The 167,017-nt window shown below is 53.2% G+C and carries 147 protein-coding genes and 3 pseudogenes (1 of these 150 only partly in view); 63 read left to right on the top strand and 87 right to left on the bottom strand.

All coding sequences use genetic code 11. The annotated features are described in order from the left end of the window. Positions 1-277: 277 nt before the first annotated feature. Positions 278-841 carry a D-glycero-beta-D-manno-heptose 1,7-bisphosphate 7-phosphatase gene (gene gmhB / locus ACIPUG_RS08490; protein WP_039466043.1) on the bottom strand — a complete coding sequence of 188 codons (564 nt, stop codon included), beginning with the start codon at positions 839-841 and terminating at the stop codon, positions 278-280. Positions 842-1,021: 180 nt separating this feature from the next. On the opposite strand from gmhB, the gene metN reads away from it, so the two are divergent. From metN to proS, 6 genes are all read left to right on the top strand, one after another. Then, the gene (gene metN / locus ACIPUG_RS08485) at positions 1,022-2,053 is read left to right on the top strand and encodes a methionine ABC transporter ATP-binding protein MetN (protein WP_039466041.1); all 1,032 of its coding nucleotides are present in this window, start codon (positions 1,022-1,024) and stop codon (positions 2,051-2,053) included. After that, on the top strand, positions 2,046-2,699 hold the full coding sequence (locus tag ACIPUG_RS08480; RefSeq protein WP_010681577.1) for a methionine ABC transporter permease MetI: 654 nt from the start codon (positions 2,046-2,048) through the stop codon (positions 2,697-2,699). Before metN ends, ACIPUG_RS08480 begins: the two co-directional genes overlap by 8 nt. A 64-nt stretch (positions 2,700-2,763) precedes the next feature. Next, a complete protein-coding gene (locus tag ACIPUG_RS08475) occupies positions 2,764-3,579 on the top strand; it encodes a MetQ/NlpA family lipoprotein (RefSeq protein ID WP_010681578.1) in 816 nt (271 codons plus the stop codon). Positions 3,580-3,697: 118 nt separating this feature from the next. Continuing rightward, positions 3,698-4,108 (top strand): Rcs stress response system protein RcsF, encoded by a 411-nt coding sequence (gene rcsF / locus ACIPUG_RS08470; RefSeq protein WP_010681579.1) that lies wholly within the window; start codon positions 3,698-3,700, stop codon positions 4,106-4,108. After that, positions 4,105-4,821, top strand: coding sequence for a tRNA (N6-threonylcarbamoyladenosine(37)-N6)-methyltransferase TrmO (gene tsaA, locus ACIPUG_RS08465; protein ID WP_039552010.1), 717 nt, complete (start codon positions 4,105-4,107; stop codon positions 4,819-4,821). Before rcsF ends, tsaA begins: the two co-directional genes overlap by 4 nt. A 145-nt stretch (positions 4,822-4,966) precedes the next feature. Continuing rightward, positions 4,967-6,685 carry a proline--tRNA ligase gene (gene proS / locus ACIPUG_RS08460; RefSeq protein WP_119873704.1) on the top strand — a complete coding sequence of 573 codons (1,719 nt, stop codon included), beginning with the start codon at positions 4,967-4,969 and terminating at the stop codon, positions 6,683-6,685. A 105-nt stretch (positions 6,686-6,790) separates the two neighbouring features. Here proS and rpoS read toward each other — a convergent pair whose 3' ends face one another. The 7 genes from rpoS to ftsB form a co-directional block, all read right to left on the bottom strand. Next, positions 6,791-7,783, bottom strand: a complete 993-nt coding sequence (gene rpoS / locus ACIPUG_RS08455) for an RNA polymerase sigma factor RpoS (protein ID WP_010299820.1) — start codon at positions 7,781-7,783, stop codon at positions 6,791-6,793. A 53-nt stretch (positions 7,784-7,836) separates the two neighbouring features. Further along, the gene (nlpD, locus tag ACIPUG_RS08450; protein ID WP_039283027.1) at positions 7,837-8,859 is read right to left on the bottom strand and encodes a murein hydrolase activator NlpD; all 1,023 of its coding nucleotides are present in this window, start codon (positions 8,857-8,859) and stop codon (positions 7,837-7,839) included. A gap of 471 nt (positions 8,860-9,330) precedes the next feature. Next, positions 9,331-9,957 (bottom strand): protein-L-isoaspartate(D-aspartate) O-methyltransferase, encoded by a 627-nt coding sequence (locus ACIPUG_RS08445; RefSeq protein WP_010681583.1) that lies wholly within the window; start codon positions 9,955-9,957, stop codon positions 9,331-9,333. 139 nt (positions 9,958-10,096) lie between these two features. Further along, positions 10,097-11,143 (bottom strand): tRNA pseudouridine(13) synthase TruD, encoded by a 1,047-nt coding sequence (gene truD / locus ACIPUG_RS08440; RefSeq protein WP_400338120.1) that lies wholly within the window; start codon positions 11,141-11,143, stop codon positions 10,097-10,099. Between the two features lie 90 nt (positions 11,144-11,233). Next, entirely contained in the window at positions 11,234-11,731 is a 498-nt protein-coding gene (gene ispF / locus ACIPUG_RS08435; RefSeq protein ID WP_014916457.1) for a 2-C-methyl-D-erythritol 2,4-cyclodiphosphate synthase, read from the bottom strand. Between the two features lie 53 nt (positions 11,732-11,784). Next, the gene (ispD, locus tag ACIPUG_RS08430) at positions 11,785-12,498 is read right to left on the bottom strand and encodes a 2-C-methyl-D-erythritol 4-phosphate cytidylyltransferase (RefSeq protein WP_010681586.1); all 714 of its coding nucleotides are present in this window, start codon (positions 12,496-12,498) and stop codon (positions 11,785-11,787) included. Between the two features lie 3 nt (positions 12,499-12,501). Further along, a complete protein-coding gene (gene ftsB, locus ACIPUG_RS08425; protein ID WP_010681587.1) occupies positions 12,502-12,837 on the bottom strand; it encodes a cell division protein FtsB in 336 nt (111 codons plus the stop codon). A gap of 331 nt (positions 12,838-13,168) precedes the next feature. Here ftsB and ACIPUG_RS08420 point away from each other — a divergent pair, with 331 nt between their 5' ends. From ACIPUG_RS08420 to ACIPUG_RS08410, 3 genes are all read left to right on the top strand, one after another. Beyond that, positions 13,169-13,954: a basic amino acid ABC transporter substrate-binding protein gene (locus ACIPUG_RS08420; protein WP_039466034.1), complete on the top strand. Its 786-nt coding sequence runs from the start codon at positions 13,169-13,171 to the stop codon at positions 13,952-13,954. 133 nt (positions 13,955-14,087) lie between these two features. Then, positions 14,088-14,852: an amino acid ABC transporter permease gene (locus ACIPUG_RS08415; protein ID WP_010681589.1), complete on the top strand. Its 765-nt coding sequence runs from the start codon at positions 14,088-14,090 to the stop codon at positions 14,850-14,852. After that, a complete protein-coding gene (locus tag ACIPUG_RS08410) occupies positions 14,839-15,561 on the top strand; it encodes an amino acid ABC transporter ATP-binding protein (protein WP_010681590.1) in 723 nt (240 codons plus the stop codon). Before ACIPUG_RS08415 ends, ACIPUG_RS08410 begins: the two co-directional genes overlap by 14 nt. A gap of 53 nt (positions 15,562-15,614) precedes the next feature. Here the strand turns inward: ACIPUG_RS08410 and ACIPUG_RS08405 are convergent, their stop codons facing one another. The 15 genes from ACIPUG_RS08405 to ACIPUG_RS08335 all read right to left on the bottom strand — a co-directional run bounded on the left by ACIPUG_RS08405 (position 15,615) and on the right by ACIPUG_RS08335 (position 33,264). After that, a complete protein-coding gene (locus tag ACIPUG_RS08405) occupies positions 15,615-15,950 on the bottom strand; it encodes a DUF3561 family protein (protein ID WP_029368162.1) in 336 nt (111 codons plus the stop codon). A 55-nt stretch (positions 15,951-16,005) separates the two neighbouring features. Then, the gene (gene cysC / locus ACIPUG_RS08400; protein ID WP_400338119.1) at positions 16,006-16,686 is read right to left on the bottom strand and encodes an adenylyl-sulfate kinase; all 681 of its coding nucleotides are present in this window, start codon (positions 16,684-16,686) and stop codon (positions 16,006-16,008) included. Further along, the gene (cysN, locus tag ACIPUG_RS08395) at positions 16,625-18,052 is read right to left on the bottom strand and encodes a sulfate adenylyltransferase subunit CysN (RefSeq protein ID WP_039285240.1); all 1,428 of its coding nucleotides are present in this window, start codon (positions 18,050-18,052) and stop codon (positions 16,625-16,627) included. The genes cysC and cysN overlap by 62 nt, the downstream gene beginning before the upstream one ends. A gap of 74 nt (positions 18,053-18,126) precedes the next feature. Then, entirely contained in the window at positions 18,127-19,035 is a 909-nt protein-coding gene (gene cysD / locus ACIPUG_RS08390; RefSeq protein WP_010299862.1) for a sulfate adenylyltransferase subunit CysD, read from the bottom strand. Positions 19,036-19,044: 9 nt separating this feature from the next. Then, positions 19,045-20,487 carry a siroheme synthase CysG gene (cysG, locus tag ACIPUG_RS08385; protein WP_039283042.1) on the bottom strand — a complete coding sequence of 481 codons (1,443 nt, stop codon included), beginning with the start codon at positions 20,485-20,487 and terminating at the stop codon, positions 19,045-19,047. A gap of 171 nt (positions 20,488-20,658) precedes the next feature. After that, positions 20,659-21,459: a glycerophosphodiester phosphodiesterase family protein gene (locus ACIPUG_RS08380; RefSeq protein WP_039555140.1), complete on the bottom strand. Its 801-nt coding sequence runs from the start codon at positions 21,457-21,459 to the stop codon at positions 20,659-20,661. A 54-nt stretch (positions 21,460-21,513) separates the two neighbouring features. Beyond that, a complete protein-coding gene (locus ACIPUG_RS08375) occupies positions 21,514-22,389 on the bottom strand; it encodes an ABC transporter permease (RefSeq protein WP_400338117.1) in 876 nt (291 codons plus the stop codon). After that, positions 22,386-23,327: an ABC transporter permease gene (locus tag ACIPUG_RS08370; RefSeq protein ID WP_039466026.1), complete on the bottom strand. Its 942-nt coding sequence runs from the start codon at positions 23,325-23,327 to the stop codon at positions 22,386-22,388. Before ACIPUG_RS08370 ends, ACIPUG_RS08375 begins: the two co-directional genes overlap by 4 nt. Next, a complete protein-coding gene (locus ACIPUG_RS08365) occupies positions 23,321-24,193 on the bottom strand; it encodes an ABC transporter ATP-binding protein (RefSeq protein ID WP_094370037.1) in 873 nt (290 codons plus the stop codon). The genes ACIPUG_RS08370 and ACIPUG_RS08365 overlap by 7 nt, the downstream gene beginning before the upstream one ends. Then, positions 24,190-25,062 (bottom strand): ABC transporter ATP-binding protein, encoded by an 873-nt coding sequence (locus tag ACIPUG_RS08360; RefSeq protein ID WP_094370042.1) that lies wholly within the window; start codon positions 25,060-25,062, stop codon positions 24,190-24,192. The genes ACIPUG_RS08365 and ACIPUG_RS08360 overlap by 4 nt, the downstream gene beginning before the upstream one ends. Before the next feature lie 10 nt (positions 25,063-25,072). Then, positions 25,073-26,632, bottom strand: coding sequence for an ABC transporter substrate-binding protein (locus ACIPUG_RS08355; RefSeq protein ID WP_094370038.1), 1,560 nt, complete (start codon positions 26,630-26,632; stop codon positions 25,073-25,075). A gap of 308 nt (positions 26,633-26,940) precedes the next feature. Then, a complete protein-coding gene (locus ACIPUG_RS08350) occupies positions 26,941-27,675 on the bottom strand; it encodes a phosphoadenylyl-sulfate reductase (RefSeq protein ID WP_400338116.1) in 735 nt (244 codons plus the stop codon). 12 nt (positions 27,676-27,687) lie between these two features. Next, the gene (gene cysI, locus ACIPUG_RS08345) at positions 27,688-29,421 is read right to left on the bottom strand and encodes an assimilatory sulfite reductase (NADPH) hemoprotein subunit (RefSeq protein ID WP_039317003.1); all 1,734 of its coding nucleotides are present in this window, start codon (positions 29,419-29,421) and stop codon (positions 27,688-27,690) included. Continuing rightward, positions 29,421-31,250, bottom strand: a complete 1,830-nt coding sequence (gene cysJ / locus ACIPUG_RS08340; RefSeq protein ID WP_400338114.1) for an NADPH-dependent assimilatory sulfite reductase flavoprotein subunit — start codon at positions 31,248-31,250, stop codon at positions 29,421-29,423. Before cysJ ends, cysI begins: the two co-directional genes overlap by 1 nt. A gap of 289 nt (positions 31,251-31,539) precedes the next feature. After that, complete coding sequence (locus ACIPUG_RS08335; protein WP_400338112.1) at positions 31,540-33,264, bottom strand: PilZ domain-containing protein; 1,725 nt, start codon at positions 33,262-33,264, stop codon at positions 31,540-31,542. A 544-nt stretch (positions 33,265-33,808) separates the two neighbouring features. Between ACIPUG_RS08335 and ACIPUG_RS08330 the strand changes: the two genes are divergently transcribed. Both ACIPUG_RS08330 and ACIPUG_RS08325 read left to right on the top strand, forming a co-directional pair. Then, on the top strand, positions 33,809-34,549 hold the full coding sequence (locus tag ACIPUG_RS08330; protein WP_039466015.1) for an EAL domain-containing protein: 741 nt from the start codon (positions 33,809-33,811) through the stop codon (positions 34,547-34,549). A 214-nt stretch (positions 34,550-34,763) separates the two neighbouring features. Continuing rightward, the gene (locus ACIPUG_RS08325) at positions 34,764-36,443 is read left to right on the top strand and encodes a hypothetical protein (RefSeq protein ID WP_039509776.1); all 1,680 of its coding nucleotides are present in this window, start codon (positions 34,764-34,766) and stop codon (positions 36,441-36,443) included. A gap of 82 nt (positions 36,444-36,525) precedes the next feature. Here ACIPUG_RS08325 and ACIPUG_RS08320 read toward each other — a convergent pair whose 3' ends face one another. After that, positions 36,526-37,818 (bottom strand): ABC transporter substrate-binding protein, encoded by a 1,293-nt coding sequence (locus ACIPUG_RS08320; RefSeq protein ID WP_039526551.1) that lies wholly within the window; start codon positions 37,816-37,818, stop codon positions 36,526-36,528. Between the two features lie 575 nt (positions 37,819-38,393). On the opposite strand from ACIPUG_RS08320, the gene ACIPUG_RS08315 reads away from it, so the two are divergent. Together ACIPUG_RS08315 and queD are read left to right on the top strand one after the other, a co-directional pair. Beyond that, complete coding sequence (locus ACIPUG_RS08315; RefSeq protein WP_400338109.1) at positions 38,394-39,728, top strand: glycoside hydrolase family 28 protein; 1,335 nt, start codon at positions 38,394-38,396, stop codon at positions 39,726-39,728. Positions 39,729-39,822: 94 nt separating this feature from the next. Next, on the top strand, positions 39,823-40,185 hold the full coding sequence (gene queD, locus ACIPUG_RS08310; protein ID WP_010309068.1) for a 6-carboxytetrahydropterin synthase QueD: 363 nt from the start codon (positions 39,823-39,825) through the stop codon (positions 40,183-40,185). 84 nt (positions 40,186-40,269) lie between these two features. Here the strand turns inward: queD and queE are convergent, their stop codons facing one another. Continuing rightward, complete coding sequence (gene queE / locus ACIPUG_RS08305; protein ID WP_039285249.1) at positions 40,270-40,941, bottom strand: 7-carboxy-7-deazaguanine synthase QueE; 672 nt, start codon at positions 40,939-40,941, stop codon at positions 40,270-40,272. Between the two features lie 202 nt (positions 40,942-41,143). Between queE and ACIPUG_RS08300 the strand changes: the two genes are divergently transcribed. Together ACIPUG_RS08300 and ACIPUG_RS08295 are read left to right on the top strand one after the other, a co-directional pair. Further along, positions 41,144-42,127: an MBL fold metallo-hydrolase gene (locus ACIPUG_RS08300; protein WP_039283076.1), complete on the top strand. Its 984-nt coding sequence runs from the start codon at positions 41,144-41,146 to the stop codon at positions 42,125-42,127. Positions 42,128-42,135: 8 nt separating this feature from the next. After that, positions 42,136-42,882, top strand: a complete 747-nt coding sequence (locus tag ACIPUG_RS08295) for an SDR family oxidoreductase (protein ID WP_039552068.1) — start codon at positions 42,136-42,138, stop codon at positions 42,880-42,882. Between the two features lie 371 nt (positions 42,883-43,253). Here ACIPUG_RS08295 and ACIPUG_RS08290 read toward each other — a convergent pair whose 3' ends face one another. The 3 genes from ACIPUG_RS08290 to ACIPUG_RS08280 form a co-directional block, all read right to left on the bottom strand. Next, positions 43,254-44,393 (bottom strand): glycoside hydrolase family 105 protein, encoded by a 1,140-nt coding sequence (locus tag ACIPUG_RS08290; protein WP_010681611.1) that lies wholly within the window; start codon positions 44,391-44,393, stop codon positions 43,254-43,256. 43 nt (positions 44,394-44,436) lie between these two features. Further along, positions 44,437-45,996: an MFS transporter gene (locus ACIPUG_RS08285; protein ID WP_039316986.1), complete on the bottom strand. Its 1,560-nt coding sequence runs from the start codon at positions 45,994-45,996 to the stop codon at positions 44,437-44,439. Positions 45,997-46,297: 301 nt separating this feature from the next. After that, on the bottom strand, positions 46,298-47,188 hold the full coding sequence (locus ACIPUG_RS08280; protein WP_014916481.1) for a LysR family transcriptional regulator: 891 nt from the start codon (positions 47,186-47,188) through the stop codon (positions 46,298-46,300). A gap of 296 nt (positions 47,189-47,484) precedes the next feature. Here ACIPUG_RS08280 and ACIPUG_RS08275 point away from each other — a divergent pair, with 296 nt between their 5' ends. After that, positions 47,485-48,903 carry a coniferyl aldehyde dehydrogenase gene (locus ACIPUG_RS08275; protein WP_400338107.1) on the top strand — a complete coding sequence of 473 codons (1,419 nt, stop codon included), beginning with the start codon at positions 47,485-47,487 and terminating at the stop codon, positions 48,901-48,903. A 47-nt stretch (positions 48,904-48,950) separates the two neighbouring features. Continuing rightward, the gene (locus ACIPUG_RS08270) at positions 48,951-49,628 is read left to right on the top strand and encodes a type 1 glutamine amidotransferase domain-containing protein (RefSeq protein WP_400338132.1); all 678 of its coding nucleotides are present in this window, start codon (positions 48,951-48,953) and stop codon (positions 49,626-49,628) included. Here the strand turns inward: ACIPUG_RS08270 and ACIPUG_RS08265 are convergent. The 7 genes and pseudogenes from ACIPUG_RS08265 to rlmD form a co-directional block, all read right to left on the bottom strand. Next, a pseudogene (locus ACIPUG_RS08265) lies at positions 49,627-50,247 on the bottom strand (ABC transporter substrate-binding protein); the annotation flags it as partial. The gene ACIPUG_RS08270 and the pseudogene ACIPUG_RS08265 sit on opposite strands and share 2 nt — an antisense overlap. A gap of 5 nt (positions 50,248-50,252) precedes the next feature. Then, positions 50,253-52,448 (bottom strand): TonB-dependent siderophore receptor, encoded by a 2,196-nt coding sequence (locus ACIPUG_RS08260; protein WP_203449483.1) that lies wholly within the window; start codon positions 52,446-52,448, stop codon positions 50,253-50,255. A 455-nt stretch (positions 52,449-52,903) separates the two neighbouring features. Continuing rightward, positions 52,904-54,199 (bottom strand): phosphopyruvate hydratase, encoded by a 1,296-nt coding sequence (eno, locus tag ACIPUG_RS08255; protein ID WP_010305823.1) that lies wholly within the window; start codon positions 54,197-54,199, stop codon positions 52,904-52,906. A gap of 98 nt (positions 54,200-54,297) precedes the next feature. Next, positions 54,298-55,935 (bottom strand): glutamine hydrolyzing CTP synthase, encoded by a 1,638-nt coding sequence (gene pyrG, locus ACIPUG_RS08250; protein WP_014916487.1) that lies wholly within the window; start codon positions 55,933-55,935, stop codon positions 54,298-54,300. 226 nt (positions 55,936-56,161) lie between these two features. Continuing rightward, a complete protein-coding gene (mazG, locus tag ACIPUG_RS08245) occupies positions 56,162-56,974 on the bottom strand; it encodes a nucleoside triphosphate pyrophosphohydrolase (RefSeq protein WP_014916488.1) in 813 nt (270 codons plus the stop codon). 377 nt (positions 56,975-57,351) lie between these two features. After that, positions 57,352-59,586 (bottom strand): GTP diphosphokinase, encoded by a 2,235-nt coding sequence (relA, locus tag ACIPUG_RS08240; RefSeq protein WP_014916489.1) that lies wholly within the window; start codon positions 59,584-59,586, stop codon positions 57,352-57,354. Between the two features lie 53 nt (positions 59,587-59,639). After that, a complete protein-coding gene (rlmD, locus tag ACIPUG_RS08235) occupies positions 59,640-60,989 on the bottom strand; it encodes a 23S rRNA (uracil(1939)-C(5))-methyltransferase RlmD (RefSeq protein WP_400338106.1) in 1,350 nt (449 codons plus the stop codon). Positions 60,990-61,215: 226 nt separating this feature from the next. Between rlmD and barA the strand changes: the two genes are divergently transcribed. Then, entirely contained in the window at positions 61,216-64,011 is a 2,796-nt protein-coding gene (gene barA / locus ACIPUG_RS08230) for a two-component sensor histidine kinase BarA (RefSeq protein ID WP_400338104.1), read from the top strand. Positions 64,012-64,105: 94 nt separating this feature from the next. On the opposite strand, the gene ACIPUG_RS08225 is transcribed toward barA, so the two are convergent. The 6 genes from ACIPUG_RS08225 to ACIPUG_RS08200 all read right to left on the bottom strand — a co-directional run bounded on the left by ACIPUG_RS08225 (position 64,106) and on the right by ACIPUG_RS08200 (position 72,051). Continuing rightward, the gene (locus ACIPUG_RS08225) at positions 64,106-65,251 is read right to left on the bottom strand and encodes a glycerate kinase (RefSeq protein ID WP_104212848.1); all 1,146 of its coding nucleotides are present in this window, start codon (positions 65,249-65,251) and stop codon (positions 64,106-64,108) included. 177 nt (positions 65,252-65,428) lie between these two features. Beyond that, entirely contained in the window at positions 65,429-66,343 is a 915-nt protein-coding gene (garR, locus tag ACIPUG_RS08220) for a 2-hydroxy-3-oxopropionate reductase (protein ID WP_258070492.1), read from the bottom strand. A gap of 59 nt (positions 66,344-66,402) precedes the next feature. Beyond that, a complete protein-coding gene (garL, locus tag ACIPUG_RS08215) occupies positions 66,403-67,173 on the bottom strand; it encodes a 2-dehydro-3-deoxyglucarate aldolase (protein ID WP_010309153.1) in 771 nt (256 codons plus the stop codon). Between the two features lie 69 nt (positions 67,174-67,242). After that, a complete protein-coding gene (gudD, locus tag ACIPUG_RS08210) occupies positions 67,243-68,583 on the bottom strand; it encodes a glucarate dehydratase (RefSeq protein WP_039497744.1) in 1,341 nt (446 codons plus the stop codon). 36 nt (positions 68,584-68,619) lie between these two features. Continuing rightward, complete coding sequence (locus ACIPUG_RS08205) at positions 68,620-69,957, bottom strand: enolase C-terminal domain-like protein (RefSeq protein WP_205544878.1); 1,338 nt, start codon at positions 69,955-69,957, stop codon at positions 68,620-68,622. 741 nt (positions 69,958-70,698) lie between these two features. Beyond that, complete coding sequence (locus tag ACIPUG_RS08200) at positions 70,699-72,051, bottom strand: MFS transporter (protein WP_039283110.1); 1,353 nt, start codon at positions 72,049-72,051, stop codon at positions 70,699-70,701. A gap of 543 nt (positions 72,052-72,594) precedes the next feature. Between ACIPUG_RS08200 and garD the strand changes: the two genes are divergently transcribed. From garD to ACIPUG_RS08180, 4 genes are all read left to right on the top strand, one after another. Then, the gene (gene garD, locus ACIPUG_RS08195; RefSeq protein ID WP_014916496.1) at positions 72,595-74,169 is read left to right on the top strand and encodes a galactarate dehydratase; all 1,575 of its coding nucleotides are present in this window, start codon (positions 72,595-72,597) and stop codon (positions 74,167-74,169) included. A 790-nt stretch (positions 74,170-74,959) separates the two neighbouring features. Next, positions 74,960-76,495: a PAS domain-containing methyl-accepting chemotaxis protein gene (locus tag ACIPUG_RS08190; RefSeq protein WP_185893755.1), complete on the top strand. Its 1,536-nt coding sequence runs from the start codon at positions 74,960-74,962 to the stop codon at positions 76,493-76,495. Between the two features lie 168 nt (positions 76,496-76,663). Next, positions 76,664-77,089 (top strand): FlxA-like family protein, encoded by a 426-nt coding sequence (locus ACIPUG_RS08185; protein ID WP_039526589.1) that lies wholly within the window; start codon positions 76,664-76,666, stop codon positions 77,087-77,089. Positions 77,090-77,412: 323 nt separating this feature from the next. Beyond that, entirely contained in the window at positions 77,413-77,769 is a 357-nt protein-coding gene (locus ACIPUG_RS08180; protein WP_039526591.1) for a FlxA-like family protein, read from the top strand. 89 nt (positions 77,770-77,858) lie between these two features. Here the strand turns inward: ACIPUG_RS08180 and ACIPUG_RS08175 are convergent, their stop codons facing one another. From ACIPUG_RS08175 to ACIPUG_RS08155, 5 genes are all read right to left on the bottom strand, one after another. Further along, the gene (locus ACIPUG_RS08175) at positions 77,859-78,080 is read right to left on the bottom strand and encodes a DUF3820 family protein (RefSeq protein WP_039486232.1); all 222 of its coding nucleotides are present in this window, start codon (positions 78,078-78,080) and stop codon (positions 77,859-77,861) included. Positions 78,081-78,084: 4 nt separating this feature from the next. After that, positions 78,085-80,139 carry an NAD-dependent DNA ligase LigA gene (ligA, locus tag ACIPUG_RS08170; protein ID WP_400338103.1) on the bottom strand — a complete coding sequence of 685 codons (2,055 nt, stop codon included), beginning with the start codon at positions 80,137-80,139 and terminating at the stop codon, positions 78,085-78,087. A gap of 136 nt (positions 80,140-80,275) precedes the next feature. Then, entirely contained in the window at positions 80,276-81,712 is a 1,437-nt protein-coding gene (hldE, locus tag ACIPUG_RS08165) for a bifunctional D-glycero-beta-D-manno-heptose-7-phosphate kinase/D-glycero-beta-D-manno-heptose 1-phosphate adenylyltransferase HldE (RefSeq protein WP_039283120.1), read from the bottom strand. Between the two features lie 120 nt (positions 81,713-81,832). Next, positions 81,833-84,688 (bottom strand): bifunctional [glutamate--ammonia ligase]-adenylyl-L-tyrosine phosphorylase/[glutamate--ammonia-ligase] adenylyltransferase, encoded by a 2,856-nt coding sequence (glnE, locus tag ACIPUG_RS08160; protein ID WP_400338101.1) that lies wholly within the window; start codon positions 84,686-84,688, stop codon positions 81,833-81,835. 52 nt (positions 84,689-84,740) lie between these two features. Further along, positions 84,741-86,078 carry an inorganic triphosphatase gene (locus ACIPUG_RS08155; protein WP_039502006.1) on the bottom strand — a complete coding sequence of 446 codons (1,338 nt, stop codon included), beginning with the start codon at positions 86,076-86,078 and terminating at the stop codon, positions 84,741-84,743. Between the two features lie 321 nt (positions 86,079-86,399). Here ACIPUG_RS08155 and ACIPUG_RS08150 point away from each other — a divergent pair, with 321 nt between their 5' ends. Beyond that, on the top strand, positions 86,400-87,020 hold the full coding sequence (locus ACIPUG_RS08150; protein WP_039277862.1) for a TIGR04211 family SH3 domain-containing protein: 621 nt from the start codon (positions 86,400-86,402) through the stop codon (positions 87,018-87,020). 108 nt (positions 87,021-87,128) lie between these two features. Beyond that, positions 87,129-88,373: a multifunctional CCA addition/repair protein gene (locus tag ACIPUG_RS08145; RefSeq protein ID WP_400338099.1), complete on the top strand. Its 1,245-nt coding sequence runs from the start codon at positions 87,129-87,131 to the stop codon at positions 88,371-88,373. A gap of 68 nt (positions 88,374-88,441) precedes the next feature. Here the strand turns inward: ACIPUG_RS08145 and bacA are convergent, their stop codons facing one another. Together bacA and folB are read right to left on the bottom strand one after the other, a co-directional pair. After that, entirely contained in the window at positions 88,442-89,260 is an 819-nt protein-coding gene (gene bacA / locus ACIPUG_RS08140) for an undecaprenyl-diphosphate phosphatase (protein WP_039497762.1), read from the bottom strand. Positions 89,261-89,534: 274 nt separating this feature from the next. Next, entirely contained in the window at positions 89,535-89,888 is a 354-nt protein-coding gene (gene folB / locus ACIPUG_RS08135) for a bifunctional dihydroneopterin aldolase/7,8-dihydroneopterin epimerase (RefSeq protein WP_010287496.1), read from the bottom strand. A gap of 128 nt (positions 89,889-90,016) precedes the next feature. Between folB and plsY the strand changes: the two genes are divergently transcribed. Further along, positions 90,017-90,652 (top strand): glycerol-3-phosphate 1-O-acyltransferase PlsY, encoded by a 636-nt coding sequence (gene plsY / locus ACIPUG_RS08130; RefSeq protein ID WP_010287497.1) that lies wholly within the window; start codon positions 90,017-90,019, stop codon positions 90,650-90,652. Between the two features lie 54 nt (positions 90,653-90,706). On the opposite strand, the gene ACIPUG_RS08125 is transcribed toward plsY, so the two are convergent. After that, a complete protein-coding gene (locus tag ACIPUG_RS08125; RefSeq protein WP_039526606.1) occupies positions 90,707-92,293 on the bottom strand; it encodes a methyl-accepting chemotaxis protein in 1,587 nt (528 codons plus the stop codon). Positions 92,294-92,541: 248 nt separating this feature from the next. On the opposite strand from ACIPUG_RS08125, the gene ppa reads away from it, so the two are divergent. After that, positions 92,542-93,072, top strand: coding sequence for an inorganic diphosphatase (gene ppa / locus ACIPUG_RS08120; protein WP_010278977.1), 531 nt, complete (start codon positions 92,542-92,544; stop codon positions 93,070-93,072). A 115-nt stretch (positions 93,073-93,187) separates the two neighbouring features. On the opposite strand, the gene ACIPUG_RS08115 is transcribed toward ppa, so the two are convergent. The 3 genes from ACIPUG_RS08115 to ACIPUG_RS08105 are packed head-to-tail and all read right to left on the bottom strand — an operon-like array spanning position 93,188 to position 99,299. Then, positions 93,188-93,547 carry a gamma-glutamylcyclotransferase gene (locus tag ACIPUG_RS08115; protein ID WP_320698848.1) on the bottom strand — a complete coding sequence of 120 codons (360 nt, stop codon included), beginning with the start codon at positions 93,545-93,547 and terminating at the stop codon, positions 93,188-93,190. A 2-nt stretch (positions 93,548-93,549) separates the two neighbouring features. After that, positions 93,550-97,587 carry a translocation/assembly module TamB domain-containing protein gene (locus ACIPUG_RS08110; RefSeq protein ID WP_400338097.1) on the bottom strand — a complete coding sequence of 1,346 codons (4,038 nt, stop codon included), beginning with the start codon at positions 97,585-97,587 and terminating at the stop codon, positions 93,550-93,552. After that, the gene (locus tag ACIPUG_RS08105; RefSeq protein WP_039285256.1) at positions 97,584-99,299 is read right to left on the bottom strand and encodes an autotransporter assembly complex family protein; all 1,716 of its coding nucleotides are present in this window, start codon (positions 99,297-99,299) and stop codon (positions 97,584-97,586) included. Before ACIPUG_RS08105 ends, ACIPUG_RS08110 begins: the two co-directional genes overlap by 4 nt. A gap of 458 nt (positions 99,300-99,757) precedes the next feature. Between ACIPUG_RS08105 and msrA the strand changes: the two genes are divergently transcribed. Together msrA and ACIPUG_RS08095 are read left to right on the top strand one after the other, a co-directional pair. Then, positions 99,758-100,396: a peptide-methionine (S)-S-oxide reductase MsrA gene (msrA, locus tag ACIPUG_RS08100; RefSeq protein ID WP_039465966.1), complete on the top strand. Its 639-nt coding sequence runs from the start codon at positions 99,758-99,760 to the stop codon at positions 100,394-100,396. A gap of 151 nt (positions 100,397-100,547) precedes the next feature. Next, positions 100,548-101,873: a hemolysin family protein gene (locus ACIPUG_RS08095; RefSeq protein WP_039285266.1), complete on the top strand. Its 1,326-nt coding sequence runs from the start codon at positions 100,548-100,550 to the stop codon at positions 101,871-101,873. Positions 101,874-101,949: 76 nt separating this feature from the next. Here the strand turns inward: ACIPUG_RS08095 and ACIPUG_RS08090 are convergent, their stop codons facing one another. Beyond that, the gene (locus ACIPUG_RS08090) at positions 101,950-102,156 is read right to left on the bottom strand and encodes a DUF1107 domain-containing protein (protein WP_005974755.1); all 207 of its coding nucleotides are present in this window, start codon (positions 102,154-102,156) and stop codon (positions 101,950-101,952) included. Positions 102,157-102,503: 347 nt separating this feature from the next. Here ACIPUG_RS08090 and ACIPUG_RS08085 point away from each other — a divergent pair, with 347 nt between their 5' ends. Next, positions 102,504-103,073, top strand: coding sequence for a YtfJ family protein (locus ACIPUG_RS08085; protein ID WP_014916515.1), 570 nt, complete (start codon positions 102,504-102,506; stop codon positions 103,071-103,073). 19 nt (positions 103,074-103,092) lie between these two features. Here ACIPUG_RS08085 and cysQ read toward each other — a convergent pair whose 3' ends face one another. Further along, a complete protein-coding gene (gene cysQ, locus ACIPUG_RS08080; protein WP_104212836.1) occupies positions 103,093-103,833 on the bottom strand; it encodes a 3'(2'),5'-bisphosphate nucleotidase CysQ in 741 nt (246 codons plus the stop codon). A 204-nt stretch (positions 103,834-104,037) separates the two neighbouring features. Here cysQ and ACIPUG_RS08075 point away from each other — a divergent pair, with 204 nt between their 5' ends. Next, a complete protein-coding gene (locus tag ACIPUG_RS08075) occupies positions 104,038-105,990 on the top strand; it encodes a bifunctional 2',3'-cyclic-nucleotide 2'-phosphodiesterase/3'-nucleotidase (protein ID WP_400338096.1) in 1,953 nt (650 codons plus the stop codon). A gap of 58 nt (positions 105,991-106,048) precedes the next feature. Here ACIPUG_RS08075 and ACIPUG_RS08070 read toward each other — a convergent pair whose 3' ends face one another. Next, positions 106,049-106,432, bottom strand: coding sequence for a helix-turn-helix domain-containing protein (locus ACIPUG_RS08070; RefSeq protein ID WP_014916518.1), 384 nt, complete (start codon positions 106,430-106,432; stop codon positions 106,049-106,051). 190 nt (positions 106,433-106,622) lie between these two features. Between ACIPUG_RS08070 and ACIPUG_RS08065 the strand changes: the two genes are divergently transcribed. Then, a complete protein-coding gene (locus tag ACIPUG_RS08065; protein ID WP_039283165.1) occupies positions 106,623-107,177 on the top strand; it encodes a flavodoxin family protein in 555 nt (184 codons plus the stop codon). Positions 107,178-107,248: 71 nt separating this feature from the next. Here the strand turns inward: ACIPUG_RS08065 and ACIPUG_RS08060 are convergent, their stop codons facing one another. Continuing rightward, positions 107,249-107,671, bottom strand: a complete 423-nt coding sequence (locus ACIPUG_RS08060; RefSeq protein WP_039509812.1) for a DUF2502 domain-containing protein — start codon at positions 107,669-107,671, stop codon at positions 107,249-107,251. Positions 107,672-107,970: 299 nt separating this feature from the next. Between ACIPUG_RS08060 and ipdC the strand changes: the two genes are divergently transcribed. Both ipdC and ytfE read left to right on the top strand, forming a co-directional pair. Continuing rightward, entirely contained in the window at positions 107,971-109,638 is a 1,668-nt protein-coding gene (gene ipdC, locus ACIPUG_RS08055; protein ID WP_400338094.1) for an indolepyruvate decarboxylase, read from the top strand. Between the two features lie 102 nt (positions 109,639-109,740). Then, positions 109,741-110,406 carry an iron-sulfur cluster repair protein YtfE gene (gene ytfE / locus ACIPUG_RS08050; protein WP_010279034.1) on the top strand — a complete coding sequence of 222 codons (666 nt, stop codon included), beginning with the start codon at positions 109,741-109,743 and terminating at the stop codon, positions 110,404-110,406. A 91-nt stretch (positions 110,407-110,497) separates the two neighbouring features. On the opposite strand, the gene fklB is transcribed toward ytfE, so the two are convergent. Beyond that, on the bottom strand, positions 110,498-111,118 hold the full coding sequence (fklB, locus tag ACIPUG_RS08045) for an FKBP-type peptidyl-prolyl cis-trans isomerase (RefSeq protein ID WP_010279036.1): 621 nt from the start codon (positions 111,116-111,118) through the stop codon (positions 110,498-110,500). 356 nt (positions 111,119-111,474) lie between these two features. Between fklB and ACIPUG_RS08040 the strand changes: the two genes are divergently transcribed. After that, positions 111,475-112,188 (top strand): LysM-like peptidoglycan-binding domain-containing protein, encoded by a 714-nt coding sequence (locus ACIPUG_RS08040; protein WP_039502023.1) that lies wholly within the window; start codon positions 111,475-111,477, stop codon positions 112,186-112,188. Here ACIPUG_RS08040 and ACIPUG_RS08035 read toward each other — a convergent pair. The 6 genes from ACIPUG_RS08035 to yjfP all read right to left on the bottom strand — a co-directional run bounded on the left by ACIPUG_RS08035 (position 112,185) and on the right by yjfP (position 115,056). Beyond that, the gene (locus ACIPUG_RS08035; RefSeq protein WP_205530129.1) at positions 112,185-112,547 is read right to left on the bottom strand and encodes a DUF488 domain-containing protein; all 363 of its coding nucleotides are present in this window, start codon (positions 112,545-112,547) and stop codon (positions 112,185-112,187) included. The genes ACIPUG_RS08040 and ACIPUG_RS08035 overlap by 4 nt on opposite strands. A 129-nt stretch (positions 112,548-112,676) precedes the next feature. Further along, the gene (gene rplI / locus ACIPUG_RS08030; RefSeq protein WP_010279043.1) at positions 112,677-113,129 is read right to left on the bottom strand and encodes a 50S ribosomal protein L9; all 453 of its coding nucleotides are present in this window, start codon (positions 113,127-113,129) and stop codon (positions 112,677-112,679) included. Between the two features lie 41 nt (positions 113,130-113,170). Beyond that, complete coding sequence (gene rpsR, locus ACIPUG_RS08025; RefSeq protein ID WP_005974788.1) at positions 113,171-113,398, bottom strand: 30S ribosomal protein S18; 228 nt, start codon at positions 113,396-113,398, stop codon at positions 113,171-113,173. 4 nt (positions 113,399-113,402) lie between these two features. Then, positions 113,403-113,723, bottom strand: coding sequence for a primosomal replication protein N (gene priB / locus ACIPUG_RS08020; protein ID WP_015841576.1), 321 nt, complete (start codon positions 113,721-113,723; stop codon positions 113,403-113,405). A gap of 5 nt (positions 113,724-113,728) precedes the next feature. After that, complete coding sequence (rpsF, locus tag ACIPUG_RS08015) at positions 113,729-114,121, bottom strand: 30S ribosomal protein S6 (RefSeq protein WP_005974793.1); 393 nt, start codon at positions 114,119-114,121, stop codon at positions 113,729-113,731. Between the two features lie 182 nt (positions 114,122-114,303). Further along, entirely contained in the window at positions 114,304-115,056 is a 753-nt protein-coding gene (gene yjfP / locus ACIPUG_RS08010; RefSeq protein ID WP_400338092.1) for an esterase, read from the bottom strand. A gap of 294 nt (positions 115,057-115,350) precedes the next feature. Between yjfP and ACIPUG_RS08005 the strand changes: the two genes are divergently transcribed. The 3 genes from ACIPUG_RS08005 to prfH all read left to right on the top strand — a co-directional run bounded on the left by ACIPUG_RS08005 (position 115,351) and on the right by prfH (position 119,270). Further along, entirely contained in the window at positions 115,351-117,291 is a 1,941-nt protein-coding gene (locus ACIPUG_RS08005; protein ID WP_014916525.1) for a methyl-accepting chemotaxis protein, read from the top strand. A 237-nt stretch (positions 117,292-117,528) separates the two neighbouring features. Next, positions 117,529-118,650 (top strand): RNA ligase RtcB family protein, encoded by a 1,122-nt coding sequence (locus ACIPUG_RS08000; RefSeq protein WP_400338091.1) that lies wholly within the window; start codon positions 117,529-117,531, stop codon positions 118,648-118,650. Next, positions 118,647-119,270 carry a peptide chain release factor H gene (gene prfH, locus ACIPUG_RS07995; RefSeq protein WP_400338090.1) on the top strand — a complete coding sequence of 208 codons (624 nt, stop codon included), beginning with the start codon at positions 118,647-118,649 and terminating at the stop codon, positions 119,268-119,270. Before ACIPUG_RS08000 ends, prfH begins: the two co-directional genes overlap by 4 nt. A gap of 30 nt (positions 119,271-119,300) precedes the next feature. On the opposite strand, the gene ACIPUG_RS07990 is transcribed toward prfH, so the two are convergent. Then, positions 119,301-119,753, bottom strand: coding sequence for a hypothetical protein (locus ACIPUG_RS07990; RefSeq protein ID WP_052321855.1), 453 nt, complete (start codon positions 119,751-119,753; stop codon positions 119,301-119,303). Between the two features lie 106 nt (positions 119,754-119,859). Here ACIPUG_RS07990 and bsmA point away from each other — a divergent pair, with 106 nt between their 5' ends. Then, positions 119,860-120,168 carry a biofilm peroxide resistance protein BsmA gene (gene bsmA, locus ACIPUG_RS07985; protein WP_051902893.1) on the top strand — a complete coding sequence of 103 codons (309 nt, stop codon included), beginning with the start codon at positions 119,860-119,862 and terminating at the stop codon, positions 120,166-120,168. Positions 120,169-120,230: 62 nt separating this feature from the next. On the opposite strand, the gene ACIPUG_RS07980 is transcribed toward bsmA, so the two are convergent. Continuing rightward, a complete protein-coding gene (locus ACIPUG_RS07980; RefSeq protein WP_014916529.1) occupies positions 120,231-120,629 on the bottom strand; it encodes a DUF350 domain-containing protein in 399 nt (132 codons plus the stop codon). A 367-nt stretch (positions 120,630-120,996) separates the two neighbouring features. Between ACIPUG_RS07980 and ACIPUG_RS07975 the strand changes: the two genes are divergently transcribed. Then, entirely contained in the window at positions 120,997-122,532 is a 1,536-nt protein-coding gene (locus ACIPUG_RS07975; RefSeq protein WP_400338089.1) for a methyl-accepting chemotaxis protein, read from the top strand. Between the two features lie 55 nt (positions 122,533-122,587). On the opposite strand, the gene rlmB is transcribed toward ACIPUG_RS07975, so the two are convergent. The 3 genes from rlmB to nsrR form a co-directional block, all read right to left on the bottom strand. Continuing rightward, entirely contained in the window at positions 122,588-123,319 is a 732-nt protein-coding gene (gene rlmB, locus ACIPUG_RS07970) for a 23S rRNA (guanosine(2251)-2'-O)-methyltransferase RlmB (protein WP_010279080.1), read from the bottom strand. Between the two features lie 103 nt (positions 123,320-123,422). Continuing rightward, entirely contained in the window at positions 123,423-125,879 is a 2,457-nt protein-coding gene (gene rnr / locus ACIPUG_RS07965) for a ribonuclease R (protein ID WP_039465948.1), read from the bottom strand. Between the two features lie 41 nt (positions 125,880-125,920). Beyond that, complete coding sequence (nsrR, locus tag ACIPUG_RS07960; RefSeq protein WP_010279087.1) at positions 125,921-126,346, bottom strand: nitric oxide-sensing transcriptional repressor NsrR; 426 nt, start codon at positions 126,344-126,346, stop codon at positions 125,921-125,923. Between the two features lie 343 nt (positions 126,347-126,689). On the opposite strand from nsrR, the gene ACIPUG_RS07955 reads away from it, so the two are divergent. Both ACIPUG_RS07955 and ACIPUG_RS07950 read left to right on the top strand, forming a co-directional pair. Next, positions 126,690-128,261, top strand: coding sequence for a methyl-accepting chemotaxis protein (locus ACIPUG_RS07955; RefSeq protein ID WP_400338087.1), 1,572 nt, complete (start codon positions 126,690-126,692; stop codon positions 128,259-128,261). Positions 128,262-128,787: 526 nt separating this feature from the next. Next, positions 128,788-130,620, top strand: coding sequence for a diguanylate cyclase (locus ACIPUG_RS07950; RefSeq protein WP_400338084.1), 1,833 nt, complete (start codon positions 128,788-128,790; stop codon positions 130,618-130,620). On the opposite strand, the gene ACIPUG_RS07945 is transcribed toward ACIPUG_RS07950, so the two are convergent. Further along, positions 130,589-131,605, bottom strand: coding sequence for a type IV pilus twitching motility protein PilT (locus ACIPUG_RS07945; protein WP_075278317.1), 1,017 nt, complete (start codon positions 131,603-131,605; stop codon positions 130,589-130,591). The genes ACIPUG_RS07950 and ACIPUG_RS07945 overlap by 32 nt on opposite strands. 20 nt (positions 131,606-131,625) lie before the next feature. On the opposite strand from ACIPUG_RS07945, the gene ACIPUG_RS07940 reads away from it, so the two are divergent. The 8 genes from ACIPUG_RS07940 (at position 131,626) to ACIPUG_RS07905 (ending at position 136,669) form a co-directional block, all read left to right on the top strand. Continuing rightward, positions 131,626-132,339 carry a YggS family pyridoxal phosphate-dependent enzyme gene (locus ACIPUG_RS07940; protein ID WP_180788544.1) on the top strand — a complete coding sequence of 238 codons (714 nt, stop codon included), beginning with the start codon at positions 131,626-131,628 and terminating at the stop codon, positions 132,337-132,339. A 94-nt stretch (positions 132,340-132,433) separates the two neighbouring features. Further along, positions 132,434-133,255, top strand: coding sequence for a pyrroline-5-carboxylate reductase (proC, locus tag ACIPUG_RS07935; RefSeq protein ID WP_400338130.1), 822 nt, complete (start codon positions 132,434-132,436; stop codon positions 133,253-133,255). Between the two features lie 48 nt (positions 133,256-133,303). Continuing rightward, on the top strand, positions 133,304-133,858 hold the full coding sequence (locus ACIPUG_RS07930; RefSeq protein ID WP_010295003.1) for a YggT family protein: 555 nt from the start codon (positions 133,304-133,306) through the stop codon (positions 133,856-133,858). Further along, positions 133,855-134,145, top strand: a complete 291-nt coding sequence (yggU, locus tag ACIPUG_RS07925; protein WP_010279110.1) for a DUF167 family protein YggU — start codon at positions 133,855-133,857, stop codon at positions 134,143-134,145. The genes ACIPUG_RS07930 and yggU overlap by 4 nt, the downstream gene beginning before the upstream one ends. 17 nt (positions 134,146-134,162) lie before the next feature. Further along, positions 134,163-134,756 (top strand): XTP/dITP diphosphatase, encoded by a 594-nt coding sequence (locus tag ACIPUG_RS07920; protein ID WP_014916538.1) that lies wholly within the window; start codon positions 134,163-134,165, stop codon positions 134,754-134,756. Then, complete coding sequence (gene hemW, locus ACIPUG_RS07915; RefSeq protein WP_320696489.1) at positions 134,749-135,891, top strand: radical SAM family heme chaperone HemW; 1,143 nt, start codon at positions 134,749-134,751, stop codon at positions 135,889-135,891. The genes ACIPUG_RS07920 and hemW overlap by 8 nt, the downstream gene beginning before the upstream one ends. Before the next feature lie 228 nt (positions 135,892-136,119). Then, on the top strand, positions 136,120-136,380 hold the full coding sequence (locus ACIPUG_RS07910; protein ID WP_039558289.1) for a type II toxin-antitoxin system ParD family antitoxin: 261 nt from the start codon (positions 136,120-136,122) through the stop codon (positions 136,378-136,380). Further along, positions 136,331-136,669, top strand: a complete 339-nt coding sequence (locus tag ACIPUG_RS07905; protein ID WP_400338081.1) for a type II toxin-antitoxin system RelE/ParE family toxin — start codon at positions 136,331-136,333, stop codon at positions 136,667-136,669. Before ACIPUG_RS07910 ends, ACIPUG_RS07905 begins: the two co-directional genes overlap by 50 nt. Before the next feature lie 153 nt (positions 136,670-136,822). Here the strand turns inward: ACIPUG_RS07905 and ACIPUG_RS07900 are convergent, their stop codons facing one another. Beyond that, positions 136,823-137,635 carry an oxidoreductase gene (locus tag ACIPUG_RS07900; RefSeq protein WP_039502044.1) on the bottom strand — a complete coding sequence of 271 codons (813 nt, stop codon included), beginning with the start codon at positions 137,633-137,635 and terminating at the stop codon, positions 136,823-136,825. A gap of 95 nt (positions 137,636-137,730) precedes the next feature. On the opposite strand from ACIPUG_RS07900, the gene ACIPUG_RS07895 reads away from it, so the two are divergent. Further along, entirely contained in the window at positions 137,731-138,168 is a 438-nt protein-coding gene (locus ACIPUG_RS07895; RefSeq protein ID WP_400338079.1) for a winged helix-turn-helix transcriptional regulator, read from the top strand. A 263-nt stretch (positions 138,169-138,431) separates the two neighbouring features. Beyond that, positions 138,432-138,560, top strand: coding sequence for an entericidin A/B family lipoprotein (locus ACIPUG_RS07890; protein WP_010279129.1), 129 nt, complete (start codon positions 138,432-138,434; stop codon positions 138,558-138,560). A gap of 461 nt (positions 138,561-139,021) precedes the next feature. On the opposite strand, the gene ACIPUG_RS07885 is transcribed toward ACIPUG_RS07890, so the two are convergent. The 8 genes from ACIPUG_RS07885 to ACIPUG_RS07850 form a co-directional block, all read right to left on the bottom strand. Beyond that, positions 139,022-139,477, bottom strand: coding sequence for a GNAT family N-acetyltransferase (locus ACIPUG_RS07885; RefSeq protein WP_014916544.1), 456 nt, complete (start codon positions 139,475-139,477; stop codon positions 139,022-139,024). A 20-nt stretch (positions 139,478-139,497) separates the two neighbouring features. Next, positions 139,498-140,721 (bottom strand): lysophospholipid transporter LplT, encoded by a 1,224-nt coding sequence (gene lplT / locus ACIPUG_RS07880; RefSeq protein ID WP_014916545.1) that lies wholly within the window; start codon positions 140,719-140,721, stop codon positions 139,498-139,500. Further along, positions 140,718-142,889 (bottom strand): bifunctional acyl-ACP--phospholipid O-acyltransferase/long-chain-fatty-acid--ACP ligase, encoded by a 2,172-nt coding sequence (gene aas / locus ACIPUG_RS07875; RefSeq protein ID WP_039509836.1) that lies wholly within the window; start codon positions 142,887-142,889, stop codon positions 140,718-140,720. Before aas ends, lplT begins: the two co-directional genes overlap by 4 nt. Positions 142,890-143,295: 406 nt before the next feature. Then, entirely contained in the window at positions 143,296-143,769 is a 474-nt protein-coding gene (locus ACIPUG_RS07870) for a GNAT family N-acetyltransferase (RefSeq protein WP_039497801.1), read from the bottom strand. Positions 143,770-143,771: 2 nt separating this feature from the next. After that, entirely contained in the window at positions 143,772-144,539 is a 768-nt protein-coding gene (locus ACIPUG_RS07865) for an FCD domain-containing protein (RefSeq protein ID WP_203449509.1), read from the bottom strand. Positions 144,540-144,629: 90 nt separating this feature from the next. Then, positions 144,630-144,947 carry a PTS sugar transporter subunit IIB gene (locus ACIPUG_RS07860; protein WP_014916549.1) on the bottom strand — a complete coding sequence of 106 codons (318 nt, stop codon included), beginning with the start codon at positions 144,945-144,947 and terminating at the stop codon, positions 144,630-144,632. Between the two features lie 29 nt (positions 144,948-144,976). Beyond that, positions 144,977-146,413 (bottom strand): glycoside hydrolase family 1 protein, encoded by a 1,437-nt coding sequence (locus ACIPUG_RS07855; RefSeq protein WP_400338077.1) that lies wholly within the window; start codon positions 146,411-146,413, stop codon positions 144,977-144,979. A 24-nt stretch (positions 146,414-146,437) separates the two neighbouring features. Continuing rightward, the gene (locus tag ACIPUG_RS07850; protein ID WP_010279159.1) at positions 146,438-147,775 is read right to left on the bottom strand and encodes a PTS sugar transporter subunit IIC; all 1,338 of its coding nucleotides are present in this window, start codon (positions 147,773-147,775) and stop codon (positions 146,438-146,440) included. 286 nt (positions 147,776-148,061) lie between these two features. On the opposite strand from ACIPUG_RS07850, the gene ACIPUG_RS07845 reads away from it, so the two are divergent. Then, complete coding sequence (locus ACIPUG_RS07845; protein WP_010279161.1) at positions 148,062-148,406, top strand: PTS lactose/cellobiose transporter subunit IIA; 345 nt, start codon at positions 148,062-148,064, stop codon at positions 148,404-148,406. A gap of 133 nt (positions 148,407-148,539) precedes the next feature. Continuing rightward, positions 148,540-149,553, top strand: coding sequence for a LacI family DNA-binding transcriptional regulator (locus tag ACIPUG_RS07840; RefSeq protein WP_203449512.1), 1,014 nt, complete (start codon positions 148,540-148,542; stop codon positions 149,551-149,553). A 54-nt stretch (positions 149,554-149,607) separates the two neighbouring features. Here the strand turns inward: ACIPUG_RS07840 and ACIPUG_RS07835 are convergent, their stop codons facing one another. Continuing rightward, positions 149,608-150,201, bottom strand: coding sequence for a helix-turn-helix domain-containing protein (locus tag ACIPUG_RS07835; protein ID WP_052326045.1), 594 nt, complete (start codon positions 150,199-150,201; stop codon positions 149,608-149,610). A 123-nt stretch (positions 150,202-150,324) separates the two neighbouring features. Between ACIPUG_RS07835 and ACIPUG_RS07830 the strand changes: the two genes are divergently transcribed. Beyond that, entirely contained in the window at positions 150,325-151,281 is a 957-nt protein-coding gene (locus ACIPUG_RS07830) for a DMT family transporter (protein ID WP_400338075.1), read from the top strand. Here the strand turns inward: ACIPUG_RS07830 and lysA are convergent. Next, complete coding sequence (gene lysA / locus ACIPUG_RS07825) at positions 151,278-152,540, bottom strand: diaminopimelate decarboxylase (RefSeq protein WP_040038290.1); 1,263 nt, start codon at positions 152,538-152,540, stop codon at positions 151,278-151,280. The genes ACIPUG_RS07830 and lysA overlap by 4 nt on opposite strands. Before the next feature lie 150 nt (positions 152,541-152,690). On the opposite strand from lysA, the gene ACIPUG_RS07820 reads away from it, so the two are divergent. Next, positions 152,691-153,614, top strand: a complete 924-nt coding sequence (locus ACIPUG_RS07820; protein ID WP_119872017.1) for a LysR family transcriptional regulator — start codon at positions 152,691-152,693, stop codon at positions 153,612-153,614. Positions 153,615-153,642: 28 nt separating this feature from the next. On the opposite strand, the gene ACIPUG_RS07815 is transcribed toward ACIPUG_RS07820, so the two are convergent. Then, positions 153,643-154,563, bottom strand: coding sequence for a LysR family transcriptional regulator (locus ACIPUG_RS07815; protein ID WP_400338074.1), 921 nt, complete (start codon positions 154,561-154,563; stop codon positions 153,643-153,645). Positions 154,564-154,670: 107 nt separating this feature from the next. Here ACIPUG_RS07815 and ACIPUG_RS07810 point away from each other — a divergent pair, with 107 nt between their 5' ends. Both ACIPUG_RS07810 and ACIPUG_RS07805 read left to right on the top strand, forming a co-directional pair. After that, positions 154,671-155,552 (top strand): MBL fold metallo-hydrolase, encoded by an 882-nt coding sequence (locus tag ACIPUG_RS07810; RefSeq protein WP_400338072.1) that lies wholly within the window; start codon positions 154,671-154,673, stop codon positions 155,550-155,552. Further along, a complete protein-coding gene (locus tag ACIPUG_RS07805) occupies positions 155,540-156,196 on the top strand; it encodes a DsbA family protein (protein ID WP_400338071.1) in 657 nt (218 codons plus the stop codon). The genes ACIPUG_RS07810 and ACIPUG_RS07805 overlap by 13 nt, the downstream gene beginning before the upstream one ends. Before the next feature lie 55 nt (positions 156,197-156,251). Here the strand turns inward: ACIPUG_RS07805 and ACIPUG_RS07800 are convergent, their stop codons facing one another. Further along, positions 156,252-156,548 carry a hypothetical protein gene (locus tag ACIPUG_RS07800; protein ID WP_117588417.1) on the bottom strand — a complete coding sequence of 99 codons (297 nt, stop codon included), beginning with the start codon at positions 156,546-156,548 and terminating at the stop codon, positions 156,252-156,254. Between the two features lie 254 nt (positions 156,549-156,802). Here ACIPUG_RS07800 and ACIPUG_RS07795 point away from each other — a divergent pair. Continuing rightward, a pseudogene (locus ACIPUG_RS07795) lies at positions 156,803-157,901 on the top strand (IS3 family transposase). Positions 157,902-158,020: 119 nt separating this feature from the next. Here the strand turns inward: ACIPUG_RS07795 and ACIPUG_RS07790 are convergent. Both ACIPUG_RS07790 and ACIPUG_RS07785 read right to left on the bottom strand, forming a co-directional pair. After that, complete coding sequence (locus tag ACIPUG_RS07790) at positions 158,021-158,293, bottom strand: hypothetical protein (RefSeq protein ID WP_071822608.1); 273 nt, start codon at positions 158,291-158,293, stop codon at positions 158,021-158,023. Positions 158,294-158,327: 34 nt separating this feature from the next. After that, entirely contained in the window at positions 158,328-159,122 is a 795-nt protein-coding gene (locus ACIPUG_RS07785; protein ID WP_039502067.1) for a ubiquinol-cytochrome C chaperone family protein, read from the bottom strand. A gap of 493 nt (positions 159,123-159,615) precedes the next feature. Here ACIPUG_RS07785 and ACIPUG_RS07780 point away from each other — a divergent pair. The 3 genes and pseudogenes from ACIPUG_RS07780 to pspG all read left to right on the top strand — a co-directional run. Beyond that, positions 159,616-159,788 (top strand): annotated as a pseudogene (locus tag ACIPUG_RS07780) (IS30 family transposase); the annotation flags it as partial. Between the two features lie 128 nt (positions 159,789-159,916). After that, positions 159,917-160,939 carry a tRNA dihydrouridine(20/20a) synthase DusA gene (gene dusA / locus ACIPUG_RS07775; RefSeq protein ID WP_400338069.1) on the top strand — a complete coding sequence of 341 codons (1,023 nt, stop codon included), beginning with the start codon at positions 159,917-159,919 and terminating at the stop codon, positions 160,937-160,939. A gap of 165 nt (positions 160,940-161,104) precedes the next feature. After that, the gene (gene pspG, locus ACIPUG_RS07770) at positions 161,105-161,377 is read left to right on the top strand and encodes an envelope stress response protein PspG (protein WP_400338067.1); all 273 of its coding nucleotides are present in this window, start codon (positions 161,105-161,107) and stop codon (positions 161,375-161,377) included. 54 nt (positions 161,378-161,431) lie between these two features. Here the strand turns inward: pspG and ACIPUG_RS07765 are convergent, their stop codons facing one another. From ACIPUG_RS07765 to ACIPUG_RS07755, 3 genes are all read right to left on the bottom strand, one after another. Further along, positions 161,432-161,704 carry a hypothetical protein gene (locus tag ACIPUG_RS07765; RefSeq protein WP_400338066.1) on the bottom strand — a complete coding sequence of 91 codons (273 nt, stop codon included), beginning with the start codon at positions 161,702-161,704 and terminating at the stop codon, positions 161,432-161,434. A 161-nt stretch (positions 161,705-161,865) separates the two neighbouring features. Beyond that, positions 161,866-163,254, bottom strand: a complete 1,389-nt coding sequence (locus ACIPUG_RS07760) for a cytochrome P450 (RefSeq protein WP_400338064.1) — start codon at positions 163,252-163,254, stop codon at positions 161,866-161,868. 381 nt (positions 163,255-163,635) lie between these two features. Next, positions 163,636-164,622 (bottom strand): quinone oxidoreductase, encoded by a 987-nt coding sequence (locus ACIPUG_RS07755; RefSeq protein ID WP_100018210.1) that lies wholly within the window; start codon positions 164,620-164,622, stop codon positions 163,636-163,638. Between the two features lie 128 nt (positions 164,623-164,750). On the opposite strand from ACIPUG_RS07755, the gene dnaB reads away from it, so the two are divergent. Continuing rightward, positions 164,751-166,157: a replicative DNA helicase gene (gene dnaB, locus ACIPUG_RS07750; protein ID WP_010279223.1), complete on the top strand. Its 1,407-nt coding sequence runs from the start codon at positions 164,751-164,753 to the stop codon at positions 166,155-166,157. 41 nt (positions 166,158-166,198) lie between these two features. Further along, positions 166,199-167,017, top strand: the 5' portion of a protein-coding gene (alr, locus tag ACIPUG_RS07745; RefSeq protein WP_400338062.1) for an alanine racemase. It continues 264 nt past the right edge of the window; only the first 819 of its 1,083 coding nucleotides appear in the window; it begins with the start codon at positions 166,199-166,201; its stop codon lies beyond the right edge, outside the window.

Genomic DNA, 167,017 nt, shown 5'->3' with positions numbered 1-167,017 from the left:
GTTAAGATACGGTCTTGTGAGTGCCCACACAGATTGTCTGATTAAATTGTTAAAGAGCAGTGCGTTGTGGTCTTAACCACTTCGCGAGGTGGCGTATATTACGCTTTTCACCTTCAGAGTCAACGCTTATTTTAAAGTGTTTTCTCTTTCTTTACCGACCCGGTTGTGTGTTCACAGCGCCGTGTCGATGGAGGCGCATTATAGGGAGCCGATTCAGAAGCGCAAGCAAATCTCGTAAAGTTTTTTCTGTTTGCGCATCTTTCATTCGTTCCGCTTGTTAACTGCGCGTTTTTATCCATTTTGGCAGGTCTGCGAGGCTTTCCAGCACACCATCGGCCAGTGCCTCGCCTTGCTCAGTGACGGGTTTACCAGTACGAACCAGCAGTTTTTTTCCTATACCAGCGCCAATTGCAGCCTGAATATCCTCTAATTTGTCTCCCACCATATAAGAAGCCGCCATATCAATGTTCAGTTCACGCTGTGCGGAAAGCAGCATGCCCGGCTCAGGCTTACGGCAATCACAGCTCTGACGATACTCACCTTCCCCAGCGTCAGGGTGATGCGGACAAAAATAGATGCCATCCAGATCAACACCACGATCGGCCAGTGACCAGTCCATCCACTCCGTCAGTTGCATAAACTGATCTTCTGTAAACTTACCGCGGGCGATGCCGGACTGATTCGTCACCACAACCAGCGCAAACCCCATGCTTTTCAACTCACGCATGGCATCAATGACGCCGTCAATAAATTGAAAATGGTCAATGTCATGAACATAACCGTGATCGACATTGATCGTGCCGTCACGATCAAGAAAAACTGCTGGAACGCTTTGTGCCACTGACTTTGCTCCTGAATGCCTAAATTACGCAGTAGTATCGCATGTTTTCGCGCATAGGGAGAATGCGGAGCCATGACAATCCCGATTGACTTAGACGTCTAGACGCCCTAACATCCATTTCATATTCTGTTAATTCAGAAACTGATTTGTCCAGCCATAGGCACTCACGATAAAAAACATATGATTGAACTTTCTAATATTACTAAGGTTTTTCAGCAAAACGGGCGAACAATTACCGCGCTTGCTGATGTCAGCCTTCATGTTCCCACCGGGCAAATTTATGGGGTTATCGGCGCATCAGGCGCAGGTAAAAGTACACTAATCCGCTGCGTCAATTTATTGGAACGTCCGACAGAAGGGAAAGTGCTGGTCGATGGGCAAGAGTTGACTCAGCTGTCAGATAGCCAGTTGACACGTGCACGCCGTCAAATCGGCATGATTTTCCAACACTTCAACCTGCTCGCTTCGCGCACAGTTTTTGGCAACATCTCACTACCGCTGGAATTGGATAACACGCCGAAAGCCGACATAACCAAACGAGTCAATGAGTTGTTGGAGTTGGTTGGACTGGCAGATAAGCATGATGTCTACCCAGCCAATTTGTCCGGCGGACAAAAGCAGCGCGTCGCCATTGCCCGTGCACTGGCTAGCAATCCTAAAGTTCTGCTGTGTGACGAAGCGACCAGCGCGTTGGATCCTGCAACGACCCGTTCGATTCTTGAGTTACTGAAAGACATCAATCGCCGCCTCGGTCTAACCATCCTTCTTATTACCCATGAGATGGACGTGGTGAAACGCATTTGCGATCAGGTTGCGGTGATCAGCGACGGGCGACTCATTGAGCAGGACACCGTAAGCGAAGTCTTCTCACACCCGAAAACGCCGCTGGCGCAGAAATTCATTCAGTCAACGTTACACCTGGACATCCCAGACGATTACCTCACTCGTCTGTCTCCTGACTCTCGCCCGGATTCCACACCGCTATTACGAATGGAGTTTACGGGTAAATCGGTGGATGCTCCGCTGCTGTCCGAGGTTGCTCGACGCTTTAACGTCAACAACAACATTATCAGCGCCCAGATGGATTATGCCGGTGGCGTTAAGTTCGGCATCATGCTGGCAGAAATGCACGGCAACGATGCGGATATCAAAGCCGCAATCCAATTTCTGCAGGAAAGTCACGTTACAATTGAGGTTCTGGGTTATGTCTGAAGCAATGATGTGGTTAATGGCTAAGGGAGTATGGGAAACCGTCGCGATGACGTTCGTTTCTGGTTTCTTTGGCTTTGTGCTTGGCTTACCCGTAGGCGTTTTGTTGTATACCACACGTCCAGGGCAAATCATCGCCAACCCAAAACTCTACCGGACCGTTTCTGCACTGGTAAACATCTTCCGCTCGATTCCATTCATTATTTTGCTGGTGTGGATGATTCCTTTTACCCGCATCATTGTCGGAACCTCGATTGGTCTGCAAGCGGCTATCGTTCCTCTCACCGTAGGTGCAGCGCCGTTTATTGCCCGCATGGTGGAAAATGCGCTGCTTGAAATTCCTACCGGCCTGATCGAAGCCGCTCGTGCGATGGGTGCAACGCCAATGCAAATCATCAGAAAAATATTACTGCCAGAAGCATTACCGGGACTCATTAATGCCGCAACTATCACGCTAATCACACTCGTAGGCTATTCTGCTATGGGTGGAGCCGTGGGCGCAGGCGGCTTAGGTCAAATTGGTTATCAGTATGGTTATATTGGTTATAACGCGACGGTCATGAATACGGTATTAATATTACTGGTTGTTTTGGTTTACCTGATTCAATTCTGCGGCGACAGGGCAGTAAAAGCTGTCACACACAAGTAGTCATCACAATACGCATTTGCCATACAGGCATCTGCCAAGAGAATAATTAATTAGGGGTAAGGATATGGCGATTAAACTGAAATCTATTGCGACCATTGGCGCACTTATTGGTGCTCTGGCGCTAGCGGGATGTGGTCAGGAAGAAAAGAATCCTAATCATATTAAAGTCGGCGTTATTGTTGGTGCAGAGCAGCAAGTGGCGGAAGTCGCGCAGAAAGTGGCGAAAGACAAATACGGCCTGGACGTTGAATTGGTCACATTCAACGACTACGTTTTGCCAAATGAAGCTCTGAGCAAAGGCGACATCGACCTGAATGCCTTCCAGCACAAACCTTATCTGGATCAGCAGATCAAAGATCGTGGTTATAAACTGGTTTCTGTCGGCAACAGCTTTGTTTACCCAATCGCGGGTTACTCCAAAAAAATCAAATCGCTGAATGAGCTGCAAGATGGTGCTCAAGTTGCGCTGCCAAACGATCCAACCAACCTGGGCCGTTCTCTGCTGCTGCTGCAAAAAGTCGGCTTGATTAAACTGAAAGACAACGTTGGTCTGCTGCCAACCGTACTGGATGTGACTGAAAACCCGAAAAACATCAAACTGGTAGAGCTGGAAGCACCACAGCTGCCACGTTCTTTAGATGACGCACAAATCGCGCTGGCTGTAATCAACACCACTTACGCTAGCCAGATTAACCTGACGCCGACCAAAGATGGCCTGTTTGTTGAAGAGAAAGACTCTCCGTATGTAAACCTGTTGGTTTCACGCGAAGACAACAAAGACGCTGAAAACGTGAAGAAATTCGTTCAGGCTTATCAGTCTGATGAAGTGAATGACGCAGCAAATAAAATCTTTAATGGCGGCGCAGTGAAAGGTTGGTAATCCCATCCTAACGCGTTTAATTAAAAGATATCTGTAAGACGGGCTACGGCCCGTCTTGTTATTTGTGCAATTGCTTGCTTCAATACCCGCTCTTTGAGAAAAAGCAGAGGAATCCTTAATGCGTGCTGTTCCCTTTATATTGTTGGCCATGTCGCTGACAGGCTGTTCTTTATTTCAGAAGCCACCGGCACCGGCACCTCAACCCGCGATTGAAACCAAAACTGTAGAACCTGCGCCTAAACCGAAGCCTGTGGCTCGCCCGACGCCAGCGGTGTTATATAAAAGTGCAGAAGAATTAGTCGGTAAACCTTTCCGTGATATGGGCGAAGTTTCAGGCTCCTCATGTCAGGTCAGCGCTCAGGACTCTCCCCCTAACGCGGCAAATGCGCGTAAAAGAATGCAAAACCGCGCAACGGCAATGAAAGCTAATGCGGTTTTACTGCATGAATGCCAAACCGTCAGCGGCGTAGCGGGTTGCTACAGTCAGGTCGTTTGCCAAGGCACCGCGCTGAAAGTTTCTGCACAATGAGTCAATTTGTTTTCAATCAGATCGGGATTATCCGCTCACCGTATAAAGAAAAGTTTGCCATTCCGCGGCAGCCGGGTCTGATTGAAGACGGAGGCGGAGAGCTTCAGCTATTACCGCCGTACAATCAGGCAGACTGTGTGCGGGGGCTGGAAGATTTCAGCCATATTTGGATAGTGTTCATTTTTCATCAAACGATGGAAGGCGGCTGGCGTCCGACAGTTCGACCACCGCGTCTGGGAGGAAACACACGTACAGGCGTTTTCGCGACGCGTTCCACCTTCCGTCCTAATCCTGTTGGTATGTCGCTGGTTGAATTAAAAGGCATCCGAGCAAAAGGCGATGTCATTACGCTCGACTTAGGCAGTCTCGATCTGGTCGATGGCACACCGGTCGTCGATATCAAACCTTATCTACCCTTTGCAGAAAGCCATCCTCAGGCGCGAGCGGGATTTGCCCAAATGGCACCCGATGCCGCGATGCCCGTCGCTTTTTCCCCTCTTGCGGAAAGCCAGATCGCAGAACACCAAAAGAAATATCCCCAGTTAAAACGCTTTATCTCTCAGGTATTGGCACAGGATCCGCGCCCCGCCTACCGTAAAGGGGAAAGCACTACACGGGAATACGCCGTTTTACTATTGGAATTCAATGTGCGTTGGCGCGTCAGCGAAGAACAAACCGAAGTGTTAAGTCTCGACCCGTCACATACGTGTTAATACACGAACCGCAGCAATATATTCTAAAATTGTCCCTGCTCTCTTTTGACACGTCGTCCACGCTGGTAAACTAAGCCACTTTTTATGTGCCTTCGGCTGCGCGGCAGCCCTATGCTACTTGTCGTTCTAACGGAACTAAAACCCCATGCGTACTAGCCAATACATGCTCTCCACACTCAAGGAGACGCCAGCCGATGCAGAAGTCATCAGCCATCAGTTGATGCTCCGGGCAGGAATGATTCGTAAACTGGCCTCAGGTCTTTACACCTGGTTGCCGACCGGTTTACGTGTTTTGAGAAAAGTTGAAAATATCGTGCGCGAAGAGATGAACAACGCTGGCGCGATTGAAGTGTCCATGCCCGTTGTTCAGCCTGCCGATTTATGGGTGGAAAGTGGACGTTGGGATCAATATGGCCCAGAACTGCTGCGTTTTGTCGATCGTGGTGAGCGCCCATTTGTGCTCGGCCCAACGCACGAAGAAGTGATTACCGATCTGATTCGTAATGAAGTCAGCTCTTATAAGCAGCTGCCGCTGAATTTCTTCCAGATTCAAACCAAATTCCGCGATGAAGTGCGCCCACGTTTTGGCGTCATGCGCTCACGTGAATTCCTGATGAAAGACGCCTACTCTTTCCATACCTCGCAGGAATCATTGCAGGTCACTTACGACGCGATGTACGCCGCTTACAGCCAGATTTTCAGCCGCATGGATCTGGATTTCAGAGCCGTTCAGGCGGATACCGGTTCTATCGGTGGCAATGCCTCCCATGAGTTTCAGGTGCTAGCGACCAGCGGCGAAGACGATATCGTTTTCTCAACGGAATCCGACTACGCGGCAAACATTGAACTGGCAGAAGCTGTCGCGCCGAAGTTAGGCCGCGCTGAAGCGACGGAAGAGTTGCGTCTGGTTGATACGCCAAATGCCAAGACCATCGCCGAGCTGGTTGAGCAGTTTACGTTGCCAGTAGAAAAAACCGTGAAGACGCTGCTGGTTAAAGCAACGGAAGAGAGCGGCCATAAACTGGTTGCCCTGCTGGTTCGCGGCGATCACGAACTGAATGAAATCAAAGCGGAGAAAATTGCTCAGGTTGCCAGCCCGCTGACATTCGCAACGGAAGAAGAGATTCGTGCAACTATCGGTGCAGGTCCAGGTTCACTTGGCCCAGTCAAGTTGTCGATTCCTGTTGTTGTCGATCGTACCGTTGCGGCGATGAGCGATTTCAGCGCTGGCGCGAACATTGATGGCAAACACTATTTTGGTATCAACTGGGAACGTGACGTTACGCTACCGCAGGTTGCAGATATCCGTAACGTAGTTGAAGGCGACATCAGTCCAGACGGCAAAGGCACACTGCAAATTAAACGCGGTATCGAAGTGGGCCATATTTTCCAACTGGGCAGCAAGTATTCTGAAGCGCTGAAAGCGACAGTTCAAGGTGAAGACGGCCGTAACCAGACGCTGACGATGGGTTGCTACGGTATTGGTGTGACGCGCGTTGTCGCAGCGGCGATTGAGCAGAATCATGACGAACGCGGCATCATCTGGCCAGACGCGATTGCACCTTTCCACGTTGCTATTCTGCCAATGAACATGCACAAATCTTTCCGCGTGAAGGAAGTGGCTGAGGATATCTACCAGCAACTGCGCGCTAAGGGCATTGAAGTTCTGCTGGATGACCGCAAAGAGCGTCCAGGCGTGATGTTCGCCGATATGGAGTTGATTGGCGTGCCGCATACCATCGTCATTGGCGATCGCAATCTGGATAGCGAAGAGATTGAATATAAGAACCGTCGGGTCGGTGAAAAGCAAATGATTAAAACCAGCGAAATCATCGATTTCCTGCTGGCGAATATCGTACGCTAACTGCCGTCGGACCGCCCTTTCACGCGAAAGGGCGAATACAGACATAAAAAAATGGTGGGTTTCCCCACCATTTTTTATTTCAAGACATCAGTAACGCGTCACGAATTATTCACGAAACAGTTCTTCAATGCTCAACCCCTGAACCTGCAAAATTTCCCGCAGGCGGCGTAAGCCTTCAACCTGAATCTGGCGAACACGTTCACGCGTTAAGCCGATTTCACGACCCACATCTTCCAGCGTAGCCGCTTCGTACCCTAGCAGGCCGAAACGACGCGCCAACACCTCACGCTGTTTGGCATTAAGCTCAAACAACCATTTAACGATATTCTGCTTCATATCGTTATCCTGAGTGGTGTCTTCAGGTCCGTTATCTTTTTCGTCTGCCAGAATATCCAGCAGCGCTTTTTCCGAATCGCCACCCAGCGGAGTATCGACGGAAGTAATACGTTCATTCAGGCGCAGCATGCGGTTGACGTCATCAACAGGTTTATCAAGCTGTTCGGCGATTTCTTCCGCACTCGGCTCGTGATCCAGTTTATGAGACAGTTCGCGCGCGGTGCGCAGATAAACGTTGAGTTCTTTGACAATGTGAATCGGCAAACGGATGGTGCGGGTTTGATTCATGATCGCCCGTTCTATCGTCTGTCGAATCCACCAGGTTGCGTAGGTTGAAAAACGGAATCCTCTTTCTGGATCGAATTTTTCAACCGCACGGATCAGGCCGAGGTTCCCCTCTTCAATCAGGTCCAGCAGCGCCAGACCACGATTGTTGTATCGGCGGGCAATTTTCACCACCAGCCGCAGGTTACTCTCGATCATCCGGCGGCGCGATGGGACATCGCCACGCAACGCGCGTCGGGCAAAATAAACTTCTTCTTCTGCGGTTAAAAGCGGCGAATAGCCGATCTCTCCTAAATAGAGCTGCGTTGCGTCAAGGACACGCTGTGGGACCCCTTGCGATAACAGCTCGTCTTCCGCCGAGTCATTATCATTGGTATCTTCCTCTGCCAGCGCTTTATCGTCAAAAACGTCAAGTCCATTTTCTTCGAAATCGGTATCTTCATGTAACTCGTTAACTTTCAGCGTACTTTGGCTCATAAGTGGCTCCTACCCGTGATCCCTTGGCAGAATACCGAAATACTCTGCCCGATTTATCGCTGCGGCAGAAAACGCAGCGGGTTTACGGATTTCCCCTTGTAACGAATTTCAAAGTGCAAGCGAACTGAGCTGGTGCCCGTACTGCCCATCGTAGCGATTTTTTGTCCTGCCGTGACGTCTTGTTGCTCACGGACTAGCATCGTATCGTTATGGGCATAGGCACTGAGGTAGTCATCATTATGTTTGATGATTATCAGATTTCCGTAACCACGTAGCGCATTACCCGCGTACACCACACGCCCACTGGCGGTTGCGGTGATCGGTTGCCCACGTGAGCCGGCGATATCAATCCCTTTATTTCCCCCCTCAGAAGCGGAGAAACTATCTATGACTTTCCCATCGGTAGGCCAACGCCAACTGCCGACAGCAGCCGTATTGCTGCTGGCAACAGCCGCTGGTGCGGAAACAGGAGCGGTTGTTGGTGCCCCTGTCGTAGGTAACATCTTACCTACATTCTGTTTACCCTGATTACCAGAATACGCATTAGTTGACTGAGAATCAACCGATGTAGTTTGTATTTGCGCACTTGATGGCGGCGTAGGTATACCACCTCGGGTGGCATCGGTGGTTGCCAACATTCCACCACCGCTCGTCAGGCCACCGCCCGAAGCGTTGTTGCCAGATCCGCTGCCTAAATTCAGTGATTGCCCCACATTCAGGCTGTATGGCTCAGGAATATTGTTGCGTTGCGCCAGATCCCGGTAGTCATTACCGGTAATCCACGCGATATAAAACAGGGTATCGCCCCGTTTAACCGTGTAGGAATTGCCGCCGCTGTAGCTGCCTTTCGGAATATTACCGTAGCTGCGGTTGTAAACAATTCGTCCGTCGGACGTTGTTGCAACGCTTTCACCCGCCGTTGAAATGCGTGATGGTGGCGCAGATAACATTCCCCCTCGGTTGCCCGTATTTCCGTCAACGCTGCTGATCGGTGCGGATTTGGAATTATTGTTGGTACATCCCGCCAATCCTAAGACAATCACCGTACAAGCAGCAATGTGACGCAAATTCATCATTCGGCTTCCCATGCGCCTTACTCCCCTATAACTATAGCGTTCAAAAAAGTAACTATATCCGTCATATTTCAAGCTGCATGTGCGTTGGCTTCTCTTACTCGCCCCAGTCACTTACTGATGTAAGCTCCTGGGGATTCGTGCGATTGCCGCCTGCCTGCAACTCGAACTATTTAGGCTATATAACATTCAAAAAACAGTAATACTCAGAACTCAATTCGGACATGTTTGCCTCGCATCTGCTCTCGCTTAACGGGTGCCCGTTGCGTAAGTGATTGTAGCGTAACCGGTATCCGGTGATTTATTCGTTAGTTGGAACGAGAAAGATCGCTACTTCACCATCGCTGGCGCATAAGCAAAACGAGAAAGGCACCACGATGATTAGATGCTAACAATATCAACAAGTTCGCACTATAAAACAGTTGTGTTGAAATTTTAAAGACTTAACAACAAATGCATACCAACGCCACGGTATCAGGCTAATTCCCCTTTGACCAGCGGAACAAACCGAACAGCTTCAACCGTTTGAATAATAAATTCGCCAGCATGGCGTTGAACAATTTGTAAGTATTGTGACTGTTCACCAACAGGCAACACCATCACGCCGCCTTCATCAAGCTGTTCCATCAGCGCTCGGGGAATTTCCGGCGGTGCAGCAGTGACGATGATGGCATCAAACGGCCCGCGCGACGCCCAGCCCTGCCACCCATCGCCATGACGGGTAGAAACATTATGCAGATCAAGCTGCTTTAAGCGACGTTTAGCCTGCCATTGCAGCCCTTTGATGCGCTCAACCGAGCAAACGTGCCGCACCAAATGCGCCAGAATTGCCGTTTGATAACCCGACCCAGTGCCAATCTCCAGCACGCGGGATTCGGGCGTCAGGCTGAGCAGTTCCGTCATCTTCGCAACGATATAGGGCTGCGAAATCGTCTGGCCGGAACCAATAGGCAGAGCGGTATTTTCATACGCTTTATGCTCGAAAGCCTCATCAACAAAACGTTCTCTGGGTACGGCTTCTATCGCCTTCAGCAGACGTTCGTCCTGAATGCCCTGCTGGCGCAGCTGCGCCAACAACGTTTCTATACGCTTGTTTACCATTCCCCGCCGACCTCAGCTCTGGTTAACCTCGTCACCAATACAGCAATTTTCCCGCACAGGGGTAAGCTAACCGCCGCTATCGCACGGTTGCCAGCATTATTCTTTTCAACTATTTTCTGCAAAAACGTATCGCAGTACATCAGGCACCGAGATCGGTATCCTGCTGTGAATGCAGCAATTCACGCACCACGCTGGTCGCAAAACTGCCCGCAGGTAGCCAAAACTTCACGTCCACGGTCGCATCGTCCTGCCATTCCCAGTGCATCTGCTGCGGATACAGCAGCACCGCACGCCGGGCAGGTTCGACCCGTTCACGCTTAATCAAAGACCACAGCGTGTCTTGTCCGAGCAAAGCCTGTTCTTCAAATACCCGCGCGTCATCCTGCGTGCCCAGTTCACCATCACCAGGCAGCGGCGCGGTAATCTGGAGTTCGCCCGCATCAAGGCGCGTCTGTAAAACGTCTAATTCATCAGGCTTAGCAACAAACCAGCTACCGCGCCCTGTTAGCTGCAATGCATCACCACACAAGACCGTTTTCGCCTTCTGCTCCGCGAGTCGTGCACTGGCAACCTGATTAAACATCGCACTGCGGCTGGCGGAAAGATAAAAACTCCGCTTACTGCGTTCTTTTACCCGAATCTCGTTATTTGCCCAAAGACGAGCCTGCTCAAGATTATTTCCGTTGCGCCCGAAACGCTGGCTGCCGAAATAATTAGGTGCGCCGTTCGCGGCGATCAGCGCCAAACGCGCGTCGACCTCGTTTCGGTCGCTAACCTGACGCAGCACCAGCGTAAAATGGTTACCTCGCAGCGTACCGATCCGCAGCTTGCGGCGATGGCGAGTCACCTCAAGCACATCACAGCCTTCAAGCGCCAGCGAGGAGAAATCAGGCGTCTCTTTTCCCGGCATGTGCAGGCAGAACCACTGTTCGGTGACAGCATGACGATCTTTCAGGCCCGCATAGCTAACGGCACGTAGCGGTAGACGAACAAATTTCGCCAGCATCTCGGCCACAAATTGCGTATTGCAACCGCGTTTGCGCACGCGCACCAATACCTGCTCACCGTCACCATCTGGTTGAAACCCCAGATCTTCCACCACCAGAAAATCTTCAGCAGTGGATTTCAATGAGCCAGTAGCCTGTGGTTCACCATGCAACCAGACGAGTTGTTCGTTATTTTCCATCGTTATCCTACAAAGTGCATGGCCGGATGACGCACGGCCACGACATTGTTTTTTATACTGTTAACTTTCTATGACTGATAAGACTATCGCTTACCACGCAACAATTTCGCCCGTTCCTTTTTTCACCAGCAGCGCAACGGCTTCGCAGGCAATGCCTTCGCCGCGACCAGTAAAGCCCAACTGTTCTGTTGTGGTCGCTTTCACATTGACGTCGTCCATATGACACTGCAAATCTTCCGCCAGATTTACGCGCATTTGCGGGATATGTGGTGCCATTTTCGGCGCCTGCGCAATAATCGTGACGTCCAGATTGCCCAACTGGTAGCCTTTTTCATTGATACGACGCCAGGCTTCACGCAGCAGGCCACGGCTGTCCGCGCCTTTAAAGGCCGGATCGGTATCAGGAAACAGCTTGCCAATGTCACCCAGCGCGGCGGCCCCCAACAGGGCATCGGTCACGGCATGCAGCACCACATCCCCATCGGAATGCGCCAGCAGGCCTTGAGTATAAGGAATTCGCACGCCACCGATCACCAGCGGACCTTCTCCACCGAACTTATGGACATCAAAACCGTGACCGATACGCATCGCGCGTTCTCCTTATCTGTATTTAACGAATAAATTTAGCGAATAAAATGGGGTTACTGCAAACTGGTTAAATAGAATTCGGCTAATGCCAAATCCTCTGGACGAGTGACTTTGATATTATCCGAACGTCCGCTGATAATTTGCGGGCGATAGCCACAGTATTCCAACGCGGAGGCTTCATCTGTGACGGCAACGCCATCCTGAAGCGCCCGTTGCAGGCACTGTTTCAACAGCGCAGCAGGAAAAAGCTGCGGCGTCAGCGCATGCCATAAATCGTTACGTTCTACCGTGCGATCGATAAACCCGTCCGTACCGCGCTTCATGGTGTCACGAACCGGCGCGGCCAGAATTCCACCAACGTCACTCTGCTCAACAATCGCCAGCAGGCGCGTCAGATCGTCCTGATGCAGACACGGACGCGCCGCGTCATGCACTAACGCCCATGCGCTATCGGCAACGGCGGACAGCCCAGCCAGCACGGAATCCGCACGCTGCTGCCCACCCGTTACGGCACAAATACGGGGATCGTTGGCAATCGCCAGGGTATGAAAGAATGCGTCATCAGGACTGATAACGACGACGACACGCTGCACGCGTGAATGGCGTAAAAGCGCGTCGATGGTATGTTCAAGAATGGTTTTATGGCCGGTCGCATCATTGCCAATCGTCAGATACTGCTTAGGACGATCGTTTTGCATCCGGCTGCCGTTACCCGCAGCGGGTAAAACGGCAACAATGTCAGGCGGGGAAAGGCGTGGTGTCTGCATGCGTCAACGTTGTGTGTTGTTGGATGGAGCGTTATTAGATGACGTCGTATTCGCGTTACGATGGTTCGATTCTGGCACCAGACGATAGAAGCTTTCACCGGGTTTAATCATCCCCAGCTCATTGCGTGCACGCTCTTCAATCGCTTCCTGTCCGCCATTGAGGTCGTCAATTTCAGCAAACAGCTGTTCGTTACGGTCTTTTAATTTGGCATTGTTCCCCTGCTGGACAACAACATCATCTTTCACCCGAACATAATCATGAATGCCATTCTTGCCCAGCCACAGTGAGTACTGAAGCCAGCCAAGCAATATCAATAATAACAGCGTAAGCTTTCCCATCCCGCCCCCTGAAAAACCGCCTAATCATCCCATAACTTTTGTTTCGACTCCACTGTGTCCGGCAGTGGGAGGCAATATTCACCCTGCCGCGAGCCCAAATGGGGATATTTCGGGCAGAAGAGCACGCCAAACGCGCGCCCGCGCCACACTCACGTCGTCCATTCATCCTCTCGTACTTTCTATTCATCAAAAGACGCAAGCGCATAGCATCTGCCTGACTAAAACCGTCCATAGGAAAAACGTCAGTTGAACCATTAATGCTATCTGTGTATTTTTATGCATACAAAGTGCATAAAAAAAGAAAGTTTTACATTTAAACCAGGAGAAAACCATGTTCAAAAAATTGTTATTCGTTGGTGCGCTCTTCACCACCGCCCTATCCACTACCGTACTCCCCACCAGCGCCTTCGCTGCAGAGCCAACTTACGTTGTTGGCTCTGGCGGAACCTATCGTCCCTTTGAATTTGAAAATGCGCAGAAAGAGCTGGAAGGCTTTGATATTGATATTATTAAAGCGATCGCCAAGGCGGAGAATTTTAATATCAAGCTGATCAATACGCCGTGGGAAGGGATCTTCGCGACCCTTAACTCCGGCGACCGTGACATTATCATTTCCGGTATCACAATTACCGACAAACGTAAGCAAATGGTCGATTTCTCCGCACCGTATTTCCCAGCCGAGCAGTCCATTGTGGTGCCTAAAGGCTCGACGATCGACTCAATTGCGGCGCTGAAAGATCACAAAGTCGGCGTTGTGAACTCCAGTACTGCCGATATCGTGGTCTCCGATGTATTAGGTAAAAACAGTACATCGATTAAGCGCTTTGATAACACCCCGTTAATGTTACAAGAGCTGTATGAAGATGGTGTGGGTGCAGCGGTTGGCGACGTGGGCGTGGTGAAGTTTTACATTAAGACGCACCCTGAAAAACAGTTCAATCTGGTTTCCGACGCTAAATTCGAACGCCAGTATTTCGGGATCGCCGTCGCGAAAGGCAACGATCAGCTGCGCGCGAAGATTAACTCCGGGCTGAAAAAAATCGTTGCTGATGGCACCTACGCCAAGATCTATCAAACCTGGTTTGATAACAACGTTCCGACCTTACCCGCAGAATAACGCCTGCAAGACACTGCGCACCTCTCCAGGTCTCCACCGCCTCACACGAGACGTCGCATTAACCGGACAGCTAGCCTGTCCGGTTTAATTTAGAGTAATCATTACGTTAGCCTATTCAAAAAAGGAAACGATCTTGACGGGATTTCGTTGGGAGATCATTCAGGAATATGCCCCGCTGTTTATGGAAGGCACCTGGATGACCATCAAATGCACCATTATCTGTGTCATTCTTGGCACCTGCTGGGGATTAACGCTCGGATTAGGTCGCTTAGCGCAGGCACCGCACGGACCGTGGAAATACATCCTGCACTACGGCGTGCAATGGCCGGTACGCATCTACATCAGCGCCTTCCGCGGCACGCCGCTGTTTGTACAAATCATGGTGGTGCACTTCGCGCTGGTGCCACTGTTCATCAATCCGCGTGACGGGCTGCTGGTGACCAGCAATATTATGTCGGTCGACTTTGCCCGCACGCTACGCTCAGATTACGGCGCGTTCCTCTCTTGCATCGTGGCAATTACGCTGAATGCGGGTGCCTATGTCTCTGAGATATTCCGCGCCGGCATTCAGTCGATCGATCGCGGCCAGATGGAAGCGTCACGCTCTCTCGGTATGAGCTATGGCCGCACCATGCGGAAAGTCATTCTGCCGCAGGCTTTTCGCCGCATGCTGCCGCCGCTGGGCAACAACGCTATCGCGATTGTAAAAGATTCATCGCTGGCTTCGGCAATCGGCTTGGCGGATCTCGCCTATGCCGCTCGTACGGTGTCAGGGGCTTACGCCACGTACTGGGAACCCTACCTGACGATTTCTATCGTTTATTGGGTTATTACTTTCCTGCTTTCGCTGCTGGTGCGGCACATGGAAACGAGGTTTGGCAAAAGTGATTCACGTTAAAAACCTGCAAAAACAGTTTGGTGATACGCATGTCCTGCGCGGTATTTCCTGCGACATCGCACCTCAGGAAGTGCTCTGCCTGATTGGCCCATCTGGTTCAGGAAAAAGTACCTTTCTGCGCTGCATCAACGCACTGGAGACGCTGTCGGCAGGCGAGATCACGGTCAACGGTTTTGCCATTCACGATCAGAAAACCAATATCAATCGCGTGCGTGAAAGCGTGGGGATGGTATTTCAGCGCTTTAATCTGTTTCCGCACATGACGGTGTTGGAAAACATCATTATGGCACCGATGGATGTGAAAAAATTGCCGCGAGCACAGGCCGTTGAACGGGCTAAAGCGTTGCTCAGCAAGGTTGGCCTGCTGGATAAAATCGATGCCTGGCCGAATAGCCTGTCCGGTGGACAGCAACAGCGTGTCGCGATTGCCCGCGCATTAGCGATGGAACCCGCGATCATGCTGTTCGATGAACCGACATCCGCGCTGGACCCGGAGCTGGTTGGCGAAGTGTTAGCGGTTATGAAAACGCTGGCGAATGAAGGCATGACGATGGTCATCGTGACCCATGAAATGGCCTTTGCCAGAGAAGTGGCCGATAGAGTGATCTTTATCGATCAGGGAGTCATTCAGGAACAGGGAACGCCAGAGGCGATCTTTACTCACCCGAGTAACCCGCGCACGCAGGCTTTCCTGAGCAAGATACTGTAAATACGGTAAGACCATGGGCTGTCAGCATCTTCCATGCTGGCAGCCTTTTCCTTTTACCACCCCGTCAGAAAAGAAAATACCAGCCAAAACAGACAGACCACCGTCAGTCCTGTCGCAAAAAGCGTATAAAAAAGATAGCCTCTCAGCAGAAAGCTAAACCCGACGCCAACCAGCACTGAAAACGGCATCAGCGCCAGAAAAAACGGCCAGGTGTAGAGCATGAAGAAAAACGTGGTATTAGAGCCGTATACCAGAAAAGGGATAGTAAAGGCCAACCAATAAAAGGAGAACCCCGTTACCGCCCCCATAAACAGGTAGGAAACGCCGTCATCTTCTTCTTGTTGCGCTGGCCGAGTCTTGCTAATCGTTAACTGCGTGGCATTTTGCATAATCTTTCCCATTCTTCCCCTCATCACCCACTAGCACGGTGAAAAAAGCGGGATATCAGAGCTTGATAATAGCTCTCTTGCCCAGCAGATCTAACAATTGGTCTGTCAAATTTGTTACTAATTGTTCGCCATCCAGATGACTATCCGGCGCTTCCGGCGCTTCATACGCCGAGTCGATCCCAGTGAAATTACGCAGCTCTCCCGCACGGGCTTTTTTATACAATCCCTTAGGATCGCGCGCTTCACAGGTCGCTAACGGCGTATCCACGAAGACTTCGATGAACTGCCCTTCGCCCAATAAATCCTGCACCATTTTACGCTCGGCGCGGTGCGGCGAGATAAATGCGGTCAGGACCACCAGACCCGCGTCCACCATCAGTTTGGCGAGTTCACCCACGCGGCGGATGTTTTCGCGCCGATCGTCGTCGGTGAAGCCTAAATCGCGGCACAACCCGTGCCGTACGTTGTCGCCATCCAGCAGGTAGGTGCTCACGCCACGTTGATGTAGCGCTTGTTCCAGCGCCCCCGCCAGCGTGGATTTACCGGATCCAGACAACCCGGTAAACCAGATCACGACGCCCTGATGACCATGCAATTTCTCGCGCGACTCACGGGTGACATCGTGCGCATGCCAGACGACGTTCCCGTCAGTCGGTTCATCGCGTAAAGACACGTTATTTGCCTCCCAGCAGATCACGCGCACCCCAATGTGGGAAGTGGCGACGTACCAGCGCATTCAGTTCCAACTCAAACGCGCTGTGCGCGCCCGGCTCCTGATACACCTGCTCGATAGGTTCCCGCACCAGCCCCGCACCAACCGTGACGTTGCTCAGGCGATCGATAAAGATCATCCCGCCCGTCACCGCATTGTGCTGATAGTTGTCCAACACCAGCGGCTCATCAAAAATCAGCTCAACCGAACCGATACCATTTAGCGGCAGGTTCTCCGCGACGCGCTGCGTCAGCGTATTGATCTCAACCTGATACTGAATATTCTCGACCCGAGCGCGCGTTTTCTTACCGCCAATCTTGATGTCGTAGCTCTGTCCCGGCACCAGCGGCTGCTCCGCCATCCAGACGACATCCACCAGCGCATGCTGCACCGCTTTCAGCGATTCGCTGCTGTCGATCAGCAGGTCACCACGGCTGATATCCACCTCATCCGCCAGCACCAGCGTAATCGCTTCACCCGCCTGCGCCTGCGGTAAATCCCCGTCAAAGGTCACAATACGGCTGACGGTGGATTCTACGCCGGATGGCAGCACTTTAACCCGTTGCCCAACGCGGATGATGCCGGAGGCCAGCGTTCCCGCGTAGCCACGGAAATCCAGATTCGGGCGATTTACATACTGCACCGGGAAGCGCATCGGCTGCTCCAGCGTACGCTGTGCCACATTGACCGTTTCCAGCACGTCCAGCAGCGTCGGTCCGGTATACCAGCCCATCGTCGTACTCGGCGTTGCGACATTGTCGCCATCCAGCGCGGAAATCGGCACAAAGGTGATATTCAGGTCGGCAGGCAGCTGCTGAGCAAAATCCAGATAATCCTGCTTAAACTGCTCAAACACCGTTTGCTGATAATCCACTAAGTCCATTTTGTTCACCGCCACCACCAGATCGCGAATCCCCAGCAGGGTCGCAATAAAGCTGTGACGACGGGTTTGATCCAATACGCCTTTGCGCGCGTCAATCAGCAGGATCGCCAGCTCGCAAGTTGATGCGCCGGTCGCCATGTTGCGGGTGTACTGCTCGTGTCCCGGCGTATCAGCGATGATGAATTTGCGTTTTTCCGTGGAAAAATAGCGGTAGGCCACGTCAATCGTGATGCCCTGCTCACGTTCAGCCTGAAGACCGTCGACCAGCAGCGCCAGATCCAGTTTTTCACCCTGCGTGCCCAGACGCTTGCTGTCATTGTGCAGCGTACTGAGCTGATCTTCATAAATCTGGCGCGTATCGTGCAATAAACGGCCTATCAGCGTACTTTTTCCATCGTCGACGCTACCGCAGGTCAGGAAACGCAGCAGCGTTTTATCCTGCTGCGCGTGTAAATACGCTTCCACACCGCCCTGCTCGGCGATCTGCTGTGCAATCGCATTGTTGATGATGACGGCATCTTTCTCAGCCGCATTGTCTGCCGCTGTGTCTTTTAACGAAGTTTGGCTCATTCGACGATTCCTCAGAAATACCCTTGACGCTTTTTCAGCTCCATTGAACCGGCCTGATCGCGGTCAATTACCCTTCCCTGACGCTCACTGGTGGTGGAAACCAGCATCTCTTCGATGATTTCCGGCAGCGTTTGCGCCTCTGATGCCACCGCGCCCGTCAGCGGCCAGCAGCCTAGCGTGCGGAAGCGCACCATGCGCTGTTCGATCACTTCACCGGGTTGCAGATCGATGCGATCGTCATCCACCATCAGCAGCATGCCATCGCGTTCCACCACCGGACGCGGCGCGGCCAGATACAGTGGAACAATATCGATGTTTTCCAGATAGATGTATTGCCAGATATCCAGCTCGGTCCAGTTGGAGAGCGGGAAAACGCGGATGCTCTCGCCTTTATTAATCTGGCCGTTGTAGTTATGCCACAGCTCCGGGCGCTGATTCTTCGGATCCCAGCGGTGGAAACGGTCGCGGAAGGAGTAAATACGCTCTTTGGCACGCGATTTCTCTTCATCGCGGCGCGCCCCGCCAAACGCGGCATCAAAACCGTATTTATCCAGCGCCTGCTTCAGCCCTTCGGTTTTCATGATGTCGGTGTGCTTGGCGCTGCCGTGCACAAAGGGGTTAATCCCCAGCGCTTCACCCTGCGGGTTGCGGTGCACCAGCAGTTCACAGCCGTAGGCCTTCGCCGTCCGATCGCGGAATTCGTACATTTCACGAAATTTCCAGCCGGTATCAACGTGCAGCAGCGGGAAAGGCAGCGATCCCGGATAGAACGCCTTGCGCGCCAGATGCAGCATCACCGAAGAGTCTTTGCCGATGGAGTACATCATCACCGGATTACTGAACTCGGCCGCTACTTCGCGGATGATGTGAATGCTTTCGGCTTCAAGCTGCCGTAAATGCGTGAGTCGTTTCTCGTCCATACCCTTTCCTTAAGCCAAGTTTACTACCGCTGGGCGGCTGTCTTGCGGCACCGTCGGCGTTGTCTGACCAAACCAGGCAATCTGATGGTGTAAATCCACCACCTCGCCAATCACCAGCAGCGCCGGTGTCGGCGCTTGCCGTGCCAAATGTTCTAACTGTTGCAGCGTGCCAATTTGCACTTGCTGATCGTGTCGGGTGCCGCGACTGATCACAGCAACGGGCGTCTGCGATGAACGGCCATGCGCGATCAGCTGCTGTGAAATCTCGGCGGCCTTCATGGTTCCCATGTAAATCGCCAGCGTCTGACGGCCACGCGCCAGCGTCGACCAGTCCAGCGAATCGCCATCCGGGCGACAGTGTCCGGTAATAAAAAGCACGCTCTGCGCGTAGTCACGGTGCGTTAACGGGATCCCCGCATACGCCGTGACGCCCGCCGCCGCCGTCACGCCGGGCACCACCTGAAACGTGATTCCGGCCTGCGCCACCGCTTGCAGCTCTTCACCGCCGCGGCCAAAAATAAAGGGATCGCCCCCTTTCAGGCGCACTACCCGCTTCCCTTCCTGCGCCAGCTTCACCAGTAGCTGATTAATCTCATCCTGCGGCAACGAATGCGCACTAGCGCGTTTCCCAACGCAGATGCGTTCGGCATCGCGGCGCACCAAATCCAGCACGTCGGGGCTGACCAGATGGTCATACAGCACCACGTCCGCCTGCTGCATCACCTGTAATCCACGCAGCGTCAGCAGTCCGGCATCGCCGGGGCCTGCGCCAACCAGTGCGACTTCACCACGTGCCGCCGCTGGTTGCTGCTGTTCTGCTTGCTGATGTACCAGTTGCTGTTGCAGTTCGTCTTCGGCCTGCGCCAGTTGCCCCGCGGACACCAGCGACGCAAAGCGTCCGACAAACAGCCGCTCCCAAAAGCGACGGCGTGCCGGCATCGAATGCAGTCGGGTTTTAATTCTGTCGCGCCAGCTTCCGGCGATGTCCGCCATCGTGCCCAAACTGGCGGGCAGTAATGATTCCAGCTTTTCACGCAGCAGACGCGCCAGCACCGGCGCCTGTCCACCCGAGGAAATGGCCACCACCAGCGGGGAGCGATCGACAATCGAGGGGAAAATAAACGAGCACTTTGGCTGATCGTCCACCACGTTCACCAGCAAATGCCGCTGATTCGCCGCCTCAAATACCGCGGCATTCAGCTCTGCGTCATCCGTAGCGGCAATCACCAGAAATACGCCGGATAGCAAATCAGGCGTAAAAACCTGCGCCAGCCATTCAACCTGCCCGGCCTGATGCTGCGCCGCCAACGGTTCGGCCAGCGCCTGCGCGACAATTTTTACCTCCGCACCCGCGCGTTGCAGTAGATCGATTTTGCGCGTAGCAACCTCGCCGCCGCCGACAACCAATACCGGACGCTGACGAAGATCGGCAAATATAGGGAGATAGTTCACAATCGCCTTAACTAAGCAAAAAAGTAGATAATGCGACTATACGGTGAGGACAGAACACTTATGAAATGCCGAATTGGAATGACAAGTTCCGTAATGGAATAACAACACGTTTACAACCGCCAGCAGGACGCCTGACGCAATCGGGTATCCATTTGATTGCGTCATAGGTGTTCAGTTGCAGGCTTGATTCTTGATCCTGACCATTTGTGCCACATCGTCGCCGAGCAGTTGATCCAACTGGCCTTCGCGAATCCACTGTACGACCTGTACTTCGATATCCACCGCGTGGTCCTGACGATCTTGATGGTATGAACCGGGCAAGTAGAGGAAGGCCGCAAACCCCTCGTCATGCAGCTGGCGCGCTTCTCCACGGGCAAAGCGGTCGATCTCAATGCTCATCGCATCAAGATTGGCCTGACGAGCAAGCGCCGCCGGGTCAATCAAACGCGAGTGCATCAGGCCAACGGTTGGCACGTCGGGTATCGCCGCTTTTATCGCTCTCAGTTGAACATAGTCAAACGAAGAGAATTGCAGCAGGTCAGCACAGTCCAGTTCATCAATGAGCTTCATCAGCTTCGGGAAGAGTATCTCATTGCAGTCATACACTTTGAATTCAAGCTGATAGATGATGCCGAGCTGACGGGCGAACAACAGAGCATCCCTGAGCCGCGGGACGCGTTCCCCTGCGAATTCCTGACTGAACCACTGCCCAGCGTCAAGTTTGACAAGCTCAGAATAGGTCATGCCTTGCACAAGGCCACGCCCGTTGGTGGTGCGGTTAACCGTCTCGTCGTGAATCAGCACTAATTCACCATCACGCGTGATTCTTAGATCGGTTTCGCAGGTCACGCCGAAACCTGCATGTTCAAACGCCTTGTTAAACGCGGCAAGGGTGTTTTCTGGTGCACCAGCGCTGTGGCCTCGATGACCTCCGAGGCGTATTGTTGCAGGCGTCATTCGTAGTGAGTTCATTGCCATTCTCCTCGTTATATTGCGTTTAACCTTATTGCGTTTAACCACGGCTCCTCATTTCAGTGTCGGATCGGAAAGGTCACGTAACCGATCGCCAATGAGGCTGATAGTGAGCGACAGTATGAAAATGACCATGCCCGGCACGATGGATATCCACCACGCCGTCATGATGTAGTCACGCCCTGCCCCCACCAACGATCCCAGGCTGACCTGTGGCGGTTGCACCCCGAGGCCAAGGAAGCTCAGCGACGACTCCAGAATGAGGATTTCAGGCATCACCACCGTGAAGGTGACCAGCACGACGGCAAAGATATTGGGAAAAACGTGGACGATCGCGATACGAAAGCCACCCGCGCCATTGCGAAGCAAGGCGGCGATATACGGCTTCTCCAGTTCAAGACTGGCCATCGTCCGCGTCAGTCGAGCAAAACGCTCCCAGCCGAACAGCCCCAGCAGGCAGATGAAAAGCGTGAGGCTGTTGCCGAGAAAGGCCAGAACCGTGAGCGCAATAATGATAAACGGCATCGACGCCTGAAAATCAATCGCCACCCGAATGATGGCATCCGCTACACCGCGTCGGAAGCTCGCGATCAGGCCAAGCGATGTGCCGATGACCATGCTGATAATTGACGCGCCAAGGGATATAAAGAGACTCATACGGAGCGCATAGAAGACGCGGCTTAAAATGTCGCGCCCCATCTCGTCGGTGCCAAGCCAGTGCTGGGAGCCGGTTCCAAGGTGGAACGGCGGCATATTGCGCGCTCTCAGATCTATCTGCGCAAAGCCATAGGGCGAAAGCATGTCAGCAAAGACGGCAAGCACAACGGCAATCACAATGACCCCAATACACACGAGCAGCAGCGGATTAGCATGGGGAAACCGGGCGAATAAGCCAGAAGGCATCTTTGATGCGGAGGACGTATCTGTCATGACACACGCCCCCGAGACCGCTGTGAGTGGCGCAGGCGGGGATCAATCATCACATGCAGGAAATCGACGAACAGGTTGGCGCTGACCATCGCCACCGTGATGAGAATGACAATCGCCTGAACCACCGCCACATCGCGGGCAGCAACAGAATTGATGAGCAGCAGGCCCACGCCGGGCCAGGCAAATACCGCTTCAATCACGGCGGAGCCGCCAATCATTCCGCCGAGCAAGAATCCGAACAGCGTCAGCAGAGGCAGTGCCGCATTCGGCATCACGTGCCTGACGATAAGCCCCCACTCGGAGACGCGTTTCGCTCGGGCGGCAAGAATATAACGCTGCCCGATGACTTCAAGCACGCTTGAGCGAACGAATCTCGCGATAACACCAGCGTTGTAAAGCCCGATAGCCAGGGCAGGCATCACCATGTGGGCAAGCGTCGCGCCTCCCCCCGATGGCAGGATCCGCAACTGTACGGCGAAAAGCTGGATCAGGAGAATGCCAGTCAGGAAAGTAGGAATTGAATGCGTCAGCACGGCGAGGCCGATTACCGTGCGGTCGACAATCCTACCGTGATAGTGCGCCGCGACGATACCCAGCGGAATCCCCACCGCAAGCGCCAGTACAAGCGAAGCCGCCATAAGCCGCAGCGTCGCGGGGAGCTTTTCCATAATCATAGCAAGCGCATCCTGACCGCTTCGCAGCGATGTACCAAAATCCCCCGTCACGATGCGCCCGAGATAGGTGAAATACTGTTCGGTCACGGGGCGATCCAGCCCCCACTGCTGGCGGAGTATGTCAATAACCTGCGGCGGCGTTTCGACACCGAGGAGCGACGTCATCGGGTCACCGCTGATGCGCAGCATGACGAAAGTAAAGGTGACGGCAAGAAATACCGTCAATAACGCACGCAGCGCTGAGCCAAACAGGGTGTTCAGCATGCCGCTCTCTCCACCAGAACGGAGCGGCTGTGTACAGCATCCGCAGCAATGGAGCGACGCCTTCCTTTCGGCACGGCAGCCAGCAGTTTTACGGTGTAAGGATGGGAGGGCTTGGCAAACACGCTTGACGTCGGTCCGCTCTCCACCACACCGCCGTCCTGCATCACGGCGACCCGATGCGACACGTGGCGCACCACGCGCACATCGTGGCTGATCAACAGGATCGAAAGACCGCGCTTCTCTTGAAGATCGAGCAGCAAATTGAGCACCTGCGCCTGAACCGACACATCCAGCGCCGAAACGGGTTCATCGCACAGCAAAACCTTCGGCTCAGCCACCAGCGCCCGGGCGATAGCCGCGCGTTGCCGCTGCCCGCCTGACATCTGATGTGGATAGCGATCCAGCATGGTGATGGGGAGAGCGACAGCGCTAAGTGCTGCTTTAGCCCTATCGCGCCACTCACTCTTGCACCCGATAGCATGGATCAAGAGCACTTCCGCGATCTGCCGACCAATGGTGTGGCGTGGATCGAAGGCACCGAGCGTATCCTGCGCAACAACCTGAAGCACCCGCGCCAAACGCCGACGATTCGGTTTGAGATAGTGGGAAAATGGCTCGCCAAAGAGTGACAGCGTGCCACGGTCAGGCTGACGATCGCCGCAAAGTAGCGCGGCAAGGGTCGATTTCCCGGATCCCGATTCGCCGACCAGACCGAGCGTTTCACCTTGCTCAAGCGATAAAGACACGCCGCGTACCGCCTGTTTACCAGCCCGACGGTTCGGCAGCAGCGAAAAACCAGCGTGATAGGTGAAATCCAGATCGCGGGCTTCGAGAATAGGCATTCTGTCCATCGCGTTCACACTCATGGCGCGCTCCCCGCAGAGAGTGATGAGGTCGCCGTATCACGCTGCCAGTGCTGGGGAATTTCCACCAGTCTGCTTAGCGGTTCACCGCTGCCCGGCATCGCGTCCAGCAGCAGTTGAGCGTAGGGATGGTTCGATCGCGCGTAGATATTTTCAGTCGTATCGATCTCCACGATCTCGCCGCCGTACATAATGGCAATGCGATCGCAGACCTCCGCGACCAGGTCAAGATCGTGGCTGATGAAGATCATGGCAATGCCTCGACGACGGACCAGCGAGACAAGCAGCGACACGACCTGCTGCTGAACGGTAACATCCAGCGCCGTCGTTGGTTCGTCTGCGATGACGAGCCGCGGCTCCAGAGCAAGTGCCATCGCGATCATCACACGCTGGCACATACCGCCAGAAAATTGCGAAGGATAGTCATGGTAACGCTTCTCTGGTTGATCGATAGCGACGTCTTTCAGCATCTGTAACGCAATCTGGCGGGCTTCCTCCGCAGCGTGCCCCGCACTGCGCGCAGCCTCAGCGATTTGCTCACCAACGGTACGTACCGGATTAAGGCAGGATATCGGTTCCTGAAAGATCATGCCGATCGGCGGGAGCTTTTTCGCCACCAGCGCGTTATGCAGTTCGGAGGCGGCGAATGTTTGGCTGCCAATCGTGACCGAACCAGAAACAAGCGCGGTAGCGGGCAGAAGGCCGGCCACCGCGAGGCATGACAGCGATTTTCCAGACCCGCTCTCCCCTACAATTCCCAGAATTTCACCTTCGCCGACGTCAAAGGATATCGACTTAACCGACGTGGTTCTGGTCTTCCCCGCGAGAAAGGCGATATTCAGATTTTGAATGGAAAGCATGGATTCAGTCATGATGACACCCTCACTTGGCAGCATTAACAAAGGAGAGGTTTTGTGGGCCAAGATCCATCGCGAAAACCGGCTTCGGCTTCCACTTCACCTTGTTAGAAACCCCGTAGAAGACGGCGTTCTGGTAAAGCACGGTGATCCCCGGATCCTTCCACTCAATAATGTCCAACATCTCGGAGAAGATCCTGGCGCGATCCGCTGGGGCAATCGTCGGTTCAAGCTTTGCGCCGAGCTGGTCAAATTCGTCATTAATCCAGATTTTCTGCGTGCCCAGCGCAGCGGTCTTTGCGAACCCCATCGCATAGACGGAAACGTAGGGATCGGGAATAGCGGCGGTGCTGGACCAGTTACCCACCGCCCGACCAGACGCATTTTCAAACAGCTTGCCGGACTCAACAAACTCCATCCTGGCGTTGACGCCCACCGCCTGCCACATCGCCACCACGGCTTCACTCACCGAGTTTTCCGCCGTGTAGTAATTGTTTTGTGAGCGGAGCGCGATCGGTTCACCGTGATAGCCCGCTGCCTTCAAGAGCTGCCGTGCTTTGTCAGGGTTGTATTCGTAGTTTGGGCGATCCTTCATGTAGATAGGGCCGAAGACTTTGAACTGCTCACCATTCGGCACAACGGTTCGTCCGTTCCAGATGGAATCCACGATCGCCTGACGGTCAATCGACAGGATAAGCGCCTGACGAACACGCGGATCCTTGAGTACGGGGTTATATTTGTCGAAGAACAGAATACGGTTGTTTGGAACGGGGCCACCGACGACCTTCGCGTTACCCGACTGGTTCACCATCTCAAGCTGATCCGGCGGCAGATCGGTGGCAATGTCATAATCCCCTGCGATAAGACCAGCAATACGCGATGAGACTTCCGGCACCATTCTGAAGATGACACGCTTCGCATTCGGCTTGCCGCCAAAATACCGATCGTGCGCCACCAGCGTCACATGGTCATTGGCTACCGACTCCAGAACCTTATATGGACCCGCGCCGACCGGCTTCTGCTTCCATTTGGCCCAGTCACCGCCCATCTTCATCCAGGCATCTTTGCTGATCACCACAGCGGCATAGCTTGCCAGCCGCTGTAACAAAATCGGATCTTTGAACTTCGTGACGAAACGGACAGTGTCAGGATCCACCACCTCGACATGATCAAGGCTGCTAAAATTTGTCAGATACGTGGGATAACCGGGTGCTTTCGGATCGGTCAAACGTTCCGGTCCGAACGAAAAGGCGACGTCCTCCGCCGTCATTTCGCGACCATCATGAAAAATGACGCCCTTGCGAAGCGTCACTTCAAGCGTTTTATCGTCGATCCATTTCCACGCCGTCGCAAGATTCGGCTGTACCGAGAAATCGCCATCAATATCGAGCTTCAGTAAGGTTTCGTGGATCGACGGATTGTTGCGGAAAGCGACATTAGACGCCGCATCAACCGGTTCCTGTGTCTCCGGGTTTTTCTGAACCGCGATCCGTAACTCAGGACGCGTGTCCTCCTGAGCGAGCGCGCCACCAGAGAGGAAAACAGCAAACAGCACCAGCGCACCGATAAAGCTCGTTCTCTTCATGTCAGGCACTCCCTCAGTAAGCGGGTTCGCCAAGCCGCGTCCACGACTGAACACGCTCGAATTTGTTTAAATAATGATCAAATGTTGACCAAATCCTATCTTTGCAAGATGACGGTGTTATGACGACAATTCGCTTATTGCGACAGGACAGAGGGGAGGTAAAAAACAGAGGATGGCGCTACAGGGCGACGGGTTGAGGTAACACATCGCGAGTAAAATATCGCGTTCGCACTCCGTAGCCAGATATGAAAAACCCCATGCAGAACATGGGGTTTGTGATCGGTCTACCGCTCGTTGTGGGGGAGTTTTTATCCTTCGTGCAGACCGCATTCGCGTTTCAGACCGAAGAAACGCGTTTCTTCTTCGGCCATACCCGGTTCCCATTTACGGGTGGTGTGCGTATCGCCGACTGACAGATAACCCTGATCCCACAGCGGATGGTAACCCAGGCCGTTTTCTTTCAGGTACTGGTACACCGTTCGGTTGTCCCAGTCGATAATCGGCAGGAATTTGAAGATGCCGCGCTGAATCGCCAGTACCGGTAATTCACCCCGGCTGCCGGACTGCTCACGACGCAGGCCAGCAAACCATGTTTTCGCCTTTAACTCGCTCAACGCCCGATTCATTGGCTCGACTTTATTCAGTTGGTTATAGCGCTCAATGCCTTCCACACCCTGCTCCCACAGCTTGCCGTAGCGCGCCTCTTGCCAGGCCGGGGATTCAGCCGCGCGGTACACTTGCAGATTCAGCTTCAGCTGTTCCGTCAGTGCATCAATAAATTGATAGGTTTCAGGAAACAGGTAGCCCGTATCCGTGAGAATAACCGGAATATCCGGCCGCTGTTGCGTCACCAGATGCAGCGATACCGCCGCCTGAATACCGAAGCTGGACGACAACACATAGTCGCCCGGCAGATTCTCCAGCGCCCAGCTCACTCTTTCCTGCGCCGATAGCTGTTCAAGCTGACCATTTACGACAGCCAGTGCGGCCGCCTGTTCCGCTTTCGGCAACACGTTGAGCGCCTCAAGGTTAAATTCGGCCATCAGGCTCTCCTGTCAGTCATAAAAATCGCGGGCAGGATCCAGCACCGCTTTAATGATGTTGGTGCGAATCACGAAATCCCCGAAGCCTTCATTCTGCTGGCGATCTTGCGCCCACAGCCCGATAAGCCGATCCATTTCTGCAAGGATCTCGGTTTCATTAATGTTCTCGCGATACATACGCGGAATGCGTGTTCCCTCGCGATTCCCGCCCAGATGCAGGTTATAACGCCCCACCGCTTTGCCCACCAGACCGATTTCCGCCAGCATTGCGCGACCGCAGCCATTCGGGCACCCCGTCACGCGCAGAACGATGTGTTCATCGCCCACGCCGTGCTGCTGCATGATGCCTTCCACTTTCGTGACGAATTCCGGCAGGAAGCGTTCGGCTTCCGCCATCGCCAGCGGACAGGTCGGGAACGACACACAGGCCATCGAATTCTTGCGCTGCTCGCTGACGTCGTCATCAATCAGGCCGTGCTCACGCGCCAGCGCATCAATCTTCGCTTTGCTACGTGCAGGAACGCCTGCGATGATCAAATTCTGGTTCGCCGTTAAGCGGAAATCCCCTTTGTGGATCTTTGCAATTTCCGCCAGACCCGTCTTCAACGGACGACCCGGATAATCCAGAACACGACCGTTTTCGATAAACAGCGTCAGATGCCATTTATTGTCGATGCCCTTTACCCAGCCGATGCGATCGCCACGTCCGGTGAATTCATACGGGCGCACGGCTTCAAATTTCACACCGGCACGCGCTTCCACTTCCTGCTTGAAGTTGTCTACGCCCACACGCTCCAGAGTGTACTTGGTTTTCGCGTTTTTACGGTTAGTACGATTACCCCAATCGCGCTGCGTGGTCACCACCGCTTCCGCGATGGTCAGCGTATGTTCAATGGAAATGTAGCCCAGCTCACTGGCGGTACGCGGGTAAGTTTCTTTGTCGCCGTGTGCGATAGAGAGCCCACCGCCCACCAGCACGTTGAAGCCCACCAGACGGCCGTTATCGGCAATCGCAACGAAGTTGAGATCGTTCGCATGCAGATCGATATCATTCTGCGGCGGGATCACCACCGTGGTTTTGAACTTACGCGGCAGATACGTTGAACCTAAAATCGGCTCCTCATCCGTCGTGGCGACTTTCTCCTGATCCATCCAGATCTCAGCATAGGCGCGCGTGCGCGGCAGCAGATGCTCAGAAATCTTTTTCGCCCACTCATAGGCCTGCTGATGCAGTTCGGATTCTATCGGGTTAGACGTACACAGCACGTTACGGTTCATGTCATTCGCCGTCGCCAGCGCGTCCAGCCCGATGCTATTCAGCATCTGGTGTACCGGTTTCACGTTCGATTTGAGAATACCGTGATACTGGAACGTCTGGCGGTTCGTGATACGAATGCTGCCATAGATCGTATTTTCAGTCGCAAATTTGTCGATCCGCAGCCACTGCTCTGGCGTCATCACGCCACCGGGAAGACGGCAGCGCAGCAGCATCGCATGGCGCGGCTCCAGCTTCTGCTCGGCACGTTCGGCGCGAATATCGCGGTCATCCTGCTGATACATACCGTGGAAACGGATCAGCAGAAAGTTATCGCCCCTGAAACCACCGGTCAGACCATCGTTCAGGTCTTCAGCAATCGTGCCGCGCAGAAAGTTACTTTCTGTCTTCATGCGCTCAGCATCAGCGAGTTTCCCTTCTACCACCAAGGGGCCGGGGTGTTTTTCACTGAAAACGTATTTTTCACTCATTAGTACACATCTCGCTGATAACGGCGCTCAAGGCGCAGATCGCTTAAAAACTCATCGGCCTGTTCACTGTCCATGCCGCCATGCTCAACTATCACGTCCAGCAGTGCCCGCTCGACGTCTTTCGCCATACGGTTGGCATCACCACACACGTACAGGTGCGCGCCATCCTGAATCCAGCGCCAGACTTCCGCGCCTTTTTCCCGCAGTTTGTCCTGCACGTAAACTTTATGCGCCTGATCGCGCGACCAGGCCAGGTCGATGTTGGTTAGCAGGCCATCTTTAACGTAGCGCTGCCATTCAACCTGATACAGAAAATCTTCCGTAAAGTGTGGGTTGCCGAAGAACAACCAGTTTTTCCCTTCAGCCCCATCGGCATCGCGCTGCTGCATAAAGGCGCGGAACGGCGCAATTCCGGTGCCCGGCCCAATCATGATGACTGGCGCGTCGGAATTCGCAGGCAGACGGAAGTTATCGTTATGTTCGATGAAGACGCGGATTTCATCGTCTTCACTCAGTCTGTCGGCCAGATAGCTGGAAGCGCCACCTGCGCGCTCACGGCCTTCGTATTCGTAGCGCACCACGCCAACGGTGATGTGCACTTCGCTTTCGACTTCCGCCTGCGAGGAGGCAATAGAGTAAAGACGCGGCGTCAGCGGACGCAGCAGACCCAGCAGTTGCTCCGCCGTCAGTTCCGTCGGCGCTTGTCGCACCATATCCACCAGCGGTGTGCGCTGTGCGAACTGCTGAAGCGCAGGCTTATCGGCCAACAGCGACAGCAGCGTTTCATTACGCGACAGTGCCGCGTATTTCTCGACAATCGGTGCCGTGTTCTGCGTCAGTTCAAAGTGGCTTTTCAGCGCCTGCGATAGTGGCAGCGTCTTGCCGTCAACGCTAACGGATTCATCGCCTTTCAGCCACAGCAGTTCCAGCAATTCCTGCACCAGCGCAGGATCGTTATCGAACCACACGCCCAGCGCATCTCCCGGCTGGTAACGCAAACCAGAATCGCCCAGATCGATCTCGATATGGCGAACATCCTTTTCAGAGTTACGCCCGGTCACTTTCTGATTGACGGCAAACGTGGCATGCAGCGGTGACGATTTGCTGTATGGGCTGCTGGTAATTTCATCCAGTGCACCCTGAGCGGCAATTTGTGCGACGGCTTCGCCCTGAACTGGCACCCGCGCCTGCAAAATATCAACCAGCTGACGTCGCCATTGTTCGGCAAGCCCCTGATAATCCACATCGGCATCCACGCGATCCAGCAGACGTTCAGCGCCAAGCTCAGCCAGACGGCTATCGAAATCTTTACCCGCCTTGCTGAAGAATTCGTAAGAGGTATCACCCAGACCAAACACGGCAAACGCGGTGTCTTTCATCTCCGGGGCTTTTTTGGACAGCAGGAACTTGTGCAGCGCGACGGCTTCTTCCGGCGGCTCCCCTTCCCCCTGCGTCGAAGCAACGATCAGCAGCAGTTTTTCCTGCCCGATTTGCTTGAATTTGTAATCACCCGCATTGACCAGATTGACGGACAGCTTGGCTGCCAGTAGATCGTCACGCAGCTGTTCCGCCACCCGACGTGCATTGCCGGTTTGTGAGGCGGAAATCAGCGTAATCGTTTGTACTGGCACCGTGACTGCGGATGCCGTCGTTACCGTGGCGGCGATCGCCCCCGGCTGCACGTTCCCAGGCTGCTGTACCAGCCCCCAGAAATAGCCGGATAGCCAGGCCAGCTGCGTCGATGAGAAATCACCGGTTGCCGCCTGTAAACGCGTTAATTGCTCCGCACTCAGCGGAAGCAATGAAGTGGGGGAAACCGGAGTAGTCATTGTGATTTCTGTTTCCTTGTGCCTGTGCTGTTAGCCAACGACGCTAATACAAAAACATGCAATAAAAAGATGAATGGAGGATAAGGGTAACGATCTGCATCTTAACAATTAAAGAAATGATGGAAATATTAAATAACCAAAATGACTAAATGGTTTTTCTGATAGTCCTTATTGCTTAAAGTGTTATGCCTGATGGCACCTACGCTTCAAGCCTGTTGCGGGAAAAATGTCGGTAGGATGTGATGAGGAAAAAGGGCTGCCACGCAGCCCTCTGTGCAGACGATACTCGCTAAATTTTCAGGACCTTCATGCCGAAATCGTTAGGATGAACGATGTTTTCGAGCTTACCGACCTGCTGCAAGTCGCCATTAGAAACGACACTGCTGATATTGGTATCAGGAAAACGAAGGTTCTTGGTGAGATGCACCACGATGGGCTTCCCCTTTTTATCAATATCCATCACCCACCCGAGGAAACCTCCCGAATATTTCGCCAAACTGCCGATGGGGTAGAGGCCATAAATCTGCACGTATTTGACCAGCACAGCCTTATCATAGGCCGCGTTAGCCTCATAGATTTTGCGATAGGCGGCCAATGGCGTGCGGGGAGAAATACCATTACGCGCATGCCTGAGCTTATTAATCGCCTTAATCACAGAGACCAGCCGGACTAACGGCGACAATGGTTCGGCACGCTTGCCTTGCGGATACCCGCTGCCGTCCACACGCTCGTTGGCATTCTCAATCACGTCGCGGCAGGTAGGGCTTACCGACCAGCCTAGCTCATGTAACTTCGCGCACAACACCGCCACATGACCGCTAAGGATCGCTTTCTGCGCCGGATTCATATTGACCTTGAGCGACGGAAGACGGGCGTTGACCAACAGCGGTTTGCCCATCGTGTGGAGTAACACACCTAACACCGCCTCACGCAAATAGGGATCGTGTGGATCGGCAATTAACAGCATGTCGGCCAATTTCCCCGCGACCTGCACCGCATGCCTGACCCAGTCCGCCTCATCACGCAGGAACGACAGCGCATACAGAAAAGCCTTTCGATCTTTTTTGACCATATACAGCAAGGTATCAACACAGTCATAAAAGATCTCAACGGGCAGCTGATTGCGCGTTTTGATGTACATCAGCCCAATCTGAAGCCGATGGGCAATCTCCATAACGCCGCGTTCCATCGGGGTCTGGCGGGTACGCTTCTCTCGCTCCTGACTTTCTCGCAGCAACAGGTTTTTCTCCTTAGTACCCGGAATGAACAACGGAGACGAATACACCATGCTACCAGTCATACCGGTTCGGTATGCTGCCTCTCTTTCCGACTCATTCGTGTAATGAAGCAGGGCTTCGGACTGGGATGAAGACAAATGGATAAATTGGATGCCAACGGCCGCATAGCCATTATTGCCAAAGGGGCGTATATGGCGAATTTTCCCCTCGGCATAAAAGCTTTCTCCGTTAGGGAATTCCAGCGTAATACCAGGGATATCCTGGCCCACTTCAATCGCAATACTCTCAACCAGATCGATTTCGACCAGACATCCACCGGTCGATAAATTACGCAGGGTTCCGGGTACGTTAAGCGTGTGTAGATAAACTTCAATGCGAACACGAGCCTGCATGCCAAGAATAAAGGGAATACGAATCGCCCCCCTGTTTTCAGTGACAAAAACAGATTCTGGCAAACGACACTCCAGACGATAAAACATACTGTCCGTCTTGAATAATTGGGTCGGAATATTACAAAGACTGTAGGTTTCTCGTTCGATGTTATCCGTGCCTTTGAGCGCCTCCAGATCAAAATTCAAACCACCATCGGCAAGATATCTGTCGATATCCGAGCCTGAGTATTCCACATCCAACACGATACGGTTTTTATCCGGATTCAATTCCGCAACGTCTGCTTTCAATGCATATAGCATATCCTTCGCATAGATAGACATCACATAGGTATGTTGCAGTAATGCGCTAATCACTTTAGCGGGAGGAGGAGAAAAGTGTTCCACGATAAGATCTACCTATTAACGCGACGGTGATATACCCCAAAATCCAAAAAGGATTTCTCTTTTAATAGAAACGAATTTTTACACGAACGTAATTTTTTTACACAACATTAAAAACGCGAGAAAAACACCTATTATTACTGAGTGAAATCTCTCCCAGATTTAATTTATGCGATTTTCTTCACCCTAATACCATGACGACATGACGATCTTCATATCGTTGATCATCCTAACAAGGATGTTATGAAGTCACAACGTTCGCTCTCGCTCGCCAATTTGATTAAAATACGAACAAAAATAAACAAAAAACCAAGTAAACAAAAAATAGTGAAACTAAAAACCAATTAAATAACAATAAATAGAATTAACACCCACAGACAATATAGATTTAAACGATCATTATTTTTTAGTTGATAGTTAAAAACTATTAAACGTAGATAATTGATCATTTAAAACAATTTCCAACTATCCCAAATTGCTGTGTAGAATCCAGACGAGCAAAGCTGTGGAATTCCTATTTCTATGGAGAGGGTGAGTAATCAGTAAAATGAATACAACAACATTGAATATCGATGGAAGAATTCTTAGGCTGACAGCAGAGTTTCAGCCTATTATCCATCTCCCTCAAAATAAAATATTCCGCTATGAAGCCCTCGCCAGGTTTTATAACTCAGAAGGCGTTTTAACATCGACTCAGCAGACCATAGATAAAATTGAGGAGTGTAAAGCCATCGATAAAGTGACAGACTTTATGTTTGATGTGGTCTGTCAGGTAATAAAAAATAAAAGTAGCATGACAATATCATTCAACCTGTCGCATTTACTTTTCAATAATTCCGCCTATCTGGAAAAGTTATACCAAAAATGCCTCATGCATGAGGTTAGCCCACAGAACATAGAAATAGAGATCAGTGAAAAAACAACCCGGCAGCAGTTAATAGACGGGATACCCTTTTTAAATCAGGCCAAGAAATATGGCTTTATGATTTCATTAGATGACTTCGGCGCAGGAAATCTGCAAATAGACAGCCTGAGCTTGTTTGACTTCGATACCATAAAAATCGATCGCTCGATTATCGATGGCATCGGGAAAGAAGAGACAAAATCACAAAAACTAAAGGTCTTATTGAACAAACTCATTCCTCTTGGCGTAAACATTATCTGTGAAGGCGTTGAGAAAGCGACCGATTTGAACCGGTTAAATAAATATCACCCCATTGGGATTCAAGGATATATCTTCTATCGGCCACTCACATTCAGCCAATTAAGGCTGCTGGAAGGCTTTTAGCGGGCATCCTCGATTTCTCTGCCCTGCCTCTCGCGGGTTAACGCATCATAATCAATCCGTGATCCCCACTCCCACAATAAATGCCACGCCAACAACGCCTTAGACGATCGCGATTAGCGAACAGGCTCACATTTCTGGCGTTCGCCGCAGGAATTTATCCTTTGCGATAGCACATCAATGCGATACTCACGCCAGTGGCAACGGGAGAAAAACGATGTGGCAACGACGTGCGCTGGAACTTAATACGCAGGATATTTGGCACTGGCAACAGGTCATCTCGGTCGTCGATTACGCCCGTGAACAGGGTTTCAATACGCTGGTGCTGGGTGCGGCGGATTTACTGGATAAGCTGGTGACGCCGGAAGCCTACAATAATGCGCGTTTTGACGATCGCATCAGTAGCCAGCAGCGTTCCCGCTGTGTTTACCTGAATCAGGTCGCGGCGCACTGCCGTGAACAGGGGTTAGCGCTATATCTGCAATGCAAAGAGCTGTCCTTTCCCACCGATTTACTGCTCCATCACCCGGAATTACTGGACGACAAACATAGCCTCCGCATGGATACCGATTTTTGGTGCGACTACCTTGCCGCCAAAGTCGAACTGCTGATGCAGCAGATCCCGAGGCTGAGCGGCCTGCTGCTGGCGATCTCCAACAGCGATAGCCTGCTGCGCTTTTCTGCCCCCTCCGGCGATGCGATCAACGGTATCGCTCCCGTTACCACGCTCTGGCCGACCAACGCCGACAGCGAGCAGATCTATCACCGTCTATTCTCCGCCGTCGCCCGCGTGATGCACTACCACCAGCGCCATCTGGTATTACGTGCGTTTCCCGCTAGCCATCAGGATATTGGTAATGTCCTGAACGCCATTCGCACGCTGCCAGAATCGGTCTCCGTCGCCATTAAAGTCACGCCGGAACGCTTCTGGCCGGAGTTTCCCAATAACCCCGCACTGCTGGACGTCAGCGGGCGTGAAGTCTGGGTTGAGTTGGATCTGGCTGGCGAAGAAGTCGGCTGGGGCAATCTCCCCTTCCTGCGCTACACCGAGGTGCAGGGGCGGTTGCTGTGGTGCCGGGAGAAAAATCCCGCGATTGTCAGCGCCCTGTGCCGCATCAGTTGGGAAGGGGTGGATAATCACAGCGTGATCGGCACGCTCAGCGAATTTACGTTGTTTGCCTGTTCGCGACTCCTGACTAACCAGACCGCAGCGGCAAATGAAAGCACGCTGTTCGCACAGTGGCTCATGACACGCTACCAATGGCAGCCGGACGATGCCGTGCTGCATGCGATGCTCGCCTTGCTGGAACAGGCTCACCAGGCCATTTCTCTGTCGCTGTACGCACGCCACCACGTTTTCCATCGCCACAGTCTGCTGCCGACCAGCTTTGGTCAGGCGATCTGGAGCCTGTACGGTCAGCTCAATCGCAACCATTGGCTGCCGGGTTCCGGTCAGGATATTACGTTCGATCCGCAGCATGCAGAGCTGGCTTCACAGAATCTCTATCACATTGCGAAAGAGAAAGATGCCGCCTGGCAGTTGGCGGAACAGTGCCAGCAGGCCGCACTGCAATTCTCCCGCGAACACACAATGCCGGACGCGCTCAGACAGCGCTGGCAGCAGGAATGGCGCGGGCTGACGCTGTATTGCCGCGCCTTTGTTCACGCGCAGAAAGCCTTCTTTACGCTGCACTACTGCAAACAGGTGGAGAATAACTGGACGCTGCGGGAAATCGCCAAAACCAATATTCAGGCGCTGTACGGGATTGGGCATGAAATGGAGGATTTCTGCCTGCAACACCGGGATTACCCGGTGAGCCTGCATGTGATGTTTGATGCCGGGCGTCCACGCGCGTTAGCCGATAGCCTGCAACAGCAGTTGGCTGAACTCACGTAACGCACCGGCAATCCTTACCTTAATCAGTAACGAACGTAATCAATAACGAACATAATCAACAACGATCTGAGTCAGCCGCTTGCTAGCGAATCACCCGTTTCAGAATGCGATCGCCTGAATTGCTGAAGTTTTTCGCCGATTCTTCCACGCTCTTCTTGCCATAGTCGAGCTGTTCGATAGTTTGCAGGATCAGGCTGGCCAGCTGTGGATCTTCAAGATACGAGGACACCGGCGTTTGCATCGGTTTTTCTAGCGCCATCGAGAGCCCGGCAACCGACAGATCGTTGGTATCCAGCTTCTGCTTTTCTTCCAGCGCTTGTCTGGCGATACGGCTGAGCGGAATGCCGCGCTCGGTGCCCATCAGCAGCGCGCCTTCAGGATCGTTCATCAGATAATTCAACAACAGCGCCGCTTCTTTCGGGTGCTTGGTATTTTTACTGATGGCAAACAGCATCGACGGTTTGAAGAACTGCCCGGAGTTGTCCGATCCCGGCGTCATGATGTATGGGCCTAGCTCGAGCTTACTGGGTGCCGCCAGCGGATCGGCGTATTTCTTCACAACCGAAATCCACAGATGTGCCCCACCGTATTCCCCGTTAATCCAGGGGCGTGTTTCATACATCCCGACTTTGCCGAACGCGTTGTAATACTTCGAAGACGGCATCACATGCTCGTCGATCAAACGCTTATAGAAGCGAAACGCCTCGATCCACTGCGCCTCGCTGTAGTTAAAGCGTTTGTTCTTTTCATCGATCATGCCGATCTGATACTTCTGCGTCATGTAATAGTTGATCAGTTCCAGTATGCCTTCACCGCTGTCCTGCGCAGGTGAAGCTATGGGGAAATAGTTATCGCCCAGTTTCTCTTTAAACACCTTGCCTGCATGGAACAGCTCATCCCAGGTGGTAGGATACGGCAGTTCGGCCTTCTTCCAGGTTTCCGTGTTGTAGTACATCACCAGCGCATTCAGCGACGTGGAAATCGCGTTCACTTTGCCGTCAATCGTCGCTGGCCTCAGCGCATCTTCGGGGAAATCCTGTAATTTCAGCGTATCGGTCAGCTTATTCAGGTCATAAAAGCCGGTGCCAGTCTTGGAAAAAATCGGCAGCCAGTTCCAGTTAACCTGTAGCACATCCGGTTCTTCGCCGCTGGCAATCTGCGTCGTCAGGCGGGATAAGTGCCCGTCCCAACCGGTGTACTCTGGTTTCACGCTGATGTGCGGATACTTTTTCTGAAACGCTTCCAGCGCGGTCAAGGTTGCCTGATGGCGGCTGTTTCCTCCCCACCAGGAGAGGCGTAATTCTACGGGTTCAGCAGCCTGCGCGAACGAACAGAGCGCAGAGAAGGCGATGGCAATCAGTCCAGGTAATCTCATTTTTCCCCCAACGACATTATTATTGTGTTTGTGCGTGTGTCTGGCGTACTGGTGTGACGATATAGATGAGAAAGCAGGTCAGGTACATAGCCGTGAATCAAACCATTTCTCGACTCTGACAAGATAGGCAGAACCCTTTTTATCGCGCTAGTCATCACGGCGGGAAAACGTGTGATTTGCGGGGCTGACGGAAGAAATGCGAATGACTGCACCGTGTTAGTGAGCGTTTCAACCACGCGGTGTAAGCCCTAGGTGACGCGGCAGGGAGGTGCCTCACATCATTAACCGACGCACCACACCAAAAAGAGATTTAATTCACAAATAAGAAACACAAAAACAACAAAACCGCTCCATGCGCGCGGCAAAAGAGAAAAAGCGGCGTAAAAGTGTGATGAAACACACACGGCATAGCGCGCCGCCCCGCCCTCTTCGTTATGCCTTTCACATTCTCCTACGCCGCGCGCCATGCGCTGTGAAGCACGCTCCAACCTCCGCAGATTTCATCACGACAGCCACAGTCAAAGGCCAGCAAACGTGCTGCAATCGGTGCAGGCTCGATCAGATAGGATAACGCGATGAAGCACTCTATTCAGTCATACTCCCCCGCTGCCGACGGTATCACGCCGGATACTGCCATCTTTCAGCAGGCTATCGATCGGATTGCGGCACAGGGTGGCGGCACCCTGACAGTGGAACCGGGGCGCTATCTGTTAGGGGGATTACTGCTGCCTTCCAATTTTTGTCTGCAATTGGAGGCGGGAGCTGAGTTAATCGTCAGCGGTGACTATGAACAGTTTGCCCAGGCCATCACGATCAGCATGGCCGAGCTGTCACACCGTGCGTTTCTTTATGCCTACCAACAGCGCAATATCACGATCTGCGGTCAGGGTAAGATCATGGGAAATGCCGACGCCTATTTCTCTGCGGAGCCCGACGACCAAGGCTATCGCCTGCCTGCACAGCATCGCCCGCGCATTGTGGTCTTTGAGGATTGCGAACACGTCCGCCTGTGTGATTTTACGATTGAACACGCCCCGATGTGGACCGTACATCTGGTCAGCTGTCGCCACGTCATCGTCGAACGGCTGACGATTGATAACGATCTAAGCATGGCAAATACCGATGCGCTGGATCTCGACAGCTGCCAGCAGGTGCAAATCAGCAACTGCTCGCTGAGCGCCGCCGACGATGCGCTGTGCATCAAAACCACTAATAAACCGCCCCATCTGCAACGTAAGGTGCAGCAGGTCGTCATCAGCAATTGTCTGTTACGATCCAAGAGCTGCGCCCTGAAGCTCGGCACCGAAACCTTTGCCGATATCGAAGACATTTCCGTCATCAACTGCGCCATTTACGATACCAACCGTGCGATCGGCCTGATCTCACGCGATGGCGGCGCGTTCCGACGCCTACAGTTCAGCAACATCACGTTCCGGTGCGTCGCCGCGCATCCGTGTCACTGGGGAAAAGCCGATCCGATCTTTATCTCCGTGCGCTATCGCGATCCCGCCATCGAGCCGGGCCGGATCGAAGCGGTACAGTTTTCTCAGATCGCCGGTGTCAGCGAGGGAGCAATTAACCTGCACAGTACGCCCGCAGGCTACATTCGGGATATCCATTTCCATGCCGTGCATCTCGAACAGCGACAGAGCGACTCGCCGGAACAGGGCATGTACGATGTGCGCCCGCCCTGCAATCCAGAACGCCCGACGGGTATGGGGCTGGACAATGCGTATCGGGTCGATCCGGCGACAGGTCGCGCCTTCGGTGTCGACTATTATCCAGGCGGCATGCCCGCACTCTTTGCCCGTGGCGTCCTGAACCTGACCACCAGCCACATGACGATCCGCCGTCCCGATCCGTTGCCTTCCGACTGGCATCACGCCGCGATCGTGCAGCAGGAAGAATAAGTGATTCAAGCGACACTTTCGGGTAGTATGCGACGGTTTTTTGCATACTATGTTCTGAGAGCCCCTTTTTCAGAACGAAACCGGGAACATCGCTATGGTCACTACACTATTTAAAGATTTTCAGTTTGAAGCCGCGCATCATCTGCCTCACGTACCAGACGGCCACAAATGCGGACGGCTGCATGGGCACTCTTTCATGGTGAGACTGGAAATTACCGGTGAAGTGGACCCGTATACCGGCTGGGTGATGGATTTCTCCGAGCTGAAAGCCGCGTTCAAACCTACGTGGGAACGATTGGATCATCACTATCTGAATGAGATCCCCGGTCTGGAAAACCCGACCAGCGAAGTGCTGGCACACTGGATCTGGCATCAGTTGAAGCCGACATTACCGCTGCTCAGCGCCGTGATGGTGAAAGAAACCTGCACTGCCGGCTGCGTCTATAAAGGCGAGTAACAAAGAAGTGGTGATGCTGTAGTCTGGCGTGAGCATCCCTCCCTCACGCCGCTACGATCGGTCGCTATTATCAGTAAATGAATATCAGGCGATATTCAGGTATTTATGTGTCTGCATAGACAGCCGCCAGTTGCGGGCGATGCAGGTCTCGATACACAACTTGGTCGCATCGTCTTTCTGGCTGATCGGCTGTAGCGCCACAATCCGCGGCTTATCATCATCAAGCCGCGCCAGTAATGCATCCAACGCCTCAATGTCACGTTCACGCGCCACCGGATGTTTTATTTCATCCGCCCGTTGCAGCGCCTGATCGAGCACTTTCATACCGCCGCGCATATTCACTTTCGGCGATACCGTCACCCAGGTTTTTGGTGAACAGCGCACGTCATGAGTGCCGCTGGTTTCGATCTGGCAACTAAAGCCCTGTTTTTCCAGCTGTAGCGTCAGCGGTGCCAAATCGTGGATGCAGGGTTCACCGCCGGTGATCACAATGTGGCGCGCCGTGTAGCCTTGCTGCACCATCAGCGCCAGAATGTCATCTGCACTCGCCGCACCCCAGGCATCGCTTTCTTCCGTTTTTACCAGCACCTGATCCAATGAGGTTTCCCGCTCTGCCAGCTTGTCCCAGGTATGTTTGGTATCACACCAGCTACAGCCGACCGGGCAGCCTTGCAGGCGCACAAACACCGCCGGCACACCGGTAAAATAGCCTTCGCCCTGTAACGTCTGGAATATTTCATTAATCGGGTACTGCATGGTTTTCACTGTCTCTCTCACTTAAAAATGCAGTATACCCTAAATCATTCGCGTTGCAGGACGTCAGCAATGCGCTAGCAAATCCGGCAGGAACACACTACATCAGGGACAGTTGAGTAATTTGGCCCGTGCGTCATAATCAATCTGTTGTTACCACTTCACCTGCTTTCATACGTTTCATTATTAACAAGGACAATAATCAATGAAGTTATTGAAACCTCTAGCCCTATTACTCGTCTCGTGTGCCTTTGTGCCTGCATTTACTCAGGCGCAGGATATCGCGCAGATTAAAACGCAGCCGGGCTATTACCGCATGATGCTGGGCCAGTTCGAAATTACCGCGCTGTCTGACGGCACCAATACCATGCCGATGGATAAGCTGTTACAGCGCACTCCTCCGGAAAAAATCACCGAACTGCTGGCAGAAAAAGCGCTGACGCCGCAGGTGGAAACCTCTATCAACGCCTATTTGGTCAATACCGGCAAACACCTGATTCTGATCGACACCGGTAACGGCAAGCAGAGCAATCCTACGGTCGGAAAAGTGCTGCCGAACCTGATTGCGGCGGGCTACAAACCTGAACAGGTCGATACCGTATTGATGACCCACCTGCACGGCGACCATTTTGGCGGTCTGGTGCAGGACAATAAACTCAGCTACCCGAATGCCACCGTGTATGTCAGCCAGCCAGAAACCGACTTCTGGCTCAGCCCGGATAATCTGAAGAACGCGCCAGAGAACAGAAAATCCGCGTTCCAACGCGTGCAAAGTACCTTTGATGTCATTCGTAAAGAGAACAAGCTGAAAACATTCCCGGCTCAGCAAGCCGTATTATTACCCGGCATCACCGCGATTCCGAGTCCGGGACATACGCCGGGGCACACGTCTTTTCTGATCGAGAGCGAAGGCAAAAAGCTGCTGGCATGGGGAGACATCATTCATGCGGAAGCGGTGCAAATGAGCTTACCGGCCACCACCATCAGCTTTGACTCAAATATGGATCAGGCGACGGAATCCCGTAATAAAGCGCTGGCCGACGCTGCCAGTCAGGGTTACTGGGTTGCCGGCGCTCACCTGCCCTTCCCCGGCATCGGCCACGTGGGTACACGTCTGGAACGCAACGGCACCACCAACGGCTACCGCTGGCTTCCGGCGAATTACAGCGTGGCAGGGTTAAAGAACTAGGTATCAGAATGGCGTTCATTACGTTAATTACTGGCGGTTCGCGCGGCATTGGCCGCGCAACCGCGTGCTATCTGGCAGGAAAAGGCCACAAGATTTGCATCGGCTACCGCACCCAGCAGGACAGTGCGAATAGCGTTCTCGACGAGATTCGCGCAAGTGGCGGGACGGCCATCGCTGTTCAAGTCGATATCGCCGACGAAGAGCAGGTTATCGAGCTTTTTAAGCGGACGGATAAAGAACTTGGCTGCCTCACCGGTCTGGTGAATAACGCCGCGATGCTGAAACCTCAAGCCACTATTGAACAGCTTGATGCCGTGCGGCTTAACGATATTTTTGCCACCAACACGATTGGCAGCTTTCTCTGTGCTCGGGAAGCGGTCAAGCGTATGGCGTTCCGTCATGGCGGAAAAGGCGGGGCTATCGTCAATGTGTCATCCGCGGCTGCCCGACTGGGTTCACCGCATGAATATATTGATTATGCGGCATCAAAAGGCGCGCTTGATACGCTGACGATTGGCTTATCGCTGGAGGTCGCCGATCAGGGCATTCGAGTGAACGCCGTGCGTCCCGGTTTTATTTATACCGATATGCACGCTGACGGCGGCGAACCGGCAAGGGTCGATCGCATCAAGCACTCGCTCCCCATGAAACGGGGCGGCCACCCGATGGAAGTCGCACAGGCAATAGGCTGGCTGTTATCGGACGAGGCGTCCTATGTCACAGGGAATTTTATCGATTTAGCCGGCGGCAAATAGACGCAACCTATGCAGGTTCCCACCGCTTAGCCTGTCTATTAATCACATTGGTATGCAGATTAAGAGGGGCTTTCGTGCGCCATACTACGGTAATTCATGTTGCGCTATGTACACGTGCCCGACGTAGGGCGGCTCAGCCGCCGCCGCCCTACGAACCCAGGCTTCCGGCTAAATTATGCCGCTACGCGGTTCCATCGGTGCCCATGCCCGCTTTTCGAGCCGCCAGCAACATGCTCCCGGCATGGCGCTGGCTTTCGCGACGTCCTGTCGCTCACTCGGCGGTCAAGCCCACCGCTGCATAATTTTCACGCCGGATAACGGACAAACCACAAAAATTCGCAGCATTTGCATATAAGAATTTCGATGAGCTGTTATAGATACACCCGCAGATATTCCGCCAGACACAGGATCGCCATGGCCTGGCCGTACGGCATGGAGGTCAGGGCGATGTTGCGGTAGAAATCCAGATCGTTGCCCATCGCCGTGCCGAATGATACCTGCGTCAGTTCACCGTCCTTATTGACGTGATTAATCACGCCGCGAATCGCTTTCTCCGCCACCTCAGCGTAGCTCGGGTCGACGTAGCGCTTGCGCACCGCTTTCAAAATACCGTAGGCAAAACCGGCGGTTGCCGAGCTTTCAAGGTACGAATTCGGATCGTCGATCAGCGTGTGCCACAGGCCGCTGTCATCCTGATATTTCGCCAAGGCTTCGATCTGGCTTTCCAGCACCTGCAACAGGAAGCGACGCGTCGCGTTATGCTCCGGCAGATCCAGCAGTTCGATAAATTCAGGAATAACGATCGTCAGCCAGCTGTTACCACGCGCCCAGCGCGCTTTGGCGTAGTTGTGCTGCCCTTCGAACGTCCAGCCGTGGAACCATAGGCCGCTTTCGCGATCCATCAGATATTGCACGTGCAACAGGAACTGATACGTGGCTTCTTCCACAAACTCCGGCCGGTTTAACAGCTTGCCGATTTTCGCCAGCGGCAGCACGCTCATCATCAGCGTGTCGTCCCACAGCTGCTGGTGGTTTTCGTTGTTATAAACAATGTGCTGCAAGCCCTGCTTATCCGTGCGCGGCATTTCATACATCACCCACTCCGCCCAGCGCTCCAGATACGGCAGCCAGCGCGCATCGCCCGTTTCTTCATAGCGATAAGCCAGCGTCAGGAACGGGCACACGGTGTTCACGTTCTTCGTCGGCGTACCTTCCGCCAGACGCTCGGTAAACCAGTCGTCGATGATGGCGCGCATCTGCTCGTCACCCGTCTGCTGGTAATACTGGTAAATCCCGTACAGCCCGATGCCGTGCGTCCATTCCCAACCCGCCCAGCCTTTGGTATCAATTACCCGACCATCGTCCAGCCGTAACAAAAACTCACCGGTTTTATCCTCAATATTCACCAGATTGTCGGTGATACGGCAAATCAGCGCCTTCAGATCCTCGCGGGAGATGAAGCGTTCTGGCTGACGTAAAAGCGGGCTATGTTTTACACTGAATACGGTCATAGTCATTCATCCAATTGAGTTATCAGTTAACAGTTCAATACAGTTACGACTGCGTGGCATGCGTGACCGGCTTGTCACCTTTATGGCGATTCAGATAGCCGATGTTGTTATTGCCCCACAGCGATTCATACGGCATACCAGCCAGCATTTCGACCGTTGCCCGCGCCTGCGGCGTAATGTTCTCCGGCACCGGACGCCCGGCTTCACGCATTTTCAGCGTCTCTTCCCGCAGCACGCTGTGCGTTTGCAGGTTGAGTTTAAAGCGCAGAGAAACCAGGAAGCCCAGCGCCAGCACGCCGACGGTGCCGAAGCTCAAAATCATCAGAATCGTGTGGCTAACGCCCGGCGCCTGTACGCTCTGGCCGGACACAAAGCCGGAGAGCTGTAATACCACGCCCACCAGCATCACCGCACCGGCCTGAGAGGCTTTGCGAGTCAGCGTCATAATCCCGGCGAAGATCCCCTCGCGACGCTGTGCGGTGATCACTTCATCCACATCGGCGATGTAAGTGTAGGTATTCCACGGCACGTAGTTGATCCCACCGCGCCCGATACCCGCCAGCGCAGAAATCAACAGCAGCAGAGAGAAGGTGTCATGCAGGCCGCTGTACCACAGGACGGCGTAGGAAAGCGCACTCACACCAAACAGGCACACGACCAAGCGGTAAGACGGGGCTGGCCCAAAGCGGATACACAGAGGAATCATGCCGATCACCGCAATGAATTGCAGAATCGCCATCGTTCCCATCAGGTTTGACGCCATGGTCGGGCTTTGCATCAGCACAAAGACCACGTAATAGGTGAACACGGCGTTAAACACGTCCTGTGCGATATACCCACCCAGATACATCCCAAGATGCTGACGGAAGATGCGAATACGCAGCGTGGAAACCAGCTCGACGTTCAGCCGTTTCAGGCTTTGGCCTAACGTCAAAGACTGGCGCTCTTTCTCCGCCCGCAGCGACGCTTCCGACATCTGATCGCGTGGACGTTCCCAGGTAAAGAAATAGACCAGCGTCAGCACCAGCGCACAGATAACGGAGAACACCAGACTCGAATAGAAGAAGGAAATGGCGTTGTCTTTACCAAAGTAGCCCAGCAGGATGCCCGGCAGGAACGCGGCCAAAATCGCGGACAGCTGCGCCAGCGCGATGCGTGCGCCGGAGAACTTGGTCTTCTGTTTGAAATCGTCGGTCATTTCCGGCACCAGCGTTTCATACGGCACCAGCACCATCGTATAGACGATATCGAACAGCAGGTACGTCAGCAGATAGTACCAATAGCTCATATCCCCGACCCACATGAAGCTGTAGCTGAACACGAAGGGAATACCGAGCAGAATAAAAAACTTGCGGCGGCCAAAGCGTTTGCCCAGCCAGGTTGAACCGAAGTTATCGGTCAGGAAGCCCATCAGCGGGCTGACGACGGCATCAAGCACACGCGCCATCGCAAAAATAAACGTTGCCTCAATCGGCGTTAAGCCACAGAACGTGGTGTAAAAATAGAGTAACCAAGCGGCCGTCAGCGCCGTTGTACCAGCACCAAGAAAGTCCCCTGAACCGTAGGCTAAATAGTTAGCCAAACCGATCTTACGCGTTTTCATCGCCATCCTTCCCCGAACATTTTTAATTATGAAGGTGTCACGCTGATACGGTAGCGCCCGGCGATCGTGAAAACCTTTGCGCTTTTGCCACCACGCGTCCCGCGCTGGCAGCACAGGGAAGATTGGTGCGATCCGCGTCAAAGATTTTATAAAAAGCCATTTTAACTGAACGAAACCCGCAGTTCGTTTATGGCGATCACAGGATAGAAGATAGGAAGTCAGCAGGAAGCAAGGCAGCGTCGCCAACGGACGTTGCCTCGTGATGTCTTGAAAAATAGCGTTTTTTTAGCAGGGACTGACGCTATTCAGCGTGCTGTAATCGCCACAGGAAGGTTTGCCGCGCGTGGGCTAAACGCGGCTGGCGCAGTGCCCCCGGCACCCAGGCCAGATAGTAATCTAGCTGAGTTGTACCGACAGGAGGCGGAATAATAGCAAGATCCCCCGTATCCAGCAGATCCTGACATAAATACACCGGCATCACCGTCCAGCCAAATCCACTGGTCAGCACGCGACGCAGCGCACGCAGATCCTGACTCACCACGGCAGGCACCAGTCCTTTGTCCTCCATGCGGTTCTTCTTCAACCAGTGATCGATCAGAGGAAATTCAAGGTCATACGCCAGCATCGGTTCCTGCGCCAGCGCCTGCGGCAGATCGCCCGTCTGCAAGAGCCGTTCGACAATCGCGGGAGCAGCCACCGCCTGTAGTGTCGCACTCTTTAACAGATCGCTTTTCAGCCGCTTATCCGTCACCGGATGCGCCGTTATGCCCAAATCACAGTGCCCTTCCAGCAGCATCTGTTTAATCAAATCGCCGTCGCCGGTATGCATATGCACCCGCACGCCCGCCTCAAGCAGCGGCAGTAGCTGTTCCGACACCACTTCGGCCATGAAGTCCGCATGACCAATGATATGCAGCGTCCCCGCGACATCCATTGACCTCGCACGGGCGGAAGCCAGCGCCGCCTCGGCCTCATCGAGCTTGTCCCCCAGATCCGCCGCTAAGTCGTCTGCCGCCGACGTTGGCGTTACGCCATTTGCCTGACGCTCAAAAAGCCGCCGTCCCACCGCCACCTCCAGCCCGGCAATGTGCTGCGACACCGCTGGCTGAGTCAGATTGAGCGCACGCGACGCTCCGCTAATCGAGCGCTGCCGATAGACTTCCACAAATGTGCGTAGACGAATGAGTGACATACGATACCTATAGATATTTGTACCCTAAATAATTCGAGTTTCAGGAAGGCGGCAAGCGAAGGAATCCCGATGAGCTTACTCAAGTAAGTGATTCGGGTGACTGAACGCAGCCAACGCACATGCAACTTGAAGTATGACGGGTCTGAGCCATAAAATTATTTATACCCCTAGAATAATAATCTTGTTAGCGGGCGGATCAACCCCTGCCGTATCCTTTATCCCATCTTGAGTGACCCGGAAACCCCGGCTAACTTTCTGTTTTCTCTGGTACTCGACGACAAAAAAGGGGACAAAACATGTCGACACAACAATCCAAAAAGGATTTACAAGCTATCCTAAATACGATGAAGCGTGCTCACATTGCATCTGGCCCAGCCGATGCCGCGCTGCGTCAAGATCGCTTACAGCGCAGCATCAATCTGCTCCGTGAAAACCATGCCGCGCTCGCGCAGGCCATGAGTGATGATTTCGGCCATCGCAGCCTGTATCACTCCTTCGCCGCCGACATCGGCATCACGCTGAAAATACTTCAGAACGCCATCGACAACGTTGAACGCTGGATGCAGCCAGAACCTGTTGATGAACCCGCTCCCGGCATGCAGGCGTGGATCCAGCATCAGCCTCTGGGCGTAATTGGCGTCATCAGCCCGTGGAACTTCCCAGTGAACCTGTCATTTGGTCCGCTGGCTGACATTTTTGCTGCCGGTAATACCGCGATTCTGAAACCGTCAGAACTCACGCCACGCACGTCTGAACTGCTGGCGGAACTGATTGCCCACTATTTTGATCCGCTGGAATTGGCCGTGGTGCTGGGTGATGCGGAAATCGGTCAGGCATTCAGCGAACTGCCGTTCGATCATCTGGTCTTCACCGGCAGCACCGCGGTGGGTAAGCATGTGATGCGCGCAGCAGCAGAGAATCTGGTGCCGGTCACGCTGGAGCTGGGTGGCAAATCACCGGTCGTCATCGATCGTAGCGCAAACATCACCGAAGCCGTTGAACGCACGCTGACGGTGAAAACCTTCAACGCCGGGCAAATCTGCCTGTCACCGGACTACGTTCTGCTGCCCGAAGGGCAGGAGCAGGCTTTCCGCGATGCCGCGAAAGCCTTTATGCAGAAAAGTTTCCCGACGTTACAGGCGAACCCGGATTACACGTCTATCATTGCTGACAGGCACTATGATCGCCTGATTCGTATTCTGAAAGAGGCTGAACAGCAGGGCGCAACCGTCGTCAGTCTGGCACCGGAAGGCGAAGCGCCCTACGATGCGAAAAGCCGCAAGATTGCCCCGCATCTGGTGTTCGGCGTACATGATGATATGACGATCATGCAGGAAGAAATTTTTGGCCCGCTTCTGCCGATTAAAACCTATCAGGCAGCAGAGGAACCGATTCACTACATCAATACGCACCCACGCCCGCTGGCGGCGTATCTGTTCAGCAACGATGACGCTATGCAGCAGCGTTTCGCAGCCAGAACGACATCAGGCGCGCTGGTTATCAACGATGTGATGACGCACGTGTCTATCGACACACTTCCATTCGGCGGCGTTGGCGCATCCGGCATCGGTGCATATCACGGCGTTCACGGATTCCGCCGTTTTAGCCATGCCAAACCGATTGTCATACAGAGTGAAGATGGCGCGTCTAACCTGACACTGCGTGCGCCTTACCATGAGAAACAAGACGCAATTGTCGCCGTACTCAAAGGGTAAACGGCAGCGATTCACCCGATCATCCTGCAACTATAGAGAGAAAAATGATGAAAATTTTAATGGTCCTGACTTCTCACGACAAACTGGGCAACACGGGTAATAAAACTGGCTTCTGGTTGGAAGAGTTTGCTGCCCCTTATTACACCTTTAAAGACGCCGGTGCCGAGCTGGTACTCGCCTCCCCTGCTGGCGGCCAGCCACCTCTCGACCCGAAAAGCGATCTGGCCGATTTTCAAACCGAGCTGACGCATCGCTTTAAAGCAGACCCTGCCGCACAGCAGGAACTGGCCAATACGGTAAAACTCGATACCGTCAACGAGCAGGATTTCGACGCGGTCTTCTATCCCGGCGGTCACGGCCCGCTCTGGGATTTGGCGGAATCGCCGGCCTCTATCGCGCTCATCGAAGCCTTTGTCCGCGCCAACAAGCCGACCGGGTTTGTCTGCCACGCGCCGGGCGTGCTGATTCATGTGAAAGCAGAAAATGGCGACGCGCTGATTAAAGGCCGCAAAGTGACGGGCTTCACCAACGGTGAAGAAGAAGCGGTTCAGTTGACGGACGTCGTACCTTTCCTGATTGAAGATGAGTTCAAGAAACTCGGCGGACTCTACGAAAAAGGCCCAGACTGGGCACCGTACCTCGTTGAAGATGGCAAGCTGATCACCGGCCAGAACCCGGCAAGCTCGGAAGTCGTTGCTAAAGCGATTCTTAAGCAGTTGGCTTAACCTTCACTCGCTGCTGTGACGGAATGTTCTGGATCACCTCCGTCACACGCCTGACGTTATCCTGATAATAAGCAGCAAAATCCTGCGCCCGGCGCGATGCGTCCGGCCCCAGAACCTCACCGGTAATCAGCGTGCGTTCGACCATCGCCGCCAGCGAGTTATAGCGGAGCGGCACAATAGCGATCCCCGCTTTATTCAGCGCCTCGGCTTCAGCAACCGGCACGCTGTCCGATACGAAAAAGACCTGAGCGCGACGAGAGATCAGCGCTTCCGTATTGATTCCCATGTTTCCGCTATGAGCAACCAGCGACGCTTGCCTAATAGACGGCACAAACTGGCGGAACAGCGGCATATCGCGCACGAGCTTTGTCGTCCCGACAATGCGATCGCCATAGCCGAGCATCGCCAGTATCGAGTTTTGCGCATTCCACGAGGTGGCCACTCGCTCAACCGTCGCGGGCACCGTCACCGTGCGATCGCCGTAATAGTGAATCGTCCGCGTAGCGGGTTCAGGCGTTTCCGCCTGAACCCAATGCACACCGGAGAAACTCACCGCCAACAGTACTAACGCATTGAGCAAATACTCGCGATACCGCGTGGTAAGGTTACGTTTCAGCATCGTATTCACCAGTCAACGGTCAGAGAAGCACGGATCTCACGCGGTTCACCGGCGAACGCGTTGGCACCGCCGTTAATGCCGTCCGTGCTGCCAGGGAATAGGGAAGCCCAGTAATGTTCATTGGTGACATTATTGAGCGCAACGCGAAATGCCGCGGGCTTATCGTACAGTTTGAAGCCGTAGCGTGTGCCCAAATCCAGTGTCACATAGCTGCCTGCCCACGTCGTATTGGTATCATTAGCCGCGCGTTTACCGGTGTAATGGAGATTCGCGATATAGACCAGATTCGGTGCAGACGGGTGGCTATATTCCGTCAGCAGATTAGCCTGAAACTTCGGCACCCCAACCACTCGCTTATCACGCGTTGCGGCTAATTCGGTGTCCTTCAGCTTGGGATCCAATAGCGTCATACTGCCGTAAAGGTGCAAACCGGAAAGTACTTCACCATCCGCCATCAACTCCAGCCCCGTATTGACCTGATTACCCTGCTCTTTGAATACGTTATCTGCTGCGACATACGCGAAGGGGCGCTCCAGACGGAAAAGAGCCGCGTTCAGATTCAGCCCATCCCACTGCGATTTCACCCCCGCTTCATACTGGGTACTGCGATAAGGCTTGAGCGTCTGCCCTTTATTCACCACATAATCATCTGTTGGCGCGGTGCCGCCCTGCTCCAACGAATCGGCATAGGCGACATACGTCATCACGTTAGGCAAGGGTTTGTACATCAGAGACAACGTCGGGCTAGTGCCCGTATCACGGGTCACTTCACCATCGGAGCCAAAACTGCGTGAGGTAATCCAACTTTGGCTCACGACGCCCATGGCCGACCAGCGCTCGTTAAACGTAATGGTATCGCCGGCGGTGATAGCCTGCTGACTGGTACGGCTGGATTTATAGCGCCCCGATCCCAGATAGAAACGCCCATCGCTAGGATCGGTATAACTACGCGGTGAATCAATGGTGCTGTTTCCCAGCGGGAAGCGCTTGCTATTACCTAGTCCGTTATAGATTGTCCACTGGTATCCGGTGGTGCTGAAGACCACGTCATGAGAAGGCCCGTTCGTATCGATATGGCCATTCAGTTGCAGCGTATTGCTTAATACCTTAAAACGTCCGGCGGTATAAGGCTGCGTCAGAGAGGTACTCACCGCGCCCTGATTGTTAGTAATCGCATTCGACAGCGAGCGCATACCGCGATCGGCGGTTTGATACCCCACCCCACCCGAGGCATACCAGTTATTGTTGAAGTAGTGTTTCAGGCGTGTGCTGGCGGTTTTCGTCACCAGATCGAGCCCCGCAAAGCTCTGCCCGTATCCCTGTTTCGTCACGTCTGGTGCGCTGGGTAACTGAATCGTCGGACCATAGGAAAAGCCACTGGCATAGCCCATTTTTCTGAAGCGATACTCGCTGGCATTCACTTCCAACACCGTGTCGGGCGAGAGATTCCAGTCAAACGCGACGCTGGCAAGTTGCCGTCTCAGCGTACTGTTGCTGATACTCCCCTCACCTTCATCGTGCAGCAGGTTGATGCGATAACCGAACTGGTTTTCATCACCCAGATGTCCACCCAGATCGGCATGACCCATCGCGGCACCTTTACCGGAATAGCCTACGGTAAAACGGTTCAGCGTCTGCGCCGTCGGTCTTTTTTGTGTGAAGTTAAACTGGCCGGACGGGCTGGCAGGTCCATACAGCGCACCAGTCAGACTGTTAATCACATCCAGCCGCTCCAGCATTTCGACTGGGAACGCCGTGGTGGAAATAATGTTTAATCCATCCAACCGGCTGTTCGCCAGCACATCACCTTGCATACCACGGCTTTGCGGACGGCCAACGTCAATACCGCCGCGCGCCTGCATCTGGCTGGACGCGCTGTATTTCAGGAGGTCATTCACGTTCTTCGCCTGCTGATTGGCAATCATGGCTTCCGTCACGGTCGTGGTCGAATACGGCGTATCCAGCCGTGAACGTTTACCCAGCGGTCCGATCTCCACATCATCGGTCGTCATGCCTGCGCCAGCCAGATTCGCATTCGCCTCACTGCGTTCTGCCTTGACGACCATAACGTCGGCCGCTTTTGCCTTTTCGTTGACCTTGCTGGTTGTCGGTTCGGCGCTCAATACCGGTGGAACAACCACCATTAATGCTGGCAATAACCACTGTGCTTTTTTTCTATTATTTTTTCTTGGGGCCTTCATCTGCTATGTCCCTGTTGGTCAATATTATGTCAATAATCGATATGTAATTTTTTATATATCGCCACATACTATACAGACATGACAAAAAGAAAATAAGGCGAGCCATAGAGGGATTTATTTTATAAAACTTTGAATTTTAAAAATTAAAATATAAAAACGGGGAGTATGACCGATACCACAAAGTGGGCAGCAGATATCCAAGGAAAGGAAGGAACAGATCATTTTTCAACGTTGCGCAGCAACGGCCCGCAGGGTGAAGGACAGGGATGTCCGCCATAAAAAAACGTCGGGAACGTTTTTCAACGTTGCGCAAGCAACGGCCCGAAGGGTGACGGACAGGGATGTCCGTCATAAAAAAATCCAGAAACGTTTTCACGCTTCTGGATTTTTATGGTTAATCACGTTGGCGTATATCAGCCCGCATTCTCAGCAGCCTGACGACGCCAGAAACGTAATTACTGGCCTTTAACTTCTTTCAGGCCATTGAACGGTGCAGCATCACCCAGTGCTTCTTCGATACGAATCAGCTGGTTGTATTTAGCAACACGGTCAGAACGGCTCATAGAACCAGTCTTGATCTGGCCAGCCGCTGTACCTACTGCCAGGTCAGCGATGGTAGCATCTTCAGTTTCGCCTGAACGGTGAGAGATAACAGCCGTGTAGCCTGCATCTTTCGCCATTTTAATTGCAGCCAGCGTTTCGGTCAGAGAACCGATCTGGTTGAATTTGATCAGGATGGAGTTAGCGATGCCTTTCTCGATACCTTCTTTCAGGATCTTGGTGTTGGTTACGAACAGATCGTCACCAACCAGCTGGATTTTGTCGCCCAGAACTTTAGTCTGGTAAGCGAAGCCAGCCCAGTCAGATTCGTCCAGACCGTCTTCGATAGAGACGATTGGGTACTGTTTGGTCAGATCTTCCAGGAAGTGAGTGAATTCTTCAGAGGTGAACGCTTTGTTGCCTTCGCCAGCCAGAACGTATTTGCCGTCTTTGTAGAATTCAGACGCTGCACAGTCCATCGCCAACGTGATGTCTTTGCCCAGCTCGTAGCCTGCTGCTTTTACCGCTTCAGCGATAACAGCCAGCGCTTCGGCATTGGAACCCAGGTTAGGCGCGTAGCCGCCTTCGTCACCAACAGCTGTACCCATACCTTTGGATTTCAGAACTTTAGCCAGGGTGTGGAACACTTCAGAACCCATACGGATGGCTTCTTTCAGGGTTTTCGCGCCAACAGGCTGAATCATGAACTCTTGGATATCAACGTTGTTATCCGCGTGCTCGCCGCCGTTGATGATGTTCATCATTGGCAGTGGCATAGAGTATTTACCTGGGGTGCCGTTCAGTTCAGCGATGTGAGCATACAGCGGCAGGCCTTTTGACGCTGCTGCTGCTTTAGCGGCAGCCAGAGAAACGGCCAGAATAGCGTTAGCACCGAACTGAGATTTGTTGTCAGTACCGTCCAGGTCGATCATGATCTTGTCGATGTTCGCCTGATCTTTCGCGTCTTTACCCAGTACAGCCTGAGCAATCGGGCCGTTAACAGCAGCAACGGCTTTCGTTACCCCTTTGCCCAGAAAACGGGATTTGTCACCGTCACGCAGTTCCAGCGCTTCGCGAGAGCCAGTAGAAGCTCCTGATGGCGCAGCAGCCAGACCTACAAAACCACCTTCCAGATGAACTTCCGCTTCAACAGTTGGGTTTCCGCGTGAGTCGATGATTTCACGGCCGATGACTTTAACAATTTTGGACATTAGATTTTCCTCAGTACAAGTTAAACTAAAACTTTAGATAGAACTAAAACCCTAGACGAACAACGCGCGATAGCGATCGCGCGTTGCTGATATAACTCTTACTTCACCTGACGCTTCTGGTACGCGCCAGCGGCTTTCACAAAGCCGGCAAACAGGGGATGTCCATCTCGCGGCGTTGACGTGAATTCCGGGTGGAATTGACAGGCAACGAACCAGGGATGATCGGGTAATTCAACAATCTCCACCAGTTTGCGGTCGGCGGAAAGACCAGCAACCCGTAATCCCGCCGCTTCAATCTGTTTCAACAGCATGTTGTTAACTTCATAACGATGACGGTGACGTTCGATAATCGTCTGCTCACCGTACATCTGACGCACCAGACTGCCTTCGGTCAGATGGCATTGCTGCCCGCCAACGCGCATGGTGCCGCCCAGATCGCTAGCTTCATCACGGACTTCAACATTGCCATTCTCATCACGCCATTCGGTGATCAGCGCAACCACCGGATACTTACAGTCTGGCATAAACTCCGTTGAGTTTGCGCCTTCCATTCCGGCAACGTTACGGGCAAATTCCATTAATGCGACCTGCATCCCCAGGCAAATGCCCAGATAAGGGATATTGTTCTCACGGGCGTAGCGCGCCGACATGATTTTCCCTTCGACACCACGATAGCCAAAACCGCCTGGAATCAGGATCGCGTCTAAATCTTTCAATACGTCGACACCACGGGTTTCAACATCCTGTGAGTCGATCAGCTTGATATTCACCGTCAGACGGTTCTTCAACCCGCCGTGTTTCAGCGCTTCAATCACGGATTTGTAGGCATCCGGCAGCGCAACATATTTGCCGACCATACCGATAGTGACTTCACCGCCCGGATTCGCTTCTTCATACACAACCTGTTCCCATTCTGACAGGTTCGCTTCAGGGCAGTTCAAGCTGAATCGTTTACAAATATAATCGTCCAGCCCCTGTGATTTCAATAGCGACGGGATTTTATAAATCGAATCAATGTCTTTAAGGGAGATTACTGCTTTTTCTGGCACATTACAGAATAAAGCAATTTTTGCACGCTCGTTGGCCGGCACGGTGCGGTCGGAACGGCAAATCAGCACGTCGGGCTGAATACCGATGGAAAGCAGTTCTTTAACGGAGTGCTGCGTCGGCTTGGTTTTCACTTCGCCCGCCGCCGCCAGATACGGCACCAGCGTCAGGTGCATAAACAGCGTGTGTTCGCGGCCCACTTGCACCGCCATCTGCCGAATCGCTTCAAGGAACGGCAAAGATTCGATATCGCCGACGGTACCGCCGATTTCGACCAGAACGACATCGTGGCCTTCGCCACCTTCAATGATGCGCTCTTTAATCGCGTTGGTGATATGTGGAATCACCTGAATAGTCGCGCCCAGATAGTCACCACGACGCTCTTTGCGCAGGACATCAGAGTAGATACGGCCAGTGGTGAAGTTGTTGCGGCGCGACATTTTAGTGCGGATGAAACGCTCGTAGTGACCCAAGTCCAGATCGGTTTCGGCGCCGTCTTCGGTGACAAACACTTCACCGTGCTGCGTCGGGCTCATCGTGCCCGGATCCACGTTGATGTACGGGTCCAGTTTCATGATGGTAACGTTGAGGCCACGGGCTTCAAGAATAGCCGCCAGAGAGGCTGCGGCAATGCCTTTACCCAGAGAGGAAACGACCCCGCCGGTCACAAAAATATAATTAGTTGTCATGCTGAACCTGAGAGTTTAGGTTTAAAGACGATGGAGGTACCAAGACGGGAAAGTAGTATACCTGAACCTGATGAACGCCACAAATGTTCGTTTTACACAATGTGGCGATTCCAACACACTCTAAGGCGAGATAAAACCGCCCTTATCGCAACCAATAATTACCTTTAATAACAATACAATAAACGCATTAAAATCGATAAAAATACGGTTTGTGATTAAAAATGGATTAATGGCCTATTTCCTGTTTTTTCACCTGCTGCCACGCGGCTTCCATTTCATCCAGCGTCGCCTGTTCCAGCGTTTTTCCCGATGCCGTAACGATTTGTTCTACCTCACGAAAACGACGAGTGAACTTGCGATTTGCCGCCTGTAACGCATTCTCAGCCTTGTGCCCCAGGTGACGAGAGAGATTGACTGTGGCGAACAATAAATCACCAATCTCTTCACCTAATTTTTCTTCATCGACAACGGCTTGCCGCGCCTCAAACATCACCTCATCGATCTCTTCATACACTTTGTCGAGCACCGGGCCCAGACTGTCCCAATCGAAGCCCACAGACGCACAACGTTGCTGAATTTTTTGCGCTTTCATCAGGGCAGGCAGCGCATCAGGAATGTCATCCAACGGTGAGTGACGATCTTTCTCCGCACGCTCCTGCGCTTTGGTCTGTTCCCAGTTTGCCAGCACGGCATCGCTGTCCGTCAGCGTCAGGTCGCCGAAAATATGCGGGTGGCGGCGTTCCAATTTGTCGCTGATGGCGTTACACACGTCAGAGAAATCGAACAGGCCCTTTTCCTGCGCCATCTGCGCGTAAAACACCACCTGAAACAGCAAATCCCCTAACTCACCGCGCAAATCATCAAAATCCTGACGGCTGATAGCATCCAGCACTTCATACGTTTCTTCCAGCGTATAGGGCGCGATAGTGTCAAACGTCTGTTTCTTGTCCCACGGGCAGCCGTTTTCAGGATCGCGGAGGGTTTTCATGATGGCGAGCAGGCGCTCGACGGAGGATAGATTCGTCAAAGATACGGTCATAATATTCCTGAAAAAATGTGTATAAAAATAGCAAAACACGGCAGCCAACTTCGGCTAAAAAGCGCCAAGACATCACTATTTTCATTTCAACGGCGTAAAAAATTGTGCTGAGATGCACATGACCGCCGAGTGAGCCGCATGGACGCGGCGAAAGCCTGTGCCGCGTATGGAACGGCTCGACAGCGGACATGTACATCGAGGGAACCGCAACGCGGCACAATTCTCGCCAAAAGCCAGGGTTCTGAGGGATGCGGCACCTGAGCATCCCTCAGTCGGGCGTGGCAATGGTGCCACAAAGAACAATATTGCTAACCACGCACGAAACTTTTCACCACACTCGAACAAGGTTTTCAACTGGCTGATAGTGAAACCATCATTTACGCTCCCTGCTGGCGCCGCGCGTCAATCACATCCGGCAGTTGGTTGAGCTTCGCCAGAATGCGGCTCAGCACCTGCAAGTTGTAGATCTCAATATCCATATCAATCGTTGCCAACTGCTGCTTGGTGTCGCTGCGGCTGGCGACGCCCAGTACATTTACCTTCTCATTAGCCAGAATCGTGGTGATATCCCGCAGCAGGCCGCTACGATCGTTAGCAATCACCCTCACCACCAGCGAATAACCGCTGGAGTAGCTTTCGCCCCATACCGCATCCACAATCCGCTCCGGCGAACTGGCGCGCAGTTCGTCCAGCTGTTCACAGTCGGCACGGTGAATCGAAATGCCCCGTCCGCGCGTGATAAACCCGGTGATCTCATCGCCCGGAATCGGCTGGCAGCAGCGGGCAATGTGGTGCATCAGATTGCCAACACCTTCTACCACCACGCGGCCGTTGTCCTTCGTGTTGCGTGCCGGTGGCTGATGCGATTTTTGCGTCAGCTGGCGCAGCGCTTCACGATCCAGCTCTTCCGCGCTCGGCTGTTTTAACTGCGATTGCAGGAAATTCACCATCTGGTTCAGGCGAACATCACCGCCACCGATAGCAGCCAGTAACTCATCCAGCGAATTCACGTTGTAGCGTGGCAACAGCAGTTTTTCCGCTGCTTTCAGGCTGACACCCAAATGCGCCAGTTCGTCATCCAGGATCTGCCGACCCGCCAGAATGTTCTTGTCGCGATCTTGCTTACGGAACCAGTTCTGAATCTTCGAACGTCCGCGGCTGGTAGTGATATACCCCAGATTCGGGTTCAGCCAGTCACGGCTCGGGTTCGGTTGCTTCTGGGTGATGATTTCAATCTGATCGCCCATTTGCAGTTGGTAGGTAAACGGCACGATACGTCCGCCGATTTTCGCCCCGATGCAGCGGTGCCCGATATCACTGTGGATGTGATAGGCAAAATCCAACGGCGTGGAGCCCGTGGGGAGATCCACCACATCGCCTTTCGGCGTAAAGACATAAACCCGATCGTCAAACACCTGGCTGCGAACTTCGTCCAGTACGTCATTCGAATCCGCCACTTCTTCCTGCCAGGCAAGCAGTTTACGCAGCCAGGCAATGCGGCCTTCGTAGCCGGAACGCCCGCCCACGGAGGTGCCTTCTTTGTATTTCCAATGTGCTGCGACGCCCAGTTCGGCATCTTCATGCATCTGCCGCGTGCGGATCTGAATTTCGAGCGTCTTTCCACCCGGACCTAGCACCACGGTGTGGATGGACTGATAGCCGTTTGGTTTGGGGTTAGCGACGTAGTCGTCAAACTCGTCCGGCAGATGGCGATAGTGGGTATGCACGATACCGAGCGCACCGTAGCAATCCTGCAAGCGTTCAACGACAATACGTACCGCACGCACATCGAACAGCTCATCGAACGACAGCGCTTTCTTCTGCATCTTGCGCCAGATGCTGTAGATATGCTTGGGACGACCGTAGATCTCCGCCTGCACGCCCTCTTCTTTCATCGCGTTGCGCAGCGTTTTAACAAAATCGTCGATGTACTGCGCACGATCGATACGGCGCTCGTGCAGCAGTTTGGCGATTTTTTTATATTCATCAGGATGCAGATAGCGGAAGCAGAAATCCTCCAGCTCCCACTTCAACTGGCCGATACCCAGGCGGTTAGCCAGCGGCGCATAGATATTGGTACACTCTTTGGCCGCCAATACCCGTTCTTCTTCCGGGGCATCCTTCACTTCACGCAGGTGCGCAATCCGCTCCGCGAGCTTGATCACCACGCAGCGGAAATCTTCCACCATCGCCAGCAGCATGCGGCGGATGTTATCGACCTGCTCAGACGCGCCGGAATCATTCTGCGTCGCTTTGAGCTGGCGGATTGCATCCATATCGCGCACGCCATGCACCAAATCAACGATGTTTTTCCCAAACGCGGCTTCCAGCGTCGCCTCATCGACCACGTTCGCATCGGCCAGCGGAAAGAGCAGCGCCGCGCGCATGCTGTCATTGTCCATGCTCAGCGTGGACAGGATTTCCACCATTTCAATACCGCGCCACAGCAGTAGCGACGCATCGGCGTGATCTTGCGTTTGCTGCTCACAGTAACGCCAGGTTTCGGCTAAACGTTCACACGATTGCTGGCTGGAAATACCCAGTGAAGCAATCCACGCGTCAGGGACAAATTCACCTGCCGTATTCAAATGCGCACTTCTTACCGCAACCATAATTTCTCCCTACGTTACCCTTCACCTTGCAAACGACGCTGCTTTGCTGCCTATTACGCCTTTCGCGTGCCGGTATCGTGCAAAAACAGTGCCATCGATTCAAGGTGACCGGTATGTGGAAACATATCCAACATGGCGACATTCGCCAGCCGATAACCAGCGGCCAGTAATACTTTGCTGTCGCGTGCGAGCGTCGTGGCGTTACAGGAGACATACACCACGCGTTTTGGTGCCAGTCTGGTTATCTGCTCCATCACGCCTGCCGCGCCTGCACGTGCCGGATCAAGTAATATCTTATCAAAACCCTGAGCCGCCCACGGCTGCTGCGTAACGTCATCTTCAAGATTTTGGTGAAAAAATGTGACATTGGACAGCCCATTGCGTCGGGCATTCTCGCGTCCTTTCTCAACTAACGCGGTCACACCTTCCACGCCGACGACGCTGGCGGCACGCTGTGCCAGCGGTAGCGTGAAGTTACCCATGCCACAAAACAGATCTAATATTCTATCCTGCGATTGCACATCCAGCCATGCCAGCGCCTGCGCGACCATCTGCTGGTTCACCGCGTCATTGACCTGAATAAAATCGCGCGGGCTAAAGGCCAGCGTCAGCCCGTCAACGTGATAAACCGGTTCTTCGCCCTGTAGACACGTCAGCGAGTCGGCATCCGGTGCCAGATAAACCGAAACACCCTGCTGCTGCGCAAAGTCACGCAGCGCCTGCTGATCCGATGAATGGAGTGGATCAAGGTGCCTCAGCACCAGCAGCGGACCGTTCTCCGCCTGCACCAGCTCCACATGCCCAAGACGCTTCACCGCCTTTAATCGGCTCAAACAATCGCGCAGCGGTTGCAGCAGCGCTTCAAGCTCGGGGCGCAACACCGGACAGGCGTTGATATCCACCAGATCGTGAGAATTTGATTGTCGATAGCCCATCAACAGACGCTGCTCTTTTGCCTGAAAGTATAACGCAAGCCGCGCGCGCCTCCGATAGGCATAAGGTGTGCCGGCGATCAGCGAGGCTTCAGGCAGCTCTGCGCCCGTTTCCCGCGTCATCAGGCGCACCAATGCAGCCGTTTTGCTGCTCTGTTGCAGCGTGATGTCCGCGTGTTGCTGCTGGCAGCCGCCACAGCGGGTAAAATGCGGACACGGCGGCGTAACGCGCTGCGGGCTAGGCGTAAGAAGGCGTTTAAGTTTTGCATGTGAAAACTGACGCTTCTCTTCCGTCAACTGAACGTCGGCCTGCTCTCCCGGCAGTACCCCCGTGACAAACACCGTCTTGCCGTCGTGACGCGCCACCCCCTGCCCAAACGGATCAAGCGACGTGACCGTAACAGTGAGGTTCTTAGCAGGAATCGCTTTCCGGGTCGTCACACGCCGGTTTGGAGAGTAGAATTGCGCCATAATGTACTATCGATTGATCTCTTAAGTTGAACGGCTGTACCCAAATACCTGTCATACTTCAAGCTGCATGTGCGTTGGCTTTCCTCGCTCACCCCAGTCACTTACCTGAGTAAGCTCCTGAGGATTCACTGTGTCGCCGCCTTCCTGCAACTCGAATTATTTAAGGTATAACTAAATTAAATAATAGGGTGCCTCGCATCCCCTAATTCTCCCACATTGGAACCCCATGACCAAATACAGTCTTCGTGCACGGATGTTGATACTGATTTTGGCACCGACATTGATGATCGGGCTGCTGCTCAGTTCGTTCTTCGTCATTCATCGTTACAATCAGTTGCAGTCGCAGCTGGCCGATTCGGGCACCAGTATCATTGAGCCGCTGGCGACCATCAGCGCTTACGCCATTACCCATCGCCAGATGGACACGATTCCAGCGTTAATCAATACGCTTCATCGCCGTCACTCCGCGATTATTCGCACCATTAGCGTGTTCGATGCGCGTAATCAGCTTCTGGCGACCACCAACGTACGCAACAACGTGACATTGCAGCCGCTCAGCGGCGATGCGCTTGCACACAATAAACTGCACCTGCACCACACGAATGACGCGCTGATTCTGCACATGCCGATCGTCAATGACAGCGAATTCATGCCGGGCGGGACAACACCGGTGCTGCCCGGTACCGCTACACCTCTCGGCTATCTGGTGATCGAGCTGGATACCAACACCATTCGGCTTCAGCAGTATCAGGAAATCTTCATCGCCGCGCTCCTGCTGCTGCTCTCTTTGGGTGCTGCCGTCATCTTTGCCTATCGCCTGATGCGGGATGTCACCACCCCGATTCGTAATATGGTGGATACCGTTGACCGCATTCGCCGTGGGCAGTTGGATAGCCGGGTCGAAGGTTACATGCTCGGCGAACTGGATATGCTGAAAAACGGCATCAACTCGATGGCGATGTCACTGACCGCCTACCACGAAGAGATGCAGCAAAATATCGATCAGGCGACCTACGATCTGCGGGAAACGCTGGAGCAGATGGAGATCCAGAACGTCGAGCTGGATCTGGCCAAAAAGCGCGCGCAGGAAGCGGCACGCATCAAATCAGAGTTTCTGGCAAATATGTCGCACGAACTGAGAACGCCACTGAATGGCGTGATCGGTTTCACCCGCCAGACGTTGAAGACGCCGCTGAACACCACACAGACGGACTATCTGCTCACCATCGAACGGTCCGCCAATAACCTGCTGAATATTATTAATGATGTGCTGGATTTCTCGAAGCTGGAGGCCGGAAAGCTGGTGCTGGAAGATATTCCGTTCTCGCTGCACAGCACGCTGGACGACGTTGTGATGCTTCTGGCGCACACGGCACATGAAAAAGGGTTGGAGCTAACGCTCAGTATTCAGAATGACGTGCCCGAACAGTTTGTCGGCGATCCGCTGCGCATACAGCAAATCATCACCAACCTGCTGGGCAATGCGATCAAATTCACCGAACAGGGCAACATCGATATTCGGGTGGAGAAGCGTCGACAGGAATCTCATCAGGTGCAGCTAGAAGTGCAAATACGCGATACCGGCATCGGTATTGCCGAGTTGCAGCAATCTCAGCTGTTCCAGGCGTTCCGTCAGGCCGACACCAGTATTTCGCGCCGTCATGGCGGTACGGGGCTTGGGCTGGTCATCACCCAGCGTCTGGTCAAAGAGATGGGTGGCGATATCAGTTTCCAGAGCCAGCTCAACAAGGGATCGACCTTCTGGTTCCATATCACGCTGCCGCTCAACCCGCACACCATGCCGACCGAACCGGCCTACACGATGCTGCAAGGCAAACATCTGGCCTACGTTGAGTACCATCCCATCGCCGCGCAGGCCACGCTGGATATCCTGAGCCAGACGCCGCTTATCGTGAGCTACAGCCCGACGTTTGAGCAACTGCCGGAAGGGGAATTCGATATCCTGCTGCTCGGTATTCCCGTGCAATATCGCAACACCCTGCTCGACTACACGCCCAGATTGCGCGATATCTGCCGCCGTTCGCCCTGTGTGATTCTGGCGCTGCCCAGCCTCGCGCAAATGGATGCCGAGCAGTTGAAAACCTTCGGCGTACATGCCTGCCTGAGCAAGCCGCTCGCCGCGTCACGCCTGCTGCCGCTGTTACAGGACAGCACGCTGTTCCAGCTCTCTTTTCTGCCGGACGATGCCGCATCGCACCAGGGTATCGTACGCCATCCCGCCCGTTTGCCGCTGAGCGTGATGGCGGTGGATGACAATCCCGCTAATCTGAAACTGATCGGCACGCTGCTGGAAGAGCAGGTCGAGACTATTATCCTGTGTGAAAACGGACAAGATGCGATTGCACAGGCGCAGCTGCATCAGTTCGACGTTATCCTCATGGATATTCAGATGCCGGGTATGGACGGCATTTGCGCCAGCGAGCTGATCCGTCAGATCCCTCACCATGCCACCACGCCGATTATCGCGGTGACGGCACAAACCATGACCGGTGAACGCGAGCACCTGCTGCGTTCGGGTATGGATGACTATCTGGCTAAACCGATAGATGAACAGATGCTGAAAAGCGTGCTGACACGTCATGCACGGCAAGATCCGTTGAAGCGCAATCGGGCCGATATGGCGGGATTACTGAACGAGCACGACGATAGTCAGCTATCACTCGACTGGGCGCTGGCGCAGCAACAGGCGGCAAACAAACCAGAGTTAGCACGTGATCTGCTGCAAATGCTATTGGATTTCTTGCCGGAGGTTCAGCGGAAGATAGAAAACGTGCTGAAGGGCCAGACGGATGATGACATCATCGAGCTGGTTCATAAACTGCACGGCAGTTGCAGCTACAGCGGCGTTCCACGCCTGCAACGCATCTGCCGCTATCTGGAACAACAGCTGCGTAAAGGCATTCACGCCAGCGATCTGGAACCCGAATGGCTGGAGCTACTGGACGAAATCGACAACGTCAACAAAGCCGCCCAACCGCATATCAAATCGATGCATTCGTAATGATGAACGTATGGTCATGAATGCGCAAAAAGCAGGCGTCCGCAATACGCCTGCCTTTTACTGACGAACAACAAAACTATCGAATCAATACGGCTCAACGCGATACCGACTGCGCCAGTCGGATCGTGGCAGCGATATTACGTGCAGTCATTCTCACATTCTCTGCCGCATTATCCAGCGCTTCTTCGAGTGAGCAGATGTTGTAAAGCACGCTGAATACGGCATCCAGGCCATGTTCATGCACCACGGCGACATCTGCCGTCAGGCTGCCGGCAATGCCAATCACCGGTTTATTATACTGTTTGGCAACCCGCGCCACGCCAATCGGCACTTTGCCGTGGATTGTCTGACTGTCGATGCGCCCTTCCCCGGTAATCACCAGCGTGGCGTCTCGTACCAGTTCATCCAGCCCTAACGCTTCCGTGACAATCTCAATGCCCTGACGCAGCTCGGCACCGCAAAAGGCCTGTAGCGCCGCCCCCATACCGCCTGCCGCCCCCGCACCGGGAACGTGTTCCACGTCCATATCCAGGTCGTGCCGAATCACCGCCGCATAATGCTTCAGCGCATTATCCAGCTGTTCAATCATCTCTGCCGTTGCCCCTTTCTGAGGGCCAAAAATCGCCGACGCACCCTGTTTCCCCGTCAACGGGTTGGTCACATCGCAGGCCACTTCAAAGCGACAATTTTTAATACGCTCATCCAGCTCGCTGATATCGATGCGTTCAAGTTTGTCGAGTTCACCACCGCCAAAACCAATCTGTTCGCCCTGCTTATCCAGCAACTTCGCGCCCAGCGCCTGTACCATGCCCGACCCGCCGTCATTGGTTGCGCTCCCGCCAATTCCGATGATGCAGTGCCGAACACCGTGATCCAACGCGCAGCGAATCAACTCGCCCGTGCCATAGCTGGTGGTTTTTAGCGGATTACGCAGTTGCGAAGGCACACGTTCCAGACCGCTTGCCGCCGCCATCTCAATAAAAGCCGTTTTTTCATCGCCAGACAGGCCAAAGAACGCATCGATGTTATCGCCTAACGGCCCTGTCACCTTAACATTCACAATCTTGCCATCGGTCGCAGCGACCATGGCTTCAACGGTGCCTTCCCCACCATCTGCAACAGGCAATTTGACATAGCAGGCATCGGGAAATATTTCACGAAATCCCTTTTCAATCTGCGTAGCAACATCTTGTGCAGACAGGCTTTCTTTATAAGAATCCGGTGCGATCACTATTTTCATAAACGATCCGATTTCATCAACGTTCCGATTGCATCAATAATCCGCGCGCTCATGAAACGGCGCTTATACCTGCCAACGTTCAGGGCAGCAAATCCTGAAACCCAGGAGGTAGATCAGAGTGATTATCTGCCAGTCGGCTGGCATCCTGTGCCAGCCTCGTGACTATCGCTTCACGGCTTATCGCGTAACTTCAACTTTGGCCAGCTTCTCGTAGTAGCACGCCAGCGCACTGTGGTCGGCCGATCCCAGATCGTCCGCTTTCAGCGCCTGCATCATTTCCATCACCGCTGCGGTTAACGGCAGTTGTGCACCCACGCCGTGTGAGGTATCCAGCGCGTTCGCCAGATCCTTGATATGCAGATCGATGCGGAAACCCGGCTTAAAGTTACGATCCATCACCATCGGTGCTTTCGCATCCAGCACGGTGCTGCCCGCCAAACCACCGCGGATCGCCTGATAAACCAGATCCGGGTTAACGCCTGCTTTCGTCGCCAGCACCAATGCTTCAGACATGGCGGCAATGTTCAGTGCCACAATCACCTGATTCGCCAGTTTGGTCACGTTACCGGCACCGATATCACCGGTATGTACAACGGAACCCGCCATGGATTTGAGAATCTCAAAGCAGCGGTCAAACTGAGCTTTGTCACCACCAACCATCACGGACAGCGTGCCGTCGATCGCTTTAGGCTCACCGCCACTGACCGGCGCGTCCAGCATCGCGATCTCTTTCGCGGCCAGTGCGGTCGCAATTTCACGGCTGGCAAGCGGGGCGATTGAGCTCATATCCACCACAATGCTTCCGGCACGAGCACCGTCGATGACGCCGTTTTCACCCAGCACCACATCTTTAACGTGTGGAGAGTTAGGCAGCATGGTGATGATGACATCGCACTGTTCTGCAACCTGTTTCGGCGTTGTAGCCGCCGTGGCGCCTGCCGCAACCACTTCCGCGACCGCGTCCAGATTTCGATCCATCACGACTAATGAGTAACCTGCTTTCAGCAGATTTTTACTCATCGGTTTTCCCATGATGCCCAATCCAATAAAACCAATTTTCATCGCCCTAACCTCATTGTCTGATGTAGATATCACTTCAATTCACGATGAACCCGCCTTATGGCGGATCCGATTCGCACGGAATGACTGAATTACTTCTTGTACTTGTCGCTCAGCGCCTGTGTTGCGCTGCGGAACACGCCCAGATCGCTACCGACTGCAACGAAGCTTGCGCCCCATTCCAGATAGCGACGCGCATCGGCTTCAACCGGAGCCAGAATGCCGCATGGCTTGTTATGCGCCGCGGTACGATCGAAGATGTGGCGGATCGCCTTCTGCACGTCAGGATGGTTAGGCTGACCGAGATAGCCCAGCGCCGCAGACAGGTCGCTCGGGCCAACAAATACGCCATCTACGCCGTCAACCGCGATAATCGCATCCAGATTGTCGAGACCGTCCTGACTTTCGATTTGCACCACGACGGTAATGTTGTCGTTAATCTTGGCGAAGTAATCCGGTTCGGTGCCATAGCAGTTGCTACGGTGCGCCACGGAAACCCCACGAATCCCCGCTGGCGGATAACGCGTTGATGCAACCGCACGCGCGGCTTCTTCCGCCGTTTCCACGAAGGGAATCAGGAAGTTATTGAACCCGATATCCAGCAGCCGCTTGATGATGATCGGCTCATTGCACGGCGGACGAACGACGGGCGCGCTGTGGCTGCCTTTCAGCGCCATGAGCTGAGGAATAAACGTCACGATATCGTTAGGCGCATGCTCTCCATCCAGCACCAGCCAGTCGAATCCCGCCAGCCCCAGTACTTCAGTTGAAATCGGGTTGCCCAGCGCACACCAGCAGCCAATCAACGTTTTCCCCTGCAGCAAATCTTGGCGAAAACGGTTAGGTAACAGCGGAGTCTTCATTTTTTATCCTCGGTCATTCCAGCGCCGCTTGCCTGAAGCGGCGCGCTCAAAAAACGGAAAATCAGAACGTTAGCGAACCAGACACGGACGTTTATTATCAAACGTCCACTCAGGAATAAGGTACTGCATTCCCATGGCGTCGTTACGTGCGCCTAATCCCATGTTTTTATACAGTTCGTGTGCTTTCATCACCTGATCCATATCCAGCTCGACGCCCAGACCCGGTTTCTTCGGCACTTCCACCATGCCGCCAACAATCTGCAACGGTTCTTTCGTCAGGCGTTGGTTGCCTTCCTGCCAGATCCAGTGCGTATCAATCGCCGTGATCTTGCCCGGTGCCGCCGCAGCGACCTGAGTAAACATGGCCAGTGAAATATCAAAGTGGTTATTGGAGTGAGAACCCCAGGTTAAGCCCCATTCGTGGCACATCTGCGCCACACGAACGGAACCTTGCATCGTCCAGAAGTGCGGATCGGCTAGCGGGATATCGACCGATTGCAGCGAAATGGTGTGCCCCATCTGCCGCCAGTCGGTGGCGATCATGTTGGTCGCAGTAGGCAGCCCCGTCGCACGGCGGAATTCCGCCATCACTTCACGACCAGAGAAACCTTGTTCCGCGCCGCACGGATCTTCTGCATACGCCAGCACGTTGCGCAGCTGTTTGCCCAGACCGATGGCTTCATCCAGCGACCAGGCACCGTTTGGATCCAGCGTGATGCGCGCTTGTGGGAAGCGTTTTGCCAGCGCGGTAACCGCCTCGGCCTCTTCGCTACCGGCCAATACGCCGCCTTTCAGTTTGAAATCGTTGAAGCCGTATTTTTCGTACGCGGCCTCAGCCAGACGCACAATGGTCTCTGGCGTCAGCGCTTCTTCATGACGCAGACGGTACCAGTCGCATTTCTCATTCGTCTGGCTCTGGTAAGGCAAATCGGTTTTATTACGATCGCCGATGTAGAACAGATAGCCCAGCATCTCGACGGCATCACGCTGTTGACCATCGCCCAGCAGCGAGGCCACGCTGACGTTGAGGAATTGCCCCAGCAGATCGAGCATCGCGGCTTCGATCCCCGTGACGACATGGATGGTGGTGCGCAGATCAAATGTCTGCAAACCTCGCCCGGAAGCATCGCGGTCGGCGAACTGCGCACGTACCGCCGTCATCACGTTTTTGTATTCGCCCAGCGTTTTACCCACCACCAGCGCAGCAGCATCCTCCAGCGTCTGACGGATTTTCTCACCGCCGGGAATTTCGCCAACACCGGTATTCCCGGCGTTATCTTTCAGAATCACAATGTTGCGAGTGAAATAAGGGGCATGTGCGCCACTCAGGTTGAGCAGCATACTGTCGTGACCTGCAACCGGAATAACCTGCATGTGGGTAATCACCGGCGTTGAACTTTGCAATGTCATTTTCTTATCCTTTCTCTCTAATTTTTCACTGTAGGGTTAGCGGCCAAAAACCGGGCGTTTACGGTCAAATTTCCAACCAGGAATCAGATACTGCATGGCAACGGCATCATTACGTGCCCCGCTCGGTAATTTTTTATACAGATCGTGAGCTTTCATGACCTGTTCCATATCCAGCTCAATCCCCAGACCGGGACGATCCGGCACCTTAATTTTACCGTTGACGATTTGCAGCGGCTCTTTGGTCAGATGCTGCCCTTCCTGCCAGATCCAGTGCGTATCGATCGCCGTCGGGTTACCCGGTGCCGCAGCCCCCACGTGCGTGAACATCGCCAGAGAAATATCGAAATGGTTATTGGAATGGCAGCCCCACGTCAGGCCCCACTCATCACACAGTTGGGCGACGCGCACCGCACCGTGCATCGTCCAGAAATGCGGATCGGCCAGCGGAATATCGACCGCCTGTAGCATCACGGCATGGTTCATTTCACGCCAGTTGGTGGCAATCATGTTGGTCGCGACTGGCAGCCCAGTGGCGCGGCGGAATTCCGCCATCACTTCACGACCGGAGAAACCTTGTTCGGCACCGCACGGGTCTTCCGCGTAGGTCAGAATGCCCTTCATGTCTTTGCACAACTCAATCGCTTCATCCAGCAGCCAGGCACCGTTTGGATCGACGGTAATACGCGCATCCGGGAAACGTTTCTTCAGCGCCTTCACGGCATCTATTTCTTGCTCGCCGGGCAACACGCCACCTTTGAGTTTGAAATCTTTGAATCCGTAGCGGTCAGTCGTGGCTTCGGCCAAACGCACAATCGCCTCGCTGTCCATCGCCTGCTGGTGACGCAGGTGATACCACTCGTGCTTGCCTTTCTCACCTGACAAGTAAGGCAGATCTGTCTTCGTGCGGTCGCCGATATAGAACAGATAACCGAGCACGGTGACTTCATCACGCTGTTTACCCGGCCCCAGCAATTCGGCAACGGGGACACCCATAAATTGCCCCAGCAGATCGAGCAGCGCCGCTTCGAGTGCTGCCACCGCATTCACGCGCAGCTCGAACGTCCAGGCACCTTTGCCGAAGGAGTCAAAATCAGAAGATTGGTTGCCGACATGAATGTCATGAACCAGACGGTTCATACGGGCGATTTGTTCGCCTTTTACACGAGGAATGGCTTCAACCAGCGTGTTGTAAATGACCTCACCACCGGGCGCTTCGCCGACACCGGTATGCCCGGCGCTGTCGGTTAAAATGACGAGGTTACGCGTGAAGTAAGCACCATGCGCACCGCCGATGTTCAGCAACATGCTGTCATAGCCCGCAACGGGGATGACTTTCATGTCGGTAATCACAGGCGTCGCTGAAAAGTTTGTCATTACAGGCTCCCGTCACAAATGGAGCGCACAGGATTGACGCTTAGGTTTCCGATGTTTGCCACAACGCAGGGGCGCATTGAAGCGGATGAAAATAATTCAGTCATACAGAAATAAAAAACAGATGGTGCACCAGTAGATGATTTCATGTTGTTTTCCTACTTTATTAGCGCGACCTTGTTTTTACTCTGATTTGAACTGAACACTGCTTGTAGGGTTATCAGAATAAAAACAGGTTATAACTGTCCCGATACCGAAATAAACCAGTCAGGAAAGCGATGTTGTACTCCGTACCGCCTTACCAACCTCAGTAAAAAGTATAAGTTTTCTTATTTCACAACTCATTGGGCAATAGCACAGCATTCCCTGTCGAAATGCAGATTAAATATGTCATTATCACAGGCCAATGGGAGGTGTTTCACGAAAACCGGGCAAAGCAAATTTCCGCCTTATAAACACCGAAATACGTCTTCCCAGCAGCCGATTTCGCAGAGGTAAAACCCGGATTTCCATGAAGTAAATAAACGGCAAATCTATACCCTAAATAATTCGAGTTTCAGGAAGGCGGCAAGAGAATGAGTCCCGATGAGCTTACTCAAGTAAGTGATTCGGGTGAGTGAACGCAGCCAACGCACATGCAACGTGAAGTATGACGGGTATATAGAGAAACGCTGCGCCATCAGTACGATAGCGCAGCGTTTCGTGTTATTGCCTATATTCAGATGAATGCAGTAACGAATGGCCTTAATTCTTAACGAACGGCTTCAATTCGATACGTTTAATATCTTTTACGATGAACAGGTAGCTGAAGATCGCAACCAGCGCATGGATCCCGACATACACCAGCCCCCCGTTGAAGGAACCGGTCATTCCGATGATGTAGCCAATCGCAATCGGCGTCACGATACCAGACGCGTTACCGAACATATTGAACAGCCCGCCGCTCAATCCACTGATTTCTTTCGGTGCGGTATCGGCCATAACTGCCCAGCCCAGCGCACCAATGCCTTTACCGAAGAAGGCTGCGGACATCACCGCAATAACCACCCACTCGGTTTCAACGTAGTTACAAATCACCATCGACATGGAGAGCAACATACCGAGAACGATTGGCGTTTTACGGGCAAAGGTCAGGGAGTTGGTCCGGCGCATCAGGTAATCGGAAATAATGCCGCCCAGAACGCCCCCGACAAAACCGCAGATAGCAGGCACCGAGGCGACAAATCCCGCTTTGAGGATCGACATACCGCGAGCCTGAACCAGATAAAGCGGGAACCAGGTGATGAAGAAGTAAGTCAGTGCGTTAATACAGTATTGACCAATATACACACCCAGCATCATGCGAGACTGCATTAATTGTTTGATCTGATGCCATTTTTCGCCTTTTTCGGTCGTTTTCTTCGTCCCTTTGGCATCCATGTTAATCAGTGCGCCACCGGCTTCGATGTAGTCCAATTCGGCCTGATTCACACCTGGGTGATCTTTCGGATCGTGGATCACTTTCAGCCAGACAAAGCTCAAAATGATACCCAGCCCGCCCATGAACCAGAACACGTGCGCCCAGCCTACCGCCTGCGTCAACCATCCCATGATCGGTGCAAAAATAACCGTGGCAAAATACTGTGCCGAGTTGAATATGGCGACGGCAGTACCACGCTCTTGTGCAGGGAACCAGGCAGCCACAATGCGGCTATTCCCCGGGAAAGAAGGCGATTCACACAGACCAACCATAAAACGCAGGAAGAACAGAGAAATAACGATGCCTGCGCCGCTGAAAATGTCGACAAAACCTTGTAGTAAGGTAAAAAGCGACCAGGTGAAGATACTGTAGAAGTAAACTTTCTTTGAGCCAAAGCGATCGAGCAGCCAGCCTCCGGGTATTTGCCCAATTACATACGCCCAGGAGAACGCTGAGAAGATATAGCCCATCCCCACCGCATCCAAGCCAATCTCTTTGGACATCGCAGAGCCAGCAATAGACAATGTGGCACGGTCGCCATAGTTAAATGACGTGACAATAAACAACATCACGACAATCCAGTAGCGGGCGTTTGTTCTCTTTTGTATCGCGCCAGCTGCTGAGCTTACTGTATTCATGATGAACTCCTGCTTCAATCGCGGTTCGCTCATTCATTCCGAATAACAGATAACGGTGTAGGGTTATCAGAATGAAGATTCAGTGGATAGTTAACTTCCCATTTTTATTTTTTTTGCGAATAGCCAGGCTATATAGCTTCAGAGTAATTAGCTGACATCTTCAACTCGCAGGAACATTATAATTTTTACCCACTGACTGCTCACTAGCTAAAAGCACAACATTAAAAATGTCCTTTTGAATATGTTGGTGCACTTGCACGATATAATGCGAGGTATTTCACGAAAAACACCGCCGTTCTCTTTTTACATTTATACACATTATTGTCATTTCCTCCTGAAAAACCGTGCACAGCCAGAATGTGATCAAACTCACCGAAAATTGGGTCTTCGCCTGATAAATCAGAAACAAAAAGCACTGGCTTAGGTCAATTGCATAATGTACGAGAAGAGAACCTCACGTATACTCGTTAGCGAGCAATGAAATAATAGCGTGATAATAGTTATCACCGCGTTTCTGATAAACCAATAATAAAGGCTTGCATCATGTCAGATAAATCAGAAAGTAATGCTGCACAAGAGCAGCCACTTTATATTAAGGTTCACGATTCTGATAATGTTGCCATTGTTGTTAATAATAATGGCTTACGTGCCGGAACCCGCTTTAACGATGATCTGGAATTAATTGAGCATGTTCCGCAAGGTCATAAAGTGGCCCTTGTGGATATCGCCAAATCAGGCGCCATCATCCGCTATGGTGAAATTATCGGGTATGCGCTGCGTGATATTGCCAAAGGAAGCTGGATCGATGAATCGCTGGTCGAGTTGCCTCAGGCTCCCGCGCTGGAAACCCTACCGCTAGCGACCAAAATCCCCCCCGCACTGCCTGCGCTGGAAGGTTATACCTTTGAAGGTTATCGCAACGCCGACGGCAGCGTAGGCACGAAAAATCTGCTGGGCATCAGCACCAGCGTGCACTGCGTCGCGGGCGTGGTGGACTATGTCGTCAAAATTATCGAGCGCGATTTATTACCGAGATACCCCAATGTGGATGGCGTTGTCGCACTCAACCATCTTTATGGCTGTGGCGTAGCAATCAATGCCCCTGCTGCGGTGGTTCCTATCCGTACCATTCACAATCTGGCGCTGAACCCGAATTTTGGCGGCGAGATACTGGTGGTCGGTCTGGGCTGTGAAAAATTACAGCCGGAACGCCTGCTGGAAGGAACGTCTGACGTACAGGCCATCTCCCTTGACGACACCAGCATTGTCCGCTTGCAGGATGAACACCACGTTGGTTTCAGATCGATGGTGGATGACATTCTGACGATGGCAGACAAACACCTGCAACGGCTGAACAAACGTCAGCGTGAAACCTGCCCGGCTTCTGAGCTGGTTGTCGGCATGCAGTGTGGCGGCAGCGATGCTTTCTCCGGCGTCACCGCGAACCCAGCCGTGGGTTTTGCATCCGATCTGCTGGTACGCTGCGGCGCCACCGTCATGTTCTCCGAAGTGACCGAAGTACGCGACGCCATTCATCTGTTAACGCCACGCGTCATCAATGAAGAAGTCGGTAAACGCCTGCTGGAAGAAATGGCCTGGTACGATAACTACCTCGACAGCGGGCAGACCGATCGTAGCGCTAACCCATCGCCGGGCAACAAAAAAGGTGGCCTCGCGAACGTCGTGGAAAAAGCACTTGGCTCCATCGCCAAATCCGGCACCAGCGCGATTGTCGAAGTCCTGTCCCCCGGACAGCGCCCAACCAAACGCGGGCTGATTTACGCCGCAACGCCGGCCAGCGACTTTGTGTGCGGCACACAGCAACTCGCTTCCGGTATCACCGTGCAGGTCTTCACCACTGGTCGCGGTACCCCCTATGGCCTGCTGGCTGTCCCCGTCATCAAAATGGCGACCCGCACCGCATTGGCAAACCGCTGGCACGACCTGATGGATATTGATGCCGGCACCATTGCTACCGGAGAGGCCACGATCGAAGACGTAGGCTGGCAGCTTTTCCACTTCATTTTGGATATCGCCAGCGGCAAGAAAAAAACCTGGTCCGATCAGTGGGGGCTGCATAATGCACTGGCCGTCTTCAATCCAGCGCCGGTAACCTGATTATCGTTCTCCGCAGGCCAGCGTCATTATCTGGTCTGCGGATAGCGTTATTTGATCTACAATAAATTCAGCGGCAATAAAAATGAAAAAAAGGCCGTAATTAAAAGAATAAACAGCATAGCAGCAACATTTAATTTCATTCACGCAAAGAAAAAATAAAAAAAACTTAACAAGTTATTCTTTTTAGCGTCAAATTCATCGATCCCAAAACACCTATTAAGAATAATCCCTATTTTACTCCCCAGCTATTTTTAATCATTTCTTACCAATTATTTATTGCAAATAAAATGAATCAATTGACAGATAATCGCCCTCATCATAAATTTACGCGTGCTGAAAAAGCGTGCTAACACTGATGAAATATTTGTTACAAAAATATATATCCTAAATAATTCAAGTTTCAGGCAGGCGGCAAGGGCAGGCATCCCGATGAGCTTACTTGAGTAAGTGATTCGGGTGACTGAATGCAGCCAACGCACATGCAACTTGAAGTATGACGGATACAGTTACAAAATCGCCATCACGCACAATATAGGGTAAATAGCCCGCTCATAAATAATGCATAACATTATTTTATATAAATGAGTAAGCCACCCAAAAAATTTCAGCATACCCATTTGAATAACTTGAATATTTACACAGCAATATGCCTGACAGATTTCACGGGACGAACCATTCGGCAGCGACACCGCGTTTCAGCCTCTGTAATAACCAGAGCGTCTGAGGCGAGAAAAGCGGCCAGCGTGTCTGAACCTGGAAACTGAGCGGGATACGTACGCCGGGGTTTCTAATGAGATTAAATACACCTGTTACACAGCAGGAGTATCTGTTAGACATGGACACCATATTGATGTCCACGACAAATATTCACAGCCACATTACCTATGCCAACTCTGCCTTCATTACGGTCAGTGGTTTTTCCGAAGAGCAGCTCATCAACCAGCCTCACAATATTGTGCGCCATCCCGATATGCCCGTTGAAGCCTATGCCGACATGTGGTTTACGCTGAAACAAGGCGATAGCTGGACTGGATTAGTTAAAAATCGTCGCAATAACGGTGACCACTACTGGGTTCGCGCCAACGTTACGCCGGTTTATCAGCAGGAGCAGCTCGCAGGCTATATCTCAGTACGTAACACGCCCAATGCCGAAGAAATCAAGCATGCCGAAACGCTGTATAGCGCCGTGCAGAAAAAACAGGCGGGCAGCCGTAAGTTCTACAAAGGGTTAGTCGTTCGCACCGGACTCTTTTCGCCACTGTCGCTCTTACAGAAATTGTCAGTCCGCTGGCGCTTGCGCCTGGCAGTCTTAACGGTGGGCCTCATTCCCGCACTGCTTGCGTTCAATGGCATGAATCCGCTGTGGCTATTGGCACTGACGCTACTACTCATCGTCATCATGGATCAGTTTCTGCAAAAGCAAATTGCCCAGCCAATCAGGATGATACTGAAGCAGGCTCAGCATGTGGTATCGGGCCGTAAAGTAAAGCATGTCCACCTGAACCGGGTAGACGAAATCGGCTTGCTGCTACGCTCTGTTAACCAGTTTGGCCTGAACCTGCATTCGCTTGTCGACGACGTCAGTACACAGGTAAACGGCATCACCAACGTCAGCCATAAACTGGCGGAAAACAATGCCGACCTGAATACCCGCACGGAAGAGACATCGGCCAATCTGCAACAAACTGCCGCCGCCATTGAAGAAATTACCGTTGCCGTGCAGCAGAGTGCAGAAACAGCAGCACAGGCTACCACCATGGCACAAGCCGCCAGCAGCACCGCGTTTAAAGGTGGCAATATCATGAAGGAAACCATCGGCATGATGGATTCCATCTCCAGCGCCAGCGATAAAATCGTTGATATCATTGGCGTGATAGACAGTATTGCCTTCCAGACCAACATCCTTGCGCTGAATGCGGCCGTTGAAGCCGCTCGTGCGGGCGTACAGGGGCGCGGATTTGCGGTAGTGGCCGCTGAGGTTCGCAATCTGGCACAGCATTCTGCCTCTGCGGCCAAAGAGATTAAAACGTTGATCGACGCCAACGTCGAAAGTGTGAAACAGGGCAGCATAATGGTCGAGAACGCGGGCAAACATATCAGCGACATCGTTGATGAAGTCTTGCAGGTCTCCACTATGATCAAAGAGATCAGCAACGCAACGCATGAGCAAACTTCAGCACTGGGCCTGATCAATACCTCTATTGCACAGATAGAACAAATGACACAGCGCAACACCGATATGGTTACGCACTCAACAGAAGCCGCTGAAGGGCTCAATCTTCAGGCAAGGCGGCTGAATAGCGCGATTAACGTGTACGGTAGTTAACTAACGTCATCTCATCCATTAGGGCAAGGGACTAGAAAAGCCCCCTTGCCCCCCTTTCTTTCCCTCCAGCAAGCACATATCATCCTCGTAGTTTTGTAAATTTTTCGTAAAGAAAAGGGCGGAACTGCCGATAATCACTGCAGAATTGACTTATTTCAGGAGGAAGTGATGGCCAATGATATCAGCCGGATTGTAATGAACACATTTCCAAAAGTAGCAGCGGCTCCCACGGCCGGTAAGCCTGCATCTAATACAGAGAGTAAAGCTGCATCGGCGGGTGAGAGTAAAGCTGCACCAGCTGCCAGCAGTGGTGCTCAGCAAAAGATTGCCGCATTACAAAATCAAATCAAACAGCTGACCAAAAAGCTAAAAGAACTGGGCACAGATGCCGCCAGTGCGCAAAGTGAAGACGAACGCAAACTCATCAAACAGCAGCAGCAAATGATCCAGGCGCAAATCCAGGCGCTCTATGCCGAAATTGCCCGCATCCAAAAAGAAGAAGCGGAAAAGAAAGCGATGGAAGCCGCATCAAAAATGACATCACAACCACCTGAAAATAAAGCCAAAAAAGGCGGTGTTGATATCTACGTCTAACTGCAATATCTGGCGTATTCCCCTCTTTCTTTTTCTCCCTTTCCTGACTGATACAGTTTGTTACATGAGCTGTCAGGAAAGTGAGCATTTCATGTTTCATTGCCAACAATATCCCCTTCGAGAAAGTGCTTAAATTGCCGTTGCACAGGCATGTAGCCCAAGTCATTCGGGTATCAACCCTAAATAATTCGAGTTTCAGGCAGGCGGCAAGCGAGGGAGTCCCGATGAGCTTACATAAGTAAGTGATTCGGGCGACTAAACGCAGCCAACGCACCTGCAACTTGAAGTATGACGGGTACATCGGCATCTTTTCAGGAGGGAAAATGTCAAACACCATCAGCAGTATCAGCGTATCGACAACCACGGCAAGCAGCAGTAAAAGCAGCAACACCTCAGAGCAACAGATTGTGCAGCTCACCAAGCAGGTTCAGGCGCTTACCAAACAGGTGAGTAAACTGACCGAATCGGCCTCCAGCGCAGAAAGCGATGATGAACGTAAACTGATCGAACAACAGCAGCAGGCCATTCAAGCACAGATCCAAGCGTTACAGGCACAAATCGCCCGCTTGCAGAGTGAAAAATCAGAACAGCAGTCTGATTCCACATCTTCGGCTCAAAGTGCTAAACAAGAAGGCGTTAACCGCCCGACAGCAGACAACCAAATTAATATCTACGTCTAGCCTGCGTCAGGGATCGGTAGCCAGTTAACGTGAAAGGTCGCTTCAATGAAGCGACCTTTTTCGTCAGAGGTTACGACAGGAAATGATAATCAGGAACGAGACCGCTTCAGCGGCGTGACCAACCCTTGCAGACCCTCTATCTTGATTGCCAGCGTAATCTGCATCAATTCCCCTAAGCGACCTTTAGGAAATTCATCCTTGCGGGAGAACCACAGCAGGTACTCTTCCGGTAAATCGATCAGCACTCGCCCTTTGTATTTACCAAACGGCATCTGCATCGTGGCAATGTCTATCAGGTCTTCTTTTTCCATCCGTCTACGCCCCCAATAGTCGGATCATTTCCGCCTCATCGATCACTGGGATCCCCAATTCTTGCGCCTTGGCCAGTTTAGAGCCCGCGGCTTCACCAGCAATCACCATATCGGTTTTCTTCGAGACGCTGCCGCTTACTTTCGCCCCTAACGCCGTTAGCCGATCTTTGGCTTCGTCGCGGGACAGAACACTTAGCGATCCAGTCAATACCACCGTTTTCCCCGCAAATGGACTGTCGATCTCTTCAGCATTGACGACCTGAACCTCAGGCCAGTGAATGTTGATACCAGAGGGATCGGTCAATTCTCGGATCACGGTTTGATTGTGCTCTTCCTCAAGGAAATGACGCACGTGCGCGGCGACGACTTTACCGACATCCTGCACTTCCAGCAGCGCCTCTTCATCGGCAGCAAAAAGCGCTTCCAGCGAACCAAAATGCGCAGCCAGATTAGCCGCCGTCGATTCGCCAACGTCACGGATCCCCAACGCATAGAGGAAACGTGCCAGCGTGGTGCTTTTCGCCTTTTCCAGCGCATTGACCAAATTCGTCGCGGATTTCGGCCCCATTCGATCCAGCCCCGTCATGATCCCAGCGCTCAGACGAAACAGATCGGCTGGCGTCTTGACGTACTCTTTTTCCACCAGTTGATCGATGATCTTATCGCCCATGCCTTCCACATCCAATGCGCGACGAGAAACAAAATGCTTCAGTGCCTCTTTGCGCTGGGCACCGCAGATCAGGCCACCGGTACAGCGCGTGACGGCCTCGCCTTCTACGCGTTCAACGTCAGATCCACACACGGGACAGGCCGGAGGGAAAACGATCGGGCGCACCGTCTCTGGCCGCTCAGATTCCACGATACCGACGATCTGCGGGATCACATCCCCCGCTCGACGCACAATAACGCGATCGCCAATCTGCAAACCTAGCCGCTCAATTTCATCGGCATTATGCAGCGTGGCGTTGCTGACGATAACCCCGGCCACGGCGACCGGTTCCAGACGCGCAACCGGCGTAATCGCACCTGTCCGCCCAACCTGAAACTCAACATCGCGCACCCAGGTCAGCTGTTCCTGCGCCGGGAATTTAAAGGCCACCGCCCAGCGAGGCGCACGGGCAACAAACCCTAACCGCTCCTGCAGTTCCAGAGAATCAACTTTGACAACGACGCCGTCGATATCAAAGCCTAACGAGCTGCGGGTTTGCTCAACCTGACGATAAAAATCGAGTACCTCGGCCGGACCGGTACATAGCTTGATTCTGTCGCTCACCGGCAGTCCCCACGCCTTGAACTGCATCAGGCGTTCCCAGTGGCTTGCGGGCAACTCACCACCTTCCAGCAGACCTACGCCATAGCAGAAGAAGGTCAGCGGACGCTTAGCCGTAATACGCGGATCAAGCTGGCGCAGCGATCCGGCGGCAGCGTTACGCGGGTTGGCAAAAACTTTACTCCCCGTACGACGAGCCTCTTCGTTCAGCTTTTCAAAACCGCTGTGCTTCATAAACACTTCGCCGCGTACTTCAACACGACGCGGAATATTGTCACCCTCAAGGCGCAGTGGAATCGCTGCAACGGTACGAATGTTACTGGTGATATTTTCCCCAGTCGTGCCATCCCCGCGCGTAGCCGCCTGTACCAGAACGCCATCTTCATACAACAGGCTGACGGCTAAACCATCCAGTTTCAGCTCGCAGCAGAATGTCAGATCGTCACCGTTTTTCAGCCTGTCGCCAATTCGCTTGCTGAAGGCCAGATAGCTCTCTTCATCAAAGACGTTATCCAGCGATAACATCGGCACTTCATGACGTACCTGCTCAAATGCCGCCAGCGGTGCCGCACCCACGCGCTGCGTGGGAGAATCACTGGTCACCAACTCGGGGTGATCCGCTTCTAACGCTTTCAGTTCCTGCATGAGCTTGTCATATTCGATATCAGGAATTTCGGGCGCATCTTCAACGTGATATTTGTATTCGTGATGGCGTAAGACCCGGCGTAACTCCGCTACCCGCAGTGCGGCCGTATTCACTTCGGCTGGTTCTTTCTTCACTGGTTTCATACCTGTTTTATCTGACGTGTCGCCCTGTCGGCGTCGTGATTGTTATGATTCTCGCCCGTGATCTACCAGAGCGAGAATCATTAGCTTGCGGCCTAACGGTGCCGAAATCTTGCGAGCACCGTCAGTTTTATTTCATTTAAGATTGAGACGTGTTGGCTTTAATCGTGTTGATAATGTTCGTCGTAGAACAGCCGTCCTCAAAGTTCAGGACTTTCACTTCACCGCCGTTGGCCCAGACTTCTTCACTACCGGCGATTTCATGTGGCTGGTAGTCTCCACCTTTCACCAGAATGTCCGGCAGAATGCTGGCAATCAGGCGCTGCGGCGTATCTTCTTCAAACGGCACGACCCAGTCGACGGCTTCCAGTGCACCCAGCACGATCATCCGCTGCGGCAGCGGGTTGACGGGACGAGTCGGCCCCTTCAGGCGTTTGGTCGACGCATCGCTGTTTACTGCAACGATTAACCGGTCGCCAAGTTTGCGGGCGTTTGCCAGGTAAGACACATGTCCGGCGTGCAGAATATCGAAGCAGCCGTTGGTCATCACAATCTTTTCGCCACGCTGACGCGCCAGTTCAACGGCATGTTTCAGCTGTTCTTCGGTCATGACACCAAATCCGGTATCGGCACGGCCGCGGATAGCATTTTCCAATTCAATCGGCGTGACCGTGGACGTCCCCAGCTTGCCGACGACAACGCCTGCGGCAGCATTTGCCAGGAAGCAGGCCTCTTCCAGCGGGTTACCTGCCGCCAGCGCAGCGGCCAACACACCGATTACGGTATCGCCCGCACCGGTCACGTCGTACACTTCCTGCGCCTGCGTCGGCAAATGCAGCGGTGCTTTGCCCGGCTGTAGCAGCGTCATCCCTTGCTCGGAACGGGTAATCAGCAACGCGGACAGATCGTAATCGGCCACCAACTGCATACCACGCTCAACCAGCTCGTCTTCCGTTTTGCAACGCCCTGCCACCGCTTCAAACTCAGACAGGTTTGGCGTCAGCAACGTCGCGCCACGGTAACGGGCAAAATCCGTGCCTTTCGGGTCGATCAGCACTGGGACACCCGCCGCTTTTGCTGTCTGAATCATGGTTTGCACATGCGCTAATGCGCCTTTGGCATAGTCAGACAGCACCAGCGCGCCAATTTTTGGCAGCGCCAGTTGAATACGTTCGATGATCGGCTGAGGATCAATTCCTTCAAAGCCCTCTTCAAAATCCAGTCGGATCAACTGCTGATTACGTGACAGCACGCGCAGCTTGGTGATCGTCGGATGCGTAGGAACAGCGACAAAGTCACACTTCACATTCACTTCGCCAAGTTTGGCATTCAGTGCGCGAGCGGCATCATCAATGCCCGTTAACCCCACCAGACGCGATCCCGCGCCCAATGCAGCGATGTTCATTGCGACGTTCGCCGCGCCGCCTGGGCGCTCTTCGATCGTATCAACCTTGACCACAGGCACGGGTGCCTCTGGTGAAATTCGGCTGGTCGGCCCATACCAGTAACGATCCAGCATGACATCACCGACCACTAATACACCCGCTTGACGGAAATCAGGCAGCGTCACTTTCATCCTCTACTCCAGGCTTATTTCGCATAATGCGCGTAATAATATCATAGGCACGTATCATACACGCCACTGCTGCGCGGCTCTAAACCGCACGGCACATTTGACCATATAGATAGGAGGAGCTTACGCTCCTACCAGCCACTTATTCCAACTCACCAGCACCTGCTCCCGCTCTGCAACGAACCGATCCTTGCTGACCCGACCGGACAACTCCTGCAAGGCCAGATGGTGCAGTTCATTACGCATGGTGACATAGGCCAGCTTGAGCGCATTGGCTTCGCTCTCTTCCATAACGCCATATTGCGCCATCAGTTCCAGAATACGCACGTTGTCTGACCAACGGGTCAAACGCGGTTCCTGAGCGGCGTAACGCAGCATCAGATACTGGGCAATGAATTCGATATCCGTAATGCCGCCCGCATCCGTTTTGATGTCGAAGAGTGCTTTATCTTTGTTCGCCAGATGCTGACGCATTTTTTCCCGCATTTCGCGCACTTCGGTTCGCAGCGTCTCCGCGTCACGCTCTGCACACAGAATGCTGCGACGAATAGACTCAAATGTTTGCTGCACACCGCTTTCGCCGTACACCATACGTGCACGCACCAGTGCTTGATGTTCCCACGTCCATGCCTCATTGCGCTGATACTCATCAAACGCTTCTACCGTACTCACCAGCATACCCGCCGCGCCCGATGGCCGCAGACGGGCATCCACTTCATACAAAATGCCTGATGACGTCCGGGTGCTAAACAGATGCATCACTCGCTGTGCGAGGCGCAGATAAAACTGACGACCATCAATACTGCGTTCGCCATCCGTCATCACGTCCGATGGACAATCCAGCAAGAATACCAAATCCAGATCGGAGCTGTATCCCAGCTCCCAACCGCCGAGTTTGCCATAGGCAATAACGGCAAACCCACGGCCTTCACGATGCTGCAAATGGGACGGCTGGCCATAGCGCGCCACCATCTGTCCCCACGCCTGCTGAACCACGGCTGCGATAATCGCTTCCGCTAAATACGTTAAGTGATCGCTCACTTTCATCACGGGCAGTACGCCGCCGATATCCCCCGCGGCGATGCGTAGCTGCTGCGACTGCTTGAACTGGCGAACGGCTTCCAACTGCTGTTCTTCATCATCCTCAGGGACGCGCATCAAATACTGGCGTAGCTCATCGGCATACGCGCCCGGTGCCGTCGGCTGATACAGCGTTGACGCATCGAGCAATTCATCCAGTAGCAGGGGATAGCGTGCCAGTTGGCTGGCCACCATTGGCGACGCCGCGCACAGGCGAATCAGTTGGCCGAGCGCAGCGCGAGACTCCAGCAGCAGCTCAAGATAGGTGGTGCGTGTGACGATCCCCAGCAGCAGCGGCGTCAGACGAGACAGCACCGTATCCGCTTCCTGACGAGCGCAGACTTCCGCCAGCAAACACGGCATGAGCTGATCCAGCACGTCTCGCCCGCGCGGCCCTATCGTGCGTTTCGCTACATCGTGACGGAATTCCACAATCGTCCGCATCAGCTTTTCACGCACACTTTCCGAGAGATGCGGCGTCAGCGGAGCCAGTTCGCCGTCATCCAGCGTGTCCTGCCATAGACTGCTATAGCTGCTATGTTCAGGGATATCATTATTGTCCGGCGCATCATCGCCAATCAGGTCATCAAATACGTGACGCACTGCCTGCATATGCTGTTCCAGCATGGATTGCAGCGTGTCCCAGTTATCGAAACCCATTCCCCATGCCAGCCGCTGCTGATTCAGCTCATCACCCGGCAAGGTTTGCGTCTGCTCATCGGCAATCGCCTGCAACAGGTTTTCCAAACGACGCAGAAACAGGTAAGAGGTACTGAGATCGAGCACCTGCTGCGGCGTTAGTAATCCCAGCGTTCCTACATGCTGGAGCGTAGGCAGCAGCGAGCGCCCCTGCAATCCTGGTTCACGCCCGCCACGAATCAGTTGGAAAACCTGCGTGATAAATTCGATTTCACGAATGCCGCCCGCCCCCAGCTTGATGTTATTGCGCAGATCCCGTCGACGCACTTCGCGGGCAATCATGCCCTTCATATTTCGCAGCGACTGAATCACGCTGAAATCGATATAGCGACGGAAGACAAAGGGCTTCAGCGTGCTGCGTAGTTCCTGACTATAGTCATCGTCCATTCCCCCCATCAGGCGCGCTTTGACCATTGCATAGCGTTCCCAATCGCGGCCCTGCTCCTGATAATAATCTTCCATGGCCGCAAAGCTGAGCACCAGCGGGCCACTGTCACCAAAGGGACGTAGCCGCATATCCACACGGTAAACAAAACCATCGACGGTCGGCTGATCCAGCACCTTAATGAGCCGCTGCCCCAGACGCGTGAAGAATTGCGCGTTATCCAGCTCGCGTCGTCCGCCTTGCGTATGACCATTTTCGGGATAGACGAAGATCAGGTCGATATCCGAAGAGAAGTTAAGTTCTCCCCCACCCAGTTTTCCCATGCCAAGAATCAGCAGAGGCTGAGCCACCCCCTGCGCATTGCAAGGTGTGCCCCACTCGCGACAACAGGCCTGATATAGCCAGCTTCTGGCCGCCACGATCACCACCTCAGCCAGCTCACTCAGTTGACGCAGCGTGTGTTCCGTCGTACTGGTTTGCAGCGCCTGCGACCACGCAATTCGCGTCAACATATGGCGGCGAAACCGGCGCAACGCGGCCATCAACGCATTTTCATCGTTAACATCGGTCAATGCATTGCTCAACCAGTCGGCATAATGCTGCCACTCTTCGGGCTGCGGCGGCTGCTGATGAATCCCTTGCCACCAGTCAGGATGCAGTGCAAGCGCATCGCTGACAAAATCGCTCAATGCCAGAACAGCAGAGTCACTGTCGGTTATCGGTTCATCAGGTGCGGCTTCCCGCAAACGCGACAGAGCACGCTGAGATTGTTCCGTCAGAAGCACAGGTAAAGCGGGCAAAGGAAGTATCGACATGGGGGTTCCCTTGATGCGCCGCCTATCCTCACTGACAAGCGGCAGTTAACGGTTACTGTGATGGTCCGCCGCTATGTAGCCAGAACGGGGGCAAGGTCAACGCCTCTTTACGGTAGGCTTCCAGATAGGCAGAAGGAGCCTGCCCGGCAGCGAGCCGCTCAATTTCCTGGAGCAATACCCGCCAGTGTGAAATGTAGGCTTCCACCTGCTCCGCCGGATAAGCGCCGGATAAGAGAAGAAACGCGCAAATATTACGTTGCAGACGAGGGATTTGCTGTTCGTACTGCGCTTCCGTCAATTTAGAGGAAAAAGCGCTTTTCAGATCCGCCGTGCTACGGCTTAACATAATGTCGGCAAAGCGTTTGAACGATCCCTGTAGCTTAATGCGATCTTTATTATCCATATGGTCACGCCAGCCAGACTCGATCAGCCAAGAAGTCAGTACCAACTTACTTTGCAGGTAGTCGACGCTGTAGCACACTTCCGCGCCGTCGGAGCCTTGTAGACGGGCCTCCAGCGTCGCGAGTGCCGAGCGAAAAAGTGTGGTGACCTTGCGTAACACAACGCCTCCTACCAGCACCAACATTTCGCGCATCATCGCACTGGCCTCTGGCAGGGCTTCACGGGCAGAGGCATTCCCTCTTACCCACAGTTCTTCGTGGTATTGCCAGTGACTCAACCCTAATTCCAGCGCCGCGCGGATGGCTTGATCGATATTGGTTTTTGGATCCACAACCAGTCGATTGAGAGGCTGACACTCGCGAACCGGGTTACCTTTAGCCAGATGGTATCCGCGCGCCGCCTTACTCAGGCTGCCCTGCCGCATACCACCAAACTCCGCGATTTCCTTCGCCAGCGCCAGCAGATGGGTGGTCTGCCCGACCTTAAGCTCCATCTCCAGCTCGCACAGCGGTTCACTCAGATCTCCGGCACGAATTTCACCGCGATCTAAGGCAACTTCAATCACGCTTTGATAGTAAGTAAACACCCACTTTTCACGCGTAAAATCCGTACTAAACAGCGGATTGAGCGACGATTGCAGCGCCTCAACATCACAATCCTCCGGCCAGACTTCCGCCGGAAACAGGCTGAGATCCAGCTCAGCTTTCTCCAGCTCAACATTATATTCAGGGTGTTGATGCAGCCCGCCAATTACCTTGCCGGCCGTTTTCGCCGTCATTTCGTAGCGTTCATTTTCGCCACGAATACGCAGGCCGATGCCATTGCGGCGCAGGTAATTATCCGCCGTTTCATAATAGGTATTGCTCAGACGCTGAGCACGCATGTGCTCATACTGACTGTAATCACTCTCCCAGTCAGCCAGTTGCGTCAGCAGCGATTCAACGCTGTCGGGATGAACAATAAACTTCAGCTCAATTTCTTCACTCATAGCATTCACAACACCAAGACCACATTCATTATCATGTCAGTAAATAACATTTTACTTCAGCTTACTACTCTTACCGCACACACTCTTTTTCACCTGCGAACAAGCGCGCATTTCTTATGCAAAGCTGCTATTGGCAACACCGCTTTTCCCCGCTTAAACACGCCGCTCACCGCCTTCTAAGAACTTATCCCAGCAGGCATTATTGGTGTGAAATAGCCCTAATGGGGAGGTTCTAAGACTGTTCTCATTTCGGTTTATACATTGCCTCGTCAGACTTAAGCCTCTACTATCGGACCACCATTAACGCAACATGATGATCTTATGCAGAAATTAGGCTTACTCTGTTTTACTTTATTTTCGCTCACGCTAAGCTGGACCGCACAGGCGGAAGAAAAACGCTATATTTCCGATGAGTTATTGACGTATGTCCACAGCGGTCCGGGCAATCAATATCGTATCGTCGGCACGGTGAATGCTGGCACTGAGGTCACGCTACTCAGCGTTAATGAAAGTGCAGGCTATGCGCAGATTCGTGATGATAAAAACCGCACCACCTGGATTCCTCTCGACCAGCTTAGCGAGACGCCGAGCCTGCGCACGCGGGTGCCGGAGCTGGAAAAACAGGTAAAAGACCTGACTGACAAACTGAATAATATCGATCAGACCTGGAACCAACGCACCGCAGATATGCAGCAGAAAGTCGCAGCCAGCGATGGTGTTATCAATGGGTTGCGTCAGGAAAATCAGGATCTGAAAACACAGCTTATCGTCGCACAGAAGAAAGTCAGCGCGGCAAATGTCCAGCTTGACGATAAGCAGCGCACCATCATTCTACAGTGGTTTATGTATGGCGGCGGCGTTGCTGGCATAGGCTTGCTGCTGGGTCTGCTGTTGCCGCACATCATCCCGCGCAAAAAGAAAAATGACCGCTGGATGAGCTAATCGGAACACGTGCCTGCTTCTTGCAGGCATTTTTCTTTGCGGCCAACGCCACGGCGCAAAGATGGTAGTATGTGGTGAAGTATTGGTTATTGATTCAGGAGCCCGACGTTGAAGATCTACCTTGTCGGCGGCGCTGTTCGGGACAGCCTGCTGGGTTTACCCGTCACCGAGAAAGATTGGGTGGTGGTCGGCGCGACGCCGGAGAACCTGCTTGAGCAGGGTTACCAGCAGGTTGGAAAGGATTTCCCCGTCTTCTTACACCCCGTTAGCCGCGATGAATACGCTCTCGCACGTACCGAGCGCAAATCTGGCAAAGGCTATACCGGTTTTGTCTGCCATGCCGCCCCCGATGTCACGTTAGAGCAGGATTTGCTGCGCCGCGATTTGACCATCAACGCGATTGCTCGCACCGAGCGAGGCGACCTTATCGATCCTTATCACGGTCGTCGCGATCTTGATAATCGCTTGCTGCGCCATGTTTCCGACGCATTCAGCGAAGATCCGTTACGGGTGCTACGCGTCGCCCGTTTTGCCGCGCGTTTTGCTCATCTCGGCTTCCAGATTGCCGAAGAAACCATGGCACTGATGCAAACAATGGCGCATGAGGGCGAGCTGGCTTATCTGACGCCAGAGCGCGTCTGGAAAGAGACGGAAAAAGCGCTCGGCACCTCGTCGCCAGATGTCTATTTTCAGGTGCTTCGTGACTGTGGTGCGCTGGCCGTGCTGTTCCCTGAAATTGATAACCTGTACGGCGTGCCCGCCCCCGCCAAATGGCACCCGGAAATCGATACCGGCATTCATACCATGATGACGGTGGCAATGGCCGCTCGTCTCAGCCCTGAGATTGACGTACGTTTTGCTACGCTGTGCCACGATTTAGGAAAAGGGCTGACGCCCCCCGAACTGTGGCCACGTCATCACGGGCATGGCCCGGCGGGTGTCAAACTGGTTGAAGCACTGTGCCAGCGCCTGCGCGTACCTAACCCGATTCGCGATTTGGCAAAGCTGGTTGCGGAATATCATGATCTGGTTCATACCGTGCAGGTGCTGCAACCCAAAACCCTGCTGAAGTTGTTTGATGCGATTGACGTCTGGCGTAAACCACAGCGTCTGGAGCAGTTAGCGCTCACGAGCGAAGCCGATGCCAGAGGCCGTGCCGGTTTTGAAGAGAACCCGTATCCGCAAGGCGACTATCTGCGTGAAGCCTTCCGCGTCGCCAGCCAGGTCAGCAGTGCGGACGTCGTCGCCGATGGGTTTAAGGGCATTGACGTGCGTAACGAACTCGCACGCCGCCGTATTCATGCACTGGCAGACTGGAAAGCACAGCAGCCAGATTCATCAGGCGCGTCCTGAAACAAAGAGGCCACGCTAATGCGTGGCCTCTCTCTATAACGGTCTACCTAAAATCGACGTTCTCAGTCTTACATAAACACCATGTAAACCACGCCCGCGACGATAAAACGGTAAATCGCGAATGGGACAAACGAGATGCGTTTGATGATTTTCAGGAAGGTTTTAATCGCAATCAGCGCCACGATAAAGGCCGTCACGAAACCAACGGCAAACATCGGCACATCGGCCAGCGACAGGAAATGCCAGCTTTTATACAGATCAAGAACGGTCGCACCCATCATCATGGGAACCGCCAGAATAAAAGAGAACTCAGAGGCCGCATAGCGGCTGACGCCCATCAGCATCCCGCCGGAAATGGTCGCCCCTGAACGAGAAAAGCCGGGCCACAGCGCCAGACATTGAAAACAGCCAATCATAAATGCCTGACGGTGCGTGATGTCATCCAGCCCGACAGCACGCGGCTGTTTTGGCTTGAACCATTCCGCCGCTAACAGCAGGAAGCCACCTATCACCAGCGCATACATCACGTTCTGTGGGTAAAACAGCGACTTGATGACGTCATGAAAAATCAGACCAAGCACCACTGCAGGAATCATTGCCAGCAAGATGTGCGTCAGTTTCAGACGTCCAGCGGTTTTCCCCTCGTGAGGAACTTCTCCGAAGTGAATCCCTATCAGACCAAAGAGGCGACGCCAGAACATCACGACAACGGCCAGAATCGAGCCAAGCTGAATGATAACTTCAAACGTCTTGGCTTTCTCATCAGCGAACCCTAACCAATGACCAACGATAATCATATGCCCCGTAGACGATACGGGCAAAAACTCGGTCAGTCCTTCGACCACGCCAAGAATAAATGCGATTAGCAATGAATGCAGGTCAGTCATCTAAAAATCCTTGCCTCTAATAAAAACGAAAATGCAGCGCACAAAAAAGCGGCCGCGTACTTCCGCGAGCCGCTACACACACCCTAAATAATTCGAGTTGCAGGAAGGCGGCAAGCGAATGAGTCCCGATGAGCTTACTCAAGTAAGTGATTCGGGTGAGTGAACGCAGCCAACGCACATGCAGCTTGAAGTATGACGGGTATAACTGGCTTATAGACTATTTGGGTTACGGTTTAGTTGCACGTAAATCAGTATTTATTCTGTTAAATCAGATTTATCGTGTGCCGCGCTCAATAATGACGCCAACCTGACGCGCCTGCGCGACAGCGCCCGGCTTGCTGAGCTTGATCCGCAGCCAGGGGATCGAGAAGCGCTGCATCAGCATGTGTGCGACTTCTTCAGCAACGCGTTCCACCAGAGCAAAGCGCTGGTTTGCCACGTGGGCAATCACCGCCTCGCTGACATCGGCATAGCTCAGGCAGTCGTTAACATCGTCACTGGCGGCTGCCTGACGGTTATCCCAGCCCATTTCGATATCGAACACCAGTTTCTGCTGGATGGTCTGTTCCCAATCGTAAACACCAATAGTTGTGATTACAGTAAGTTCTTCAATAAATACGATATCCATCACGCCATTCTCTGTTTTTGTCGCTGTCGGATACCACTTCCGACGGAATGTGCGTATTATCCACAGATGAGAAGAGTAAAACGACCCTTATTAAACGTCTCTCTATACAAACTAAACGGAATAGCGTTATGAGTGTTACCGCGCTTGGTATGATGTTAATCGCGTATCTGTGTGGCTCTATTTCCAGTGCGATTTTGTTTTGCAGAATTGCTGGGCTACCCGACCCGCGCCAGCATGGTTCTGGGAACCCCGGAGCCACTAACGTATTGCGTATTGGCGGCAAAGCGGCCGCTGCAACCGTATTGGTGTTTGATGTTCTGAAAGGCATGCTGCCCGTCTGGGCGGCTTACGAGCTGGGCGTTCCCCCGCTGTATCTCGGGTTAACCGCTATCGCTGCCTGCCTCGGCCATATCTATCCCGTCTTTTTCCACTTTCGCGGTGGCAAAGGTGTGGCAACGGCGCTGGGTGCAATTGCTCCTATCGGCTGGGATTTGACGGGTCTGATGACCGGTACCTGGCTACTGACCGTACTGCTGAGCGGCTATTCCTCGCTTGGCGCGATTGTCAGTGCGCTCATCGCGCCGTTTTATGTCTGGTGGTTCAAACCACAGTTTACCTTCCCCGTCGCGATGCTCTCTTGCCTGATACTGATGCGTCATCATGACAATATCCAACGCCTCTGGCGCGGACAGGAAAGTAAAATCTGGAATAAGCTACGCAAGAAGAAGCAGCCAGAAGACGAACAGACGTCCTCCGAAGAATAAGACAAAAAAATTCCCGTTTTCACGGGAATTTTTTTATGAAGTATGACGGGGATATTAGAATCGGCCGATGGCGGCAAATTCCTGCGATTGCACTTTAAACTGAGACATACTTTCTGCCAGCAGGCGCGCCTGATCTTCCAGTGAGCGCGTGGCAGCGGCGGACTCTTCTACCAGAGACGCATTTTGCTGTGCGACTTCATCCATTTGCGATACCGCCAGATTCACCTGCCCAATACCATTGCTTTGCTCACGCGTGGCCGTTGAGATCTCACGCATCAGGGATGTCACGCGCGCCACGGCGTCAGAAACGTCATTCATCGTTTCACCCGCCATTTTCGCCATCACGGTGCCTTCACTGACGCGACTTTGAGACTCTTCCATCAGCATTTTGATCTCTTTAGCAGATTGCGCACTGCGCTGCGCCAGACTACGGACTTCACCCGCCACCACCGCAAATCCACGCCCCTGCTCACCCGCACGTGCGGCTTCAACCGCCGCATTCAGCGCCAGAATATTGGTCTGGAACGCGATGCCGTCAATCACCGCCAGAATATCGCCAATGCGTGCGGAGCTGCTGGAGATCATCTGCATTTTCTCAATCATGCTCCCCACGGTTTCGCTGCCTTTATTCGCGATCTCGGATACATTTTGCGCCAGCGTATGCGCCTGCTCTGCACTTTCCGCATTCAGCGTCACTGTCGCGGTCAACTGCTCCATACTGGCTGCGGTTTCTTCCAGCGAGGAGGCTGACTCTTCCGTACGCGCGGCTAAATGCGTATTGCCGGAAGACAGCTCGCGCGTGCCGACATCAATCTGCATACCGGCATCACGGACGCGGCCCACGGCAGTTGCCAACGAATGCTGCATGGCTTTCATCGCCTGAATCAGACGGCCAATTTCATTATTGCCGCCATCGGGAATGCGCTGGGTCAAATCACCACGGGCAATAAACTCCAGTTGACCGACCGTCTCTTCAAGCGGAGACAGAATAGAACGCTTCAAGGCAATCCAGGCTGCCAACACCAGCAGCAGAACGGATATACAGGCAATACCGATGATCATCAAACGGTTGAATGCGAAGCTCTCCGCTTCTGCGAGCATGTTTTCCCCGACTTCCAGACCGAAATCACGGAATTCGTTCGCGACCTTATCCATCTTAACGCTGAGCGGCGGTAGTACGTCCTGCAACAGCACGTAATAGGCTGCGACATCGCCACGTTTCAGCGCATCAACCATCGGCTGAACGCCAAGATTCATGTATTGCTCGTAGTTGCTTTTAACCTCTGCAGCCATTTTGGCACCACGCTCCGTTACGGTGCCGTAGGAAAGAAAGCGTGCCATTTCTTTATGGGAAAGCGCCGTGTAGGCTTCTGCTCTCGCGACCGATGCATCCGCCAGATCGGTCAGCCCGCTTTCCATCTGCCGAGCGGCCAACGCCGCCCCTGTTCTTGCGCGCAGTGAAGCGGTATAGCTCCCCGCCAGCGCCGTGACTTCTTTGCCCTGAATCTTGTCGATTGTCGTCAGCGACGTGATTCCCTGATTGATTGAGGTAATGCCAATTCCGCACACCAGCAATAACAGCAGTACCATCGTTCCTAACAAAGCAATCAAGCTCGTCTTGATTGTGATGTTTCTTAACATTTTTGTTTCCCTGATATTACAAATGATAAATAAATGCGAAGAAATGCTCCGCATAACGTGATCCAGATCATCTTCCTATCGGTAACAAGCCTGCTTTCTTTAAAGAAACTTTAGTAACGAAAGTATTTTTACTTAAACGACTCGCGCAAGCGCATCACGCCTTGCACACGCTAAAAATCAGGGACATTAAACGCTTTTTGGCTATAATGACGGCCACGCTATTTCAGGTTTAAGAGAAGGAAACCGACATGAGTCTGAACAATGTCCCGGCGGGTAAAGATCTGCCGGAAGATATCTATGTAGTGATTGAAATTCCCGCGAACGCCGATCCGATCAAATATGAAATTGATAAAGATACCGGTGCGCTGTTTGTAGACCGTTTCATGTCTACAGCCATGTTCTACCCATGCAACTACGGCTACATCAACCACACGCTGTCTCTGGATGGCGACCCGGTTGACGTTCTGGTTCCGACCCCGTATCCGTTGCAGCCTGGCTCAGTGATCCGCTGCCGCCCTGTTGGCGTGCTGAAAATGACCGACGAAGCGGGCGAAGATGCCAAGCTGGTTGCCGTTCCGCACAGCAAGCTGACCAAAGAATACGATCACATTAAAGACGTTAACGACCTGCCTGAACTGCTGCGTGCACAGATCGGCCACTTCTTTGAACACTACAAAGATCTGGAAAAAGGCAAGTGGGTAAAAGTTGAAGGTTGGGATAACGCTGCTGCGGCGAAAGCCGAGATCGTTGCTTCCTTCGAGCGCGCGAAAAACAAATAAGCGCCACACGATATGCCTTAAAGCCCTTATGGGCTCAAGATATCGCATGATCAAAAACACCGCCTTGCGCGGTGTTTTTATTTATAGCGACCATGACTTGATTGGCGACTCGGCCTCAAGACTCTTCTTCATCTTCTTCACTGCGCTTTAGCCAGTCACCGCTGGCAATACGCGTCAGCCCTGCAACAGGGTGCTTGTACAGATAGATCCAGGCACTGCCCAGAGGCGTAGGAATCAGCTCACGTTGGTATTCGTGCCCGTCCCGCTTTAAGGCATCCAGTTCTGTCAAAATCGACGAACTAATGCGATAGACCTCGCAATGGATCTCTCCATCACCGGGTACCACTGCCGGATAATGGCCGAGATCGTACAGCTCGAAACCTGCGAGCTGACAATCCCCTAACCATTGCGCATTCGTCATCCAATGACTGTTTCCCTGTTTGCGTCGTAAACTGCCGTAAACAATAATTCGCATCGCTAGAACTCAAACTGATAGAGCACATCTAATGCCTGGCTAATTCCAGACACCGCTTCCAAGTATAGTTTTGGCATCAGGCGATAACGTAGCGTTAACGTTGCCAAAGAATCGAATATGCCAACACCATATTTCACTTGCAGACCCGGAAGGACGTAGCCGCTGACGACAACCTGAGAATTATCGCCAACACCCTGTGTATCCAGAGCTAAATTACTTACGCCAAAGGCCTCGCCGATTTTACCCACAACTTGACCACTTTGTGCAACCCCTAAACCGACTAACATTGAGGTCATTGCCGAGCTATCTGCTCCACCGCTGTCCAAACCCTGTCCACGCAGCAGATAAGAGAGTGCTTCCTGCTGTGACATCGCCGGATCGGAGAAGACTTCCAGCTTCGGTGTCGCGGCCATGCCGGTAACGCGCACGCCGGCAGTGACGTCATTCGCCGTGTTGTCTGGGTTACGAATGGCTTCGATATTCAGGATCGGCTGATCCGGCGGGCCGGAGAACAGAATCAGCCCTTTGCGGACGATCAAATCCTGCCCGTAGGCTTTAAAGCGGCCAGATGGAATGTCGATCTGGCCGTTCAGCCCTAATCCGCGCTCGTCCTGAACCATTTTCAGGTCGCCCTGTAGGCGAGCCGCCAGCCCGAACGCATCCAGCTGAACATCATTCCCGACGCGGATCGTCAGGTTGCTGTTAATCGGAATCGCGGCGCTGGCTTTCTTCAGCGGCTGGCGCTGGGCATCCAGCATCACTTCATCCGATGACACCGCCACCGCACTTTCCGGCATGTCTTTAACCACGATGCGTGCCCACGGAATACTGACCGACCCGTTTAACGCGAACAGCTGCGGCGTGGCCTCGAAGACAATATCCGGCGAGACATCCAGCCGCGCCATCGGCGGAATCGTCACGCGCAGCTTCTGGCCTTTCGCCGCAATGCGCGCACGCCAGGCATCAGGCTGTGACCAGTCCGCATTCCCGCCAAGGTTCAACTGCCCGTTATCCGTTTTCAGGAAACCTTGCAGCGTTGACGACATCCCACTGAAATTCACCGCCAGCCGCCCGTTGGTCAGATCGACCGGCATCCAGTTGCCGTCAATGTCCAACCGCTCCAGCACCATCTGGCCGAAGATCTGAGGACGTGCCGCATCCCCTGCCAAGCGCAGGTTCGCATTCAATATCCCTGCCGCTTTCTCTCCTTTACTCAACGCAGGGTTGAGCAACGCCAGCGAAATATTGTTAATTGTGACATTGCCGCCGAGATTGCGCCGCCCTTGTGGATCGGTCACCTGAATATCACCGCTGAAGCGTCCGTTCTCGCGAATCGCCATCAGCCAGCCAAGCTGCGCACGCCCGCGATCGAGCCCGGCATTCAGCGTAAAGGTATCGAAATCAATCGGCAGCGTGTTGCCCTGCATCTGCTGGCGAACGCTGACGCCGTTACCCACTAGCGACACTTTCGCCTGCGGTAAGCCTTGCCCCGCCTGCCAGCTGATATCGGCACCGCCGGTGAACGTCCCGGCCAGCACGGTATCCGACGTCAGGAAGGGTTTCAGCATGGCGAGATCGAAGCGGTTCAGTCGAATGCTCGCCTGTCCGCTAGGTCCGGCCTCAATCGCTTTTGGAACACAAAGCTCAGCATTCGGATTCCGCCAGCAGTGCGTGCCGATGGTGATCTTCTGCTGCGCATTCAGGTAATCCAGCGCCATATCCTGCGTCAGACGCCATTCACCCACCGGCGTGTCGAAGCGGGTATTGTTCAGCGTGCCTCGCCAGCGCTGTTCCTGACGATCAAAACTGCCCGAAAGTGCCAATTGCCCCGCGACCGGTTCACCCTGCATATTCAGACGAAGCTGGTGCTGCTTTTCATTGCCGCTGGCATCCAGCGTCAACAGCGCAATATTCAGGCCGTCCTGCTTTAGCGCTTCAAGACGCACGGCCAGCTTGCCCTGAATCTGCTGCTCAGAGCGCACATCGCCTTCCACCCTCACACTGCTAATCGTCATCGCCTGCCAGCGCAGGCCGGACGCCGTGATATCCGCCAGCACCTGCGGTTCACGCAGATTGCCACGGAGTTTGAGTGTGCCGATGGCACGCCCCGCCAGACCGGGCAACATGCCGTCCAAGGATGGCGCATTGATGTCGGCATCCAACTGCCACTTGTCGCTCAGGTCGCCTTTGACGTTCAGTTGGTTGCGGCCTAGTGCCAGATTCAGCGCTGGAATTGTCCACTGGCCCGCCGCGTTACCGCGCAATTCGCCTCTGGCCGTGAGCTTATTCGCTTTCACGTTGCCGTCCAGACGCAGTTCCGGCACCTGCAACTGCCAGCTACCGCCATAGACACTACCGCGTGTCGTAATCTTGCCGTCTATTTTCGCGGGCCATTCAGGCCACTGTTTCGCGGTGTTAATCCCGTTCAGCAGTAGCTCGCTGCGCCAGCTTATCGCTTTACTCCAGTCGATAAGCGCCGTCAGGTCGGCATTCCCCTGCAATGCCGCCAACCGCAGGCGGCTTAGCGTAAACTGCTGTTCGTTGCCTTTGCCATCCAGCAGCAGCGTCGCGGGAGGAATGTCCGCCCCGCTCAGATCGCCGCGCAGCGACAGCGCATAGTCGGTCGCTTTGCCGTTAAAACGCAGCCTGACGTTGTCAGCTTGATACTGCGTCGCGCCCGTCAGCGGCCAGCGAACGCGTTCGGTTTGCAGCGTCAACGCCAGCGGCAGCCCGGCTTCCGCCAGTTTGGTTTGCAGATCCAACTGGGCACGCTGCGGCCCAGAGAGGTTCAGCGCCACATTCAGCTGTTCGCGCAGGCCGCCCTCAACCGTCAGTTTAAGCTTCTCACCTTTGATCGGATCGACGTTCAGCACGCCGTTCGCCGTCAGCGAGACAGGCCAGCTCTCGCTGAGCGTCGCTTCACCGCGTACATTCAGCCCGCCCTGCGGCGATTGGACGATCAGCTTATCCAGACGCAAATGCTGTTGCTGAGTCGAGGCTTGCACGAACAGGTTATTAATCAAAATGTCCTGATCGCCCGTCAGCCGCAGCTGTTCACCGTGAATCTCGACAATATTCAGATCCAACGGCAGCGTGAACTGGGGTAAATCAGGTAATAGCGGTTTGGAGAACAGCTCGCTAAGACGTTCACCTAGCGATTGTTCAGGCACGGCAGGCTTGTCAGAGGTGCTATCCGTTTTGGATGTCGATGCCATCGGTATTGGTGTCGTGGTGGTGGCTGCCGCGACGGTATTGTTTGCCGCCAGCGCGTTATCGATATGAAGCGTTTGCGAGGAGCCTTGCTCCGCCGCATCGCGTACGTTCGCCGCCGTTTCTTTAATAACCGCGGCCATTTCCGCCGCCGTCACTTTGCCATCTTCCAGCACGTCGACAGGGGTTTTCGGTAAGGCCACCAGCAGGGCGCTGATTTTGGTCGGCAGAAGCGTCAACGCGCGCCCTTCCCACTGCATCCCGGTGCGGAATTCACTGAGAGAAACCGCCGTGTCATCCACGGTAACCTGAAGGTTGCTGAGCGTTAACTGACGCAGTGAAATCGGGAACGGTGCAGAGATTTCCGTGACTGGCGTTGAAGGTGGCGGTGGCTCTATCGCCGCAGGTAAGGCTTTGGTATCCACAACAACATCAATGCGGTTTGCCGAAAGGTCATTGATGCACAGCTGACTTTTGCGCAGACACGCTAGCGCAAGCGACAGATGAAACTCCTCGCTCTTTACCGCCACGCCCGGCATTTGGTAGCTAACATTTTTTAGCGTTAAATCACGCCAGCCGCCGCTTACGCTGGCAATGTCCAACCCCGGCACCACACGTGCTGCGGTATTCAGCAACAGATGCAGGCCCGGCGTGGTTCCTACCAGTAATCCCAGCCCAACAACGAGCAGCAGTAAGAAGGCGACAAACCCAATGCCGACCCTTTTCCACCAGCGCCCTTTTCGTGCTGACGTCGCCAGCGCGTTACCCTGCTCAGCGTTTTCTTCTGTTACCGGATCCTGGGCTTTTTTTTCGTTTTTCTCATCCATCATAATTCAGGTCCCAGTGCGATATAGAATTGAACATCATTCTTCTTCTCTGCATCGCCGATCGGCATAGCAACATCGAGTTTTACCGGACCAATCGGCGAGGCCCAGCGTACGCCGACGCCCGTGCCGGTCTTGAAATTACTGCGTTTGATGTCATTCACTGCTTCACCTGAATCAACAAAAACTGCGCCCCACCATTTTCCCGTAACGTTGTATTGGTATTCGAGCGAGCCGGTCGCCAGCTTGGACGCACCGGTCAGTTTGCCATCGCTGTCGCGCGGCGAAATAGATTTGTACTTGTACCCACGGATGCTGCGATCGCCACCGGCAAAGAAACGCAGTGAAGGCGGGACGCGGGAGAAATTATTGGTTTCAATCCAGCCCAGATTGCCGCGCGCGACAAAGCGGTGTTTATCCGCCAGCGTACGAATCCAGACGTTTTGCGCCTGAACCACGGCAAAGTCGATATCCGATCCCCAGGTGGTGTCGGAAATGTCGATAGAATAACGTTGCGTATCGCCCCATACCGGCATCAGCCCACCGCGTTGGCGAGTGCGGTTAATGCTGACGCCCGGATAGATCAGCATCGTGGTATCCGTCACGCTTGCCTGCGTAAAGTGGTCGAGGCTCCAGCGCAGATTAATCGCCCGTTGCCAGCCGCTGGAGAGATCCCAGTAGCGTGCCACGTTCAGCGTGGTGCCATCGGATTTGGTATCGTTGAGATCTTCGCGCTTGAAGCCGCCTTGCAGCAGGTAATACTGCTCAAGCGGGTTCTTCAGTAAGGGGATTTTGTAGCTAAAATCGAGTGATTGCTCCGGCGCGGACACGCTCAGGCTGCTTTCCAGACTGTGACCCCGTGAATTCACCCAAGGCTTATTCCAGGTCGTTTTAAAGCGTGGGCCAACATCCGTGGCATAGCCGACGCCAGTCTCAATACGGTTGCGGGTTCGTGGCGTCACCACGGCTTCCAGCGGCAACACCTTGTCGCTTTTCGACCGATCGAAATCAGGTGAGACCACGACAGAATTAAACCACCCCGTCGCAGAAAGACGGCGGTTTAACTCACCGAGATCTTCACTGGTGTAGGCATCGCCTTCGTGAAACGGCACCAGATTTTGCAGATAATCATCGCGGATTTGCGCGCCCTGAAAGTGTACGGCGCCAAAGCGATAGCGTTCACCGCTGTCAAAGTCGATATCCCAAAACGCCTCTCTCTCTTCCCGCATCACGCCAAGCTGGCTTTGCTGGAAGCGCGCATCGAAATAGCCTTTGCGTAATGACAAACCATTCAGCCCGCTTTTAAAGCGATCGAAATCGCCATGGTTCAACACCGAACCGATTTCAGGGCGATCGTCTTTAACCAGCTGTTGGTAGTCTTTATCGTCGTGCGCACCGCCGCGCAGGGTGATGTTCACCCCGGCAATTTTTACCGGTTCACCGGGAGTCACGGTGGCAATCAGTACGGGTCGTCCGCCATTAACGGCAGGCCGGAATTCGAAACCAATCTGTGGATCGTAGTAGCCGAGCGCACGCAATCCCTGACGGATCGCTTCATCGACGCGTGAGCGGAAACGCCCATCGGCATTCACCTCATCAACCGAAATGGTCGATAAGCGTGCCCGTACATTCTTTTGTAACTGCCCTTCCAGCCCCATGACTTGCAGACGCACATTCGCTGCCTGGCTCTCTGGGGCCAGCATCAGCAGTGCGCACATCAGGCCAAGAACCCGGTATCGTGGCGCACCGCAGCCAGCAAAGCTATTTTTTTGTCCTGCTATGCCTTTTTGCCCGGTAACGCTTTTTTTTCCAATGAAACTTTTCGTTGAGATGAAAATAGTCACTGAGCTCCCTGATAAATCGGTCTGTCGCCTAAAACCTATAGCATGGCTTTTATCACTTCGCCCGCCGCATTGACGGCCGTCGCTGTACGCTTACCTGACAATCCGCCACGCAGCGCCGAAATCTCCTACCAACTTTGCATGATATTAGTGATAAATACTAATTTTCCATCTTAAGAATAGATTTTCACCTACAAACATCAATATGCGGCATTACAGATAAACATTACCTTAACATTAAACACCATGAAGATATAAAGACAGCCCAACGCTTCTTGGTTATGCTTTCCATGAAAGCGGGTTATTTACCCAGTCTAGCTGGAGTTAACAACGTGATGAATTCAATTGATAAAACGCAGCGGATTACGCAATCCGATGCTTTACCGGGGCGTTCCACCCCCATGCCCGTCGCCAGGCTGCATGTCGTGCATGAACATTCCATGACGCATGTGCCAGACTCGATGTCCGTGGCGATTTTTGCGATGGGCTGCTTCTGGGGCGCGGAGCGTTTGTTCTGGCAACAGCCGGGGATCTACAGCACGGCGGCGGGTTACATTGGCGGTTACACGCCCAACCCGACCTACCGTGAAGTGTGTAGCGGGCAGACCGATCATGCCGAAGCGGTGCGTGTCGTTTTCGATCCCGCAGTGATCGACTACGAGCAGTTGCTACAACTGTTCTGGGAAAATCACGACCCCGCGCAAGGCATGCGTCAGGGCGGCGATATCGGCAGTCAATACCGTTCCGCTATCTATACGCTCACGCCCGAGCAGGAAAAGGCAGCACAGGAAAGCCTTCAACGCTTTCAGCAAGCAATGAGGGAAAACGGTGACGGCCGCGCCATCAGCACAGAAATCGAGCCTGCGGGTCCGTTCTATTATGCGGAAGACGAGCACCAGCAATACCTGTACAAGAACCCGAACGGCTACTGTGGATTAGGCGGTATCGGCGTCTGTCTTCCGCCTCAGCGCTGACCACTGGCGGTAATTTCACCGCTCCTGCTATAATGCGTCCGAACCGGGCAGCGCGTTGCCCGGTTATATACCTCCAATTATTGCTATTAATTTACTCACCTTTCTGAGGATCGCTGCGCTACTTTAGGCTCATGCGAAAACTTTAAAAATGATGTTAAACAGTCTATTACTGATTCTTTTTCTTATTGCCATCAGTGCGTTTTTCTCGATTTCCGAGATCTCGCTGGCGGCATCCCGTAAAATTAAACTCAAATTGATGGCCGATGAGGGAAACCTCAACGCCGATCTGGTGCTCAAGTTTCAGGAAACACCGGGCATCTTCTTTACCGTAATTCAAATTGGCGTCAACGCCGTCGCGATTCTGGCCGGTATCATCGGCGATGCGGCATTTTCCCCGACGTTTTCCATACTGTTTGAACGCTTCATGTCACCCGAAGCCGCTGATAAAGTCAGCTTCATCTGTTCATTCGTCCTTGTCACCAGCCTGTTCATCCTGTTTGGCGACCTCACCCCGAAACGCATTGGTATGATTGCGCCGGAAACCGTCGCGGTTCGCATAATCAACCCCATGCGCTTCTGCCTGTTCCTCTTCCGTCCGCTGGTTTGGATCTTTAACGGCCTGGCTAACGTCATTTTCCGTCTGCTTAAGCTGCCGATGGTGCGTAAAGATGACATCACGTCAGATGATATTTATGCCGTGGTGGAAGCCGGTGCGCTGGCTGGCGTGCTGCGTAAGCAGGAACATGAGCTGATCGAGAACGTGTTTGAGCTGGAATCCCGTACCGTGCCGTCGTCAATGACCTCACGCGAAAGCGTGGTCTACTTCGATCTGCGCGAGCAGGAAGACAGTATTAAGGAAAAGATCGCCCAGCAGCCGCATTCCAAGTTTCTGGTTTGCGATGGCACGATCGATCAGATCGTCGGCTACGTGGATTCCAAAGACCTGCTGATTCGGGTGTTGGGAAACCAGAGCCTGACGCTGAGTAGCGGCGTGCAGATTCGTCCAGCGCTGATCGTCCCAGATACGCTGACGCTGTCCGAAGCGTTAGAAAGCTTTAAAACCGCGGGCGAAGATTTTGCCGTTATTCTGAACGAATATGCGCTGATCGTCGGCATCATCACCCTTAACGACGTGATGACCACGCTGATGGGCGATCTCGTTGGTCAGGGAATGGAAGAACAGATTGTCGCGCGCGATGAGAATTCGTGGCTGGTTGAAGGCGGTACGCCAATAGAAGACGTGATGCGCGCACTGAATATTGATGATTTCCCGCATTCCGGCAACTACGAAACCATCGGCGGCTTCATGATGTATACGCTGCGGAAAATCCCGAAACGTACCGATGCGGTGCGCTTCTCAGGCTATAAGTTTGAAGTGGTGGATATCGACAGCTACAAGATCGATCAGCTGTTGGTGACGCGTCTGGAAGACCGCCCGATTGTCTCATCAAGCGTGAAGATTGATAGCGACGATTAACCGCCAGAAGACATGCCCAACCAATCGGGCTTCATCACAAACCAGAACGGCCCGCTACGGGCCGTTTCTTTATCACTTATCCCATCTCGGCCTGAAGCCGGATGACCTGGCGATTCACTTCGGACATCACCAGAAGATGCTGCTTATCCTGTTTCTTTGGCAGTAGAATTTTGCCGTAGTCGAACTCAAAAGCACCAACCCCTTTTATGTACAGCCGCCCACGAAACAGGGTTTTCACATACTTGGCGACTTTCAAAGGATTGTAACGTTCGAAGATCCTCATCGTTTTACTCTCCCGTTTTATTTTTTTACGCTCTCCCTTTCGCCAACATGGCTGAGGTTCTGGAGCGCTAATGAGATAACGGATACTGCTAATTAGTGCAGTAAAACGGCATTTAGTTCCCCACTATTCAGTATTCTTAACTGCTTTTACAGATTTTTACAGATTAGTGTTTAAGGAAACCCTTAGTCATCAGTATAAACCTTCAAAAATAAGGGTTTTGTGCTCTCGGGCACAAACCGTTTTATCGCGGAGCAGGACAGACCAGTTTCCTGAATCTACGCTTATTCCATAGCCCGATATTTTCCCTCATTGCCATCGCATCGGGCCCCACACTGAAGGACATAACCATGATAAAAATACGCCACCTGCTCCTCGCGCTCTCTATCACGCCTCTGCTGGGGCTCCCAGCCTTAGCCCATACGCTGGTACTCAACCAATTGGTTCCCCCCGTCGGCGTCGCAGACAGAGGAGAACTTCAGTACCTTAATAATCAGTTTAGTTATAAAAACTGGAACAGTGCGCAATTGCCCGGAAAAGTACGGGTGATACAACATATCGCTGGCCGCACCTCTGCCAAAGAGATGAACGATCCACTCATCTCCGCACTGAAGGCCGCTAACCTACCGCATGATTATTACCAAACGACGACAATCGTGAATACCGACGATGCCATCATCGGCACCAGCATGTTTGTGCGCAGTAGTCTTGAGGACAACAAGAAAGCCTTCCCGTGGTCGCAATTCATTGTCGACAGCAATGGCAACGTGCGGAAGGCCTGGCAGCTACAACCACAAAGCTCAGCTATCGCGGTGTTGGATAAACAGGGGAAAATTCGTTTCGTGAAGGATGGCGCATTGAGCGGACAAGAAGTGCAGCAGGTGATGTCCCTGCTGCGCCAGTTACTGGAAGAGAAATAACGAACCCGACTCTAGCTGATTAAAATAAAGAGACGCGAAAACCGGGGTTGAGGAAGGATTCACGCGGCGTGTAGGACAGCGGGCGCCCTTGCCAATCGTGAATCTGCGCCCCGGCAGCCATCGCCACCGCATGACCCGCCGCCGTATCCCAAATGTTGGTCGGCCCGAAGCGTGGGTAAAGCTGCGCTTCGCCTTCCGCCACCAGACAAAATTTTAGCGATGACCCAATCGCCACCGTCTGGTGCTCACCCAATTGGCTAAGATAATCTTTCAGTTCACTATCGGCATGAGAACGGCTGACCACCACCAGCGGCGGATGCGCCTGCTTCACCGTAATTTGCCGACGCTGGCCGTTCTCTTCTTTCCAGGCTTTGCCGTCCGCCGCAGAATACATCACGCCCGTGACCGGCACATACACCACGCCCAGCACGGCCTGACCGTTCTCGATCAGCGCAATATTCACCGTAAACTCGCCATTGCGGCTAAGGAACTCTTTGGTGCCGTCCAGCGGATCGACCAGCCAATAGCGCTGCCAGTGCCGACGGATTTCCCACTCCGGCGGATCTTCCTCTGACAGCAAAGGAATGTCAGGATACGCCGCAGCCAGCCCGTCCTTAATAACGCGATGCGCCGCAAGGTCGGCAGCCGTCACCGGTGAGTCATCTTTCTTGTGTGCAACATCGACAGGATGTTGCCCTTCGTAAACCTGCATAATCGCAGCACCAGCATCGCGAGCCAGTTGGCAAACAGTTTCTAACATGATCGACCTCGTCGTTATCGGTTACACGTAACGCAGACTTCATCTCTGTCATTCATTATACATCTGTGAGGCAATCTACGATTATTGCCATTATTGATGTCATCCTCAGCATTTAGAGACGATAATCACTTTAACTTCATCATGATATGAAAGACACCCCCGATCGCCTCACGCGTCGACAATTACCTCACAAGGAGTTACGCAATGAAGCATTCACTGGCACTCAGCCTGCTTGCTACGCTGGTCGCCACGACCGTTCATGCCGCTACTGTTGATCTACGGGTATTGGAAACCACCGATCTGCACAGCAATATGATGGACTTCGATTACTACAAGGATACGCCAACCGATAAATTTGGTCTGGTGCGTACCGCCAGCCTGATTCACGCCGCACGTGAGCAGGCCACCAACAGCGTGCTGGTGGACAACGGCGATTTGATCCAGGGCAGCCCGTTAGGCGATTACATGGCCGCGAAGGGGCTGAAAGCGGGCGACGTGCACCCGGTTTATCAGGCGATGAACACGCTGGACTATTCCGTCGGCAACATCGGTAACCACGAATTCAACTATGGTCTGGACTATCTGCACAAGGCGCTGTCCGGCGCGAAATTCCCTTATGTGAACGCCAACGTGCTGGATGCCAAAACGGGCAAACCGCTATTTACGCCTTACCACATTGAAAACAAATCGGTTACGGATCGCGACGGCAAACAGCATACCCTGCGCATCGGCTATATTGGCTTCGTCCCGCCGCAGGTCATGGTGTGGGATAAAGCCAATCTGACGGGAAAAGTCACCGTGGAAGACATCACGGAGAGTGCCAAAAAGTGGGTACCAGAAATGCGTAAGCAAGGGGCCGATCTGGTGATTGTTATCCCTCACTCCGGCCTTTCTGCCGAGCCGTATAAAGCGATGGCGGAAAACTCTGTTTACTACCTCAGCCAAATTCCTGGGGTCGACGCGATCATGTTCGGCCATGCTCACGCGGTTTTCCCCAGCAATGACTTTGCGAACATCAAGGGCGCAGACATCAAACAGGGCACACTCAACGGCGTGCCAGCTGTGATGCCGGGGCAATGGGGTGACCACCTCGGCGTCGTCGATTTCACGCTGAATAACGACAGCGGCACATGGAAGGTAGAACAGGCGAAAGCGGAAGCCAGACCGATCTATGACAAAGCGCAGAAGAAATCGCTGGCGGCGGAAGACGACAAGCTGGTGAAAGTGCTGTCCGATGCGCACCAGAATACGCGCGAATTTGTCAGCAAACCGATTGGTAAATCCGCAGACAACATGTATAGCTACCTGTCACTGATTCAGGACGATCCTACGGTGCAGATCGTCAACAATGCTCAGCGCGCCTATGTGGAACACTTTATTCAGGGCGATCCCGATCTGGCCGATCTGCCGGTGCTTTCAGCCGCCGCGCCGTTTAAAGCCGGTGGACGTAAAAACGATCCAGCCAGCTATGTCGAAGTGGAAAAAGGCCAGCTCACCTTCCGTAACGCTGCCGATCTGTATCTCTACCCGAATACGCTGGTGGTGGTGAAAGTTAACGGGCAGCAGGTACAGGAGTGGCTGGAATGCTCTGCGGGTCAGTTCAAACAAATCGATCCAAGCAAGCGTGAACCGCAATCCCTGCTCAACTGGGACGGCTTCCGCACCTATAACTTCGACGTGATCGATGGCGTCAATTATCAGATTGATGTGACGCAGCCTGCCCGCTATGACAGCGAGTGCGCGTTAATTAACGATAAATCGCACCGTATCAAAGGGCTGACGTTTAACGGTAAACCGATCGATCCCAAAGCGACCTTCCTGATCGCCACCAATAACTATCGCGCCTACGGTGAGAAATTTGCCGGTACGGGTGAGAAATATGTGGCCTTCGCCTCGCCGGATGAAAACCGCTCCGTTCTGGCGGCCTACATCAGCGCGGAAACGCAAAAATCGGGAGAAGTGAAGCCGCAGGCGGATAACAACTGGCGTCTGGCACCTATCGTCAGCGAGACACCGCTGGATATCCGTTTTGAAACGTCACCGTCTGAGAAAGCCACGGCGTTTATCAAAGAGAAAGCCCAGTACCCGATGACGTCCGTCGGCAAGGACGAAACGGGCTTTGCGGTTTATCGCCTTGACCTGCAACACGCTAAATAAAGACTGACAGCGATGTCATCCACAGGCTCCTGCTTCGGTGGGAGCCTGAACGGAAGTTTTACAGCGGCTCAACCGCGTTATTTGCTGACGCATCAAACTTCTTTTGGGATAACAGCACGTTATCCATATTCTGCTCCGCCCAATAGGTAAGCTCGGCAATCGGCTTAGCCAGCGTTTTTCCCATTACGGTTGAGGCGTATTCCACTGTCACCGGAATGGTTGGGAAAACCGTTCGTTCGACAAAGCCGTCACGTACCAGATTCTTCAGCGTTTGCGACAGGACCTTTTGTGAAATCCCTTCCACATCGCGTTTTAACTGATTAAAGCGCATCGGTCGTTCAACCAGAATATTCAGAATCAGCAACGTCCACTTATCCCCCACGCGATCCAAAATCATGCGGGTCGGGCAGTTTTGCGCATAAACATCATAGCGTTTGCTCATTATCGCGTTTCCATCTGGTTACCTTGAAGATACCAACTCACTTAAAAGTGCTGTCTTAACAGAACCACGAGGCTCCGATATAGTCCTCACATTATAAAGTTAGTATCCATTAGAAAGCACGTATCACCCGCAGGCTACATGACAAGGCCACGGCATATCGTTGATAAACACAGAGAAATGAGGATAGGTTATGTCAAAAGCAGTCGTTATTTATCATTCAGGCTACGGCCACACCCAGCGTTTGGCTACTGCCGTAGCCGAAGGCGCTAACGCCGAGCTGATTGCCATCGATGCGGAAGGAAATATCAGCGATGCTGAGTGGGAGCAACTCGCCGCTGCTGACGCCATTATTTTCGGTACACCGACCTACATGGGTGGCCCGACCTGGCAGTTCAAGAAATTCGCAGATGCCAGTTCTAAAGCCTGGTTCTCTCGCAACTGGAGCAACAAAGTGTTTGGCGGCTTTACTAACAGCGCCAGCCTGAACGGCGACAAGCAGGTCACGCTGATTTATCTGCAAACGCTGGCTTCACAGCACGGCGGAATTTGGGTCAGCCTGAATCAACTGCCTTCCAATGCCAAAGCGGCAAAACGCGATGATTTGAATAACCTCGGTGGTTCTGTCGGTCTGCTGGCACAGACGCCGTCTGACGCCAGCGTAGATGAAGTGGTCGCGGGCGATCTGGCGACCGGTAAGCTGTACGGCCAGCGCATTGCTGACATCGCCGCAAAACTGGCTAACTAGTTCAGCAATACACTCTACGTACCATTATCCAATGCACAAGCGCCGCCCTTTCGCGGCGCTTTTTTTATCCGCTAGTCGCGAAACGATCCCCGCCCATTGCGATAGTACCCATTCCCCCGCTCATGCCCGCGTCTGTCCCAATCACCGCGACGCGGCCCGCGATCGTCAACGTAGCGAGGGGGATCAAAGCGGCGCTTATCATAATCGCGCCTGTCACGCTGACTCTCACGCCACCAGCGGGCATCGCGCCAGCGCCAACCATCCCAATAGTAACCGTGCTGATTACGTTCACCACGATGGTAACCCCGGTGCTCCTGCCACCAGCGCTCGCTGCGCCAGTCATAGCCATCCCAGTAATTACCTCGTCTGTCACGCTCGCCGATATTCAACGTGACGCCAGGCATCAGATCGATGCTGGCACCCTTAGCCTCTGGCGTTGGCATGACCGCAAACATTCCTACAAACAGGGCACTGATGACGAGTGGCTTAAACATAGGGTAACTCCTTGCTCACCGCGACTGCGGCCTGACAGAGATATACGGGGAATTCCCCTACGCCACTATCAGATAAATACTTATTTTCCTAATTTTACCATTCTTAACGTTTCGCTAATGCCTATGCACGCTACTCATCAGCACTCTATTAATTCATTAATAAATTTAATACTAAAAATCCACTCAAGCACCAATAAATGCAGACTTAAAGATTAACCATAGGGAATAAATATTAGAAATATTCACCTTAGCGCCAATACTTACTTTCAGAATATCCGTCATTCATAGAGGAAGCATCGATGAGCGAAAACTATACGGTGGGAGATTATTTACTGGATCGTCTGACACAGATTGGTATTCAGCATCTCTTCGGGGTGCCGGGCGATTACAACCTGCATTTCCTCGATCATGTCATCAGGCACCCGGAGATCGCCTGGGTGGGCTGCGCGAACGAGTTAAACGCCGCTTACGCCGCCGATGGCTACGCGCGATGCCGTCCGGCGGCGGCCTTACTCACCACGTTCGGTGTCGGCGAGCTCAGCGCGATTAACGGTATTGCAGGCAGCTATGCGGAATGTCTGCCCGTCATTCACATTGCCGCTGCCCCTAGTCTCGCGTCACAACACAACGGTGAATTACTCCATCACACATTAGGCGACGGCGACTTTAGCCACTTTTCCCGCATGGCGGCAGAAGTCACCGTTGCCCAAGCCAGCCTCACCGTCGAGAACGCCACCACAGAGATCGACAGGGTCATTGGAGAAGCGCTTGCTCAACACAAGCCGGTATATCTGTTTCTGCCCTTGGACGTGGCTGCCGCACCGGCTGGAACACGACCGTACTCGCTCGTTATCCCTGAACCATTACGCTCTGATGAGTCACTGCAAGCCTTTGTTAGCGCCGCCACAGCGATGCTGAGTGAGGCAAAATCGGTCTCATTATTGGCAGATTTTCTGGCTCAGCGCGTTGGCGCTGCAGAGCAAATCCAACGCTGGCTCGATAAAACGCCGCTCCCCCACTCTACTTTACTGATGGGGAAAGGCACGCTAAACGAACAGCATCGCAGCTTTACTGGCACCTACGCAGGTGGCGGCAGTCACGAAGCGATCCGGGCACACATCGAAGACGCGGATGTCATCATCAGCATTGGCGTACGCTACACCGATACGATTACCACTGGCTTCAGCCACCAGATTCCCAGCGAAAAAAACATCGATATCCAGCCCACGCTGGCGCGTGTCGGCAGTCAGGTTTTCCCCGCTATTCCAATGTCAGACGCTATCGCCGCGCTGGAAAAAATCACTGCGACACTCGCGTCCCGTTGGGATCACCGCACCATTACGCCGCCGGCCTTACCGCCATCAGAGCACACAGACACGCTCAATCAGCGGGAGTTGTGGCAACAGATGCAGCGTTTCCTCCGCTCTGGCGATATTCTCGTGACCGACCAGGGCACCTCCTGCTTTGGCGCCGCGGCGCTCCGGCTGCCGAGCCACTGCCACTTCATCGTCCAGCCGCTGTGGGGATCGATAGGCTATTCTCTGCCAGCCGCATTCGGCGCACAAATTGCCGAACCGGAACGGCGCGTGGTGCTGTTGATCGGCGACGGATCGCTGCAGCTCACCGTACAGGAGCTTGGCTCTATCATTCGGGATCGTTTGAACATGGTCATTGTGGTACTGAATAACGAAGGCTACACGGTCGAACGCGCCATTCACGGCGCTGAACAGCGCTACAACGATATCGCGGCCTGGAACTGGACGCAGCTTCCCGCCGCGCTGGGCGCGGATGAAAACGAGATACTCTGCAAACAGGTGTGCTCACCCGTTGCCCTCGCGCAGGTGCTTGAGCAGGTGAACGCCGCGTCTCGCTTCTCGCTCATTGAGGTGGTATTGCCGAGAATGGATATTCCCGCGCTCTTACACACCATCACGCAGTCGCTTGAGACCCGCAATACCGTACAGTAGAACGGCATACTTTTTACCGCCTACCTCGTAAGCGGTATATTCAACCATTAAAGATGCATTTAAAATGCAATTTATAAACTGCATTCGTTGAGAGGCATCATCATGGCATACCGCGATCAATCCCTGGGTGAGTTGGCTATCGCTATTCCGCGCGCGACCAAACTCTTTCGTGAACTCAATCTGGACTTCTGCTGCGGCGGAAAGCAAACGCTCAGCCGCGCGGCGGGCAAAAAAGATCTCAATATCGACGAGCTGGAAGCACAGCTAGAAAAACTGGCCGCACAGCCTTCTGACGCGCGCGACTGGCGTGAAGCACCGCTGGCCGACATTATCGCGTACATCATCCCTCGCTTTCACGATCGCCACCGCGAACAGCTGCCAGAGCTGATTCTGATGGCAGAAAAAGTCGAGCGCGTGCATCACGATAAAGCCGATTGCCCACACGGCCTCGCAAACCAGCTGACCGCCATCTATAACGAGCTGTCTCAGCATATGATGAAAGAAGAACGCATCCTCTTCCCAATGATCAGTCAGGGAATGGGCGCGAATGCTGCCGCACCGATTTCAGTGATGGAGCATGAGCACGATGACGCTGGACGCGATGTGGAAGTGGTCAAAGAACTGACCAACGGCGTTGTACCACCGGAAGGTGCCTGCAATACCTGGCGTGCGCTGTACTCCGGTATCAACGAATTCATTACCGACCTGATGGAACACATCCATCTGGAAAACAATTTGCTGTTCCCACGCGCGCTGCGCGGTGAGTAAGTAATGTCGTTTTAATAAAAACAAAGTAATTAAAAACAATTAAGTAGAAACAAAAAAGGCGCTCAATGAGCGCCTTTCTTTTGTCTGGAGATTACAGAATTTCCAGCAGTTCCACTTCAAAAATCAGCGCGCTGAACGGCGGAATGGAAGCACCCGCGCCACGTTCGCCATACGCCAGATTGTGCGGAATATAGAGTTCCCACTTGGAACCAACTGGCATCAGCGTCAGCGCTTCAATCCAGCCTGGAATCACGCCGCTTACTGGGAATTCAGCAGGTTGACCACGCTGGACGGAGCTGTCGAACACGCTGCCGTCAATCAGACGACCGGTGTAATGCACACGTACGCGATCCTGACGAGCTGGGATCGAACCTTCACCCTGCGTCAACACGCGGAATTGCAGACCCGATTCCGTGCTGTTCACGCCTTCTTTCTGCGCGTTTTCGGCCAGGAACTGCTGACCTTCTACCGCCAGCACCTGTTGGCGATCGCGACGTACCGCATCAGCACGCTCGTGAATTTCACGCAGCGCACGATGAACCACATCCACAGGCACCGCAGGCGCATTACCTTCCAGCGCGTCACGTAAACCAGCAAGCAGAGCTTCTGGGATCAGGCCTTCAAGACCTGATTCCTGTAACTGTTGACCAACCTGTAAGCCGATGCCGTAACTTGCCTGCGCTTCGACGCTATCAAAAGAAGGAGTTGTCATGGATGTTCCTTTTAATCTGTAAAAAACTGAAAGCGCAGCATAACAGCGACGGGGATTGGGGTAAAATCCTGTGTGCAGGTAATCACGTTAACCGCACGCCAGCCAAGCCATTCCGGGAAGCTGGCCTATACTGGTAGTTCTGATGTTGCTATCGCACGGGTTGCCTTAATCATCAACGCGTTAACTGGTCAGCCCATGCGGATTATCGGTATACTGGATTGCGTTATTATCCTGATACTGTTTTTATGCCGACGCCGCATGGCTACTGGTATAGCTTAGTGACTGGCATAGCGTTGTTAGTGACATCATTTTTATACTGATTGTTTTTATACTGAACTGTAGTAAGAGAGGTCACCATGGGCAGAATTGCGCCCAGGAAGCGGAAAACCACCTGGGATTATCAAACGCTAGTACGCTTCTGCCAGCGAATCATCCAGCGGCAGCCCTCACATGCTGTAGCCGTAGAAAACGACGGGGAACGCGAAGAGCAGGAACAACTGCCCTCTCCTTCCCTGCGCGAGCGTCTTGGTGCCATGCTACAGAAAGTCTGGCATCTGCCCGACGGTTATCACTGGATGGAACCGTTGCCGTTCTTCCATCGCCGCGGGATTTTAATCGCTATCGCACTGCTGCTCGTCGTGCTGCTCTGGCCTTACAGCGCCCAACATCCGCAGCCTGCCCGTACCACGCCCGTGCCTCTTACGCAGGCAGACAATCAGGCGGCGATGCAGGCCGTGATTATTGAAAACCAGCCTTCCATACCCCAGCAGCAGCCTGCGGCTACCGAGCCTCCAACACAGTCATCAGCACCGTGGCGACAGTATGAGATCGCCTCGGGGCAAACGCTGGCACAGCTCTTTCGCGATAACAATCTGCCCGTCAGCGATGTGTTCGCGATGGCTCAGGTGGAAGGCCGGGATAAGCCGCTCAGCAATTTACGGGCAGGTCAGGCCGTTAAATTACAGCTGAATGCACAAGGTATGGTCGCCGAGCTGGAGATCGAAACCACGGCGAACCAGACGATTCGGTTCACCCGCGGTGCGGACGGTGCCTTTACGCGCACCCGCTAGCGAGCCAGCCGTTCCAATAGAAAATCGCGCAGAACGATAGCATGGTTGTGATGCGCGTCTTTGCTGCCATAAAGCAGCGTGATTGCCTGCTTCTCTTCAAGTAACGCCAACAGCCTGCCGCACGCCGAGCCCTGCGCTAACTCATTACGATAATAATCCACAAATTCCGCCCAGCGTTCAGGTTCGGCGTGAAACCATTTGCGCAACTCGCTGCTCGGCGCGATATCTTTAAACCACTCAACACCCTCCAGACGCGCTTTGCTGATGCCACGCGGCCACAGGCGGTCAATCAGAAAAGTGTCGGGAGAGAAAGGGGCGTGCGCGTCATAAACACGGGTGAGATGAATCAAGTCAGACATGCGGCCTCCGGCCTGCTTTTTAGGTATAGGTAATGATAGGTCATTTCCCGATCCCTAAAATGCAAAACGCTGGCACAAGGCCAGCGTTTCACATGTTAACTAAAGTGTTAATTCAACGATAAACGTGAATTACGCTTCAGCAACAACAACAACATTCAGTTCAGCAAAGACATCGCTGTGTACCTGGAAGCTTACTTCGTGCTCACCCAGAGTACGCAGAACGCCGTTCGGCAGGCGAACTTCGCTCTTAGCAATGTCAACACCGGCAGCCGTTACCGCATCAGCGATATCGCGAGTACCGATGGAACCGAACAGTTTACCTTCGTCGCCTGCTTTAGACGCGATGGTAACGCTACCCAGTTCTTTGATCTTAGCAGCGCGAGCTTCAGCAGCTGCCAGAACGTCAGCCAGTTTGGCTTCCAGTTCAGCACGGCGTGCTTCGAAGAACTCAACGTTTTTCTTGGTTGCCGGGACAGCTTTGCCCTGTGGAACCAGGAAGTTACGAGCATAGCCCGCTTTAACGTTTACCTGATCACCCAGGCTGCCCAGGTTTGCTACTTTATCAAGCAGAATAACTTGCATTACTTTATCCTCTCAAAGTCTCGTTAATGGACAGTGGCCGATTACTGATGACGGTCAGTGTACGGCAACAAAGACAAGTAACGCGCACGCTTGATAGCGCGGGCCAGCTGACGCTGGTATTTTGCACGAGTACCGGTGATACGGCTCGGAACAATCTTGCCGCTTTCAGTGATATAGTTTTTCAGCGTAGCGATATCTTTGTAATCAATCTCTACAACGCCTTCCGCGGTGAAACGGCAGAATTTGCGACGACGGAAATAACGTGCCATGTGGCTAGTCTCCAGAATCTATCAATTCAATCTGCTCGGCATGTAACACTATCTTGCTCAGACCATTGCGCCCTTGATGGCAGCTAATAAATCCGTGCACGGTAAGTTGCGTGCCGACCGTTATACTGTGGGTAACTGCTTGTGACGAGAGTCCGCTGACAATCACGGGCATACGACACCATGCTTGTCGACTCAATCCGGCCTCCTCCTGTGTCGAGCGGTGCTCAAGCACAAACTGACAGTGAGGAATGCCTGACGGGCTGACTTTACGAATGGGCGTCTTGCACACTGTGCCGGACAACACCAGACGATTCACCGTCACCACAACAATTACTCTTCAGAATCCCCTGCATCCACATCATCGCCAGCTTCAGCGAAATCTTCACGACGCTCACGGCGTTCGTCTTTCGCTTTCACCATTGGAGATGCTTCAGTTACCGCGTGCTTAACGCGCATAACCATGCTGCGGATAACGGCATCGTTAAAGCGGAAGTTTGTTTCCAGCTCATCGATCGCTTCCTGCGGTGCTTCAACGTTCAGCAGAACGTAGTGAGCTTTGTGCAGTTTGTTGATCGGGTAAGCCAGCTGACGGCGGCCCCAGTCTTCCAGACGGTGGATCGTGCCCTGCGCACCAGTAATGGTAGCAGTGTAGCGCTCGATCATGCCCGGAACCTGTTCGCTCTGGTCAGGATGAACCATAAATACGATTTCGTAATGACGCATCGAATTGCTCCTTACGGATTATTCAGCCTCCTGTCTGGGTCAACCGCGGCCCGTGGAGGCAAGGAACGTGTATGTGTGCGGCTGAAAAAATGACGCGTAAGTATAGTGCCCGACATTAAAGAACACAAGGAAGAAACACGGGAGTTTTCTGCGTGGTGATGGTTTAAACCATCAGGGCAGGATTACAGCGTCCGCTGGAAGAAATCAGCCCCCGCCTGCAGCGCCGTTGGCGTAATGCGATGCCCCACGCCCGGCTCGGTCAAATACATCAGGTTAGCCAGCTTATCACGCGCCTGTAATGCCTGATAAAGACGGGCGCTTTCTGCCGCCGGCACGACATCATCCGCTTCACCGTGCCACACCAGCAACGGTCGATCGGACAACATGTCCAGACGCGTAGTGACATCATAATCCGCCAGTTTGCTCGCTAACGTCTGCAACACCGATTGATTTTCCTCACTATTGGCCGGAACCGGGGGAAACAGCGCGGACGATAGCGTAGAGAAATAGCCCGATCCCATAAACGCCGCCACCGCGCTAATCCAGGGATAACGCGCCATACACCCAAGCGCACTCATTCCACCGAGCGACGCACCGCAAACGCCAATCCGCTCACCATCAATCAGGCCACGCTCCCGATATTCCGCCACATAGCCGGGGAGTTCCTCAATATTCGATTGCAGAATATCCCAGAAATGGCGCAGCCGCCGTGCGTCATCCCCGTCATAGCGCGCACCGTGCATGGCCGCATCGGCCAAAATCACCCGAAATCCAGCCTGAGCCAACGCATAGCCAAAATACGAGTACACCTCTTTTGATGAAGTGTAACCATGAAAGAAAAAAATCGTCGGAAGGGGCTGCTCTTTCCTTCCCGCTGGGGCCGCGTGAATCGTTTCAATACCGCTACCGAGTTTATCCAGTGACATTTCGACCATATTTCCCTCGTTTTCTGTTCTGTCAGCCTATTTTTATGTAGCGAAATCGTATTTAGCAGAAAGGGGATGACCTTCTACGATAACCCACTCACAGCCATTTTCTTATCTCCGTGTCGTCACTGATTCCGTGCTGGTTTAATCGGCGCATTTATGTAAATAAAAAAATCACATTGATCTAGATCAATAACTGAAATGAATGTTTACACTCCGTGATTAATTTTTTTTCACTTACTGCCGTTAACGCATGTGAAGCAAGACTAAAAAATAACCTTTTTTATTATAAGAGACACACATATGTTGGGACTTTCTTTTAAACACTGGGGCCTGGGTATCAAGCTATCCGTCATCGCTTCACTGAGCGTGGCGATACTTTTCATTGCATTCACCCTATCCCTCACCCGATCAGCAGGCAATCAGCTCAAAACCCTGACCCTTAACGACATGCAGAGCCAGGTGAATGGCGTCACCGACATGATCAACATGTACGATACCAGCCTACAAGCCGAGGTTAGCAACTATACGCGGCTGCTGGCGAGCTTTCTGCCGACGCGGTTTTCACTGGATACCGTGAACCGCACGCCTTTTGGCAACACCTCTCACCCAACGCTTAAGGCTGGCGACACGGTATTGAACCTCAATACCGAAGTGCCGGACGACTTTCTGAGCCGTACCCACGCGATTTCAACGATTTTTGTCCGCGATGGAGAGGATTTTACGCGCGTTACCACGTCGCTGAAAAAAGAAGATGGATCGCGCGCGATGGGCACCAAACTCGATCGTGAAAGTCCGGCCTATGCGCCCGTGATGAAAGGCGACACCTACAGTGGGTTAGCCACGCTGTTCGGCAAACAGTACATCACCCAGTATCAACCGATACGCGATAGTGAAAACAAGGTGATCGGTATTCTGTTCGTCGGTGTCGACATCACGAAGCAATTTACCGAGATGCAGCAAACTATCCTGAACAAGAAAATGGGTGAAACTGGCCATTTCTTTGTACTTAGCACGAAAAAAGGAAAGGATGCAGGCAACTATCTTTACCACCAAAGCAATGCCAACCAACGCCCTGACTGGTCAGAAGGTGCGTTAGAGAAAGTGCTGGCAACCGGTAATGGTACGATCGAATACGACAACAACACGATGACGGGCGAAGAGAAAACCCGAATCATGGTGTACCGCAGTATTCCGCAGTGGAACTGGATTGTTGCAGGCACGGTGAGCAAAGAAAGCCTGATGGCAGAAATTAATCACACCCGTAACTTGTTTTTGGGCGGCGGTATTATTCTGGTTCTGCTGTTCGCCGCATTCTTTGTCATGCTGACACGTAAGTGGCTGAGCCAGCCGCTGGTTGAAATCGTCAAAGTGGCGGAACAGTTTTCTGCCGGTAACCTGACCGCGACGCTCTCCAGCAACCGTAGCGACGAAGTTGGCCGCCTGATCGATGCCATTAACGGCATCGGACAAGGGCTAACGACCATCGTGTCGCAGGTGAGAAATTCGTCCGAAGAAATCAGCGCCAGCACCGATGCGCTGGCTGCCGATAGCGAAAACATCAGCGAGCAGATTGCCCGTCAGGCCAGTAGCGTCGAAGAGACGTCTGCCAGCATGGAGCAACTCTCCGCCAGCGTGAAGCAGAACGCCGATAACGTCTCCGCCGCCAAAGATTTGGCAGAGCAGAGCGCCGCCGCAGCACGAAACGGCAGCCAGACTGTCACCGACTCCGTTTCTACGATGAGCGACATCAAGAACTCATCGCAGCGGATTGCTGATATCACGACCGTGATCGAATCTATCGCTTTCCAGACCAATATTCTGGCACTGAATGCCGCAGTAGAAGCCGCTCGCGCAGGTGAACACGGCAGAGGTTTCGCCGTGGTTGCTGCTGAAGTGCGGGCGCTGGCACAGCGCAGCTCCACCGCGGTGAAAGAGATCGAAACCCTGATTGATGAATCACTGGAGAAAATCGAAGCGGGTTATCATTTCTCAGAAAAAACGCAGGCGGTAATGGACGACTTGCGTAACCGCATCTTGCAAGTCAGCACCATCGTGAACGATATCGATATCGCCTCACGCGAACAGTCCGCCGGTATCAGCCAGGTGAACATCGCGATTGTACAGATTGGTCAGGCAACACAGGAAAACGCCATTCTGGTCAACAATTCGGAAGACACGGCGCAGAGCCTGCGCCAGAAAGGCCACCACCTCAGCGAGCTGGTCAGCGTCTTCCGTATTTAACATTCACACAGCGGCCATCGTGTCACAGGTATTGCACGATGGCCGCCACTTGCGTATTATGCCGACGTTTTTTTCACCCATCCCCCACACTGACAAAGGAGACGACATCATGACAACACTAACTCTGATTCTTTGCAGGACATCTCGGGACTAATTCCGCATTCTTTTCCGCTTTGCGTTATCCCCCCAGCTGTAGCCTGCCTTACCCTATTTTTAAATTGATCAGCAGGATGATCTATGGGCAATGCTATTCGCTCTATTTCGGCGCGCGTCAGTGTGATCGCGACGGAAAATACCTGGATTGAAGATAAAGCAATCCAACAGCTTCACATTACATCACAACTTCCCGATATGGTTCGCGTGGCCGGCATGCCAGATTTGCATCCGGGCCGAGGTTACCCTATCGGTGCCGCCTTTTTTTCACAACAGCGTTTCTATCCAGCGCTGGTCGGAAACGACATCGGCTGCGGCATGGCGCTATGGCGCACGAGCCTGAACGCCAACAAAATATCTCTGGATAAGCTGGAGAAACGGCTTGGTAATATCGATGGGCCACTGGAAGACGATATCGAGATTCCCCCTTCTCTGGCGGATTTTCGCTATTCGCTGGGCACCATCGGCGGCGGTAATCATTTTGCGGAATTACAGCAGCTTGATGAAATCTATCAACCCGATGAACTACACGCTTTGCACATTGATCCTAAACAGCTGCTGTTGCTCGTCCACAGCGGCTCGCGCGGATTAGGGCAAACCATACTGGAAGCTCACGTGCGGGAATTCGGCCATCAGGGGCTTGAAGCCAATGCACCTGCCGCGGAGGCCTATCTGGAACAGCACCAGTTCGCGCTGACGTTTGCCACCCACAATCGGCGACTGATCGCGCAGCGAATGCTGGAACGTTGGCATACGGAAGGCGATGCCGCACTGGACGTGAATCACAATCTGGTGACATCAGCAACGATTGATGGCATTTCCGGCTGGCTGCACCGCAAAGGCGCGACACCCGCCGACTGTGGACCGGTCATCATTCCCGGTTCGCGCGGCGACTACAGCTACATCGTGCAACCCATTCCTCACGCCGATAGCCTGTATTCGCTGGCACATGGCGCGGGCAGGAAGTGGATGCGCACGGAGTGTAAAGATCGGCTGTCTTCACGTTACAGCGTCCAGCAACTCGCGCGTACCCGTTTCGGCAGCCGCGTGATTTGTCAGGACAGGCAGCTGATTTTTCAGGAAGCACCAGAAGCCTACAAACCGATAGACAGCGTGATCGGTGCGATGCAGCAAGCGGGATTAATCACGCTGATTGCTCGCCTGAAACCGGTACTCACCTACAAAACACGCGGGGAGGATAAATGATATTGCTTCAGTTTTCCGCCGCGCAGGGGCCGGACGAATGCATGCTGGCAACCGCAAAGGCTTTGCAGGCTCTGACGCGAGATGCCGCGCAGCAAGGTGCCAACTGTGAAATTATCGAAACCGAAGCGGGGAAACGCGCGGGCACACTACGTTCCGCACTGGTTCTGTTAAACGGTGAGCAGGCGGAACCGCTGGCCGCCAGTTGGTGCGGTACACTTCAGTGGACGTGCAATAGCCCCTGGCGTAAGGGTGGCGGACGCAAAAACTGGTTTATCGGCGTCGCTCGCTTTCATCAGGAACAGGCGTTTGCCGATAACGAGATTCGCTTTGAAGCCACCAAATCTTCTGGTCCCGGTGGGCAGCATGTGAATAAAACCGAGTCTGCCGTCCGCGCCACCCATGTCGCCAGCGGTATCACGGTGAAGGTACAGAGTGAACGCAGCCAGCACGCCAACAAGCGTCTGGCCTGTTATCTCATCGCCTATCGTCTGGAAGCGTTACAACAGCAGCAGCATGCTGAACTACGGGCACAGCGGCGTCTGTTCCACCATCAGATCGAACGCGGCAATCCGGTAAAAATCTTCAAAGGCGAAGATTTTACGCTGATCACCTCGCGCTAACCTCAGCTCACGGGCAGCACCGACTGCCCGTTATTTTTTCTCGGAAATGGCCTTAAAGTATTGGGATAAGCTAAACGGCACCTGTAAAGCAGGCTGTTTGCCGAGTCGATTAAGTTCATCGCGATGCGAGGCTATCCATTGCTGCTGCAAGGGCTTCAACGTCGTTGTCCGCGCCGCAATGAGCGAATCCAGGAAATCCCGCTCGCCTTCCACCGCCAAATGGAATGCTTTTATCGCCAGTTTATCCACCTCACTGCCGGTACAGCGATTCATCGCCTGTTCATTCAAATAAACAAGCGCGGTGGCTTTATCATCGTTGTTTAACGTCCAGAACCAGTCGTTTTCAGACGGCAGCGCGACAGGGCTATCCTTACCTCGCTCACGGCACTGCTGATAGATCGAATCTAATTCGTGTAATGAAGGTTCGGCATACGCACAGCCAGTAAACAACAGCAAGAAAGCAGCATTAACGATACAACGCACAGATCAGACTCCTTCCAAAAATTGAACAGCTTCCCTGCTAAAGAGAATGCCATCGACCCGACGATAGCGCTACACTTCCGCTATCTACTCCTGTCAGGCTGAAACGATGAACATCGTGCGGATACTTTTCTTACCCCTAATACTGATGCTGTCCGGCTGCCAGATCATACAAGGCAAGCCTGTCGCGCCACCGCCGCCTGCGGAGAAAGCGCTTGAAATTCGCTACGCGCAAGCCAGCACGCTGGAAAAAATGGGGACGATTTCGGTGAGCATGCGCGGAAACGCAGATGATGTGGATCGTGCCCTTCAGCAAAAGGCCGATGCTTCCGGCGCGCATTATTATGTGATTGTAATGAAATCCGAGGCTGCCACGCTCCCCGGCATGTGGTTTGCGCGCGCCGTGCTGTATCGCTGAATCGGATGGGCAGGTTGTAAAAAATACCGGGCGGATTCCCGGTATTGTGATGCAACGGCAAATTAATACGACATACACGCCGCATTCAGAATCCCGCCGCTGAGCGAGGCCGCACAGAGAAAGGCACCGGTGGCGACATCATTATTCTGGATATGCTGGCTGAGGCGCGGCATATACAGGCGCACCGCGAAATAAATCACCAATTGCACCACCAGCGCGACTGCGCCCCAGGTGATGTAATCCACCAGACTCACCGAATTAATCGCTGCACTGGAAAGCGGGATCACATAGCCAATTAACGCCCCACCAAACCCAATAGCCGCCGTAGCGTTGTTTTCTTTAATCAGCGCCCATTCATCATGCGGCGTGACGCGGGTGTAGATAAACAGAAAGGCCAGCACCATGGCAAACCCGATAAAGAAATAGGAAGCGAAAGCAAGTAGCGACGTAACAATAGGCATAGCGATATTCCTTTTAAATGAGCCCCGTTGGCGCATCAGCAATAAATAACAGGAAGCATGAAGAATATAGATGATTCTTGCATAGCAAAGCGTTTATACATGACTTTACGTGATAAACAATGCAGAAGCCCCCAGCGGAACGCGTTATCCCCCAGCCTTCATACCCGCACGAGTCTCCTCACATTTTTTAAGAAAACGGATAAGCATTGCGCCTGAAATGCCGATAACAGATAAGGCATTTTTTATCAGTCAGATAGGTGCCTGTTTCACATTCATCACCTGCTTTATATGCAAACACACAACAACAACTAATCCGTTATTGACCTGCGATGACGGTAAATAATTAATGAACGAAAGGAAGAGGTTTATGCTGCGCTGGATGTCATTTCAAAACCTGTCTGTAACGCGCAAGTTATTGGTAGGGTTTGGTTTATTGCTCATCATGGGGGTCATCCTCTCTATGGTCGGCTTTTACGGATTACACAATAGCGACCAATCGTTAAAACGCATCAGCCGTCTTGGCGCCATGTATGACAAAACAGTGGTCGCGCGGGAAGGCAATTTTGGTTATGCGCTGGAGCGTAAAGCACAGTATCTGGAACAGCATGACAGTGCGATCGGTAACATTAAGGAAGAGCTGTCCGCGCTGCTGAAAGCGATCGACACGGGCCATTGGCCAGCGGAAGACAAAAGCGCCATTCAGGATATCAGTGCGTCACTCAACGCTTATATTTCACAGCGCCAGCAGGTGATGAGCCCGGATGTCAGCCAACAGCGGCTCAGTGAATTGAACGAGCAGATGGCCGGGTTGCAGGAAAATATCAATAAGCTTTACTTCACGGAAGAAAGCCGCGCGGGCCGTAACGTCATTAGCAGCGACATACAGCTGGGCGTGATTACACTGATTGCCATCATACTCGGTCTGACCACGGCCATCGTTATCTCGCGGCAGATCGTACGCCCGCTGCATCAGGCGTTACATGCCACCCGCGCGATTGCAGAAGGCGATCTCACGATACAGCTTCACAACGATCGTCATGATGAATTAGGCCAGTTGATTTCAGCCATGGGGCAGATGAACAACAACCTGCACAGCATGATTGATAAAATTCGCCTCAGCGCGAACCAGATTTCCTATGCCGCTGGGGAAATTTCTGCCGGTAACACCGATCTATCTTCTCGCACAACGCAACAAGCCGCCGCACTGGAAGAAACCGCCGCCAGTATGGAACAGCTGACGTCAACGGTGAAACAGAATGCGGATAACGCCCATCAGGCCAACCGACTGGTTATGGATGCTTCTGACACCGCGAATCAAGGGGGAGAGCAGGTTTCTAAAGCCGTCAACACCATGCACGATATCGCGCAAAGCTCCCACCGGATTGCTGAAATTACCTCAATGATCAACAGCATCGCGTTTCAAACCAATATCCTGGCGCTTAATGCTGCGGTAGAGGCGGCACGAGCCGGTGAACAAGGGCGTGGTTTCGCCGTTGTCGCCAGCGAAGTGCGTAATCTGGCACAGCGCAGCGCGCAGGCAGCTAAAGAGATCGATACGCTCATTGGTGAGTCGGTTTCGCAGATTAATAACGGCGCGGCACTCGTTAACGGCGCAGGGAAAACGATGGAAGGGATTGTCCAGTCAGTGACGCAGGTCCACGCCATTATGAAAGACATTACTACCGCGTCGGACGAGCAGCATCGCGGCATTTCTCAGGTTGGTCGGGCCATTATAGAAATGGATCAGAACACGCAGCAAAACACCGTGCTGGTGGAGCAATCCTCTTCTGCCGCTCAGTCGCTGGAACAGCAGGCGATCGTGCTTTCTGACGCCGTTTCCGTCTTCCGGCTTTTACAGCCTTCGCAACAAGGCATTCACAGGCTGGCGAGTCCCGCTGCATAGCCCCAAGAAAAAGAGGTGCCCCAGGGCACCTCTTTACTATCATTCGCGACACTGATTACGCGCGCTGACGCACAGCTTCAAACAGACACACGCCCGTGGCAACCGACACATTCAGTGAAGACACGCTGCCCGCCATCGGAATGCTGATCAATTCATCGCAGTGTTCACGAGTCAAACGACGCATACCTTCCCCTTCCGCGCCCATGACCAGCGCCAGCGGCCCGGTCAGCTTGCTTTGGTATAGCGTATGATCCGCTTCACCCGCTGTGCCAACGATCCAGATATTACGCTCCTGCAACAGGCGCATCGTACGGGCCAGATTGGTCACGCTGATAACCGGTACGGTTTCCGCCGCACCGCAGGCCACCTTCTTCACCGTCGCATTAAGCTGCGCGGAACGATCGCGTGGCACAATCACCGCATGCACACCAGCCCCATCCGCATTACGCAGGCAAGCGCCCAGGTTATGTGGATCGGTCACGCCGTCCAATATCAGCAGGAAAGGCGTTTCCAGATTGTCTAACATCGCAGGCAGATCGTTTTCCTGATATTTCCGCCCTTCTTTGACTTTCGCTACGATCCCCTGATGCACCGCGTCGTCAGCCTGCTTATCCAGCCATTGGCGATTCGCCACCTGAATGACGATGCCCTGCGCTTCCAGCTCCGCAATCACGGGCTGAAGGCGACGATCGTCGCGCCCTTTCAGAACAAAAACTTCCAGAAAACGCTGTGGATCGCGCTCAAGCAGTGCCTTAACCGCGTGGATACCGTAAATAATTTCGCTCATTGATACTCTTCAAATTAACCATAACAGGCGGTGCCCGTTAATGTAGAGATAGGGGTTTTCCCGCGCGCTCCCCTTCTCAGTGGAGGGCGCGGGCTAGCTAACCTTACTCAGCAGATTTTTTCTTCGCGCGTTTCGCTTTGGTCGCGGCGGCGATTTTACGCGTTTTTTCCGCGTTCTTTTTCGCTTTATCGCGGTTCTTTTTCGGCTTGGCTTTTGACTTATCCGACTTCGTGTTGCTCTCGCCTTCTTTGCGGAATGCGGCATCCGGCTCAAAGTTTGCCGGCGCTTTGCTCGCGCTGCGACGACGTCGACTTGGCTTGGCCTCACGCGACTCCGGTTTCTTCACACGGTCACGTGCAGTTTTACCTTCACCACGCACCTTGCGCGTGCTGGAAATCAACGCGAAGTCAATGTTGCGCTCATCCATATGGACGGCTTCAACACGAATTTCGACTTCATCACCCAGACGATAAACCTGCCCGCGCGATTCGCCGATCAGTCGCTGGCCAATATTATCGTAGCGGTAGTAGTCATTATCCAGCGTGGAAACATGCACCAACCCATCGATAAACAGCTCTTTCAGGCGCACGAAGAAGCCAAAACCGGTCACGCTGGAGATAATCCCCGTAAAGACCTCACCCACGTGATCCTGCATAAAGTCGCATTTCAGCCAGTCCGCGACGTCACGCGTGGCTTCATCCGCACGGCGCTCCGTCATCGAGCAGTGCATGCCCAGCTGTAGCATCTCATTAATGTCGCTATGCCAGCCGCCCGTTGGCGTCCAGCGCTCATGACGATCGCTCAAGAGATACTTAATGGCGCGGTGCAGCGACAGGTCTGGATAACGACGAATCGGTGACGTGAAATGGCCGTAAGACGTTAATGCCAGACCGAAGTGGCCTCGGTTCTCTGGGTCATAAATCGCCTGCTTCATTGAACGCAGCAGCATCGTTTGCAGCATTTCCCGATCGGGACGATCAGCCAACTCATTCATCAATTCAGCGTAATCTTTCGGCTGTGGCTTCATTCCGCCTTTCAGCGTCAGCCCCAGTTCGCCCAACACGCTACGCAGGGCTAAGACATGGTCTTCACTCGGCTGATCGTGCACACGGAACAGCGCAGGCTCTTCGTTTTTCTCCACAAATTTCGCGGCGGAGATATTCGCCAGAATCATGCACTCTTCGATCAGCTTGTGCGCATCGTTACGCACCACCGCTTCCACACGATCGATACGGCGTTCAGCGTTGAAAATGAACTTCGCTTCTTCCGTTTCAAACGCGATGCCACCACGCACTTCACGCGCGTGTTCAAGCACCTTGTACATGCGGTGTAGCTCTTCCAACCCACCTACCAACGGCTTGTAGTGCTCGCGCAGTTCGGCGTCGCCTTGCAGAATATTCCACACTTTGGTGTAGGTCAGGCGCGCATGTGAACTCATCACTGCTTCATAGAACTTATAGGACGACAGCTTACCCTGCGCCGAGACGGTCATTTCACAGACCATACACAGGCGATCGACCTGCGGGTTAAGCGAACAGAGTCCGTTCGACAACACTTCCGGCAGCATCGGCACCACCTGCGACGGGAAGTACACCGAGGTGCCACGCGCCCGCGCTTCATGGTCGAGCGCCGTATTCGGCCGAACGTAATAGCTCACATCCGCAATCGCAACCCACAAGCGCCAGCCACCGCCGCGTTTCGGCTCACAGTGCACCGCGTCATCGAAATCGCGAGCATCTTCGCCGTCAATCGTCACCAGTGGCAGCTTACGCAGGTCCACACGGCCTTTTTTCGCGGCTTCCGGTACCTCTTCGGAGAGATCTTTTACCTGCTCTTCCACTTTCGGCGGCCAGGTGTGCGGAATATCATGGGTACGCAGGGCGATATCCACCGCCAGCCCGGTGCCCATGTTGTCACCGAGGATTTCGACGATCTTACCCACCGCTTTCGTGCGGCGCGTGGCGCGTTGCGTCAGCTCAACCACTACCACGAAGCCCATACGAGCGCCGTTAATTTCTTCTTTCGGGATCAGAATATCGAAGCTCAGGCGGCTGTCATCCGGTACGACGAACCCAACACCAGCATCGACAAAATAGCGGCCAACAATTTGTCCGGTACGCGGTTCCAGCACGCGCACGATGCGCCCTTCACGGCGTCCTTTACGATCCGCGCCCAGCGGCTGTGCCAGTACTACATCGCCGTGAATCGCCCGTTTCATCTCTTCGGCCGACAGATAAAGATCGTCTTTGCGGCCTTCCACGCGCAGGAAGCCGAAACCATCGCGGTGACCAATAACCGTACCGCGCAGCAGATCGAGTTTTTCCGGCAACGCATAACACTGACGGCGGGTAAAAATAAGCTGACCATCACGCTCCATCGCACGCAGGCGACGGCGCAGCGCTTCGAGAGCGTCTTCTCCGGTTAATTGCAGGTCGGTGGCTAATTCTTCCCGGCTAATCGGGGTATCGCGCTTGGCGATATGCGCCAAAATATATTCACGACTGGGGATGGGGGATTCGTATTTTTCTGCTTCTCGTTCCAGGAATGGATCTTGTGACATTGCGGTTCCTCCGTTGTCATCAGCAGGAGGCTGAACAAAATTCATTCAACCAACAATAATTTATAAAGCGGCGGGTTTTCTTTGACCATATCAGCCAACGTGTATTGATCCAGCTCATGCAGGAAATTTTGTACCGCTTGTTGAAGCACCTGCTTTAAGCGACAGGCCGGCGTAATGTGGCAAAATTCATGGCTACAGTTAACCAGCGTGAGCGGCTCCAATTCGCGCACGACATCGCCAATTCGGATGGTTTCTGCCGGTTTTCCAAGACGGATACCGCCATTCTTGCCGCGCACGGCCATCACCAACCCAGCACGACTAAGTTGATTGATAATTTTGACCATATGATTACGGGACACGCCATACACTTCCGTGACTTCCGAAATGCTGGTCATTTTCCCGCCCGGCAGCGACGCCATGTAAATCAGCGCTCGCAAACCATAATCCGTAAAACTTGTTAACTGCACATAAACCTCGGATACCTCTGGGTATCATTGACTGGCGTATTGAGTACGCCCCTGAAAAACCAACGCTATTAACAGATAATAAACCAGGCGTAAACGCTACGGCTAATTATTTATACCCTTTGTGTTGAGAGAAACCTGTGTTGAGAGAAACCCGTGACGAGAGAAGCCTGTGTTGCGGGAAGCGCTCGGTTACACCCTTCTTGCCCGTCCCTTTTTACGCCTGCCATATCTTTTTAATTTTATCTCACCGCAACACAGATAACGTATTCTCTTCTGTTGCACACACCACATCCAATGATGACTGGGTGATCACCCACGAAGGCGGCGTAAGGAAAAGGACACCATGGGGTTGAAAAATATTTCTATTCGTACCGGCTTATTAACGTTATTGCTGCTCACTACCCTGTTGCTGCTTATCGTCAGCAGTATGGGCGTTGTCGCGATTAAGAAAGACAGGGAAACGCTGACAGCACAAAATCAGATTCAGGGCATTGAGCTGGGCAACCTGATGAGCGGCTATAACCAGACGCTCAGCGCACGTGCCTCGGCAACGCTCGCCGTCAGGAAGATCGAAATCGGCCTGCTGGACGACGGAGCCAAGGAAACCGGAGTCGTAGAGAAGCATCTTCGCCAATCGCAGGAAGATATTGCACGCGTGATCGAATCGGCCAATGCCGATCCCAAACAGCAGGCGCTGGCGCAGGACGTATTGAAAACCTATCAGGCCTATTTTCAGCAGGGCATGACCCCGATGCTGAGCGCACTGCAAAAGCAGTATACCGACGAATATTATGAAGTTCTGGAAAAACAGCTCGGCCCGCTGAGCGAAGCCTTTGATTTATCAATCCAGAATTTCCGTCAGTACGCCCAACAGCTGTCCGAACAGGGGCTGGCACAGTCCGAGAGCAACGAGCGCATCATGCTGTTGCTCATAGCCATCGCCTGCCTGCTGTCTATCACGCTGGTGGCATTAGCCTGGGTCGCGCTACGGCACATGTTGCTCAAACCGCTGGACTATGCCATTGAGCAACTGGAGCAGGTGGCCGCCGGTAATCTGACCCGCCGCCTGATTCAGGGCGGAGACAACGAACTGGGTCGACTTAATGATGCTATCGGCCGCATGCAGGGTGCGCTGCTGGAGTCGGTCAGTCAGGTACGCGACGCCAGCACGCAAATCGATCTCGGTAGCCGCGAACTGTTTGAAGAAAACGCTCAGCTTTCCCAACGCACCGAAGAATCCGTTGCTGCACTGGAACAGACGGCAGCGAGCATGGAGCAATTGAGCGCGACGGTGAAACTCAATGCCGATCACGCGGAACTCGCGCATCAGCTTGCCAATAATGTCTCGAACACCAGCAGCCGCAGCAACGAGTCCGTCTGTTACGTCATTGAAAAAATGCAGGAGATCGCCACCAGCGCCAAGCGCATCAATGACATTCTCAGCGTCATTGACGGCATCGCATTCCAGACCAACATTCTGGCGCTGAACGCCTCCGTTGAATCCGCTCGCGCTGGCGAACAAGGCAGAGGCTTTGCCGTCGTCGCCGGAGAAGTGCGTAATCTGGCGCAGCATAGCGCACAGGCGGCGAAAGAGATCCGCGCATTGATTTTGGATTCCCAGACGCGCGTGTCCGAAGGGCTTGAATTAGCCACTAAAGCCGGTGAAACCATGGATGAAGTGACCGACGAAATCATCCGTATTACACAGCTGATGCGGGATATTTCCACCGCCACGCAAGAACAGCATCGCGGTATTGAGCAGGTTAACGTCGCCTTCACACAGATCGATAAAGTCGCTCAGCACAACGCGCAGCTCGTCAAAGCCTCATCCGCGACTACACAGTCGCTGGAGCAGCAGTCTCAACAGCTCATGCGGTCTATGGCACTGTTTCAGGTAGAGCCTCGCCTTTCCTAATCTACTGATGGATTGCACCGCCTATGGTCAGCCTAGCGCTGGCCATAGGCATCCCCCCGCAGATATCCCCGCTTCCACATATTCCCTAAAAAATTGAACAAATAATGAGAAAAAGCAGGAACCCTTTTCCCTCCCGACACACCTATTTCATAGGTATACTTTCAGATAATTTGAGTATTATTTTTTTACCGCTATTCTCTGTTTTTACACATAAGCGTATAAATAGAGTTTCTGCATGAAAGCGGAAAAATCAATGACGGCAATACATTGAATAAAAAGACAATCAGAGACATCTCTTATTGGTAATATTCATCATGCGTTTTAGTCTATTAATTATATATCGACATAATATTTATTAATTTAATTAATAGCGCGCTATTTTATTAATTCGACCCATTGGTTTTCGCGTAAAAAAAGGGGACTGCCAATCACCCGATAACATCACAGATGGCATCATGATAAAACGGATGCCTCTGACAACAGCGAATCAAGGGTAAAGACAGAAAGAATATAGGCAAATATAAACATGAATAATCAGTCAGTTGATGTTGATTTGATTACCAGGTTTGACAATGAAGCCAAACTGCACGCGCTCAATTCCGTTTATGCCATCGCCGAATTCGACCTGGCAGGGAAATTGATTGAAGCCAATCCTCTTTTTTGCAAAATGCTGGGCTACAAAAAAGAAGACATTATTCAGAAAAGCCACACGCTTTTTCTGCCAGAAGCACAGCGTCAAAAACATGACCACTTCTGGCACGATGTGATTAAAGGGAATATTAACGCAGGGGAATTCCAACGGAAAACCCAAAAAGGAGACATCATTTGGCTCCACGCCGCCTATACGCCCATTATTGATCATTCAGGTCGCCGCGTTGGCGTCATCAAACTGGCGCTCGATATTACTCAGGAAAAGCGTCTGATGTCGGAGCATCGGGCACAGCTAGACGCGATTGAAAATTCGCAAGGCGTGATCGAGTTTGATAAAGACGGCTATATTACCCACGTCAATAAACACTATCTGATGCTGACGGGCTACGAAGGGAAGGAAATTCTCGGCCTGCACCACAAGTCACTCTGCGATCCTCTTTATACCGAACAAGCCGACTATCAAACATTCTGGGAAACCTTGCATCGCGGCCATCCCATCAGCGGGCGCTTCCACCAGTTGGGCAAAGACAGCCATTCATTCTGGATACAGGCAACTTATAGCCCGGTCATGGATAGCGACGGCAATGTGAGAAAAATCATTAAATATGCTCACAACATCACGCAAAACGTCGAAACCGAAAAGAAAGCCCATCAGCAAGGCATCATTCTCGATATCCTGCTGTCAGTCCACGACAGCTTTCTGCTCGACCACAACCTGCCTTCCGCCTGCGATAAAGTCTTTGAGCGGCTGCTGAGCGTCACCAACAGCACCTTTGGCTTCATTGCCACATTGCAGGAAGATGAAAACGGCCAGTCGCTCTATCTTCCCGCAATCTCCAACCTTGCCTGGGATGACGAAACCCTGAACTGGTACAGGCACCAGCGCAGAGCCCACGGCGGCCTGAGGCTCCGTAAGCTGGATAATCTGTTTGGCCACGTGGTGACCCACAATACGGTGGTGTGCACCAATAACCTGCTGAGACAAAAAGCTGGCCGAGACCTTCCACCTATTCATCCCGCGCTGTATTCCCTGCTTGGCATTCCTATCACCCACAACGGCAAAGCGATCGGGATGATCGCGCTGGCTAACCGCCGGGAAGGTTACGATCAAACGATGATCGAGCTATTGGCACCGCTGGTGAAAACACTCGGCATCATCATCCACGCGCGCTCGCTGGAGGATGAACGCACGCAGATAGAAGCCTCTCTGCGCTTTAACGCGGGGCATGATTTTCTTACCGGACTGCCGAATCGCAGTAGCTTCTTCGAACAGGCCAGCGATTTTTTTCTCCTCAAGCAGCAAAGCCAACACACGGACAAAAGCTGTCTGGCGATTATCGATATCGATTTATTCAAAAGCATTAACGATCAGTACGGCCATCTGGCTGGCGATGCTGTCCTCAAAGAGCTGGCGATGCTCATGCGCATGTCGCTACGTCAGGAAGATCTGGTCGCCCGCCTTGGTGGTGAGGAGTTCATCATTCTGTTAAAAGACGTCTCTTACCAAACGGCGGTGGTAACGATTGAGCGTATTCGTCAAGCAATTGAGCAACATACGCTGGAATACGATCGCCAGAATCTGCGCTTCACGATTAGCGCAGGCATTGCCGTCTACCGTTCCGATCTTGCTTCCGTTGAGGACTGGATTCAGTTAGCCGATGAAAAACTCTATGCGGCTAAACGGCAAGGTCGCAACTGTGTGAAATAAGCCCATCCCGACAGCGCTGCTGGTAGCTTTGCTCGAACGTTTGCATTCCCGCAGCGGCTCCGGTTTGAATCAGGCCGGGAAGCTGGTGCGTTTTCCCTTCCCGAATCAGGTTACTGACTGCCGCCGTCGCCGTCAGCACTTCATAAAGCGCAATTCGACCACCTTGCGCAGCGGGAAACAGCCTTTGCGTCACCACGGCCTGCAAACAGGTAGCTAACTGGCTGCGAACATAGGCTTTCTCTTCACCGGGAAAGACGTCAATCAGACGATCGACCGCCTGCGATGCACTACGTGTATGCAGCGTCGACAACACCAGATGGCCGGTTTCCGCCGCCGTCAGCGCCAGTCGAATCGTCTCCGTATCGCGCAATTCGCCCAGCAGAATAACATCGGGATCCTCCCGCAATGCAGCACGTAGCGCCTGCGCAAAGGACGCACTGTGCGCACCAATCTCCCGCTGTTGAATCAGGCAACGTCGGCTGGCATGGATAAACTCGATCGGATCCTCCAACGTAATCACATGGCGATCGCTGCTGTCGTTTAACGCCCCAAGCATGGCCGCCAGCGTCGTGGATTTACCGCTCCCCGTCGCACCGGTAATCAGGATCAGTCCGTTCGGTTTCTCCAGCAGCGTAGAGAGAACGGGGGGTGCCTGTAGCGCCGCCAATGAAGGTTGAACGGACGGGATAATACGCAGCGCCGCAGACAGCCCTTCACGCTGGCGAAACACATTCACCCGCAGGCGTTGTCCATCGGGCAGCATTAATGCCCCGTCCACTTGACCGGCCTGTCGAAGTTGCTCGCGCTGAGCCGGTTCGAGCCAGGCATCGCACCATTGTGCCACCTGATCCGACGTTAAACGTGGTAAGGTATTTTCAGGCTGTAGCCGCCCGTCCACACGCAGCACCGGCGGGTGACCGCTACAAAGGTGCAGATCCGAGGCATTATGTTTTACACTACGCGCCATCCACTCATCCAACTCCATAGATAACCTCCTGAATAACCATGACGACAATCCAGCAGAATCTACAGGACATCCGGCAGCAAATCGCCACCGCCGCAGCGCATTGCGCACGGGCGCCAGAAGAAATTACGCTACTTGCAGTCAGTAAAACCAAACCTGTGAGCGCGATCGAAGAAGCTATTGCGGCAGGGCAACGGGCGTTTGGCGAGAACTATGTCCAGGAAGGCGTGGAGAAGATCCATTATTTCCAGAAAAACCACCCAGACACGCCGTTGGAGTGGCACTTTATCGGCCCGCTACAGTCAAATAAAAGTCGACTGGTGGCCGAGAATTTTGACTGGTTTCACACCGTGGATCGCCTGCGCATCGCGCAGCGTCTGAGCGAACAGCGCCCGACCACCTTGCCGCCGTTAAACGTTCTGTTGCAGATTAATATCAGCAGCGAGCAGAGCAAATCAGGCATTATGGTGGATGAATTAGCAGAGCTTGCCGCCAGCGTCGCCGCACTGCCCAACCTGCGTCTGCGTGGCCTGATGGCGATTCCGGCACCGGAAACCGATTACGAAAAGCAGTTGGCTGTTTTCAAACAAATGGCCGCGCTGTTGCAAACGTTGTCCGCAAATTATCCGCATATTGATACACTTTCTATGGGGATGACGGACGACATGCGCGCGGCGATTACCGCCGGCAGCACGATGGTGCGTATTGGTACGGCAATCTTTGGCGCGCGCGACTATTCAGCCAAAAGCGCCTAACTGTCAGTAAAAGGTCCATAAACAGGAGTACGCGCTAAACGGCACGTCATCTTTGACAGAATACAAACGGAACAGGTGATTAGCGATAATGCAGATGCAACAACGTAAAATAGCGTTTATTGGTGCCGGAAACATGGCGCAGGCCATTATCGCCGGATTGGTCAACGGCGGTTATCCCGCTCAACACATCAGCGTCTGCGCGCCTTCGGGTAAGAATCGCGATGCGCTGGCTGCACAGTATGGCGTGATCAGCAGCGCGGACAATGTACGCTGCGCTCAGGAAGCGGACGTTATTGTGCTGGCCGTCAAACCGCAGATGATGGCAACGGTTTGCGAACCGCTGCGTGAACAAGTCAACTTCAGCGGTAAGCTGGTGCTGTCGATTGCCGCAGGCATCAACGTCGCGCGTTTTCAGGCGCTGCTGGGCGAACCACTGAATATCGTGCGGATTATGCCAAACACGCCATCTCTGGTCGGCAAAGGCATGAGCGGAATGTATGCCCCCGCCTCCGTCAGTCAGGCTGATAAAGATTTCACGGCACAACTGATGCAGAGCGTCGGTAAAATTTGCTGGGTGGATAGCGAGCCAGGTATCAACAGCGTGATCGCCGCGGCGGGCAGCGCACCGGCCTATTTCTTCCTATTTATGGAAGCGATGCAGCAGGAAGCCATCCGTCAGGGGTTCAGCCAGGAAACAGCTCGCCTGTTGGTGCAGCAGGCCGCTTCCGGTGCTGCCGCGCTGGTTGAAGCCAATCCGGATACGCCACTGTCGACCCTGCGGGAGAATGTCACCTCTAAGGGCGGCACCACGGCAGAAGCTCTGCGAGTATTTAACGAACAGCAGTTGACGCAAACCGTGGCTGAGGCCATGCAAGCGGCAATTGCTCGCGCACAGGAAATGGAAACGCTTTTTTAACCACAGCGGGTTCCCCGATTCTTTATCTTATAAGGAAAAGACGTACTTATGCTCACCCTGACTTTTCTGGTCAAAACGCTAGTCGACCTCTATGTAATGGTCCTGCTGCTGCGCATCTGGATGCAGTGGTCACGCAGCGATTTCTATAACCCGCTGTCACAGTTTGTCGTCAAAATCACCCAGCCGATTGTCGGACCGCTGCGCCGCATTCTGCCGTCGTTAGGGCCAATTGACAGCGCCTCGCTGCTGCTGGCCTTTATTCTCACGACGATCAAATACCCGTTACTGCTGTTGATTCAGGTTGGCGCGATTTCCCTTAGCCCAATGAACCTGCTGGTCGGGCTGATTTCGCTGATTAAATCCGCGGGCTATCTGGTTTTCTGGGTCATCATCATCCGTTCCATCATGAGCTGGGTCAGTCAGGGCCGTAGCCCTATTGAATACCTGCTGCATCAGTTGACCGAACCGCTAATGGCACCGCTCCGCCGCATTATTCCGGTTATGGGTGGCATTGATTTCTCTGCGATGGCCGTCATTCTGATTCTGTATATGCTCAATTATCTGGGCATGGATCTGTTCCCGGGGCTGTGGTTCCTGCTGTGAGTGCGATTACCCGCCACGGCGATGCGCTGGTGATTCGGCTGTATATTCAGCCGAAAGCCAGCCGGGATCAGATCGTGGGTTTGCATGGCGACGAGCTAAAAGTCGCCATCACCGCACCACCGGTTGATGGGCAGGCCAATGCCCATCTGACCAAATTTCTCGCCAAACAGTTTCGGGTCGCCAAGAGTCTGGTCGTGATTGAAAAAGGCGAACTCGGGCGGCATAAACAGATTAGAATTACCCATCCGCAACACATCCCGGCTGACGTCGCGGACTTCATTGAATAAATACGCAGGACAAGACGATGCAAAAAGTGGTTTTGGCTACCGGAAACCCCGGTAAAGTGCGCGAGCTCGCCAGCTTGCTGGCCGATTTCGGTCTGGATATTGTGGCGCAGACCGAACTGGGCGTGGATTCCGCCGAAGAAACCGGCCTGACCTTTATCGAAAACGCCATCCTGAAAGCACGTCATGCGGCGCACATCACGGGACTGCCAGCCATTGCCGATGATTCCGGGCTGGCTGTCGATGCACTGGGCGGCGCACCGGGCATTTACTCGGCACGCTACGCGGGCGTGGATGCCAGCGACCAGCAAAATCTGGATAAGCTACTGCTAACACTAAAAGACGTACCAGACGAACAGCGCCGCGCCAGCTTCCACTGCGTGCTGGTGTATCTGCGCCACGCGGAAGACCCGACGCCGATTGTCTGCCACGGTAGCTGGCAGGGTGTGCTGACGCATGAAGCGGCGGGCAGCGGCGGCTTCGGCTATGATCCGATCTTCTTCGTGCCGGAGCTGGGTAAAACAGCGGCGGAACTGACGCGTGAAGAGAAGAACGCGCAGTCTCATCGCGGCCAGGCGCTGCGCCTGCTGCTGGATGCGCTACGCAATGCTTAAGCTTCCCCCGCTCAGCCTGTACATCCATATTCCGTGGTGCGTACAGAAATGTCCGTATTGCGACTTCAACTCTCACGCGCTGAAAGGCGACGTGCCGCATCAGGAATATGTCAATCACCTGCTGGCGGATCTGGATGCCGATTTGCCGCTGGCGAGCGGTCGTGAGCTGCACTCGATCTTTATCGGCGGCGGCACGCCTAGCCTGCTGAGCGCAGAGGCAATGCAGGCGCTGCTCGACGGTGTGCGGGCAAGAATTCCGTTAACGCCGGATGCCGAAATTACGATGGAAGCCAACCCCGGTACGGTTGAAGCCGACCGTTTCAGCGGCTATCAGCGCGCGGGGATTAACCGTATCTCCATCGGCGTGCAGAGTTTCGATCCACAAAAGCTGACGCGCCTCGGGCGTATTCACGGCCCGGACGAGGCCAAACGTGCCGCGCACCTGGCGGCCGGTCTGGGGTTGCGCAGCTTTAATCTGGACCTGATGCACGGCTTGCCGGATCAATCGCTGGACGAAGCGCTGGACGACCTGCGTCAGGCCATTGCGCTCAATCCACCGCATTTATCGTGGTATCAGTTGACGATTGAACCCAATACGCTGTTTAGCTCGCGCCCGCCGACGCTGCCGGACGACGACGCGCTGTGGGACATCTACGAGCAGGGCCATGCGCTACTGAGCGCCGCGGGTTACCAGCAATATGAAACCTCTGCCTATGCCAAACCGGACTATCAGTGCCAGCACAACCTGAACTACTGGCGCTTCGGTGACTATTTGGGGATTGGCTGCGGGGCACACGGTAAGCTGACCTTCAGCGACGGCCGCATTCTGCGCACGGTCAAAGTCCGTCATCCGCGTGGCTATATGCAGGGCACGTATCTGGATAAACAGCACGACGTTGCTAACGACGATCGGCCTTTTGAGTTTTTCATGAACCGCTTTCGCCTGCTGGAAGCCGCTCCGCGCGCGGATTTCACGGCGTACACCGGTCTGGAAGAGCACATCATCCGTCCGCAATTAGATCAGGCATTGGCACAAGGCTACCTCACGGAAACCGACACGCACTGGCAAATCACCGAGCACGGTAAACTGTTTCTGAACTCCCTGCTGGAGCTGTTTCTGGCGGAAGAAGAATAATCATCCAGTGGGCAGGTTTATCACAGAAAACCTGCCCACCGCTTCCCACCCTATATCTCCTTTTGCAACGCTTACAGCGCTTATGTCGAGCCTCCTCCCTTTTCCATCACGCGCCATTTGCACGCAGCATGAAAATCCTTTTTCCTTGTGCTGGACGATGATGCCATCGTTAAGTACGCTACAGGCTTCTGATAAGAATAAATCTTACATTTGAAAACCGGAGGCATGATGGCCAGAACCATGACAATTGACCTTGGAGATGAACTTCGTCATTACGTGGAATCGCTGGTGGAATCCGGTGATTACCGCACGCAAAGTGAAGTCATTCGGGAAGCGCTGAGAATGCTACGGGAAAAACAGGCAGAGTCAGATCTGCAAACGCTGCGTCAGTTAATCGCTGAAGGGATAAACAGCGGAGAGCCACAGGAGTGGAATAAAGATGAGTTCTTGCAAAAAATCAGAAACAGGACGCGAACGACCACCCGATAAAATCAAGCTAACACCGCTGGCACAACGCGACCTAGAGGCTATTTACCTCTACGGCCTTCAGCATTTTAATGAAGAAAAAGCTGAGGCCTATCTGGAAACCATCGAACACGCGTTTACCGCTATCAGGCACAACAAGATAGGCATCGAACGTAAGGAGCTTGGGCCAGGTTTGTACTCATTTCCCGTCGCCAGACATACGCTATTTTTTCTATACGAAACAGACAGCGTCATTGTTGTTCGAATACTTCATCAGTCGCAGGACATTGTGCGGCATCTTAAGTGGCTATGAGCCATTTTCTGCGACCATAAGCTGCATTCGCTCAGACTTGAACTGACCGTTTTCACGGACAGGACGCAATCATATCTGGCGCGAGAAGCAGACATTGTTGTAGTCAATGGCTATTCCAACATAAATAAGTACAAAACGGGTTCATTTAATGTTTCAGGACGGAAATTCGTTGAATTTACGCATTATTTTGTCAAACATCTTAGTGGGCAGAAAACGACGTAATACGCTTACCTGAGTGGATTGTCTGCCCGCTGGATAACGTAAATGTGGCCTAGAAGCTGTCGCGGCCCTGACCACAGTATCAGCGACAACTTGCGGCTCATCCCCGGCTTCAACCCATTTGCGCATGAGTCCCTCGCTGCGTGCACGGTCTTCTGCATAGACAGATAAAGTCTGGTCCGCACGTGTCAGGTTCTCTTCGAAGGCGGTACGTGTCACGCCAGGCTGCACCAATACGGCCCGTACGCCGAATCTACGTACTTCATGGTCCAAAGATTCCGTATAACCTTCAATTGCATGTTTAGTGGAGGCATAATAGGCATTGAAAGGTGAAGGAATCAGGCCAAGAATAGAACTCATGTTGATAATCCTCCCGCTTTTCTGAGCACGCATGATCGGTAGCACCGCATTTACAATGCGTGTAACACCCATAACATTCACGTCAAAAAGTCGCTCCACCTGTGCAATTGAAGATTCTTCAGCCCCGCCAAGCAGCCCCACGCCTGCATTGTTGACAACAAGGTCAATACGGCCCGTCTGCCTGATTATCTCATCAATCACATTTTTCACCGACTCATCGTCTGTCACGTCGCACACCAACATCGTGATGCCTGGAGTGCTGGCAGTCAGTTTACGACTTGTACCAAAAACGCGATAGCCATTTTGGGCCAATGACTTTGCAGTCACTAACCCAATGCCTGATGACGCCCCCGTAACAAGAGCAATGACTTCATTATTTTTATTCATTTTTTCCCCTAGCAGAAAACTGGATTGCTGATGAAAGAGATGTTACTATCAAAATGATACTAACTCACTACTAAAAAGATAGTCAAGGTGAAAAATTGAGTGAACATAAAAATATGATGCCTAAGTGCCCTCTTGCACATGGACTTGAATCCGTAGGTGATGCCTGGAGTTTTCTGATATTACGGGATGCACATACCGGGCTGTCGCGATTTGATCAATTCCGCAAAAATCTGGGGATAGCACCAACGATGCTCACTAAACGGCTTAGCGCGTTAACAGAAGCAGGCTTACTGGATAAACGCATTTATTCAGAGCGCCCACTCCGTGAGGAGTATGTTCTGACGCCGTCGGGTCTTGATTTTTTGCCCGTACTGATGATGTTTGGAGCGTGGGCGAAACGAAACTGTGATCACAACCTTGCCAGTTATATTGATGAGGAAACAGGCAGGGAAATTGATCCAGTCTGCATTGATGCCGTAACAGGAGCCAAATTAGGTAGTCGCGCCATACGGATGGATATCCCGTTGAAGTAAAATTAGGTTTTGTTGAACTCCTTAAAATTTGCCCCATAGTCAGACACAGCTCACCAAGTAAAAAACATTAGCAATAATGTTGAACGAGTAACGTCAGCCTCTAGCTCTGGGAAAATACCCATAGGTAGCAACACAATCTCAAACAATATCAGCCGGTTCAGCGCTCTCGAGGATTGAATTTTTACCTGCGGTTATGACACAGTAGAAATCTATCACGCACGACTTATCACGCTCTATTTATCAACCACCTGCGGGTAACGATGATGAAACGTATAACAACAATCGTAGTAGCGCTGCTGGTCACGGCAGCATTGAGCGGCTGTAATACCACGCGCGGCTTTGGCCAGGATGTGCAGAAACTGGGTAGCAAAATTTCTCACGCCGCTAGCTAAACCACCGTCAAATAACAAAAAACCGGCCATACATTAGCCGGTTTTTTCGTTTACGCCGCGATCCCAATAACTTCCGCTACATGCCCCCCTCTAAAACGAATGAATTTCCAGAACAAACGACAACATTCTGGATTTAATCTTTTCATTTTTATGATGTTACGCGCGTAAAGAATCACGCAGAGACGAACATGACCGCCGGATGAACGGCATGGATGCCGTGAAAACCAGCGCCGCGTCGGGAGCGCGTCGCTGGTGGTCCGGGCAGCGGGCATGAACGTCGAAGGCACCGCGAAGCGGCGTGATTCCCCGCAAGAAGCCTGGGGTCACGGGGCAGCGGCGATTGAGCTGCACCGTGTCGGGCGCATACGGCAACGGTTGCAAAGATAGCCTTAATCAACGCGCACGAAACATTTATGGTACTGACAGAATGCTAAATCTAGGTTTTTAGGAATCCCTAATTTTCAGAACGCCGACAGCATATCAATATGCGGAATGCCGTCTTCGTCATATTCCTCACCGGTCGCCACAAAGCCAAACGCGCCGTAGAACGTTTGCAAATGAGCCTGCGCAGACAGGAAAAGATGCTTTTGCGGCCAGTGGCGTGCGCAGGCAATCAGCGTGTGTTCCATCAACTGGTGCCCCAGATGTTGCCCGCGGGCATGCGGCGCGACAATCACGCGCCCAATCGTCACCACATCGTTGTTCGGATGGGGCGCGAGCAGGCGGGCGCACGCCGCCAGCTTGCCGTCACGGTACGCCGTAATATGGCGATTGCCGTCCACCAGATCGCGACCATCAATATCCAAATAGGGACAGGTTTGCTCGACCACGAATACCTGATTGCGCAGCGCCAATATGTCATGCAGTGAATACACGTTAAGGTCTGCCACATCCCAGTCATGCCATATCAGACTCATTGCTACCCTTCCTATTTCGTTTATTCCGCACCAGTGGAACGATCGCGGCGCTTAGCCAGAATCAGCCATGCCCACAGCAGCGCAATAGCCAGCGCAAACAAGACGCCAAAGCCAATCCCGATGGTGATAACCGACACGCCGAGTTTCACCACCAGAGAATAAAGCCCAAGCATTAACAGCATAGCGCCGTTCTCACCCAAATTCTGTACGGCGATCGCATTCCCCGCACCGACGCTAGCCTTCCCACGTTCCTGCAACAACGCATTCAGAGGAACGATGAAGAACCCACCGAGCGCCCCCAGCAGAATCAGTAAGGAATAGGCGCTCATGAGGTTGTGCTGAAGTGTAAAAATCACCACCACTACGCCGATCAGGAACCCCGCAGGCAGGCAGCGCCGCACGCTATCGAGCGTTACCAGCTTCGCAGCCGCACCGGCTCCCACCACGATGCCCACAGCGACCATCGCGTTAAGCAACGTCGGTGTGGCATTGTCGGTAATCCCAAGCGCATGCGGCACCCACAGCACCAGCAGAAAGCGCAGCGTCACGCCTGCGCCCCAAAACATACTGGTGCCGATCAGCGAGAGTCGGGCATCGCCATCGCGCCACAGTACCCGACAGGCGGAAAAGAAGCTGCTCGCCATCTGCACCGGATGCCACGGCTGCCCCGGTCGCGCCGCGTTGAGACGAGGAATCAGCATGTTCGCACCCAGCGCTATGCCGTAAGCCACCGCACACACCGACAGCGCCCCGTAAATGTTCCAGTCCGCCAGCACGCCGCCTGCGACTGAACCGGTCAGGATCGCCGCAATCGTCGAGGCTTCCATCAGACCATTCGCTTTGACCAACTGATCGCCGCGCGTGATCTCCCCCAGAATGCCGTATTTCGCCGGGGAATAAGCCGCCGCGCCAATGCCCACCAGCGTGTATCCCAGAAACGGATTACCGCCCACGCAAATCAGCAGCGCACCTGCCAGCTTCAGGGTATTGGCGAACATCATCACCTGCCCTTTGGAGAAGCTGTCCGCAATTTGCCCGACAAACGGTGCCAGAATGATGTATGCAGCGACAAATCCCATCTGCAAAAATGGCTGGCTCCAGTCGGGATACACCAGCTGTTTGATCAGCGCTAACGTGGCAAACAGCAGCGCGTTATCGCCAAACGCGGAGAAGAACTGCGCGATAATCACCGCGCTCATACTGCGCGACAGCAAAGGCGTCGCGGGTTCAGTCTGTTGACTCATGCATTCGGCTCCGACGCGTTAGTTGCTGGTTCTTCGGCCATCTGGCGCAGCGTGACAAAGTCAGGCTTGCCGCTGCCGAGTAGCGGTAAGGCTTTCACATAGCGAATATCACGCGGCACCGCCAGTTCCGGTACGCCGCTGCTGCGTGCCTGTGCGAGCAATGCGTCACGGGTTATCTGGTTGTCCGTCGTAAACAGCACCAGCGCCTCGCCTTTGCTGCTGTCACTTTTCGCACTGGCGGCATGCTGCGCTTCCGGCGATATCTTCACCGCCAGCTGTTCTACGCTTTCCAGCGACACCATCTCCCCTGCCAGCTTGGCAAAGCGCTTCACGCGGCCGATGATGGTGCAGAAGCCTCTTTCATCCAGCTCGACAATATCGCCCGTGTCATACCAGCCCTGCTGCAACTCGCCCTGCGCGTTTTCTGCCGCAGGCGCTTCAAGCACTCCGGGGTTTTCCACCCGCAGATAGCCTTTCATGATATTCGGCCCGCGCAGCTGTAGACGACCACCGCGCGTGATGCCCGGCACAGTAATCAAACGCGATTCGATTTCCGGCAACAGCTTGCCGACGGAATGGATTTTTGTCGCCATCGGCACGTTGATCGCCACGACCGGCGCGCACTCGGTCACGCCGTAGCCTTCCAGAATGCGGATACCAAATTTATCCTGCCAAACCTGACGCGTGGTTTCAGACAGCTTTTCTGCCCCGGCAACCACATAACGCAGACGAGCGAAATCATACGGATGAGCAAAGCGTGCGTAGTTGCCTAAGAACGTTGATGTCCCAAACAGCACGGTACAGTTCTGGTCATACACCAGCTCCGGCACGATGCGATAATGCAGCGGGCTGGGATAGAGGAACACGCGAGCGCCCGTCATCAGCGGCGTTAGCAGCCCCACCGTCAAGCCAAACGCATGGAACAGCGGCAACGCAGACATAAAACGGTCGCGCGGCGTGAAATCCGCCACCGTACGAATCTGCTCAACGTTCGCCAGCAGGCTGTCATGGGAATGCACGACACCTTTCGGATTCCCCTCGGAACCAGAGGTAAACAGCACGATAGCCGCATCGTCAGGCTTCTGCGGCAGCATCGCGCGGGCAGGAAACAGCAGATGAAACAGGATCCACAGCTTATCGGTCAGCGTCACGGTGTCTTTCAAATCTTCCAGATAAACCCAGTTGGCCTCGCTGACCTGCTTCGGTAGATCCGTTAGCTTGCCCTTTTCAAGAAACTGGCGAGACGTGACGATGGTTTTAATCCCCGCCGCTTTCATCGCACTTTGTAGCCCTTTCGCGCCAGCGGTGTAGTTCAGCATGGCAGGAACGCGGTTACGCAGCGATGCGCCCAGGATGGATGCCGCGGTAATGGTCGCGTTGGGCAACAGCATGCCGACATGTTCATCGACGCGGGTGAAGCGCTGCAAAATGCGCGACACGCCCAGCGATTTTTTCAATAAGCCCTGATAGCTGTCTTCATTGAATGAGATGTCCGCAATGCTGGGGGAGGAGCGCCCATAACGGGTTCTCGCGGCCAGAAAAGCCTGATACAGCGTGTGCTGCGGGCGCGTATCCATCCGCGCTTTCATCATAATCTGGTGTAAATGCTCGCCGGCCAGCGCGCGGCGTTCTCTGGCACTGCTGGCTTCCGGCATCGGCAACGTGGTCGGCGGCAAATAGGTGATCGTAATCTGCGGGAGGCAGCGGCGTTTAAAGACGCCCGCCAGCCGACCAAACGGCGTGAACTCTGCGCCATCAATGCGCACGGGGATAATCGTTGCCCCCGATTTCGCCGCAACAAACGCCGCGCCGCTGTAAATCTTCATCAGCGATCCGGTTACGCTGATGCGCCCTTCTGGGAAAACCACAACGGGCTGGCCGCGTTCGATCACCTTGATCAGCCCTTTAATCGCCAGAGGCTTCGTGGGATCTAACGGCACGAAATCGATATACGGCTTTAGCCAGCGCATAAACCAGCGGTCGGAAATGGAGGAGTACACGGCAAAGACGGGTTTTATCGGTAAGAATAACGCCAGCAGGACGCCATCAAGGAACGAGACGTGATTGGGGGTAATGAGCAATTTGGATTGCTGAAACTGGCTGCTGTCGCCCTCGATCCGGATGCGGTACAGACGCTGGAACACCCAACGTAACAGGGTATGAATCATGCCTTCTCCCAATAGACAGATAAACGGGCAGCTTGCTGAAACGCAAAAACCACCAAGCGATACGTCAAAATACTACATATGCACCATACTTCAAGCGACGGGCACGCGGCTTAACGTGAAGATTGCCAACGGCACAGCATTCACATCGCATAAAAATGGCTGGAAATAACGAAAGCGGGAAATTCAGGCAAAAAAAAACCTACGCATCCGCGTAGGTTGGTGTAATCAAATGGTTTCAATGTACAGAGCACATCGATATATCACCAATCAATACCTCTGGGACTTGTAACTCTAAAGATCGCCGCATCGCTTCACCAGCGATGAATCGAAAGAGTTATTCTATAAGTGCAACCAACTGTAAGATTCTGGTGAATCATGTAAGGCCGCCGCCTTTTAGCGCGTTTTTCTAGCGTGATAGCGACTGGTGATACAGGCGCACGGACTTATCCGGGTAGTCCAGCCCGTCGCCAATGTAACGCCAGCCGTGTTTTTCGTAATAGCCGCTAAACGTGGCGAACAAATAGAGATCGTCAAAGCCTCGACGACGACAGAAATCCAGCACGTGCTGTTGCAGCGCGATACCCAGCCCTTTGTCACGCTGGCTTTCTTCGACGTATAGCGATGCCAGCCAGGGTGTCAGATCCTGTCGGCTGATTAAATCACAGCGCCATAATCCCACCGTCCCGACTAAGCGCTCGCCTTCCAGCGCGATAAACGTCAGCGGCAGCGCCGCCGGGTTCAGGCTATTGCGCACTACGCTGGCAAAGAATTCACGGCTGTTCTGGCTGCCGAACGCCTGCCAAATCCAGTCAATCACCTGCTCTTGATGCTGAGGGTGCTCCGCCAGATAAACAATTTTCACGCTAGAAATGTCCGTCATGATTACACCAGTTTCCCCTGGAAGATCGGCACAGAATCAAACAAATAGCCGTCAAACTCCGGTGCATCGGCGTCAGAGATTTCCATCAGCGTATTTTTGACGTTTTCGAGGTGCTGCCACATCGCCTGATAAGACCCAGACACATCGCGACGCCGCAGCGCCGCCAGAATGGCCTGATGATCCGCCAGCCATTTCAGGCGATAGCCCTGCGTCCCAACGTGCGTATAAAGCTGCTGCCAAAGCGCGTTATCGTCACGGCATGCCCAGATATTGCTGACCGTTTCCAGCAGCATTTGGTTTTGCGTCGCACCGGCAATTTGTAGATGGAACAGGCGATCGAAATCGCCACGGTAATCTTTTCCAGCAATCGCGGCCTGCTCTTGTTCCAGCGTCTTACGCAGATTTTCGATATCCGCCCGCGTTGCCATGCGCGCCGCAAACGCCGCGATGTTGCTTTCCAGCAGTTGACGAGCCTGTAGCATTTCAAAGGCGCCAATATGGTTTTTGCCACCGTCTGTCGTGTCGTCTTCATCGGGAATACGCAAGACATAAACCCCAGAGCCCTGACGAATATCGACCGTGCCTTCCAGTTCAAGCATCAGTAGCGCTTCGCGCACTATCGTCCGGCTAACGCCATAGGTTTCCGCAATATTTCGTTCAGGAGGAAGGCGCGATCCGACGGGGTAATCCCCTGACTGAATCTTCTGACGCAAATCACAGCCGATTTCCTGATATTGCTTCTTCTCTTGCAGAACCACATCCTTCGCCACGCTTTCACCCTACATGCACTGTCGCCCTAGGTGCGGACGTCAGGCCCGCACCGAATATACCCAGCCACGTACTGACGTCGCAGCGGGGCATTAGTCTACCAAACTCAGCGCCTGATCCAGTACTTTTGCGCCATTTAATGTGCCGTAGGCGACGGGGTCGATCACCGCGATAGGAATCTGGTAGCTGTCCGTCAGCTTTTTATTCTCGTTAAGCTTGAAGCGCACCTGCGGCCCCAGCAGAACCGCAATAATGTCGCCGCCAAACTCCTGCAACTCATCCCGCAAGTTTTGCTCTGGAATCGCGTAGATTTTCAGTTCCATTCCCCGCGTTTCCGCTTCTTTCTCCATCTTGGTGACCACCAGTGAGGTCGACATTCCTGCCGAGCAAGCCAGTACGATTCTTTTCATATTCCGTTCCTCATTTTGGTTATCTGCACCTATTTCTCTTCATCATCCAGCGTCAATTCAAGTCGACGCGTGTCGCGTAGCTGACGAAACCAGGCGGCGGATTTTTTCGGCCGCCGTTGCCGATCTTGCTCCAGATCGATTTCGATCAATCCGTAGCGATTTTTAAACGCATTCATCGGCGAGACGTTGTCGGTAAAGGCCCACAGCATGTAGCCGCGGCAGTTTGCGCCCTCTTCCTTCGCCTTCAGCGTCCAGTACAGGTGTTCGGCAATAAATGCGATACGGTAATCGTCCTGAATCACGCCCGCGTCGTCTTTAAAGCGCGCTTCGTTCTCGATACCGATGCCGTTTTCCGCCACAAACCACGGCGCATTGCCGTAGTCACGCTCTATGCGTTTCGCCATGTCGTAAATGATTTTGGGATTGATCTCCCAGCCGCGCGAGGTGTTCATGCGACGCCCCGGCAGCTCAAAATGCTCGTAATAATAGGCCGGATGGAACGGTGTCTCTTTGTTCCACTCGCGGCTGGGCGCTTTGACCCGATGCGGGTAATACAGGTTGATCCCCACCTCATCGACCGTATTGTCCCGAATGATCGCCAACTCTTCTTCCGTGTAATTCCACTTCACCTGATGCTGCGCCAGCAGCGCCACCAGCTCCGCCGGATATTCCCCTTTTAACGCCGGATCGAGAAAAACCCGGTTATAGAACAGATCGTAAAGGTGCGCCGCTTTCACATCGTGCGCCGCACGGGATCGCGGATACGTGACTTCGGGATTGAGGATCACACCGATCGAGCCGCCATCTCGGTGATAGCCCTGCTGCCGAAACCGCTGCACCACTTTTGCCGTCGCCAGATTCTTATGGTGATTCCACTGCATCCACGTGTGCGTGTTCTGCTCATAAGGGTAGCGTAGCGCGTCCAGATAAACGCGCGTCTGCACCACAATTGGCTCATTGAAGGTAAACCAGCGCTTCACTTTCCCGGCATAGCGGGCGAAAACCGCGTCGGCGTACAGCACAAACCACTCCACCACCTGCTTTGATGACCAACCCTGATATTTCTCCAGCAAGCAGGCGGGCAGCTCATAATGTTCAAGGCAGATCATCGGCTCGATCCCCTGCCGATGCATTTCATCCAGCAGGTTATCGATATAGGCCGCGTACTCTTCATCGACGATGCCTTTCTCATAGTCCAGCATAAAGCGTGACCAGTTGATCGACGTACGATAGTGCGTCAGCCCCGCCAGCTTCATCAGCGCCACGTCTTCCCGATAGCGATTAAAGAAGTCCGTCGCTTTCGCCGGGCCGTAGCCGTTGTGCCAAACCTGACGATCCTGCTTGTACCAGAGATCCAGATAGGAATCCTGTCCGGCTTTCTTGCCGCTCCATCCTTCCGTTTGCCATGCTGATGCCGCCGCGCCCAGAATAAAATCCGGTGGAATAGTCAGTGCAACCTTACTCATGCGTTACCTCTCTTCTCGTCCGTTTCAGGCTTTTTCCGCTGCAGCCTGCTTTTCTGCTTCCAACTGCGCCAGTTCGGCACGACGGGATGCCACTTTGACAAACGGCAGATAGATCAGCATCGCAACGATGATGCATACGATCTGTGTCGCGACGGCCCCCATCGATCCCGCTGTCGACAGCCAGGCGTTAATGATCGGTGGCGTTGTCCACGGCACCATCACCACGGCTTTGCCCGCAAATCCCATGCTGGTGGCGAAATAACCAATCGTGCCCGTCACTAACGGTGTGATAATGAAGGGAATAGCCAGAATCGGGTTAAGCATAATCGGCATACCAAAAATCACCGGCTCATTAATATTGAACACGCTGGGGCCGAAAGAGATTTTGGCGATCTCTTTCATCTCTTTGCGCTTGGAAGCAATCATTACCGCCAATAGCAGGCCAATCGTTAGGCCTGAACCGCCGATGCTCATGTACACATCCCAGAACGGCATGGTGATAATGTTCGGTATCTCATGCCCCTGCTCAAACGCGGTCATGTTGACGGCAATCGCCCCCAGCAATAGCGGTTCACGAATCGGCTTAATCATCTGGTTGCCGTGAATCCCGATCACCCAGAACAGCTGAGCGACAAACATCAGCACCAGTAAACCAGGCAGGCTTTGCACCACGGATTCCAGCGGCTGCTGTACGACTTTATAAACGGCGTCATACAGATACATGCCCGTCACGCGGTGAAACACAAACCCAAAGGTGGCGATAGCAACCACCGTGATAATGGAAGGAAACAGCGCAGAAAAAGAGGCCGCGACGTTAGGCGGCACGCTGTCTGGCATTTTAATCTGCAGCCGATCGACATTTTGCAGCTTGGTATACATCTCGACAGACAGGATGGCGATGAACATCCCCAGAAACAGGCTTTTGGTATCGGAGAACTGTTTCGCCAGCACGTCTTTCACCACCATCATCTGCCCGTTAACGGCCATTTCGATCGTGGTTGGCGTGACGGCAATAAAGCAGATCACCGCCAGCAGGCCGGGAAACAGCCCGCGTGAACCGTTAATCTTCCCAAGCTCGATCCCAATCAGGAAGACGGCACCGATAGTCAGAAAACTGAGCGTGGCGTAGTTAATGCCGCTCATAATCGGTTTAAGTTCAGCCAGAAACGAGAACATGGAAAAACTGGCCAGACCATTTTTCGGATCCATCACCATGTTGGAAATCAGAACGGAAAACGCCCCGACGATAATGACGGGCATCAGCGTAATAAAGGATGCCTTAATCGCCATAATGTAACGCAGACTGTTAAATTTATTGGCAAAGGAGCCCAATGAATCAATCAGTTGGTCCTTAAATGACATAACACCACCTCTTTCATCATCATATTGTTATATCGCGTGTGACACGCGGGATGGCCGTTACGCGCAGGGTAAATGCAGGTACCGCGCTTTCGCGTTTGGCATACCAAAAATCAACCATAATGAATTATTTTTCTGTGACATGACTCTCACAAGGCAATATTGGAATTCCAATATGATGAAAATGTGATTTTTGGCATACCATAAATTCTTGGCTACATAACTTCTCAGCCACATAAATTCTCAACCAATATGGGCTGCTTTCCTGACCACAAGAAGGAGACCGACGATGAAAGACACAGAAAACGTTCCTGCATTCGATATGGAACAAACCGTGATGGAACTGCTGATTAATGCGGGTGAAGCGCGCTCGAACGCCATGATGGCTATTCAGGCCGCGCGCCAACGGGAGTGGCAACAGGCTGACGACCTGCTCGCGGCGTCACAAGAAGCGGCGCGTGCGGCTCACCGCGTTCAAACACGACTGATCGGCTTGGACGAAGGGGAAGGCAAGGTGCCCGTCAACCTGATCATGGTACATGCACAGGATCATTTGATGACCGCCATGCTATGTCGGGACTTAGCGGAAGAGATTGTCTTGTTACGCCGTGAAATGGCCGCGTCACAAAATTAAAAAAAATCTGGTTGAGAAACGAACATCAGGCGTTAAATCCAACAATATGCCTGTGGTAACATGTCGCATGATGTTCGTAACAGGGATGAATCGGCGTTTTTAGCCCGTCATCATACTCAATTAAGGTGCAGCGATGAAAACCATGCTTGAGGTGGCAAGACGTGCAGGAGTGTCTAAAGCGACCGTCTCCAGAGTGCTAAACGGCACGGGTCAGGTCAAACAGGCAACACGCGATGCCGTATTTCAGGCAATGGAGGAGCTAGGCTACCGTCCTAATTTTTTGGCACGTTCGCTGGCTCGCCGTACCTCAAACAGCATTGGTCTTGTTATCTCCAATTTTAACGGCCCCTATTTTGGTCGCCTGCTGCGCCGTGCTACGGATATCGCAGAAAGCAACGGTAAACACCTGATCGTCACCGACGGACACGATACGCCAGAAGATGAGCAGCGCGCGGTGCAGCTTCTGTCAGACAGGCAGTGTGACGCCATTATTCTCTATACCCGTTATATGTCCGAATCGGACCTCATGACGCTGCTCGACACGCTAACCATTCCGATGATCGTGATGAATCGCGATCTGCCGCAGGCGCGAGAACGCTGCATTTTCTTCCGCCAGCAGCAGGCCGCGTTTGACGTAGTGAATTACCTGATCGAACAAGGCCACCGTGAGATCGCCTTTATCACCGCCCCCATGCAAACACCGACGGCGCAGGCGCGGCTCGCGGGCTATCAGCAGGCATTAACCGCTCACCAGATCGCGCTTGAACCGCGCCGGGTGGCATATGGTACCAGTATGGTCGCCAGCGGCTATCAGGCTGCACGCCAGTTGCTGAAGAGCGGCATCAGTTTTAGCGCGCTGTTTGTCAGCAACGATCACATGGCGATTGGCGCGATGAAAGCGCTGTACGAGGCAGGGAAAAAATTACCGCAGGATGTCTCCGTCTTCGGCTTTGACGATGAACCCTGCGCCACTTACTTGCACCCTTCACTTTCCACCGTCTACATGCCGATTGAAGAGATGGCCGCTACCGCGATTACGCAAGTGCTGGATCTGATCGCGGGTAAGGACGTCAACCCGCTACAGCCCTTCACCGGCGAACTAAAAATCCGCGAGTCGGTACAGAAAGGGCCGTATTACACAGCGTAAAAATCACAGTAAAACCGCTCCCCGGGCAAGCGGCCTGCACGGGGTTCCCCCTATTTAGCCATGCTCAATCAACATCACCGCACTCGTATTCGCTTCCAGCGCATCAAACAGATGCGGGACATCAGCGGAGTAGCTAATGTAATCCCCCGCGTTCAGTTCAACGGGCTGTGTGACAGGCCCAATTCTGGCGCGACCGCTGCTCAGGATCACGTGTTCAACCGTCCCCGGCCTATGCGGTTGAGAGACTCTGGCTTCCCCCGGCTGCACTTTCAGCCGATAAATATCACGCTGCGCGCCTGCCGGGCACGCGGCCAGCAGCGTCGCAGCATAGTTCGCCTGCTCGGAGTAGGTTGCTGCGCCTTCGTTAGCCCGAATCACCTGCACATGCTGGCGAGGCTGTCCAATCAGTTGGCTAACCTGTACATCAAGCGCCATCGCCAGTGCCCAGAGCGTTTCCAGACTCGGGTTGCCGATCCCGGTTTCCAGCTGTGAAAGCGTTGATTTTGCCAACCCTGCGCGCTTTGCCAGTTCGGTCACTGACAGATTTAGCCGCTCTCGTTCACGCCGAATAGAAACGGCAAGTCGTGCGATGGGCGTAATCTCCTGCGCCCCCTTTTCCTGATTATCGATCGTCATACCGTTCACCATAACGTCCATTTGTTCGACTTGACGAACAAATAGTTTGTGTTCATTATTTTGTCCTGTTGTTCATTATAAAAAATTTTGTTCGCTATAGCAGCAATCTCGACGCATTAACAGGCAGGAAAAAAGATGGCACCTCAGACTCGCGGCACGATAGAAATGGCTATCGCAATGATCATTTCCGGCACCGTCGGCTGGTTCGTTTTGACAGCAGGACAGCCAGCCATGACGGTGGTCTTCTGGCGCTGCGCGTTCGGCGCATTGACGATGCTCATCGTCTGCGGATTATTGGGTTTGTTACGACAGGGCATCATTAGCAGGAAGCAGGCTGGCATTGCCGTACTCGGCGGTCTGGCACTGGTATTCAACTGGACGCTGCTATTTGGCGCTTATGCACACGCATCTATCGCCGTCGCCACCGTGGTTTACCACACGCAGCCCTTTATGCTGCTGGGGCTAGGCGCGATCTTTTTCAGGGAAACGCTCACCCTCAACAAAATCGGCTGGCTGCTGTGCGCCTTTAGCGGCATCGTCCTGATCGTCAGCGCCCAAGCGGGGGGCGACAGCAACGACAAAAGCTATCTGTCAGGCGTGCTGATGGCATTGGGTGCGGCATTCTTCTACGCCGTGGCGGCTGCGATAACGAAAAAACTGTCGGGGATCCCACCGCACGTGCTGGTGTTGATACAGCTGCTCGTTGGTGTCGTCATCCTTGCGCCCTTCGCGACAATGCCAGTTTCCCCTACGGCTTCACAGTGGGGAATGCTTGTGACTATCGGCGTGATCCATACCGGGCTGATGTCGACGCTGTTATACAGCGCGATTCAGAAGATCCCGACCGCGCTGGTTGGCGCGTTATCGTTTATCTATCCCGTTATCGCCGCGCTGGTAGACTGGGCGGCTTTTGGGCATCGGCTGGATGCGATGCAGCTTGCCGGGGCTATCGCGATTTTGCTATCCGCCGCTGGAATGACGTTTGGCTGGCGTATCACATTCAGCAGGCAAGGGGCTCGCCTGCGTCATGTGCAACGTTCAGGGGAAAAGCAGGCCGCCCCGCCTCAGACACGGCCAAATCATGGTGATTAAAGTGCTTCCAGCGCCAGCAGTTCGTCCAGCGTCTGGCGACGGCGAATCAGGCGCGGTTCACCGTTTTCGAACAGCACTTCCGGCAGCAGCGGACGGCTGTTGTAGTTCGAGGACATCGATGCGCCGTACGCGCCGGTGTCGTGGAAGACCAGATAGTCGCCAACCTGTGCATCCGGCAGCGCGAACGTTTCTACGCCGCCGCCGGCCTGCTGGGTAAACACATCGCCGGATTCACACAGCGGCCCGGCAATCACGCTGTCGCGCAACGTGGACTGGCTGATATCGCGGCCATCGCCCGGCAGCAAAGAAACGTGGTGATAGCTACCGTACATTGCCGGACGCATCAGATCGTTAAACCCGGCATCGACCAGCACAAAGTGGCGACTCCCCATGGATTTGACGGCCCGAACTTCCGCCACCAGCACGCCAGACTCCGCGACCAGAAAACGTCCTGGCTCGATTTCCAACGTCACTGGGTGACCGAGATGCGCGGCAATTTTCTCACGCGCCGCGTTCCACAGCCCGTAATAGTGTTCGGTATCAATCGCTTCTTCACCGTGGCGATAGGGAATCGACAGCCCGCCGCCCGCTGAAATCGCCTCGATATCCTGACCCAGTTCAACGACCTGCTGCACCATCGCCTCGCACACCTGTTCCAGATGGCCGTAATCGACGCCAGAACCAATGTGCATGTGGATTCCCACCAGCTTCAGCTGATAGCGCTGAATGTGCGCCAGCGCCAGCGGCAAGTCGCCGTACCAGATCCCGTGCTTGCTGTTCTCGCCGCCAGTGTTGGTTTTCTGGCTGTGACCATGACCAAAGCCCGGATTCACACGCAGCCATACCGGATGCCCCGGCGATTGCTGCCCAAGCTGTTCCAGCATATCGACCGAACCGGCGTTCACCGGAATGTTCAGTTCGGAAACGCGTTGCAGCGTCGGACGATCCAGCAGATCGGCAGTAAACACGATCTCATGCGCATCGGTGCCCGGCACAAACCCTGCAATCAGCGCACGCTCGATCTCACCCAGCGATACCGAATCCACTTTCACACCCTGCTCACGCATCAGGCGCAAAATGTGCGTGTTGGAACACGCCTTCTGCGCGAAGCGAATTGTGTCGAACTGGCGCAGTTGGGCGATACGGTTAACGATGGTCTGCGCGTCATAGGCCCAAACCGGGCAACCAAAGCGGGCAGGCAGTTCACGCAGACTTTGCGCGTTCAGGGCGTGTGTTACGTCATTCAGATCGTGTGGCATAAGCGTTACCGATTTACAGGGTTAAACGTGGTTGATAAACACTATAAAAATACCCCAATAGGTAAACAAATATCGTTTTAAGCAGACTCTATTCATTTCTGATATGGTTTATCAAAATGATGGTTTATAAAAGTAAAGGAAGGAGGCGACATGGCAGCAGTATCCTTACGGCACATCGAGATTTTCCACGCAGTCATGACCACCGGAAATCTGACGGAAGCGGCGGACCTGCTGAGCACGTCGCAGCCGACCGTCAGCCGCGAGCTGGCACGCTTTGAGAAACTAATTCAGATGACGCTGTTCGAGCGACTGCGCGGTCGGCTTTACCCCACCGCGCAGGGGCTACAGCTGTTTGAAGAAGTGCAGCGCTCGTATTATGGGTTGGATCGGATCATCAACGCCGCCAGCGATATTCGCCGTTTTCAGCAGGCGCAGCTTTCCATTGCCTGTCTGCCCGTGTTCTCACAGTCGCTGCTGCCCGATGCCTGCAAGCCGCTGCTGGCGCGCTATCCGCTGCTTAATCTGCACATCATTCCGCAAGAGTCGCCGCTGCTGGAAGAGTGGCTGTCTGCCCAGCGCCACGATTTGGGCTTAACGGAAAACAGCCTCACGCCAGCGGGTACAGAACGGCAAACGCTGATGTTACTCAACGAAGTGTGCGTGCTGCCTGCGGGGCATCCGCTGGCGCAAAAAGCGGTACTCACGCCGCAGGATTTTGCCGATGAGCCCTTTATCAGCCTGTCGAGCGCCGACAGCTATCGCCAGTTGCTGGATAAGCTGTTTCAGGAACAGGGCGTGTCGCGCCGGATGGTGCTGGAAACACACAGCGCGGCATCGGTGTGTGCGATGGTGCGGGCAGGCATCGGGCTGTCGATCGTTAACCCGCTCACCGCGTTGGATTATGCCGCTTCCGGCGTCGTCGTGCGGCCTTTCAGCATCGACGTGCCCTTTACGGTCAGCCTGATTCGTCCGCTGCACCGCCCTGCTTCGGCGCTGGTCGATACCGTGATTGATCAACTCAAACAGTATGCCGCCAATGTGCCTTCACGTCTGGAGCAGGTCTTGCAGCGCTAATAACCTGATTCGCTTGTGATTAGTACCGTCACATCGCCGATGGCTGTGCCAGCGCCCGCCAGCGAGGATCGTGAGCAAACCATTCCACCAGAAAATCCAACAGGGTACGCAGCGCAGCGGGCATCTGGCGGCGCGAGGTGTAAATACCGTAAATCCCCATCGCCTGCGGGCGGTATTCCGGCAACAGCGCCACTAATTGTCCACTAGCGAGATAAGGAGCCACAGAATAGCGCGGTTGCAGCGCGATCCCCGCCCCTTCCAGCGCCCCCGCCAGCAGCACCAGCGACTCGTTGCCGCTCAGGTTACCGCTAACGGGAATCGTAAACTTTTCATCACCGCGGGAAAAATGCCACAGACTTTTACCGAAATAGGTATAGGTCAGGCAGTTATGAATCGAGAGATCGGTCAGCTGTCGCGGAATACCATGCTCATTCAGATAAGAAGGCGATGCACACAGCACCGACTCACAGCGTGAAAGCGGTCGTGCAATCAGATTGGGATCCAGCTCGTTGGTGATGCGTAACGCCAGATCGATACGCTCCTCGACCAGATTCACCGTTCGGTTATTCATTTGCAGATCGATAGCGACGCGAGGATGTCGCCGCAGGAAAGCCGTTATCGCCATACCAAGCGCCCCCTGCGCCAGCGACTGCGAACAACTGACGCGCAGCAAACCGCTTAACGTGGCATCGTCGGTATCGGCTTCGACGCGCATATCCGCCGTCAGCGCCAGCATCTCCCGGCAGCGTACCAGCGTTTTTTCACCGGCATCCGTCAGGCTCAGCTTGCGCGTGGTACGGTGCAATAGCCGCGCCCCTGCCCACGTTTCCATCTCCGCCAGATAGCGCGTCACCATCGCCCGGGACATGTCCAGCATCTCTGCCGCCGCGATCATGCTACCGCGGTCTATAATCGTTACAAACACTTCAGCAGCTGTAATACGATCCATAAATTAGTCCGTTTTATGCAACAAACAATTGCCCGTTTTGCGGTTTTTCGTACGATTAATGCAACATAACATGAACCCACTTTCTGTCATACCTGTGGAGTATCACCATGTCTAAATCTATCGCTTTTACCGTGTCTTTACTCGCTGCATCGCTGGGTCTGGCTTCTGCGGCTAACGCCGCCGAGTTAAAAATCGACGTGTTTAATCCGGGCGAAGTCAGCATATTCCCGGTTTCTTCTGAAATTATCAGCGGCGATAAAGAAGTCGCGCTGATCGATGCGCAGTTCCAGCGTAACGATGCCCAAACGCTGGTTGATCGCATCAAAGCCACCGGAAAAAAACTGACCACCGTCTATATCAGCCATTCTGACCCTGACTACTATTTCGGTCTGGACGTAATTAAAGCCGCCTTCCCGGACGCTAAAATTATTGCGACTCAGGCGACCATCGATGCGATCAACGCCAGCAAAGACGGCAAAGTGGCGCATTGGGGCCCGGTTCTGAAAGAAAATGCGCCGAAGGAGATCGTGGTTCCTCAGGCACTGGAAGGCGATAGCTTTACCGTTGATGGCAAAAAACTGGAAGTGAAAGGACTGAAAGGACCAACGCCGGATCGCACTTACGTCTGGATCCCTTCGCTGAAAGCCGTGGTCGGCGGTATTCCGGTGTCTGCCAACATCCACGTCTGGCTTGCCGATACCCAAACGCCAGAATCTCGCGTTCACTGGCGTGACACGCTGAAATCCATTGAAGCGCTGAAGCCAACCACCGTCGTACCGGGTCACTTTATCGCGCCAACCGATTACACCTTGAAAAACGTGACGTTTACGCTGCAATATCTGGATACGGTGGAAAAAGAGCTGGCAAAAAGCAAAGATTCTGCCGAACTGATCGCTGCAATGAAAAAACACTACCCGACGCTGAAAGAAGAATCGGGTCTTGAACTGAGCGCCAAAGTCCTGAAAGGTGAAATGAAGTGGCCACAGTAAGACTGCATTATATTTACGATCCATTGTGCGGCTGGTGCTATGGCGCCGCCCCACTCGCGCTGGCAGCGCAGGAGATTGACGGGCTGGATCTGATCCTCCACGGCGGCGGTATGATGACGGGCAGCAATAGCCGTACCATCACCCCGGAGTGGCACGATTACGTGATCCCCCACGATCGCCGCATTGCACAAATGACCGGGCAAACCTTCGGGGAAGCGTATTACGAAGGGCTGCTGCGCGACACCAGCGTCGTGCTGGATTCTGCGCCGCCGACGGCTGCCGTACTCGCTGCGGAAGCGATGGATGATAAAGGCATGGTGATGCTGCACGAGATCGAGCGTGCGCACTATGTTTTCGGGCTAAAAATCGCCGACGCCGCCGTGCTACGTCAGTGCGCGGAAGCAATCGGTCTGGATGGCGAGGCTTTCAGCACCGAGTTCGCCTTTATCCAGGCAGAAACGCTGTCAAAACACATCAGCGCTAGCCGGGAATTATTGGCGAAAGTACGTGGACAAGGCTTCCCCACTTTTGCGCTGGAAGACGCTAACGGGAATTTCCAGCAAATCCCAGCGGCAAACTACCTCGGTCAGGTAGACGCATGGCGCAAGGTGCTGACACAGATGGTCAACCACGCTACGGCATAAGCATCCTCATCAACCTTCATTAAGGGAGCACGCCAACGGCCTGCTCCCTTTTCTTTTAATAACCGCCAAGACGTGAATCTGCAGCTCTCAAACCACACCTGGAACCATCAGCTGCAATATCGTACTCATGGCGACACCTTCCTGGGTAGTCATTCTTTGAATCCTCATCATCGGATTCAGCAGCGACGAATGCGCTCAAAATGAGTAGCGGTACACCAACAATGAGTCCTGTTGTTCTCCAAAAACTAATTTTTTCACTTCCATCGGCATTATGGATAATCTGCCCTTGATCGTCACGCGCAGCACAACCTGTCATTAATAGGCATAAAGCTATTATCAGTATTTTTTTCATAATTTTTAATTAGAGAAGAACCTCGTGGCAGATTAAAGAACACTCAAAAAAAGACTATTGATAACGATCATGCTTTTTTGAAAAAAGTTTTTAAATACCAGCATTTATCACAACGCCCACTCTAACCGCACCTTCAGAAATTTGTTAGCACTTTTAGGGGTGAATCAAGCAATCTTGAGCTCTTCCCTTTGTTCAGTACCGGCGTAAAGTAGAGTTTTCGGCCTGTCTTCTCCGTCCAAAAGAGGTCATCCGGCATGAAAAAGACACGTTATACCGAAGAGCAGATTGCGTTTGCCCTGAAGCAGGCCGAAACCGGCACACGGGTGGAGGAAGTCTGCAGAGAGATGGGGTTTCTGAAGCCACTTTTTACAACTGGAAGAAGAAGTTTGGCGGCATGGGCGTGACGGAACTGCGCCGTCTGCGTCAGTTGGAAGAAGAGAATCACCGTCTGAAACGGCTGGTGGCGGACCTGAGTCTGGACAAGGAGATATTGCAGGATGTCATCCGAAAAAAGTTCTGAGGCCCGTGCAAAAGCGTGACGCGGTGGCATATCTGCTGGAAGCTTACCGTATCGGACTGCGTCGTGGCTGCCGTCTGATGATGCAGAGTCGCACGGTGTACCACTATCGCAGTTGCCGTGATGACAGGACCATTACGCAGCGGATAAGGGAAATTGCCGAAACCCGTGTTCGCTATGGCGTTCAGCGCATTCATATTCTTCTGCGCCGGGAAGGCTGGCTGATTAACCATAAAAAAACACGCCGTATTTATTGTCAGGAAGGCCTGAACCTGCGGACAAAATGCCCCCGTCGACATGTCACCGCCAGACACAGACGTGCACGTCCAGGGGTGAGTGCGATTGACCAGTGCTGGAGCATGGACTTCGTGGCTGATAATCTGTTCAACGGGCGTCGTATCCGGGCGCTAACTGTAGTCGATAATTTTAGTCGGGAATGTCTGGCAATCCAGGTAGGTCAGGGACTGCGCGGAGACGATGTGGTCGCGGTGATGGGGCGCCTGAAACAGTTACAGAAGCGGGTGCCGGGACGGCTGCAGACCGACAATGGCAGCGAATTTATTTCTAAGCCGCTAGATCAGTGGGCCTATGAAAACAAGGTGACAATAGACTTCTCACGGCCCGGAAAACCGACAGATAATGCCCTCATCGAGTCATTCAATAACCGTTTTCGGGACGAATGTCTGAACGTCCACTGGTTCCTGTCACTGGAAGATGCTCAGGAGAAGATCGAACACTGGCGACAGGAATATAACCAGCAGAGACCGCATTCCTCGTTAAATAACCAGACTCCGGAGGAATTTGTTCGAAGTCTGCAAAAAGGCCCGGATCTCTGATTTAGCCTAGCCCCGATATTGGGAAGAGATCAAAACGCACCTTATTCTGTTGGGTATCCAACATTTGGGGTGCAGTTCAGATTACGGGCTTTATTTTTGTTCTAATTTTAAAAGAGAGACTATTTTATAAGTCTCCATTTTCTACAACCACAAGAAGGGCAAGAATATCTTTCTGCTAGCCATTTCGTTATCTCATCAGAGAATGCTAATAGAGCCACGCCACCAGTAACTATTGCAACACAAATAACAAAGGCGAATCCAGTCCCAGCAAAAAAATAAGTCACCCAAGCCCAGAAGCCACCACCAACAAAACTACCACCAAGAGCTTTTAAGAAAAATGTTTTATTGGCTTCTTCTTTAAACCCACATTTCCCACATTCAACATATGCCATATAGACCTCCGTGTTTCGTGACCAAATTCATTTTTTACTTAGAAATAGAGTGTCCACATTCAGGACAAAACTTCATTGTGCTATCTGTTAGAATGGCACCACAACCTTTACAATCGAGAGCATTAAGTTTTTTACGAAGCATCGCAATATGAATTACACACGGAATTGTAACTTTATAAGCGGGACCTGCTAGATCAATAGCTGTCCATAAGCCAGTAATCGCCCATCCAATAGGACCTGTTAGGATGGATGCTGTTCTCATTAATGTTGCATTAGTAGCAAGCATCAATCCTCTTCCAAGAATTAGTTTCGCAATTTGGTTAGCAATAATGAGTGTTAATTGATAAGAATAAAATCCACCAGATCTAAAAATAGCAATAAATGCAGATGTAGCTACTCCACCGCTACTTAAACCTCCTTTAGCTCCCATCTCATCCATAAGTCTTTGCTTATCTTCATCAGACATTTCATCTAAAGCTTTAGTTAGGATTGTTTCCAATATTGCATTTTCAATATCTTCAATGGTTTTTTCTTTGTTAAATGGGGCTTTTATTTTTTTTGCCACATCACAAACCATTTCATGATAACTAGGTCCCTCACCACCTCTAAATAAATTAGCAAATGAGTTTCCACCCATATCCCTGACTTCTTTTGCAATTAAATCTGCATATTCAGAATGAGATGGCTCGTGTAGTTTGTATGACTCATGAACGGTTAAAGTCTCAGATAGTTTTGTCTTAAGATATTCGACCAGAGGCGCCAAGTCTTCATCAGAAGAAATATCTAAAACGGGATTTATATCTTTATCAAAAACAGTTGTATTTTTCATTTTAATTCCTTTTATAAACAGTTCAATACCAATTTATTTATGTATTATGTGGATAAATTTTTCAGCAGGGGAAATACATTAAGAATTTTTTCTATTAACTTTTATATATTTTCAGAGAGTTAATTTTTGATGACTAATTCTCAAATAAATAAAGCTATACGTAAGTGTTAATCAAGTTTTCCGTTAGAACCTCTAACTTTAATAAGATTTTTAGACTAAGTTTTTAGCTTTGCTAATGTTTTCTTTGCATCTCCACATCCGTCATTGGCATAGATAGCCCCTTCTTTCATGACGGCCACGGAACTATACGCAATGAGTTTCTATGTATCAACTCCATTAATGGTCTTGATGAGGCTTTGTTGAATAAATACTTTTCGAGATACAGCAAAGCCGTTCACACACCTCTCAAGCAATACGCACGCTGTCCGGCATCCCCAGTAACATCATGATGTTTCGCGAATTCAGATAATAAGTACAACGCACAGTCATCACTGCATCATATGAGCGAGTGCTGAATGAGAACACAAACAGCCTGTTACGGCAGTTTATCCCGAAGGAGACAGACCTGAGAAGCGTGTCAGAAGAGGCGTTGCTGCAAGGCCACGCAAGTGTCTTGGGTTCAGGCAACCCTCGGTGGTATTTGCAGAGCTAAGAATGGCGGCTTAGCGTTGCACTTCGGAGTTGAATCCGCCAGATAGCTATCAGTCACGACCCGCTTCCTGTGCTATAGTCAGCGCCAGCAAAGATAACCTCAGACAACACCGCCAGACACACGAAACGATAACTGACAAACCATGACCGACGTAAAATCAGGTACACACTACACGGTATCCACCGACTCTCGCGCTTCTCGCCTTAACCGCTTCTCCATCGCGCCGATGTTGGACTGGACCGATCGCCACTGTCGTTACTTTCTTCGCCAGTTGAGCAGCCAGACGCTGCTGTATACCGAAATGGTGACGACAGGCGCGATTCTTCACGGCAAAGGCGACTATCTGGCCTACAGCGAAGAAGAACACCCGCTGGCGCTACAGCTCGGCGGTAGCGATCCGCAAGCGCTGGCGCAGTGTGCCAAACTGGCAGAACAGCGTGGCTATGATGAAGTTAACCTGAACGTTGGCTGCCCGTCTGACCGTGTACAGAACGGTCGTTTCGGTGCCTGCCTGATGGGCGAAGCGGCGCTGGTAGCAGACTGCATCAAGGCGATGAAAGACAGTACCTCAATCCCGATTACGGTGAAAACCCGCATCGGCATTGACGATCAAGACAGCTATGAATTCCTGTGCGACTTTATTCAAACCGTCGCCGAACGCGGCGAGTGCGAGACGTTTATCGTCCACGCGCGCAAAGCCTGGCTATCGGGCCTGAGTCCGAAAGAGAATCGGGAGATTCCACCGCTGGATTATCCGCGCGTTTACCAGCTCAAGCGCGATTTCCCTGCGCTTACTATCGCCATCAACGGCGGCGTCAAAACGCTGGAAGAAGCCAAAACGCATTTACAGCATCTGGACGGCGTGATGATGGGCCGTGAGGCTTACCAGAATCCTGGGATTCTGGCGCAGGTTGACCGTGAGCTATTTGGCATCGACACCGCTACGCCGGATCTGGCTGGCGTGGTACGAACCATGTATCCCTATATCGAGCGCGAACTCTCTCGCGGCGCGTCATTAGGCCACATCACGCGCCACATGCTCGGCATGTTTCAGGGCATCCCCGGCGCGCGTCAGTGGCGACGTTATCTGAGTGAAAACGCCCACAAACCCGGTGCTGACGCTGCGGTGGTAGAGCGTGCGCTAGCGCTGGTTAATCTGGTTTAAAAAACACTAACAGTTAGTCTTTTTCACCAATATTCTTTCATTTCTCTTCCCTGTGCCGCTGGTAAATCAATCACTTACCAGCGGCACATCTTGGCACGATTCTTGTTATAGCTTATGTAGCACGCAGAACTTTTCTCTGCGGTTTAACCGCTACAGGAGCACACCATGTTGGAAATTTTCTTCGTTATTGGCTTTTTTATCATGCTGATGTTGACGGGCGTGTCACTGCTGGGCGTGATTGCGGCACTGTTTGTGGCGTCCCTTTTTATGTTGATTGGTGGGCTATTTAGCATCGCGATAAAGGTGCTGCCGTGGCTGATTTTAGCCGTCGCGGCGATGTGGCTGTGGCGCAAATTTAGCGGGCGACCTGTCTACAACTCGCACCGCTATACCTATCGCAAATACACGTATCGCCAGCGCAACGGAAATGAGTGGTAATGCCAGAAAAATCTGAATTACGCACGAAAATGACGGGCAACGCCGTGTTTAACATCAACTTGTTTTACTACGGCTTGTTTTAATACGGATTGTTTTAATATGGCCTGTTTTAGTACAAAAGTGTGCGCCAGCAGATATTTTTTCCCGGATGTGGCTGCTAGGATGACGCCACAGTTTGACACCCGATTGTCGTTTAGAGGGTAAGCAAACTAAGTTGGGTAAATAAACCAAGTTAGGTAAATAAAACACGGTGGCAAAAAGCCACACAATTTCATCATCGTCAGGGAAATAATAGCCGCACAGCGGCACTTTCGTGACGATCACCACGCTGTACCCTACATACAGTCTGATGAAATTAGCGTAACGGCCAAGGCCTTTCAGGCAATAATACCGACTCGTTAAGAGTCGGTATTATTGTCAGGCTCTGTCACTCTGCAACCGCCTTCCCTGACCTCAGCACATTCACTCACACATCACGCCTACTCTTGCTATTGCAACGGCTCACGCTTGTATAGCTTCACACGAAAGCCTGATGGCGACATCGTAAAAGCAAAGCTCTCAGTGACGTCCGATGCGGGCTGCTGCGCCTCGACGCGGAACCCGCTACACAGCGCGTGAAATCCCAGTTTAATTTCCATTAATGCCAGCGACCGTCCGGGACACATACGCGGCCCGCCGCCGAAAGGCTGAAGATCGGAAAAAGAGGCCTTTCCGCGTTCAAGCCACCGCTCAGGCACAAAATCATCAGGCTGCTGAAACAGCGCGTCGTCAAACCCGCTCGCATTCAGCATCAGCAACAAAGGCGTGCCCTTTTTAATCAGGAAATCATCAATAGCGGTGTTCTTCGTTGGCTCAAGATACAGCAGCGGTGCAACGGGCTTGAGCCGCATCGATTCATACATCACCGCGGTGAGCCAGGGCAGTCGCGGAAGCGGCCACGGGAGGAGTGCTCCGGCACCATCAGCCGCCTCTTTACACTCTTGAAAAACGCACTCTTCGACCGAAGGTGCTGAGCAAAGCTGGAAACTCATCCAGGCCAGCGTATTCGCCGTCGTGTCTTCCCCTGCCAGCAGCAACGTAATCGCATTGGCGACAATGTCGTCGTCTTTCAGCGTCCCGTCTTTTTTCTGTTCGGCGAGCATCACCTGTAGCATATTTTCAGGCGTTTCCATTAACTGCGGATTAAGCTGGAGGCGTTTCCGCTGGCGATAAATGAACCCATCAACGTACTCGCGAATCAGGTTCAGACTGGCATCAAACTGCTTATCGCGCTCCGTCTTGATGAATCGCCATAAAGGAAACAGCGAACCGCTACGCAAATGAATCATAGGAAATAACTGACGCAAGCTTTGCGACAGCGGGTTTTCCCCCTGTTCGAGCGTATTCACGTCTTCACCAAAAGCCAGCAATGACGTGATATCAACCGTATAGCGCTTAAATTCTTCCACGAGGACAACGGTCTCCCCGGTTTCAGCCAGCATCGCGAAACGGTCAGATAACCGGGAGGTCACCTTCCTGAGGCTGGGATAGAAATACTTCAGATGGGCGGGCTGAAACATCGGCTCCGTCAGCCTGCGCTGATGCTCCCAGCGTTTCCCTTCCGATGAGAAAACCCCGTTCAACCCCGCTTCCTGAAACACGGATTCAATGCTGCTGATGCGCCGAAATTCGTCAGGGCGGGATTTCATGATGGTGCGAATACATTCCGCGTCGGCAATCACTATCGCGGACGTGAGCCCCAGCCTTAAGCGATAAAAGCGGCCATACTGCGCTTTCCACCGCAGCATCTGGAGATGAACATCACTTCGTTTCAGGTAATCAACATGCCCAAGAAGACTTCGGGTTGGGGGCATCGGCAGGCGTTTGATGGATCTCATACTCACATCCTTCTTTAGTGTGTGCAAAATCAGGCGAGAAATCGCCTGTGAAAACAACAATCGAGATAGCGGAGAGGTAAAGAGAGAACCATTTTTGAAAAAATGCCGTGGAGCCGATGCTCACAGCCAGACGCGACATACGCGTTCGATTCTGCTTATTGGGATTGATGTATGGCACAGACAACGAGCAAGGCACAGGATCTGAATGACCGTCTTAATCTGCTTTTCGTCAAATCCTACAGAGAGGTGTTTAAAAAACAAACAAACCGTTTTGGTTTTTTTGTTAAGAAGTAATACTGTCGGCCACGCTTTTCCCTGTCTGGAAAAGGGGTAGCGGGAGAAGCGAGGTTATCGGCAGAATGCGATAACCTCATTGAACAATTAGCCCGGAATCAGCAGGCATGAGCCCTGCGTACTGCGGCTTTCCAGCGCCCGATGCGCCGCTTGCGCATCCGACAGCGCGAATTTCTGGTTCTGCGGCACATCTACCGTAATCGCCCCGCTGGCGATCAGTGAAAAGAGTTCATTGCTGGCCTGTTCCAACTCGGTGCGATTCGTCACGTAGCCAAACAGCGACGGACGCGTGACGTACAGCGAGCCTTTCTGGTTCAAAATCCCCAGATTGACGCCGGTAACCGGCCCGGACGCATTACCGAAGCTGACCATCAATCCACGACGGCGCAGGCTATCAAGCGAGGCTTCCCAGGTATCTTTCCCGACCGAGTCATACACAACGTTCACCTTCTGCCCGTCGGTCAGTTCTGCGACGCGCTGTGCAATATTCTCGGTACGGTAATTAATGGTCGCCCAGGCACCCGCTTGTTTTGCCCGTTCCGCTTTCTCATCAGAGCCCACCGTCCCGATCAGCTTCGCCCCCAGCGCCTTCGCCCACTGACAGGCAATCAGCCCAACGCCACCCGCCGCGGCATGGAACAGGAAGACTTCATTTGGCTTGATTTCATACGTCTGACGCAGCAGGTAGTAAACCGTCAACCCTTTCAGGAAAGAGGCCGCCGCCTGCTCAAAGCTGATGGCATCCGGCAGCAGCGCCACTTTTTCCGCCACCACGTTGTGCACGTCGCTATACCCGCCCAGCCCGGACTGCGCATACACCACGCGATCGCCGACTTTCAGCTCGCTAACCCCTGTTCCAACTTTCGTCACGACGCCTGCCGCTTCGGTTCCCAGCCCGGAAGGCAAATCCGGCACCGGATACAGGCCGCTGCGAATATAGGTATCGATAAAATTAATGCCGATGGCGCGGTTCTCAACCTGAACCTCTCCCGCAGCGGGGTCGGCAGGCGTGAAATCCACATATTGCAGAACCTCGGGGCCACCATAAGCTCGGAACTGAACGCGTTTTGCCATGTTATCTCCTTAATCGTGACAGGTTCATCGTTTCACCATTATAGGTATCCGATTGTGTTATTTCGGACGTGTGGCATATACAATGCCCCCTAATCCAATGGCAAATCAACCGGTAAAGAACCCGTTTCATGGCAGAGAAAAGACCCACCAATAAATCGAATGAACCCCGTGACCGCCAGATGGAAGGTCTGAAACTTCCGCCACATTCGCTGGAAGCGGAGCAATCGGTATTGGGTGGCCTGATGCTCGACAATGAGCGCTGGGATAATGTCGCCGAGCGTGTTGTCGCGAACGACTTCTATAACCGCGCCCACCGCCTGATCTTCACCGAAATGCAGCGCCTGCTCGAAATGAGCAAACCCATCGACCTGATTACGCTGTCCGAATCGCTTGAACTGCAAGGTTCGCTGGAATCCGCCGGTGGCTTCGCCTATCTTGCAGAGCTAGCTAAAAACACCCCGAGTGCCGCGAACATCGGTGCCTATGCCGATATCGTACGCGAGCGCGCCGTGGTGCGTGAAATGATCTCCGTCGCCAATGAGATCGCCGATGCAGGCTACGATCCACAGGGGCGCAGCAGTGAAGATCTGCTCGATCTGGCGGAATCCCGCGTCTTCCAGATCGCCGAAAACCGCGCCAGCAAAGACGAAGGTCCGAAAAGCATCGACCGTATTCTCGAAGACACCGTTTCTCGTATCGAGCAGCTGTATCAGCGCCCGCACGACGGCGTAACCGGCGTGTCTACCGGCTATCAGGATCTGGATAAAAAGACCGCAGGCTTGCAAAAATCTGACCTGATCATCGTCGCGGCGCGTCCATCGATGGGTAAAACCACCTTCGCCATGAACCTGTGTGAAAACGCGGCGATGATGCAGGATAAACCGGTGCTGATCTTCAGTTTGGAGATGCCCGGCGAGCAGATCATGATGCGTATGCTCGCGTCGCTGTCCCGCGTGGATCAGACCCGTATTCGTACCGGCCAGTTGGACGATGAAGACTGGGCGCGTATTTCCAGCACCATGGGGATCCTGCTGGAAAAGCGCAACATGTACATCGATGATTCCTCCGGCCTGACGCCAACCGAAGTGCGATCCCGCGCCCGCCGCGTGTTTCGTGAACACGATGGCCTGAGCCTGATCATGATCGACTACCTGCAGTTGATGCGCGTGCCGTCGCTGTCCGATAACCGTACGCTGGAGATTGCAGAAATTTCCCGCTCGCTCAAAGCATTGGCAAAAGAATTGCAGGTTCCGGTCGTCGCCCTATCGCAGCTTAACCGTAGTCTGGAGCAACGTGCCGATAAGCGCCCGGTCAACTCGGATCTGCGTGAATCTGGCTCCATCGAGCAGGATGCCGACCTGATTATGTTTATCTATCGTGATGAGGTTTATCACGAAAACAGCGACCTGAAAGGCATCGCTGAAATCATTCTGGGGAAACAGCGTAACGGCCCGATTGGTTCCGTTCGTTTGACCTTTAACGGGCAGTGGTCGCGCTTTGATAACTATGCCGGCCCACAATATGACGATGAATAACGCAGCGCTCAGCAATGACAACACTGCACTAAGGAACAAGAATGAAAACGGCAACTGCCGTCATTAACCGGCGTGCTTTGCGCCACAACCTGCAACGTATCCGCCAGCTCGCGCCTGGCAGCCAGGTCGTTGCCATCGTGAAAGCCAACGCCTACGGCCACGGCATGATCGACGCTGCCCATACCTTTTCCGACGCTGACTGTTACGGCGTCGCGCGGCTCTCCGAAGCGCTGGCACTGCGCGCCGCGGGCATCACCAAGCCTATCGTCCTGCTGGAAGGCTTTTTCTCCGCAGACGAGCTTCCGCTTCTGGTGGAGCACCAGCTAGAAACCGCCGTTCACAGCCCCGAACAGCTTGCCGCCCTGGAACAGGCCACGCTGCCACAGCCGATCCCCGTGTGGATGAAGCTGGATAGCGGCATGCACCGCCTTGGCGTTCTGCCGGAACATGCCGACGCGTTTTGGCAGCGCCTGACCGAATGCCGCAATGTGGTTCAGCCGGTCAATATCATGAGCCACTTTTGCCGCGCCGATGAGCCCGAAGCCGGCACCACCGAACGCCAGCTAGCCTGCTTCGATGCCTTTACACAGGATAAGCCCGGCGCGCAGTCCATCGCAGCCTCCGGCGGCATTCTGCTGTGGCCGCAGTCGCACCGCGATCGCGTTCGTCCCGGCATCATTCTCTATGGCGTGTCGCCGCTGGATAACGAAGACGCCGCGCATTTCGGCTTCCAGCCCGCAATGACCTTTACGTCTCACCTGATTGCCGTACGTGAACACCACGCGGGCGAAGCAGTCGGTTACGGCGGCACCTGGACCAGCCCGCGCAACACCCGTCTGGGCGTGGTGGCCGTCGGCTAC

Origin of the sequence: Pectobacterium sp. CHL-2024 (assembly GCF_044751765.1) — a bacterium.
Classification (GTDB): domain Bacteria; phylum Pseudomonadota; class Gammaproteobacteria; order Enterobacterales; family Enterobacteriaceae; genus Pectobacterium; species Pectobacterium brasiliense.
The sequence above is the reverse complement of the archived record's forward strand: the minus strand, read 5'-3'. Positions and strand labels throughout refer to the sequence as shown.

Excerpts from the sequence above, each read along its gene's own strand:
- ACIPUG_RS07950 (WP_400338084.1), top strand. The coding sequence starts at position 128,788 with ATGAATAATCAGTCAGTTGATGTTGATTTGATTACCAGGTTTGACAAT.
- ACIPUG_RS08355 (WP_094370038.1), bottom strand. The coding sequence starts at position 26,632 with ATGAAGAGAACGAGCTTTATCGGTGCGCTGGTGCTGTTTGCTGTTTTC.
- mazG (WP_014916488.1), bottom strand. The coding sequence starts at position 56,974 with ATGACCGTATCTTTGACGAATCTATCCTCCGTCGAGCGCCTGCTCGCC.
- nlpD (WP_039283027.1), bottom strand. The coding sequence starts at position 8,859 with ATGATGAATTTGCGTCACATTGCTGCTTGTACGGTGATTGTCTTAGGA.
- ACIPUG_RS08325 (WP_039509776.1), top strand. The coding sequence starts at position 34,764 with ATGTGGCAACGACGTGCGCTGGAACTTAATACGCAGGATATTTGGCAC.
- ACIPUG_RS07980 (WP_014916529.1), bottom strand. The coding sequence starts at position 120,629 with ATGCCTATTGTTACGTCGCTACTTGCTTTCGCTTCCTATTTCTTTATC.
- ACIPUG_RS08065 (WP_039283165.1), top strand. The coding sequence starts at position 106,623 with ATGTCAAAAGCAGTCGTTATTTATCATTCAGGCTACGGCCACACCCAG.
- ACIPUG_RS08110 (WP_400338097.1), bottom strand. The coding sequence starts at position 97,587 with ATGATGGATGAGAAAAACGAAAAAAAAGCCCAGGATCCGGTAACAGAA.
- ACIPUG_RS08475 (WP_010681578.1), top strand. The coding sequence starts at position 2,764 with ATGGCGATTAAACTGAAATCTATTGCGACCATTGGCGCACTTATTGGT.
- rpsF (WP_005974793.1), bottom strand. The coding sequence starts at position 114,121 with ATGCGTCATTACGAAATCGTATTTATGGTTCATCCTGACCAGAGCGAA.
- rlmD (WP_400338106.1), bottom strand. The coding sequence starts at position 60,989 with ATGGCGCAATTCTACTCTCCAAACCGGCGTGTGACGACCCGGAAAGCG.
- ACIPUG_RS08200 (WP_039283110.1), bottom strand. The coding sequence starts at position 72,051 with ATGAATACAGTAAGCTCAGCAGCTGGCGCGATACAAAAGAGAACAAAC.
- eno (WP_010305823.1), bottom strand. The coding sequence starts at position 54,199 with ATGTCCAAAATTGTTAAAGTCATCGGCCGTGAAATCATCGACTCACGC.
- cysQ (WP_104212836.1), bottom strand. The coding sequence starts at position 103,833 with ATGTTAGAAACTGTTTGCCAACTGGCTCGCGATGCTGGTGCTGCGATT.
- cysJ (WP_400338114.1), bottom strand. The coding sequence starts at position 31,250 with ATGACTACTCCGGTTTCCCCCACTTCATTGCTTCCGCTGAGTGCGGAG.
- ACIPUG_RS07840 (WP_203449512.1), top strand. The coding sequence starts at position 148,540 with ATGAAAACCATGCTTGAGGTGGCAAGACGTGCAGGAGTGTCTAAAGCG.
- rcsF (WP_010681579.1), top strand. The coding sequence starts at position 3,698 with ATGCGTGCTGTTCCCTTTATATTGTTGGCCATGTCGCTGACAGGCTGT.
- ACIPUG_RS07835 (WP_052326045.1), bottom strand. The coding sequence starts at position 150,201 with ATGGTGAACGGTATGACGATCGATAATCAGGAAAAGGGGGCGCAGGAG.
- ACIPUG_RS07800 (WP_117588417.1), bottom strand. The coding sequence starts at position 156,548 with ATGAAAAAAATACTGATAATAGCTTTATGCCTATTAATGACAGGTTGT.
- lysA (WP_040038290.1), bottom strand. The coding sequence starts at position 152,540 with ATGCCACACGATCTGAATGACGTAACACACGCCCTGAACGCGCAAAGT.
- ACIPUG_RS07785 (WP_039502067.1), bottom strand. The coding sequence starts at position 159,122 with ATGAAAAATACAACTGTTTTTGATAAAGATATAAATCCCGTTTTAGAT.
- ftsB (WP_010681587.1), bottom strand. The coding sequence starts at position 12,837 with ATGGGAAAGCTTACGCTGTTATTATTGATATTGCTTGGCTGGCTTCAG.
- garD (WP_014916496.1), top strand. The coding sequence starts at position 72,595 with ATGTCAGATAAATCAGAAAGTAATGCTGCACAAGAGCAGCCACTTTAT.
- yjfP (WP_400338092.1), bottom strand. The coding sequence starts at position 115,056 with ATGGTCGAAATGTCACTGGATAAACTCGGTAGCGGTATTGAAACGATT.
- ligA (WP_400338103.1), bottom strand. The coding sequence starts at position 80,139 with ATGAAACCAGTGAAGAAAGAACCAGCCGAAGTGAATACGGCCGCACTG.
- ACIPUG_RS08300 (WP_039283076.1), top strand. The coding sequence starts at position 41,144 with ATGAAGTTATTGAAACCTCTAGCCCTATTACTCGTCTCGTGTGCCTTT.
- ACIPUG_RS07860 (WP_014916549.1), bottom strand. The coding sequence starts at position 144,947 with ATGAAAAGAATCGTACTGGCTTGCTCGGCAGGAATGTCGACCTCACTG.
- ACIPUG_RS07900 (WP_039502044.1), bottom strand. The coding sequence starts at position 137,635 with ATGAATAAAAATAATGAAGTCATTGCTCTTGTTACGGGGGCGTCATCA.
- ACIPUG_RS07870 (WP_039497801.1), bottom strand. The coding sequence starts at position 143,769 with ATGACGGACATTTCTAGCGTGAAAATTGTTTATCTGGCGGAGCACCCT.
- ACIPUG_RS08075 (WP_400338096.1), top strand. The coding sequence starts at position 104,038 with ATGAAGCATTCACTGGCACTCAGCCTGCTTGCTACGCTGGTCGCCACG.
- ACIPUG_RS07760 (WP_400338064.1), bottom strand. The coding sequence starts at position 163,254 with ATGAGATCCATCAAACGCCTGCCGATGCCCCCAACCCGAAGTCTTCTT.
- rpsR (WP_005974788.1), bottom strand. The coding sequence starts at position 113,398 with ATGGCACGTTATTTCCGTCGTCGCAAATTCTGCCGTTTCACCGCGGAA.
- glnE (WP_400338101.1), bottom strand. The coding sequence starts at position 84,688 with ATGTCGATACTTCCTTTGCCCGCTTTACCTGTGCTTCTGACGGAACAA.
- ACIPUG_RS07930 (WP_010295003.1), top strand. The coding sequence starts at position 133,304 with ATGCTCACCCTGACTTTTCTGGTCAAAACGCTAGTCGACCTCTATGTA.
- ACIPUG_RS08275 (WP_400338107.1), top strand. The coding sequence starts at position 47,485 with ATGTCGACACAACAATCCAAAAAGGATTTACAAGCTATCCTAAATACG.
- ACIPUG_RS08060 (WP_039509812.1), bottom strand. The coding sequence starts at position 107,671 with ATGTTTAAGCCACTCGTCATCAGTGCCCTGTTTGTAGGAATGTTTGCG.
- tsaA (WP_039552010.1), top strand. The coding sequence starts at position 4,105 with ATGAGTCAATTTGTTTTCAATCAGATCGGGATTATCCGCTCACCGTAT.
- rpoS (WP_010299820.1), bottom strand. The coding sequence starts at position 7,783 with ATGAGCCAAAGTACGCTGAAAGTTAACGAGTTACATGAAGATACCGAT.
- ACIPUG_RS07885 (WP_014916544.1), bottom strand. The coding sequence starts at position 139,477 with ATGAGTCTGATATGGCATGACTGGGATGTGGCAGACCTTAACGTGTAT.
- ACIPUG_RS08270 (WP_400338132.1), top strand. The coding sequence starts at position 48,951 with ATGAAAATTTTAATGGTCCTGACTTCTCACGACAAACTGGGCAACACG.
- ispF (WP_014916457.1), bottom strand. The coding sequence starts at position 11,731 with ATGCGTATCGGTCACGGTTTTGATGTCCATAAGTTCGGTGGAGAAGGT.
- queD (WP_010309068.1), top strand. The coding sequence starts at position 39,823 with ATGGTCACTACACTATTTAAAGATTTTCAGTTTGAAGCCGCGCATCAT.
- relA (WP_014916489.1), bottom strand. The coding sequence starts at position 59,586 with ATGGTTGCGGTAAGAAGTGCGCATTTGAATACGGCAGGTGAATTTGTC.
- ACIPUG_RS08155 (WP_039502006.1), bottom strand. The coding sequence starts at position 86,078 with ATGAGTGAAGAAATTGAGCTGAAGTTTATTGTTCATCCCGACAGCGTT.
- folB (WP_010287496.1), bottom strand. The coding sequence starts at position 89,888 with ATGGATATCGTATTTATTGAAGAACTTACTGTAATCACAACTATTGGT.
- ACIPUG_RS08035 (WP_205530129.1), bottom strand. The coding sequence starts at position 112,547 with ATGTCTGACTTGATTCATCTCACCCGTGTTTATGACGCGCACGCCCCT.
- ACIPUG_RS07810 (WP_400338072.1), top strand. The coding sequence starts at position 154,671 with ATGTCTAAATCTATCGCTTTTACCGTGTCTTTACTCGCTGCATCGCTG.
- ACIPUG_RS08150 (WP_039277862.1), top strand. The coding sequence starts at position 86,400 with ATGCAGAAATTAGGCTTACTCTGTTTTACTTTATTTTCGCTCACGCTA.
- ACIPUG_RS08190 (WP_185893755.1), top strand. The coding sequence starts at position 74,960 with ATGAGATTAAATACACCTGTTACACAGCAGGAGTATCTGTTAGACATG.
- ACIPUG_RS07850 (WP_010279159.1), bottom strand. The coding sequence starts at position 147,775 with ATGTCATTTAAGGACCAACTGATTGATTCATTGGGCTCCTTTGCCAAT.
- hemW (WP_320696489.1), top strand. The coding sequence starts at position 134,749 with ATGCTTAAGCTTCCCCCGCTCAGCCTGTACATCCATATTCCGTGGTGC.
- bsmA (WP_051902893.1), top strand. The coding sequence starts at position 119,860 with ATGAACATCGTGCGGATACTTTTCTTACCCCTAATACTGATGCTGTCC.
- ACIPUG_RS07975 (WP_400338089.1), top strand. The coding sequence starts at position 120,997 with ATGCTGCGCTGGATGTCATTTCAAAACCTGTCTGTAACGCGCAAGTTA.
- ytfE (WP_010279034.1), top strand. The coding sequence starts at position 109,741 with ATGGCATACCGCGATCAATCCCTGGGTGAGTTGGCTATCGCTATTCCG.
- cysD (WP_010299862.1), bottom strand. The coding sequence starts at position 19,035 with ATGGACGAGAAACGACTCACGCATTTACGGCAGCTTGAAGCCGAAAGC.
- ACIPUG_RS07790 (WP_071822608.1), bottom strand. The coding sequence starts at position 158,293 with ATGGCATATGTTGAATGTGGGAAATGTGGGTTTAAAGAAGAAGCCAAT.
- ACIPUG_RS07955 (WP_400338087.1), top strand. The coding sequence starts at position 126,690 with ATGGGGTTGAAAAATATTTCTATTCGTACCGGCTTATTAACGTTATTG.
- ACIPUG_RS07940 (WP_180788544.1), top strand. The coding sequence starts at position 131,626 with ATGACGACAATCCAGCAGAATCTACAGGACATCCGGCAGCAAATCGCC.
- dusA (WP_400338069.1), top strand. The coding sequence starts at position 159,917 with ATGACCGACGTAAAATCAGGTACACACTACACGGTATCCACCGACTCT.
- gudD (WP_039497744.1), bottom strand. The coding sequence starts at position 68,583 with ATGACATTGCAAAGTTCAACGCCGGTGATTACCCACATGCAGGTTATT.
- ACIPUG_RS07820 (WP_119872017.1), top strand. The coding sequence starts at position 152,691 with ATGGCAGCAGTATCCTTACGGCACATCGAGATTTTCCACGCAGTCATG.
- rlmB (WP_010279080.1), bottom strand. The coding sequence starts at position 123,319 with ATGAGCGAAATTATTTACGGTATCCACGCGGTTAAGGCACTGCTTGAG.
- ACIPUG_RS08000 (WP_400338091.1), top strand. The coding sequence starts at position 117,529 with ATGGGCAATGCTATTCGCTCTATTTCGGCGCGCGTCAGTGTGATCGCG.
- ACIPUG_RS08180 (WP_039526591.1), top strand. The coding sequence starts at position 77,413 with ATGTCAAACACCATCAGCAGTATCAGCGTATCGACAACCACGGCAAGC.
- ispD (WP_010681586.1), bottom strand. The coding sequence starts at position 12,498 with ATGCAGACACCACGCCTTTCCCCGCCTGACATTGTTGCCGTTTTACCC.
- ACIPUG_RS08405 (WP_029368162.1), bottom strand. The coding sequence starts at position 15,950 with ATGCAAAATGCCACGCAGTTAACGATTAGCAAGACTCGGCCAGCGCAA.
- cysI (WP_039317003.1), bottom strand. The coding sequence starts at position 29,421 with ATGAGTGAAAAATACGTTTTCAGTGAAAAACACCCCGGCCCCTTGGTG.
- ACIPUG_RS07910 (WP_039558289.1), top strand. The coding sequence starts at position 136,120 with ATGGCCAGAACCATGACAATTGACCTTGGAGATGAACTTCGTCATTAC.
- ACIPUG_RS07845 (WP_010279161.1), top strand. The coding sequence starts at position 148,062 with ATGAAAGACACAGAAAACGTTCCTGCATTCGATATGGAACAAACCGTG.
- ACIPUG_RS08280 (WP_014916481.1), bottom strand. The coding sequence starts at position 47,188 with ATGTCACTCATTCGTCTACGCACATTTGTGGAAGTCTATCGGCAGCGC.
- ACIPUG_RS08090 (WP_005974755.1), bottom strand. The coding sequence starts at position 102,156 with ATGAGGATCTTCGAACGTTACAATCCTTTGAAAGTCGCCAAGTATGTG.
- ACIPUG_RS08095 (WP_039285266.1), top strand. The coding sequence starts at position 100,548 with ATGTTAAACAGTCTATTACTGATTCTTTTTCTTATTGCCATCAGTGCG.
- ACIPUG_RS08260 (WP_203449483.1), bottom strand. The coding sequence starts at position 52,448 with ATGAAGGCCCCAAGAAAAAATAATAGAAAAAAAGCACAGTGGTTATTG.
- msrA (WP_039465966.1), top strand. The coding sequence starts at position 99,758 with ATGAATTCAATTGATAAAACGCAGCGGATTACGCAATCCGATGCTTTA.
- fklB (WP_010279036.1), bottom strand. The coding sequence starts at position 111,118 with ATGACAACTCCTTCTTTTGATAGCGTCGAAGCGCAGGCAAGTTACGGC.
- ACIPUG_RS08175 (WP_039486232.1), bottom strand. The coding sequence starts at position 78,080 with ATGGAAAAAGAAGACCTGATAGACATTGCCACGATGCAGATGCCGTTT.
- ACIPUG_RS08225 (WP_104212848.1), bottom strand. The coding sequence starts at position 65,251 with ATGAAAATAGTGATCGCACCGGATTCTTATAAAGAAAGCCTGTCTGCA.
- dnaB (WP_010279223.1), top strand. The coding sequence starts at position 164,751 with ATGGCAGAGAAAAGACCCACCAATAAATCGAATGAACCCCGTGACCGC.
- ACIPUG_RS08005 (WP_014916525.1), top strand. The coding sequence starts at position 115,351 with ATGTTGGGACTTTCTTTTAAACACTGGGGCCTGGGTATCAAGCTATCC.
- ACIPUG_RS08380 (WP_039555140.1), bottom strand. The coding sequence starts at position 21,459 with ATGAACTCACTACGAATGACGCCTGCAACAATACGCCTCGGAGGTCAT.
- ACIPUG_RS07830 (WP_400338075.1), top strand. The coding sequence starts at position 150,325 with ATGGCACCTCAGACTCGCGGCACGATAGAAATGGCTATCGCAATGATC.
- proS (WP_119873704.1), top strand. The coding sequence starts at position 4,967 with ATGCGTACTAGCCAATACATGCTCTCCACACTCAAGGAGACGCCAGCC.
- ACIPUG_RS08295 (WP_039552068.1), top strand. The coding sequence starts at position 42,136 with ATGGCGTTCATTACGTTAATTACTGGCGGTTCGCGCGGCATTGGCCGC.
- hldE (WP_039283120.1), bottom strand. The coding sequence starts at position 81,712 with ATGAAAGTGACGCTGCCTGATTTCCGTCAAGCGGGTGTATTAGTGGTC.
- ACIPUG_RS07755 (WP_100018210.1), bottom strand. The coding sequence starts at position 164,622 with ATGGCAAAACGCGTTCAGTTCCGAGCTTATGGTGGCCCCGAGGTTCTG.
- ACIPUG_RS08125 (WP_039526606.1), bottom strand. The coding sequence starts at position 92,293 with ATGTTAAGAAACATCACAATCAAGACGAGCTTGATTGCTTTGTTAGGA.
- ACIPUG_RS08365 (WP_094370037.1), bottom strand. The coding sequence starts at position 24,193 with ATGAGTGTGAACGCGATGGACAGAATGCCTATTCTCGAAGCCCGCGAT.
- ACIPUG_RS08040 (WP_039502023.1), top strand. The coding sequence starts at position 111,475 with ATGGGCAGAATTGCGCCCAGGAAGCGGAAAACCACCTGGGATTATCAA.
- ACIPUG_RS07945 (WP_075278317.1), bottom strand. The coding sequence starts at position 131,605 with ATGGAGTTGGATGAGTGGATGGCGCGTAGTGTAAAACATAATGCCTCG.
- ACIPUG_RS08445 (WP_010681583.1), bottom strand. The coding sequence starts at position 9,957 with ATGGTAAACAAGCGTATAGAAACGTTGTTGGCGCAGCTGCGCCAGCAG.
- ACIPUG_RS08105 (WP_039285256.1), bottom strand. The coding sequence starts at position 99,299 with ATGTGCGCACTGCTGATGCTGGCCCCAGAGAGCCAGGCAGCGAATGTG.
- aas (WP_039509836.1), bottom strand. The coding sequence starts at position 142,889 with ATGATTCATACCCTGTTACGTTGGGTGTTCCAGCGTCTGTACCGCATC.
- ppa (WP_010278977.1), top strand. The coding sequence starts at position 92,542 with ATGAGTCTGAACAATGTCCCGGCGGGTAAAGATCTGCCGGAAGATATC.
- lplT (WP_014916545.1), bottom strand. The coding sequence starts at position 140,721 with ATGAGTCAACAGACTGAACCCGCGACGCCTTTGCTGTCGCGCAGTATG.
- ACIPUG_RS08320 (WP_039526551.1), bottom strand. The coding sequence starts at position 37,818 with ATGAGATTACCTGGACTGATTGCCATCGCCTTCTCTGCGCTCTGTTCG.
- ACIPUG_RS07905 (WP_400338081.1), top strand. The coding sequence starts at position 136,331 with ATGAGTTCTTGCAAAAAATCAGAAACAGGACGCGAACGACCACCCGAT.
- pyrG (WP_014916487.1), bottom strand. The coding sequence starts at position 55,935 with ATGACAACTAATTATATTTTTGTGACCGGCGGGGTCGTTTCCTCTCTG.
- truD (WP_400338120.1), bottom strand. The coding sequence starts at position 11,143 with ATGGAAAATAACGAACAACTCGTCTGGTTGCATGGTGAACCACAGGCT.
- ACIPUG_RS08330 (WP_039466015.1), top strand. The coding sequence starts at position 33,809 with ATGAATACAACAACATTGAATATCGATGGAAGAATTCTTAGGCTGACA.
- ACIPUG_RS08375 (WP_400338117.1), bottom strand. The coding sequence starts at position 22,389 with ATGACAGATACGTCCTCCGCATCAAAGATGCCTTCTGGCTTATTCGCC.
- ACIPUG_RS08420 (WP_039466034.1), top strand. The coding sequence starts at position 13,169 with ATGTTCAAAAAATTGTTATTCGTTGGTGCGCTCTTCACCACCGCCCTA.
- ACIPUG_RS08285 (WP_039316986.1), bottom strand. The coding sequence starts at position 45,996 with ATGAAAACGCGTAAGATCGGTTTGGCTAACTATTTAGCCTACGGTTCA.
- ACIPUG_RS08115 (WP_320698848.1), bottom strand. The coding sequence starts at position 93,547 with ATGCGAATTATTGTTTACGGCAGTTTACGACGCAAACAGGGAAACAGT.
- prfH (WP_400338090.1), top strand. The coding sequence starts at position 118,647 with ATGATATTGCTTCAGTTTTCCGCCGCGCAGGGGCCGGACGAATGCATG.
- ACIPUG_RS07815 (WP_400338074.1), bottom strand. The coding sequence starts at position 154,563 with ATGGATCGTATTACAGCTGCTGAAGTGTTTGTAACGATTATAGACCGC.
- ACIPUG_RS08370 (WP_039466026.1), bottom strand. The coding sequence starts at position 23,327 with ATGCTGAACACCCTGTTTGGCTCAGCGCTGCGTGCGTTATTGACGGTA.
- garL (WP_010309153.1), bottom strand. The coding sequence starts at position 67,173 with ATGAAGACTCCGCTGTTACCTAACCGTTTTCGCCAAGATTTGCTGCAG.
- ACIPUG_RS08290 (WP_010681611.1), bottom strand. The coding sequence starts at position 44,393 with ATGACCGTATTCAGTGTAAAACATAGCCCGCTTTTACGTCAGCCAGAA.
- plsY (WP_010287497.1), top strand. The coding sequence starts at position 90,017 with ATGAGTGTTACCGCGCTTGGTATGATGTTAATCGCGTATCTGTGTGGC.
- ACIPUG_RS08315 (WP_400338109.1), top strand. The coding sequence starts at position 38,394 with ATGAAGCACTCTATTCAGTCATACTCCCCCGCTGCCGACGGTATCACG.
- ACIPUG_RS07890 (WP_010279129.1), top strand. The coding sequence starts at position 138,432 with ATGAAACGTATAACAACAATCGTAGTAGCGCTGCTGGTCACGGCAGCA.
- barA (WP_400338104.1), top strand. The coding sequence starts at position 61,216 with ATGACCAAATACAGTCTTCGTGCACGGATGTTGATACTGATTTTGGCA.
- rnr (WP_039465948.1), bottom strand. The coding sequence starts at position 125,879 with ATGTCACAAGATCCATTCCTGGAACGAGAAGCAGAAAAATACGAATCC.
- cysC (WP_400338119.1), bottom strand. The coding sequence starts at position 16,686 with ATGCGCTGGTACGTCGCCACTTCCCACATTGGGGTGCGCGTGATCTGC.
- ipdC (WP_400338094.1), top strand. The coding sequence starts at position 107,971 with ATGAGCGAAAACTATACGGTGGGAGATTATTTACTGGATCGTCTGACA.
- ACIPUG_RS08360 (WP_094370042.1), bottom strand. The coding sequence starts at position 25,062 with ATGACTGAATCCATGCTTTCCATTCAAAATCTGAATATCGCCTTTCTC.
- ACIPUG_RS08085 (WP_014916515.1), top strand. The coding sequence starts at position 102,504 with ATGATAAAAATACGCCACCTGCTCCTCGCGCTCTCTATCACGCCTCTG.
- ACIPUG_RS08070 (WP_014916518.1), bottom strand. The coding sequence starts at position 106,432 with ATGAGCAAACGCTATGATGTTTATGCGCAAAACTGCCCGACCCGCATG.
- rplI (WP_010279043.1), bottom strand. The coding sequence starts at position 113,129 with ATGCAAGTTATTCTGCTTGATAAAGTAGCAAACCTGGGCAGCCTGGGT.
- ACIPUG_RS08350 (WP_400338116.1), bottom strand. The coding sequence starts at position 27,675 with ATGGCCGAATTTAACCTTGAGGCGCTCAACGTGTTGCCGAAAGCGGAA.
- ACIPUG_RS08480 (WP_010681577.1), top strand. The coding sequence starts at position 2,046 with ATGTCTGAAGCAATGATGTGGTTAATGGCTAAGGGAGTATGGGAAACC.
- proC (WP_400338130.1), top strand. The coding sequence starts at position 132,434 with ATGCAACAACGTAAAATAGCGTTTATTGGTGCCGGAAACATGGCGCAG.
- ACIPUG_RS08185 (WP_039526589.1), top strand. The coding sequence starts at position 76,664 with ATGGCCAATGATATCAGCCGGATTGTAATGAACACATTTCCAAAAGTA.
- ACIPUG_RS08205 (WP_205544878.1), bottom strand. The coding sequence starts at position 69,957 with ATGACAAACTTTTCAGCGACGCCTGTGATTACCGACATGAAAGTCATC.
- metN (WP_039466041.1), top strand. The coding sequence starts at position 1,022 with ATGATTGAACTTTCTAATATTACTAAGGTTTTTCAGCAAAACGGGCGA.
- ACIPUG_RS07855 (WP_400338077.1), bottom strand. The coding sequence starts at position 146,413 with ATGAGTAAGGTTGCACTGACTATTCCACCGGATTTTATTCTGGGCGCG.
- bacA (WP_039497762.1), bottom strand. The coding sequence starts at position 89,260 with ATGACTGACCTGCATTCATTGCTAATCGCATTTATTCTTGGCGTGGTC.
- queE (WP_039285249.1), bottom strand. The coding sequence starts at position 40,941 with ATGCAGTACCCGATTAATGAAATATTCCAGACGTTACAGGGCGAAGGC.
- pspG (WP_400338067.1), top strand. The coding sequence starts at position 161,105 with ATGTTGGAAATTTTCTTCGTTATTGGCTTTTTTATCATGCTGATGTTG.
- ACIPUG_RS07920 (WP_014916538.1), top strand. The coding sequence starts at position 134,163 with ATGCAAAAAGTGGTTTTGGCTACCGGAAACCCCGGTAAAGTGCGCGAG.